This is a genomic window from Streptomyces sp. AM25 (genome assembly GCF_058146165.1).
In genome coordinates this window covers 1-223,837 of sequence record NZ_JBKIWN010000133.1, presented here as the reverse complement: position 1 = coordinate 223,837, position 223,837 = coordinate 1, and the positions used below count along the sequence as shown (strand labels likewise).

Here is a 223,837-nt window from a genome sequence, read left to right as displayed (position 1 = left end):
TGGTGGGCGCCCAGACCGACACCCGCCGCTACGGCGAACGGCCGGACTTCACGCGGGGCGTGGCGATCACGTCCTCCGTGCATCCGAACGCCAACACCCACATCGAACCGGTTCGTTACGGCAAGGGCTCGAACGCGATGGGCTTCCTGTCCATCCTGCAGGTGCCCGTGGGTACCCGGGCGCCGCGGGCGCTGGCCTTCGCGGGCCGCTGCGTGCGCCACCCGGTGCAGCTGGCGCGGTCGCTGTCGAACCGCCGCTGGTCGGAGCGCACGATCATCGGCCTCGTCATGCAGTGCCTGGACAACTCCCTGACGACGTACCGCCGGACGCGCGGTCCGGGCAAGGGCCTGCTCACGGCCCGCCAGGGCCACGGCGCGCCCAACCCCCAGCAGATCCCGGAGGCCACGGCGGCCGCGACCCTGCTCGCCCAGGAGATCAACGGCTTTCCCGGCAGCAACGTCGGTGAGCTGGTGGGCACTCCGCTCACCGCCCACTTCCTGGGCGGCTGCCCGATCGGGTCCGGCCCGGAGCACGGCGTCGTCGACCCGTACCACCGCCTGTACGGCCACCCGGGCATCTCGGTGGTCGACGGCGCGGCCGTCTCGGCGAACCTGGGCGTGAACCCGTCCCTGACGATCACCGCCCAGGCGGAGCGCGCCATGTCGTTCTGGCCGAACAAGGGCGACAAGGACCCCCGCCCGCAACAGGGTTCGGACTACGAGCGCGTGGCCGCGATTCCCCCGCGCACCCCGGCGGTCCCGAAGGGGGCGTTCGGCGCCCTGCGCACCTGAGGCCGTCCGGCGAGCGCGGGCCCGCCTGCATGGCGAAGGGCCCCGGGCCGCTCCGCGGGGGCGTGCGGGCGGCCACGGGGCCCTTGACTGCCGGCACCGAGGTCAGGGCAGGTCGGTGCCGCAGGAGCGGCGCCGGGGGGAGCGCCGCAGGCCGAGGTCGGTGGTCGGACCAATGGCGGTGCGCAGGAAGGGATTTGGTCTTCCCTTTGCATCGTGGGGGATGAGCCAGGCAGTGCGCAACCGTTTCGACCGGATACGGTCGGTTCCAGGCGTCCCCGGAACCGACCGTCCTTGGATGGCGGCCGGGCTGCTGTCCCCTGCTGACCGGTCGCCGCGCCACCGGAGTGAGGTCCCACGACGCGCGTGCTCGCACGTCACACACTCCAGTGGATCCGCCCTGTTGTTGTCGGGCGCCCGGATGAACAGGGGCGGAGGCCACGCGTGGATTTCTGTGGGCCGCTCCTGGCTGGCGCGGACGACCGGTCCAACGAAGTCGGCGGCAGGCCGGTCACGCTCCGTACGGGTGACGGTCAGGGGGACGGCCGCGCGGTCATCCCGCGGTCGTCCGGCCACTCAGATGCGTCCGCGGCACAGCTCCAGCAGCGTCATGGCGAGCGCCGTTCCCGGCTTGCCGAGCTGACCGCTGTAGTGGTTGAGGATCTCCAGCTCCCGGGCGAGGTTGACGCGGCCCCCGCCGGAGGCGATGCGCTCCTTCTGGATCACGGCCGAGACGGCCATGCGTTCCTGGACGAGTCCGATGATCCGGCCGTCGAGATCGTCGATCTTCTCCCGCGCTCCGGTGATCACCGAGGCCGCGGCCTCGGTGCGGGCGCCGGTGTCCTTCGCGGTGATGGCGGTGCTGGTGCTCATGTGGGGTGTCGTTCCTCTCCGGGGGCTGTCGGCGGCCCGTGCCGGTCGGCCGGCCCGGTGCGGAGGGGAAACGACAAGCGCCCCGGGCCTTGACCGGCCCGGGGCGCCTGGGAAGTGCTTGTCAGCGGTTCAAGCAGCACGACCATGGCAGCCGGACGGGCCGGTGCCATAGGTAAAGACGAAGGTCGTGTGCTTGCGCATGGCCGACAGTATGGCCCGCGGACGCCTCCGGGGCCAATGCGGATTCGGATGGTGAGACAAAAGCACACCCCTGTGCCCCGGTAGAATCGACAAATACAGACCCCCTCCACCGACCGCCGGAAGGCCGCCCCGTGTCAGCAGCACCCCCCGCCGCCGTCCACGACAACACCGCGGAACCGGTGCTCGTTGTCGACTTCGGCGCGCAGTACGCCCAGCTCATCGCCCGCCGCGTCCGCGAGGCCCGGGTCTACAGCGAGATCGTCCCGTCCACCATGCCGGTGGCCGAGATGCTCGCCAAGAACCCGAAGGCGATCATCCTCTCCGGCGGCCCCTCCTCGGTCTACGAGGAAGGCGCCCCCACCGTCGACCGCGCCCTCTTCGAGGCCGGCGTCCCCGTCTTCGGCATGTGCTACGGCTTCCAGCTGATGGCCACCACCCTGGGCGGCACCGTCGACAACACCGGCGCGCGTGAGTACGGCCGTACGCCGCTGCACGTGAGCAAGACCGGCTCCACGCTCTTCGAGGGCACCCCGGCGGAGCAGTCGGCCTGGATGTCGCACGGCGACGCCTGCTCGGCCGCCCCCGAGGGCTTCACCGTGACCGCGTCCACGGACGTCGTCCCGGTCGCCGCCTTCGAGAACGACGAGAAGAAGCTCTACGGCGTGCAGTACCACCCCGAGGTGATGCACTCCACGCACGGCCAGCAGGTGCTGGAGCACTTCCTCTACCGCGGCGCCGGCATCGAGCCGACCTGGACCACGGGCAGCGTGATCGAGGAGCAGGTCGAGGCCATCCGCGAGCAGGTCGGCACCAAGCGCGCGATCTGCGGCCTGTCCGGCGGCGTGGACTCCGCCGTGGCCGCCGCGCTGGTGCAGAAGGCCATCGGCACCCAGCTGACCTGCGTCTACGTCGACCACGGCCTGATGCGCAAGGGCGAGACCGAGCAGGTCGAGAAGGACTTCGTCGCCGCGACCGGCGTGCAGCTGAAGGTCGTGGACGCGCAGGAGCGTTTCCTCAAGGCGCTCGCCGGGGTCTCCGACCCCGAGGAGAAGCGCAAGATCATCGGTCGTGAGTTCATCCGGGTCTTCGAGCAGGCCCAGGCCGAGATCGTCGCCGAGGGCGCGGAGTCCGGCGAGCCGGTCGAGTTCCTCGTGCAGGGCACGCTCTACCCGGACATCGTCGAGTCCGGCGGCGGCGCCGGCACCGCGAACATCAAGTCCCACCACAACGTGGGCGGCCTCCCCGAGGACCTGGAGTTCAAGCTCGTCGAGCCGCTGCGCCAGCTCTTCAAGGACGAGGTCCGCATGGTCGGCCAGGAGCTGGGCCTGCCGGACGAGATCGTCCAGCGCCAGCCCTTCCCGGGCCCGGGCCTGGGCATCCGGATCGTCGGCGAGGTCACCCAGGAGCGCCTGGACCTGCTGCGCGAGGCCGACGCCATCGCCCGCGAGGAGCTCACCGCCGCCGGCATGGACCGTGAGATCTGGCAGTGCCCGGTGGTCCTGCTCGCGAACGTCCGCTCCGTCGGCGTCCAGGGCGACGGCCGCACCTACGGCCACCCGATCGTGCTGCGCCCGGTCTCGTCCGAGGACGCCATGACCGCGGACTGGACGCGCATGCCGTACGAGGTGCTGGCCCGCATCTCGACGCGCATCACCAACGAGGTCCGGGACGTCAACCGCGTCGTGCTCGACGTGACGAGCAAGCCGCCGGGGACCATCGAGTGGGAGTGACCGCTCCCCGCTGACCGCCGCCGCGCCGCCCTCCGCATCGTCCGGAGGGCGGCGCGGCTGTTTTGTGCCCACCTGCGCACCCCCTCCCCTCGGCGGGGGTGGGGGCTCGTCCTTGAGGCGCCTTTGGGGAGTATTTGCGCTGCTTAGGATGGTTGCGAGCCGGGGCGTAGCCGCCTCGGCTCCGTCGTGCGATCTGCCGTGCCGTCGGCGGTGCGAACACCGGAACACCGGATAGGAGAACCATGCGCCTCTCCCGTTGCACAGGGCTGTCCGCCGCCCTCGCTCTCACCGGCCTGGCCGTCACCGCCTGCGGTGGCGGAGCCGAGGCGGAGGAGCAGCCGGCGAAGTCCGGGAAGGCGTCCTCCTCGCCGTCGGCCTCGCCCTCGCCGACCGCGGTGACCGAGAAGCCCGCACCGCCCGCCGAACTGCTGACGAACGCCGCCCGCGCCGTCCGGCCCGAGATCGCCCCCGAGAACGGCGAGAAGGTCGGTGTCGGCCAGCCCGTCGCCCTCGTCTTCAAGAAGCAGAAGATCGCCCAGGAGCTGCGGGCCGGGATCGAGGGCCGGCTGAAGGTCTCGAACAGCGCGAAGGTGCCCGGCGCCTGGCACTGGAACGAGACCAAGGGCGACACCTATCTGCACTTCCGCCCCGAGAAGTACTGGCCCGCCGGCACCAAGGTCACGCTCGAGGCGAAGCTCGCGGGTGTGAAGCTCGCCCCCGGCACGGCCGCCGACCGCGACCGCTCGCTCTCCTTCACCGTCGGCGACTCGATGATCAACACCGTGGACCTCAAGGCCCACACGATGACGGTCGTGCGCAACGGCAAGACGCTGCGCACCATTCCGGTCAGCGGCGGCGACGAGTCGAAGAGCTTCCAGACCCGCCAGGGCATCAAGACGATCATGGCCAAGGAGGGCCGGGTCGTCATGGACTCGCTCTCCATCGGCATCCCCCGCAACCACCCCGACGGCTTCTACGGCTCGTACGACTTCAGCATGCGCGAGACGGTCAGCGGCGAGTACGTGCACGCGGCCCCCGACAACGCCGAGTCCTTTGGCAAGGAGAACGTCAGCCACGGCTGCATCGGCATGTCCACGGAGAACGCCAAGTGGCTGTACGGGATGAGCCTCAAGGGCGACGTCGTACAGGTGAACGGCAGCACCAAGCCCAAGCCGATGGACCACTTCGGCAACGGCTACGGCGACTGGAACCTCGGCTGGGAGGAGTGGCTCGCGGGCAGCGCCCTGGGCGTCCGCGTCGGCTGAGGCCGGAAGGGGCCGAAAGGGGCCGGACGGGGCCCTGTGAGTGAGCAGCTTGTCCACAAACGGGCCGTTGTCCACAGGGCTGAGCGAGGAACGCCTTCCGTACGTATGGTCGGACAAGGACTACGACCCACGACGGGACGGAAGGCGGGCGGCGGCATGGCAGCACTCAGGGGTCGCGAAGACCTGACCCGGTACGCGCTGCTGCCGCTGCGCGTCTTCCTCGGGGTCACCTTCATCTACGCGGGCCTCGACAAGCTCACCGACCCCGCGTTCCTGTCCGCGAGCGGGCAGGGGTCCCTCGGCGCACTGATGCAGTCGGCGCACGACACCGCTGCCATCCCGGCCCTGGTGGACCTGGGCCTGAAGAGCCCGGTCGGCTTCGGCTACGCCCTCGCCTTCGGCGAGCTGCTGGTCGGGCTGGGGACGCTGCTGGGCCTCTTCGCCCGCCTCGCCGCGGCCGGCGGTGCACTGATCTCGTTCACCCTGTGGATGACGGTCAGCTGGCCGAGCACGCCCTACTACTACGGCAACGACCTGGCCTACCTGATGGCCTGGCTGCCGCTGATAGTCGCGGGCGCGCCCCTGCTGTCGGTGGACGCGATACGGCCCCGCCGGCGCCGGGGGCGTGCCCGGCGCTAGGGCGTGCCCGGCGCTAGGGCGTGTCCGATGGGTCGGCACGGGCCCTGCGATGCTCCCCCAGCTACCTCCCCCAGCTACCTCTGGGGGTGCCCCCAGGAGGTGCCCCCAGCACCGGACGCCGCGGGGCCCGCACTGACCATCGGACACGTCCTAGCCCGGCCCCCCGGCCCGGGTCACCGCAGCTCGTGCTGCTCCGTGCCCCGGACACGGCGGCGGCGCACCGCGAAGGCGAGGGAGGAGACCAGGCCCGCCACGCAGAAGCCCCCGACGAGCACCGGCAGCAGGAAGTAGAAGGGAAGGTGCACCCAGCCGCGCACGGCCGCGAGATGGGCCAGACAGCCGCCGATCAGCACCAGGCCGACGACCAGCTTCCCCGGTTCGAACTCATGGCGTCCCACGGGTCACCTCCACCTGTCCGATGCCGGCCTTGAGCCGGAGCTCCAGCGTGCCGCGCGAGGGGTGCCCGGCGGCGGGGGCCAGGGTCAGCCGCCGGTGCTGCCCGGGCCGGATCTCGACGTCGTTGCGCCCTTCGCCGGGCAGCTGGATGTCGCCGACGCCGACGTCGATGGTCAGCTGTGCCGTCATGTCGTCGGGCAGCACGGCCTTGATCCGGCCCGCGCCCACCTCGGCACTGGTGCTGACGGGCCGCTCGCCCTGTCCGCCCTGCCCGTCGGGCGGGTGCAGGCCGCTCAGGTCGAGCACGCCGACACCGCTGCCCACCGTGTAACGGCTCTGCACGTCGGCCGTGTTCGCCGGATGCCACGTGGTGCGCGTCCAGTCCGGGGTGACCGACTTCGGCAGGGCGGCCGCACCCGTCAGCAGGGCGGCGGTGAGCACTGCGAGGAAGACCGTGCCGCCGCCCGTGCGCCCGTAGAACGAGCCGAGCGCGATGCCCAGGCCGAAGACGCCGAGCGCGCAGGCCAGGCCCGTCTCCAAGGACGTGCCCAGCGGCTGGTGGTGCCAGTGCAGGGCGGTGCCCAGCCAGCCGGCGCCCAGGGCCAGCAGGAACGTCCAGCCGCCGAGCCGGGGGGTGCGACGGACTGGGCGGGCGTGCTCGACGGCGGTGCCCCACGCGTTCTCCAAGGCGGTCCGGACGGTCCCTGCCGTCCCGGCGGGGGCAGCCCCGGCCGCGCCGGTGCCGTCGTCGGGTCCCCACAGATAGCCCGTGCTGATGCGGCTCGCCGCCATGACATCCCGTGCCGACGGGTCGCGCCACCAGGAAGGGGTGCCGGCCATGGGCGGGGCCTGCGTCTCCGGGGGTGCCTCCACCGTCTTCGGAGCCTTGTAGGGCTTCTGGACACCGGCCGCTTCGGGCACGGCATCCTCGACCTCGGCCAGCCTGCGGTGCTGCGACCAGTACGCCGCGCCGCTGACGGCTATCAGCAGCATCAGCCCGAAGGCCAGCACCCCGCCGTTGTTGAGCATCGACAGGAACAGCCCGCAGCCCACCAGCGCGCACAGCACCGCCGTCAGCGCAGGACCCTCGACGCGGCCCGACAGCATCCTGCGGGCCTCGTTCTCCTCCTCGCCCTCCAGAGGGATCAGGAGCACGGCGAAGCCGTAGACGATCAGGCCGAGCCCGCCGGTGACCGCGAGCACGCCGAGCACCACCCGGAAGACGACCGGGTCCAGGTCGAAGTACCGGGCGAGCCCTCCGCACACGCCGGAGATCAGCTTGTGCTCGCGGCTGCGCCGCAGCGGTGGCCTGCCGTCGTGGCGGTCGGCAGGGGGTGCATCGTCGGTCATGTGCACATGGTGTCAACCGGAACGCACGTACGGCATCCGTGACGACCCTGGCCGTTCCCTGAGATCGTCCCTGAGACCGATCCGGTTAGGGTGGCGCTGCCCGAACACACGTAGGAAACCGGAGGGGGTGTGCGGTGACGGAGTCATGGCCCGGGGCGTGGCCCGAGGGCGTATCCGGCCCCGGACCGGACGTCGGGCGCCTGCTCGCCGGGCGGTACCGGCTCCTGGAGCGGATCGGCCGCGGCGGCATGGGCACCGTCTGGCGCGCCGAGGACGAGCTGCTGGCGCGTCAGGTCGCGGTGAAGCGGCTGCACGTCTCGCCGGGCCTGGACGACGAGGACCTCGCCACCCTCTACGAGCGCACCCGCCGCGAGGCGCGCAGCGCGGCCCGGATCAACCATCCCAACGTGGTCGTCGTCCACGATGTGGTCGACGACGGCGGGCTGCCGTGCATCGTGATGGAGTACGTGCCGTCGACGACGCTCGGCGACGTGCTCAAGCGCGGCACGGTCGGCACCGAGGAGGCCGCCCGGATCGGCCGCGGCATGATCGCGGCGCTGCGTGCGGCCCACGCGGCCGGTGTGCTGCACCGCGACGTCAAGCCCGGCAACGTGCTGCTCGGCCACGACAGCCGGGTCGTGCTGACCGACTTCGGCATCGCCCAGTCCACCGGCACCTCGACCCTGACCAAGACCGGCGAGATGGTCGGCTCGATCGACTACATCGCCCCCGAGCGGGTCAAGGGCGGCAGACCCGGTCCCGCCGCAGACCTGTGGGCACTGGGCGCCACGCTCTACCAGGCGCTGGAGGGCCGTCCCCCGTTCCGCCGGGACACGGGCGTCGAGACGGCCTACGCCATCGCCGTGGACCCGCTGCCGCCGCCGCGCCACGCGGGGCCGCTGGCGCGGCTGATCGAGACGCTCCTGGCCAAGGACCCGTCCCTGCGGCCGCCCGCGGAACTGGTCGAACAGATCCTGACCGAGCCGGGCGCCCTCCCGGCCGGCGACCCGGACGAGACCGTTGCGGCACTGCCGCGCACGGACGGTGTGTGGCCGGAGGCCGGAGCGGTGGGCGTTGCCGCCGCCGGGGCCGTGGCACCGCCCGTCCTGCAGGCGTCCGACGTCCCGCAGCAGCAGGAGACCGGGACGCACCAACGCCTGCCCGGCACCGGGCAGTTCCCCGACGCCCCGCAGCCCGCGCCGACGGCGGACGCGCCGGGCACTGCCGCCGTGACCGTGCCCTCTCCTCGCCCCGAGCCGCCCGCACGGGCGAAGGGGCGGCGCGTCCTGTGGACCGGGGCCGCCGTGGTCGTGGCAGCCGGGCTGGCCGCCGGGGCGTATGTGCTCGTACCGCAGGACGGCGGTGGGGACGACACCGCCGAGCCGGCCTCGTCACCGGCCTCGCAGTCGGGCCACAGCACCACGCCCTCGTCCTCACCCTCCTGGACACCCCCGCCCGTGCCGCCCGGCTATCACCTGGCCGAGGACGAGAAGGTCGGCATCTCCTTCCCGGTACCGGACGGCTGGACGCGCACGGAGGTGAAGGACACCGACGCGATCGTCTACGTCGACCCGAGCGGACTGGTCAGACTGCAGGTCTCCGTCCTCGACTTCGCGAGCACCGATCCCCTCCAGCACTGGAAGGACGACGAGGCCAAGTCCGTCCAGGAGGGCAAGCTGCCCGGGTACTCGCAGAAGCGGATGCAGAGCACGACCTACCGCGGGCAGCCTGCCGCGATCTGGGAATTCACGTTCAAGGGCCGGGCCCGCCAGTTCCGGGCCGTCGACCTCGGGTTCGGCCGCCCGGGCGGGCAGGAGTACGCGATCTACCTCTCGGCGCCGGACGCCGACTGGGGCAAGCACAAGAAGGTGTTCGACGACGTCCAGGACGGCTTCCGCCCCACCAAGAACCGCTGAGCCCCGCAGGCCGGGATGGGGGTTCGCTCAGGGGCGACCCTGATACCGCGGACCGGCGAGACGTGTGACGATCAACGTATGACCACGGCCACGCCCCCCGACGCCCCGCCACTGCGCAAGCTCTACCGCAGCGCGGAGGGCCGCATGCTCGGCGGCGTCGCGCGCGGGCTCGCGGGGCATCTCGGGGTGCCCGTGTCCTGGGTGCGGCTGGTGTTCGTGGCCCTGTTCCTGGCGCAGGGCATGGGTGCCCTGCTCTACGCCGTGTTCTGGTTCGTCGTGCCGCTGGGCGTCGGCGGCGTCGAGGTGCCGCGCTCCGCGGTCGCCGAGGTCGCGGCGGACGGGCGCAGACGGCTCTTCGCCCGCAAGCCCGACCGCGGGCAGGTCTTCGCGCTGCTCGCGCTCGTCGTCGGCGCCGCCATATTCCTCGACCGGCTCCACCTCGGCCGGGCCAACGCCTACGTCTGGCCGCTGGTCCTCATGGGCGCCGGTGTCGCCCTCGTGTGGCGCCAGGCGGACAACGCCCGGCGCGCCCACTGGGTGGAGGTCGGCCGCAGCAAGCGCGTCCTGCCGCTCGCGCGCGGCGCGGCCGGCGTCCTGCTGGTCGGTGCCGGCGCGACGGGCATCGTCGTGCTGCAGAGCTCCGCGGAGCACCTGGGCACCGTGCTCCAGGCCTCGCTGGCCGTCCTGGTCGGCATCGCCCTGCTCGCCGGTCCCTCGGTGGTGCGGATGACGCAGGACCTCTCCGCGGAGCGCACGATGCGCATCCGCGCCCAGGAGCGTGCCGAAGTCGCCGCCCACGTCCACGACTCCGTCCTGCACACCCTCACCCTCATCCAGCGCAACGCCGAGGACGCCCGCGAGGTCGCCCGCCTCGCCCGGGCCCAGGAGCGCGAGCTGCGCGCCTGGCTCTACAACCCCGAGGGCCGCGGCAAGGACGAGGCCGAGGAGCCCCGGACCCTGGCCGATGCGGTCCGGGCCGCCGCGGCCGAGGTCGAGGATCATCACGGGGTGCCCATCGAGGTCGTGGTCGTCGGCGACTGCCCGCTGGACGAGGGGCTGGGCGCGCAGCTGCAGGCCGCCCGTGAAGCCATGGTCAACGCGGCCAAGTACGGTGGCGAGGGCGGCGCCGTACAGGTGTATGCCGAGGTCGAGGGGCGTACGGTCTTCATCTCCGTACGGGACCGGGGCCCCGGCTTCGATCCGGACGCGGTGCCGGAGGACCGGATGGGCGTCCGCGAGTCGATCATCGGCCGGATGCAGCGCAACGGCGGCACGGCGAGGCTGCGTTCCGTGCCCGGCGGGGGGACAGAAGTGGAGCTGGAGATGGAGAGGGCGGAGAAGGCGTGATGACGACCGAACAGATGCCGGAGCGGCATGTCAGGGTGGTGCTGGTCGACGACCACCGGATGTTCCGCACGGGCGTGCAGGCCGAGATCGGCGCCACCGAGCGCACGGGCGTCGAGGTCGTCGGCGAGGCCGCCGACGTCGACCAGGCCGTCACGGTCATCACCGCCACCCGCCCCGAGGTCGTCCTGCTGGACGTCCATCTCCCGGGCGGCGGCGGGGTGGAGGTGCTGCGCCGCAGCGCGGCCCTGATGGCCGACCCGCAGAATCCGGTCCGTTTCCTCGCCCTGTCCGTCTCCGACGCCGCCGAGGACGTCATCGGCGTCATCCGCGGCGGCGCCCGCGGCTACGTCACCAAGACCATCACCGGCACGGATCTGGTCGACGCCGTCTTCCGGGTCAAGGAGGGCGACGCGGTCTTCTCGCCGCGGCTGGCCGGCTTCGTCCTCGACGCCTTCGCGTCCACGGACGCCCCGCCGGTCGACGAGGACCTGGACCGGCTGACGCAGCGCGAGCGGGAGGTCCTCCGGCTGATTGCGCGCGGGTACGCGTACAAGGAGATCGCCAAGCAGCTGTTCATCTCCGTGAAGACCGTCGAGTCGCACGTCTCGGCGGTGCTGCGCAAGCTGCAGCTGTCCAACCGGCACGAGCTGACGCGCTGGGCGACGGCACGCCGGCTCGTCTGAGGCGGGCCGGGGCACCTCCCGGGGAGGGCGGTCCCCGCTGTGCCGTGGGTCACCCCGGCGGAACCTCCGGGCTCCGCCGGGCATCTACCACGGGCGAGACACCCACCGCCGAACGAGAGCCACCGCCCGATGAGCCTCACAGGAACGCCCTTCTTCCTGACCGCGATCGTTCTGGTGGTGCTGGCCCTCGCCCTGCCGCTCACCCTCTGGGCGAAGGTCGGCGGGCCCAAGCTCGTCCGGCACGTCACGCGCTTCTTCATGCTGCTGTTCGCGCAGGTCACGGCGGTCGTCCTGGTCTTCGTGATCGTCAACAACACCAACGGGCTCTTCGACACCTGGGCCGACCTGCTCGGCACCGGCAACCACGTCAAGGCGGCGGCCGACCTGGGGCCGGACGGCACCGGCGGCCGCAAGGCCGGCGAAGGCCCCAAGGAAGTGCAGAAGTTCAGGCCCGCCTCCGACAAGAGGATGGGCCCGGGCGTCCAGGAGACCGAGTTCAAGGGCCGAATATCGGGTGTGGAGGGCGAGGTCTACGTCTGGCTGCCGCCGCAGTACGACGACCCGGCGTACCAGGGCAAGAAGTTCCCCGTCGTCGAGGTGCTGCCCGGCTTCCCCGGCTCCGCCAAGGCCTGGTTCGGCTCCCTGAACGTCAACACGCAGCTCAAGCCCCTGATGGAGAAGGGCGAGGTGGCCCCGTTCATCATCGTGGCGCCCCGCACCACCCTCCTCGGCGACACCGACACCGGCTGCGCCAACATCCCCGGCAAGGTCAACGCGGACACCTGGCTGAGCGTCGACGTCCGCAAGATGGTCACCGACACCTTCCGGGCCGAGGACTCCGCCGACGGCTGGGCGGTCGCGGGCTACTCCGCCGGAGCGCACTGCGCCGCCAAGCTCGCCGTCGCGCACCCGGACCGCTACCGGGCCGGGGTGAGCCTGTCCGGCTACAACGACCCGGTCGGCGAGCCCGCTTCGCTCACCGCCAGGACCCCGCAGCTGCGCGACGAGAACAACCCCTGGAAGATGCTCCAGCGCGCCCAGACCCCGCCCCGCGTGGCGCTGTTCCTCTCCGGCGCGGAGACCGACGGCTACCAGGCGGGCATGGCGATCAAGCAGTCGGCCAAGCAGCCGACGACCGTGCAGGTGACCCTGATACCGGCGGGCGCCGGCGGCCACGGCACCGCGGTGTGGAAGAAGCAGGTGCCGGACGTCTTCCGGTGGCTGACCAAGCAGCTGAAGGCGCCCACGGCGTAGGCCCGTTCGGCGGGGCGGCCGTCAGACCGGCCGCGTCGCCCCCGCGAACGGCATCTCGTCGATGGGCGCGATCCGCACGGGCGCCCCGGGGTGCGGGGCGTGGATCATCCGGCCGCCGCCGATGTAGAGCCCGACGTGGCTGATGCCCGGGTAGAAGAAGACCAGGTCGCCCGGGGCGAGTTGGTCCCGGGCGATCCGCCGCCCGGCGTTGATCTGGGTGTAGGTGGTGCGCGGCAGCGACACCCCGGCCGCCTGCCACGCGGCCTGCGTCAGGCCCGAGCAGTCGAAGGAGGACGGGCCCGTCGCCCCCCAGACGTAGGGCTTGCCGAGCGCGGAGTAGGCGAACGCCACCGCCTGCGCGGCCCGTCCGGAGACGGCGGAGACCGCCTCGTGCACCGCGGCGGAGGAACTCCCGCCCCCCGTCACGGACTTCACTGCACCGCCCGCCGCGCTGCCGGCCGTCCGGGCGGCCGCTGCGGTGTCGCCGCTCTCGACGGCCGCCCGCTCCTCGGACGGCAGTTGGTCGAGCACCTGCCGGGCCTGGGTCAGCTTGGACTCGATGGTGTGCTTGTGCTGCGCCAGCCTGGCCTCGTCCGTCTTGAGCTCCGCCAGCTGGGTCTCGGCGGTGGTCCGTACCTGCCGGACGTCCCGCAGGTCGTGCTGGACGGCCGCGACGGCGGCGGCCTGCCGGGAGCCCGCACGGTCGGCCATGGAGGCCCGCTCCAGGTACCGGCCGGGGGAGGAGGACAGGAAGAGCCGGACGGTCGCGGGGATGCCGCCCTCGCGGTACTGGGCGGTGGCGAAGGACCCCAGGGCGTTGCGGGCGGCATTGAGCCGTTCGGTCCTGCGGGCGGCCTCGTCCTGGAGCCCGTCCAGTTTCTGCTGGGCCCGGTCGGCCCGCTCCTTCACCCCGTCGTACTGCTCGGTGGCCGCCTCGGCCTGCTCGTAGTAGCGGGCGACCTGGGCCCTGGCCTGTGCGGGGGAGAGGGCGGGGGAGGCGTGGCCGGTGCCCTCCAGCGCCGTGGCGGTGGCGGCGCCCGCGAGGGCGAGGGTGGCCGCCGTCCGGACGGTCGTGCCGGCGAGCTGGTGGAGCTTGGGCTTGCGGTGCGACGCCACGGTGGCCGTCACTTCCTTCCGGTCCGGCAGGGACGATGCCCGGCGGCGGCCTGCACGAGGGGGAGAGAACGGGCCGCCGCCGTCTGCAGGAGGACGCTAAACCGCGGGATCCGCGGGAAACGGGCATGACCGGTAATGCCCGCAATCGACGGTTTGGTGATCACGTCCGGCAGGCTGCCCCGGCGGGTGCGGAAGGATCATTCCCTCCTGTGACCGATGCGGTGTTCCAGCCGGACCTCATGACGAGCGGGTGCTATGCGTCCGGTTAATGTCGGTTCTCATGGACGTACTGATTCACGCCGTGATCGCTCTGCACATCATCGGCATCGCCTCGCTGCTCGGCGGCTTTCTGACCCAGATGAAGGCCATGCGCAAGGGGGAGGCGCGCATGGTCCCCGCGATGCTGCACGGCGCGCTCACCATGCTGGTCACCGGCATCGCGCTGGTCGGCCTCAACCAGGCCCAGGGCAGCACGCTCAACAACTTCAAGATCGGCCTGAAGCTCGCCCTGTTGGTCGTCATCCTGGGGCTGGTCTACGTCAAGCGCGACGAGGAGAAGGTCGACCCGGCGGCCTTCGGCACGGTCGGCGCGCTGACGACGGCCAACATCTTCATCGCGCTGCTGTGGGTGTGACCACGGCCTGACCGGATCCGGGACCGGCTGTCGGCGGGGCGGCCTAGACTCGGGAGGCGATGAGCAGCCTCTTTGACGACAGCTTCCTGGCGGACCTGGCCCCCTCCGACGAGGGGCACCCTCCGCCGCCCCCGGAGGACGACGCGGCCCCCGAGCCCCTGCCGGACGACCTGTTCGGCGGGGCGTTCGACGCGCCCGTCCCCCGCGAGGCGTACTACCGCGACGGCGCCGTGCGCCCGGCCGTCGATCCGGCGGCTCTGCTGGAGGGGATGAACGAGCAGCAGCGCGAAGCCGTGGTGCACACGGGCTCGCCGCTGCTGATCGTCGCCGGCGCCGGCTCCGGCAAGACGCGCGTCCTCACCCACCGCATCGCCCATCTGCTGGGCGCGCGCGGCGTGCACCCGGGCCAGATCCTCGCGATCACCTTCACCAACAAGGCCGCGGGCGAGATGAAGGAGCGCGTCGAGCAGCTCGTCGGCCCGCGGGCGAACGCGATGTGGGTGATGACCTTCCACAGCGCATGCGTGCGGATCCTGCGCCGCGAGAGCAAGAAGCTGGGCTTCACGTCCTCCTTCTCGATCTACGACGCGGCCGACTCCAAGCGGCTCATGGCGCTCGTCTGCCGCGACCTGGACCTCGACCCGAAGAAGTTCCCGCCGAAGTCCTTCAGCGCGAAGATCTCCAACCTCAAGAACGAGCTCATCGACGAGGAGGCCTTCGCCGGGCAGGCCGCTGGGGGCACCTCCCAGACGGAGTCTGGGGGAGGTTTCGAGAAGACGCTCGCCGAGGCCTACACGATGTACCAGGCGCGGCTGCGCGAGGCCAACGCCCTGGACTTCGACGACATCATCATGACCACCGTGCACCTGCTGCAGGCCTTCCCGGACGTGGCGGAGCACTACCGGCGCCGCTTCCGGCACGTCCTGGTCGACGAGTACCAGGACACCAACCACGCCCAGTACACGCTCATCCGCGAGCTGGTCGGCACGCCGGAGACCGCGGGCGAGGAGGGCCCCGGCGAGCTGTGCGTCGTCGGTGACGCCGACCAGTCGATCTACGCCTTCCGCGGCGCCACCATCCGCAACATCCTCCGGTTCGAGGAGGACTACCCGGCCGCCACCACGATCCTGCTCGAGCAGAACTACCGCTCCACGCAGACGATCCTCAACGCCGCCAACGCGGTCATCGAGCGCAACGAGAACCGCCGCCCGAAGAATCTGTGGACCGAGGCCGGCGAGGGCACCGCCATCACCGGCTACGTCGCCGACACCGAGCACGACGAGGCCCAGTTCGTCGCCGACGAGATCGACCGGCTGACGGACGCCGGCGACGCCAAGGCGGGCGACGTGGCCGTCTTCTACCGGACCAACGCCCAGTCCCGCGTCTTCGAAGAGATCTTCATCCGCGTCGGCCTGCCCTACAAGGTCGTCGGCGGCGTGCGCTTCTACGAGCGCAAGGAGGTCCGCGACGTCCTGGCCTACCTGCGGGTGCTCGCCAACCCCGAGGACACCGTGCCGCTGCGGCGCATCCTCAACGTGCCCAAGCGCGGCATCGGCGAGCGCGCCGAAGCCATGATCGACGCCCTGTCGCTGCGCGAGAAGGTCAGCTTCGCGCAGGCGCTGCGCCGCGTGGACGAGGCCTACGGCATGGCCGCCCGCTCGGCGAACGCCGTCAAGCGCTTCAACGTCCTGATGGAGGAGCTGCGCACGGTCGTCGAGTCCGGCGCCGGGCCCGCCACGATCCTGGAGGCGGTGCTGGAGCGCACGGGCTACCTCGCCGAACTCCAGGCCTCCACCGACCCGCAGGACGAGACCCGCATCGAGAACCTCCAGGAACTCGCGGCCGTCGCCCTGGAGTTCGAGCAGGAGCGCACGGAGGAGGAGCCGGGCACCCTGGCCGACTTCCTGGAGAAGGTCGCGCTCGTCGCCGACTCCGACCAGATCCCCGACGAGGACGAGGAGGGCGCCGGTGTCATCACGCTGATGACCCTGCACACGGCCAAGGGCCTGGAGTTCCCGGTCGTCTTCCTCACGGGCATGGAGGACGGCGTCTTCCCGCACATGCGCGCCCTCGGTCAGACCAAGGAGCTGGAGGAGGAGCGCCGGCTCGCCTACGTGGGCATCACGCGGGCCCGCGAACGGCTGTACCTGACCCGGTCGAGCATGCGCAGCGCGTGGGGCCAGCCCTCCTACAACCCGCCGTCGCGGTTCCTGGAGGAGATCCCCGACAAGTACGTGACCTGGCGGCGCACCGGGCCGGCGACGCCGTCGGCGACCATGGGGTCGCTGAACTCCGGCTCCGGCTCCGTGTTCTCGTCGTCGCGCGGTTCCGCCAAGTCCGGCCCGAGCGGGTTCGCGACGCGGCGCGCCAAGGACCGTCCGGTGGTCTCGCTGGCCATCGGGGACCGCGTCACGCACGACTCGTTCGGGCTCGGCACGGTCGTCGCGGTCAAGGGCAGCGGGGACAACGCCGAGGCGACGATCGACTTCGGCGAGGAGAAGCCGAAGCGGCTGCTTCTGCGGTACGCGCCGGTGGAGAAGCTTTAGCGTTCGGCTGCGGGTCGGCCGTGGCTGGTCGCGCAGTTCCCCGCGCCCCTGACGGGGCGCGGGAGCGGGCCTCTTACGTCGGGTCCAGGTCGTGGCCGCGGAGCCACGGCAGGGGGTCCACTGCCGAGCCGCCCGGGCGGACCTCGAAGTGGAGGTGCGGGCCCGTGGAGTTGCCGGAGTTGCCGGAATAGGCGATGACGTCCCCGGCCTTGACCTTCCCCGAGCGCAGTTTGTAGCTGCTCAGATGGCAGTACCAGGTCTCGATGCCGTCCGCGGACGTCACCTTCGCCATGTTGCCGTAGGCCACGTTGTACTGCGTGCTGACCGTGCCGTCGGTGGCGGCCATGACCGGGGTGCCGTAGCTGACGGGGAAGTCGATGCCGGTGTGCACCGACATCCAGTTGACGCCCGCCTGTCCGAAGTAGGCGCTCAGGCCGTGCTGGCTGACGGGGAGCGCGAACTTCGGGCGCTCCGCCTCTTTTCGGGCGGCTTCCTCCGCCTTGCGTTTGCGCTCCTCCTCCTGGCGGGCCTGGAGGTCGAGCCGCTCCTGGTTGCGGCTGGCGCGGGAGGCGAAGTCGTCGGCGCCCTTGCTGAGACCGGCGAGCTGGGTGTCCAGCTTGCTGTTGGCCGCGGAGAGCTTCACCGGCTGCTCGGGGGCGGCGGCCTGCGTGTGCGGGGTGTCCTTGTGCCCGCCGGCCGCCACGGACGCGGCGGCGATCCCGGCCACGCCCATGACGGCCACCGAGGGCACGGCGACCGTGAGGAGCGCCCGGCGGCGGGGGCGGTAACCGGCGCGCGAGGCCGCGCCCTTGCGGCGGCTGCGGGCGGGGGAGGCCGGGGGCGGCTCCGCCGCCGGGGCCTCCGGCTCCTCCATGTCGAGGACCGACATGGTGCAGGTCTCGGCGTCGGCCACACCGGAGAACCCGGGGACGGCCGAGACGACGGAGACGTCGGTCATGAGCGTCGGAGTCGGCATGGCCGCGGGGGCCGGCTCCGGGGCCGCCGCCTCCGGCACGGGCTCGGCGTAGCTGCCGGTGTCCCAGGCCTGGGTCTGCGAGTAACCGGTGAAGTCCCACTGGGCGGAGGAGTTCCAGGACGGGAAGTACCCGGAGGTGTCCCAGGACTGCGTCATGGCCTGGTCGACGGGCTGCTGCTGCGCGCCGTACGTGTCGTACGAACCGGCCGTGGCCCAGCCGCCTCCCTCGGCCACCGCCGAAGGGGCGCCCAGCCCGGCCGACTGCCCGCCGTCGCCGAGGTCGTAGCCGCTGAAGTCCCAGGTCTGGGTCTGCCCGGTCGCGGCGCCCCAGGCGCTGGCGGTCTCCCAGTGTCCCGAACCGCCGGAGGCGTATGTGTCGTAGGCGTATCCGGCATAGCCCTGCGGTGCGTTGTCCTGCTGCTCGTACGGCGATGTGGCGTAGTGCCCGTAGGAGGAGGCATCAGGAGCGGGAACGGTCGGAGCCGGGCCCGCCGACGGGTGACGGTCGTTCACCACCACTTCCATTTCGCCTTGGGGGCAGGAGAATTAGCGGCGACTGTACCCGGCGGTATGCGACGGCGACAATCTTCCCCACGTTTCGGGCATGCGGACGCCGGGCATTTAGCCGCCTTTCGGCGGACTGAACCCGGGCGGCTCGACTTGACGTTCGATATACGTTCGACAATAGGGCGTCCGGGCCCCCGTCGGTCAGGCCACCGAGGCCGCCCCGGCGCGGCCGTCCGCCGTCTCCTCCGTGGTCAGCGCCTGCCGGATGCCGGCGGCCACCTCCGTGTGCACGGGGAGGGCGAGATGACCCACGCCGCTCACCCGCACACTGCGCGAGACCAGATCCGGATGATCGATCCGTGCAGTCTCCACCGGGATCATGATGAGATCGAGATCGCTCCAGAAACTGACGAATTGGGTGCCGCATTGCGGCGCCGGTTGCGCGAGCTCCGCGACGATCTCGGAATCGGGGCGCATCTGCCGGGCCAGCGGGTGCCCGGGCACGGTGCGTGCCAGGTGCGTGCCGGCGTGCGGGGTGCCGAGCGTGACCAGGGTGCGCACCCGGGTGTCGCCGCCCATCCGCTGCACGTAGTACCGGGCGATCAGACCGCCGAGGCTGTGCCCGACGACGTCGACCTGCGGGCTGCCGGTGCGGGCGCAGGCCTCCTCGACGTGCCGGGCGAGGAGCACGGCCGCGGCGCGGACATCGCACGTCAGCAGCGAGAAGTTGAGGGTCTGGACGTGCCGCCAGCCGTGCCGCCGCAGGGAGCGGCGGAGCAGGACGAAGACCGAGCGGTTGTCGATGAAGCCGTGGAGGAGGAGCACCGGCGGGCGGTCCTCGTCGTCGCCCTCCTGCCCGCTCGGCGGAGCGGCGACGGCCGGCGGCGGAGGACGGCGCTCCTGCGTCAGGCCCGTGGGGTAGAGCAGGACGTGCACCGTGAGGATCAACAGCTCGAGCACCGTGGAGCGCAACAGCGCGGCAGAAGGGCGCACGAGCATGCGGAGCAAGGGCAAGGCCCCCATTGGCCGACCTCCCGAACGGCACACATGCAGGGCTGCCTTCCCCCGTGTGCCCTGGCGGGCAGCTGTGCGCTGCCTGCCGCACCGCTGAGCCATGCGGCTGGGACGGCCCTGCGGCGCGGCGGCCTCGTCGCGGCTCCCCTCGTGGCCGCCCCGCAGTCCGGCGGCTCTGGAGATCCGGGCGGCGCTGCGGCCCGTGAGACGCGGGAAACGGGAGCGGTGAGTAGCGAACGTGGTGTCCCACGTGTGATTTCCCCCTCGCTCTCCACCGTGAAACGGCCGGTTGCGGGATGCTGTGGATAACGTTCGTTCACATCCCCGGCCGGTTGGCGGCGGTAGTGCATGGAGGCAGTGATGGGAGTGACCGGTCCGATCCGCGTGGTGGTGGCCAAGCCGGGGCTCGACGGCCATGATCGCGGCGCCAAGGTCATCGCGCGGGCGCTGCGCGACGCGGGCATGGAGGTGATCTACACCGGGCTCCACCAGACGCCCGAGCAGATCGTCGACACCGCCATCCAGGAGGACGCCGACGCGATCGGGCTGTCCATCCTCTCCGGCGCGCACAACACCCTGTTCGCCAAGGTGCTGGAGCTGCTGCGGGAGCGCGACGCCGAGGACATCAAGGTCTTCGGCGGCGGCATCATCCCGGACGAGGACATCCCGCCGCTCAAGGCGCTGGGGGTCGCGGAGATCTTCACCCCGGGCGCCACGACGACATCGATCGTGGAGTGGGTCAACGCCAACGTGCGCCACGCTGTGGGCTGATCGGGTACGGGGCCCGGGCCGGCGCCCGGGCCCCCGCCCTACACCGCGGGGCCTGCCAGCTCCTCCCGCATCACCCCCCGCAGCCGCAGCGTGCCCACGAGCCGGCGGAACGCCTCCGCCCAGTACCCGGAGGCTCCCGGCGGAGCCGACTCCGCATCCGGCACCGAGGTGAGCCCCTCCAGCCGCCCGGCCTCCGCCGGGTCGAGGCAGCGCTCCGCCATGCCCATCACCCCGCTGAAGCTCCACGGGTAACTCCCCGCGTCCCGCGCGATGTCGAGCGCATCCACCACCGCTCTCCCCAGCGGCTCCGCCCACGGCACCGCGCACACCCCCAGCAGCCGGAACGCGTCCGACAGCCCGTGCGCGGCGATGAAGCCGGCCACCCAGGCGGCCCGTTCGGCGGGCGGCAGGGCCGACAGCAGCTTCGCCGGGTCGCGCCACGTCGCGCCCTCCGGCGCGGGCGGCGCCGCCGCCGGACCCAGCAGCGCCCTCGCCCACTCCGCGTCCCGCTGCCGCACGGCCGCCCGGCACCAGGCCGCGTGCAGATCGGACTGCCAGCCGTCGGCCACCGGCAGGGCCACCGCTTCGGCCGCGCCCGCGACACCGAGCCGCTCGTACCAGGTCGTCAGGGGAGCGGCCTCGACCAGCTGGGTCAGCCACCACGACCGCTCGCCCCTGCCGGACGGCGGCTTGGCGGCCACGCCGTCCCGCTGCATCGCACTGTCGCACTCGTGCGGCGCCTCCACCGCTATGCACCGGTCCTCGCGGGCGCCCGCGCGGTCCAAGGCCACGCAGGCACGGGCCCGTTCGGCCATGCGGGCCGCGAGGGCCGAGCCGGGCAGGGCGGACAGGAGCTCGGCCGTCAGGGTCCGCACATTGCGGCTGCGGTCGGACAGGGCCTGCTCCAGGAACGGCTCGTCCGCGAGGGAGAGGCCCTCCCGCAGCGTGTCGAGGAACATCAGCCGGTCCTCCGCGCGCTCCTCGGCCCACGTGGTGGCCAGCAACTCCCGGGCCGCCGCCGGATCGCCGCGCCGCAGGGACGCCAGCAGGGCGGCCCGCTCGGCGAACAGGCCCTCGTGCCACACCTGTTCACCGGCCACCGGGGGAAGCGCCGCGCTGCCCGCCACGGCGCCGCGCAGGGCGTACGCCCACTGCGGGTTGAGCCGGGCCAGCCACAGGGCGCGCGGCCCGGCCAGGGCGAGGGCCGCCGCCCGCAGGTCGCTGCGGGCCCGCGCCGCGTCGAGCAGGCCGGGCAGCAGGGCGGCGGGGACCCGGTAGCCGCGGCCGTTGGCGGCGGCGAGCCACTGCGGCAGCAGCTCGGTCAGGTCGGGCGCGGAGCCCTGACGGCCCCCGCCGCCGGGGCCCGCCCGGTCGGCCAGCAGCAGTGCCAACCGCCGGGCGGCGGCGGCCGGAAGCAGCGGCCGCGGATCGTCCGGAGCGGCCTCGGGACGCGCCCTCGCCGCGGCCGGCAGCAGGGCGGCGCGCCGCTGCACCGTGCGCAGCGCGGCCTCGTCCAGCAGTGCCGCCGCGGGCTCCTGCCCCGGGCGCGGCTGCACGGGCGGGGTGCGCCGCTCGGTGCCGAGCAGCGCGGCGGCGACGAGATCGTCCCAGGCGGGTGCGTGCGGGGCGGTGCGGGAAGTGATGGTCATGCCTCGGTTCCCTTCACAGTGTCACGAGTTCCGGCGCCCACGTGGCCAGCGGTGCGAAGCCCCGGTGACCGCATTCACCGAAGACCGTCACCGGGCCGCCGCCGGATATCGCCGCGAGCTGCCACAGGCCCGTACGGTCGCTGCACCGCGGGTCGACCGGGAGCGCCGAATCGCCGCCGGAATCGGCGAGTTGCCAGCCGTGCTCCGGATCCGGGACCGGGACCACGTCCGACAGGACCACCGGCCAGGCGTCCAGCCAGGGATCGTCGCGCAGCGCCTCGCCGTAGGCGCGCAGGGCCGCCTCCGTGCCGACCCCCGGCGGGGGCGCGGGGGAGGGGGCGGGCGGTGCGTGGCGTGCACCCAGGACGGCCCGCAGCGGGCGGGCCGACGGGTGGAAGGCGAGGTCGGCGTCCAGCACGAGGCCCGTGGGCAGCGAGAGTTCGGGTGCCCGGCCCCCTCCTCCGTAGGAGAGGAGCAGCGCCATCCGGCCCGTCGCGGTGCCGTGGAGCCAGATGCGACGCGTGATCAGCCGGCCGTCGTCACCGTCCTGCCGGGCCAGGACGAGCCAGCGGTCGCGGACGGGCGGGGCCGAGGCCAGCACGGCGGCCGCGTCCGTACTGACGCCGACGCGGCTGCGCACCGTCGCCGCGAGCGGTCCGGGGAGCCGGTCCGCCTGCAGGAAGCCCTGGTTGAGGGCGTGGAGCAGGGCGCACTCCTCCAGCAGCCGCGACGCCCGGGCCGCGCCTGCACCGGGCCCGCCCGCGCCCGCGCCCGACAGCGACGCCAACTCCCTTGTGCGCGAGGCCAGTCCCGGCGCCTGGGCGTCGACCATGCGGGCGGCCGTCTCCTCCCACTGCCCGTACGCGGACCCCTCGGCGGCCGCGAGGCCGTGCCGCAGCAGATCCACCAGCCGCTGCTCCAACTCCACGGCGCCCGCGGCCATGCGCTGTGCCCGGCGGTCCGCCCGGCGCCGGGCCGGCTCGCCGCCGGCCGTGGGTCCCGCGGATCCGCCGCCCGGCTCCTCCGCGGCCTCCGCCGACTGCCGGGCGCGCTGCCGCCGCCGGTCCAGCCAGGCCCCGGCCCAGGCCGGGGGATCCCCCGCCGCGGCCGGCACGGCCTCCTCGCCCGAGGACCACAACAGCAGCAGCCCCAGCGCGTGTTTGCACGGGAACTTGCGGCTCGGGCACGTGCAGTGGAAGCCCGGACCGGCCTCGCCCGCCAGGTCCACGACCGTCCGGTACGGCGTGCTGCCGCTGACTCTGCACTCCCCCCACACCGCGCCCGCACCCCCCTCCGTGCGGGCGCCCGCACCCGACCACGGGCCCGGCACCCCGAGCCGTGCGCCCGCCTTGCGTGATGCGGCGTCAGGTGCGAGCGCGAGCACCTGATCCTCCGTCCGGCGTTCCCCCTGCGGATTCATGCCGACCATGCTGGACCCAGGCACTGACAATCGGCCTCGGAGCAGCGAAACCGCTGGTCAGGGCGATTGTCAGTGGGCTGGTGCAGGGTTGGTCACGCATCCCGGAACCGCACGACGAGGGGGACTTGTGACCGTGTCCGGAATCCCAGCCACCACCATGCCTTCCACGCTCTCCGCACCTTCCGCGCCTCCCGTTCCGACCGAGACGCAGGCCCTGCGCCCGCATGCCGAGGACGCCTTCGCGGACGAGCTCGCGGCCCTCGCAGCCGCCGACGACCGTCCCAGGCCCGCCCGTTGGCGCCTGTCGCCCTGGGCCGTGGCCACGTACCTGCTCGGCGGCACGCTGCCCGACGGCACCGTGATCACGCCCAAGTACGTGGGCCCGCGCCGCATCGTGGAGGTCGCCGTCACCACGCTCGCCACCGACCGCGCGCTGCTGCTCCTCGGCGTGCCCGGCACGGCCAAGACCTGGGTCTCCGAGCACCTGGCCGCCGCCGTCAGCGGCGACTCCACCCTTCTGGTGCAGGGCACCGCGGGCACCGCCGAGGAGGCCATCCGCTACGGCTGGAACTACGCCCGGCTCCTGGCCCACGGCCCCAGCCGCGAAGCGCTCGTACCCAGTCCCGTCATGCGTGCCATGGCGGAGGGCCTCACGGCCCGCGTCGAGGAGCTCACCCGCATCCCGGCCGACGTCCAGGACACCCTCATCACCGTCCTCTCCGAGAAGACCCTGCCCATCCCCGAACTGGGCGAAGAAGTCCAGGCAGTTCGCGGCTTCAACCTCATCGCCACCGCCAACGACCGCGACCGCGGCGTCAACGAGCTCTCCAGCGCGCTCCGCCGCCGCTTCAGCACCGTCGTCCTGCCCCTGCCCGAGACCCCCGAGGCCGAGGTCGACATCGTCGCCCGGCGCGTCGAACAGCTCGGCCGCGCCCTCGACCTGCCGGCCGCGCCGGACGGGGCGGACGAGATCCGGCGCGTCGTCACGGTCTTCCGCGAGCTGCGCGACGGGGTCACCACGGACGGCCGCACCAAGGTCAAGTCGCCCTCGGGCACGCTCTCCACGGCCGAGGCCATCTCCGTCGTCACCGGCGGCCTGGCGCTCGCCGCGCACTTCGGCGACGGGGTGCTGCGCGCCGGTGACGTGGCCGCGGGAATCCAGGGCGCGGTCGTCCGCGATCCGGCTGCCGACCGGCTGGTCTGGCAGGAGTACCTGGAGACGGTCGTCCGCGAGCGGGACGGCTGGAAGGACTTCTACCGCGCGTGCCGCGAGGTGTCCGCATGACCACGGCCCCCGCCCTGCTGGGCGTCCGCCACCACGGCCCGGGCTCGGCCCGCGCCGTCCGGGCGGCCCTCGACCGGTGCCGTCCGGCCGCCGTCCTGATCGAGGGCCCGCCGGAGGCGGACGCGATCGCCCGCCTCGCCGCGGACCCGCACATGCGCCCGCCCGTGGCCCTCCTCGCCCACGCCGCCGACGACCCCGGCCGCGCCGCGTTCTGGCCGCTCGCCGAGTTCTCCCCGGAATGGGTGGCGCTGCGCTGGGCCCTGTCCCGTGATGTGCCGGTGCGCTTCATCGACCTGCCGGCCGTCAACTCGCTAGCCCTGAGCGCGGAGCCGGACCCTGCGGACCCGCCGGACTCTGCGGACCCGACAGACCCGACAGACCCGCCGGACCCAACGGACCTGCCGGACCCGCCTGTCCCGTCCCGTCACGACGACCCCCTCGGCGCGCTCGCCGCAGCCGCCGGATACGACGACGCGGAGGTCTGGTGGGAGGACGCCGTCGAGCACCGGCACGAGTGCGGCGCCGGCAGTGATGCCCTGGCGCCCTTCCGTGCCCTCGCCGAGGCCATGGCGGAGTTGCGGGCGGACAGCGGATCCGTCGGCGCACGGGACGCGGTGCGGGAAGCGCACATGCGGCTGAAACTCCGTGAGGCACGGCGGGAGTTCGGGGACGGTGTCGCCGTCGTGTGCGGCGCCTGGCATGTGCCGGCCCTCGCCGAGAAGCGGACGGTGGCGTCCGACCGGCAGCTGCTCAAGGGGTTGCCGAAGGTCAAGGCGTCGATCGGCTGGGTGCCGTGGACGCACCGGCGGCTGGCCCGGCGCAGTGGGTACGGTGCCGGGATCACCGCGCCCGGCTGGTACGCGCACCTCTTCCGCGCGCCCGACCGGTTCGTCGAGCGCTGGATGACCACGGTCGCCCGGCTGTTGCGCGAGGAGGACCGTCCCGTCTCCTCGGCCCACGTCATCGAGGCCGTGCGGCTCGCCGGGACCCTCGCCGCGATGAGCGGGCGCCCGCTGGCCGGGCTCGCCGAGGCGGCCGACGCCGTGCGCGCGGTGATGTGCGACGGATCCGACGTGCCGCTCGCCCTCGTACAGGACCGCCTCGTCATCGGCGACGTGCTCGGCGAAGTCCCCGGATCCGCACCGGCCGCGCCCCTCCAGCGCGACCTGGACCGGCTGCAGCGCAGCCTCCGGATGAAACCCGAAGCCGCCGTCCGCGAGCGCGAGTTCGACCTGCGCAGCGACAATGATGCCGCCCGCAGCAGGCTGCTGCACCGCCTGCGGCTGCTCGGCGTCGGCTGGGGCGAGCCCGTGCGCTCGCGCGGCTCGCTCGGCACCTTCCGGGAGACCTGGCGGCTGTGCTGGGAGCCCGAGTTGGCCGTCCGGGTCGCCGAAGCCGGCATCTGGGGCACGACGGTGGAGGGCGCGGCCACGGCCAGGGCCGAGTCCCTGGCCCGCGAGTCCACCGCCCTCGCCGAGGTCACGGCGCTGGCCGAGCAGTGCCTGCTCGCCGGTCTCGCCGACGCGCTCCCGGCCGTCATGCGCGCCCTCGCCGACCGGGCCGCGCTCGACACGGACGTGAGCCATCTGGCCCGGGCGCTGCCCGCGTTGGTCCGCTCCGTGCGCTACGGGGACGTCCGCCGCACCGGCACCGTCGCTCTCGGCGAGGTGGCCGAGGGGATCGCCGAGCGGGTCTTCGTCGGGCTCCCCGCCGCCTGCGCGGGGCTCGACGCGGACGCGGCGGCGGAGATGCGGGGGCACGTCGACGCGGTGCACCAGGCCGTCGGCCTGCTCGGCAAGGAGCCGCTGCGCGAGCGCTGGGCCGCCGTCCTCGGCACCCTCGCCGCCCGCGAGCACCTGCCCGGGGGCATCAAGGGCCGGGCCGCCCGGCTGCTGCTGGACGACGGCCGCCTCACCGAGGAGCGGGCCGCCCGGCTCATGGGCCTCGCGCTCTCCGCCGGCACCGTCCCGGCCGAAGCGGCCGCCTGGATCGAGGGGTTCACCGGCGGCGGCGGTTCCGGCGGCATGCTGCTCGTCCACGACGAGCGTCTCCTCGCCCTCGTCGACACCTGGCTCACCGGCGTACCGCCCGACGCGTTCACGAACGTCCTGCCCTTGCTGCGCCGCACCTTCTCCGCCCACGAACCGGGGGTGCGCCGCGCCCTCGGCGAGCTGATCCGCAGAGGCGGCGCGGGCGCACCGGCACCGGGCGGGGACGGCCTGCCCGGCTTCGGCCCCGGGCTCGACGCCGGGCGGGCGGCGGCCGTCCTGCCCACGCTGCGCCTGCTGTTGGGCCTCGATGCCACCGGGGGAGTACCACGATGAATGCCAAAGCCACCGCCACTGATACAGCTACAACCACCGCCACCGCCGAGCGGCTGCGCCGCTGGCGCCTCGTGCTCGGCGACGACAGCGGCGCCGACGGCACCGGCTGCACCCTCGCCGGCACCGACGCCGCCATGGACCGCACCCTGCAGGCCCTCTATGGAGACCGCTCCGGCGAGGACCGGCGCGACGCCGGGCTCGGCGGCTCCGCGCCGCGGATCGCCCGCTGGCTGGGGGACATCCGCACGTATTTCCCGACGTCAGTCGTTCAGGTGATGCAGCGCGACGCCATCGAGCGGCTGGGCCTGTCCGCCCTGCTGCTGGAGCCCGAGCTGCTGGAGGCCGTCGAGGCGGACGTCCATCTCGTCGGCACCCTCCTCTCCCTCGACCGGGCCATGCCCGAGACGGCGAAGGAGACCGCGCGGGCCGTCGTCCGCAAGGTCGTCCAGGATCTGGAGCGCCGCCTGGCGTCCCGTACCCGGTCCACCCTCACCGGCGCCCTCGACCGTTCCTCCCGCGTCGCCCGCCCCCGCCACCGCGACATCGACTGGGACCGCACGATCAGGGCCAACCTCAAGCACTACCTGCCCGAGCACCGCACGGTCGTCCCCGAGCGGCTGATCGGCCACGGGCGTGCGGCGCAGTCCCTGCGCAAGGAGGTGGTGCTGTGCATCGACCAGTCCGGCTCGATGGCCGCCTCCGTCGTCTACGCCTCGGTCTTCGGCGCCGTCCTGGCCTCGATGCGGGCGCTCGACACCCGGCTGGTCGTCTTCGACACCTCCGTAGTGGACCTCACCGACCAGCTGGCCGATCCGGTGGACGTCCTTTTCGGCACCCAGCTCGGCGGCGGCACGGACATCAACCGCGCCCTCGCCTATTGCCAGTCCCGCATCACCCGCCCGGCCGAAACGGTGGTGGTCCTGATCAGTGATCTCTACGAGGGCGGGATCCGGGACGGGATGCTCGGACGGGTGGCGGCCATGAAGGCTTCGGGCGTGCAGTTCGTGTCCCTGCTGGCGCTCTCCGACGAGGGGGCTCCCGCCTACGACCGCGAGCACGCGGCGGCGCTGGCCGCCCTCGGCGCCCCCGCCTTCGCCTGTACGCCGGATCTCTTCCCCGACGTAATGGCAGCGGCCCTGGAGAAACGTCCGCTGCCGATACCCGAAGCCGGATGACGCCTCCGCCTGTGAGGCTAATCACGGCCGGAGTGTGACCTCTGATTTAGGGCCGCCCCTCCGGCGGGGATAACCTGCGAGACGGACATGCCGCATCAACGGTGATCGTGTGCCGCCCTCGTAATAGATCGCGTCCTCACGCTGCCGCGCGGCACGCCCGCGCAGACAACGAACCGCGATATCCATGGAAAAGGGACGGACGCGCGTGGACCTGTTCGAGTACCAGGCGAGGGACCTCTTCGCCAAGCACGGTGTACCGGTGCTGGCCGGTGAAGTCATCGACACGCCTGAGGCGGCGCGCGAGGCCACTGAGCGTCTGGGCGGCCGTTCGGTCGTCAAGGCTCAGGTGAAGGTCGGCGGCCGCGGCAAGGCCGGCGGCGTGAAGCTGGCCGCCACCCCGGACGAGGCCGTCGCCCGCGCGACGGACATCCTCGGCATGGACATCAAGGGCCACACGGTCCACAAGGTCATGATCGCCGAGACCGCTCCGGAGATCGCCGAGGAGTACTACGTCTCGTACCTCCTCGACCGGACCAACCGCACCTTCCTGGCCATGGCGTCGGTCGCCGGCGGCATGGACATCGAGGAGGTCGCCGCGACGACCCCCGAGAAGCTCGCCAAGGTCCCGGTCGACTCCAACGAGGGCGTCACCCTCGAGAAGGCCCGCGAGATCGTCGCCCAGGCGAAGTTCCCGGCCGAGGTCGCCGAGCAGGTCGCCGAGGTCATGGTGACCCTGTGGAAGACCTTCGTCGCCGAGGACGCCCTCCTCGTCGAGGTCAACCCGCTCGCCAAGGTCGCCGACGGCCGCGTCATCGCCCTCGACGGCAAGGTCTCCCTGGACGCCAACGCCGAGTTCCGCCAGCCGGACCACGAGGCGCTGGAGGACAAGGACTCCGCCAACCCGCTCGAGGCGGCCGCCAAGGCCAAGGGCCTGAACTACGTCAAGCTCGACGGCCAGGTCGGCATCATCGGCAACGGCGCGGGCCTCGTGATGAGCACCCTGGACGTCGTCGCGTACGCCGGTGAGAAGCACTCGGGCGTCAAGCCCGCCAACTTCCTCGACATCGGTGGCGGCGCCTCCGCCGAGGTGATGGCGGACGGTCTCGAGATCATCCTCGGGGACCCGGACGTCAAGTCCGTCTTCGTCAACGTCTTCGGTGGCATCACCGCGTGCGACGAGGTCGCCAAGGGCATCGTCCAGGCCCTGGAGCTGCTGAAGTCCAAGGGCGAGAACGTCACCAAGCCGCTGGTCGTGCGCCTCGACGGCAACAACGCGGAGCTGGGTCGCAAGATCCTTTCCGACGCCAACCACCCGCTGGTGCAGCGTGTGGACACCATGGACGGCGCGGCCGACAAGGCCGCCGAGCTGGCTGCGGCTAAGTAAGGGACGAGGACTCCACAACCATGGCTATCTTCCTCACCAAGGACAGCAAGGTCATCGTCCAGGGGATGACCGGCGCCACGGGCATGAAGCACACCAAGCTCATGCTGGCCGACGGCACCGACATCGTCGGCGGTGTGAACCCGCGCAAGGCCGGCACGAGCGTCGACTTCGACGGCACCGAGGTGCCCGTCTTCGGCTCGGTCGCCGAGGCGATGGAGAAGACCGGTGCCGACGTCACCGTCGTCTTCGTGCCCCCGGCCTTCGCCAAGGCCGCCGTGGTCGAGGCGATCGACGCCGGGATCGGCCTGGCCGTCGTGATCACCGAGGGCATCGCCGTCCACGACTCCGCCGCCTTCTGGGCGTACGCGGGCTCGAAGGGCAACAAGACCCGGATCATCGGCCCGAACTGCCCCGGTCTCATCACCCCGGGCCAGTCCAACGCCGGCATCATCCCGGGCGACATCACCAAGCCCGGCCGCATCGGTCTCGTGTCCAAGTCCGGCACGCTGACCTACCAGATGATGTACGAGCTCCGTGACATCGGCTTCTCCTCGGCCGTCGGCATCGGTGGCGACCCCGTCATCGGCACGACCCACATCGACGCGCTCGCCGCGTTCGAGGCCGACCCCGAGACCGACCTGATCGTCATGATCGGCGAGATCGGCGGCGACGCCGAGGAGCGGGCCGCGGACTTCATCAAGGCGAACGTCACCAAGCCGGTCGTCGGCTACGTGGCTGGTTTCACCGCGCCCGAGGGCAAGACGATGGGCCACGCCGGCGCCATCGTGTCCGGCTCGTCCGGCACCGCCCAGGCGAAGAAGGAGGCCCTCGAGGCCGCCGGTGTGAAGGTCGGCAAGACCCCGTCGGAGACGGCCCGCCTGGCGCGCGCCGCCCTCGCCGGCTGACTCTCCGCCGCTTCGGCCGCTGAGCCGGACCGTGGGCCCGCACCCCTGCGACGGGGGTGCGGGCCCACGGCCGTTTCCGGTGCTCGCGGCCGTGGTGAGGGCCTGCGGACGCGACACGACGGCCATGTGACCGATACCCGGACCAAAGCCGCGTTCTTGGCAGCATGTCCCTCGTGACCCATTACGCCGACCCTGGCCCGTTGTTCCCGTCGCACCAACGGTCCGCCCTGCGCGGACAGTCCGCGATGAGCACGGTCTTCCTCGGCGGCGTGGTCGCCGCGGGGCTGGGGCTCGGGGCCTTCGCCGTGGGCGTCCTGGTGCTGTGGATCATCTCCCCGTACCCCGACAGCGGGCCCACGGGGGCGCTGCGCGTCGCCGCCGACCTGTGGATGCTGGCGCACGGCGCCGAGCTCGTCCGGACCGAGACGCTGACCGGCGCGCCCGCACCCGTCGGGCTGACGCCGCTGCTGCTCTCCCTCGTGCCGTGCACCCTGCTCTACCGCACGGCACGGCACGCGCTGGAGCCGGTCGGCGACGAGTTGCCGGAAGAGGACGAGGGCGGCGCGTTCGTCTGTGTGGAGGACCTCATGCGCGCGGATGAGGCCGCGGCGGAGGGGACCACGGGCACGGCGGAGGAGGCCGGACGGGTCCAGGAGACCGAACGGCCCCCGGCCCCCCGGCTCCCGGTGCGCACCGCGCTCGGCGTCTACCTGGGCGGCTATCTGCTCGTGGGCACCGCCGCCGCGCTCTACGCCGCCCCGTCCCCCGTGCACGTCTCGCCGCTGAGCGCACTGCTCCATCTGCCGCTGTTCGCCGCACTGTTCGCGGCCGCCGGGATGTGGGCGGCCGCGGGCTGGCCGGCGTGGAAGCCGGCCGGGCGCGCGCGGCGCGTGGTGGAGGCGGTGCCCGGGTGGGTGCGCCGCTGGTTCACGCGCCGCCGCATGATCGCGATCCTGTGGACCGCCGCCGTCGGCACGGCCGCGCTGCTCGCCGAGGGGATGCTGGTCGTCGCCGTGTCGCTGGCCGTGCACGCGGGCGGGGTGCGGGAGGCCTTCGCCCAGCTCGCGGCGGGCTGGGCCGGGCGGGTGTCGGTGGGGCTGCTGAGCTTCGTGCTGCTGCCCAACGCCGTGGTCTGGGCGGTGGCGTACGTGCTCGGGGCCGGGTTCGGCGCCGGTACGGGCAGTGTGGTCGCGCCGCTCGCCGTGCACAGCCACCACCCCGTGCTGCCGCACTTCCCGCTGCTCGCGGCGCTGCCGGGGCCGGGGGCCGCGGGGCCGCCGGCGGTGGTGGCCTCGGTGGTGCTGTCGGTCGCGGCGGGGGCGGCCGTCGCCCATGCCGCGGTGCCGGGGCGGCCGGTCGTGGCGGGGCGCCGCGAGGTGACCGTGACGGCCGCGCTCGGGGCGGTGCTCTGCTCGGTGCTGATCACCTTGCTGGCGTACGCCTCGGCCGGTTCCCTCGGCACGTCCGTCCTCGCGCGCTTCGGCCCGTCGTGCCTGCACACGGGCGAGGCGGCGCTGATGTGGACGGCCTCGGTCGGGGTGCCGGGCGCGCTGGTGCTGCGGTGGCTGCGGCGGCGGGCGGAGCGCAGTGCGGAGGTGCCTGCGGCGGAAGCCGTGGCCGAGACGCCTGTGGCCGATGAGCAGCCGGAGGAGTCGGCGCCGCCTCGGGCGCGGGCCAGGGCGCGGGCGCGGGCCAGGCGGCGGCCGGCGTGGCCGGTGCGGGCCTACCGGGCCACTGCGGCGTGGTTCGGCTTCGCGGCCGGGGGCGGGGCCGCCGAGCCGGCCGTGACGTACGCGTCGGAGACGCTGCCGCTGAAGCCGACGGTGGAGGAGGCGGTGGCTGCCGCCTCGGCGGCTCCCGCCGGGGCGGAATCAGAGGAGACGGAGGCGGACGCGCCGCCGCCCGCGCGACGGCGGCGGGCCAAGCCGCAGCCGAAGCGGGCGTTCCGGGGCCGCCGTCGCAAGGCGACGGGGCACGGGGCGGTGCCGATCCCCGGGTCGGTGTTCTCGGCCTCGTACCACGGGCCGCCGACGGAGACATGGCACGAGACCGGGTCCCGGCGGGTGCGGTGGGCTGCGCTCAAGGAGTCGGGGGGCGGGCTGATGCCCGATTTTGAGCCGCAGGACGGGGACTGATCGGGGCGGTGCTTCGGGTGCGGGTGCGTTGTGGTTGCTCGCGCCCACGCGGCGGAGCCGCAAATTCAGCAGAGCCCCGCGCCCCTTACGGGGCGCAGCCCCTAATCCTGCACCTCCAGCAGCGGTCGCAGCTGCTTCGGCAGGTGCGTCTCGCACGCCTGGCGCGACGTCTGCGTCAGGGCGTCGTCCACGCACGTGTAGTAGTCGCGGTACGCCAGCTGGAAGGCGAACGTCGTCGCCACGATCACCAGGGCCAGGCCGCCCGTGACCAGGCCGCTCACGGCTGCCGTGGTCTGGGGGCGGAAGCCGCCCGGCGGGGGCGGCGGGGCGTCCGGGTCGCGGGGCTTCGGCTTGGCGCGCAGGGAGCTGACGGCCCAGTAGACCGAGAGCGCGCCCAGCAGCAGGGCCACCTGCGGGATGCTGAACAGGGCGAAGAAGAAGCCCCACATGCCCGCCAACAGGGCGTAGCGGGCGCGCCGTTGGGCCGGGTCCGTCGGGTCCCAGCGCAGGCCGCCGTTGCCGCCGGGCAGCGGGCCCTGCGGGCCGCCGCCGGGGCCGCCGCCGAAGCCGCCGTCGTGGCGGCCGGGCTGGCGGCTGCTCCACTGGCTGCCCCAGCCGGGGGGCTGCTCCCCGGAGCCGTCCCCGGAGGAACCGGAGGAGCCGTCCTCCCCGGAGGGCGTTCCGGAGGACTTCCGCGGCTGCCAGGGGCGGTCCGCCTGGCCCTCGGGCGGCGGCGCGAAGGGGTTGTCGTCCCGGGAATCCCGGTGGTCCGCGGGCGGCGCCTGTCGGTCGTGCGGCATGCGGAACGCCTGCGCGGCGGGCAGCGGGGGGCGGTGAGCCGCGTGGCGGCGTCGGTCCGGCATGTGGAGTGTGTCTTCCCCTGGTCTCGTCGTCCTGCACTTCGAGCCTACGGCGGCGTGCGTGAAGCGCCCGCTTGCAGACGCTACCTCCCGTGCGTGCCCCCGTCCCGTGGGGGCCGGGCGGTGTGCCGGTATCGTTGCTGGCGGCCGTCGGCTTCGTAGGGATCCCCGTATCGGGGAGCCTCTCCTTTTCGTACGTCCATACAAACCAGTTGTCCCGCCCCGCGAGAAAGGGCCCCCGCCGTGGATGCCCCTGCTGGACGTCCTGCCCGCCTCGTCGTGCTGGTCTCGGGTTCCGGTACGAACCTGCAGGCCCTGATCGACGCCATCGCCGCCGATCCTGGCTACGGTGCGCGGATCGTGGCCGTGGGTGCCGACCGGGACGGCATCGCCGGGCTGGAGCGCGCCGAGCGCGCCGGGCTGCCCACCTTCGTCTGCCGGGTGCAGGACCACCCCACGCGGGAGGCCTGGGACGCGGCGCTCGCCGAGGCGGTGGCCGGGTACGAGCCGGACCTGGTGGTGTCCGCCGGCTTCATGAAGGTCGTGGGGGAGGCCTTCCTGGCCCGGTACGGCGGGCGGACGGTCAATACCCACCCCGCTCTGCTGCCCAGCTTTCCCGGCGCCCACGCCGTGCGCGACGCGCTCGCGTCCGGGGTGAAGGTGACCGGCTGCACCGTCCACTTCGTCGACGAGGGCGTCGACACCGGACCCGTCATCGCGCAGGGTGTGGTGGAGGTCAGGGACGAGGACGACGAATCCGCGCTGCACGAGCGGATCAAGGAAGTCGAGCGACAGCTGCTCGTCGAAGTCGTGGGCCGACTGGCCCGGCACGGCTACCGCATAGAGGGACGAAAGGTACGGATCCAGTGAATCCCGTGACCGCCGAAGGCACCAAGCGGCCCATCCGCCGCGCGCTGGTCAGCGTCTACGACAAGACGGGGCTGGAGGAGCTCGCCCGCGGCCTGCACGCGGCGGGCGTCGAACTCGTCTCGACGGGCTCGACGGCCGGGAAGATCGCCGCGGCGGGCGTCCCGGTCACCAGGGTGGAGGAGCTCACCGGCTTCCCCGAGTGCCTGGACGGGCGCGTCAAGACCCTGCACCCGCGCGTCCACGCGGGCATCCTCGCCGACCAGCGCCTCGACGCGCACCGCGAGCAGCTCGCGGAGCTGGGCGTCGCGCCGTTCGAGCTCGTGATCGTCAACCTCTACCCGTTCCGGGAGACCGTCGCCTCCGGCGCCACCCCGGACGAGTGCGTCGAGCAGATCGACATCGGCGGCCCGTCGATGGTCCGCGCCGCCGCCAAGAACCACCCGTCCGTGGCCGTGGTCGTCGACCCGGCCCGTTACGACGACGTCCTCGCGGCCGTCGCCGCCGGCGGCTTCGACCTCGCGCAGCGCAAGCGCCTTGCTGCGCAGGCCTTCCAGCACACCGCCGCCTACGACGTGGCGGTGGCCGGCTGGTTCGTCACCGACTACGCCGCCGCCGACGACAGTGGCTTCCCCGAGTTCGCCGGCGCCGTCTACTCCCGCTCCAACGTGCTGCGTTACGGCGAGAACCCGCACCAGCCCGCCGCCCTCTACACCGACGGGGACGGCAAGGGCCTGGCCTCCGCCGAGCAGTTGCACGGCAAGGAGATGTCGTACAACAACTACGTCGACACCGAGGCCGCCCGCCGGGCCGCGTACGACCACGACGAGCCCTGCGTCGCGATCATCAAGCACGCCAACCCCTGTGGCATCGCGACCGGTTCGGACGTCGCCGAGGCGCACCGCAAGGCCCACGCCTGCGACCCGCTGTCGGCGTTCGGCGGCGTCATCGCCGTCAACCGCCCGGTGTCGGTGGCCATGGCCGAGCAGGTCGCGGAGATCTTCACCGAGGTCATCGTCGCCCCTGCCTACGAGGACGGCGCGGTCGAGGTGCTGGCCCGCAAGAAGAACATCCGCGTGCTGCGCTGCCCCGACGCCCCGTGCGCGGTCAAGGAGGTCCGGCCGATCGAGGGCGGCCTGCTGCTGCAGGTGAAGGACCGGCTGCAGGCCGAGGGCGACGACCCGGCGCACTGGACGCTGGCGACGGGCGAGCCGCTGTCCGAAGCGGAGCTGGCCGAGCTGGCGTTCGCGTGGAAGGCGTGCCGCGCGGTGAAGTCCAACGCGATCCTGCTGGCCAAGGACAGTGCGACCGTCGGCGTGGGCATGGGCCAGGTCAACCGGGTCGACTCCGCCAAGCTGGCCGTCCAGCGCGCCGGCGAGGAGCGGGCGCGCGGTTCGTACGCCGCCTCGGATGCGTTCTTCCCGTTCCCGGACGGGCTGGAGGTGCTCACGGCCGCGGGCGTCAAGGCCGTTGCGCAGCCGGGTGGTTCGGTTCGTGACGAGCAGGTGGTGGAGGCAGCGAAGGCGGCCGGGGTGACCATGTACTTCACCGGTACGCGGCACTTCTTCCACTGACGCGGTACTTCGGCTGCGGGCCGTCCTCGGTTGCTCGCGCAGTCCCCGCGCCCCTTTCGGGGCGCGGGGCCGTGCCCTCAGCGGGTGCGGATCACCACCGTGCCGACCATCTTGTCGGCGAACGTCTGGTTCTTCTCGTCCCACAGCGGCCACAGGTAGCCGAGGTAGAGGAACCCGTCGAAGAAGTGGCACAGGTTGCGCACGAAGGTCATGCCGAAGCCGAGCGGCATGCCGTCGCGCTCGCGCAGGACGGCGATGTTCATCGCCTTCTTGCCGGGCGTCTGGCCGGTCTTGCCCTGGCGGTACAGCATCCAGAAGCCGATGATCATGCCGACGAGCCAGCCGACGCCCATCAGCGCCATGCCGCCGAACATCTCGCCCTTCGACGACGGCTCGCAGACGGAGTAGCCGTCGGTGCTGAACGTGCAGCTGCGGTGGGCGCCCATGATGATCATCACGAACCCGGCGACGAACAGGGCCATCGGCACCAGCCCGCCTATCAGGCCGTCGAGCATCGTCGCGCCCACGCGCGACCACCAGCCCGCCAGCGGCGGGCGCTGCGGCATGGCGGGCGGCATCTGCCCGTACGGCATCTGGCCGTACGGTCCCGGCTGCTGGGGGAACGGCGGCGGCGGGTACGCCCCCGGCGGGGGCGGGTAGCCCGGTGCGGCCGGCTGCTGCGGGTACGGGGGGTAGGACGGGTGGGTCACCTGGATCCTTCGAGCGGTGCGGCTGGGGACGGCCGACATCGTAGGCGCAGGCCACCTGAGTGGAACCCGGGCCGTCCCATCCGCGAGGATGGGGCCATGACCGCCCAGATTCTCGATGGCAAGGCCACCGCGGCCGCGATCAAGTCCGAACTCACCGTCCGCGTGGAGGCGCTGAAGGCCGAGGGCGTGCAGCCCGGCCTGGGCACCCTCCTCGTCGGCGACGACCCCGGCAGCAAGTGGTACGTGGCCGGCAAGCACCGCGACTGCGCGGAGGTGGGCATCGCCTCCATCCAGCGCGAACTCCCCGCGACGGCCACCCAGGAGGAGATCGAGGCGGTCGTCCGCGAGCTCAACGAGAACCCCGAGTGCACGGGGTACATCGTCCAACTCCCGCTCCCCAAGGGCATCGACACCAACCGCGTCCTGGAGCTGATGGACCCGGCCAAGGACGCCGACGGCCTGCACCCGATGAGCCTGGGCCGCCTGGTGCTCAACGAGACCGGCCCGCTGCCCTGCACCCCGAACGGCATCATCGAGCTGCTGCGCCGTCACAACGTCGAGATCAACGGCGCGCACGTGGTGGTCGTCGGCCGCGGCATCACCGTCGGCCGGTCCATCGGGCTGCTGCTGACCCGCAGGACCGAGAACGCCACCGTCACCCTCTGCCACACCGGCACCCGCGACCTGTCGGCGCAGCTGCGCAAGGCGGACATCATCGTGGCCGCCGCGGGCGTCGGGCACCTGATCAAGCCGGAGGACGTCAAACCGGGCGCGGCGGTGCTGGACGTGGGCGTCAGCCGGGACGGCGAGGGCAAGATCATGGGCGACGTGGACCCGGGCGTGGCCGAGGTGGCCGGCTGGATCTCCCCGAACCCGGGCGGCGTCGGCCCGATGACGCGCGCCCTGCTGCTGGTCAACGTCGTGGAGGCCGCCGAGCGTGCCGCCGGAATCGACCATGCAGGCTGAGTCCGGCTCCGGCTCCGCGCCCGGCGAGCGCAAGCCCGCCAAGCCCGCCGGGCCCGCCAAGTCCTCCGAGTCCGCCAAGGGCGCGCAGCCGGCCAAGGGCGCCAAGCCGGCGCATCCGGCGTCCCGGCGGCCTCCCCGGCTCACGCAGGACACGGCGCGCCCCGAGGGCGGCGGGCGCGCCGCGCCCGGCGGTGCCCCCGCGCCCGCGCGGCAGTGGCCGCTGCTGGCGGTCATGGCGGGGACCGGGCTGGGCCTGCTGGTCGTCGCCCTCGACGCCTGGCGCGTCGGCGCGATCATCATCGGGCTGGCGATGATCGGCGGCGCGGTGCTGCGCTGGACGCTGCCCTCGGTGGGCATGCTGGCGGTGCGCTCGCGGTTCACGGACCTGTTCACGTACGGCGGGCTGGGCGTGGCGATCGTGCTGCTGGCCCTGATGGCCCAGCCGCACGCCTGGCTGAAGATCCCCTTCCTCGACGACGTGCTGCACTTCACCGTGCAGTAGGAGTGCGTATCTTGAGGGCGAGGTGTTCCCTCCCCGCCTCCGGGCCGGGGAGGGGCGCTGCCTCCCGGCGGGGGACCCCGGCTGCTGCGTGAGAGGGACGGTCCGCTCATGACGAAGATCAAGGTTGCCAACCCGGTCGTCGAGCTCGACGGCGACGAGATGGCCCGCATCATCTGGCAGTTCATCAGGGACCGGCTGGTCCTGCCGTATCTCGATGTCGAGCTGATCCGCTTCGACCTGGGCATCGAGCGCCGCGACGCCACCAACGACCAGGTCACGATCGACGCGGCGCACGCCGTCGCGGAGCACGGCGTCGGTGTGAAGTGCGCGACGATCACGCCGGACGAGGCGCGGGTCGAGGAGTTCGGCCTCAAGGCGATGTACCGCTCGCCCGGCGGCACCCTCCGCTCGATCCTCGGCGGGACGGTCTTCCGCGAGCCGGTCATCGTGGGCAATGTGCCCCGCCCGGTGCCGGGCTGGACGAAGCCGATCGTCGTCGGCCGCCACGCCTTCGGCGACCAGTACCGCGCGACGGACCTCAAGGTCCCGGGCCCGGGCACGCTCACCCTGGCGTTCACCCCGCAGGACGGCTCGGAACCGGTCGAGCTGGAGGTGTACGAGTTCCCGGGCCCGGGTGTGGCGCTGGCGATGTACAACCTGGACGACTCCGTCCGGGACTTCGCGCGGGCCTCGTTCCGCTACGGGCTGGAGCGCGGCTACCCGGTCTACCTGTCCACGAGGAACACGGTCCTGAAGAAGTACGACGGCCGCTTCAAGGACCTCTTCCAGGAGGTCTTCGACGCCGAGTTCCGGGCGGACTTCGAGGCGGGGAAGCTGGTCTACGAGCACCGGACGGTCGACGACATGGTGGCCATGGTGCTGAAGTCGCCGGGCGGCTACGTCTGGGCGTGCAAGAACCACGACGGCGACGTGCCGTCCGGCGTCGTCGCGCAGGGCTTCGGCTCGCTGGGCCTGATGACCTCGGTGCTGATGTCCCCGGACGGCCGGACCGTCACGGCGGAGGCGGCGCACGGCACGGTCACCCGCCACTACCGCCGCCACCAGCAGGGCAAGGAGACCTCGACCAACCCGATCGCCTCCGTCCACGCCTGGACCCGCGGCCTGGCCCACCGCGGACGGCTCGACGGCACCCCCGAGGTCACCGGGTTCGCGCGGGCCCTGGAGCGGGTGTGCACCGAGACGGTCGAGCGCGGCCGGATGACGAAGGACCTGGCCCAGCTGATCGGTCCCGAGCAGCCGTGGCTGACCACCGAGGAGTTCCTCGGCGCGCTGGAGGAGGGTCTGAAGAAGAGTCTGCTGTGAGCCGTGCTTTGACCCCGGCGGTGTGCGGGTAGGAAGAGGGGTGGAGGAGAGCCGGCGACCGGTCCTCCACCCCCGTGGGAGGACAGGCCGCCGCTCGTCCTTGAGGATCATGAAAACGGGAATCCGGATCAATGCCGGCCGGTCCGCTGTGGCCCGGGGGTGACCGTTCCGGTACGAGGTCCGCGTCCCGTACCAAATCCCCGCCGAATATCACCGCCCGGTGACGCGAGTGCCCCCGGGGGCGTGCGACCGGCGAGTTTGATCAACCCCAAATGCCACCGTGCGCCGCCTTGTTGGGAACTGACATGCTGAGTTGTGCCATCCCCCTGGGTAGCCGGAACCGAGGCTGTGGAGGGGGAAGCACGGCGGCACGGGGGAAGACGACGTTCGCATCGGGGGACAGGGGAGGGCAATGCCTCGTTGGAGGGCGCTACCGGAGGAACTCGACCCGCAGGTCCGCGAGTTCGCCGAACAGCTGCGCAGACTCGTCGAGCGGAGCGGTCTGAGCATCGCCGCCGTCGCGGACCGCACCGGCTACAGCAAGACGTCCTGGGAGCGCTATCTGAACGGGCGTCTGCTGCCGCCGCGGGGCGCTGCCGAGGCGCTCGCCGAGGCCACGGGCGCCGACCCGGGCCATCTGGGCACGATGTGGGAGCTGGCCGAGCGCTCGTGGAGCCGCTCGGAGCTGCGGCACGACGTGACGATGGAGGCGATCAAGGTCGCCGAGGCGCGGGCCGCGCTGGGCGCGTTCGGCCCTCCGCCGGAGGCCGAGGGCCGCGGCCGGAAGGGGGGCGGCAGGCGGATCCTGTCCGCCCTGCGCAGCGAGGGCGCATCGCGCGCGGCGGGTTCGACGGCCCAGGCGGCCCCGGCCGCCGGGTCGGCGGAGCCGGAGGGCTCCGCACGCCAGGAGGGGGCGGTGCGGCTCGAAAAGCCGCGTGACGCCGAAGGGGGCGGGTCCGGGGCCTCCGGTACGTCCGAAGGCGCCGCCGCCGGGTCCAGGGCGTCGGGCGGGCGCGGCCGGCCGCTGCTGTCCCGGTCCCGCGAATCGGCCGACGTGCGGGCGAAGGCGATCCCCGTCGACAAGAGCGGTAAGGCCGGCAAGGGCGACAAGAGCAGCAACGACGGCAGGAGCGGCGGGCGCGGCGGCGGCCGTTCCCCGCGGCGCACGGCGGTGCTGTTCGCCCTCGGCGCAGTGGGCACGGCGCTGGTGATCGTCTCCGCGGTGCTGCTGCTCGGCTCGGGCGACGACGGCGGGAAGAAGGCCGAGGGCCCGCTCACCTCGCCGAGTATCAGCAGCAGTCCGGCGCCGGTGCCCGCAGGGGTGAAGTGCACGGGCGCGGAGTGCACGGGCAAGGACCCGGAGGCCATGGGCTGCGGCGGGCAGCACGCGGCGACGGCCGGCTCCACGACGGTGGGCACCTCGTACGTCGAGGTCCGCTACAGCAAGGTCTGCGGTGCCGCCTGGGCGCGGCTGACGCAGGCGGTGCCGGGGGACTCCCTGCGGATAAGCAGCGACGGCGCGACTGCGGTGCGGACCGAGCGCGGCCGGGTGGACCGGGGCACGGACGCGCACACGAACATGGTCCCCGTCGAGGGGCCGGGCCAGGCCACCGCGTGCGTGACGCTGACGTCGGGCCGCAAGGGGTGCACGGTGCCGCGGGCAGCGGCGGGGACGGCGGGTTGACGGGCGGACGGTGAGGCGTCCCACACCGGGTCGGCCGCAGCGCGGCTGCCGGGTCGGATAGCCTGACGCCGGATCTCTTGACACCGAGAGAGATCCGCCACCTTGGGCAGGGACACCCACCGCCGTTTTTGCAGCAGGAGATCGCCATGACCCGCACTCCCGTCAATGTCACCGTCACCGGCGCGGCCGGTCAGATCGGCTACGCGCTGCTCTTCCGCATCGCTTCCGGTCACCTCCTCGGCGCGGACGTGCCGGTCAAGCTGCGCCTGCTGGAGATCCCGCAGGGCCTGAAGGCCGCCGAGGGCACCGCGATGGAGCTCGACGACTGCGCCTTCCCGCTGCTGCGCGGCATCGAGATCACGGACGACCCGAACGTGGCCTTCTCCGGCGCCAACGTCGCACTGCTCGTGGGTGCCCGTCCCCGCACCAAGGGCATGGAGCGCGGCGACCTGCTGGAGGCCAACGGCGGCATCTTCAAGCCGCAGGGCAAGGCCATCAACGACCACGCCGCGGACGACATCAAGGTCCTGGTCGTCGGCAACCCGGCCAACACCAACGCCCTGATCGCCCAGGCCGCCGCTCCGGACGTGCCGGCCGAGCGCTTCACCGCGATGACCCGCCTCGACCACAACCGCGCGGTCACGCAGCTGGCGAAGAAGGCCGGTGTCTCCGTCGCCGACGTCAAGAAGCTGACGATCTGGGGCAACCACTCCGCCACCCAGTACCCGGACGTCTTCCACGCCGAGGTCGCCGGCAAGAACGCCGCCGAGGTCGTGAACGACGAGCAGTGGCTGGCCGACAGCTTCATCCCGACCGTCGCCAAGCGCGGTGCCGCCATCATCGAGGCCCGTGGCGCCTCCTCGGCCGCCTCCGCCGCCAACGCCGCCATCGACCACGTCCACACCTGGGTCAACGGCACGGCCGCGGGCGACTGGACCTCCATGGGCATCCCCTCGGACGGCTCCTACGGCGTCCCCCAGGGCCTCATCTCCTCCTTCCCGGTCGTCTGCAAGGACGGCAAGTACGAGATCGTCCAGGGCCTGGACATCAACGAGTTCTCCCGCACCCGCATCGACGCCTCGGTGCAGGAGCTCGTGGAGGAGCGCGACGCCGTCCGCGCCCTCGGCCTCATCTGAGGGACCGACCGAGAAGCCTGACGGATTCGTACACGCGTAGCGCGGTACGCACGTACGGGGCGAAATTCGGCCCGTCATCTGCTCCCCAGTGGGGTCGGTGGCGGGCCGTTCGGCTTATTCTGAGTTCTTCCGAACATACGTCAACTCATGTAGTCCGCAAGTGAGTTCGACGGATCGGGGGACCCGTGAATCACTCTGCTCAACAGGACTCCCGCAGCGAGGCCACCAGGCTGCTCTGTGCGGGGACTTACCTCGACATCGACTTCCGCCGCCGCGTCATCGAGGAACTGGTGGAACACGAGGAGCGGCCCATCGCCCCCTCGCTGGGCGTGGACGTCGTGCCGGTGCTCACCCACGCCCTGCGCGCCCGCGGGCAGGACACGCAGACGGCGCTGCTGCTCCTGGCCCTCTGGCTGGTATTCGTCCTCGTGGACGCGGCCACGGGCGGGGCGCCGATGTGGGCGGCGGCGTACGCCGGGGTGTGCTTCCTGCACTGGGGCGTCCAGGCGGCCGCCGGGCGGGGCTCGTCCGTCTACGTCGTCGACAGACGCACCCTGCGCCAGGCCCTCAAGGGCAGCGGCGCGCTGCGCGCCCTGCGCGCGGCCCTGCCCGTGCTGCCGCCGCTGCTGTCGCTCGGCTACTGGATCTCCGCACTCGGCGCCCTCGCGTTCGGGGTGAACGACTGGGCCGCCGTGATCTTCCCGCTGCTGCTGGTGCTCCCCGTGTGGAACCACCGCACCCGCGTGGCGGCCGTCATGCGCGACGAGCTGGGCCGGCAGCGCTTCGCCCAGCAGCCCCGGGCCTTCCCGGCGAGCACCTACCACCGGCGGATCGCCGACGCCATCGCCCGCGAACAGTACGCGGGGCTCACCATCTACGACCCCTCCCGCCCCTTCATCGGCATGGGCCGCCCGTACGAGCCGTGGTCCTTCGCCCTGGAGCTCAGGCGGGGGAAGCACATGGCGGGGGTGGACGGGGCGGTGCCGTTCACCGGCCGGCTGGTCGTCGACCTGATCCGGCCGCGGCTGGAGGCCCTGCGCGAGGCCGCCGCCGCGACCAGCCGGGACCGGCTGAAGGACCTGGAGATCGAGGAGTTCGTCTATCTGCCCGTCGGCCCGCAGCGGTTCGCTGTGGACTACGCCGACCTGACGGTCCGCCAACACCTGGACGACTCGGTCGACGAGGGCGGCGAGGGCCGCCGGTACTTCCTGCGGGTGCGCATCGGTGCGTGGGACGAGCAGGTCGTCGTCTCCGTGCTGGTCCGGGTGCACACGCAGGGCGGGATGCTGGTGCTGGAGGTCGTGCCGCACGTCCTGACGCCGATCCGGCCCGAGTTCCGCGCGGTCGACGTGATCGCGGGGCGCGGCGAGGAGGACCTGCTGCGCGACGGCCTGCGCGCGCTGCTGAGCGCGCCCGCCGCCGGGTTCGCGGCCGCGGTCTCCACGGTCCGCTCGGCGGTCTGCGGCTTCCGCACCTGGCTCCACGACCCGCAGCGCGCCGTGCCGGACGGGCCGGCCGACTCGGTGCGGGAACTGGCCGGGGTGCAGCGGGTGTCGCTGTTCCAGGAGATGGACATCAGCCGCTACGTGAAGACGGTCCAGGACCGCATCGCGAGCGGGGTCCGGGAGGCGCTGCGCTCCCAGGGCTACCAGACCGACCAGTTCGAGCAGCAGATCGTGCAGATCAGCGAAGGCGGCATGTACATCGGCTCGATGAGCGGCGGCGCGGTCGCCGTCGGCGCGGGGGCCGAGGCCACGAGCGCGGCAGGAAGCGGGGGACGATGAACGGTCAGCAGGACGGCGGCGGTTCCGGCGGGGGCATCTCCATCGGCCGGATGACGGGCGGCGCGGTTGCCGGCGGGAAGGGGGCGAGGGCGGAGGACCGCTCGGAGCGGGTGGGGCCGCAGGTGCCGGTCGGCCCGTCCGGGACGCCGGTGCCCGCCGAGGTGCCCGCCGAAGGGGGCGTCGCCGTCGGCGAGATGAGCGGGGGCGCCGTCGCCGCGGGCGAGCGGGCCGAAGCGGTGGACGCCTCACGGCAGTTGTTCCTGGTCACCCCGGAACTCCTGGAGGCCGTACGGCTGCTGCAGCAGGACCTGCCGCTGCTCGCCCACACCGACGGTGACCGGCTCGACGAGGTCGACGCCGAACTCGCCGGCCTGCGCGAGGAGGCGTGGCGCACAGGCCGCACCGGGCGCCCCCGGCTCGAACGGCTGAAGTCCCTGCTGGGCGCCGGGGCCACCGCGGCCGGAGGGCTGGCGTCGGCGGTGACCCTCGTCCAGGCGATCACCGCCTTACTGGCGTGAGGCGGTGAGGACCATGAGCCACTGGGATGCCGACCATCAGCAGTGGGTGGAGGGTCCGCCGCAGGAGCCGGCGGACCGGCTGCCGGGGGACCGCCCCCCGGCCGGCCGCTCGCACGTGTCCGTCCTGGCCGCCTCGGTGGCCGGGGTGGTCCTCGCGGGCGGCCTGGGCGTCGGGGTGTGGGCCCTGGTACGGGACGACGGGAGCGGGGGCGGGCATCCCGCCCCGGTGCCGTCGTCGGCCGCGCCGGACATTCTGGGGACACCGCCGCCGTCGGCCGTGGCCTCGGCCTCGGCTTCGGTGGCCGCCGGGTACGTGCGCACCCAGGACCCGGCCGGTTTCCGGCTGGACGTGCCGGTGGGCTGGCTGCGCTCCACGAGCGGCAACAGCGTCTTCTACAAGCCGGCGGACGACCGCAGCGTGATCCAGGTCTTCGTGATGACGGAGCCCGTCGCGGACTCGTACGACGCCCTCGCGACGACGGAGAAGGACGTCACCGGCAACCCCGGCTACCAGCGGATCGCCCTGACGAGGCTGAGCGGGGACGCGGCGCAGCTGGAGTACACGTACACACGGGACGACGGGAGCGCGCGCCGCGTGGTGATCTACGCCTACACGGCACCGGACCGCAAACGGTACGCGCTGCTGGTGGGCGGCCCGGCGACCGACTGGACACCGTCCGTGGGGGTGTTCCAACGCCTGGTGACGGGGTTCTGCCCACTGGGTTACTGCACGAGCTGAGGAGGCCCCGGTCCCACCCTTTCGCCGTTTCTTGGGGGGCAAGCCCCCCAAGCCCCCCCGATTCGGGGGATCGCGCCCCGTCAGGGGCGCGGGGAACTGCGCGATCAGCCACGAATGGCCCGCACCCGAAACACCGGTAACACGAAGTGACCCGCATCACTCTTTGTGAACGGCGACGCATAAGTCGCCGCAGCCCGGTAAGGCGCCACCCGTTGATCGCCAGAACGGGAAAGTAGGCAGCAAAGTCATGTCGTCAGTCGAGACCATCCATGTGAACGGCGTGTGGCGCCCCGCCGCATCCGGCGCGCAGCGGGAGGTGCTCGATCCCGCCGATGCCAAGACGCTTGCCGTCGTGGCAGAGGGCGGGGCCGACGACGCCGACGCCGCCGTCGAAGCCGCCCGCCGCGCCTTCGACGAGGGCACCTGGCCGCACACCCCCGTCGCCGAGCGCGCCCGCGTGCTGCGCCGGGTCGCGGAGCTCCTGGAGCGCGACCGCGAGGAGATCGCGCTCGTCGAGAGCCGCGACACCGGCAAGACCCTCTCCGAGGGCCGTGTCGACGTCGACGACGTCGCCAACGCCTTCCGCTACTTCGCCGATCTCGTGATCAACGAGAGCGGCGGCCGCGTCGTCGACACCGGCTCCCCGGACGTGCACAGCGTCGTCGTCCACGAGCCCGTCGGCGTCTGTGCGCTGATCACGCCGTGGAACTACCCGCTGCTGCAGGCCAGCTGGAAGGTCGCCCCGGCGCTGGCGGCGGGCAACACGTTCGTCATCAAGCCGAGCGAAGTGACCCCGCTGTCCACCGTGCACCTGATCCGGCTGCTCGCCGAGGCCGGCCTGCCGGCCGGTGTCGCCAACATGGTGACCGGCGCGGGCGACCCGGTGGGCGCCCGGCTCTCCGATCACCCCGGCGTCGACCTCGTCTCCTTCACCGGCGGGCTCGCCAGCGGCACCAAGGTCATGCAGGCCGCCGCGCCCACCGTCAAGAAGGTCGCCCTCGAACTCGGCGGCAAGAACCCCAACGTGGTCTTCGCCGACGCCTGCGCCACCGACGAGGACTTCGACACGGCCGTCGACCAGGCCCTCAACGCCGCCTTCATCCACAGCGGCCAGGTGTGCTCGGCCGGCGCCCGGCTCATCGTCGAGGAGTCCGTGCGCGAGCGGTTCGTCGCCGAACTCGCCCGCCGCGCCGACCGCATCCGCCTCGGCCGCGGCACCGAGGACGGCGTCGAGTGCGGCCCCCTCGTCTCCGCGCAGCAGCTGGCGAAGGTGGAGGCCTACGTCGCCTCCGCGCTCGACGAGGGCGCGGTGCTGCGCAGCGGCGGCGTGCGCCCCGAGGCGAACGACGTGCGCCCGGCGACCGGTTACTTCTACGCGCCGACCGTGCTCGACCGCTGCCACCGCCGGATGAAGGTCGTCCGCGAGGAGACCTTCGGGCCCATCCTCACCGTCGAGACCTTCCGCACCGAGGACGAGGCCGTGGCCCTCGCCAACGACACCGAGTACGGGCTCGCCGGCGCCGTCTGGACCAAGGACGCGGGCCGCGCCCGCCGGGTCGCCGGGCGGCTGCGCCACGGCACCGTGTGGATCAACGACTACCACCCCTATCTGCCGCAGGCGGAGTGGGGCGGCTTCGGCAAGTCCGGCATCGGCCGGGAGCTGGGGCCCTCGGGACTCGCCGAGTACCGCGAGAGCAAGCACGTGTACCAGAACCTGGCGCCCAAGCCGGTGCGCTGGTTCGCAGGCTGAGTCACCGATCCCCCCGGCACCGTAAGGAGTTCACCCCCATGCCCGTCTACGACTACGTCGTCATCGGTGGCGGAACGGCCGGTTCCGTCATCGCCTCGCGCCTCACCGAGGACCCCGACGTCACCGTCGCCGTCATCGAGGGCGGCCCCTCGGACATCGACCGCGACGACGTCCTGACGCTGCGCCGCTGGCTCGGCCTGCTCGGCGGCGACCTCGACTACGGCTACACCACCACCGAACAGCCGCGCGGCAACTCGCACATCCTGCACAGCCGCGCCAAGGTGCTGGGCGGCTGCTCGTCCCACAACACCCTGATCTCCTTCAAGCCGCTGCCCGGCGACTGGGACGAGTGGGCCGAGGCGGGCGCCGAGGGCTGGGACCACGCGTCCATGGACCCGTACTTCCACAAGCTGCGCAACAACATCGTCCCGGTGCACGAGAAGGACCGGAACGCCATCGCCCGCGACTTCGTCGAGGCCGCGCAGAAGGCGATCGGCGTGCCGCGCGTGGAGGGCTTCAACAAGGAGCCGTTCCACGAGGGCGCCGGCTTCCTCGACCTCGCGTACCACCCCGAGAACAACAAGCGCTCGTCCGCCTCCGTGGCCTACCTCCACCCGCACATGGAGGCCGGGGACCGCCCCAACCTCACGCTGATGCTGGAGACCTGGGCCCACAAGCTGGAGATGGACGGCAACCGGGCCAAGGGCGTGCACGTCCGTACCAAGGACGGCGCGGAGATCCTCGTCGAGGCCGCGCGCGAGGTGCTGGTCTGCGCGGGCGCGGTGGACTCGCCGCGGCTGCTGATGCACTCGGGCATCGGCCCGAAGGCGGACCTGGAGGCGCTGGGCATCCCCGTCGTGCACGACCTGCCGGGCGTCGGCGAGAACCTGCTCGACCACCCGGAGTCGGTGATCGTCTGGGAGACGGACGGCCCGATCCCGGACAACTCCGCGATGGACTCCGACGCGGCCCTCTTCGTGCGCCGCGACCCCGAATCCCGGGGCCCGGACCTGATGTTCCACTTCTACCAGATCCCGTTCACGGACAACCCGGAGCGGCTGGGCTACGAGAGGCCGGAGCACGGCGTCTCGATGACGCCGAACATCCCCAAGTCCCGCAGCCGCGGCCGCGTCTACCTCACCAGCGCCGATCCCGAGGTCAAACCGGCCCTCGACTTCCGGTACTTCACGGACGAGGATGACTACGACGGGAAGACCCTGGTCGACGGCATCAAGATCGCCCGCGAGATAGCCGGGACCGCCCCGCTGGCGGGCTGGCTGAAGCGCGAGGTGTGCCCCGGCCCGGAGGTCACCTCGGACGAGGAACTGAGCGAGTACGCGCGCAAGGTCGCACACACCGTCTACCACCCGGCGGGCACTTGCAAGATGGGCGCCGCCACCGACGAAACGGCCGTGGTGGACCCGACGTTGCGGATCCGCGGCCTGGAGGGCATCCGCATCGCGGACGCGTCGGTCTTCCCGACGATGTTCGCGGTGAACCCGATGATCGGCGTGCTCATGCTGGGGGAGAAGTGCGCGGAACTGCTTGCAGCAAGCTCTGATGAGGGGGTGACGCGATGACCGCTGCGCGGAGCTTCGGCGGCACTACGGTGACCGCCCGCGTACCGCGGCCGTGTGCGGCCACGGTCGCACACCCTGCCTCGGCGGCTGTCGCCGATGCGCAGACCGAGCCCGCGGTCGCCGCGATACCGCGCCCCGAAGGGGCGCGGGGAACTGCGCGACCGGCCACGGACGACCCGCAGACGTCGGACTGCATGTCCGACGGAACGCTCGACACCCCCGCGGCCACCGCGGTACCGCGCCCCGAAGGGGCGCGGGGAACTGCGCGACCGGCCACAGACGGCCCGCAGCCGCAGGACGGCAGGTCCGGCGAAGCGCCCGACGCCCCGAGCGGACCGCCGGTCTTCGCCGTCCGCAACCTGTGGAAGGTCTTCGGGCCGAAGGCCACCCGAATCCCCGGCACCGACCTCGCCGAACTCTCCCCCGAGGCGCTGCGCGAGCAGACCGGGTGCACCGTCGCCGTGCGCGACGTGTCGTTCGACGTGCGGCCCGGCGAGTGCTTCGTCGTCATGGGGCTGTCCGGCTCCGGCAAGTCCACGCTCGTCCGCTGCCTGACCCGGCTCATCGAGCCGACCAGCGGCTCCATCGCCATCGACGGCGAGGACGTGCGCGGCATGGACAAGGGCGCCCTGCGCAACCTGCGGCGCCACCGCGCCGCCATGGTCTTCCAGCACTTCGGGCTGCTCCCGCACCGCAGCGTGCTCGACAACGTCGCCTACGGGCTGGAGATCCAGGGCGTGGGCAAAGCCGAACGGCGCTCCCGCGCAGCGGAGATGGTGGAGAAGGTCGGGCTCGCGGGGATGGAGGGGCGGCGCCCCAGCCAGCTCTCCGGCGGGCAGCAGCAGCGCGTCGGGCTGGCGCGCGCCCTCGCCGCCGACCCCGAAGTGCTGCTCTTCGACGAGCCGTTCAGCGCGCTCGACCCGCTGATCCGCCGCGACATGCAGGAAGAGGTCGTCCGCCTCAACCGCGAAGAGGGCCGCACCATGGTCTTCATCACCCACGACCTCTCCGAGGCGCTCCGCGTCGGCCACCGCATCGCGCTGATGCGCAACGGCCAGGTCGTGCAGTGCGGCACCCCCGAGGAGATCGTCGGCTCGCCGGCCGACGACTACGTGCGCGACTTCGTCCGGGACGTGCCGCGCGAGCATGTCCTCAGCGTCCGGCGCGCCATGCGCCCGGTCGGGAACGCCCACGAGGCCGAGGACGGCCCCGCCCTGCACCCGGCCACCACCGTGGCCGAGGCCATCGAGACCGTCGCCCGCACCGGCGGGCCCGCCCGGGTCGTCGAGGACGAACGCTGCCTCGGGGTCGTGGACTTCAAGAGCCTGCTGCGCGTCGTCGCGGGGCTGGGAACCGGGGGCCGGACCGAGGAGAAGGCCGCCGCATGAGCAGCACCACCCTGACGGCGCCCGCCAGGGCCGCCGTCCTGCGCCACCGCGCCGTCCGCAAGCTCCTGCTGCTCGCGGCCGTCGCGGCGGTGCTCGTCCCCTTCGCCGACGCCCGCTGGGGCAGCGGCAGCTGGCCGCACGCGCTGACCGTCTCCCTGGACGGCCCGCTCAAGAGCACCAGCACCTGGATCATCGACAACCGGGACAGCCACTGGCTGTTCCTGTACTTCTTCGGGCACATCAGCGCCGCCATCATCACCGCGATCCACGCGGTGTACGTGGTGCTGCTCGCCCTCGGCTGGGCCGGCGTCACCGCCGGCGCCGCCCTGCTGGCCTGGCGGGCCGCGGGTGTGCGGGCCGCGGTCACCGCGCTGCTGTCCTTCGCCGTGTGCGGAGCGCTCGGCATGTGGGTGCCGACGATGCGCACGCTCGCGCTGATGATCGTCGCGGTCGTGGTGTCCGTGGCCGTCGGCGCCGTACTGGGCCTGGCGGCAGGCCTGTCGGACCGCACGTTCCGTGCGCTGCGCCCGGTCCTGGACACGATGCAGGCGCTGCCCGCCTTCGCCTACCTGCTCCCCGTCGTGCTGGTCTTCGGCATCGGCGTCGCCCCCGCGGTCCTGGCCACGGTCGTCTACGCGGCCCCGCCGATGGCCCGGCTCACGGCGCTCGGCCTGCGCGGCACCGACAAGGGCGTCCTGGAGGCCGTCGACTCGCTCGGCGCCACGGCCCGCCAGCGCCTGCTGACGGCCCGGCTGCCGCTGGCCCGCCGCGAACTCCTGCTCGGCGTCAACCAGACGATCATGATGGCGCTGTCGATGGCCGTCATCGCGTCCGTCATCGGCGCCGACGGCCTGGGCGACCGCGTCTACCAGGCGCTGTCGACGGTCGACGTCGGCAGCGCGCTCGCCGCGGGCATCCCGATCGTGCTGCTCGCGATCGTGCTGGACCGCACGACGGCGGGCACCGGGAGCGCTGCGCGCGGCTCCGGGGCCGGTGGTCCGGTGCGGGATGCGTTGCGGCGGCTCGTGCGGCGCGATTCTCCCGCGGACGCGGAGGACGGCCAGGGCCACGGCGCCGCCGGGCGGCACCGCCTTGCCGTGTGGTCACTGATCACGGCCGTGACCGTCGCCCTCGCCGCGGTGGGCCGCGGCTTCGGCTCGCAGAGCTGGCCCGACGGCTGGACGGTCGCCATCGCCGCGCCCGTCAACACGGCCAAGGACTGGATGGTCGACCACCTCTACTCCGGCCTCCCCGGCATCGGCGGCACCGCCGACTGGGCCGCGCACTACACCGGCTGGGTGCTCGACCCGCTGCGCTCCGGGCTCCAGGGCCTGCCCTGGTGGACCGCGCTGCTGATCGTCGCCGCGCTCGCCTGGCTGATCGGCACCTGGCGCACCGCCCTGACCGCGGTGCTGTCGCTCGCGCTGATCGGCGTGCTGGGCCGCTGGGACGCGTCGATGGACACGCTCTCCCAGGTCCTCGCCGCCGTGGCCGTCACGCTCGTCCTCGGCTTCGCCGTGGCCGTCGCCGCCGCGCGCAGCACACGCGTGGAGCGGCTGCTGCGGCCCGTGCTGGACGTGTGCCAGACGATGCCGCAGTTCGTCTACCTGATCCCGGTGGTCGCCCTGTTCGGCGTCGGCCGCGCGCCGGGCGCCGCAGCGGCGATCGTCTACGCGCTCCCCGCCGTCGTCCGCATCGTCAGCCAGGGCCTGCGCCAGGTGAACCCCGGCGCCCTGGAGTCCGCGCGCTCGCTGGGCGCGACGGGCGGGCAGCAGCTGCGGCAGGTCCAGTTCCCGCTGGCCCGGCCCGCGTTGCTGCTGGCGGTGAACCAGGCGGTCGTGCTGGTGCTCTCCGTCGTCATCATCGCCGGCCTCGTCGGCGGCGGTGCGCTCGGCTACGACGTCGTCTTCGGCCTGGCCCAGGGCGACCTGGCCACCGGGCTGGTGGCGGGTGTGGCCATCGCCTGCCTGGGCCTGATGCTCGACCGGGTCACGCAGCCGACGAAGGGAGTCCGTGATGGCAACGCGTAGGACGACGCGCAGGGTTCTGACCGCCGTGGCGGCACTCGGCCTGCTGGCCACGGCCACCGGATGCGGTGCGGCCGACATGACCAAGCAGGGTTCGCCGTATGCGAATGCGGCGGGTGCGAAGACCGTCACCCTCTCCGTGCAGTCCTGGGTGGGCGCCCGCGCCAACGCGGCCGTCGCGCAGTACCTGTTGGAGCACGAGCTCGGCTACCGGGTCGACACGGTCCAGGTGGACGAGGTCCCCGCGTGGGACGCCCTCAGCCAGGGCCGCGTGGACGCGATCCTGGAGGACTGGGGTCACCCGGACCAGGAGAAGCGGTACGTCGACGACAAGAAGACGGTCACCCCGGGCGGCGACCTGGGTGTCACCGGCCACATCGGGTGGTGGGTCCCGAAGTACTTCGCGGACGCACACCCCGATGTGCTGGACTGGCACAACCTCGACAAGTACGCGTCCCAGCTGCGCACCGCGGAGAGCGGCGGCAAGGGCCAGCTGCTCGACGGCTCGCCGTCGTACGTCACGAACGACAAGGCGCTGGTGAAGAACCTGAACCTGAACTACCAGGTGGTCTTCGCCGGTTCCGAGGCGGCGCAGATCACCCAGATCAAGCAGTTCGCCAAGCAGAAGAAGCCGTTCCTCACCTATTGGTACGAGCCCCAGTGGCTCTTCAACGAGGTGCCGATGGTGGAGGTGAAGCTCCCGGAGTACACGGATGCGTGTGCGGCGAAGGGGGCGAAGGATCCGTCGACGATCGACTGCGCCTATCCGACGTCCCAGTTGAAGAAGTTCCTGAACACGGACTTCTCGAAGAAGGGCGGCAAGGCCGCCGACCTCCTGCGGAACTTCCACTGGACGAAGGCGGATCAGAACGAGGTCGCCCAGATGATCGCCGAGGACAAGCTGTCGGTGGAGGAGGCGGCCAAGAAGTGGGTGCAGCGGCACCCGGATGTCTGGAAGGCGTGGTTGTAGCGCCCCGCCCTGCGCCCCGTAAGGGGCGCGGGGAACTGCGCGACCGGCCACGACGTGCCCGCAGATGGCCTGCGACCCCAGGTAGTGCGTCGGCTGCAGGCCGTCGGTGCCTGATCGTGCAGTTCCCCGCGCCCCTTACGGGGCGCGATTCGACTCAGGCGGAAAGCCGCCCACCCAGCCACTTGAGTGCGGGAGGGATCTCCCGCCGCCACGTGTTGAAGTTGTGACCGCCCCGGTCGAGGACGATCGACGAAACGTGCGCCGGGGCCTTGACCTTCTTGATGAACTGCCGGGTGTCCTTGATGTTGGGCTCGCCCTGCTTCGAGGACGTCACCAGGAACGAGGAGTTGCCCTGCGGCTTGTGGTCCAGGCTCCACAGCAGGTCGGATCGTTTCTCCTCGTTCTTGTTCCCGTGGAAGAGGTCACCGGAGTCGCCGTCGATCTCGGGCTTGTAGTCCGCCGACAGGCCCACCCCCGCCGCGAAGGTCTCCGGGTGCTGCAGGGCCATCTTCAGCGCGCAGTAGCCGCCGGTCGAGTCGCCGATGATGCCCCAGTTCTTGGGCGAGTTGCCGACGCGGTAGGTGCTCGAGATCGCCTTGGTGACGTCCGAGCCGAAGAACGTCTCGCTCTGCGGGCCCCCGGGGACGTCGATGCACTGGGTGTTGGCGGGCGCGATGGTGGGCCGCATCATCACCAGGATCATCGGCGGCATCTTCTTCTGCTTGGCCTGCGTCCACGCCGTCTTCGGGTACCGCAGCCCCTTGAGCAGGTTCTCCGCCGTGCCCGGGTATCCCGTCAGCACGACGGACGCGGGGAATTTCCGCTGCTCGTTGCCCTTCTGGAAGTACTCCGGCGGCAGGTAGACGTAGGCCTGGACGGCGGTGCGGGAGCGCTCGCCGTGCAGCGTGATCTTCTCGATGACGCCGCCGCCGCGCGGGTTCGAGCCGCCGGGCACCTCCGGGGCCTGCCGCCCGAGGACCTGCACGGCCGCGGCCCCGACGGGCGCCGCCGTCTGCTGCTCGGTCTGGCCGAGCAGGTCGTCCCACGAGCTGTAGAGCAGGAAGCTGCGGTTGGCCACGAGCCCGACCGACGCGAACACGAAGGCCTGCACGACGACGAGCATCCCCGCCCGCCCCAGCACCTGTCTCGCCCCCGGGCGCACCAGCCGTGGCCACAGCCACACCGTGACTGCGAACATCAGCACCGTGCACACCACGGCACATATCAGGAGCGTGTCACTCGTCAGACCCATGGAACAGCAAACCCTTGCGACGTCTCGGCCTGGACGCACCGGTCCAGAGCACCGTCAAACCGGTGCGCACCTGGCTAGAGAGCTGCAGGGGGCAAACAGTTCCGCAAACCGGCTGCCATATCCGCCACACCCGCGAGCGCCCGCCGGAACAGCCCGCCGCCGAAGGTGACCCGGGCGGCACCGAGCCGCCCCAGCTCCTGCGGCGAGGGGCCCCCGTCCCGGGCCATCGCGTTGACCGGCAGCCCGATCCCCTCGGCCAGCGGGGCGAGCAGCTCCCCGGGGGCGAGGATCGGGTAGACGCAGTCGGCCCCCGCGGCCGCGTACAGGCGGCCCCGCTGCACGGCAAGGCCGAGGTCCCCGTGGCCCTTGAGGAAGGTGTCGACGCGGGCGTTCACCACGACCGCGGCGCCGGCCGCGGCCCGCACAGCGGCCAGCCGGTCGGCCTGCTCCTGCGGGTCCGTGAGCGGGCCCGAACCCCGGTCGGAGTCCTCCAGGTTGCAGCCCACCGCGCCCGTTTCGAGCAGCCGCTCCACCAGTTCCCGCGGCGCGAGCCCGTAGCCGTCCTCCAGGTCCGCGGTGACCAGCACCCCGTCCGCCCGCACGGCGCGCACGATCCGCGCCACCGCCGCGAACATCTCCCCGGGCGGCGCGGTCCCGTCCGCGTAACCGAGCGAAGCCGAGACCCCCGCACTCGGCGTCGCCAGGGCACGGAACCCGGCCTCCGCGAAGGCCCGTGCGCTCGCCGCGTCCCACGGGCCGGGCAGGACGAGCGGGTCGTCCGCGGCGCGGCCGTGGTGCAGGGCGCGGAAGGCGGTGGCGGCCGCCGTCATCGGAACTGTCCGACGGGGGTGCGGAAGGCCACGTTGATGCGGTTCCAGACGTTGATCGTGGCGATCAGCGAGACGAGCCGGGCCAGTTCGGGTTCGGAGAAGTGCGCGGCCGCCCGCTCGAAGACGTCGTCCGGGACGAAGCCGTCCGTCAGGACGGTCACGGCCTCGGTCAGCGCGAGCGCCGCCCGCTCCTTCTCCGTGTAGATCGCGCCGGCCTCCTCCCAGGCGTTGAGCAGATTGATCCGCTGCTCGCTCTCGCCCGCCTTCCGCGCGTCCGTGGCGTGCATGTCGATGCAGAACGCGCAGTGGTTGACCTGGGAGGCGCGGAGCAGGACCAGCTCGACCAGGACCGGGTCCAGGTCCTTCTCGGCGGCCTGGGTGAGGGCGAGGGTGGCTTCGTAGACATCGGGGGCGTGCTGGAGGAAACGCATGCGAGGAGCAGTCATGCGGCCGACTCTAGAGCGGCAGTAGCCCACGTGTATGGTCCACTTCCATGCCGGAAGACAGGGCCACTTCAGGGGTGGTGTCAGGGGCGGCCCCGAGGGCCGTCGCGGGGCTCGACCTCCACCTCGACCTGCCCGGCAAGGGCCACGGCGTGCGTGCCGCCCTCACCCGCGCCCTGCGCGACGCCGTGCGCTCCGGCCGCCTCGCGCCCGGCACCCGCCTGCCCTCCTCCCGCTCGCTCGCCGCCGATCTCGGGCTGGCCCGCAACACCGTCGGCGAGGCCTATGCCGAACTGGTCGCCGAGGGCTGGCTCACCGCCCGGCAGGGCTCCGGCACCCGGGTCGCCGAGCGCGCCGCCCCGCCGCGCCCGCCCGCCCGGCGCCCCGCCCCGCTGCGCGCCCCCGAGCGCCCCGCCTACGACCTGCGCACCGGCACCCCGGACGTCTCCTCCTTCCCCCGCGCCGCCTGGCTCTCCGCCGCCCGCCGCGCCCTCACCGCCGCCCCGCACGAGGCCTTCGGCTACGGCGATCCGCGCGGCCGCCCCGAACTGCGCGCCGCCCTCGCCGACTACCTGGCCCGGGCCCGCGGCGTCCGGGCCGACCCCGAACGCATCGTGATCTGCGCCGGGTTCAAACAGGGGCTCGGCCTGCTGAGCCGGGCGCTGCGGGCGCGCGGCACCGAGGAGATCGGCGTCGAGGACCACGGGCTCTGGTACCACCACGCCGCGATCGAGGAGGCGGGCCTGCGCAGCGTGCTGCTGCCGGTCGACGAACACGGCGCGGACGTCCGCGTGTTGGAGGACCGGCCGGACGTACGGGCCGTCCTGCTCACCCCGGCCCACCAGTTCCCCACGGGCGTCCCCCTGCACCCCGACCGCCGGGCCGCGGTCGTCGACTGGGCCGCCCGCACCGACGCGGTGATCCTGGAGGACGACTACGACGGCGAGTTCCGCTACGACCGCCAGCCGGTGGGAGCTTTGCAGGGACTCGCCCCGGACGACGTCGTCTACTGCGGCACCGCGAGCAAGTCCCTGATCCCCGGGCTGCGCCTGGGCTGGATGGTCCTTCCGGACCGGCTGCGGGACGAGGTGCTGGACGTGAAGCGCAACGGGGCCTGGGGGACGGGCGCCCTCGACCAGCTCACGCTCGCGGAGTTCATCACCTCGGGCGCCTACGACCGTCACCTGCGCTCGATGCGCCAGCGCTACCGGCGCCGCCGCGACGCGCTCGTCGCCGCGCTGGCCGAGCAGGCGCCGCACGTCCGCGTCACCGGCATCGCCGCCGGCCTGCACGCGGTGCTCGAACTCCCGCCGGGCACCGAGCGGTCCGTGGTCCAGGCGGCGGCCTGGCAGGGCCTGGCGGTGGAGGGGCTGAGCCCTTTCCGGCACGCCGGGGCCGCTCCCGCGGGGGACGGTTTGATCATTGCGTACGGCACCCCGCCGGACCATGCGTTCGCGGGAGCGCTGGACGCGCTGCTGAGGGCACTGCCGCCGGCCCCGTAAGGGGCGGGCCCCGTAGGGGCGCGGGGAACTGCGCGACCAGCCACCGACAACCCGCAGTGGACGTCGGGGCGCCCCCAACAGGGGCGTCACCCCTCCGCGTTGTACCGCCGGAGGTACCCGGCGAAGCGTTCCAGGTCCTCGTCCCCCCAGTCGGCGAGACGTTCCTCGAACGTCTCGCGCCGCTGCCGGTGCGCCTCCTCCAGCAGCCGCAGCCCGGCCGCGGACGGCCGCAGGATCTGCCCCCGCCGGTCCGCCGGATCGGCGGCTCGGACGATCAGTCCGAGCCGCTCCAGCACGGCGGTCTGCCGGCTGACCGTCGACTTGTCGAGCAGGAAGTGCTCGGCGAGGTCGATGCCGCGGCAGCCGCCGCTCGCCTGCATGTGGTCGAGCATGCTGTAGGTCACCAGCGAGAGATCCGGATGGATCTGCGCGGCCTTGTGCCGCGCCCGCCGGGCGAAGGCGGTCAGCTCGCGCTGGATGGTGCCGAGGGTCACATCGCGGTCGGGCATGGCATCGTCCTCCAAATCAGTTGCATAATACAATCCTAGTTAGTTGTATTTGCCAACCGAGGGGCCGTTCCTCCCATGACCGCACACGCCGCCCACGGGCCGCGCCACCACCTCAAGCACGTCACCGTGCACCTGCTGACCCCGCTCCTGATGTGCCTCGGCATGGGCCTGGCCTACCTCGGTGCCTTTCACCAGCCCGAGCCGCACGGCATGAAGGTCGCGGTCGTGGGCAGCTCGGCCAGGGCGCAGGTGCTCGCGCAGACGATCAAGGACAAGGCGGGCGACGCGCTCGACGTCACCACCGTCGCGGACCGTGACGCCGCCGTCGCCCAGCTGAAGGACCGCGACCTGGCCGGGGCGTACGTCCCCAGCGCCACGCACCCCGAGGCGCTGGTCGCCGAGGCCAACTCCGACACCACCGCCGTCGCCGCGACCACCGTCTTCCGCACGGTCGCCGACCAGCAGGGTGTGCCGCTGAAGGTCACCGACCTCACCGAGCTCGCCAAGGGCGACCCGACCGGCCAGGGCATCTTCTTCCTGCTCGTCGCGCTCAGCATCGGCTCCTACGGCAGCGTCGCCGCCATCGGCGCCGCGGGGGCCGGGCTCAAGCTGTGGATGCGGGCGGCCGTCGGGCTCGTCACCTCGCTCGTCGTCAGCGTCATCGGCATCGCCCTCGCCGGGCCGGTCTTCCATGTCGTCGACCACGACTACGCGGCGGTCTGGGGCATGGCCTGGCTCTACTCTGCAGGCGTGATCACCATCGGCATCGGCCTGCACACCTTCCTCAAGCGCTGGACGACGCTCACGATGATGGTGCTGTTCGTGATGCTCAACTTCACCACGTCCGGCGGGGTCTTCCGCCCCGAGCTGCAGAACGGCTTCTTCGGCTCGCTGCACGCCTTCTGGAACGGGGCCGGCTTCGTCGAGGGCGCCCGCAGCCTGCTCTACTTCGACGGTGGCGCCGGTCTGGACGGCCGCGTCCTGTCCCTGGTCCTGTGGCTGCTCGGTGGTGCGCTGCTGCTCGCCGCGGCGGCCGCGGCGGAGACCCGGTGGGCGGCGAGGCGGCACCTCGCGGCACCGGCGACCGCCTGAACTTCCTCAACCGGAAAGCGATACGACATGAACACCCCTGCCGAAACCGTCGCCCGCCTGCGCGCCACGTTCCGCACCGGCCGCACCAAGCCCGCCGCCTGGCGCACCGAACAGCTGCAGCGCCTGCGCGCGATGCTCACCGAGCAGGACGGGGCCCTGATCGCCGCGCTCCGCGCGGACCTCGGCAAGAGCGAGTACGAGGCCCGCCGCACCGAGATCGACTTCACGGTCCGCGAGATCGACCACACCCTCGCCCACCTCGACGCGTGGCTGCGCCCCGAACCGGCCCCGGTCCCGGCCCACTTGGGCGAGGCGACGGCCTGGACGCAGTACGACCCGCTGGGCGTGGTCCTGGTGATCGCCCCCTGGAACTACCCCGCGCAGCTCCTGCTCTCGCCCATGGTGGGTGCGCTGGCCGCGGGCAACGCGGTGGTGGCCAAGCCGAGCGAGCTGGCCCCGGCCACCTCCGCCGCGCTGGCGCGCCTGCTGCCGCAGTACCTCGACACCGAGGCGGTCGCCGTCGTCGAGGGCGGCATCCCGGAGACGACGGCCCTGCTGGCCGAGCGCTTCGACCACATCTTCTACACCGGCAACGCGGTCGTGGGCCGCATCGTCATGACGGCGGCGGTCCGGCACCTGACGCCCGTCACGCTCGAACTGGGCGGCAAGTCCCCGGTCTTCGTCGACCGCGGCACCGACGTGACGGCGGTCGCGGCCCGCCTGGCGGCCGGCAAGTTCCTCAACGCGGGCCAGACGTGCGTCGCGCCGGACTACGTCCTGACCGACCCGGAGACGGCCCGCGCCCTGGAGCCGGCCCTGGTCCGGGCGGTGGAGGAGCTGTACGGCGCCGACCCGGCCGCGTCCGGCACGTACGGACGCATCGTCAACGAGCGCCACTTCGACCGCCTCACCGCCCTGCTGGACTCCGGCCGCGTGGTGACGGGCGGCGGGCACGACCGTACGGCGAAGTACATCGCCCCGACGGTCCTGGCGGACGTCGCCCCGGACGCCCCCGTGATGCAGGAGGAGATCTTCGGCCCGATCCTCCCGATCGTCACGGTCGGCGGCCTCGACGAGGCCGTGGCCTTCGTCAACGACCGCGAGAAGCCGCTGGCGCTGTACGCGTTCACGGAGTCGGAGGCGACGCGCGAGCGCCTGGCGTCCGGGACCTCCTCCGGCGGCCTGGGCTTCGGCCTGCCGCTGGCCCACCTCACGGTCTCCGACCTCCCGTTCGGAGGCGTGGGCGAGAGCGGCATGGGCAGCTACCACGGCCGGTACTCGATGGAGACGTTCAGCCACCGCAAGGCGGTGCTCCGCAAGGACCTGGGGTGAGGGTGTCGGGATAAGCGGAACGGGTAGTTATCACTCCCGTTACGCGATCACGACGAGTCGGCCGCGGGAGGCCATCATCAACAGCTCCGTTACGTCAACGAGGTTGAGAATCGGCAGAAGGCTGGGCCTCGCCGGCGCGGCAGTGATGGCGGCGCTGGCCGTCGTCACCTCGCCGGCGGGGGCCGGCTCGGCGGTGGCGGCGGCCGCGCACGGCTGCTTCGACCGGGCGAAGGAGCCGTACACGTCGAAGGTCGACAGCCACCTCCACTTCCGCCCCTTCGGCGGAAAGGCCATCCCCTTCGACGAACTCACCGGCTACCTGCACAAGACCGGGGTGCGGCACGCCGGCATGTACGGCATCGGGCAGACGCTCCCGGTGAACTCCAGCTGTACGTACTATCTGGACTGCCCCGGCACCCCCGTGGTGCCGAGCATGAAGAACGACTTCGTCAACGCCGAGAACTGGCTGGAGTCGAAACCGGAGGACCCCGAACTCGCGGTCTCCATGACCTTCATGGACCTGGCGAAGCCGGAGACGATCCCGAGCGGAATCGCCTTGTACGACAAGGAGTTCCCCGGGGTGTTCCGGTGGGCGGGCGAGGTGAACGTCGTCAAGCAGGCCCTGTTCCCGAACCACCACAAGGCGACGACGACCGAGAACATCGAGCACTGGGCGCCGTTCATGAAGGTGCTCCGTGAACGCGGCATCCCGATCACGCTCCACTCGGACCTGGGCAGCGACGCGGAGCCGACGAAATACCTCCCGCTGATGGAGGAGATCCTCCGCCTCTACCCGCACAACAAAATCGTGTGGGCGCACATGGGCCTGTCGAAAGAACTGACGACCATGGACCCGGACCGCCACATCCGCCTCATGGAGCGGATGCTCGACGAACACCGCAACCTGACGGTGGACCTGAGCTGGCGGGTGCTGGAGGACGCGTACTTCAGCAAGCCGGGCGTGCGGGCGAAATACGCGGCATTCCTCGACCGCTATCCGACGCGCGCGATCCCGGGCACGGACTTCGTGGCGTCGGCCGACAAGGACTTCAAGGTCTACGAGGAGGAACTGGAAGTCACCAGCCGCATCAACAAGGCGCTGGGCGACGAGGCGTTCCGCGACATCGCGCTGGGGGAGAACTACTTCCGGCTGCTGGGGATCAACGAGACGGCGCCGCGGGTCTGTGAGACGGCGGCTCGCTGACGCTCGATCACCCTATAGAGAAAGGCCGTTGACGCCGGCGGTGGGTGCGTAAACCCACCGCCGGCGCTTCGAGAGCGCCCCCTCGTTCGGCCGGAAAGAGGTGGCGGTGCGGCTGTGCCCTCGGTGTACGGTTCCGTCGCTCCGGTCCCGTACGCGCAAAGTTCCCTTCCCGATCAGGAAAGGACAGTCGCATGGGCAACTTGGGAAAGAGAACGCGCCTCAGACGCATCGCCGAACTCGTCGGCGCTCTCGTGCTGTTGGTCGCCGCACCGGCGCCTTCCGCCTCGGCAGCGGCCCACCGCAGCAGCGACACCGTCTTCGGCTCCTCCATTGCCGCCGCCCGCAACGTGGACGGGCGGCTGGAACTCTTCGGAACCAACAGCGGTGACGCGGTCTTCCACCGCTACCAGTCCAGTGCCACCAGCGGCAACTGGGTTCCCTGGGCACAGTTCGACGGCGCGTTGCGCGCCGTGGCCGCCGAAACGAACGCCGACGGCCGCATGGAGCTGTTCGGCGTCAATGGCGCCGGGTACATCTATCACCGTTGGCAGACCACCCCGGCCGGCGGGGCCTGGTCCGGCTGGGAGCAGTTCGACGGCATCCTGACGTCGATCGCCGCAGCCCGCAACGCCGACGGCCGCCTGGAGATCTTCGGCACCAACAGTGCCGGGCAGATCTTCCACCGCTGGCAGACGTCCATCGGCGGGGCGTGGTCGGGCTGGACCCAGTTCGACGGTGCCCTGACCCAGGTCGCGGCGGCGACGAACGCCGACGGCCGTGTGGAGCTGTTCGGCGTCAACAGCGGCGGTGCCGTCTTCCACCGCTGGCAGACCTCGATCGGCGGTGCCTGGTCCGGCTGGGAGCAACTCGACGGCGTGCTGACCTCGATCGCCGTGGCCCGCAACGCGGACGGCCGCCTGGAGATCTTCGGCGCCAACGCCGGTGACGCGATCTTCCACCGCTGGCAGATGACCATGGGCGGTGCCTGGTCGACGTGGACGCAGTTCGACGGTGCGTTGACCCAGGTCGCGGCCGCGACGAACGCCGACGGCCGCGTCGAACTCTTCGGCGTCAACCGGGGCGGTGCGGTCTACCACCGCTGGCAGGGCGCCCCGGGGCGGGACTGGTCCGGCTGGGCACAGTTCGACGGTGCACTGAGGGGCTAGGGCTCCGCGTGGGTGCGACCAGGCCGCAGCCGGCTCGCAGTCGAAGAAGCCGGCGCCCGTCCGGCTCTACTTCGCCCCCAGCGCCGTGGTGATCGCCGTCGTCAGCGAGTCCAGGTACCCCTTCGGCAGGGGCGAGCGGCCCATCACCAGGCGCCAGTACAGCGGGCCGCTCGCCAGGTCGACCGCGAGGTCGATGTCGGCGTCCGCGGGGAGTTCGCCGCGGACGACCGCGTTGTTGATCACGGCTTCCGCGATCGTGCGCTGCGAGTCGCGGATCGCCGCCTGCACCGCCTGGGCGATCTCCTCGTTGCGGGCCGCCTCGGCCATCAGGTCCGGGATGATCTGGGCGACCATCGGGTGCCGCATCACCCGCGACGTCAGTTCCAGCAGGGCCCGGACGTCGGTGCGCAGCGCGCCCGTGTCCGGGGTGGGCAGCCCCTGGACCGCCAGGGCCGACACCACGTCGAGGACGATCGGCAGCTTCGACGGCCAGCGCCGGTAGATGGCCGCCTTGCCCACGCCCGCCCGGCGCGCCACGCGCTCGATCGACAGCCGTCCGTAGCCGACGGCGGCGAGCTCCTCGAAGACGGCGGCGCGGATCGCGTCCGTGACCTCCTCGCGCAGCACGGCGGCGCCGGCGGGGGTGCGGCGCGGTCGGGGGGACGGGGGCTCGTTCTCCATGGCCACGAGCCTACCGTGACGACGGAACGGTTGCGTTCCAGCCGTTCCGTGTCCTAGCGTGGGCCCACCAACGCCATGGAACGATCCCGTTCCGTCGTGGTGTGTGCGCACAGCGACACGGTGCGCATCCGATCGAGACCGACGAAAGCGTCCAGGTGACCGACACCATCCCCGCCCCCCGCGACTGGGCCCCGGCGCAGGACAACGCCGCCGAGCTGGCCGAGAAGTACGGCCTGTCCGTCAGCGGTGCCCGGCCCCCGCTCGGGGAGTACGTGCGGCAGCTGTGGGGCCGGCGGCACTTCATCGCCGCCTTCTCCAGCGCCAAGCTGACCGCCCAGTACACCCAGGCCAAGCTGGGCCAGGTCTGGCAGGTGGCGACGCCCCTGCTGAACGCCCTCGTGTACTTCTTCATCTTCGGTGTGCTGATGAACACACGGAGAGGGATGAACACGGAGACCTACGTCCCGTTCCTGGTGACGGGTGTGTTCGTCTTCACCTTCACGCAGAGCTCGGCGATGGCGGGCGTGCGCGCGATCTCCGGCAACCTGGGCCTCGTCCGGGCCCTGCACTTCCCGCGGGCGGCGCTGCCGATCTCCTTCGCGCTGCAGCAGCTCCAGCAGCTGCTGTACTCGATGCTCGTCCTCTTCATCATCCTGATCAGCTGCGGGCACATGCCCAAGCCGTCGTGGGTGCTGGTCGTCCCCGTCCTGATGCTGCAGTTCGTCTTCAACACCGGCCTGGCGATGATCCTGGCGCGGATGGGGAGCAAGACGCCGGACCTGGCGCAGCTGCTGCCGTTCATCATGCGGACGTGGATGTACGCGTCCGGCGTGATGTACCCGATGGTCTACAACCTCAAGAGGGCGCACGCGGCCCCCTGGCTGATCGACGTGATGAGCGCCAACCCGGCCGCCGTCTACATCGACTTGATGCGCTTCTCCCTCATGGGCCACATGAAGACGTCCCCGCTGCCGCACCACGTGTGGCCGCTGGCGATCGGGTGGGCCCTGGTGCTCGGCATCGGTGGTTTCGTGTACTTCTGGAAGGCTGAGGAGCGTTACGGCCGTGGCTGACGAGCTGATTCCCACCGTCATCGCCGATGACGTGCACATCGTGTACCGCGTCTACGGCGCCGACACCGGCCGCGGCAGCGCGACCGCCGCACTGAACCGGATCATCAAGCGCCAGCCGAGCACGGGCGTGCGCAAGGTGCACGCGGTCAAGGGCGTGAGCTTCACGGCCTACCGCGGCCAGGCCATCGGCCTGATCGGCTCCAACGGTTCGGGCAAGTCGACGCTGCTGAAGGCGATCGCGGGCCTGCTGCCCACGGAGAGCGGCAAGGTCTACACCGACGGCCAGCCGTCCCTGCTGGGCGTCAACGCCGCCCTGATGAGCGACCTGACCGGCGAGAAGAACGTCATGCTCGGCGGTCTGGCGATGGGCATGTCGCGCGAGCAGGTCCGCGAGCGCTACCAGTCGATCGTCGACTTCTCCGGCATCAACGAGAAGGGCGACTTCATCACCCTTCCCATGCGCACCTACTCCTCCGGCATGGCGGCGCGCCTGCGCTTCTCCATCGCGGCGGCCAAGGACCACGACGTCCTGATGATCGACGAGGCCCTCGCCACCGGCGACCGCGCCTTCCAGAAGCGCTCGGAGGAACGCATCCGCGAGCTGCGGAAGGACGCGGGCACCGTCTTCCTCGTCAGCCACAACAACAACTCCATCCGCGACACGTGCGACCGTGTGCTGTGGCTGGAGCGCGGTGAGCTGCTGATGGACGGCCCGACGGACGAGGTCGTACGGGCCTACGAGAAGGAGACGGCGAGGTAGAGCGGTACCGCGCCCCGCAAGGGGCGCGGGGAACTGCGCGACCGGCCAAAGACGGCCCGCAGCCGCAAAACGGCACTGCCCGCGCAGCGCTACGCCTTCTTCACCACGCTCGACTTCAGCTGCATGGCGCCGAAGCCTTCGACCTTGCAGTCGATGTCGTGACCGGCCACACCCTCCACGAGGCGGATGTTGCGCACCTTGGTGCCGGCCTTGATCCCGGTCGGGTGGCCCTTGACCTTCAGGGTCTTCACCACCGTGACCGTGTCACCGTCGGCGAGCACGTTGCCGACCGCATCCCGGATCCCCCCGTCCTCGGCGCCGCCCGCGGCCCCGGCCTCGGCGGGCGCAGGCGTCCACTCGTGGCCGCATTCGGGGCAGACGAGGAGCGCACCCATCTCGTAGGTGTAGGCGCTGGCGCATTCGGGGCACGGCGGGAGATTCTCAGTCACCGCAAAAGGGTACGTCGGCCGGGGTGCAGCCACGGCGCACCCGCGGCATCCTGGGCCCATGGCCCTGGACCCGGAGATAGCCGCCCTGCTGACGGAACTCGGACTCGACGGGCCGGAGCCCGCCGAACCGCCCACGGCCGCCGAGATGCGGGAGGCCACCCGCGCCTTCGCGTCCGCCGTCGCGACCGGCCCGCCGATCGAGGTCGGCGAGGTCACCGACGACCGGATCACCGGGGTGCCGGTGCGGATCTACCGCCCGGAGGGCGAAGGGCCCGTACCCACCGTCGTCTACTTCCACGGCGGCGGCTTCGTCGGCGGCGACCTCGACACTCACGACGGCGTCTGCCGCCGCCTCTGCCGCGACCTGACCGCGGTCGTGGTGAGCGTGGCCTACCGGCTCGCCCCGGAATTCCCCTTCCCCGCAGGCTTCGACGACTGCATCGCGGTGACGAGCCGCGTCGGCGACCACATCGCCGACTACGGCGGCGCCGGCCTCGCCGTCGCGGGCGACAGCGCCGGCGGCACCATGGCCGCCGGAGTCGCCCTCGCCTTCCGCGACGAAGGGCGCCCGCTGGCCGCCCAGTTCCTCGCCTACCCCGGCACCGACCTCAGAGACGACAGCGGCCACCGCTCCCTCACCGAGAACGCCACCGGCTACGCCTTGACCGCGGCCGAGATAGACCGGTTCAAACACTTCTACCTCTCCGACATCCCGGCCGCCGCCGACGGAGCCCCCGCCTCCCCGCTCCTGGCCGGCAACCACGAGGGCCTCGCGCCCGCGGTCATCGGCTGCGCGGAGTTCGATCCTCTGCGGGACGAGGGCCTGGCCTACGCGGACGCCCTGCTCGCCGCCGACGTGGTGGTGGACAAGCATGTGTTCCCCGGCCTCGTCCACGGCTTCCTCCACCTCACCGCCAAGTCCGGGGCGGCCGAGGCGGCAACGGCCCGCCTGGTAGGGGAGTTCGGGGAGCTGTTGCGGGCCTGAGTGCGGCTGCTACTCCTCGGCGGAGGGCCGTCGCGCCTCGAAGAGGAAGCATCCGTATTCCAGTGCCCGGACGTGCACGAGCACCACGTCCGGTTCGTTGAACGCATCGTCGAAGGCTGCATCGAAGCCGGCCGTGGCATCGGCCGGAATCTCCAGAAGCCGGCCGCCTGCGATACGGCCCCGGGCGTCATAGCGGCGCACGGTACGCAGGGCGCCCGGCCGGGCGAGAGGGTAGTTCTCGCCGGGAGTGAACCCGCCGCAGTCATCGGCGTGGATGAAGACGGGACCCTGTTCGTCGTACGCACCCGGATCCGCGCCTCTCGCGGCGGCCCAGCGACGCAACGGGGCGTACGAAACAAGGGCGATCCGCTCGCCGAGCGTGATGGGACGCAGGCAGCAGCGGAGCGGTGGGCCCACGTCGTCGCGGGTCGCGATGTACGGGGCGCAGGGACGCCCCGCGTCATCGACAACTCGCAGCTCCTTGAGGGCGGCTGTGCCGACGGGGAGCACGGTGTATTTGGTCATGGGCCCATGCTGGACCGACGCACGTGTGATGGCTGGCGGGAAACGGACGCCACGGTGCGTGCCCACGCAGAAGTTCAGGGAAGGGGGCACACCGGCCCCGTGGCCTGCCCCCGTAGATACGAGGCCCGCTCCGCCTCCGTGAAGTCCCGGTGGAGGGCTGCGCAGATGCGTCGGGCGGCTTCTGTGGTGTCGGGGAGGTAGACGTCCCAGATCCGGGTGGTGCCGTCGCTGCTGCCGCTGGCGAGGGTTTCGCCGTCGGGGCCGAAGGCGACGGAGGCGACGGGGTCGGTGTGGCCGGTCAGGGTGGTGCGGGTTTTGCCGGTGGCCACGTCCCACAGGTGGACGGTCTTGTCGTAGCTGCCGCTGGCCAGGGACTTGCCGTCGGGGCTGAAGGCCACGGAGGTCACGGTGTTGGTGTGGCCGGTGAGGACGTTGCGTGTTTTGCCCGTGGCCACGTCCCAGAGGCGGACGGTGTCGTCACCGGTGCCCATGGCGGAGGAATTACCGTTGTCGCTGCTGCCGGTTGCGAGGGTCTTGCCGTCCGGGCTGAAGGCGGCCGAGGTCACCAGCGTGGTGTGGCCTTCCAGGACCTTGCGCATTCTGCCCGTCGCCACGTCCCAGAGTCGTACGGTGCCGATGCCGCTGCTGCTGGCAAGGGTCTTCAGATCGGGGCTGAACGCCATCACGGACACCGGATCGGACTGGCCGGCAAAGGTGCTGAGGGCTGTGCCGGTCGGCACGTCCCACAGGCGTATGGTGCCGTCGTCGCTGCCGGTGGCGAGGGTCTTGCCGTCGGGGCCGAAGGCGACCGACATCACGGGGCCGGTGTGGCCGGTGAGGGTGGTGCGGGTCCTGCCCGTGGCCACATCCCATACGCGTACGGTCTTGTCGACGCTCCCGGATGCCAGGGTCCTGCCGTCGGGGCTGAACGCCACCGACGTCACGCCGTTGGTGTGGCCGGTGAGGGCGGTGCGCGTGGTGCCGGTGGCGACGTCCCACAGACGTATGGTGCCGTCATAGCCGCCGGTGGCAAGGGACTTGCCGTTCCCCGGGCTGAAGGCGGCTGCTCCCACGGTGCTGGCGTGGCCGGTGAGCGTGGTGCGGGTCGTGCCCGCGACCACGTCCCACAGGCGCACCGTGCCGTCGGTGCTGCCGCTGGCCAGGGTCTTGCCGTCCGGGCTGAACGCCACCGACGTCGCCGGGGCCACATGGCCGGTGAGCATGGCGCGGGTTTTGCCGGTGGCCACGTCCCACAGGCGAACGGTCTTGTCACTGCTGCTGGTTGCGAGGGTTTTGCCGTCGGGGCTGAAGGCGGCTGCTCCCACGGTGTTGGTGTGGCCGGTGAGGGTGGTGCGGGTGGTGCCGGTGGCGACGTCCCACAGGCGGACGGTGCTGTCGTAGCTGCTGGTGGCGAGGGTCTTGCCGTCGGGACTGAACGCCACCGAAGCCACAGTGCCGGTGTGGCCGGTGAGGATGTTGCGGGTGGTGCCGGTGGCGATGTCCCACAGGTGAACGGTGTCGTCGTAGCTGCCGGTGGCGAGGGTCCTGCCGTCGGGGCTGAAGGCGACCGACACCACGGGGCCGGTGTGACCGGAGAAGGCACTGCGGTGCGTGCCTGTGGTGACGTCGCTGAGCCGTACGGCCCCGTCGTAGCTGCCGGTGGCTACGGTCCTGCCGTCCGGGCTGAACGCCATCGAATCCACTGAAGAGATGTGGCCGGTGGGGATGTCGCGGGTGGCGCCCGTCGCCACGTTCGAGAGCCGCACGGTGCCGTCGAAGCGGGTGGTGGCGAGTGTTCTGCCGTCGGGACTGAATGTCACGGTGGCGTACGAATCGGAGCGGCCGTCGGCGAGGGTCTTCCGGAGTTTGCCCGTGGCGGCGTCCCACAGTTGGACACTCCCGTCCTGACCGTTGGTGGCAAGGGTCCTGCCGTCAGGGCTGAACGTCACCGCGGCCACCAGATAGGCATGGCCGAAGAGGCGATTGCGCAACGGCAGTGCCGCGGCTCGGTAGAGGCTGCTGACGGCCTCGCCGGTCGGGCTGGTCCGGTGGGCCTGAACGGCCAGCAGCGAGGCCAGGTCTGGGTCGGAGTCGATCAAGGCCGCTGACTGGGCGGCCAGTTGCCGGGACAGTGCCTCACGTTGCGCGCTGACGGCAGTCTCCCGCTGCCAGTACGCCACGCCCGTGGCGATCAGGGCGAGGGCCAGCAGCATCGCGAGGCCGGCGAGCAACTGGCGCAGCCGCCGGGCCTGGTGGCGGTCCCGTCGGCGTTCGGCGTTCTCCTGGTCGGTGCCGGCGTCGAGGAATGCCTGTGCAACGGGCCCCAGTCCGGCCCGGTACACAGGGTCGGCGGCCCATTCGCAGGCGACGGCCAGACGCGTGCCCCGGTAGAGCAGGCCCGCGTCCCGGCCTTCGTGCTCCCACGCCTCGGCCGCCTCCAGGAGCGACTGCCGGATGCGCAGCCCCGCGCGGTCCTCGTCGATCCACGTGCGCAGCCGAGGCCAGGCGTGGAGGAGGGCCTCGTGCGCCGGCTCCACGTGGTCGGCGTCCAGCGTCAGCAGGCGGGCCCGGGCGAACTCGTCGAGGACGGCCGTCGCCGCGTCCGGCGCCGGGTCCCGTTCCAGCAGGCGGCCGCGTTCCATGCGGCGCCCGGTCACGCCGGCGTCGTCGAGGTGGACCAGGTGCAGCAGCAACCGCCGCGCCACGGGCTGCTGTTCCGGCGGCAGCGCGGAGTAGGCGTGCTCCGCCGTGGTGGCCACCGCCCCGGAGATGCCTCCCGTCAGCTGGTAGCCGGCCACGGTCAGCGTGGTGTCCGTCCGCTGCTGCCACGTGGCCAGGAGGGCGTGGGAGAGGAGGGGCAGCACCCCGGCCCGCGGGGTGGCCGTGCCGCCCGCGTCCCGGAGCATGAGTTCCACGAGCCCCGGTTCCACCGACAGCCCCGCCCGCTCCGCCGGGCCCGTGATGGCCTCGCGCAACTGCGCCGTGTCCATGGGCCCCAGGGGGACGTGACCGTTCCGCAGAGCGGCCACCAGCTCCGGGTGGGCCAGGCAGTGCCCGTAGAAGTCCGCACGGATGCCCAGCACGGCCAGGCACGCCGGGCCGTCGGGCGACGGCCCGGACGTCAGCGCGTGCAACAGCTCGATGAACGTGCGCCGTTCGGATTCGTCCTGGCACAGCGTGAACAGTTCCTCGAACTGGTCCACCACCAGGGCGAGGTGAGGGGAATCGGCCCGGTCCAGCAGGGCCCGGAGCGCCGCGGCGGGGTGCTCGCCCGGCGTCAGCAGCAACGGCCGCCAGTGCCCTGCCGCACCGGGCGCCGGGAGCACCCCGCGCGTCAGGGCGGGCATCAACCCGGCGCGTAACAAGGACGACTTCCCGGTGCCGGACGGAGCGACGACCATCAGCGGTCCCGACCCGTCCAGCCGCCTGGTCAGTTGGGCGACGAGGGACGCAGTGGCCTGCTCCCGTCCGAAGAACCAGCGAGCGTCCTGCGGCCCGAACGCCGACAGTCCCCGGTACGGACACCCTCCACCGGCCCGGACGATTTTCTCCAGCGTCCCGCCGGTGTCGAGCACCTGGTCGCAGGCGCGCGCCAGTTCCAGCGTCATCGGCTTGTCGCCGTTCTCGACCTTGCTCAGATAGCCCTTGCTGTAGAAGGCGAGGGCGGACAACCTTGCCAGCGACATCCCGCGCTCGCGTCGCAGTCTCCGTAAGAGTTCGCCACCGTCGTCCACAGCGAAGATCGTCCCAGCGCCCGTCCGGGCCCCTCAAGGGCAACATTGAGCCGCGACAGCGTTTCCGCAGGTCGGTGCCGGTTTCCCGGTCGCCCGTCCGCCGAGGAAACCGGGAAACGTCTTGGTCCGCGGGGCGCCATGGGCTGGACTGCCGGTGGGCCCGTTACGGGGGTACGGGCCCGATGTCTTCAGGAGTGCGCCTGCCGCTGGTGCACGCCCATCGCCCGCAACGTCTCCGTTGCGGCCGTGCTGTCGGCCGTCCGTACCGCCTCCGCCCACGTGCGCTTGTACGTGCGGCACTCCGCGCATGGCGGGGGCGTGTACGCCTGCAGCGCCGCCGTCAGGAGGCGGGCCTCGGTGCCGCTCAGCGGGTCGTAGATGGCGAGGTACACCTGTCCGTTCACGGGCGGCTGCGGTACGACCTCGACGGTGCAGCCGTGCGCACGAAACGCGTCGTGCAGGTCGCGGGCCGCCTGGGCGGCGGCCTGGCGGACGTGTGGGGGAGTGGGCATGGGGTACCTCGGTGGTGGGGTGTGTTCTCCGTTCCGGCTTCAGTGTCGGTGCGTGGGGCTACCCTCACCAGGGGTAACGGCTTTCGCCGCCTCGACCCGGAAATTGGGGGCATGAACGGTGCCTGCACCCAAGGAACTTGACCCGTCGGTGTCCCTGGAAGCTCTGTACGGAGCCAAGTTGCGCAAGCTGCGCATCCGGGCCGGCTGGACGCAGAAGGAGCTGGGCGATCAGGTTCCCATCGCCCACAGCCGGATCGCCCAGTACGAGCTGGGGAAGGAAGTGCCGACCAAGACCGTCTCGGACCGGCTGGACAAGCTGCTCGGCGCGGACGGTGACTTGCGGGACCTCTGGGAGCACATCAAGCGGTTTCCGTTTCCGGACTCGATGCGCAAACACCTGGAGTGCGAGGGCAAGGCGAGGGCCATCCACAAGTATCTGGCTCACTGCGTGCCGGGGCTGTTGCAGACCGAGGCTTACGCCCGTGAGGTAATGCAGGTGGCGCAGCCGTGGTGCGCGGTGGATGAGATCGAGGAGAAAGTGGCCGCGCGGATCGCCCGGAAGAGCATTCTCGCGAAGGAGGACCCGCCACTGCTGTGGTCGGTTCTGGATGAGGCGGTGATCAGGCGGTCGATCGGCGGTCCGGCAGTCATGCGGGAGCAGTTGGCCTACGTACTTGAGGCGTCTGCTACGCCGAACGTCGAAGTGCAGGTGCTTCCGTTCGCGGCCGGGGCGCACTCAGTCCTGGGCGGGTCGTTGACCCTCTTCTCTTTCGACAACGCTCCGACTGTGGCCTACCTCGAAGGCCACAGTTCGGGCGAGTTGGTAAGGGACCGGAAGACAGTGCGGCGGTACGCCCATCGTTACGATCTCGTCCACGCTGCAGCGCTCTCGCCGACTGCGTCAGTCAGGTGGATTGAAAAGGCAATTGAGGAGTTCAGCACATGCAGATCAAGCGAGCCGACCTGAGCAATGCCAGATGGCGCAAGTCCACGTACAGCCACGGGCAAGATGACTGCCTGGAGATAGCCGACAACATACCCGTCCGCGACTGGCGCAAGTCGGCGTACAGCGACACCGGTGCTGAGTGCGTCGAAGTCGCCGACAACATGCCCGGCTGGCATAAGTCCACGTACAGCACTGGCCAAGAGGAATGCCTCGAAGTGACCGACACCCCGCCCGGCGAAGCCGCCATCGCCGTCCGCGACAGCAAACGCCCCTCAGGCCCCGCCCTGTTCCTCCCGCACGAGGCCTGGGCCAACTTCATCCGCACTCTCTGACGGCGCCTCGCCGAACCGCGCCAGCGCCAACGCCCCCAGCACCGCGAGCACAAACCCCGCCACGGCCAAGGGCGCGAGCCCTTCCCGTGTGCGGTCGCCGAGCCAGATAACGCCCACGAGCGACGGGCCGAGCGTCTCACCGATGACCATGCCGGCCGTGGCGGCCGTAACCGAGCCCCGCTGCAAGGCAGAAGTCAGCAGCAGAAAGGCCGACCCTCCGCCCACCAGCACCGCGTACGCGGCCGGGTTGGTGAGGACGGCACCGGGCGACACGTCGTCGACGAGCCGCACCGCCACCTCCACCACCCCGAAGCCGATGCCCGCGCCCAGGCCGAGGACGGCGGGCCGGGCCCGCCCGGGGAGGCGGCCGCCCGCGGCGCCGATGGCCAGGACCGCGAAGCCCACGCACAGGGTGCCCACTTTGAGGGCCGTCGAGCCCGTCTCGTGCCCTTCGGCGCCGGAGGCGAGGCCCAACAGCCCCAGCCCGCCGCACACGGTGAGCACGGCCGTCCACTCGATCCCGCTCAGGCGGGTCCGCAGCACCCGTGAAGCGGTCACGGCGGTGACCGCCAGGCTGGCGGCCAGCGCAGCGCCCACCGCGTAGATCGGGATCAGCCGCAGGGCGGCGACTTCGAGCACGAAGCCGAGCGCGTCGAGCGCGAGCCCGGCCACGTAACGCCACTGCCGCACCACCCGCATCAGCAGGACGGCGTCCACGCCGGACCCGCTGCCGGGGGCCGTGGCGCGGGCCGCAACGGCCTGGAGGACGGAGGCGGTGCCGAAGCAGACGGCAGTGCCGAGCGCGCAGAGCATTCCGAGGATCACGGCACCGACTCTAGGGGTGTCGGAGGCCAGGACTAGGGTGGGCCGCACTCTTCAGTACACGGGGGCGAACAAAGATGGGACAGACGGGACAACCACGCCGCTGGCGGTCGAGCACGGTCATACTCGGCGGAATGGGCCTGCTGGCCACGGCCCTGACCTCCTGCGGGTCGGAGCCGGACAAGCGGTGCGTCGATCCGAACAGCTATGACGTGGCCAAGGGCTACAAGGTCCTGGACGGCAAGGCCTGCAAGGACAACAAGACCGGCGGAGGCACAGGAGGCGCCCGCTGGTACTACGGGGCGGACCGCGCCAACGGCTATGCGGACCGCGGCACGTTCACGAAGAGCCAGGCCGTCAACCGCGGCGGTTTCGGCTGCTCCGGCACCGGCGCGGGAGGCTGAGCCCGCGATGCAGCGGCACCGCATCACGCCGCGCCCGGACTGGCAGGCGACGGTCGAGGAGCAGGGGCTGATCTATCCCCTGTGCCGCCACCCGGACGGTTCGCTGCGCCCGTACTGGGACGAGAGCGCGTACTACTCCTTCACGCTGCCGGAGGTCGAGGCGCTGGAGGCGGTGGTGGGCGAGCTGCACGGGATGTGCCTGGAGGCAGCCGCCCACATCGTCGAGAAGGAGCGGTACGCGGAGCTCGGCATCACGGATCCGCGGCTGGCGGCGCTCGTCGCGGAGGCGTGGGAGCGGAGCGACGAACTCCCCTCCCTCTACGGGCGGTTCGACCTGCACTACGACGGGCGCACGGGTGCGCCCGCCAAGATGCTGGAGTACAACGCCGACACCCCGACCTCCCTGGTGGAGGCGGCGAGTGCGCAGTGGTTCTGGATGGAGGACCGGTTCGGGGACGTGCCGGGCACCGACCAGTGGAACTCGCTGCACGAGCGGCTGGTCGAGGCGTGGCGGCGGCAGGCGCCGCTGCTGCCGCCGGGCGCGCCCGTGCACTTCGCGCACTCGGCCGGGGACGAGCTGGGCGAGGACCTGATGACGGTCGCGTACCTGCGCGAGACGGCCGAGCAGGCCGGCATCGCGACGGAGGCGATCTCGATGGAGGACATCGGCTGGGACCCGCTGTCCGGCCGCTTCGTGGACACGTCGCTGCGGTTCATACGGGCCTGCTTCAAGCTCTACCCGTGGGAGTGGCTGGCGGCGGACGAGTTCGGTCCGCACGTGCTGGACACGCTCGACAACGGCGGCGGCACGGGCTCGACGCTGTGGATCGAGCCGGCGTGGAAGATGCTGCTGTCCAACAAGGCGCTGCTGGCGGTGCTCTGGGAGCTCTTCCCGGGACATCCGAACCTGCTGCCGGCCTATCTGGACGGCCCGCGGGAGCTGGCCCGTACGACGGGCTACGTGGCCAAGCCGCTGCTGGGGCGCGAGGGCGCGGGCGTCACGCTGCACGCGGCTGGGGGCACCCCCAGCGGTAGCCGGGGGAGCGTCCCGGACCCGGTGGTCCGGGACGAACCCTGCTGCTACCAGGAGCTGGCCCCGCTGCCGGACTTCGACGGCAACCGCGTGGTGCTGGGGGCGTGGACGGTGGAGGGGGAGCCCTCCGGGCTGGGCATCCGCGAGTCGGCGGGGCTGATCACGGACGGATACGCGCGGTTCGTCCCGCATGTGATCCTGGGTTAGTTGAGATCTGCAGGCCGTCGGTGGCCGATCGCGCAGTTCCCCGCGCCCCTTACGGGGCGCTGCAACGCCCTAGTGAGGACCGCCCAACAGCGCCCCGATGATGGGCAGTCCGCCCAGCAGCCCGGTGATCGGCGCCAGCGGCCCGCCGTCGGGCGCACGCTCCGGACCGCCCTCCTCCTCGCCCTCGCCCGGCGAGGGCATCGGCGCCTTCTTGGCCGCGGGCTTCGCCGCAGGCGCCTTGGCCTGCGGGGCGCTCGCCGCCTGGGGAGCAGGCGCGGCCTCCGGCTTCGCCGCAGGCGTCTCGGTGAGCTCCTTGTCGAGCTCTCTGATGTCGGAGGCCTTCGGCAGATCGGCCTGCGCGTTCAGCGCCACGGCCTCGGGGACGATGGGCCGCGCGGCCGGGGCGTCGGCCGCCGCCGCCTCCAGCGGGGCGACGGCGGCGACGGACAGGGCGGCGGCCAGGGGGGCCAGTGCGTAGCGGAAGCGCATGGGGAGTTCTCCTTCGGCGCGAATCGACAAGCTTCGCAAGGAGAACGAACCGGGACAGTCCGGGTCACCCGTCAGCCTCCCAGCACCGCCCGCAGTTGCTCCAGTCCCCAGTCCAGGTCCTCCTTGGAGATGACCAGTGGCGGGGCGATCCGGATCGTCGAGCCGTGGGTGTCCTTCACCAGGACCCGCCGTTCCATCAGCCGTTCCGAGACCTCCCGGCCCGTCCCGTGCGAGGGGGCGATGTCGACGCCCGCCCACAGGCCGCGGCCCCGGATCGCGGTCACCGCGCCGGAGGCGGCGAGGCGGGCGAGTTCGTGGTGCAGGTGGTCGCCCAGCTCCGTCGCCCGGTCCTGGTACTCGCCGGAGCGGAGGATGGCGATGACCTCCAGGGCCACCGCGCACGCCAGCGGATTCCCCCCGAAGGTGGAACCGTGTTCGCCGGGCCGGTGGACGCCCAGGACCTCCTGCGAGGAGACCACGGCCGAGACCGGCACCACGCCGCCGCCGAGCGCCTTGCCCAGGACGTACATGTCGGGCACCACGCCCTCGTGTTCGCACGCGAACGTCTTCCCCGTGCGGCCCAGGCCGGACTGGATCTCGTCCGCGATGAAGAGGACGTTCCGTTCGCCGGTCAGCCTCCGCACGCCTGCCAGGTAGCCCGGCGGCGGCACCAGTACGCCCGCCTCGCCCTGGATCGGTTCCAGCAGCACGGCCACCGTGTGCTCGTCGACCGCGGCCTCCAGCGCCGCCAGGTCGCCGTAGGGGACGATCTCGAAGCCGGGGGTGTAGGGGCCGTAGTCGGCCCGCGCCTCCGGGTCCGTCGAGAAGGAGATGATCGTGGTCGTGCGCCCGTGGAAGTTGTTGTCCGCCACGACGATCTTCGCCCGGCCGTCCGGCACGCCCTTGACCCGGTAGCCCCATTTCCGCGCGGTCTTCACGGCCGTCTCGACCGCCTCCGCACCGGTGTTCATGGGGAGCACCATCTCCATGCCGCACAACGCGGCCAGCTGGGCGCAGAAGTCGGCGAACCGGTCGTGGTGGAAGGCCCGCGAGGTGAGCGTCACGCGGTCGAGCTGGGCCTTGGCCGCGTCGATCAGACGGCGGTTGCCGTGGCCGAAGTTGAGGGCGGAATAGCCGGCCAGCATGTCGAGATAGCGACGGCCCTCGATGTCGGTCATCCATGCGCCCTGCGCGGTCGCCACCACGACCGGCAGCGGATGGTAGTTGTGCGCGCTGTGCTCCTCGGCGGCGGCGATGCTGCGTTCTGTGGACGTCAACACGTGCTCCGTTCGGGTCGGTGCAGGCTGCTGCCGCCTTTTCTACACCCCTGTCGGCCACCGTCGGCCCGAGTCCGTCGCCGCACCTGAGAGAATGTGTGCATGGCCCTTGATCGTCCGCGCGCACTGTCCGGTATCCAGCCCACTGCAGGCTCGTTCCACCTCGGGAACTACCTCGGTGCCGTCCGCCAGTACGTGGCCCTGCAGGAGACCCACGACGCCTTCTACATGGTCGTCGACCTGCACGCGATCACGGTGCCGCAGAACCCGAAGGAGCTGCGCGCCAACACCCGCGTCGCCGCGGCCCAGCTGCTGGCCGCCGGGCTCGACCCGGAGCGCTGCACCCTCTTCGTCCAGAGCCACGTCCCCGAGCACGCGCAGCTCGCCTGGGTCATGAACTGCCTCACCGGCTTCGGCGAGGCCTCCCGCATGACCCAGTTCAAGGACAAGTCGGCCAAGCAGGGCGCCGACCGCACCACCGTCGGCCTGTTCACATACCCGATCCTGCAGGTCGCCGACATCCTGCTCTACCAGGCCGACGCCGTGCCGGTCGGCGAGGACCAGCGCCAGCACGTCGAGCTGACCCGCGACATCGCCGAGCGCTTCAACGGCACCTACGGCCAGACCTTCACCGTCCCGTCGGCGCACATCGTCCGCGAGACCGCGAAGATCTACGACCTGCAGGACCCGACGGCCAAGATGAGCAAGTCGGCCTCCACCGCCAAGGGCCTGATCAACCTGCTCGACGAGCCCAAGGTCTCGGCGAAGAAGATCAAGAGCGCGGTCACCGACACGGACACCGTGATCCGCTTCGACCCCGAGCACAAGCCGGGCGTCAGTAACCTGCTCACCGTCTACTCCACGCTCACGGGCACCGGAATCCCGGAACTGGAGGAGAAGTACCAGGGCAAGGGTTACGGTGCGCTCAAGACCGACCTCGCCGAGGTGATGGTGGAGTGGGTGACCCCGTTCCGCGCCCGTACTCAGGAGTACCTGGACGACCCGGAGACCCTGGACGCGATCCTGGCCAAGGGCGCGGAGAAGGCCCGCGCCGTCGCGTCCGAGACGCTCGCCCAGGCCTACGACAAGGTGGGCTTCCTGCCCGCCAAGCACTGAGGTCCATGGTCCCCCGGCCCCCGGGACCAGGGGATCTGGCAGTGGACCCGGCACAGCCGCCACACTGACCACGGGCACACACAGGTGCACAGGAGCAGCAGGAGGGAGAACGCAATGGGAACCGTGACGCTCGGCGTTTCGATCGCGGTCCCGGAGCCGTACGGCAGCTTTCTCCAGAAGCGCCGGGAAGGCTTCGGGGACCCGCACGCCCATGGCATTCCCACGCACGTGACCCTGCTGCCGCCGACCGAGGTCGACGCGTCGTCGCTGCCCGCGATCGAGGAGCACCTGGCCGGGGTGGCCGCCCAGGGCCGCCCCTTCCCCATGCGGCTGTCCGGGACGGGCACGTTCCGCCCGCTGTCGCCCGTCGTCTTCGTCAACGTGGTCGAGGGCTCGTCGGCGTGCGCCTGGCTGCAGAAGCGGATCCGCGACGGGGCGGGCCCCGTCGCGCGCGAGCTGCAGTTCCCGTACCACCCGCACGTGACCGTGGCGCACGGCATCGCCGAGGAGGCGATGGACCGGGCGTACGCGGAGCTCGCGGACTACGAGGCGGAGTGGACGACGGCCGGCTTCGCGCTGTACGAGCAGGGGGAGGACGGTGTGTGGCGCCTTGAGCGCGACTTTCCGTTTCGTGGCACCGCACCGTCCGTGACGCCCGCCGTGCCGCGGCAAGGGGGTTCACTGCTGCCGGGGGCCGCGCCGCAGATCCCCTGAAGCGGGTAGAAGAGCCGGCATGAACCGGCTCACCCAGCATCCCGCCTACCGGCGGCTGACCCGCACCCACGCCTGGCACGTCTACGAGGCCCTCACCCGGGTCAAATGGAACCGGCTCGCCGCCACCATCACCTTCACCAGCTTCCTGGCCCTCTTCCCGCTCGTCACCGTCGGCGCGGCCGTCACCGCCGCCCTGCTCAGCGACAAGCAGAGCAAGGAGCTCCAGCACCGGCTCACCGCCGAAGTGCCCGGGCTCGACCTCGGGACGCTCACCGACAACGCCGGCACCGTCGGGCTGATCGCCGGAGCCCTGCTCCTGTTCACCGGCGTCAACTGGGTCGGCCAGCTGCGCGAGTGCCTGCGGGCCGTGTGGGAGCTGGAGGAGAACCCCGGGAACGTCGTCCTGCTCAAGCTCAAGGACGCGGCCGTGCTGCTCGGCCTGGGGGCCGTCGCCCTGGTGTCCTTCGGCTGCTCCGCCTTCGCGACCGCCGCCGTCGGCTGGGTCGTGCAGCACACGGGCGTGGGCGGCGGCGCCCTGCTCACCGCCGCCGGGTTCTGCGCGGCGGTGCTGGCCGACTTCCTGATGATGCTCTACGTGCTCTCACGGCTGCCCGGCGTGCACCCGGAGCGCCGCAGCCTCGCCATGGCCGCGCTCATCGGGGCCGTCGGCTTCGAGGTGCTCAAGATCGTGCTGAGCAGCTATCTGCGCGGCGTCGCCGCCAAGAGCATGTACGGCGCCTTCGGGACCCCGGTCGCGCTGCTGCTGTGGATCAGCTTCACAGCGCGGCTGGTACTGGCCTGCGCCGCGTGGACGGCCACGAGGCGCGCCCCGTAGGGGGCGCCCCGTCAGGGGCGCGGGGAACTGCGCGACCGGCCACGACGCACCCGCAGATGACCTGCCGTGCCAGGCGGTGCGCCGACTGCGGGCCGGTGGTGGCTGATCGCGCAGTTCCCCGCGCCCCTGACGGGGCGAGGCTCCCGTCAGCTCCTGGGTCGACGCCGGACCAGGTCCGGCAAGGGGTGCCGGCGGTGCACCACGAAGCCCGCGACGCCCAGCACGGCCAGCGCGCCGCCCGTGAGGCCGAGGGCCGTCCAGATGCCGTCCTTGGACGAGCCGGCGACGGACGCCTGCGCGTTGTCGCCCTGGCCGTTCTTGCCGCCCGGCTTGTCCGCCCCGCCCTTGGGCGCCACGAGCGTGCCGACCGGCGTGACGTGGCCGGCGGCCTCGAAGCCCCAGTCGAGGAGGCGCTGGGTCTCCTTGTAGACCTCGTTGGCCTCCTTGATGTCCGGGTTCATGACCGTGACGAGCAGCTTCTTGCCGTCGTGCTGGGCGACGCCGGTGAAGGTGTTGCCGGCGTTGGTGGTCGACCCGTTCTTGACGCCCGCCATGCCCTTGTAGGGCTGCAGGCCGGCGGCGCCGGTGAGGAGGCGGTTGGTGTTCTGGATGCCGAAGGTCTCCCGCTTCTTGCCCGGCTTCTCCTCGCCGGGGAACTGCGCGGAGACCGTCGAGCAGTACTCGCGGAAGTCGGCGTTCTGCAGCCCGGAGCGGGCGAAGAGGGTGAGGTCGTAGGCGCTGGAGACCTGGCCCTCGGCGTCGTAGCCGTCGGGCGTGACGACGTGGGTGTCGAGCGCCTGGAGCTCCTCGGCGTGCGCCTGCATGTCCTGGACGGTCTTGGCGGTGCCGCCGTTCATCGCGGAGAGCGCGTGCACGGCGTCGTTGCCGGAGCGGAGGAAGACGCCGAGCCACAGGTCGTGGACGGTGTACGTCGAGTCCTCCTTGATGCCGACCTGGCTGCTGCCCTCGCCCATGCCCGCCAGGTCGGCGGGGAGCACCTTGTGCTTCTGGGTCTTGGGGAACTTCGGCAGCACGGTGTCGGCGAACAGCATCTTGAGCGTGGAGGCCGGCGGCAGCTTCCAGTGCGGGTTGTGCGCGGCCAGGATCTCGCCGGACTCGGCGTCCGCGACGAGCCAGGAGTCGCCGCTGATCTCCTTGGGCAACTGGGGCGCACCCGGCCCGAGCTGGACCTGTGTGCCGGGCTTGCCCAGCAGTTCGCCGCCCACCGTGGACATCTGGGCGGGCGGCTCCTTGGCCGGCTTGCCCGGCGGCTTGGCCTTGCCGTCGGGTGCCGTCGCGCCGTGGGACGCGCCGGGGGAGGCGCTCGCGCCCGGCGACGCCGGCCCGGGGGCGGCGAGGGCGGGCGCAGCCGTCGCCAGGGGGATCAGCAGCGAGGCGGAGGCGGCCAGCAGGGCCGCGCCCCCGCGGCGCAGTGCGGCGGACCGCGGGGGGAGTGATGTCGTCGTCGGCACGATCGTGAACGTACCGCCCCCTCCCATCGCCCGGTACGGCGCCTCACGGCGGTCCTCCGGCGAGGACCCGATAGGAGGAGCGGGGGACGCGAAACGCATACTCGGACGCATGGTGAATTCTTCCGGGGATGCCGCTCCCCGAACCCCTCTGACGCTCTCCCGCCCCGTGTCCTGGTTCCTGCTCGCCTTCGGGGCCTGGAGCTGGTGCATCTGGATCACTTTCGTCAAGAATCTGTGGAAGGACGCCAGCGGACTCGCGTTTGACCGTGCAGGTGACCCGACCGCGTACTTCTGGGTGCACCTGCTGCTTGCGATCACGTCGTTTCTTCTGGGGACGGCTGTCGGGGTCATCGGGTTGCGTGGGGTGCGCGCGTTGCGGCGTACGTCATAGCCGTCATAGCGGTAGGACACCGGACATAACGGACGCGCGGAATCCCGGCGATCACTTGGCCGATTCCCCGGACGCGTGTGCGCCTTCGTGTTTACGGTGATGCGCATCACTGGGCGGGAGGGGCGCGGCGATGCGTTGTGTGCTGAGGAACACGGTGGGGCCGGTGCTGTTGGCGTTGCTCGCCGGAGGGTGCGGCTTCGACTCGGGGAGCGAGGACCGCAGCCCGGTCACGGTCGGCACGACGGACCGCGTCACCTCGCTCGACCCGGCCGGCGCCTACGACGCGGGCTCCTGGGCGCTGTTCGGCAACGTCTACCAGTCCCTGCTGACCTTCGCCCCCGGCTCCAGCAGCCCCGTGCCGGACGCGGCCCGCAGCTGCGGATTCCGCGGCGACGGCCTGCGCACGTACACGTGCGAGCTGCGCCCGCACCTGAAGTTCGCCGACGGGGACGAATTGACGGCGAGGGACGTGAAGTTCTCCTTCGACCGCATCAAGCGGATCCACTCCGACCAGGGGCCGGGTTCCCTGCTGGACACGCTGCAGTCGGTGGACGCGGACGGGGACGGCACCAGGGTCGTCTTCCATCTCCGGGTGCCCGACGCCACGTTCCCGCTGAAGATCGCCACGGGTGCGGGCTCGATCGTCGACAGCACCCGCTACCCCGCGGACCGGCTCCGCAAGGACGGCGCGGTGGACGGCTCCGGCCCGTACGGCCTCGCCGCGTACCGGGCGGGGGCGGAGGCGGAGCTGCGGCCCAACTCCCGTTACACGGGAGCGGTCAAGGATCTCGGAGGCCCGGTCACGGTCCGGTACTTCGCCGACCCCGATGCGCTGGACGAGGCCTGGCAGGAACGTTCCGTCGAGGTGGTCGGGCGGCAGATGCCGCCGGCGGAGATCGCCCGCATCTCGCCGGCGGACTCGGGCGTCCGCGTCGTGGAGACCACGTCGCCGAGCATCCGCTCGCTCGTCTTCAACGTGCGGGACGGGGCGCCGCTGAAGGAGACCGCGATCCGGCAGGCGGTCGCGGCCGTGATCGACCGCGAGGCGATCGCGCGCGACGTCCACCGGCGGACGGTGGACCCGCTGTACTCCCTCGTCCCGCAAGGCATCACGGGCCACGCGACGTCGTTCTACGACGCCTATCCGAAACCGGACGCGGCGCGGGCACGGGAGCTGCTGCGCGAGGCCGGGGTGACGGTGCCGGTCCGCTTCGGCCTCGCGTATTCGCAGGGCGCGGCGACGGACCAGGAAGCCTCCATGATCAAACGGCAGTTGGAGGCCACGGGCCTGTTCCGGGTGACGCCGCAGCGGGTGGGGTGGCAGGAATTCCAGGAGGGCTATGCGCGGGGCGCGTACGACGCGTACTGCGTCAGCTGGGTGGCGGATTTCCCGGACCCGGACACGTTCACCACTCCGCTGGTCGGCGCGGACAATGCGCTGCACTCGGGCTATTCCAGTGCGCGGGTGGAGAAACTGATCGCGCAGGCGCGGCAGATCTACCAGCGGAACCGGGTGACGGAGGACTTCCGGCAGATCCAGAAGATCGTGGCGGAGGACGTGCCGATGGTGCCGTTGTGGCAGAAGAAGGAGTACGTGCTGACGACGCCGTCGATTTCGGGGGCGGAATATCTGTCGGACGGGACGGGCATCTGGCGGCTGTGGCGGCTGGGGCGGTTCTGAGCGGGCTCGGCGAAGTGCAGTGCGTGATCGCGCCCCAAAGGGGCGCGGGGAACTGCGCGAACAGCCACGACGAGCCCGCAGTTGACGCACTGCACTTCCCGCGGAGCGCTCCGGCCCGGGGCTTCTTAGAAGCCCTCTTACACAGCACACCCACCCTGGCCGCATGGCTACTGCACCCAAACGCCGGCTCGCCGTGGCGGCGATCATCGCTGTTGCCCTCGGCCTCATCGCCTGGCCCGTTCTCAGTTCCCTCGGCCTGTTCTCCGACAAGGGCGATTCCATGAGCTTCGGCCAGGGGGGCAACGCCGGTTCCGCCGGCGAATCCGGCACGCTCATGCCCACCGGACCGAAGGCCGACTTCAAGGTCGCCAGCACGGTCCAGGACGGCACCAAGATCGGTGTCGTCACCCTCGACGGCAAGAAGTCCGGCTTCAAGGGCAAGGTCTGGGTCTGGGCGCCCAAGCAGTACGACGACCCGAAGTACAAGAACAGCGGCTTCCCCGTGCTGATCGCCCTCCCGGGCGGCAACGGCTATCCGGTCAACTACTGGATGGGCACGGACCTCAAGCTGCAGCAGTCGATCAGCGAGTGGTCGAAGGAGGGCAAGAGCCTGCCCTTCATCGTCGCCATGCCCGTCCTGAACCCGGACGACAAGAACTACTACGACGGCAGCGACATCCCCGGTCAGCCGAAGATGGGCACGTGGCTCACGGAGGACGTCCCCGACCTCGTCAAGGCCAATTTCCGCACCCTGAAGCAGCGTGAGGGCTGGGCCTTCATGGGCTCCTCGTCGGGCGGGTTCGCCGGCCTGAAGGCGGTGCTGCAGAAGCCGGACCGGTTCAAGGCCGTGATCGCCTCCGGGCCGGACATCGTCCCCGACTCGCCGCTGTGGGCGGGGCACGAGAAGGAGAAGGCCGCCAACAACCCCCAGGTGCTGGCCAAGCAGCTGATCAAGGCCAAGGGGCCGGACGTCTATCTGTCCTTCCAGGTCGGCACGAAGGAGAAGACGGCGATGAAGAACGTGAAGGACTTCATCGCCTCGTACGGCAACAAGGGCCCGGTGCACACGATGCTCAGCGAGATACCCGACGGGGAGCACAACGCCAAGACCTACGTGCCCAACATGGGGACGGGCCCGATCGAATGGATCAGCAAGCAGATGCAGGGGCCCGTACCGGGGTGAGCCGAGACGTGCTGTAGGAGTCGTCAGCCCGCCAACCGCCCCGGCATCGCCGCCAGTTCCACCGGCCGCCCGTGCAACGCGCGCCGCGGCAGCGCCGTCTTATCCGGTGACCTAGGGAGGGGACATCCGTGAAGTGGCTTCGTGCAACAGCGGTGTTGGGCATCGCGTCCGCCGGACTGGTCGGGCTCGCGTCGACGCCCGCCGTAGCCAAGGGCGGTATCGACTTCAAGGTGACACCGCACCACACGGTGCGCGCCTGGCACCCCGTCAGGATCCGGGCCAGGGGGGACGACGACGCGGCGACGTACCTGAAGCTCTGCATCCAGGAACGGGTCGGCCGGAACGGCCCGTGGCGCACGGTGAAGTGCGGGAGGACCGTGACCGTTTCGGAGTTCCCGAAGGCGGATGCCAAGGTCGAGCCGAGGCACCGGGGGAGCGTCGCTTTCCGGGCCGTCCTCTACGGGGCCGACGTGCGCAACGACAGGCATCCGGTGGTGCTGCGGACCTCGCCGGTCAGGACGCTTCGGGTGCACTGAAAACCCCACCCGCTCCGGCCGCTTGCGGCACCCTGGAGGGATGGCCGAATACCGCCGCCCCGACGACCCCCTCGCCGCCTACGAACAGCGGCGCCGGGCACCGCGGGGGGAGTGGCGGCGGCACCGGCCGTGGCACGGGGGCGGGAGCCACGTGCGGCCCGGCGAGCCGCGTGTGCTGCTGGAGTGGGACGGGTTCGCCTACCAGGTGGCCGGGATCGCCCCCGATCTCCCGGCCGCGCGGACGTGGGCGTCAGAGGCCGTGCCGCCCCAGGAACTCCAGTAGCAGCTTCTGCCACTCCTCCTGGCGTTCGACCATCACGGCGTGCCCCGCCTCGATCTCCGCGTACTCGGCCCCCGGGATGCGGCCCGCCAGCAGGCGGGAGCTGGCGGGGGAGACCAGGTTGTCCCGGGTCGTGGCCACGACCAGCGTCGGCACCGCGATGCCCGGCAGGTCGGCCGTCGTGTCGGCCGTCGCCACCAGGCCCGCCTGGGCCGCCGTGCCGGCGGGGACGGACGACGCCAGGAGGTTGAGCAGCGCCGGGACCTGCTCCTGCGGCAGCGCGTTGAAGAAGTCCGTGCTGAAGGAGCTCAGCGCGCTGAAACGGGCGAAGGCCTTGCGGTCGTCCGCGGCCAGCAGCGTGCGCCACAGTTCCAGCGAGGCCAGCATGCGGTTGTCCGGCCTGGCCATGCCCGCGGTCAGGACGAGGCCGCGCACGCGCCCGGGGTGCCGCGCCGCCGCCCGTACCGAGACGAGCGTGCCGAGCGAGTAGCCGACCAGGGTGAAGGACTCCAGGCCCGCCTCCGTGGCCGCGGCCACCAGCGCGTCGGCCAGGCCGTCGAGGGTGAGCGGCGCGGCCGAGTCGGGGTAGTCCGGGGCCACGACCGTGTGCTGCTCGGCCAGCACCGGCATGAGCGCGCCGAAGTGCGCCGCGACGCTGCCTCCCGCGCCGTGCGCGAGCAGCAGGCCGGGGCCCGTCCCGCGGACGGTGGTGCGGAGCGGAGGCAGGGGTATGGGTGTCATAGGCACGAGACTGCCACGCGGCACGGTCCGGGGCGGCGTGAGCCGGCTCACCGTCAAAGGGCGTGGCGGCGTTGGCGCTGCGCGCCCAGCGTCCTGCCCGGGCTGATCGCGCAGTTCCCCGCGCCCCTTTTGGGGCACGGGGAACTGGGACTTCAGCGGTCCGCGCCCCGAAGGGGAGCGGGGCTTGCTACATCATGCGGCTCCGCCGCGTGGGCGCGATCAGCTACGACGAACCCGCAGTCGAACGGATCGAGCTTCCCGCGGAGCGAACCCCGTCAGAAGCGGCGCGTGATCAGCGCCCGCTTCACTTCCTGGATCGCCTTCGTGACCTCAATGCCACGCGGGCACGCATCCGTGCAGTTGAACGTCGTGCGGCAACGCCACACGCCGTCCTTGTCGTTGAGGATCTCCAGGCGCTGCTCACCGGCCTCGTCACGCGAGTCGAAGATGAAGCGGTGCGCGTTGACGATCGCCGCCGGGCCGAAGTACTGGCCGTCGTTCCAGAACACCGGGCAGGAGGAGGTGCAGGCCGCGCACAGGATGCACTTCGTCGTGTCGTCGAAGCGCTCGCGGTCCTCCGCGGACTGCCGGCGCTCGCGCGTCGGCTCGTTGCCCTTGGTGATGAGGAAGGGCATCACGTCGCGGTACGCCTGGAAGAACGGCTCCATGTCGACCACGAGGTCCTTCAGGACCGTCAGGCCCTTGATGGGCTCGACCGTGATCGGCTTGGCCGGGTTGATGTCCTTGATCAGCGTCTTGCACGCCAGGCGGTTCTTGCCGTTGATGCGCATGGCGTCCGAGCCGCAGATGCCGTGGGCGCAGGAGCGGCGGAAGGTCAGCGAACCGTCCTGGTCCCACTTGATCTTGTGGAGGCCGTCGAGGACCCGCTCCTTGGGGTCGATCTCCAGCTCGAAGTCCTGCCAGGTCGCCTCGTCCGAGATCTCCGGGTTGAACCGGCGGACGCGGAAGACGACCGTGATGTTGTGCGAGGTCTGCGCCTCGGCCTCGAGCTTGTCGAGCGTCGCGGTGCTCATCAGTACTTACGCTCCATCGGCTGGTAGCGGGTCTGCACGACCGGCTTGTAGTCGAGGCGGATGCCGTCCTTGCCGGAGGCATCCGTCTCGCGGTACGCCATGGTGTGCCGCATGAAGTTGACGTCGTCGCGGTTCGGGTAGTCCTCGCGGTAGTGACCGCCGCGGGACTCCTTGCGCGCCAGCGCGGACACGGCCATCACCTCGGCCAGGTCGAGCAGGTTGCCCAGCTCGATGGCCTCCAGCAGGTCGGTGTTGAAGCGCTTGCCCTTGTCCTGGATGGACACGTTCTTGTAGCGCTCGCGCAGCTCGGCGATCTTCTCGACGGCCGTCTTGATGGTCTGCTCGGTGCGGAAGACCATCACGTTGGCGTCCATGGTCTCCTGCAGCTCCTTGCGGAGCTCGGCGACCCGCTCGGTGCCGGTCGAGTTGCGCAGATTCTCGACCTGCGCCTCGACGAGCTCGGCCGGGTTCTCCGGCAGTTCGACGAACTCGGCCCGGTCCGAGTACTCGGCGGCGGCGATGCCGGCCCGGCGGCCGAACACGTTGATGTCGAGCAGCGAGTTGGTGCCCAGGCGGTTGGCGCCGTGGACGGACACGCAGGCGACCTCGCCGGCGGCGTACAGACCCGGCACGACGGTGTCGTTGTCGGACAGCACCTCGCCCTGGACGTTCGTCGGGATGCCGCCCATCGCGTAGTGCGCGGTGGGCTGGATCGGGATCGGGTCCGTGTAGGGCTCGATGCCGAGGTAGGTGCGCGCGAACTCGGTGATGTCCGGGAGCTTCGCGTCCAGCTGCTCCGGCGGCAGGTGGGTGAGGTCCAGGTAGACGTGGTCGCCCTCGGGACCGCAGCCGCGGCCCTCGCGGATCTCCGTGTAGATGGAGCGGGAGACGACGTCGCGGGAGGCGAGGTCCTTCATGACGGGCGCGTACTTCTCCATGAAGCGCTCACCGTCCTTGTTGCGGAGGATGCCGCCCTCGCCGCGGGCGCCCTCGGTGAGGAGGATGCCCATGCGCCAGATGCCCGTCGGGTGGAACTGGAAGAACTCCATGTCCTCCAGCGGCAGGCCGCGGCGGTAGCAGGCGGCCTGGCCGTCACCGGTCAGGGTGTGCGCGTTGGAGGTCACCTTGAAGAACTTGCCGGTGCCGCCGGAGGCGTAGACGACCGACTTGGCCTGGAAGATGTGGAGCTCGCCGGTGGCGAGCTCGTACGCCACCACACCGGCCGACTTCTTGACGCCGTCGACCTCGGTGATCAGCTGGTCCAGGACGTAGAACTCGTTGAAGAACTCCACGCCCTCCTTGACGCAGTTCTGGTACAGCGTCTGGAGGATCATGTGGCCGGTGCGGTCGGCCGCGTAGCAGGCACGGCGGACCGGGGCCTCGCCGTGGTTGCGGGAGTGACCGCCGAAGCGGCGCTGGTCGATGGTGCCGTCCGGGGTGCGGTTGAACGGCAGGCCCATCTTCTCGAGGTCGAGGACCGCGTCGATGGCCTCCTTCGCCAGGATCTCGGCGGCGTCCTGGTCGACCAGGTAGTCACCGCCCTTGATCGTGTCGAAGGTGTGCCACTCCCAGTTGTCCTCCTCGACGTTGGCGAGGGCGGCGGCCATGCCGCCCTGGGCCGCGCCGGTGTGGGACCGGGTGGGGTAGAGCTTGGTCAGCACCGCGGTGCGGCTGCGCTTCGTCGCCTCGATGGCGGCGCGCATGCCGGCGCCGCCGGCGCCGACGATGACGGTGTCGTACTTGTGGATCTGCATGGTCTCGTCAGCCCCGGGCTCTAGCGGATGTTCGGGTCGAAGGTGAAGATCACCAGCGTGCCCAGCAGGACGGTGAACACCGTGGCCGTGTACAGCAGCATCTTCAGCCAGAAGCGGGTGTTGTTCCGCTCCGCGTAGTCGTTGATGACCGTACGCAGGCCGTTGGCGCCGTGCAGCATCGCGAGCCACAGCATGATGAGGTCCCAGGCCTGCCAGAACGGCGAGGCCCAGCGGCCGGCCACGAAGGCGAAACCGATCTTGCTGACGCCGCCGTCGAGGACGAGCTGGATCAGCAGGTGGCCGAGGACCAGGACGACCAGCACGATGCCGGACAGCCGCATGAACAGCCAGCCGTACAGCTCGAAGTTCGTGCGCGTGGACTTCGGCGTCTTCTTGGTGCGCTTGCGGGGCGGCTCGATGACCGGAGCCGGGTTGTCCGCGTCGTAGAGCGACACGGACTCGTTCACCGCGGGGGTGGTGGTTTCAGCGGACATCTCGCGTCATCAGCTCCCGAACAGCGTGCGCAGCGTGTGCTGCAGCACGGGGTAGAAAGCGCCTGCCATCAGCACGACCCAGATACCGACAACCGTCCACAGCATCTGCTTCTGGTAGCGCGGGCCCTTGGACCAGAAGTCCACCGCGATGACCCGCAGGCCGTTGAGAGCGTGGAAAAGGATGGCGGCGACGAGGCCGTACTCCATCAGATTGACGACGGGTGTCTTGTACGTCGCGACGACGTTGTCGTACGCCTCGGGAGAGACGCGTACGAGAGCGGTGTCGAGGACGTGCACGAACAGGAAGAAGAAAATGAGGACGCCAGTGACTCGGTGAGCCACCCAGGACCACATGCCTTCCCGGCCGCGGTACAGCGTTCCAGCCGGCACGGAAAACCCTCCGGGAGCGGGGATTGGGGCCAGCCGGCTCTACTGTCGGTCGGGCCCGGCCGGGTACGGTCCACCGGCCCTGGCCATCGTAGCGACGCCTTGTCGGTTCGGTCCCCCGGGGTATGTCAGGTGTGATCAAACAGGCACGTACGGACTAGCCGCCGGTGGCGCGAATCGGTTCGCCACGGGCCGTCAGCCGCTCGCGCAGAGTGCGCAGGAGCAGGTCAAGAGCCTCCTCGGGGCCGCGGTCCGGGGCCGGGGGAAGCAGCAGGGGCTCGCCGAACCGGCTCTCGTAGGCCGCCTGGGCGACCCGCAGCGCCTCGTCGGCCGTCGCGGAGATGTCCGGCGTGCCCGGGGAAACCGGGGCGGGCCGGTCCTTTCGATCGAGTCGGTCGAGAACGTGCAGGGTGGGCTCCTCGGTGATCGTGGCGAAGCCTGAGCGGGATCAAAACGTAACGACAGTTCTCGGCCACCGGCCGACGGATGCGCGAATTTCCTTCGTACGGGTCGTACGGGCGTCCTTCCGGGCGGGTCCTTGCCGCCCATGCATGGAAAAAACCTATCTTCTCCCTGAATGGGAGGTTTTGCTCCATGCGACTGTCCAAGCGACTGCCCGTCAGGATCACCCGCACGGCGGCCATCCGGGGGACCGTCTCCGCCCTCGCCCTCCTCGCCGCCATGTCCGTCATGGGCTGCCCCCGCACCACCGGCAGCCACCGCGCCAAGGACGACGCCCGTTCCCTCCCGGCCTCCGCCGCGCCCTCCTCCACCACGGCCCCCGCGCCCCCCGGCCCGCCGCGCGTCGTCCCCGCGGTGCGCTCCTTCACCGCCGAGGGCGGCCCCGGCTGGCGGCCCGGCTCCGGGGCCCGGGTCGTCGCCGACCCCGGCGGGCCGCTGGCCGACGCGGGCCGCCGGCTCGCCGACGACCTCAAGCTCAGCCTCGACGCCGGCCCCGCCCGCCGCGGCGACGTCGAACTCGCCCTGCGCCCGGGCCAGAGCGGCGGGCCCGAGGGCTACGAGCTCACCACCCACGACGGCAAGGTCCTGGTCACCGGCTCCGACGAGGCCGGCGTCTTCTACGGCACCCGCACCGTCGCCCAGGCCGTGCGCTCCGGCGGCGGGCTGCCCGAGGGCACCGTCCGCGACAGCCCCGACCGCCCCCAGCGCGGCCTCAACCTGGACATCGCCCGCAAGTACTTCACCGCCGACTGGATCAAGGACCGGCTGCGGCAGATGGCCGACCTCAAGCTCAACCAGCTCGGCCTGCACTTCTCCGACGACCAGGGCTTCCGCATCGACAGCGACAGCCACCCCGAGATCGTCTCCGACCAGCACCTCACCAAGGCCGAGGTGCGCAGCATCATCGACCTCGCCTCGTCCCTGCACATCGCCGTCGTCCCCGAGATCGACTCGCCCGGCCACCTCGGCTCCATGCTGAACGCCCACCCCGGACTGCAGCTGCGCGACGCCTCGGGCACCGTCGCCCGCGGCGCCGTCGACATCGCCGACCCCGACGCGGCCACCGTCGTGGACGACCTCATCCGCGAGTACGCCGACCTCTTCCCCGGCCCGTGGTTCCACCTCGGCGCCGACGAGTACCGCGCCCTGATGTCCAAGGACCCGCAGGCCTCCTACCCCCGCCTCGCCGAGGCCGCCCGGCAGAAGTACGGGTCCGGCGCCAAGGTCCAGGACCTCGCCACCGGCTGGCTCAACGACCGCGCCGCCCTGGTGCGCTCCCTCGGCAGGACGCCCAAGGCCTGGAACGACGGCTTCTTCCGCGACGGCGTCGTCACCCCCGACAAGAACATCGAGGTCGAGTACTGGACCGGCAAGGAGCTGGGTGCCCGGCCGCCCGCCGAGTATCTGAACGAAGGACGCCGGCTGGTCAACCTCAACGACGAGTTCCTCTATTACGTCCTCGGCGAGCCCAACCAGTTCCGCTACCCCACCGGCGAGCGCATCTACGGCCAGTGGTCGCCCGCCGTCCTCCGCGGCACCTCGCCCGTCGCCGCAGGACAGGCCGGGTCCGACCGCATCCTCGGCGGCCGGTTCGCGATCTGGTGCGACAAACCGGACGCCCAGACGCCCGACCAGGTCGCGAACGGCATCCGGCTGCCGCTGGCCGCCACCGCCCAGCGGCTGTGGGACCCGGGGAAGCCTCAGCAGTCCTGGCAGGACTTCAGTGCTCTCGCGGGTCGCGTGCTGCGCTGAGCGGGGTGCTCCGCGGGGAGCGCAGTTGTCATCTGCGGGCTCGTCGTGGCTTGTCGCGCCCACGCGGCGGAGCCGCATGATGCAGCAGCCTCGCGCCCCTTCGGGGCGCGATCCCCTAACCTGCGGGGGTGAGGCATGCGGCCGTACGGGGGGCACGGGCCCGCGCCACCACTGCACGCGCACCGGAACTGAGGGCACGATGAAGATCGAATTCCTCCTGCACAACGCCTACGGCATCGGCGGCACCATCCGCTCGACCGTCAACCTCGCAGCCGCCCTCGCCGACCGGCACGACGTACGGATCGTCAGCGTCAACCGGCCCGCCGACGAACCCGAACTCACCATCGACCCCCGTGTGCGCCTCACCCCGCTGCTGGACTTCCGCGAGGGCGAGGAGAGCGAGGAGTACCGCTCCCCGCCCAACCAGCGGCCCAGCGCCCTCTTCCGCGACGAGCGCATCGACAACGGCCTGATGGCCGCCACCGCCCTCACCGACGAGAAGGTCGCGGCCCACCTCGCCCGCACCGACGCCGACGTCGTCATCGCCACCCGCCCCAAGCTCATCGGCTACCTCGCCGAGTACGGCACCGACCGGTACCTGCGCATCGGCCAGGAACACCTCACCCACGAGGCCCACGTCCCCGAGCTGCACGCCGTGATGGACCCCGCCATCGCCGCCCTCGACGCCTTCACCACCGTCTCGGAGGCCGACGCCGGCCACTACCGCGAGGCGCTCCCGGACGCCGAGGCGAGGATCCTCTCGATCCCCAACGCCGTACCGGCACCCGCGGCCGAGCCCTCGGACGGCACCTCGAAGCTCATCGTCTCCGCCGGCCGGCTCGTCTCCGTCAAACGCTACGACCGCCTCGTCGCCGCCTTCGCGAAGATCGCCGCCGAGCGCCCCGACTGGAACCTGCGCATCTACGGGCGCGGCCCCGCCAAGCCGAAGCTGCGCAAGCAGATCGAGGACCTGGGCCTCGCCGAGCGGATCACGCTCATGGGCGCCCGCTCGCCGATCGAGACCGAGTGGTCCAAGGGCGCGGTCGCCGCCGTCGCCTCCGACGCCGAGTCCTTCGGCATGACCATCGTCGAGGCCATGCACGCGGGCCTGCCCGTCGTCGCCACCGACTGCCCGCACGGGCCGCGCGAGATCATCGCCGACGGCACCGACGGCATCCTCGTCCCGCTCGACGGCAACGCCACGGTCGACACCTACGCCGAGGCCCTGCTCAAGCTCACCGGTGACCCCGCCCTGCGTCAACGGCTCGGCGCCGCAGCCCGGCAGGCCGCCCACCGCTACGAGCCCGCCGCCGTCGCCCGCCGCTACGAGGAGCTCTTCGAGGAACTGCGCCCCGGCAGCACCGCCGCCCCCGCCAAGAAGGGCGGCCTGCTGCGCGGCCTGTTCAAGCAGAAGACGGCGCCTGCGCCTGTGCAGAAGAAGACCGAGACCGCGCACCCCGAGGCCCGCTGCGCGGTCGGGGCCGACGGCTCCCTCCTCGTCCGGCTGCGCGCCGGCCAGCTCACCGCCGCCGACACGCATCTGCTGCTGCGTCACCGCGGCAGCAAGGGCAAGGAGGCGGTGCGGGTCGCCCTGCCCCAGCAGCGCGACGGCGCGGACGGCTGGGTCGAGGCCCGGGTCGAGCGCGGGGCGCACACCCTGTCCGAGGGGCGCTGGGACACCTATACCGAGCGCTCCCGCGACAAGAGCCGCCGCCGGCTGACCGCCGCGCTCGTCGAGCAGAAGGCCCTGCTCGGACTCCCGCTCGGCCACGGCCCCCAGGGCGTCACCGCCTGGGTCCCGTACGGGACCAGCGACGGCTACCTCGCCCTGCGCACCTGGCTGCGCCCGGAGCACGCCGAGGCGACGGAGGTCCGCGTGGAGAGCGAGGGCATCACGGTCTCGCTGGAGGCCCTGGGCACCTCCTTCGGCGAGGGCGCCGAACTCGTCGCCCGGCTGCGCGGCGCCGACGGCGCGGTGGGCGACGTCCGGGTGCCCCTGGAGAACGGCACCGGCCGCCTGCCCTGCGCCCCGATGGGCACCCGGCGCGACCCGGAGCAGGACCTGTGGGACCTGTGGGCGCGCCCGGCGAAGGGCGCGGCGCTGGTCCGGGTGGGCCGGATCGCGGGCGACTTCGCGGACCGCAAGGGCGTCGACACCTTCCCGGCGGCGGTGCACGGGGACGCGCTGCTGCGGCCCTACTTCACGGTGACGAACGACCTGACGGTGAGCGTGAAGGACGCGGCGGCCGCAGCGGCGGACGCCTGACGGCCCGGCGGCTGCGGACGGTGGACGGCCGGGGCCGCCACCCCCCACAGGAGTGGCCCCGGCCGTCCGTCTGTTGCGAACCCTGGCAGGGCACGCACTAACTACAGCGCCGTAGACGGAAAATTCGTCACACCCTCGTCCGTGCGTGCGAAGACGTTTCTGGACGTGGGCATGTCTATGCCCGTAACGTGCGGGTCCGCGCCGTTCGGCGCACCTGTTTCGCGTGCCGGTACCCGGGGGGTCAGCAAGATGTTTCCGTGCGGTCGCTGCCGCGCCGTCGCCGTGGGGCCGGACGGCCGCTGTGCGGCGTGCGGGGCCGTCGGGCCCGCGCCCTTCACGGGGTACCCGTACCCGGCGGGGCCGGTGCTCGCGCCGGCCGGCGGCGTCGACCTGCGGCGGGGCGTGCGCATCGCGCTGCAGGTGCTGCTGGTGCTGAACATGCTCCTGCTGCTCCTCATGGTCGCCTCGCTCGGCAACGAGCGCGCCGCGGTCGACGCCATGCTGAGCGACGGCTTCACCGACGCCACGTCGCGCAAGGCCGACGACGCGGACAGCGTCAACTCGGTGCTGACGCTGCTCTTCTTCCTCTCGTTCCTCGCGGCGGGCGTGCTCTGGGTCGTCTGGTTCCGCCGGGTGCGCCTCAACGCCGAGGTCTTCGCGCCCGGTACGCACCGGTTCGGCAGCGGCTGGGCGGTCGGCTCGTGGTTCACGCCCGTCGTCAATTTCTGGTTCCCCAAGCAGATGGCGAACGACATCTACCGGGCCAGCTCCCCGGCGGGGCCGCAGGCCGTTCCCAAGGGGCTGCTCAACTCCTGGTGGGTGCTGTGGATCACGGCGAACGTCCTCGGCTGGATCGCCGGCACCATGGAGACGGCCGCCGAGGCGCGGATGAAGACGGGGGCCAAGACCGGTGGCTACGGCCTCGACGACTGGCGGGACGACGCCGAGTCGCTGAAGTCGGCCATGGCGGTCGACGGTCTCTCGACGCTGCTGCTCGTCGCTGCCGCCCTGCTCGCGCTGCTCGTCGTGCGGCAGTTGTCGCGCATGCAGGAGCAGCGGGCCGCGCTGGGCCCGCAGTTCGGGCCGCAGTTCGCCCCGCGGTTCGCGCCGCCCGTGGCCGTGGGCGCCCCGGCGTGGCCCGGGATGCCGCCCGCCCCCGCGCCCTACGGCGCGCCCGCCCATCCGCCCGTACCGCCCATGCCGCCCGGACCGCCGCAGAATCCTTTCGGCAATGGTCCGGCGGGCTGCTGAACAGCGGAATCCGCACGTGGTGCAGGATGAGAGGGTGCAGGGGGACGACGCCGAGCTGACCACCGCGGTGCACGCGGCGCAGGGCGGGGACGAGACGGCATTCCGTACCGTCTACCGTTCCGTGCAGCCCCGCCTGCTCGGGTACGTCCGCACGCTGGTCGGCGAGGCGGACGCGGAGGACGTCGCCTCGGAGGCGTGGCTGCAGATAGCCCGCGACCTGGCACGGTTCAACGGCGACGCCGACCGGTTCCGCGGCTGGGCGGCCACCATCGCCCGCAACCGCGCCCTCGACCACATACGCATGCGCGGCCGCCGCCCCATGATCGGCGGCGACGAGACCGAACTCGCCGGCCGCGCGGGCGACGCCGACACCGCCGGGGAGGCCCTGGAGTCCCTCGGCACCGGACACGCCCTCGCCCTCATCGCCCAGCTGCCGCAGGACCAGGCCGAGGCCGTCGTGCTGCGCGTGGTCGCCGGCCTCGACGCCAAGAGCGCCGCCGGGGTGCTGGGCAAGCGCCCCGGCGCCGTGCGCACCGCCGCGCACCGGGGCCTGCGCAAGCTGGCCGAGCTGGTCACGGCGGGCGGGGCACGACAGGAGGCAGGGGCCGACGCAGTCCCCGGACAGCGGCAGGCGCACGGGTCGCCCGGCAGCGGAAGCACCGGAGGCAGTGCTTCTGCAGGTGTGACGCAATTGCGCGCGCGGACGCAGAAGGACATGTGATGGCCGACGATCGCCGGTACGACTGGCTGGATGACGACGCCGTGGAGCGGCTGCTGCGCGGCGAGGCCCTCGCCGGCACCCCGGCCGGGGACACGGCGGACGACCGTGCCCGGGACGGTGCCGCGCGGCTGGACGCCGCCCTGGGCGCGCTCCGGGTCCCGGCCCCCGCGGACGACGCGCCCCTGCCCGGGGAGGAGGCGGCCCTCGCCGCCTTCCGGACGGCCCGCGCCGCCGAGCGGAACGCGGCCGCCGGTTCCGCCGCCTCCGTCGTACGCCTCGGCCGCACCGCCGCGCGCGCCTCGGCCGCCCGCACCTTCCTGCGCCGCCCCGCCCGTTCCGCGCTCGCCCTGGCGCTGGCCGGATGCGCCCTCGGCGGGGTCGCGGTGGCGGCCGGCACGGGCGTCCTGCCCGCCCCCTTCGGACGCGGCGGCCGTGAACCGGCGCCCGCCACGAGCGTGGTGGCCGACAGCGACACCGAGACCGCCGCCCCCGCCACCGGCACGCCCCGCACCGGCCCGTCGCACGGCACCGCCGGCGACGGGCGCGGCCGCAGCACGGCACCGCCGGCCCCCGGCAGCGCCACCCCGGGCGGCGCGAGCGCCACGCCCGGCGGCGGGCCCGGCACCGTCTCCCCGACGGCCGAGCCCCCGCGGCAGGACCCGGACCAGGACCGGGGCCGCGGCAAGGACGACGGCCGGAAGGGCGACGACGGCCACCCGGCCGTGATCGCCAAGTTGTGCCGCGACTACCTGGACGCCACCCGGCGCAACAGCGGCAAGGGAGTCGACGACGACACCCTGAGCGCCCTGGAGCGCGCCGCGGGCGGCGCCGCCGTGCGCGCCTACTGCGACCACGTGCTGGGCAACTCCGCACCGGGCGGCGGCTCCGGCGACCAGGGCGAGGACACCGAGGGGGACGGCGGCCTGCGCAACCCCCTGCGCTCCGTCCCGCACCCGCTCATCGGGCTCCCGGACCTCTCCCGGACGCCGGCCGTGACATCGGGTGCGACCTCGGCCGTGACGCCGGGTGTGACGTTTTCGGAGCCCCTGGCGCTGTAGAGAGTGAGCCGACTGGTCATCGGCAGCGCGCAGGAGCCGGAGTTCCCCCCATACCGTCGGCTCCGCGCATGTGGCGCGGGCGGGGCTCTTCCCCCGGTCCCGCCCGCGCCCCCCTCCTCCCCTCGTGTCCCGGCGCCGTGCGGGACGCCCGCGCCTACAGTGGCTGTGGGAGGAGTGAAGTCATGGCACACGCATCCGAAGCCGATCCTGCTTCCTCACTCGAATCGGTCGAGGACACGTCCCGCCTGAGCGAGTCCGGACTGCCGGTCGAGCCGGTCTACGGCCCGCAGGACCTCGCGTCCTGGGACCCCGCGAAGCAGCTGGGCGAACCCGGTTCGTACCCCTACACCCGCGGTGTCCACCGCACCATGTACACCGGCCGCCCCTGGACCATGCGCCAGTACGCCGGCTTCGGCACCGCCGCCGAGTCCAACGCCCGCTACCGGCAGCTCATCGCCCACGGCACCACCGGACTGTCCGTCGCCTTCGACCTGCCCACGCAGATGGGGTACGACTCGGACGCGCCGCTCGCCCGCGGCGAAGTGGGCAGGGTGGGCGTGGCCGTCGACTCCGTCGACGACATGCGGGTGCTCTTCGACGGCATCCCGCTCGGCGAGGTGTCGACGTCGATGACCATCAACGCCCCTGCCGCACTGCTGCTGTTGCTCTACCAGCTCGTCGCCGAGGAACAGGGCGTCCCCGGCGACCGCCTCACCGGCACCGTCCAGAACGACGTCCTCAAGGAGTACATCGCCCGCGGCACCTACATCTTCCCGCCCGCCCCCTCGCTGCGCCTGACCGCCGACATCTTCCGCTACTGCCAGGCCGAGCTGCCCCGCTGGAACAGCATCTCCGTCTCCGGCTACCACATGGCCGAGGCCGGCGCCTCGCCCGCGCAGGAGATCGCCTTCACCCTCGCCGACGGCGCCGAGTACGTCCGCGCGGCCGTGGCGGCCTGCATGGACGTCGACGACTTCGCCCCGCGCCTGTCCTTCTTCTTCGTCGCGCGCACCACGCTGCTGGAGGAGGTCGCCAAGTTCCGTGCGGCGCGCCGGATGTGGGCCCGGCTGATGCGGGAGGAGTTCGGTGCGAAGAACCCCAAGTCGCAGATGCTGCGCTTCCACACGCAGACGGCGGGGGTGCAGCTGACCGCGCAGCAGCCGGAGGTGAACCTGGTCCGCGTCACCGTCCAGGCCCTCGCCGCGGTGCTGGGCGGCACCCAGTCCCTGCACACCAACTCCTTCGACGAGGCCATCGCCCTGCCCACCGACAAGGCCGCCCGGCTCGCCCTGCGCACGCAGCAGGTCCTGGCCCACGAGACCGATGTGACGGCGACGGTCGACCCGTTCGCCGGTTCGTACGCGGTCGAGTCGATGACGGACGACATCGAGAGCGCGGCCCTGGAACTGATGGACGAGGTGGAGTCGCTCGGCGGCGCCGTCGCCGCGATCGAGCGCGGATTCCAGAAGAACGAGATCGAGCGCAACGCGTACCGGATCGCGCAGCAGACGGACAACGGCGACCGGGTGGTCGTCGGCGTCAACCGCTTCCGCCTGGAGGAAGAGGAGCCGTACGCCCCCCTGCGCGTGGACCCCGCGATCGAGGCCCGTCAGCGGGAGCGCCTGGAGCGACTGCGGGCGGAGCGGGACGGCAAGGCGGTGAAGGCGGCGCTGGGGAAGCTGCGCAGGGCGGCGGAGGGGAAGGCGAACGTGCTGTACCCGATGCGGGACGCCCTGCGCGCCCGCGCCACGGTGGGCGAGGTGTGCGGGGCGCTGCGCGAGGTGTGGGGCACGTACACCCCGGGGGAGTCGGTCTGACGCCCGCGGTCCCGGGGCCTCCGCGCGTGGGTCACACTGGTGAGATGTCCTCACCCCGCCGGGCCTGCCCCGTTTGCACCCGCGAGATCGCCGTCGTCGGCGGCCGCTTCGCCCGCCACGACCCGCCCGGCCGCCGTGTCGTCTCCTACGAACTGACCTCCTGCCCCGGCTCGCGCCGCTCGGCCCCGCTGCTGGCGACGGAGCCGCGGCTCTTCGACCCGGAGGAACCGCCGATGGCGGGGCAGCAGCAGTTGTTCTAACTCTTGGGACAGAGGACGTCGCCGGCGGGTCGCTTGCCCTCGGTCAGGAACTCACTGACCTTCCGGTCCCCGCAGGCGTTCCCGTTGGACAAGTACGAACCGTGTCCGCCCGCATCGACGGACACGAGCCGGGCCCGGTCGCCGAGGGCCCGGCGCATCTTCAGGGCACCGCTGTACGGGGTGGCGGGGTCGCGCAGGTTCTGCACCATGAGGATGTTGGAGGGCCCGTCGGAGGTGATGCGGGCGGGCTTGTCGGCCGGGCCGTGGTCCCAGAAGGTGCACGGTGAGACGTTCACCGGCATGCCGGCCGTGAGCGGGTGCCGGACGCGGTCGGCGGCGACGGCGCGCCGGTAGGAGGAGACGGAGCGCGGCCAGCTCGCGTCGTTGCAGATGATCGCCATGCTCACGGAGGCATCGCGCTCCGGCAGCGTGAGCCACTCCGGACGGGGCACGGTCAGGGGCCGGTCGGACGCGGCGGCGCGGAAGGTGTCGCCGAAGTCCTGGAACTGCTTGTCGGAGTAGAGGGCGCCCTGCAGCATCTGCCGCAGCAGATTGCCGGTGAGGAGGTTCCCGTCGGTGAACCTCTTCGGCTCACGGTCCAGCTTCGCGGCGGTCGCGAGGAACAACGGCCGTACGTCCTCGGCTCGTTGGGCGATGCCGTGCTCGGCGGCCCAGGCGGCGAAGTCGGGGAAACGGTCCTCGGCGCCGACGGCCATGTTGGCCATCCAGCCGCGCTCGACGCGCGCCGGGTCGGGGTCCCCGGTGCTGTCCAGCACCCAACGGTTGGTGTGCTGCGGGTACTTCTGGGCGTACTCGGCGGCCACGTACGTCCCGTACGAGACGCCGTACGCGGACAGCTTCCGCTCGCCGAGGGCCTGCCGGAACCGGTCGATGTCACGGACCTCGTTGGCGGTGGACATGCTGCGCAGGACGGCGCCGCCGTTGCGGGCGCACTGGGCGGCGACGCGGCGGGAGTGCTCGACGTTCGCGGTGATGCTCCCGTCCGGGGCGGGCCAGGAACGGTAGTTGGTGATGTCGCGGTCGTCCTCGGAGAGCCCGCAGTCGGCCGTACTGCTGCCGCCGACGCCGCGCGGGTCGAGCCCGACGATGTCGTATGCACCGCCGGTCTCCTTCCGGAGCCGCTCCGCTCTGTTCTTCACCATGTCCACCCCGGATCCCCCGGGCCCGCCGGCGACGAGCAGCAGGGTGCCGCGGCGGTGCGCGGGCTGATCGGTGCGAAGTCGGGTGACGGCTATGCGGAGTTGCTCGCCGCCGGGTGAGCGGTAGTCGAGGGGGACGGGGAGCGTGGCGCACTCGCGGGCGTCACCGGCGGGGGCGTTGTCGCAGGGGTGCCAGGAGAGAGAGGGGGCGGAGGGGCCGGAGGGGGCTGCGGGCGTGGAGGCCGTGGCCGGGGTGGCGGGTGCGGTGAGGGCGGCGGCAATGGCGGCGGCGGAGAGGGTGAGGAGGAGCGGTCGCTGAAAGGTCATGGGGCAAGTGTGTTGACGTGAGACCCACTTGCCCATCCGGCAGACCGATCCCCTAAGGGTGGGGGTAGCCCCCTAGCTGGCAGGGCCCCTGACGGCCTGAGTCTCGGTCATGCGGGCAGTGTGGCACGGGGCACTGACAGTTCAGATGTTGTAGCAGGTGCCTGTCCGCCCCGAACGCCAGCTCTTGCCGTGGCTCTTGACCTTGCAGTTGTGCGCGTCCCTGTGGCTCAGCACCCTGCCGGTGCAGCCGCGAGCGCTGTAGCAGTTGTCGCGGGCCATGATGTCCGCCGCCATGGCGGGTCCGCCGGAGAGGACGGCGGCCGCGGTCAGGGCGATCACGGTGTAAGGCGCCTTGCGCATGGACTCCTCCTGACGGAAGCGATCAGAACGAGTGGCGAGTCGGTCATCCCGTGTGCGGCCCACAGCCTAGAGGCCGGGGGCGCGGGCCGTCGACGACGGCGAGTGCGACTTCAGGCCGACTTGAAACCGTCAAGATGCCGGGTCTGGTGTTGATCTTGAGTAGGGGGCCGGGTGCAGAATGTGATCATCCGTTTCCGAACCAAGGAGTCACCATGTCGCGACGCGCGTTACGCCTCGGCCTGGCCGCCATGACGGTCATCGGCCTCACGGCCACCGCGGCCCCCGCCGCCACCGCTGCCGAGTCGGGTGCCAACACGTGCCGCAAGGGCGAGTTCTGCCTCTTCAGCGGCGCGCACCAGACCGGGAAGATCCTCTACCGGGTCAACGTCAAGGTCACCAAGACCGGTTTCACCTTCCCCGAGGTCGACGCCCTCGACCCCGTGATCACGCCCCGCTCGGCGTACAACCCCATCCCGAACGACTTCGGCTGCATCGTGCGCCTCAACGACCAGACGCACTTCGCCGGTTCCGAGCAGGAGATCGACGGCTTCGGCGCGAAGGAGCTGAGCGGTGCGCCGGTGGGCTCGATGGTGAGCGACTGCGGCTGACCTGTCTTTACGGGGCCGGGCGGTGCGGCGGCTCCGCCCGGGCCCGGCTGTGCAGGGGCGGTGTGCGGATCGCCGGATGGCCTCTCCGCCGGCGGAAATGTCGGCTCCCCGATCAGTCGACACCCCTGAAGGGGCCGAATTTTGACGGGGTGCGGGGCCCTCCCCTGTCCTCATGCCACTGGCAATGAGTGGCCTGAACGTAGTATTTGCTGCCGTTCAGGAAGAACATGTGGCCGTTTGGAATCTCTGCCAGGTCCTCCTGGAGAAGCGCTCGGGCTTCATGCACATCGGCCTGCTCGATGTGGAGCCGGTCAAATGACGCTGGCACACGGAGTTCCTGAACATTGGAAAACAGGACGTCGATCCGAGTGTCGAACTCTTCCGAGTCCAGGCTGCGAAGGAGCAGTTGCGAGTAGCTGACTGAATAGTGCCAGACCCTGAAGTCCCTGTTCCAATTGACGATTTCATGCACCGGCTCAGCCTCCCAGGAATGGTGGATGTGGAATGGAGACAACCTCTCCCTTGTGGTAGAAGGTGATGCTATCCCATGGGCGGTTCCCCCACTTGACTGCATCTCCGACTATGGCCATCTCGCGTTCTGTGGTGTACCAGTTGTCCCCCTTTCCTCGCGTGTAGGCCGCTTCAAAGAGTTCGGAGACGTCGTTGGTCAGTTGTTCTTTGTGTCCACGGAATCCGTCGAGCGTGACATGCAGGCGTGTTCCCGGATATTCATGCGCTATGTCTCGCACAGAGGAAAGTGCCCCCTCCTGAGTGTCGTCGAGGAAATGTGTATACCCCCGCGATTCCGCGAATTTCCTCAGTTCTCCCTCTTTCCTGGTCCCGAGAGCCACGTCGTCGGGAGGGCAAGGTGCCAACCCCAACGGATCCGCCCAAGCAAGCGGATTGTGCACGTACCCCGTCGGATTGGGCGCCGGTGCCAGCCCCAGGGGATCCGGTGACGTGTAGCGTGCCGTCTCCGGGTCGTAGTGGCGGTGGACGTTGTAGTGGAGGCCCGTTTCCGGGTCGAAGTACTGGCCCGGGAAACGGAGTGGGGTGTAGGCCGTGCTTGCCGTCGGCCACGTCGTCGTGCCCCAGAGTGTGGTGCGGGTGCGCCACGCCGTCGTTCCTCGCTCGTCCACCAACTCCGTCGGGGTGCCGACCAGGTCCGTGACGATCGCGAAGAAGCGGCTGTCGATCTCCTCCTGTTGGGCCCCGGCCGCCGTGATGCGTTCCGTCTGGGCGACCGGTCGCAGGCCGTCGTGGTCCCAGGTCAGGGTGACCGGGTTCGGGGTCTCGGCCGACGTCGTCGTCTGTTCCGTCAGGGTCGGGCCGTCCCAGGTGAAGTCCACCTGCTCGGTGACCTCACCACCATCGTTCACACGCTGCTTCGCTATTCGGCGGCCCAGCGGGTCGTACAGGTAGCGCCAGCGCGTGCCGTCCGGTGTGGTCACCGAGCGGAGGCGGTCCTCCGCGTCCCACTCGTAGCGCCATGTGTCCGGCTTGCGCGACAGGCGGACCTTCTGGCGCAGGACCACCCTGCCCTGCGCGTCGTGTTCATAGCGGACCGTTCCCGCGCGCTTGAGCAGCGTGCCGGAGTACGCGCGCGTGCCCTGCGCCTCCGCGCCCGGGTGCTCGGCCGGCCAGTTCGCCTCCGTCTGGTTGCCCGCCGCGTCGTATGCGTACCGCTCCTGCCACCCGGCCGCCCCCTCGACCGCCGTCACCCGGCCCGTCGCGTCCAGGTCGAAGGTGCGGTCGTTCACCGCCGTCAGGTAGCCGTCACGGCGGTACGTGTAGGAGCGGTGCAACAGGCCTTCCGCGCCCGCCTCCAGCGACTGGGACACCACGCGGCCCGCCGCGTCCCACCCGTGCGTCAGCGTGATGTCCTCGCCGAAGTGGCGTGCCACCTCCCTTCCCGCCGCGTCGTGTTCGATGTCGAAGCGGTGGCCCGACGCCGTCAGGGAGTCACGCCGGCCCGCCGCGTCGTACGTCCACTCGCTCACCGACCCGCTCGGCGTGATGCGGCGCGTGCGCCGCCCCGCCGCGTCGTACGTGAACGTCAGCGTTCTGCCGTTCGTCGTCTCCGACTTCACGCGGCCCAGGCGGTCGCGGCGGTAGAGCAGCGTGGCGTCCGGGCCCGTCGCCTCCAGGAGGCGGCCCGCCGCGTCGTGCGCGTACGTCGTGACGTCGCCGTCCGCGTTCTTCGTCACGACCCGGCCGAGCACGTCGTGCTCGTACGCGATCGTCTGGCCGAGGCCGTTCGTCCGGGCCGTCAGCCGGCCCGCCGCGTCGTGGGCGTACGTGAGGCGTCTGCCGTCGAAGTCCGTCTCCTCTGCCAGGCGGCCCGCCGCGTCGTAGGCGTAAGTCCACGTCAGGCCTTGCGGGTTCGTGACCCCCGTCAGGCGAAGCTCCGGGTCGTGCGTGAACTCGTGGCGGACGCCGTCGGGGCCGGTCTGGGCCGTGAGCAGGTCGAAGTGCGTGTACTCGTACGTCGTGACGCCGCCGAGCGCGTCGACGTACCTCGTGCAGTTGCCCTCTCCGTCGTACGTCCAGGACTGCTCCGCACCGTCCGGTGCGACACGGCGCAGCAGGCGGCCCTCGACGGACCACTGCAGGCGGGTTGTCGCGCCCATCGGATCGATGACGGTCGTCACGCGGCCGAACGCGTCCCGCCGGTAACTGGTGATCGCACCCAGCGGTTCGGTCACCTCCATCACCAGGCCTGCCGCATTGCAGTGCACACGCGTCGTGCTGCCCTGCGTGTCCGTGACCGACGCCGGGTGGCCCGACTCGTCGTACGTGTAGCGGGTGACGGCCCCGGAGGGGTCCGTGAGCGACGTGCGGTTGCCGGCCTCGTCGTACGTCTGCTGTCAGACCGAGCCGTCGGGGTCGGTCACCGTCGTCGGTGCGTTCAGGCCGCCGTCGTACGCGGCCCGCGCCTCGCGGCCGTCCGGGCGGATCACGGCGGTCAGGCGGCCGTTCGCGTCGTACCGCAGGTCCGTGGTGGCGCCCAGCGGGCCGGTGCGGCCGAGGAGGCGGCCGTGGCGGTCGCGGCGCGTGCGGGTCACGGCGCCGGTCGGGCCGACCTCCGCCACGACCTGGGCGGCATCGTTGACCAGGTAGCGGGCGGTGTCCCCGAGCGACGTGGTGATCGCGGTGACGCGCAGGCCCGTACCGGGGTCCACCTGGTCGTACCCGAAACGCGACTCCAGGTGTCCCTCGATGCCCCCTTGGGCCACGCACCGGTCGCGGTCGTCGTAGACGTAGTCGAAGCGGCTGTCGTTGCGGTCGGTCCACGAGGTGATGCGGCCGCGCTCGTCGTAGCCGAAGCGGAGCGGATTTCCCGAGGAGTTGACGATCTCGGACAGGTGGCCGTCCGTGTAGCCGTAGCGGACCAGTTCCACGTCCGAGCCGTCGCCGGCCCCGCCGACGAGGTGCAGGGCCGTGATGCGGTCCCCTTCCGTCGTGATGCGGATGTGGTAGCCCGAGTCGTGGACGATGTCCGTCGGGGTGCCGTCGTCCGCGTACACATACGCGATGCGGTGGCCGTTGCGGTCGGTCAGTTCGTCCAGCAGGGCCAGTTCGGCGTCGTACGGGCGGAAGGCCCAGGTGCGTCCGCTCTCCGGGTCCGCGACCGTGTACGTTCCTTCCGCCTCGACCGACAGGGGCCAGCGTGCGCCCTTCACCGGCAGCGTCGGCACGCCGGGGGCCGGGTGCGGGTACGCCAGCAGCACGCCGTCCTCGCGGACGAAGACGACACCCTCGGCGTCGATCTCCAGCCGCTGGTCGGCGCTGCTCGCCCACGTCGGGCCGAACCACACGCCTGCCCGGTACGAGGACTCGAAGTGCCGGACGAAGGACAGCGGCAGTCGGCCGGGCAGTGTCACATCGGTCTGCGGCAGGAGCATCCGGCCGGTGGCGACGTCCACCGGGTCCTTCTCACAGACCTTTTCCTCCCGGCCGCGGTTGGGGCCGTTCGGCTCCTTCGTGAGGTTCTCGCGTGCCGCTGCGCTTTCCGCGCTCTCCCGGCCCGCGTTCCGGGCCGCCTGCCCGGCCCCCGCCTCCGCCGCCTCCTGCGCCCCCTTCCTCGCCGCCGCGACCCCCACCTGTTCCCCGGCCTCCGCCCCCGCACTGCCGCCACCGGTGACCACGGCCAGGGCGACGTCGCCGAGCAGGCGGCCGGCCGCTTCCGACGGGTCCTTGCCCCAGCCGTCGCCCAGCAGGGTGGCCGGCAGGCGTTCCGGGTGGGACGCCAACTGCAGCAGGCCCGCGGCCGTGTTGGAGACCGTGTTCAGGTACTCGGCGGGGTGCGTGACGTTGTAGACGTCGTACGGGTTCAGGCCCCGCGCGAACCTCACCGCGTCCGTGCCCGCGCGCACCACGCCGCCCCCGACGTGGAGCATCCATCGCGCCGCCGTCCTTCAGATCCAGCGCGTCGGCCTTCAGCCGCTGTTCGAAGGACGGTTTCCGCGGGGCCGTCGCCACCGCCGCGTCGAGCTTCGTCCTCGCCTCGCCCGCCGCCGTGTTGCGCTGTCTGCGGGCCTCGGAGAGGAGGCGTTCCGCCTCCTTCATGTCCGCGGTGCCCGGCTCGCCCGGCAGGTCCGGGCGGGGGCCCGGGTCCTGGTTCGCCTTCAGCTTCGCGTTGTACGCCTTCGCCTTCGCCTCGTAGTCGTCGGCGGCCTTCTTGTTCGCCTCTTTGCCCTTCTTGTAGAGGCGGACGGCCTCCTTGGCCTGGTCCTGCGCCCAGGTGACCGTGTGGGCGTACGTCTCCAGGACGCCGGCCGCCGCCTCGCACGCGTCCGCCGCCTGCGCCCAGCCCTTGGGGTGTTCCACGAACTTGGCGGTGAACGCGTCGGCGCCCTCGCCCTTCCAGTCCGTCGCGCGGACCTTCTGCAGGCCCGCGTGCACGGAGTCGAAGGAGGAGTGCAGGCCGCGGAGATGCTTGGCGGCGGCGTCGATCGCCTTGGTGTCGCCGTGGACGAGCTGCTTCGGGTCCTCGGTACGGCCCAGTTGCTGTTCGCCGACCGTCGCGCCGAGGCCGGACGCGGTCTCGTCGCCCCAGTGCTCCACCGCCCGGGCCGCCTTGTGGGCGCCGGCCTTGTCCAGGACCTCGGCGGTGTGGTCGGTGGTCCACTCGACGGCCTCGCCCAGCTTCTTCTTGCCCTGGTCCCATTTCTTTTCGAGACCGTCGAAAACGCCACCCATGCTCAGCCGTAGTCCTCGATCCTGCTCACCGTGCGGATGCCCATGCCCAGCGGGGTCGCGCCGCCCGTCTTCACGCTGTCCTCGACGTCCTTGGCCGTCTTCGACCACACCTGCCCGGCGTTCTCGCCGGTGTGCTCGAACGATGCGGCGCTGTAGTCGGCGTCACGGACCTGCGTGAAGGGGTTGTCGGCGCCCACCCGGCCCCACGACATGTGCTCCACCTGATCCTCCGTCAGGTGCGGGTTGCCCATGCCGGCATTGGCCACGACCTTGAAGGTGTTCGAGACGTACGTGTCGCCCTCGTGGTAGTAGCCGGCCGCCAGGCCCACCCGTTCCGCGAACTCGTTCGCGTCGTGCAGGAGCGCCCGTACGCCCCACTCCCAGCGGTCGCAGAACTCCTTGAAGGACGAGGTCAGTCCCTCGTGTCCGGTCTCCGTCCCGGAGAGCGAGAGCTCCGAGAAGCCGCGGCCGACCGAGGCGGCGCCGGCCGTGCCGACGCCCTTGAGTTCGCCGATGGCGCCGTTGATGCCGCCCGCGATGGCGTCCATCGCGGCCTTGTTCGCCTTGAGGCCGTCGCTCACCGCGGCTCTCCGTCCCCGTCGATCGCGGACTCCTCCGGGACGACGCCCTTCACCGGCGGGAACAGCATGGGGCGTTCGCCGCCCACGTCCAGTGCCACTCCCGCCGGGCCGGCCACGGCGGGGACCACCACGTCCAGGAGGCGGGCGCCGAGGACGGTGCGGTACTCCCACGCCGCCTCCTCCGTCACCCCCTGTGCGACGGCGAAGCGCGCCAGCGCCGCCTCGTCCGTGAACGCGCAGACCCAGCGGATGCCCCCCAGCTCCGCCGACCACAACCCGCCCGCCGCGTCCAGCGGCACCAGGACCGGCGTCCGCCGGAACTCGCCGACCAGCGCGGCAGGATGTCCCTGCTCCGCGTGGATCGCGGCGATCTCGTCTGCCAACTCCGTCAACGGCAACGTGTACTCCTCCCCGGGCGGCTCACCGGTCCCCGGAAGGGTACAGAACGGTCTTCCGCGGCTCAGGCCGCCGCAGCTGGCTGCTTTTACCGCTGCATCGTCAACTGTCGTACCAGTAACCTGTGTTCGAGAACACGAAGGGGGATCGTGTGACAGGGTTCATGATGGACAGGCCGGACGGACTCGACGGGCTCGCCGACCAGGCGCGCGCTCTCGCCTCCGGCGATGTGACCTCCCGCGAGCTCGTCGAACGCTCGCTGCGCCGGATCGCGGCGACGCAGCCGACGCTCAACGCCTTCCGGCGCGTGCGCGCGGAGGCTGCACTGGAGGAGGCCGGGGAAGCCGACCGGCTGCTGGCGGCGGGGGAGCGCAGACCGCTGCTGGGCGTGCCCGTCGCCGTCAAGGACGACATGGACGTGGCCGGGGAACCGACCGCCTTCGGGTGTCCCGGCGACTTCCCGCCGCAGTACGCCGACAGCGAGGCCGTGCGCCGGCTGCGGGCCGCGGGGGCCGTGATCGTCGGCAAGACCAACACCCCGGAACTCGGCCAATGGCCCGTCACCGACGGGCCCGCGTTCGGGGTCACGCGCAACCCGTGGAGTCCCGAGCACACGCCCGGCGGGTCGTCCGGCGGCTCGGCCGCGGCCGTTGCCGCCGGGCTCGTCGCGGGGGCGCTCGGGTCGGACGGGGCCGGCTCGGTCCGGATCCCGGCCGCGTGGACGCACCTCGTCGGGATCAAGCCGCAGCGCGGGCGCATCTCCACCTGGCCCGAGCGCGAGTCGTTCCACGGCATCACCGTCCACGGGACGCTGGCCCGGACGGTCGCCGACGCGGCGCTGCTGCTGCAGGCGGTGAGCGGCTCGCACGCCGGGGACGCGCACCGGCCGCGCGCCGTCGACGTCGAGAAGGCCGCCCGGCGGGAGCCGGGGCGGCTGCGGATCGCACTGTCCCTGCGGCCCGCCTTCGCCGCCGTGCGGCACTGGCTCTCGCCCGCCGTGCGCGCGGCGACGGTGCGGACGGCCGAACGGCTGGAGGCGCTCGGGCACGAGGTGGTGGCGGAGGAGATCGCCTACGGGCCGATCGGGCTGACCTTCCTGCCGCGGGCCATGGCGGGGGTGCGGGACCTGGCGCTGCAGGTGCCCGACCCGGCGCTGCTCGACTCCCGGACGCGGGCCACCGCGCGCAGCGGACGGCTGATGGACGCGGCCGGCCTGCTGCGCCTGGCGCGGGCGGCCGAAGGGCCGCTGCGGCGCCGGGTGGGGGAGATGTTCGGGCGGTACGACGTCGTGCTCACGCCGACGACGGCGGTGCCGCCGCTGCGCACCGGCGACCTCATGGGGCTCAACACCCGTGACACGGACGCCGCGATGACCGCGGCGTGCCCGTACGCCTGGCCGTGGAACGTGCTGGGGTGGCCGGGGGTGAGCGTGCCGTCGGGGTTCACGGAGGGCGGGCTTCCGATGGGCGCCCAGCTGCTCGGTCCGGCGGGCGGGGAACCGGTGCTGGTGTCGCTGGCCGCGCAGTTGGAGGCGGAGCTGCGGTGGGACGAGCGGTGGCCCGGCGGTGCCGGCCTGTCCGGGGACCCGGTCTCAGCGCGGGGCGCCGCTTGAGATCAGCAGCAGGGCCGCGACGGCGGCGAGCGGGATGAGGATCACGAGGGCCAGGCCCTTGGGGTTGCTGCGGTGGTACACCCAGCGGTTGCCGTAGCGCTGGCGCGCGGGGCGCGTGAAGCGTTTCTCGTGGCGCATGAGATCGAGGGTACGGATGGGTGTTCGGGGGTGCGTGTGTGACGTGCGCCGGATGGGGCAAGCGACCCGTCCGGCGTCGTCCGCCGTGCCCCTTACGGCGCCAGGACGTCGAGTTCCGCCATCGCGCCCGTCGCGATCTCCCGCGTCAGCCGCTCCGCGGCCTCCGCGTCCCGTTCCCGTACCGCCTCCGCCACCCGGACGTGCAGGGTGACCGCCGCCGGGTCGGGGTCCGTGAACATCACGTGGTGGTGGGTGCGGCCCGTGAGGACCTCGGCCACCACGTCGCCCAGGCGCGCGAACATCTCGTTGCCGGAGGCGCGGAGGACCGTGCGGTGGAAGGCGATGTCGTGCACCAGGTAGCCCTCCAGCTGCTGGCCGCGTGAGGTGGCCACCATCCCGAGGGCGTGCTCGGTGAGTTCGGCGCACTGCGCGGGCGTGGCGAGGCGGGCGGCGAGGCCCGCGGCCACCGGTTCGACGGCCGAGCGCAGCACGGTGAGGGAGCGGAGCTGGCGGGGGCGGTCGGGGCCGGCCAGCCGCCAGCGGATCACCTGGGGGTCGTAGACGTTCCACTCCTCGGCCGGGAGGACGGTCACGCCGACCCGGCGCCGGGAGGCGACCAGGCTCATGGACTCCAGGACCCGTATCGCCTCGCGCACGACCGTGCGGGAGACGTCGAAGCGCTCCTCCAGCTCGTCGGTGCGCAGCACCGTGCCCGGCGGGTGGTCGCCCGCCGTGATCGCGGGTCCGAGGGAGTCCAGCACGCGCGCGTGCAGCCCCTGGCCTCCCCCGCGGCCTCCCTGTCCCTGCTTGCTCATGGGGTCAGCCTACGGGCCGGGCGCTCGCGCGATTAAGTATGACGTTTACGTCACATTGTCTTGAATACGTCGTACTCATAAAGTTCAGTGTCCTCCATGTCGACGGAGACGGAACCCCGGACGGAACCCCGCGTCATCGTGGTGATGGGCGTGGCAGGCACGGGCAAGACCACGGTCGGGCCCCTGGTGGCGGAGGCGCTCGGCGTCCCCTATGCCGAGGGCGACGACTTCCACCCGGCCGCCAACATCGCCAAGATGTCGGCCGGGACTCCGCTGGACGACACCGACCGCGCCCCCTGGCTCGACGCCATCGGCGACTGGGCGCGCGGGCGGGCCGGGCTGGGCGGCGTGGTCAGCTGCTCGGCGCTCAAGCGGGCCTACCGCGACCGGCTGCGGGCCGCGGCCCCCGGGCTCGTCTTCCTCCACCTCACCGGCGACTACGGGCTGATCGCCGACCGGATGGCCGCCCGCAAGGGCCACTTCATGACCACCCGGCTGCTGGACTCCCAGTTCGCCACCCTCGAACCGCTCGGGGCCGACGAGGCGGGCATCGCCGTTGATGTCACGCCCGAAGCGGCCGTCATCGCCGAGCGTGCGGCCGCCGCCCTGCGGCGGCTCTGATCCCCTTACTTCCCCCCAACTTCCCCCCTAGGAAAGCTCCGTGAGCACTCTCAGCGTCGAGATGCTGGCCGCGGAAGCACCCGCCCCGATCACGTCGGCGGGTCACGCGCAGCTGGGCATCGCCGTTCTCGTCGGCATCGCCGTCATCGTCCTTCTCATCAGCCGTCTCAGACTGCACGCCTTCCTGTCGCTGACGGTCGGGTCCCTCGTCCTCGGCGCCGTGGCGGGCGCCCCGCTGGACAAGGCCATCGCGAGCTTCTCGGCCGGGCTCGGCTCCACCGTCGCCGGTGTCGGCGTGCTCATCGCGCTGGGCGCGATACTCGGCCGGCTGCTCGCCGACTCCGGCGGCGCGGACCAGATCGTGGACACCATCCTGGGCCGCGCGAGCCGGAGTTCGATGCCCTGGGCGATCGTGCTGATCGCCGGCGTCATCGGCCTGCCGCTGTTCTTCGAGGTCGGGATCGTGCTGCTGATCCCCGTGGTGCTGCTGGTCGCCAAGCGGGGCGGGCACTCGCTGATGCGGGTCGGGATCCCCGCGCTGGCGGGCCTCTCCGTGATGCACGGGCTGGTGCCCCCGCACCCCGGGCCGCTGGCCGCCGTCGACGCCATCCACGCCGACCTCGGCGTGACCCTGGCCCTGGGCGCCCTGATCGCCGTCCCGACGGCCGTGATCGCGGGACCGCTCTTCGCCCGGTACGCGGCCCGCTGGGTCGACATCGCCCCGCCGGAGAAGCTGATCCCGCAGCGCCCGTCGGAGGAACTGGAGCGGCGCCCGGGATTCGCGGTCACCGTGGGAACGGTGCTGCTGCCCGTGGTGCTGATGCTGGGCAAGGCCCTCGTGGACGTCGTGGTGGACGATCCGAAGAACCATGTGCAGCGTGTCGCGGACGTGGTCGGCTCGCCGCTGATCGCCCTGCTCGCGGCCGTGCTGGTCGGGATGGTCACGCTGGGCCGCGCCGCCGGCTTCGGGCGCGAGCGGATCGCCGGGACCGTGGAGAAGTCCCTCGGGCCCATCGCGGGGATCCTGCTGATCGTGGGTGCGGGAGGCGGCTTCAAGCAGACGCTGATCGACGTCGGCGTCGGGCGGATGATCCTGGACTTCTCCAAGGACTGGTCGGTGTCGGCCCTGTTGCTGGCCTGGCTGATCGCGGTCGGCATCCGGCTGGCGACCGGCTCGGCCACGGTGGCCACCATCTCGGCGGCCGGGCTGGTCGCCCCGCTGGCCGCCGGGATGAGCACGACGCACACGGCCCTGCTGGTCCTGGCCGTCGGCGCCGGTTCGCTGTTCTTCTCCCACGTCAACGACGCCGGGTTCTGGATGGTGAAGGAGTACTTCGGCATGAGCGTCGGGCAGACGCTCAAGACGTGGTCGCTGATGGAGACGGTGATCTCGGTGGTGGGACTGGGATTCGTGATGCTGTTGTCGCTGGTGGTGTAAGGGCGTTGGTGGTGCAGGGGCGTTGGCGGTGCAGCCCCGGGGTGCGGGGCCCCGGCCGGGGCCCCTGTGCCGCTACCCCGCGATCTCCGCGAGGTACTCCTTGACATCCGCCAACTCGTCCGTCGCCACCGCGACATACCCGTCCGGCCGGACCAGGAACAGCCCCGAGCCGTACGCCGTCTTGGCGTGACCCTCCGGGTCGAGGAGGTCCGGGGACGGGCCGCCTATACGGTACGTCCGGGCCCCGGTCACCTCGGCCGGGGCGGAGTCCGACAGGTCCAGCAGCGTGAAGTGCGGGCCGCGGAAGGCGTCGAAGAGGCGGAACACCTCGCCGGAGGCGTCCCGGCACGGGGCGTCCGGGGCGCGGTCGCCGGCGTGGAGAGCGGTCTCCGGGAGGGCGTCGCGGTACTCGCGGGTCAGCGGGCTCTCCCGGTAGTTCACGTGCAGTTGGTACGTCTCGGGGCCGCGGCGGCTGAAGCCGGTCGCGGTGGTGGAACGGTCCTGGATGTGCTGGCGCGTGCTCAGGCCCAGGACGTCCGCCGCCACCCGGCCCCGCTCGTCGTCGTAGGTGTCCAGCAGGGCGTCCGGCGCGGCTCCCCGCAGGACGGCGGCGAGCTTCCAGCCCAGGTTGTACGCGTCCTGGACGCTGGTGTTGAGGCCCTGGCCGCCCGCGGGGGAGTGGACGTGGGCGGCGTCCCCCGCGAGGAAGACGCGGCCGGTGCGGAAGCGTTCCGCCATGGCGGCCCGCGGCCGGAAGACCGACGACCAGCGCACCCCCGTCACCCGCAGGTCCGGCAGGCCGGTGCGGCGGGTGATCACGCGGGTCAGGGCCTCCGGCGTGGCATCGCGCGCCGGGTCGGGTGCGTAGGCCGGGTCGGTGAACCGGACGATGGCCTGGAACGCCTCCGTGCCCTCCAGGCCCCGCAGGGCGAGGAATCCGCCCTCCGCCTTGGGCCACATGTGCCAGTGGTCGCGGTCGAGTTCACCCTCCAGCGCCACGTCCGCGAGCAGCGTGGCGACTTCCTCCAGCTGATTGCCGGCGAAGGCCGTGCCCAGCGCCCTGCGCACGGTGCTGCGGCCGCCGTCGGTGCCCACGAGGTAGGCCGCGCGGACCGTCTCCGCCGAGCCGTCGGCCCCGCGCAGCACTGCCGTGACGCCGTCCGCGTCCTGCGTGAACTCCGCCAGCTCCGTGCCGAAGTCGACCGTGCCGCCCAGCTCTTCGAGCCGTGCGCACAGCTCCTCGACCGTCCGCCACTGCGGCACCATCAGGAGCTCCGGGTACGGGACGGCCGGCGAGGGATCGGCCCGTTCCACCAGATCCCAGGTGCTCACCCGCTCCGGGCCCTCCCAGGTCTGCACCGGCGGGCACGGCCCGCCCGCGGCCGTCACGGCCGCGATCACTCCCAGATCGTCGAACACCTCCTGCGTGCGCGGCTGGATGCCCATCCCGCGCGAGCCCGGGAAACCGCGCTCGGCGCGCTCCACCAGCCGGTGCCGGATGCCGCGCCGCTGCAGGTCGATGGCCAGGACCAGGCCGGTCGGGCCGGCGCCGGCGATCAGTACCTCTACGTCCGTGTGCGTGTCGTCCGTCATCACGGAACCCCCCTTAACGACGTTAAGTTCGTTGCGCTACCAGACTGAACTGAACAGCGTTAAGCTGTCAAGGTGGTAACGCGAATCGACAGGGCCCAAGTGGCCGACACTGCCCTCCGGTTGCTCAACGAGGTGGGTCTCGAAGGCCTCACCCTGCGCCGGATCGCCAAGGAGCTCGACGTCCAGGCGCCCGCCCTGTACTGGCACTTCAAGAACAAGCAGGAGCTGCTGGACGAGGTGGCGACGGAGATGATGCGCCGCATGACGGAGCCGCTCCGCTCCGGTGGCGGGGGCGCCTGGCAGCAGTGCATGGCCGTCGCGGCCCGGGAGATGCGGTGCTACCTGCTCCAGTACCGCGACGGCGCCAAGGTGTTCGGCGGTACCCGCTTCACCGACGGCACGTATGCCGGTCCGCTGGAGGGCACCCTGCGCACCCTCGTCGACGCGGGCTTCTCGACGCACGCCGCGGCCCGTGCCTGGTTCACGCTGCAGACGTACACCATGGGGTACGTGATGGAGGAGCAGTCCGTCCATCCCGTGCCGGGGGGTCCGCGGGATCCGGCCTTCGAGCCCGAGCACCGGGCGAAGCGGCTCGACGGGCGGCATCCGCTCGCGCTGGCGGCGGGGGAGGAGCTTTTCGATGACCTCGATGCCGGTTTCGAGGCCGGGTTGGGTGCCGTCATAGCCGGTATCGAGGCGACCCTGTTGTAGGGGGTGCTTCGGCTGCGGGCCGGCTGTGGTTGCTCGCGCCCACGCGGCGGAGCCGCACAATGTCGCTGCCCCGCGCCCCTTACGGGGCGCGGCCCTCAAGTGACCTGCGCAGCAACGGTGTCAGTCGCCTCTCCGCCACCCGGTGGATCAGCCACGCCAGCCCCAGCATCAGGCCGATCGTCAGCACGAACACCGCCGGCGACGGCAGGCCCAGCTTGCGGTGCAGTACGCCGATCACCACCCACCCCAGGTGCTCGTGCACCAGGTAGAACGGATAGGTCAGCGCGCCCGCGAAGGGCAGCCAGCTCCAGTTCGCCCAGGGCACCTTGCCCAGGGCGATCAGTGCCACGGCCGCGTAGCCGAGCGCCAGCACCGCGATGATGGCGTAGGCCGAACGGTACGAGAAGAAGTGCGGGTTCGGCTGGTGCCACAGCCCGGCCACCGCGTAGTGCTGTCCGACGAGGAAGCTCATCGCGACGATGCCCCACGCCAGCGCGTCGTTCCCGAAGCGGTGGACCAGGTAGAGGCCGATGCCGCCGATGAAGTACGCCGAGTACTCCGGCATGAACACCACGCGCAGCACCTCCAGATGGGAGGCCGTGGTGATCACCGTCGCCAGGGTCCATCCGGCGCAGAAGAGCACGACCCGGTGGCGCGTGGCCCCGGGCAGGACGACGCACAGGGCGAAGAGCGCGTAGAAGCGCAGCTCGGCCCAGAGCGTCCAGCACACGCCGAGCACCCGCGTGGCGCCGACGGGCTGTTGCAGCATGGTGAGGTTCACCAGTGTGTCGCTGGGCGAGACCGTCTTGTACGTCACCCACGGCAGCGCGAACACGAGCGTGACCAGTGCGATGGCCACCCAGTACGCGGGGTAGAGCCGGGCCACGCGGGAGGCGAAGAAGGAGCGCAGCGGGCGGCCCCAGCCGCTCATGCAGATGACGAAGCCGCTGATGACGAAGAAGATCTGGACGCCGAGGCAGCCGTAGGCGAACGCGCTCGACAGGTGCGGGAATTCGTGGCGCGGCGACCTGCCCCACGCCTGGCTGATCTCGCCGTCCCGGCCGCCGTAGTGGTACAGCGCGACCATCAGCGCGGCGACGAGCCGCAGGCCGTCCAGGGCGCGCAGCCGGCCCGCCGCGCCGCTGCCGTGCTGTGCACCTGCTGCGGCCGGGGCCTCGGTGAGGCGGGGGCCGGGCACGGTGGGGGCTGTCATGAGGAGGGCACCGCCGTCTTCTTGGTCAGCCGCCGCTTCACGGCCCGGGCGCGGCGTGCCATGCGCCGGAGCGTCGGATTGCGCGGCAGGAAGGAGAGCTGGGAGGGGACGGCGCCGGGCAGGCCCAGCGACGTGAGGCGGCGCCGTTTGAAGTAGCGCCGGGTGCGGGGTGTCAGGTGGGCCGCGAGGAAGCGTTCGGCGGCGGGGCGGAGGTCGGGGAGGATCTGCGGCTGCATGGAGTAACCGACCGCCGCCAGCAGCCCGTTGAGGTCTGCGGCGTCGTCCGGGGCGGCCGTCTCGTCGTCCACGTCCGGCAGCAGCGCGTCGACGATCGTCACCGGCACCCGGTTGCTGTTCTGGTACGGCGTGAGCCGCTCCAGCAGCAGCTCGGTGCCCGACCGGGCCGTCGGCAGGTCGTAGAAGGCCCGCGCGGTGAACAGTGCCGTCGAGAAGCAGGCGACGACCAGCGCGGGCCGCAGCCGCTGGTACACCGCCTCGGCCAGGACGGGGGTGTCCAGCACGGTCAGACGCGCGCCGAGCCGGTCCGCCTCCTCCTCCAGCAGCCGCGACCAGCGGGCGGGCGCCGAGGGGTGGGGCTTGAAGATCACCGTCCGGTGCCCGCGGCGCACCGCGCCGCGCAGCATCCGCACGTGCAGCCGCTCCTCCTCCTCGGGGGTGAGGATGTCGAGCGCCGACAAGTACTGGCCGAGCAGCAGGGCGGCGCCCTCGGGGGCGTCGTCCGGCAGGCCTGCCGCGTCGGCGAGTTCGGCCAGCACCTTGGCGAAGACCTCGCCCGGGATGATCTCCGGTTCGACGCCGAACTCCGTGAGCAGCAGCGGCTTCAGCCCCGGCACCAGGTCCAGGTGCAGCAGGCGGTGGACGCGGGTGCCGATGAGCGGGTCGAGCTTGCTGCGCGTGGGGCCGTAGCTCATCAGGCCGTCGGCGTAGACGTCGAGCGGGGCGTCGGGGAACATCTGGGCCACCGCCATGGCCGGGTTGACCTGGAGGGACTCCAGGACGATCGTCACCTCGTCGGTGCCGAGGCCCCACAGCAGCCGCAGGTGGCGCTCCCAGAGGGGGGTGTCGTCGGGGCGCGGCGACCAGCCGGTGGGGTGGAAGGGGCTGATCGTCTCGTTCCAGGACACCACGGCGTCGAAGCGGGTGCGGAGCCGCTCGAAGCCGGGGGCCGTCTCCAGGGAGGGGGTCGTCTCGGGGACGGCGGCGGTGTTGGCGACGATCAGCAGGCGGCGGTCGGCCGGGCCGAGCAGGTCGGCGTCGACGGCGGCGGCCAGGGTGGCGGCCCCGTAGAGCGTGGAGGCGAGGAGCAGTTGGGTACGGCCTGCCATCAGGCGGCCACCTCCGCGGGGGCCGGGCGGCGGCGGAGGCGGCGCAGGCGGGCTGCGCGGTCGTCGTCCATGGAATTCAGGGCGTCCTTGAGGAGATCCTGCGGCATGCGTTTCATGGCCGCTGCACTCATCGAGCGCAAGGCCTTGGCCACGGCCGGTTCGAATCGTTCGGTGCTGCCGAGATGGTGGGAAATGATGGCGCAATACGTCCGCACGGCCTTGGGCAGGAGTTTTTCCGCGGCGGGATCGCGGGAGGTCTCGTCGATGACCTGGTCGAAAGCGCGAATGAAATCGAGCTGGCGTACGTCGCCGATCTGCGTGAGCGACGAGGCGATTCCGCGCCGGTAGAACACGCCCAGCAGTCCGGCCACCGCGAAGGACTCCGCCTCGCGGTGCAGCCGCCAGATCCAGGGGCGGTCCTCGGCGGTGCGCAGCCCGTGCCGGAAGTGCAGCAGCCCCCGGTCCAGCAGGCGGCGGTGGTAGACGCCGGCCCAGGCGTAGGCGTAGTCGACGGACGTCGAGCGGTCGGCCGGGAGTATCGCGTCGCGCGGCCGGAGCGCGACCCCGCGGCGGCCGATCGGCACCCGGTGCACGGTGCGGACGGGGCCGGTGCACTGGACGTGGTCGGTGCGCACGAAGTCGACGTCCAGCGCCTCGATGACGGAGAGGAGCCGGCCGTAGTAGCCGGGGGCCAGCCAGTCGTCGCCGTCCAGGAAGGTCAGGTACCTGCCCCGGGCGTGGTCCAGACCCGTGTTGCGGGCGGTGGCGAGGCCGCCGTTCCGCTCATGGCGCACGAGCACCGCCCCCGGCAGCTCGCGTGCCGCCCGCTCCAGGATGCCCGGCGTCCCGTCGGTCGAACAGTCGTCGACGAGAATGAATTCGAAGTCCTCGCGTGCGTTCGCACGCAGGCTGCGCAGCGCGTCCGGAGCATATGTCTGCACGTTGTAGAACGGCACGATGACGGAGAGCTTGACCACTCACGGAACGGTAGGCGGCGCTCCGGCATTTACTCTGGCCGCGGCCGGAAGCGTAGGTGAACGAAGCGGGTCGGAACGATGAACCGGGCCTGCGCGTCAACCGATTCGCCGATCGTCGTTGTGCTGTTTACCGGTTGTTGTGCCCGTGTTGGGCAACGAAACGGAATGAATTCCTATCGTCGGCGGCGTGCCCACACGTACCGAATCCCCGCCGCGGGTCGCCGTGCTCGCGGACTCCGACACGCGATGGAAATGGGGAGCACTCACCGCGCACCGGCTGGTGCCCGGCGCCCGGCCGGACGGATTCCTGCTGCGGGGGCGGGCGACGCCCACGGTGCGGCAGCTCGCCGAGGTCGGCGTCGAGGCCGGCGCGGTGCGCGAGGTCACGGGTGTCGAGTTCATCCGCTCCGCGGACCGGGACCGGTACGAGGTGATCGTGCTCGCGTGCGTCGGCGGAGCCGTCCAGGCCCTGCTGCACGGGCTGGGGCACGCGTGGGCCGGGGCGGCACGGCGGCCCGTCGTGGTCACCGGCTACGTAGGGGTCGTGTACGAAAAGCTCGCCGACGGGCTGCTGTTGCGGCACGGGGCGGACATGGTCCTGGCCAACTCCCGGCACGATGCGGAGCGTTTCTGTGCCGTGTACGCCGGAGCGGGCGCCGGCGTGGAGAGCGTCACCGAGTGCGCCCTGCCGTTCCTCGGAGGAGAGCCCTACGAGGCCGGGTGCCACATCCGGCCGTACACCGTGGTGTTCGCCGCCCAGCCCTCGGTGCCGGAGAGCCGCGCCGACCGGATGTACCTGCTGGAACGCGCCGCCGGGCACGCCCGGCTGCACCCGGACCGCGAGGTCCTCGTCAAGCTCCGCAGCAAGCCCGGAGAACACACCACGCACATCGAGGAACACCCGTACCAGAAGCTGGCAGCCCGGCTGAAGGGCGGCCTGCCCCCCAACGTCCGCCTGGTGTACGGGCACATGGGCGAGGTCCTGGACCGTGCCGACCTCCTCGTCACCGTCAGCTCCACCGCCGCCCTGGAGTCCCTGCACCGGGCGGTCCCCACGGCCGTCCTCACCGACCTCGGCATCCGCGAGCCCCTCGGCAACCACCACTTCCTCGGCTCCGGCTGCCTCGCCTCCTGGGACGAGCTCGACGCCGGCCTGCTGCCCGTCCCCGACCCGGAATGGACGGCCCGGCAGGGGGTCGCGGTCGGGCAGAGGGCGTACGAGCAGGCCTTCACCACCGCACGCGAGCGGGTCGCCCACCTCCGCGCGCAACCCGAACTCCCGCCGCTCGCGCCCTACTACACCGCGCGCACCGCCCCCGGCTACCTCCCCGGCATCCTCGCCCGCCACGGCTTCGACCCCCGCGGCCGCCCCCTCCCCGGCCGCGCCGCCCCCGAACGGCCGGAGAGCGCCCTGCGCCGCGCCACCCGCAATGCCCTGCGCGACGCGGCCCGCGGCGCCTACCGGCACGGGGTGCAGCGCGTGGCCCCCGTCATCCGGCGGCTGGGGGAGCTGTGACACCGACCCCGAAATCCTCCGAGGAGCGCACCATGCCCGCCGTCCTGGCCGTCGTCCCCGCACGCGGCGGTTCCAAGGGGGTGCCCGCCAAGAACCTCGCCCCGGTCGGCGGCGTGCCCCTGGTCGTCCGCGCGGTACGGGCCTGCCGCTCGGCACGCCTGGTCACCGACGTCGTCGTCTCCACCGACGACCCGGCCATCGCGGCCGCGGCCCGCGAGGCGGGCGCGGAGGTGGTCCGGCGCCCGGACGCGCTCGCGGGCGACACCGCCACCAGCGAGGCGGCGGTACTGCACGCGATGGACGCGTACGAGACCGCGCACGGCACACCGGTGGACACGGTCCTGCTGGTGCAGTGCACCAGCCCGTTCCTCACCGGGGAGGACGTCGACGCGGTCGCCGCCGCGGTCGTCGAACAGGGCGCCGACAGCGCGCTGACGGTCGCCCCGTTCCACGGATTCGTATGGCGCACGGCCCCGGACGGGCCGGCCGTGCCCGTCCAGGGAGGCGGCCGCACCGCGGCGGACCGGGCCGACGACGCGCACGGGGTCAACCACGACAAGTCCCACCGCCCCCGCCGCCAGGACCGCCCGCAGGACTGGCTGGAGACCGGCGCCGCCTACGCCATGCGCGCCGCCGGATTCCGCGCCGCCCGGCACCGGTTCTTCGGCCGCACCGAGCTCGTACGGACCGACGCCGCACGGGTGTTGGAGATCGACGAGCCGCACGACCTCAAGCGGGCCCGGGCCCTCGCGCCGCTGCTCGGCACCGGCAACAGCAGGCCCGCCCTGGACGACGTCGACGCCGTTGTCCTCGACTTCGACGGCACCCAGACCGACGACCGCGTCCTCATCGACGCCGACGGCCGCGAACTCGTCGCCGTCCACCGCGGCGACGGGCTCGGCGTCGCCGCGCTGCGCCGCGCCGGGCTGGCGCTGCTGATCCTCTCCACCGAGACCAACCCCGTCGTCGCCGCCCGCGGCCGCAAGCTCGGCATCCCCGTCGTGCACGGCAGCGCGCACAAGGACCACGCCCTCAAGCAGTGGTGCGAGGAGCGCGGCATCGCCCCCGACCGGGTGCTCTACGCCGGCAACGACGTCAACGACCTGCCCTGCTTCGGCCTCGTCGGCTGGCCCGTCGCAGTGGCGGACGCCCACGGCTCCGTACGGGCGGCAGCCCGCGCGGTGACCTCCGCACCCGGCGGCAGCGGCGCCGTCCGGGAGATCGCCTCGTGGCTCCTCGGCCCCGAACTCGGCTCCGAACTCTGACCGTCCCCTTCCCCTTAAGGAACCGCCTCACCATGAGTCCCGCCAGCACCGCAGCACGGACCCGCCTCCTCGGCGAGAAGCCCGTCGGCCCCGGCCACCCCGTCTACGTCACCGGTGAGATCGGCATCAACCACAACGGCGACCTGGACACGGCGTTCGCCCTCATCGACGCCGCCGCCGACGCCGGCTGCGACGCGGTGAAGTTCCAGAAGCGCACCCCCGAGGTCTGCACCCCGCGCGACCAATGGGCCCTGGAGCGGGACACGCCCTGGGGCCGGATGACGTACATCGACTACCGCCACCGGGTGGAGTTCGGCGAGGACGAGTACCGCAGGATCGACTCGTACTGCCGTGAGCGCGGCATCGCCTGGTTCGCCTCGCCCTGGGACACCGAGTCCGTCGCCTTCCTGGAGAAGTTCGACCTGCCCGCCCACAAGGTCGCCTCCGCCTCGCTCACCGACGACGAACTCCTGCGCACCCTGCGCGCCACCGGCCGCACCGTGATCCTGTCGACCGGCATGTCGACCCCGAAGCAGATCCGGCACGCCGTCGAGGTCCTCGGCAGCGACAACATCGTGCTCTGCCACGCCACCTCGACCTACCCGGCCAAGGCCGCCGAGCTCAACCTGCGCGTCATCCACACCCTCCAGGCCGAGTACCCCAACGTCCCCATCGGCTACTCCGGTCACGAGACGGGCCTGCAGACCACCCTCGCCGCGGTCGCCCTCGGCGCCGCCTTCGTCGAGCGGCACATCACCCTCGACCGCGCCATGTGGGGCTCCGACCAGGCGGCCTCCGTCGAACCGGGCGGCCTGCAGCGGCTCGTGCGCGACATCCGGGTGGTCGAGGAGTCACTGGGCGACGGCGTGAAGCGGGTGTACGACAGCGAGCTCGGTCCGATGCGCAAGCTGCGCCGGGTGGCGGGCGTCGTCGCCGAGGGCGGCGACCGCGAGCCCGTCGCCGTCTGACGGGCGCGCCACGGTGACCTCTCCCGCGGGGCCCTCTGACGGCCCCACCCCGGAGGCGGCGGCCACTCCCGTCCGCCGTCTCCGGGGCCCCCGCAGCGCGCAGGACCCGGCCCGCACGCTGGCCTTCGTCGAGAGCCCCGTCCAGCTGCTGAACGTCCTCGAATGGGCGCACCTCGGCGCGTCCCGGCGCCCGCCGCGGCAGCCCGTGGACGGTGTGCCCCGGCAGCCCGGACCCTGGGACGTCGAGACGGAGCCGCCGGACGACGCCGATGACCCGCTCGGTCTGCTTGACCTGCTCGTTGTCGTACTCGCCCCGCACGACCCCATGACCCGTGGCCAGCTGCGCCGCATGGCCGAACTGGCCCGCGACCAGGGGCACCGGGTGCAGTGGACGGAGGCCCGGGGCGGCCCGGCGGCGCCCGTGCAGACCGTCGGCGCGCTCGCCGGTCCGCTGCGCCGGGCGCACCGCGTCGTCATTGGCGACCCGTTCTCGCGCTACGTGCAGCTGCTGCTGACCATCACCCGGGCCCGGGAGCTGGTGGTGGTGGACGACGGCACGGCCACCATGGAGTTCGTCTCCCAACTCGCCCGGGGGGAACGGCTGGTGAGGTGGCACCGCAGGGGCGAACGCGGGGCGCGTGACCTCCTCTTCGCGCCGGTCTCCGCTTCTGCGCGCCGGAGGCTCACCCCGAACGACCGCCGGAGCGTGGAGATCTTCACCTCCATGCCCGTCGAGGCCCCGCCCGGAGTGACCGTCACCGCCAACGACTTCGCCTGGACCCGCGCCTCCTTCGGCCCGCCCCGCCTCACCCGCACCACGGACCTCGTGGGCACCAATCTGGTCGAGACCGGAGTGGTGGACCCCGAGCGCTATCTGGCCGCCGTCGCCGCCCTGGCCGAGGCCCACGGCGCCACCCGCTACTTCGCCCACCGCCGCGAGAGCACCGACAAGCTGCGCCGGATAGCCACCGGCCTCGGCCTGGAGGTCGTGCGCCCCGAGCTGCCGCTCGAACTGATCGCCCGCCGCGGCCCCATAGGGCGCACCGTGCTCAGCTTCCCCTCCACCGTGGTGCACACCCTGCCGCTGGCCCTCGCCGGCACCGGCGTGACCGTCGCCGTGTGCGACATCGACCCCGACTGGCTCACCGAGCACGCCTCGCCGCGCGCGGAGGGCTTCCTCTCCGGGGTCACCGGCACCGCCCGCGAGGTACACCGGCTGCCGCGGATGCCCGTACCCGCGCGGTGTGTCGCCGAAGGTACGCCGTAAATACGGGTCATACCCCTCGGCAAACCCATCCATGCGGCTGAACTTTTCTTGATCGATGGGTAGTTGCCCCATTCGGGGCTCTAATCTTCCAAGGGTGAATCATCTGATGCCCTGCGAAGCCGACCCCGACACTGCCCCGGGCGATCTGCCCGGCGCGCTGCCCCCGGGGCTGCGCGCCGAACTGATCGCCTTCCGCCGGGACTTGCACATGCACCCCGAACTGGGCAACCGCGAGTTCCGCACCACCGCGGCGGTACGGGAGCGGCTCGAAAAAGCAGGCCTCAGACCGCGCACGCTCACCACCGGCACCGGGCTCATCTGCGACATCGGACGGGACGGCGCCTCGTACGCCGCCTCCGGCCGTCCCGTCCTGGCGCTGCGCGCCGACCTCGACGCACTGCCCATCCCGGACACCAAGACCGTCCCCTACCGGTCGACCATCCCGGCCATGGCCCACGCCTGCGGCCACGACGTGCACACCACCGTCGTGCTCGGCGCCGGGCTCGTCCTCGCCGGGCTCGCGGAGCAGGGGCTGCTGCCGCACCCGGTCCGGCTGGTCTTCCAGCCCGCCGAGGAGGTGCTGCCGGGCGGCGCGCTCGACGCCATCGAGTCCGGGGCGCTGGACGGGGTGGGCCGGATCCTCGCGGTGCACTGCGACCCCAAGGTCGAAGTGGGCCGGATCGGGCTGCGCATCGGGCCGATCACCTCCGCCTGCGACCGCCTGGAGGTCAGCCTCAGCGGCCCCGGCGGCCACACCGCCCGCCCGCATCTCACCACCGACCTGGTGACCGCCGCCGCCCGGGTGGCCACCGACGTGCCGGCCCTGCTCGCCCGCCGCGTCGACACCCGGATGGGCCTCGCCGTCACCTGGGGCCGGCTGGAGGCGGGCCACGCCCCCAACGTGATCCCGCAGGACGCCCGGCTCTCCGGCACGGTCCGCTGCCTGGACATCGAGGCCTGGCGGGAGGCGCCGGACATGGTGCACGCCGCCGTCGACGAGGTCGCCGGGATGCACCGCGCCAAGTCGGAGATCAGCTACGTCCGGGGGGTGCCCCCGGTGATGAACGACCCGGAGGCCACCGGCCTGCTGCGGCGCGCCATGTCGGCGCGCCGCGGTCGTTATGCCGTGGAGGACACCGAGCAGAGCCTGGGCGGCGAGGACTTCTCCTGGTACCTGGAGCACGTCCCCGGCGCGATGGCCCGGTTGGGTGTCCGCCCGGTGGGGGATACGACCCGCCGTGACCTGCATTGCGGTGATTTCGACGTGGACGAGGGCGCGATCGAGGTGGGGGTGGAGCTCTTCACGGCCGCGGCTTTGCTCGATGGCAACCGAATGTGAGCATTCGCGTCGGGAAGTGTTCGCGACGAATCGATAACGGCTTGCCTACACCCCTTTTATCTGCATCTACGCGCGTTACGATTCCCGCGAACCAGCGCCAATGGAGGCGCTTCGCAAGTGAAGGGGCCCTCTGTGCGCCGGGTATCCACCATCACTGTCGCGGGCATCAGCACCGCGGCTCTCGCATTCACTCTTTCCGCCTGTGGCTCTTCCTCGACCGAGTCGAGCGGTGGCTCGGGCAAGGGTGTGGGCCTCGCCTTCGACGTCGGCGGCCGTGACGACCACTCCTTCAACGAGTCCGCCTCCCGTGGTGTGGACAAGGCCAAGAAGGACCTGGGCATCGACAACAAGATGATGACCGCCAAGAACGGCGAGACCGAGGCAGACCGTGAGCAGCGGCTGACCTCCCTCGCCGACGCGGGCTACAACCCGGTCATCGGCGTGGGCTTCAACTACGCGAAGTCGATCGAGAAGGTGGCCAAGGACTACCCCAAGACGACCTTCGGCATCGTCGACTCGGTCGTCCCCGGCAACAACATCGACAGCATCACCTTCGGCGAGCACGAGGGCTCCTACCTTGCGGGCGTCGCCGCCGCGCTGAAGTCGAAGAACCACAAGGTCGGCTTCATCGGCGGCGTGAACAACGCGCTGATCCAGAAGTTCCAGGCGGGCTTCGAGCAGGGTGTGAAGGACACGGACTCCAGCGTCCAGGTCACCTCGCAGTACCTGTACCCGAACAACGACAAGGGCTTCAACGACCCGGCGGCCGCCAAGGACAAGGCCAAGGGCATGCTCGACTCGGGCATCGACGTGATCTACACCGCGGCCGGCCTCTCCGGCAACGGTTCGATCGAGGCCGTCGCCGGCCAGAAGGGCGCCTGGGCGATCGGCGTCGACTCCGACCAGTACCAGCAGCCGGGCCTGGAGCAGTACAAGAACTCCATCCTCACCTCCGTGGTGAAGAACGTGGACGTCGCGGTCTACGACCTCGTCAAGAGCGTCAAGGACGGCAAGGCGATGACCGGCGAGCACAAGTACCTGCTGAAGGACGACGGCGTCTCGCTGTCCACCTCCGGCGGCTTCATCGACGACATCAAGGACAAGATCGAGGCCGCGAAGAAGAAGATCGTGGACGGCCAGGTCACGGTCCGCACCTCTCCGTGATCTGAGGACCGGTCGGCACCGGTCCATGGACACTGCGGGCCCGGCGGGGGAACATTCCCGCCGGGCCTGTGCATACGGGTCAACGCTACGCGCGTAGCGCTCAGTTGGCCCTTATAGGGTCGCCCCGCCCGTCCCGTCCCCCGCTCCCTTTCTCCAAGGAGAGTGCGCCATCAAAGCGTCCACCGAAGAGTCCAGCAGTACCGCCCCCGCAGTGGAACTCGCGGGAATCACCAAGCGGTTCCCCGGCGTCGTGGCCAACCACGACATCCACCTGACCGTCCGCCGCGGCACCGTCCACGCCCTCTGCGGCGAGAACGGCGCAGGCAAGTCCACCCTGATGAAGATCCTCTACGGCATGCAGAAGCCGGACGAGGGCACCATCACGCTCGACGGCGAGCAGGTCACCCTGAACAGCCCCGCCGACGCCATCACGCGCGGCATCGGCATGGTGCACCAGCACTTCATGCTCGCCGACAACCTCACCGTCCTGGAGAACGTGGTCCTGGGCGCCGAGAAGCTGCACGGCATCGGCGGCAGGGCCCGCGCGAAGATCAAGGAGATCTCCGACGCCTACGGCCTCGGCGTGCGCCCCGACGTCCTCGTCGAGGACCTCGGCGTCGCCGACCGCCAGCGCGTGGAGATCCTCAAGGTCCTCTACCGCGGCGCGCGCACGCTGATCCTCGACGAGCCCACCGCCGTCCTGGTCCCCCAGGAGGTCGACGCGCTCTTCGACAACCTGCGCGAGCTCAAGTCCGAGGGCCTGACGGTCATCTTCATCTCGCACAAGCTCGGTGAAGTGCTCTCCGTCGCCGACGACATCACCGTCATCCGGCGCGGCACCACCGTCGGCACCGCGGTCCCCAGCGAGACCACGCCCAAGCAGCTCGCCGAGCTGATGGTCGGCGAGGAACTGCCCTCGCCGGAGACCCGCGAGTCCACGGTCACCGACGTCCCGATGCTCACCGTCGACGGCCTGCACCTGTCGGCCACCGACTCCGACGGCGTCGTGCGCGCGGTGCTCGACGGCATCTCCTTCACCATCCACAAGGGCGAGGTCCTCGGCCTCGCGGGCGTCGAGGGGAACGGCCAGGCCGAGCTCGTCGAGGCCATCATGGGCATGCGCTCCCCGGACGCCGGCACCGTGACCCTGGACGGCGAGGACATCACCAAGGCCCCCACGCGCAAGCGCCGCGAGGACGGCATCGGGTACATCCCCGAGGACCGCCACCGCCACGGCCTGCTGCTGGAGGCCCCGCTGTGGGAGAACCGCATCCTCGGCCACGTCACCGAGCGGCCCAACAGCAAGCACGGCCTGATCGACACCAAGGCGGCGCGCGCCGACACCGAGCGCATCGTGCGCGAGTTCGACGTGCGCACGCCCGGCATCGACGTCACCGCGGCCTCGCTGTCCGGCGGCAACCAGCAGAAGCTGATCGTCGGCCGCGAGATGAGCCACCTGCCCAAGCTCCTCATCGCCGCCCACCCCACCCGGGGCGTGGACGTCGGTGCGCAGGCGCAGATCTGGGACCAGATCCGCGAGGCGCGCCACGAGGGCCTGGCCGTGCTGCTGATCTCCGCCGACCTGGACGAGCTGATCGGGCTCTCCGACACCCTGCGGGTGATGTTCCGCGGCGGCCTGGTCGCCGACGCCGACCCGGCCACGATCACCCCGGAGGAGCTCGGCTCCGCCATGACCGGCGCCGCCAGCGGCCACCTCGAACACCACGAGGAGGGCGGGCAGGACGACGGCGGGCAGGACGACAGCGGGCAGGGCGAGCCGAAGTCCGGCGGGAAGCCGAAGCCGCCGGAGCGGGGCGCGTCCCCGGAGCCGGCGGCCGGGCCCCGGAAGGCCGGTGCGTCCCCGCAGGCCAAGAAGCCCGGGAACAACCGGAACAGCAACTCCAAGAACAAGAAGAACAAGAAGAAGCGGAGGCGGTGACGAAGTGAAGAAGATCGACAAGAACAGGCTGATCCTGGGCCTCGCCGCCCCGGTCCTGGCGATCGTGGCCGCCCTCGCCATCACCTCGATCATCATCGGCGTCACCGGCAAGGACCCGTTCCACGCCTACCAGGTGATGATCGACTTCGGCTCGAAGGCCGACAGCCAGGTCTGGATCATCAACAAGGCGACGCCGTACTACCTTTCGGCGCTGGCGGTGGCCGTCGGCTTCCGGATGAACCTCTTCAACATCGGCGTCGACGGCCAGTACCGCATCGCGGCCTTCTTCGCCGCCGTCGTCGGCGGTGCGCTGACGCTGCCGGGCTTCATCGAGATCCCGGTGATCATCATCGTGGCGATGGCGGTCGGCGCGCTCTGGGCGGGCATCGCCGGTCTGCTGAAGACCAGCCGCGGCGTCAACGAGGTGATCAGCACGATCATGCTGAACGCCATCGGCGCCTCGGTCATCGGCTACTTCCTGCAGGACGGCCGGCTCGCGAAGAAGGAGGGCAACCTGATCCACACGCCCTACCTGCCGGACTCCGCGCACTTCTTCGAGATCCCGACCCAGACCAAGCCGATCTACGGCTTCGTGGTGATCGCCGCCCTCGCCGGCCTCGCCTACTGGTTCCTCCTCAACCGCACCCGCTTCGGCTTCGACCTGCGCACCGTGGGCCAGTCCGAGACCGCGGCCCAGGCCAGCGGCGTGAGCGTCAAGCGCATGGTGATCACCTCCATGCTGATCTCCGGTGCCCTCGCCGGCCTCGTCGGCATGCCGACCCTGCTCGGCGTCTCGTACAACTACGGCACCGACTTCCCCACCGGCATCGGCTTCACCGGCATCGCCATCGCCCTGCTCGGCCGCAACAACCCCGTCGGCATGGCGCTCGCCGCCCTGCTCTGGGGCTTCCTCGAACGCACCGGCACCCAGCTGGAGTTCGAGGGCTATGCGCAGGAGATCGTCGGCGTGATCCAGGGCGTCATCGTCCTGTGCGTCGTCATCGCATACGAGCTCGTCCGCCGGTACGGACTCAAGGCCCAGCAGCGGAAGGTCGGCGAGGAGCTCGCCGCCCAGGCCCGCAAGAGCGACAAGGCGGAGGTATCCGCGTGAGTACGACCTTCACCACTGCGCTCGCCAAGAGGCTGCGGAGCAACAACGACGACGGGAAGCGCAAGCTCTCCTACCCCGTCGTCCTGCTGATCGTCGCCGGCGGACTGGTGCTGCTCTCGGCGCTGCGCGTGATCACCGGCGCCGAGGACCTCACGTCCGCGGGCCAGTTCAGCGGCGCGCTCGGCGCGGCCGTGCCGATCGGACTCGCGGGCCTCGGCGGCCTGTGGGCCGAGCGGTCCGGTGTCGTCAACATCGGCCTCGAAGGCATGATGATGCTCGGCACCTTCTGCGCCGGCTGGATGGGCTGGCAGCACGGCCCCTGGGCCGCGGCCCTGGCGGGCGTCGTCGGCGGTGCGCTCGGCGGCCTCGTGCACGCCCTCGCCACCGTCACCTTCGGCGTGGACCACATCATCTCCGGTGTGGCCATGAACATCCTGGCCCTCGGCATCACCCAGTACGCCGCCAAGACGCTCTTCGGCGCGGAGGGCAGCGCGGCGCAGCAGGCCGGCGGCAACGACAAGCAGTCGCCGCCCATGCCGAACATGGGGAACTTCTCCATCCCCGGCCTGTCGGACTGGCTGACGTCGGTCGAGAAGCACCACTGGTTCCTCGTCTCCGACCTCGCGGGCATGCTCGACAGCCTCGTCGACGGGGTGTCCTGGCTGACGATCGTCGCCGCCGCGCTGTTCGTCGGCACGTTCTTCGTGCTGTGGCGCACGGGCTTCGGCCTGCGGCTGCGGTCCTGCGGCGAGAGCCCGGTGGCCGCCGAGTCCCTCGGCGTCAACGTCTACGTGTACAAGTACGCGGCCGTCATCGTCTCCGGCGCCCTCGCGGGCCTGGGCGGTGCGTTCCTCGCCATCGGCACGCACATGTACTCCGACGGCCAGACCGGCGGGCGCGGCTACATCGGTCTCGCCACGATGATCTTCGGCAACTGGCGTCCGGGCGGCGTCGCCATGGGCGCGGGCCTGTTCGGCTTCATGGACAGCCTCCAGCTGCGCTCCGGCGGCCCGACCGTCCACGCGCTGCTGCTGCTCCTGGCGGTGCTGCTGATCGGCCTGGCCGCGTGGCGGCTCAAGCAGGGCAAGCAGAAGCCGGCGCTGATCAGCGCGGGCATCGCGGTGGCGCTGGCCGTCTGGTACGCGCTGACCAAGACCGTGCCGCTGGAGTTCGTCGACGCCACCCCGTACGTGGCGACGCTGCTGGTGCTGTCGGTCTCCGCGCAACGGCTGCGGATGCCCAAGGCCAACGGCAAGCCGTACCGGAAGGGACAGGGCAAATGACCTCTTCCGTCCAGGTCGACTGGGAAGCCCTGCGTGCGCACGCCCGGGACGCCATGTCCCGGGCCTACGCCCCGTACTCGGACTTCCCCGTGGGGGCCGCGGGCCTGGTCGACGACGGCCGTGTCGTCACCGGCTGCAACGTGGAGAACGCCGCGTACGGCGTGGCGCTCTGCGCCGAGTGCGGAATGGTTTCCGCACTCTTCGCCTCGGGCGGCGGCCGGCTCACGGCCTTCACCTGCTGCGACCGCCACGGCAACGTCCTGATGCCGTGCGGCCGCTGCCGCCAGCTGCTGTGGGAGCACGGCGGCCCCGAGCTCGCGGTGGACACCACGTCCGGCATCCGCCCGCTGGCGGAGCTGCTGCCGGATGCGTTTGGTCCCGCCGACCTCAATCGCTGACAATGTCATCGAACGCCTGACGGGCTGGGAGGAACCACGACCGGCCCGTTCGGCGTTCGAGCACCCATGACGTAAGGAAGCACTGCCGATGGACGCCATTTCCGTCATCCGCACCAAGCGTGATCGCGGCCGCCTGAACGACGAGCAGATCGACTGGATCATCGACGCGTACACGCGCGGTGAGGTCGCCGACGAGCAGATGTCCGCCCTCGCGATGGCCATCCTGCTCAACGGCATGGACCGGGCGGAGATCGCCCGCTGGACCGCCGCGATGATCAAGAGCGGCGAGCGCATGGACTTCTCCTCGCTGCCGCTGCCCACCGCCGACAAGCACTCGACCGGCGGCGTCGGCGACAAGATCACCCTGCCGCTGGCCCCGCTCGTCGCCGCGTGCGGCGCCGCCGTCCCGCAGCTGTCCGGCCGCGGCCTCGGCCACACCGGCGGCACCCTCGACAAGCTCGAGTCCATCCCCGGCTGGCGGGCCCTGCTCTCCAACGACGAGATGATGGACGTCCTGCGCAACGTGGGCTCCGTCATCTGCGCGGCGGGCGACGGCCTGGCGCCGGCGGACAAGAAGCTGTACGCGCTGCGCGACGTGACCGGCACGGTCGAGGCGATCCCGCTGATCGCCAGCTCGATCATGTCGAAGAAGATCGCCGAGGGCACCGGCTCGCTGGTCCTGGACGTGAAGGTCGGCTCCGGCGCCTTCATGAAGAACATCGAGGACGCGCGCGAGCTCGCCTCCACCATGGTGGGCCTGGGCACCGACCACGGTGTCAGGACGGTCGCGCTGCTCACCGACATGTCCACCCCGCTCGGCCTCACCGCGGGCAACGCGCTCGAGGTCCGCGAGTCCGTCGAGGTCCTCGCGGGCGGCGGCCCGGCGGACGTCGTCGAGCTGACCATCGCCCTGGCGCGCGAGATGCTCGACGCGGCGGGCGTGAAGGACGCCGACCCGGCCAAGGCCCTGGCCGACGGCTCCGCCATGGACCACTGGCGCCGCATGATCATCGCCCAGGGCGGCGACCCGGACGCCGTGCTTCCGGTGGCCCGGGAGCAGCACGTGGTGAAGGCCGCCTCGACGGGCGTCCTCACCAAGCTGGACGCCTACGCCGTGGGCGTCTCGGCCTGGCGCCTGGGCGCGGGCCGCGCCCGCAAGGAGGACCCGGTGCAGGCCGGCGCGGGCATCGAGATGCACGCCAAGCCGGGCGACTCCGTCGTGGCGGGGCAGCCGCTGATGACGCTGCACACGGACACGCCGGAGAAGTTCGACTATGCGCTCGCCGCGCTGGACGGTGGCGTGGAGATCGCCGCCGCGGGGACGGCGTTCACGCCGAACCCGATCGTGATGGGGCGGATCGCATAACCGACGCTGCTCGTACGGGTGAACGGGATCGGTGGACCTCCGCCGGTCCCGTTCGTCATGCTGGGATCGGTGATGTTCCGACACAAGGAGACCGCCGTGAGCGCACTCCCCATGGACTACTCGCAGGGCCCCGGCCCCGAGTGGGACGAGCTCGTCCGCATCTGGGAAGAGACGGATGCGCCCGAGGGCTGCAAGGTGGAGATCATCGAGGGGATCATCACCGTGTCACCAGCGCCTGCCAACAGGCACAACGTCATCGCAGGAAAGCTTCAGCGCTCCCTCTACACGGTGATTCCGGAGGACTGGGGGATCTATCAGACGCTCGCGGTCTCTGTGCCGTCGCGCAGTGGCTTGTTCATCCCCGACCTGGTGGTGGCGCCGGAGTCCGAACTCCTTGAGCTGTCCGAGTCCGAGCAGTACATTCCCGCGGCTGCCTCGGCGTTCGTCGCGGAGATCACGTCGAAGTCCAGCCTCCGGCACGACCGGGTCAGCAAGCCTGCGGCGTATGCGCACGCTGGAGCACCCCTCTATCTCCTTGTCGACAGGTGGGCACAAGGCGGACCGACCATCACGCTGTACGGCGAGCCGAAGGACGATGTCTACCGAATCCTGCAGGCCGGGAAGTTCGGCGATGAGATCCACCTCCCCGAACCGTTCGACCTCGTGATCGACACCGGCACTTTCCCCGCCACCTGACAGCGAAGGGCCCGCCCCCACCAGGACAGGTGGCGGGGCGGGCCCTTCGGGTTCTGTGGCGCGGCGCCCTACGCCCGCATCGCCAACCGCCGCTCCACGAGCGCCTTCCGGGTCGCGTACAGGGTGACCGCAGCCGCACCCACCATCGCCAGCAGGCCCAGGACCACCGTGCCGTCCCAGCCCGCCTCGCGGAAGGCCGTTGCGCCCAGTGCGCCGCCCACCGAGCTGCCCGCGTAGTACGCCGTCTGGTACAGGGCCGAGGCCTGGGCGCGGCCCGTCTTCGCCGTGCGGCTCACCGAGGAACTCGCCACCGCGTGGCCCGCGAAGAAGCCGGCCGTGATGAGGATCAGCCCGGCCAGCACCGCCGGCAGTGAACTGCTCAGCGTCAGCAGCAGACCCAGCGACGTCGTGCCCAGCGCCAGGTACAGCGCACCCCGCCGGCCCAGCCGGCCCACCAGCTTGCCGGCCGCCGCCGACGAGGCCGTGCCGACCAGGTAGACCAGGAAGATCGAGCCCACCACGCCCTGCGGCAGCGAGAACGGGGCCGCCGCCAGGCGGTAGCCGACGACCGTGTAGACCGCGCCGAAGACGGTCATGAAGAGCGCGCCGATCGCGTACAGCCGGCACAGCAGCGGGTCCGACAGGTGCGTCCCGAGCGTACGGGCCAGGTTGCGCACCGACAGCGGGGCCGGCGCGAAGTGCCGGGCCCGGGGCACCAGGACGCGGAACGCCAGCGCGCACACCACCGCCAGGGCGCCGACGGCGGCCAGGCCCGCCCGCCAGCCCCAGGCCTGCGTCACCCAGCCGGCCAGGATGCGGCCGGTCATGCCGCCGATCGCATTGCCGGCCACGAACAGCCCGATCGCACCGACCAGCGCCTTCGGCCGCACCTCCTCCGCCAGGTACGCCATCGCCGACGCCGGCACCCCGGCCAGCGCCGCACCCTGCACGGCGCGCAGCGCGACCAGCCACCCCAGGCCCGGAGCCAGCGGCACCAGCAGCGCCAGCAGCGCGGCGACGCACAGCCCCGCGGTCATCATCGTGCGCCGCCCGAAGCGCTCGGAGAGCGCGCTGAGCGGGACGACGGCGACGGCCAGTCCGCCGGTCGCGGCGGAGACGGTCCAGCTCGCCCGGTCCGGCGTCACCCCGAGGTCGTCGGAGATCGCGGGCAGCAGCGCCTGCGTGGAGTAGAGGAGGGCGAACGTGGCGACACCTGCGGCGAAGAGCGAGAAGCTCATCCGGCGGTAGCCGGGCCCGCCGGGGGTCAGCCGGGTGTCGGTGGAGGCGGCGGGGGACGGCTGGGCAGCGGCATCCGGACGCGCTATGGCGGCGGATGCCCCGGTATCGGCGGGAGGCATGCCTCAAACATTGCACCCTGCATCTCATGCGTCCAATGCACAGAATGGGGATAATCGATGCTGTGCTGCATGAGCCGAGGTCAGCGCGGTCCCTGTCACCGCGTGGCAACGAAAAAGACATCCCTGCAACAGTCGACGTCGAGGCCGACTCGTGGGCGGCGGCGCTGACTCCGCGCCTCGCGCAGTTCGTCGCCGTCGCCCGCCAGGAACACGTGACGCGCGCTGCGCACCAGCTGGACATGCCGCAGTCCACGCTCAGCCGCTCGATGGCCCGCCTCGAACACGACCTGGGCGTCGCGCTGTTCGCCCGCCACGGGCGCACCGTCTCGCTCACCGCCGCGGGCCGCGCCTTCCTCGGCTCCGTCGAGCGTGCCCTGTACGAGGTCGACCGCGCCGCCGAGACCCTGCGCGAGGACGCGGACCCCGCCTCCGGCAAGATCGCCTTCGGCTTCCTGCACACGATGGGCTCCGAGACCGTACCCGGACTCATCCGCGCCTTCCGCGCCGACCACCCGCGGGTGCGCTTCCAACTCGTCCAGAACTACGGCGAGGCCATGCTGGAACGGCTCCGCGACGGCGGGCTCGACCTGTGCCTGACCTCGCCGGTGCCGGACGCGCCGGACCTGGTGGCGCGCCGGCTCGACGAGCAGAAGCTGCGGCTCGTCGTCCCCGACGACCACCGGCTGGCCGCCCGCAGACGCGTGCGCCTCGCCGAGGCGTCGGCCGAGCTCTTCGTCACCCTGGAACCGGGATACGGGCTGCGGCGCATCACGGACGCGCTGTGCGCGGAGGCCGGTTTCGCACCGAAGGTGGCGTTCGAGGGCGAGGACCCGGAGACGCTGCGCGGCCTGGTGGCCGCGGGCCTGGGCGTCGCCCTGCTCCCACCGCCGGCCGTGCCGCGTCCCGGCATCGTGGAACTCACGGTGACCGCTCCGCGCGCGGTACGGGAGATCGGGGTGGCGTGGCTGGACGGCCACCCGGACACGCCGCCGGTGGCCGCGTTCAAACGGTTCCTGCTGTCCCGCAGGGGGCAGTTGCTGCACCGGTGACGTTGCGCGGGCCTGCGCCCGGTCCGGCACCGCCGGTCACGCAGCCGTGGGCCGAGCGCCGTTGCGGCGGAGTCATAGAGGCTGCCCTGCCTCTATGACTCCGCCGCAACGGTGAGCAACCACCGACAACCGGTCCGGCGGTGCCGAACCAACCGTCAGTACCGCAACGACTCCCCGAAGCCGGCGGCCAGCGGCATGCGCAGCCCCAGCGGCGGCGGAGCCGCCAGGGCGTCCGTGAGGGGGCGGGCGTACGGGTGGCCGAAGAGTGAGCCGCGGACGAAGTCGGCCGCCAGGGCGAGGACTTCGGGGCGGTGCTCGGCGAGGGCGTGGCCGTCCGAGTGGACCTCGAAGCGGCACACGTCGCGGTTGACCTTCTTCGCCCGCTCCGCCAGCCGGAACGACAGATCCGGGTCCGTGCGCGTGTCGTTGGTGCCGTGCACCAGCAGCACCCGCCGCCCGGCCAACTGCCGTACCGGGTCCGGGTCCAGCACCGCCTCCGGGTCCGGCAGCCACGGCGCCAGGGCCAGCACCGCCGTCACGGCCGGGTGCCCGGCCGCCCGCAGTGCGGCCCGGGCGCCCATGCCCGTACCGATCAGGCACACCGGTACGTCCCCGTAGCGCCGCAGCACCTCCCCGGCCGCCCACGCCACGTCGTGGACCGGGTCCGCGGAGCCGCCGTTCCAGCCCGCGCGGCGGTACCGCACGACATGGGTGACGAGGCCGTCCGCCCCGGCCGCCCGGGCCAGCCGGCGGGCCAACGGCCGCTGGGCGGCGAGCGCGAGGGGCGAGGGGCGGCGCCCCCCGGCGGCCCGGCCCGCGGGCAGCAGCAGGGCCGCCGCGTGCACGGCGTCCTCGGCGGTTCCGGAGCCTCCGGCGCCGAGCGGCTTTCCGAGCCGGGGCGCCCCCGCCCGTTCTCCCGACAGCGCTTCCTGAGCCATGGCAGACAACGATGGCAGAAGGCCGGGCCGTGTCCACCCGGCCGTCGGGTCACCGTTCCGTATCGTTCGCCGACATCTACGCGCGTAGGGGCTACAGTGCCGAAATGACGAGCGAGACCCACTCCCAACCGACCACCCTGCCGACTCCCGAGCAGATCCGTCGCGCGCCGAAGGTGCTGCTCCACGACCACCTCGACGGTGGGCTCCGCCCCGGCACGGTCGTCGATCTCGCCCGCGAGACGGGCTACGACAAGCTTCCCGAGACGGACCCGGACAAGCTGGGCGTCTGGTTCCGGGAGGCCGCCGACTCCGGTTCGCTGGAGCGCTATCTGGAGACGTTCGCGCACACCTGCGCCGTCATGCAGACGCGGGACGCGCTGGTCCGGGTCGCCGCCGAGTGCGCCGAGGACCTCGCCGCGGACGGCGTCGTCTACGCCGAGGTGCGCTACGCCCCCGAGCAGCACCTGGAGGCCGGGCTCACCCTCGAAGAGGTCGTCGAGGCCGTCAACGAGGGCTTCCGCCAGGGCGAGCGGCGCGCCAAGGAGAACGGCCACCGCATCCGCGTCGGCGCGCTGCTCACCGCCATGCGGCACGCCGCCCGCGCCCTGGAGATCGCCGAACTGGCCAACCGCTACCGGGACTCCGGCGTCGTCGGCTTCGACATCGCGGGCGCCGAGGCGGGCTTCCCGCCCACCCGCCACCTCGACGCCTTCGAGTACCTGAAGCGCGAGAACAACCACTTCACGATCCACGCCGGCGAGGCCTTCGGCCTGCCGTCGATCTGGCAGGCCCTGCAGTGGTGCGGCGCCGACCGGCTCGGCCACGGCGTGCGGATCATCGACGACATCGAGATCGCCGAGGACGGCAGTGCCAGGCTCGGCCGGCTGGCCTCGTACGTGCGGGACAAGCGCATCCCGCTGGAGATGTGCCCGACCTCCAACCTCCAGACGGCGGCAGCTGCTTCGTACGAGCAGCACCCGATCGGTCTGCTCCGCAAGCTGCACTTCCGGCTCACGGTGAATACCGATAATCGTCTGATGAGCGGTACCAGCATGAGCCGCGAATTCGAGCACCTGGTCAAGGCCTTCGGCTATTCGCTCGACGACATGCAGTGGTTCACCGTCAATGCGATGAAGAGCGCCTTCATCCCATTCGATGAACGTCTGGCCATGATCAACGATGTGATCAAGCCGGGATACGCCGAGCTCAAGGCCGAGTGGCTGTTCCGTTAAGCCGCCACCGGAAAGCGTCTGACCTGTGGTTCGGCCGCCGGTCGGAGCCTCTTGCGCAAGACAGCCGAATACCGCGGACACGGCCGGGACTTCATCGGGTCCCGGCCGTGTCGTCTATTGCGGCCCACTCGTTCTCGTGGCTAGGTTGCAGTGCCGCTGCACATATCCCCGTTCCCCCGTCGCGAGGACAGAATTCAGATGAAGCCAGGATCCCTCAAGATTCTCGGTGCCGCCGCGCTCGGTGTTTTCGTCGCGGCCGCCGGGGCCGGCACCGCGTCCGCGGCCACCGGAGTCGTAGAGTCGGCCGCCGACACCGCCGTCACGGCGTGGCAGACCGTTCCCGCCCAGCAGGTCGGCCAGTTGGTGCCCGCGGGCGGCCCGGTCGTCCGCAGCACGGACGAGGTGATGAACTCGCACCTGCCGCAGCAGGTGGGCAGGGCGGCGGACATGGCCATGGACAACAAGCTCGACCGCAACCTGCACCCCATGGACAACAAGGGCAACAAGGGCCTGCTCGGCCTGGTGCCTCCCGGGGTGATCCCGGCCAAGGGCCTCTCGCTCGGCCGCTGACGGCAGGACTGAAGAACAGCGCGACGGCCGCGCACCCGGCGGGTCCCGGGCGCGCGGCCGTCGCGCGTTCGTGTGCGGTCACGGGTCACCAGGCGGAGGACTCCTTGTCCCCTTCCGAGGGCAGCAGGATCCACAGCGCGAGGTAGAGCAGGAACTGCGGGCCGGGCAGCAGGCACGACAGCAGGAACAGCACCCGCATCGTCGTGCGGGACGTGCCGAACCGCTGGGCCAGGCCCGCGCAGACTCCGGCGATCATCCTGTGGTGACGGGGGCGGACCAGCGGGGCGGACATGACGGACTCCTCGCGAGTGGGGATCCCCCCCCCATGCCCGTTCAGGGCTATGGGGGACAGTGCGGGAACGTTTCCCGACATCCACCACGCTACGGGCGCGATCCTGAGCAAAGCGTCACTCTACGGGGCGATCCCGACCCTGGGCATCGTAGGGGTCAGGCTCCGGTCCCGGTCCTCCCGGAGGAGGGGGCGGCGGGCGGCCGCGTCCTTCCGGAGTCCACCCCCGGGGTCCGCCCTGCGACCGGTGCCGGCCCCCGCCCGCCTGCGCAGCCGCGCCCGCACCAGCGGGACCACCGCCAGGTGCGCCAGCGTCACCCCCGCCACGTTCAGCAGCAGCGCATCGGCGTCCAGGATCTGCCCGGCCACGCCGCTCTGCACGACCTGCAGGGCGAGGGAGAGCATGGCGCAGGTGAAGACCGTGCGCATCAGCGAGCCCACCGGCGACACGTCGAGCCGGCCGCCCGCCCACGGCAGCAGCACGCCCAGCGGCGCGTAGGGCACGACCCCCGCTCCTATGGCCCAGGCCGCGTCCCACGGGTCCAGCGCCAGGTCGGCGCGGATCGTGGCCAGGGGCTCCAGATGCACGGCGGTCACCCAGGGTGCGGTCAGCGGGCGCAGGGCGAGCCAGCCGAGCACGAGGAGGTATGCGGCCAGGAGGACGCAGCCCGCGACGCGGTAGCGGTATCGGAGGGCGGGCGTACCGCCATAGCCATGACGCTGCACGCCCCTACGGACGCCGCGCGCGGGGCGTGCGGTTCCGCCTGCCGGGCACGGAGAGTCAGCGCTGCGTCAAGAGACGGTGGCGCCCGTTCCGCGGATGCTCTCCGGGTGCGTGCGCAGTTCGTCGGTGCACTGGTAGCCCTTGGGGTCGTCGTCCCCCGGCCCGCCCAGGATCACGGTGCCCCGGCCGTCGGCCGCCGCGGTGCCCCCGAAGGTGCACACGAGTTGGGCCAGGGCCACGGGAGGCAGCTGGTCGGGGGCGGTGTTCAGGCGCAGCGTGCCGGCGGGGTCGCCCTTGTGCGGGGCGCCGACGCCGAGCCTGGAGGGGACGGAGGTGGAGAATCCGGCCTCGTCCTCGGCGGGCGAGGGCTGCCGGCGCAGCTCCTCCAGGAGCGCGGAGGCGACCTGCACGGCGTCGTCGGCGGCGGGGAGCACGACCGCGCGCGTCACGGGCAGTAGCTGAGAGGTGCAGACCAGTTGGACGGACACGGTGACGCTTCCGGTGGGCAGCGCGTTCTGTGCGCCGGGGCGCACGACACACGTCGCGCGCGACGGGGCGCTGCCCGCGTCCACGGGGACGGCCGTGCCGCGGATGCCGCAGCCGGCGAGCAGGGCCAGCCCGGCGGCCAGCGCGGCGGTGCGGGCGGCGGTGCGGCGGCGTCTCACTGCCCGCCCCCTTCCGCCGTGCCGCCGTCGTCCTCGCCGTCCTCGGTGAGGCTGGAGGCGTCGCGGGGCAGGGTGAGCGTGAACACGGCACCGCCCTCGGGGGAGTTGGCGGCGGTGATCTTGCCGCCGTGGATGTGCGCGTTCTCCAGGGCGATCGACAGGCCCAGCCCGCTGCCCTCGGAGCGCGGCCGGGAGGCGCTCGCCTTGTAGAAGCGGTCGAAGACGTGCGGCAGCACGTCCTCCGGAATGCCGGGGCCGTGGTCGCGGACGTCGATGCGCAGCGAGTCGTCCTCGGTCCGCACGGAGACGCGCACCGGGGAGCCGCCGTGCTTGAGGGCGTTGCCGATGAGGTTGGCGAGGATGACGTCCAGGCGGCGCGGGTCGAGGCGGACCACGATGCCGCGCTCGGCGTCCAGTTCGACGGCGTCCAGCCAGGCACGGGCGTCGATGCAGGCGGTGACCTGGTCGGCGACGTCCACGTCGTCCAGGACCAGCCGGGCCGTGCCCGCGTCGAAGCGGGTGACCTCCATCAGATTCTCCACCAGGTCGTTCAGGCGCCGGGTCTCGCTGACCACGAGCTGCACCGCGGGCGCGATCATCGGGTCGAGGGAGTCGGCCTCGTCCTCCAGCACCTCGGTCACCGCGGTGATCGCGGTCAGCGGGGTGCGCAGCTCGTGCGACATGTCGGCGACGAAGCGGCGGCTCGAGGCCTCGCGTGCGCTGAGCTCCTCGACGCGCTTCTGCAGCGCCTCGGCGGTCCGGTTGAACGTCCGTGACAGATCGGCCAGTTCGTCCGTGCCCGAGACCTGCAGCCGGGTGTCCAGCTGGCCCTCGCCGAGCCGCCGGGCAGCCTCGCCGAGCCGCTGCACGGGCCGCAGCACCGTGGAGGCGGCGGCCTGCGCGAGCAGGGCGGAGCCGATCAGCGCCAGGCCGGTGGCGATACCGAGCGACCAGGCAAGGGAGTTGAGGTCGGCGCGCTCGTTCTCCAGGGACTTCAGCAGGTACCCGGTGGGCCCGCCGCCGATCACCTTGGCGCCGCCCACCAGATAGGGCTTCCCGCCGAGCGTGATCCGCTGCCAGTACAGGTGGTACGGGTACGGGTTCGACTCGTCCACCCGGCGCTCCCGGTTCACCGCCGTGACCAGGGTCTGCGGCACGACCTTGAGCGGGAACAGGTCGCGGTCGGACGGCGCGGCGCAGTCGCCGCCGCCCTTGACCTTGCCGATCAGCAGCACCTCGTACTTCTGCGAGGTGGCCGCCATCCGGTCCGCGGCCTCCTGCAGTTCGGGGCAGGTGGGCAGCAGCGGCAGGGAAGCGGTGTTGTCCTGGAGGGACTTGCGGAAGTCGTCCAGGGCGGCGTTCTGGGTCCGGGTGAGGACCGCGTCACGGTTGAGCCAGTAGGCGATGGCGGACGCCGACACCGCGGCCGCCAGGGCGACCAGCGCGAAGACGAGCATCAGCCGCAGCCGCAGGCTGATCCACCGCACGCTGAGCTTCAGCACGTTCCTGGTTGCGGCCCAGCCCCGTACCCGACCGGGCTTGTCCGTCACTGTGCGCTCTCTGTGTTCTCGTTCGTGCTCTCGTTCACTGCGGGGCGTCCAGGCGGTAGCCGACGCCGCGGACCGTGCGGATGAGGGTGGGGGAGGACGGCACGTCCTCGACCTTGGCCCGCAGCCGCTGGACGCAGGCGTCCACCAGCCGGGAGTCGCCCAGGTAGTCGTGCTCCCAGACCAGCCGCAGCAGCTGCTGCCGGGACAGCGCCTGCCCCGGCCGGCGGCTCAGCTCCAGCAGCAGCCGCAGCTCGGTCGGCGTGAGCTGGAGGTCCTGGCCGTTCTTGGTGACCGTCATCGCGGAGCGGTCGATCACCAGCGAGCCGAACGTCGCCGAGTCGCTGGACTCCCGCTCGCCGCGGCGCAGCACGGCCCGGATCCGGGCGTCCAGCACCCGGCCCTGCACCGGCTTGACCACGTAGTCGTCCGCGCCCGACTCCAGGCCCACCACGACGTCGATGTCGTCGCTCCGGGCGGTGAGCAGGATGATCGGCAGCTGGTCGGTGCGCCGGATCCGGCGGCACACCTCGAAGCCGTCGATCCCGGGCAGCATGACGTCCAGCACGATCAGGTCCGGCCGCTGCTCGCGCAGCAGCTTCAGACCGTCCTCGCCGCTCGCCGCGGTCACCACGCGGTGACCCTGGCGGGACAGCGACATTTCGAGGGCCGTGCGGATGGCGTCGTCGTCCTCGATCAGCAACAGGAAAGGCACGGTGGTCATTCTGGCCTAAGAGTGGCCGGTAGTTCGACAGACGGACCCTGTCACGACCCCGGCTTCGCCTGTTGCAGGGCTGTGACAGTCGGCGGACAACGCGATGAAACTGGCCCGGCAGGCTGTGATGCACCGGGCAAGACCAAGGTCCGGGAGCACTACCGGACCGGCCGGCTCCACGACGGGGGGCGCGAGATGAACACCCTGCACGCCACGACGACGACCAGCGCAGTTCGCACGCGCCTGCACGACGCCGGCAGGGGTTCGGAGAAGTCCGGGGCCGTGGGAGGACGGGGGTGCTCCCGCGGCACCGGACGCGTCCGGCCGCCGTACATGGTGGCCGTGGATGCAATCGCGTACGGGGAGAAGCCTGCTGCGGCGGCCGATGTCACCGACATCACGGGGGGACGCCGGCAGAGCGCTTCGCGGGCGGAGGCCGAGTTCACCGCCTACGTCCAGGAGCGCCGGGCCTCCCTGTACGCGACCGCCTACCACCTGACCGGCGACCGGTACGAGGCCGAGGACCTGCTGCAGAGCGCACTGTTCTCCACGTACCGCGCCTGGGACCGGATCACCGACAAGGCCGCGGTCGGCGGCTACCTCCGCCGCACCATGACCAACCTGCACATCAGCGCCTGGCGCCGGCGGAAGCTCAACGAGTACCCGACCGAGGAACTGCCGGAGGCCGCCGCCGAGCACGACGCGATGCGCGGCACGGAACTGCGCGCCGTCCTCTGGCAGGCGCTGGCCCGACTGCCCGAACTGCAGCGCACGATGCTCGTCCTGCGCTACTACGAGGGCCGCACGGACCCGGAGATCGCCGAGATCCTGGACATCAGCGTCGGCACGGTCAAGAGCAGCATCTGGCGCTCGCTGCGCCGGCTGCGCGACGACGAGGCCATCGCCAACGGTCGCGCGGTCGAGGAGTGCTTCGGGGAACTGGTCGCCTGAGAGACCTGGGGACAACGGGGGACACGGGGGAACCACAGAGGGGGGAAACGGGGGGTACGGGGAAAGGGAGCGGGCGGGCAGCCGGGGGGTCTGCCCGCCCGCTCCCGCGTTCACACCCCGGTGACGGTGGCGGCGGGCTTCGTGTCCGGCACCGCCTCACGCACCGGCCCCCGCCGGCCCACGGCCGCCGCGGCGATCCGGCCCATGGCCGTCTCCCCGCCGCAGGCGAAGGCGCCCAGCGCCGTCTGCCGTGCCACGATGCCGCGCTCGCTGCGCATCAGCCGCAGCCCGCGGCGGAGCAGGTAGAACACGGGCTTGCGGGCCTCCCGCAGATCGCGCACCAGCCGGCGGCGGAAGGTCGTCGACGGACGGCCGCGCAGGCACAGCGCGTCGGCCAGCACGCCGAGCTCCCGGCAGCGCCCGATGATGTCGGCGGCGAAGATGCCCTCGGCGATGAACAGCGGCGTGCGGCCGATGTCGAGCACGCTCTCGCCCGTCCGCGAGCTGGTGGAGATGTCGTACACCGGGACCGCCGTGCGGGACGTGCGGCACAGCTCCTCGACGGCGGCCACGGCCGCGTCCGCGTCCCACGACCGCGGCGAGTCCCAGTCGGTGCCCGTACCGTCCGCGAGCAGCGGCAGTGTGGGGTCGTCGCCCTCCTTGTAGAAGTCGTCGAGGTTGAGCACGGGCAGCCCGGTACGGGCGGCGAGGGACGACTTTCCGGAACCGGACGGGCCGGTCAGCAGGACGACGCGCGGATGGCAGGAGGAAGTCACGGGACACCAGTGTGACGCATTGGGCCGAACGGGGGATCCCCCCGGGTCGGGGCGTGCGCGAAGCGTCATCACTCCGATACGTTCCGTTGCCAATCGCTGACGTAAATCTCCGACCCGGCAGGTGGTCATGGCCTCCCACGCACGGCACGCACGGCATGCCCGTACCGCGCCCCATCCCCCTCCGCCCTTCGCGCGCAACCTGGTGCGCGTCGGGCTGACCGTTTCCGCAGGCGCCGCGCTCGTCGCCGGCAGCGCGGCCGGCGCCAGTGCCGCGGGACAGGCGCGCGCCCAGTTCGGCCGTACCGACGTCCTCGCGGCCGTCGAAGGCACTCACATCGCCCTGGAGAAGTCGCTCGAGGGCCTGACGCCGGTGCTCAAGAACCTCCCGACCGACCCGCTGGCCAACACCGGCGTCGACCCGCTGGACAACGGCGCCCGCACACAGGTCGCCGACTTCAAGCCCGTGGGCACCTCGCTGGCCACCGACCCGCTGGCCAAGGGCGGTCACGTGGGCGACCTGCCGGTGATCGGTGCGGCGGCCAACCTGCTGCCCGCGGCCGGCGGCTCCTGAGACCGTCCGTACGTCTGAGCCCGTCCGTACGGACGACGATGGCGGCTCCCCGCGCGGGGAGCCGCCATCCGTCCGTGTGCGGGGGCGTCAGTAGGACGAGCCGCCCGCGCCCAGCGAACCCGTCGGGTGCCAGACGGTCTTGGTCTCCAGGAACGCCGTCAGGCGGTCCGTGCCCGGAGCCGCGGACCAGTCCACAGGCTGTGGACGGAGCACGCGCTTGAGGTTGTCCGCCGCGGCGATCTCCAGCGCCTTGGCCAGCTCGGCGTCCGCACCGGCCAGGTCGATCGCGTTGACGTCCTGGTGCGCGGCGAGCGACGGAGCGATCTCCGCGGCCTTGCCGGACAGGATGTTGACGACACCGCCCGGCAGGTCCGAGGTGGCCAGCACCTCGCCCAGCGACAGCGCCGGCAGCGGCGCCGCCTCGGAGGCGATCACGATCACGGCGTTGCCGCCGGCGATCACCGGGGCGATCACCGACACCAGCCCGAGGAACGACGACTCCTGCGGGGCCACGACGGCCACGACACCGGTCGGCTCCGGGGAGGAGACGTTGAAGAACGGCCCCGCCACCGGGTTCGTGCCGCCCACGACCTGGGCGATCTTGTCCGTCCAGCCCGCGTACCAGACCCAGCGGTCGATCGCCGCGTCCACCTGGGCGGCCGCCTTGGACTTCGACAGCCCCTCGGCATCGGCCACTTCACCGATGAACTGGTCGCGGCGACCCTCCAGCATCTCGGCGATGCGGTAGAGGATCTGGCCGCGGTTGTAGGCGGTGGCACCCGCCCAGCCGCCCGCCGCCTTGCGGGCCGCGACGACCGCGTCCCGCCCGTCCTTGCGGGACGAGAGCGGCGCGTTGGCGAGCCACTTGCCCTTGGAGTCGGTCACCTCGTACACCCGCCCGCTCTCGGACCGGGGGAACTTGCCCCCGACGAACAGCTTGTAGGTCTTGAAGACGCTGAGCCGATCAGACATCGAGGTAGGCCTCCAGACCGTGGCGGCCGCCCTCGCGGCCGAAGCCCGACTCCTTGAAGCCGCCGAACGGCGAGGTCGGGTCGAACTTGTTGAACGTGTTGGCCCAGACGACTCCGGCACGCAGCTTGCCCGCGACCGCGAGCATCCGCGAACCCTTCTCCGTCCAGATGCCCGCCGACAGGCCGTACTGCGAGTTGTTCGCCTTGGCGACGGCCTCGCCGGGGGTGCGGAAGGTCAGCACGGACAGCACCGGGCCGAAGATCTCCTCGCGGGCGATCCGGTGCGCCTGCGTGACGTTCGTGAAGAGCGTCGGCGCGAACCAGTAGCCGGACGTGGGCAGTTCGCAGGCCGGGGCCCAGCGCTCGGCGCCCTCCGCCTCGCCGCTGTCGGCCAGGGCCTTGATCCGGGCCAGCTGCTCGGCCGAGTTGATCGCACCGACGTCGGTGTTCTTGTCGAGCGGGTCGCCGACGCGCAGCGTGGACATGCGCCGCTTGAGCGCGTCCAGCAGCTCGTCCTGGATCGACTCCTGGACCAGCAGGCGCGATCCCGCGCAGCAGACCTGGCCCTGGTTGAAGAAGATCCCGTCGACGATCCCCTCGACGGCCTGGTCGATCGGGGCGTCGTCGAAGACGATGTTGGCGCCCTTGCCGCCCAGCTCGAGCGTGAGCTTCTTGTCCGTACCGGCGACGGTACGGGCGATCTCCTTGCCGACGGCCGTGGAGCCGGTGAAGGCGACCTTGTCGATGCCCTCGTGCGCGACGAGCGCGGCGCCCGTCGCGCCGTCGCCGGTCAGGATGTTGACGACACCCTTGGGCAGGCCCGCCTGGCGGCAGATGTCCGCGAAGAACAGCGCGGAGAGCGGGGTCGTCTCGGCGGGCTTGAGGACCACCGTGTTGCCCGCGGCCAGCGCCGGGGCGATCTTCCACGCCAGCATCAGCAGCGGGAAGTTCCACGGGATGACCTGGCCGGCCACGCCCAGCGGCTTCGGGTCCGGTCCGAAGCCCGCGTGGCCCAGCTTGTCGGCCCAGCCCGCGTAGTAGAAGAAGTGCGCGGCGACCAGCGGGAGGTCCGCGTCGCGGGTCTCCTTGATCGGCTTGCCGTTGTCCAGGGTCTCCAGTACGGCCAGCTCGCGCGAGCGCTCCTGGATGATCCGCGCGATGCGGAACAGGTACTTCGCGCGCTCCGAACCCGGCAGCGCGGACCACTTCTCGAAGGCCTTGCGGGCGGCCTTGACGGCCGCGTCCACGTCCTCGGCCGACGCCTGCGCGACCTCGGAGAGGACCTCCTCGGTGGAGGGGGAGACGGTCTTGAAGACCTTGCCGTCCGAGGCCTCGCGGAACTCGCCGTCGACGAACAGCCCGTAGGACGGGGCGATGTCGACGACCGCGCGTGACTCGGGCGCCGGTGCGTATTCGAAAGCCATGGTCAGTCCACCGTCACGTAGTCGGGACCGGAGTAGCGCCCGGTGCTCAGCTTCTGGCGCTGCATCAGCAGGTCGTTGAGGAGGCTGGAGGCGCCGAAGCGGAACCAGTGGTTCGACAGCCACTCCTCACCCACGGTCTCGTTGACGAGGACGAGGAACTTCAGCGCGTCCTTGGTCGTGCGGATGCCGCCGGCCGGCTTCACGCCGACCTGGACGCCCGTCGTGGCGTGGAAGTCGCGCACGGCCTCCAGCATCAGCAGGGTGTTCGCCGGGGTGGCGTTCACCGCGACCTTGCCGGTGGAGGTCTTGATGAAGTCGGCGCCGGCCAGCATGCCGAGCCAGGAGGCGCGGCGGATGTTGTCGTACGTCGACAGCTCGCCGGTCTCGAAGATCACCTTCAGCCGGGCGGCCGTGCCGTCCTGCCTGCGGCAGGCTTCCTTGACGGCCTTGATCTCCTCGAAGACCGACAGGTAGCGGCCGGCGAGGAAGGCGCCCCGGTCGATCACCATGTCGATCTCGTCCGCACCCGCGGCGACGGCGTCGGCCGTGTCCGCCAGCTTCACCGGCAGCGCGGCGCGGCCCGCCGGGAATGCGGTGGCGACGGACGCCACCTTGACGTCCGAGCCCGCCACGGCCGCGGCCGCCGTGGCCACCATGTCGGGGTAGACGCAGACCGCCGCGGTACGGGGCGCACCGCGGTCGGTCGGGTCCGGATTGAGGGCCTTGGCGCACAGCGCCCGGACCTTGCCCGGGGTGTCCGCGCCCTCCAGGGTCGTCAGATCGATCATGGAGATCGCCAGGTCGATGGCGTACGCCTTCGCCGTCGTCTTGATCGAGCGGGTCCCGAGCGCCGCGGCGCGGGCTTCCAGCCCGACCGGGTCGACGCCCGGCAGGCCGTGCAGGAAGCGGCGCAGCGCACCGTCGGAGGCGGTCACGTCCGCCATCGACGCCAGTCGCTCCGCGGCTTCGTTGCCGTATGAGGGAACAGTGGGCATGGTCACCGGATGAGCATATCTACGCGCGTAGCGCGTGTCACCCCTTCGGGACGGACGGCCTTTCCTGTTGCACTGCTGTCCGGATTTGATCGACTTCATGTGGAAGTGGCGAAGGATCTTCCGTTACCTGTCGATGTTCCGTGACAAAGGGCAGAAAGTTTGATCACAGGTGATCCATAGAGTTCTTCTCAGCGACACCGTCTGACCTCTCCGGTCTCCACCGATCCGAGGGAAGCGGCATGCGAAATCCCTATCTCTTCTTCTGCCCTAGGTCTGTCCAGGCCCGGTTCCGCCAGGAGTCCTGCATGTCTGCTCTGTCCCCGCGCCGCCTCCCCCATAGCCTTAACGGCATGGGCGGTGCCCCCATCGCGCTGCGCGCCGCCGTTACGTCTGCCGTGCTGGCGAGCGCGGTCCTCACTCCCGCTGCCGCCGCGTTCGCCGACGCGCCTGCTGCGCCGGGCACCCCTGTTGCCCCTGCCGCCAAGGCAGTTGAGGCCGGTACCGGCACCACCCCCGTCACCACCCCTGCCGTGCCGGCGCCCGCCGGCAAGGCGCAGAAGTCCGAACAGGCTGCTGCGGAGCCGTCGAAGACGGACAAGGCGACCGAGGAGAAGCCGAAGGACGACGCCAAGGCCGGCGGTGCCGAGAAGGACGAGACCGAGACGGGACAGGAGAAGGTCGTCGGGACCTGGTGGGAGCACGGGACCACGACGCTCCCCGACGGCACCGTGGTCAAGGTCTACGAGTCCGGCCCCGAGAGGCACCGGGCCGACATCATGTCCGGTGACTCGGTCGTCAAGTCGTTCATTGCCAACGGGCGTGACGTGACCGTCGAGTACCACGGGATGGACGTCACTCTGACCGCCCTGCGCGGCGAAGTTCTCACGGGCAGCGGCAAGCGGGTCGGCACCCGTCGGCTGCCGGACGGCAGTTTCGTGACGGTCTACCGCTTGGGCGACCACTTCCGAGCGGAGATCGTCCTCCATGGCAAGGTCGGCAAGGTCGGCAAGGTCGTGGAGGTCTTCGGCGAGGATGTCTCCGTCCGTTACAACGGGCGGATCATCACGATCAATGCGGCCGACGGCAGTGTCTCCTACGTGTGGGACATGCCGAGCCTCGGCCAAGGCCCTGTCACCTCGGCCGACCCTGCCGCGGCCAAGTGTCGTGTGACCAAGGAGGTTTCCATCGGCAATGGCACCATCGCCATGCTGATGAACGACCTTGAGGGACCGAAGGCGGGCTTCAAGGACGAGGGTGACGGTGAGCAGATCGGTACCTGGCTCGACCGCAAGCACCCCGAGCTTGAGAGGAACTACAACTTTGTGGCGCGGATCGAAGGCGCCGACGGTTCCAGCCCGAAGCTCGTGACCCGGACGGAGGGCCAACGCTGGGGTGGCTCTTCCAACGCCTTCCCGGAGCTGCCCGAGGGGTGCGCCGCTGGTGGCGCCAAGGGCGCCGCCGCCAAGGCCGCCAACGCCTCGGTGCAGCTGGCCTCTTCCGATGCCGCCGCCCAGACCAAGGCCGTTCCCGAGGGTGGTGTTGCCGCCGGTGCAGAAGGGGTGCGCGAGGGCAACGACACGGCGCTCGCCGCGGCCATCGGCGGGTTTGCCGCCGTGAGCGCTGCGGGTGTTGCGTTCACCGTGCTGCGGCGTCGCGCCGTGGGCGTCCGCGGCTGATCCGTGGGGCGGGGGCGGGGCGGGAGCGGGACGGGTCCTTCCGGGGACTGAACTTTTTGCGGCAGCCCTGTTCCCCGGGCCGGTGCCCCGCACTTGCCACAAAAAGTTTTTACGTCCCTCTCCAGGACCCGTCCCGCTCCCGCCCCGCCCCCTTACGTCATCCCTGTTGCAAGGAGTTCGTGTGATCTGCCGTCCCGCCGCCGCACTGCTCGCCCTTGTGGTGGGGGGTGGGCTGGCCGCGTGCAGCAGCAGCCATGTGCCCAAGGCCGGTGCCGAAGTTGTCACCACTGCTGCTCCCCGGCCCAGCAACAGCCTTGCCCCGATGGCGGCTTCCAAGCCCGTTCGGGTGCGGATACCCGCCGCCTCCGTGGACGCCTCGCCCATCCTCGATCTCGGGCTTGCTGACGATGGCACTGTTCAGGTGCCGTCCGTCGCGCAGGCCGGGCGCATCGGGTGGTACGACAAGGGCGTTACTCCTGGCGAGACCGGACCCGCGGTGCTCATCGGGCACTTCGACACGGCGGACGGGCCTGCCGTGCTCAAGGACGTCGAGAAGATCAAGATCGGGGATCCGATCGTCGTCGACCGTGCCGACGGGTCCACTGCCACCTTCCGCGTTCGTGAACTGGAGCAGGTGGACAAGAAGGAGTTTCCGACCCGGAAGGTCTACGGGAATACCGACCGTCCCGAGCTGCGCGTGATCACCTGCGGCGGTGCGCTGCGGGACGGGCACCGGCCCGACAACATCGTCGTCTACGCCGACCTGACCGCGGGCCCGCGCTCATAGAACGCCTCAGGCAGAATCGGCGCCATGACGAGTACCCCGCCGAAGGATCGGTGCTATCGCTCACCCGCCGGTATCGCCGGCGGTGTCCTGCTGCTGGTCCTGGCCGTCTGGCTCGGAGGTGACGCGCTGCTGCGCGGCCACGGGCGCACACCGTGGCTCGCGCTCGCCGCGCTGTTGTGCGTGGTGCCGCTGGTGATCGCGTTCACGCTGCGCCCCGCGGTGTGGGCCGGTGAGGAACGGCTGCGGGTGCGGAACCCGTTCCGCACGATCACCCTGCCCTGGGGGAGCGTGGAGCACATCCGCGCGGGGTACTCGAGCGAGGTGCTGGCCGACGGGAAGAAGTACCAGCTCTGGGCGATCCCCGTGTCGCTGCGGCAGCGGAAGCGGGCCACGCGCCGCGCGGCCCGCGGGGCCGCGGAAGGGCTTCCCCTCCCGACGGAGACGCCGGGCAAGGCGCCCTCCGACCAGGCGATCGATGATCTGCGTGAGCTTGCGGAGAGGTTCGCCGACCGGGACGGTACCCCTGCGGTGCGCTGGGCCTACGAGGTGATGGTGCCGTCAGCCGTGGGGCTGGTGGTGTTCGCGGTACTTGTCGCCGTACGGGCGTGAGGGGGTGGGGTGGGAGCGGGACGGGTCCTGGAGAGGGACGTAAAAACTTTTTGTGGCGAGGGGGCGGGGCACCCTCACGGGAAACAGACCGTCACAAAAAGTTCAGTCCCCGGAAGGACCCGTCCCGCTCCCACCCCACCCCCGGCCCACCCCACCAGGGTCAGATCCCGGCAGCCCGCGCCAGATCCGTCTTGATCGCGGCCAGCACCTCACCACCGCGCACCCGCGCCCCGGCCAGCGCGGCGGCATCCGCCACCGGCACCACGACCTCCAGGTAGCACTTCAGCTTCGGCTCCGTGCCGCTCGGCCGCACGATCACCCGTGCCCCTGAGACCAGCCCGGCCTCGTCACCGGCCAGGTGGTACCGCAGGCCGTCCGTCGGCGGCAGCGACTCCGTGCCCTTGCTCAGGTCCTCGGCCGACACCACGTGCAGCCCGGCCAGCACCGCCGGCGGCTGCTCCCGCAGGCGCCGCATCGCCGACGCGATGACCGACAGGTCCTCGACCCGCACCGACAGCTGGTCGGTGGCGTGCAGCCCGTGCTCGACCGCGAGGTCGTCCAGCAGGTCGCTCAGCGTGCGGCCGTGCTCCTTCAGCTCGGCGGTCAGCTCGGCGACCAGCAGCGCGGCCGTGATGCCGTCCTTGTCGCGGACGCCCTCCGGGTCGACGCAGTAGCCCAGCGCCTCCTCGTACGCGTAGCGCAGCCCGTCCACCCGGGCGAGCCACTTGAAGCCCGTGAGGGTCTCCTCGTAGGGCGTGCCGGTGCTCGCGGCGGCGATCCGGGAGAGCAGCGACGACGAGACGATCGTCGTCGCGAACGTCCCGGCGGCGTTCTTGTGCACCAGGTGCTCGGCCAGCAGCGCGCCCACCTCGTCGCCGCGCAGCATGCGCCAGCCCTCGACGGTGTCGTCCGCCGGCACGGCCACCGCGCAGCGGTCCGCGTCGGGGTCGTTGGCGATGATGATGTCCGGGGCCTCGCCGCGGGCCGCCGCCTCCCGGGCGGTCGCGAAGGCCAGGTCCATCGCGCCCGGCTCCTCGGGGTTCGGGAAGGCGACGGTCGGGAAGTCCGGGTCCGGCTCGGCCTGCTCGGCCACGACGGCCGGCGCGGGGAAGCCGGCCCGGGCGAAGGCGGCGGTCAGCACGTCGCGGCCGACGCCGTGCAGGGGCGTGTAGACGACGCGGGCGTCACGCGGGGAGCCACCGGTCAGGACGGCGTCGGTGCGCTCCAGGTAGGCGCCGAGGATGTCCTCCTCGCGGAGCGTCTCCCAGCCGGCGTCCGGGCGCGGCACGTCGTTCAGGCTCGCGACCGCCGCGATCTCGGCGGCGATGCCGGCGTCCGCCGGGGGCACGATCTGGGAGCCGTCGCCGAGGTAGACCTTGTAGCCGTTGTCCCGGGGCGGGTTGTGGCTGGCGGTGACCTCGACGCCGGCGACGGCGCCGAGGTGGCGGATCGCGAAGGCGAGGACGGGGGTGGGCAGCGGGCGCGGCATGACCACGGCCTCGAGGCCCGCGCCGACCATGACGGCGGCGGTGTCGCGGGCGAAGTCGGCGCTCTTGTAACGGGCGTCGTAGCCGACGACGACCGTGCCGTTCGCGTGGCCCTGCTTCTTGAGGTACGCGGCGAGGCCGGCGGCGGCGCGGATGACGACGGAGCGGTTCATGCGCATGGGGCCGGCGCCGAGTTCGCCGCGGAGGCCGGCGGTGCCGAACTGGAGGGTGCCGGCGAAGCGGGCACCGAGCTCGGTGAGGTCCTCGGCGTCGATGAGCTTGGCGAGCTCGTCACGGGTCTCGGGGTCGGGGTCCTCGGCGAGCCACGTCCTGGCCTGGGCGATGAGGTCTCGCTGCACGGGGGTTCCTCCGGAGGTTGCGGGGCGATACGGGGTGCGCCTGGGGCGCGTGGGCAGGGCGGGGTGCGGGGCGCGACCGGCCCCTCTGGGGGCTGAACTATTTGTGGCCTCGGCGCATCCTTGGGCGTGCCCCGCACCCGCCACAAATAGTCCTTTACGCCCCCTGCCGGGGCCGGTCGCGCCCCGCACCCCTCACGTGGGTGGGCACGTGCGGGCGCAGAACGCCCGGAAGGGGCGGTCCCACCCGTGGTGGAACCGCCCCAGGGGCCGAAAGCGGCGAGCCTCAGAGGCGGGGGAGCACCTTCGCGAGGAGCTCGCCCATCTGGACGGCCGAGTCGCGGCCGGCCTGCAGGACCTCTTCATGGTTGAGCGGCTCGCCGGTCATGCCCGCGGCGAGGTTCGTCACGAGGGAGATGCCCAGGACCTCGGCGCCGGCCTCGCGGGCGGCGATCGCCTCGAGGGTGGTGGACATGCCGACCAGGTCCGCGCCGAGGGTGCGGATCATCTTGATCTCGGCCGGGGTCTCGTAGTGCGGGCCGGGGAACTGGACGTAGACGCCCTCTTCGAGGGTCGCGTCCACGTCCTTGCACAGCGCGCGGAGGCGGGGGGAGTACAGGTCCGTCAGGTCGACGAAGTTGGCGCCGACGATCGGCGAGGTCGCCGTGAGGTTGATGTGGTCGCTGATCAGCACCGGCTGACCCGGGCGCATGCCCTCGCGGAGGCCGCCGCAGCCGTTGGTGAGGACGACGGTCTTGCAGCCCGCGGCGACGGAGGTGCGCACGCCGTGGACGACGGAGGCGACGCCGCGGCCCTCGTAGTAGTGCGTGCGGCCGAGGAAGACGAGCGCGCGCTTGTCGTTGATCTTGTACGAGCGCACGGTGCCCGCGTGGCCGGCGACGGCGGCGGCGGAGAAGCCCGGGAGCTCGGTGACGGCGAACTCGGCCTCGGGGGTGCCGAGGGCCTCGGTGGCGGGAACCCATCCGGAGCCCATGACCAGGGCGACGTCGTGGGTCTCGGCGCCCGTGAGCTCGCGGAGGCGGGCGGCGGCGGCGTCGGCCGCGGCGTACGGGTCGGTCTGGGGGGTAACTGATGCGTTCACGCGGACGAGGGTAACCGCTCTCTGCCTACGCGCGTAGATGTCGCCGCTTACGGAGTTCCAATTGTTGCTTTGTGCCTTGCGACGAGACGCGTTCGTCACGGCGGCGCGCCCCGGCCCCGGGGGCGCCGGCCGCTCAGCAGGGCCGTTTGCGGAGCTCCATCACGTAGTCGTGCGGCGCCCCTGCCGAATCGGCCGCGTCCGCGATCTCCCCCAGATAGCGGGCCGAGGGCAGCCCGCCCTCGTAGCCGTTGAGCACGTAGACCCACGCGGGCTCCTCGCCGTCCAGCGTGTGCACGCGCACCCGCATCCGGCGGTAGATGTCGAGGCCGACACCCTCCCAACGGTCCATCGAGTCCTCGTCCATCGGAGCGATGTCGTAGAGGGCGACGAAGACCTGCGAACGGGGGGCTTCGACGATGGTGGCGAGGGCGCCCTCCCAGCCCATCTGTTCCCCGCCGAACGTCAGCCGCCAGCCGTTGAGCCAGCCCGTGCCGCGCAGCGGTGAGTGCGGGGCGCGGCGGGACATCAGCCGCGCATCGAGGTTGCCGGCGTACGCGGCGTAGAGCGACATGGTTCCGAGGGTACGGGAGTGAGGCGGGACGGCATTTGGGGTGGCAGTCTCGAAGGGAGGTTCGTACGGAATTTTCTGCCGAACCTCGCACGGATCCTCGCGCGGACACGGGCTGCGGCCGGGTAACCGGGCCCCGGAAGGAGTCACTTCGAATGGGTGCGGGACAATGGAGTACGTGACTCGGATCGTGATCATCGGTGGCGGACCCGGCGGCTACGAGGCGGCGCTCGTCGCCGCTCAGCTCGGCGCGGAGGTGACCGTCGTCGACTGCGACGGTCTGGGCGGGGCGTCGGTGCTCACCGACTGCGTGCCCTCGAAGACTCTCATCGCGACGGCCGAGGTGAAGACGAACTTCGACTCCTCGTACGAGGAGCTGGGGATCACCGTCGGCGACGGCGAGGACGGCACGGTCGTCGGCGTCGACCTGGGCAAGGTCAACCGCCGTGTGAAGCGGCTCGCGCTGGCGCAGTCCCACGACATCACGGCGTCGGTCACGCGGGCCGGCGGCCGGGTGATGCGGGGGCGCGGACGGCTGGAGCCGCAGCGGGAGCCCGACGGGTCGCGCACGGTCGTGGTGCGCGCCGCCGACGGCACCGAGGAGAGCCTGGTCGCGGACGCCGTGCTGATCGCCACGGGTGCCCACCCGCGGGAGATCCCGGACGCGCTGCCGGACGGCGAGCGGATCCTGAACTGGACGCAGGTGTACGACCTGGAGGAGCTCCCCGAGGAGCTCATCGTGGTCGGCTCGGGCGTCACCGGTGCCGAGTTCGCGGGCGCCTACCAGGCGCTGGGCTCCAGGGTGACGCTGGTGTCCTCGCGCGACCGGGTGCTGCCGGGCGAGGACCCGGACGCGGCCGCCGTGCTGGAGGACGTCTTCCGGCGGCGCGGGATGAACGTGATGGCGCGCTCGCGCGCCGCGTCGGCCAAGCGCGTGGGCGACCGGGTGGAGGTCACCCTGGCCGACGGCCGGGTGATCACCGGGACGCACTGCCTGATGGCCGTGGGGTCGATCCCGAACACCGCCGGGATCGGACTGGAGGAGGCCGGGGTCCGGCTCCTGGAGTCCGGACACATCTGGACGGACAAGGTCTCGCGGACCAGCGCGCCGGGTGTCTACGCGGCCGGCGACTGCACCGGGGTCTTCGCGCTGGCGTCCGTGGCGGCGATGCAGGGCCGCATCGCGATGTACCACTTCCTGGGCGACGCGGTGGCCCCGCTCAATCTCAAGACGGTATCCGCGAACGTATTTACGGATCCGGAGATTGCGACGGTCGGGTACACCCAGGCCGACGTGGACAACGGTCTGATTGACGCCCGTGTCGTCAAACTTCCGTTGCTGCGCAATCCGCGAGCGAAGATGCAGGGCATCCGGGACGGTTTTGTGAAGATGTTCTGCCGCCCCGGCACGGGCATCGTGGTGGGCGGTGTCGTGGTGTCCCCGCGGGCCAGCGAGCTGATCCACCCGATCTCGATCGCGGTGGACAACAACCTGACCGTGGAGCAGATCGCCAGCGCGTTCACGGTCTACCCTTCGCTCTCCGGCTCGATCGCCGAGGTGGCGCGGCAGCTGCACACGCGGAAGACGCAGCGGGAGGCGTGACTCCGGGGCCCTTGATGGCCCATACCACTTCTCGGGTTGCAGTGCGGACAACTTCCGTTAATTGCTGCAACCTGCTGAAAACAGATGGTCGTTGGCGTTACTGTCGGTTTCGTGTTCGCTGCAGAACGTCGTCAATTGATCCTCGAAATGGTGCGGGCCAACGGAGCGGTTTCGCTCCGTGAGCTCGCCCGCGTCGTCCAGACCTCCGAAGTGACCGTACGGCGGGACGTGCGGGCTCTGGAGGCCGAAGGACTGCTCGACCGCCGGCACGGCGGTGCGGTGCTGCCGGGCGGATTCACCAGGGAGTCCGGCTTCCCGCAGAAATCCCATCTAGCGACCGCCGAGAAGACGGCCATCGCCGATCTGGCGGCGAGCTTCGTCGAGGAGGGCGAGGCCGTCGTCGTCGGTGCCGGCACCACCACCCAGGAGCTGGCCCGCCGGCTCGCCCGGGTGCCGGGGCTCACCGTGGTCACCAACTCCCTGCTCGTCGCCCAGGCCCTGGCCCATGCCAACCGGGTCGAGGTCGTCATGACCGGCGGCACCCTGCGCGGCTCCAACTACGCCCTCGTGGGCAGCGGGGCCGAGCAGTCCCTGCAGGGGCTGCGGGTGAGCAGAGCGTTCCTGTCCGGGAGCGGCCTCACCGCGGAGCGCGGGCTGTCCACGTCCAACATGCTCTCCGCCAGTGTGGACCGGGCGCTGGTGCAGGCCGCGGCCGAGGTGGTCGTGCTCGCCGACCACACCAAGCTGGGCACCGACACGATGTTCCAGACGGTGCCGACCGACGTCATCACCCGGCTGGTGACCGACGAGCCCCCCGCCCACGACGACCGTGCCGCCACCGAGCTCCAGGCGCTCGCCGACCAGGGCGTGCACATCTCGGTCGCCGGGCCGGGTGCCGGGTCGGGTTCGGCGGCGGGAGTGCCCGGCGAGCCGGTGCCGGCCCGCCGCCGGGACGTGCCGCCCCTGCCGGGCCAGCGGCGCAGTCTCCCGCTGGGCCCCGGCCGGCCGGAGGCCCCCGGTCAGGGCGGCCCGCCCGGGGCGCAGCTGCGCAGCGCGGTCTCCCTCGACCAGGCGTCGACGGCGCGGGTGGCGGATCTCCGCCGGAGGTAGCGGGTCCGGTTGCGGCGGCGCCTCCTCCCTTGCGCCGCCCGGTACGTCATCCGCGGGTGCGTCGTGGCCGGTCGCCCCTGCGGGGCGCTACGGGCGCAGACCCGTGAGCGTCAGCATCAGCAGCCGGTCGGCCAACTCCGGGTCGCCCGGGGACTGTTCGACCGCCAGCGAAATGGCGTTGGTCAGCTGCATCAGGTCGGCGATGTCCACGCCGCCGCGCACCGCACCGGCCTGCTGGGCCCGAGCCAGCAGCATGCTGCCCGCGTCCCGCAGCGGCAGGCTGCAGCGGGACAGGGCGGAGGCCTTGTCGCTCTGCGCGGCCATCAGGGCCCGGGACAGGCCCCGGTAGGTGCTGGCGTGCGTCACGATGGCCCGCAGCCAGGTCACCAGGGCCCGGCAGGGCTCGGGGGAGGCCAGCAGCTCGCGGGAGCGCGCCAGCAGACCGTCCAGCTCGCCCTGGAAGACGGCGCTCATCAGGGCCGTGCGGTTGGGGAAGTGCCGGTAGAGCGTGCCGATGCCCACGCCCGCGCGGCGGGCGATGTCCTCGAGGGAGGCGTCCGTGCCGTGCTCCGTGAAGGCCGTACGGGCCTCGGCGAGCAGCCGCTCGTAGTTGCGCCGCGCATCCGCGCGCATGGGTCGTGGTGACGTCTGCGCCGTCTCGGCCGTCATCTCCGTCCGTCCTCCCGCTCGGGGGCCCCGTGGTGCCCGTCCGCCAAGGATGCCAGGCATGTATAGCCCCGAGGGCCCCGGCCAGGAGTTGGCTGGGGCCCTCGGGGCCAGGGGGTCGCGGCGGGGCCGCGTCAGTCCTTGATCTCGCAGATCACGGCGCCGGAGGAGACCGAGCCGCCGACCTCGGCGGTGATGCCCTTGACGGTGCCGGACTTGTGGGCGTTGAGCGGCTGCTCCATCTTCATCGCTTCGAGGACGACGATCAGGTCGCCCTCGTTGACCTCCTGGCCCTCCTCGACCGCGACCTTGACGATCGTGCCCTGCATCGGGGACGCGAGGGAGTCGCCCGAGGCGGCGGAGGAGGACTTCCGGGCCGCGCGGCGCTTGGGCTTGGCGCCCCCGGCCGCGGCGGTGCGGGCGATGGTCATGCCCAGGGAGGCGGGGAGGGAGACCTCCAGGCGCTTGCCGCCGACCTCCACGACCACGGTCTCGCGGCCGGGCAGCTCCTCGTCCTCCTCGGCGGCGGCACCGCCGGCGAAGGGCTGGATGGTGTTGGCGAACTCCGTCTCGATCCAGCGGGTGTGGACGTGGAACGGGTCGGAGGTGAAGGCGGGGTCGATGACCACGGCCTGGTGGAACGGGATGGCCGTGGCCATGCCCTCCACCTGGAACTCCGCCAGCGCGCGGGCCGCGCGCTGCAGGGCCTGCTCACGCGTGGCACCGGTGATGATCAGCTTGGCCAGCAGGGAGTCCCAGGCCGGGCCGATGACCGAGCCGGACTCCACGCCCGCGTCCAGCCGCACGCCGGGGCCGGTCGGGGCCGCGAACCTGGTCACGGTGCCGGGGGCGGGCAGGAAGTTGCGGCCGGGGTCCTCGCCGTTGATGCGGAACTCGAAGGAGTGGCCGCGCACCGCGGGGTCGTCGTAGCCGAGCTCCTCGCCGTCGGCGATGCGGAACATCTCGCGCACCAGGTCGATGCCGGTGACCTCCTCGGTCACCGGGTGCTCGACCTGGAGGCGGGTGTTGACCTCGAGGAAGGAGATGGTGCCGTCCTGGCCGACGAGGAACTCGCAGGTGCCCGCGCCCTCGTAGCCGGCCTCCTTGAGGATCGCCTTGGAGGCGCGGTACAGCTCGGCGTTCTGCTCGTCCGTCAGGAACGGGGCCGGGGCCTCCTCCACCAGCTTCTGGTGGCGGCGCTGCAGCGAGCAGTCACGGGTGGAGACGACGACCACGTTGCCGTGCTTGTCGGCCAGGCACTGGGTCTCGACGTGCCGGGGGCGGTCGAGGTAGCGCTCGACGAAGCACTCGCCGCGGCCGAACGCGGCCACGGCCTCGCGCACGGCGGAGTCGTAGAGCTCGGGGACCTCTTCGAGGGTGCGGGCGACCTTCAGGCCGCGGCCGCCACCGCCGAAGGCGGCCTTGATGGCGATCGGCAGGCCGTTCTCCTCGGCGAAGGCCACGACCTCGTCGGCCCCGGAGACGGGGTCGGGGGTGCCGGCCACCAGGGGGGCGCCGGCGCGCTGGGCGATGTGACGGGCCGCCACCTTGTCGCCCAGGTCGCGGATCGCGTGGGGCGGCGGGCCGATCCAGGTCAGCCCGGCGTCGATGACGGCCTGCGCGAACTCCGCGTTCTCGGACAGGAACCCGTATCCGGGGTGGACGGCGTCGGCACCGGACTCGGCGGCCGCGGCCAGGACCTTGGCCATGTCCAGGTAGCTCGTCGCCGGGGTGTCACCGCCCAGCGCGTACGCCTCGTCGGCCGCACGGACATGCAGCGCGTCACGGTCGGGGTCGGCGTAGACGGCCACACTCCCGATTCCGGCGTCACGGCATGCACGAGCGACACGGACAGCGATTTCGCCACGGTTGGCGATGAGCACCTTGCGCACGATGGCTCCCTCCTTGAAACAAGGTGAGTTTAGGTACTGGCGACACTCTGTGCCGACCCGACTTCCGGGGTGAGCTTGCCCACACGGAGCGTGAGACGGGAGCCGTGTGTGGACCGAAGCCCCCAGAACCACCACGGTACGCCGCCTTCGGGCGGCTGAGGCGATGTGCCGGTGTGGTCTGGATCTCCATGATCGCGTAGTGGCCGAGGGGCGGTTTCTTTGTGGAGTCCCTACGAACGGGTGAAGCAAAGTTTGCGCCCGGGGAGCCTTCTGATTTCTTGCTTACCCACGGGTAGGCGCGGTTATCCGGGCCGGCCGTGGCGTCGGGGGTGGCGCTCAGGCCAACTTGGCCGCCTCCGCCGCGACATGGCGCAGGGCCTCCGTGACCCGGCGGCCGTGCCGGCGGAACTCCTCCACCGGCAGCGCCGCCGAGACGGCCCGCAGCGCCCCGGGCACCGGCACGGCCACACAGGCCACTCCGGCCGCGCACTCCTCGACCTCCACCGCGACCCCCTCCCGCCGCACCCGGCGCAGCTGGACGTCCAGCAGCTCCGGGGAGGTGATCGTTTGCGGTGTGACGGCGGGCATCCCCGAGGCCGCGAGCCGGCGCAGCCGGGCGGCCCGCGGCAGGGCGGCCAGCAGGACCTTGCCGTGGGCCGTGGCGTGCGGGGTGGCGTCGTGGCCCACGGAGAAGCCGCCCGTGGCCGGGTGGGCGGCGGCCGCGCCGGCGAGGACGGCGATGTCGCCGTCCCGGTAGGCGCTGAAGTAGGCGTCCGTCCCGACGGCCTTGCGCATACGCACGAGCAACTCCTGTACCTCGTCGCTCACCTGCATCTGCCGCTGGAAGGCGTGGTGCAGGGCGGGCACGCGGTAGCCGAGCGTGTAACCAGCGGGCGTACGGACCAGGTGCCCGCGCGCGGTGAGGGTGCCGAGCAGCTCGTACACCGTGGACAGGCCGCAGCCCAGCCGGCGGGCGAGGGTCTTGGCGGGTACCGGGTCCGCGGAGGCGGCGACGGCGTCCAGGACGTCCAGGGCGCGGTCCACGGACTGCGACACGGTGATCCTTTCCGGGGCGGGGGTGCGGGGCGGGGCTTTCCAGCGTCGCACATCGGCGGATGTGCAGTTGCGTACGCGAAGTGCCGCCCGGTTGCGCGGAATTCGTGTGCGCCACGGCATCGTCCTTGCGGGCGGCGGGAGTTGGCGGGTGCCGCCCTCGGGTGGCGCAGCGGAGGGTGACCGAAATGCCATGACATCGTTGATGAAGTCATGATCAAGCGCATCGCCGCAGCCGCCGCTCTCGCCGGCGCAGCCCTCTCCGTGACCTCTGCCACCGCATCCGCCACGCCGTCCGCGCCCACGCCTGCGCCGCCGCCGAGGAGCACGCCGGATGCCCAGCCGGCGTCCAAGGCGCCCGCTCAGCCGGCGGCCGAGGGCGGGAAGACGGCGAAGGCCGGGCAGACCGCACCGGCGGCCCAGCAGGGGCCGGCCGCGCCGGCCGCTCCTGCCGCGAAGGGTGCGCCGGCCGCGAAGGGTGCGCCGGCCGCGAAGGCGCCTGCGGGGAAGGCGCCTGCGGGGAAGGCCGCTCCGGCCGGGAAGAGCGCTCCCGCCGCGAAGGGTGCCCCCATGGGCAAGACCGCGCCCGCCGGGAAGGCGGCACCCGCCGCCAAGCCGGGGGCCCGCCGGGCGGAGCCGAGCTCGCACGCCGGGCCCGTCGCGGCGCCGCCGCCGAGCCAGGCCCAGCAGCCGGGCCAGCCCGAGACCAGCATCTACCCCGGCGCCGTCAACCAGCTGGGCAAGCTCGACCAGCTCAACCAGCTGGGCCAGCTCAACCGTGTGACCCAGGAACTCCCGCTCTGACGGGACGGGGCGGCGTCGGGCGTCAGGTCCACAGGCCGGTGATCGGGACCCCCAGCTCGGCGAGCAGCCGGCGGAGCAGGGGAAGGGACAGGCCGATCACATTGCCGGGGTCCCCGTCGATGCCCTCGACGAACGGCGCCGAGCGCCCGTCGAGCGTGAAGGCCCCCGCGACGTGGAGCGGCTCGCCGGAGGCCACGTAGGCGGCGATCTCCGCGTCGTCCGGCTCGCCGAAGCGCACCGTGGTCGAGGCCGTCGCCGAGGCCCGGCGGCCGGTGGCCGTGTCGATGACGCAGTGGCCGGTCCGCAGCTCGCCGGAGCGGCCGCGCATCGACTTCCAGCGGGCCGTCGCCTCCTCGGCGTCGGCCGGCTTGCCGAGGGCCTGGCCGTCCAGCTCCAGCACCGAGTCGCAGCCGATCACCAGGGCCCCGGCGGCGTCCGGGCGGGCGGCCACGGCCGTGGCCTTGGCCTCCGCCAGCACGAGCGCCAGCTCGGCGGGGGTGGGGGCGTCCAGGGCGTCCTCGTCCACGCCGCTGACGATCACCTCCGGTGCCAGGCCTGCTTGGCGCAGGAGGCCGAGGCGAGCGGGAGACTGGGAGGCGAGGACCAGGCGGCGTGCGGGTTCTGTCATGCCGATCAGCCTATGCGGTGCGCTGCGGGTCGTTCGTGGTTGCTCGCGCAGTTCCCCGCGCCCCCTACGGGGCGCGATGGCGGGGCGCGAGACGGGGCGCCGTCCTACTTGTCCAGCACCGCCTGCATGACCTTCTTCGCGATCGGGCCCGCCAGTTTGCCGCCGGAGATCTGGTCGGTGGGGACGTCGTCGGCCGGGTCGATCATCACCGCGACCGCGACCGGCGAGCCCTCGGCGGTCTTGGCATAGGAGATGAACCACGCGAGGTTCTGCTGCTTCGCGCCGCGCTCGGCGGTGCCGGTCTTGCCGCCGACGGTGATGCCGTCGATGAGCGCGGACTTGCCGGTGCCCTTGGTGGCGGTGTCCTCCATCATCTGCTGGACCTTCTTGGCCGTCTGCTCCGAGACGGCCTGCGACATCTCCTCCGGCTTGTGCTTCTCGACCGTCGACAGGTCCGGGCTGCGCAGCTCCTCGACCATGTAGGGCTTCATCAGCTTGCCGTCGTTGGCGATCGCGGCCGTCATCATGGCGACCTGGAGCGGGGAGGCGGTCAGGCTGCCCTGGCCGATGCCGGCCAGCGCCGTCTGCGACTTGTTGATGTTCTCGGGGAAGGTGCTCTTCGCGGCCCGGACCGGGGTGTCCACCTTCGGGTTGTTGAAGCCGAACCTCTCCGCCGTCTCACGCATCTTGTCCTTGCCGAGGTCGGAACTGACCTTGCCGTAGACGTTGTTGCAGGAGTGCTGCATGGCCACGTTGAGGGTGGCGTTGGTGCAGGGCGCGGTGGGGTTCTGGTTGGGCAGCTTGGTCGTGGTGCCCGGCATGATCCACGGGTCCGGCGAGTCGGTGCTCGCGTTGATGTCGGAGTAGAGCCCGTTCTCCAGGGCCGCCGACGCGGTCACGATCTTGAAGGTCGAGCCGGGCGGGTAGACCTCCTTCAGGGCCCGGTTGAGGGTCGGCTTGCCCTTGTCCTTCTCCAGTTCGTCCCACGCCGCCTTGTCCTTGGTGGAGTTCCCCGCGAAGACCGACGGGTCGTACGAGGGCGTGGAGGCGAGCGCGAGGATCTTGCCGGTGCGCGGGTCGAGGGCGACGACGGCGCCCTTCTTGTCACCGAGCCCCTCGTAGGCGGCCTTCTGGGCCTTGGGGTCGATCGTCGTGACGACGTCGCCGCCCTGGTTCTTCTTCCCGGTGAGCAGGTTGCTCGTGCGCTGCAGGAAGAGGCGGTCGTCGCTGCCGTTGAGCAGCTTGTTGTTGAGGTTCTCGAGCTGGTTGCTGCCGTAGCCCTGGGAGAAGAAGCCGGTGATGGGCGCGTACATCTTGCCGTCGGTGTACGTGCGCTTGTACTTGAGGTCGCCGCCGGTCTCGGCGGATCCGGTGATCGGCTGTCCGCCGACGATGATGTTGCCGCGCGGCTGCGCGAAGTTCGCCATGGCCACGCGCCGGTTGTGCTCGTTGTTGGCGAGTTCGTCGCCGCGGACGAACTGCACCCAGGTGGCGCGCACCAGCAGCGCGAACACCAGCACCCCGCTGAAGATCGCTATACGGCGGACAGGCTTGTTCATGGTGTGACGGACTCCCCGGTTCGCGGCATATCACTGGTGATGACGCGAATCGGGCGAATGTAGTTCCTGGTGGGGCAAACTTGTGGTGCGTCTGCGATGAAAGGGACCCGGGTTACGGCATGCCCAGGACGACGAACAGCACCACCACGCCGACCGCCAGCACCACCCCGGCACGGCGCAGCATCCGCTGCGCCTCGCGGAGATCGTCGGGGGAGTCGTCGGACGGGTCGGACCAGAGCATGCCCCCATGCTCCGGTCCGGCCGTGCCCCGCGCCTGAGTACGCGTACTCAGGCGCCGAGGCCGGTGCTCAGGCCGGCCAGTACGACGTGCGCCAGGCCCGCGGCCCGGGCCGCGGTGTCCGGCGCGCCGCCGTCCGGCGCTCCGGGCTGGACCACTCCGGGGGCAACCGCCCCGCATCGGGCGCGGCCGCCGCTCCGGCGGCCGCGCGGGCCTGGACCACCGCCAGGGCGGCGGCCAGCTCCTCGGGGGTGGGGTTGCCCCGTACGACCTTGATCACTGCAGCGTCCCTTCCACGGTGTCGGCGGCGTCGGTGGTCACAGCGGAATGTTGCCGTGCTTCTTGGGCGGCAGCGCCTCCCGCTTGTCCCGCAGCGTGCGCAGCCCGCGCACGACGTGCCGGCGGGTGTCCGACGGCATGACCACCGCGTCGACGTAGCCGCGCTCGGCCGCCGCGTACGGGCTCAGCAGCGCGTCCTCGTACTCCGTGACCAGCCGGGCCCGCAGCTCCTCCTGTTCCTCCGGCGACGCGGCCGCCGCCAGCGAGCGGCGGTGCAGGATGTTCACCGCGCCCTGGGCGCCCATCACGGCGATCTGGGCCGTGGGCCAGGCGAAGTTGAGGTCCGCGCCCAGGTGCTTGGAGCCCATCACGTCGTACGCGCCGCCGAACGCCTTGCGGGTGATGACGGTGATCAGCGGGACCGTGGCCTCCGCGTAGGCGTAGATGAGCTTGGCGCCGCGGCGGATGATGCCGTTGTACTCCTGGTCGGTGCCCGGAAGGAAGCCCGGGACGTCCACGAACGTCAGCACCGGGACGTTGAACGCGTCGCAGGTGCGCACGAAGCGCGCGGCCTTCTCGCTCGCGTTGATGTCCAGGCATCCGGCGAACTGCAGCGGCTGGTTGGCGACCACGCCCACCGGGTGGCCCTCCACGCGCCCGAACCCGGTGATGATGTTGGGCGCGAAGAGCGCCTGCGTCTCCAGGAACTCCCCGTCGTCCAGGACGTGTTCGATGACGGTGTGCATGTCGTAGGGCTGGTTCGCCGAGTCCGGGATGACCGTGTCCAGTTCCCGGTCGGCGTCCGAGACCTCCAGGTCCGCCTCCTCCGGGAAGGCCGGCGGCTCGGAGAGGTTGTTGGACGGCAGGTAGGACAGCAGCGCCTTGACGAAGTCGATGGCGTCCTTCTCGTCGCCCGCCATGTGATGCGCCACGCCGGACGTGGCGTTGTGCGTCCGGGCGCCGCCCAGTTCGTCGAAGCCGACGTCCTCGCCGGTGACGGTCTTGATGACGTCGGGGCCGGTGATGAACATGTGCGAGGTCTTGTCCACCATCACCGTGAAGTCCGTGATCGCGGGCGAGTAGACCGCACCGCCCGCGCACGGGCCGACGATCAGGGAGATCTGGGGGATGACTCCGGAGCCGTGCACGTTTCGCCGGAAGATCTCCGCAAACAGGCCGAGCGCCACGACGCCCTCCTGAATGCGGGCGCCTCCGCCGTCGTTGATGCCGACGATGGGGCAGCCGGTCTTGAGGGCGAAGTCCATCACCTTGACGATCTTCTCGCCGTAGACCTCGCCCAGCGACCCGCCGAAGACCGTGAAGTCCTGCGAGTACACACAGACGGTGCGGCCGTCGACGGTGCCGTAACCGGTGACCACCCCGTCCCCGTACGGGCGGTTGGCATCGATGCCGAAGTTGGTCGACCGGTGCCGGGCGAGCTCGTCCAGCTCCACGAACGAACCCTCGTCCAGCAGCAGGGCGATCCGCTCGCGCGCCGTCAACTTGCCCTTGGCGTGCTGCTTTTCGACTGCCTGCGCGGAGCCGGCATGTGTCGCCTCCTCGATCCGGCGCTGCAGGTCCGCGAGCTTCCCCGCGGTGGTGTGGATGTCGGTTCCCTGGGTGTCTGGCTCGGACATCGGGCTGCGGCTCCTGCTCGTCCAGAGGGGTCATGGCGGGTGCTACCGGTGCTACCGGTTCGTAGCGTATCCGCGCGGATGCAGGCTGACAGTGCGGCGTTGGCCACACCGTTCTGCTCCTAAGGTGGCCTGTATGACGCCCTCCGACGCTTCCGGCAGCCGCTGGTCCGACCTGGACCGCCCCCCGCTGAACGCCGCCGCCCTGCGGCGTGCGCTGGTCCGTCCCGGCGGACTGTGGACCTCCCTGGACGTGGTGCAGCGGACGGGCTCCACCAACACCGACCTCGTCGCCTCCGGCGGCACCGAGGGTGCCGTGCTCGTCGCCGAGGAGCAGTCGGCGGGCCGCGGCCGGCTCGACCGCACCTGGACCGCGCCCGCGCGCTCCGGCCTGTTCTTCTCCGTCCTGCTCACCCCCGGCCCCGCCGTGCCGCCCGCCCGCTGGGGCTGGCTCCCGCTGCTCGCCGGTGTCGCCACCGCCACCGCGCTCTCCCGCGCCGCGGGCGTCGACACGGCCCTGAAGTGGCCCAACGACCTGCTCGTGACGTCCCCCGTAGCTGAACGCACGGGAGGTACCCCCATCGGGACCGAGCGCAAGGCGGGCGGCATCCTCGCCGAGCGGACAGGGGACAGCGTCGTCGTCGGCATCGGGCTGAACGTCTCGCTGCGCGCCGACGAGCTGCCCGTGCCCGGCGCCGGGTCGCTGGCGCTGGCCGGGGCGCAGGTCCTCGACCGGGACCCGCTGCTGCGCGCCGTGCTGCGCTCCTTCGAGGACTGGTACGCGCAGTGGCGCGCCGCGGACGGCGACCCCGCCGCGTGCGGGCTGCAGGACACGTACGCGGCCGGCTGCGCCACCCTCGGCCGCACCGTGCGGGCCGAACTCCCCGGCGGGCGCGACCTGGTCGGCGAGGCCGTGGCCGTCGACGGCGACGGGCGGCTGGTGCTGGCCACTGCCGACGGGGTGCAGGAGCCGGTCGGCGCCGGCGACATCGTGCACCTGCGGCCTGCGACGTCCTAGGGCGCCGCAGGGGCGGTCGGAAGGGTGAGCTCCGGCGGTCCGTGAAGTGAGCTACGGCACACCTGCCGTATCGTTGTCCCCGGAAACTGGGCGAGCACGATCGGCAGGGCAGTGCGCACGGATCGGACAGGGGGCGGGCGGTGACCGCCGATGAGACGAGTGGCAGTGCTGCGCGCGGGGCCGCTCCTCGGGAGATCGAGGAGAACGGTGAGGAGAGCGGCGACCCCCTCGCCCTCCGGCTGGAGGCGCTGATCCTCGGTGCCGAGCGCCGCTACACCCCCTTCCAGGCGGCCCGCGCCGCCGGCGTCTCCATGGACCTGGCCTCCCGCTTCTGGCGCGCGATGGGCTTCGCGGACATCGGCCAGGCCAAGGCGCTCACCGAGGCGGACGTCCTGGCGCTGCGCCGGCTCGCCGGCCTCGTCGAGGCGGGGCTGCTCAGCGAGCCCATGGCCGTCCAGGTCGCCCGCTCCACCGGGCAGACGACCGCCCGGCTCGCCGACTGGCAGATCGACTCCTTCCTGGAGGGCCTGACCGAGCCTCAGGAGGGCATGACCCGCACGGAGATCACCTATCCGCTCGTCGAGCTGCTCCTCCCCGAGCTGGAGGAGTTCCTCGTCTACGTCTGGCGACGGCAGCTGGCCGCCGCCACCGGGCGCGTCGTCCAGGCGCAGGACGACGCGGAGATGGTCGACCGGCGGCTGGCCGTCGGCTTCGCCGACCTCGTCGGCTTCACGCGGCTGACCCGCCGGCTGGAGGAGGAGGAACTCGGCGAACTGGTCGAGGCCTTCGAGACGACCGCGGCCGACCTGGTGGCCGCGCACGGCGGCCGCCTCATCAAGACGCTGGGCGACGAGGTGCTGTACGCGGCCGACGACGCCGGGACGGCGGCCGAGATCGGCCTGCGGCTGATCGAGACGCTCACGAACGACGAGACGATGCCGGAACTGCGTGTCGGCATGGCCTTCGGGACGGTCACGACGCGCATGGGCGACGTCTTCGGCACCACCGTGAACCTGGCGAGCCGGCTGACGTCGATAGCGCCGAAGGACGCCGTGCTCGTCGACGGGGCGTTCGCCGAGGAGCTCGCGCGGAGCGGCGACGCCGCGAAGCCGGGCGAGGAGGGGGACGGGGAGCACCGCTTCGCGCTGCAGCCGATGTGGCAGCGGCCGGTGCGGGGCCTTGGCGTGGTGGAACCGTGGCTCCTGGGCCGGAGGGGCGGCGACGGCGGTTAGGCCCCTGCGCCCCGAAGGGGCGCGGGGAACTGCGCGACCGGCCACGACGGACCCGCGGCCGAGTACCCCGCACCCCCGGAGGGTATGGCCCGCCGCGCAGCGGCAGGGCATGATCGCCCCCATGAGCGACAGCGAACACCGCTTCGGGGAGTGGGTGGCGGTCCGCCGCCACGGACACGTCGCCGAGCTGGTCCTGGACCGTCCGAAGGCCATGAACGCCGTCTCCACCGAGATGGCCCGCCGCATCGTCGAGGCGACCACCGCCCTGGTCGCCGACCGCGACGTCAGGACCGTGGTCCTGACGTCCACGCACCCGCGTGCGTTCTGCGTCGGCGCCGACCTCAAGGAGCGCAACTCCCTCACCGACGCCGAGCTCGTCCGTCAGCGCCCCCTCGCCCGCGCCGCCTACACCGGCGTGCTGGAGCTGCCCGTGCCGGTCGTCGCGGCCGTCCACGGGTTCGCGCTCGGCGGCGGGTTCGAGCTCGCGCTGTCCTGCGACGTGATCGTTGCGGACACCACCGCCGTCGTCGGCCTCCCCGAGGTCTCCGTCGGCGTGATCCCCGGCGGCGGGGGCACCCAGCTGCTGCCGCGCCGCGTCGGGGCCGCCCGCGCGGCCGAGCTGGTCTTCAGCGCGCGGCGGGTGGAGGCCGCGGAGGCCAGGGAGCTGGGCCTGGTCGACGAGCTCGTCCCGGCGGGCGAGGACCGTACCGAGGCCCTGGCCCTGGCCGCGCGCATGGCGGCCAACTCGCCCGTGGGCCTGCGCGCCGCCAAGCGGGCCCTGCGGCTCGGGCACGGGCTGGACCTGAGGACCGGGCTGGAGGTGGAGGACGCCGCCTGGCGCAGCGTCGCCTTCTCCGGCGACCGTGCCGAGGGCGTGGCCGCGTTCAACGAGAAGCGGAAGCCGGACTGGCCCGGGGAGTAGCCAGGAAGGCGCAGCCATGATGCGATGAAGCGGAATGGGTACGGCGTTCCTGCGCCGGCGTACGGGGGCTGCGCGTGGACGAATGCGAGGCTCGGGTGGCAGAAGACGGGGAGTGCGACGTCCGGCTGCGCGCCGTGGTGGAGCTGGCGCAGGCGATGGCCGCCGCACGCACCCCGCTGGACACCGTCGGGGCCGCGGCGGAGGGCGCCCTGCGGGCGCTGGACGGCAGCTTCGCCGCGATCTCGGTGTGGGAGCGCGAGGCCGGCCGGCTGCGGGTGCTGGTGAACGCGGGCGAGCGCGCGACGGGGGAGGCGCACTTCCCCGGTGACGAGTGGTACCCGGTGCACGACTTCCCGGAGATCGCCGAGTTCCTGCACGAGGAGTGGGTGGGCGGCCAGCCGCGTGCCTGGGTCGACACCGCCGGGGACACCGGGCCGACGGCCCACCGCCGCAGAGCGGCCGCGCTGCGCGAGCGAGGCCGCGGCTGCTGCGTCGTGGCCCCGCTGGTGCTGCACGGGCGCGCCTGGGGCGAGCTGTACGTGGCCCGGCCGGCCGGGGCGCCGGTCTTCGATGCGACGGACGTGGACTTCGCGACGGTCCTGGCGGCCGTGACGGCGGCGGGGATCGCGCAGACCGAGCGGCTGGAGGAGGTGCGCCGGCTCGCCTTCACCGACCCGCTGACCGGCCTCGCCAACCGCCGCGCGGTGGACATGCGGCTGGAGGAGGCGGTGGAGCGGCACCAGGCGGAGGGTGTGGTCGTCAGCCTGGTGGTGTGCGACCTCAACGGGCTCAAGCACGTCAACGACACGCTGGGGCACGCGGTCGGGGACCGGCTGCTGGAACGTTTCGGGTCGGTGCTGTCGCTGTGCGGGGCCCGGCTGCCGGGGGCGCTGGCGGCGCGGCTGGGCGGGGACGAGTTCTGTCTGCTGGCGGTCGGCCCGGCGGCCGACGAGGTGGTCCGGGTCGCGTCCGAACTGTGCCGCCGGGCCGGGGAGTTGGAGCTGGGCGAGGGTGTCGCGTGCGGGGTGGCGTCCACCGGGGACCCGATCGGCCCGGTGCGGTCCGCGCGGCGGCTGTTCCGGCTCGCGGACGCGGCGCAGTACCGGGCCAAGGGGGCGCGGGCTGCGGAGCCGGTCGTTGCGGGGCGCGCCGGGGGGCTGGCCGATCCCGTGGTGCGGATGGCGGACCGGCCGCCGGTGCCGGTCGCCGCGGAGCGGCGGAGGTTTCGGGGGCGGTGAGTCTTTCGGGTGCGGGTCGGCTGTGGTTGCTCGCGCAGTTCCCCGTGCCCCTGACGGGGCACGGCCTCCCGGCATGCGAGGTCGTCCACCGGCGTTGTATCTACTAGTGACAGCTCGCGATTCAGTCTCTAGGGTGCCTGAATATGGATATGCACACTGTGGTGGTGGGGACGGCCGGGACGACTGCGGACGATGTGATCGCCGTGGCGCGTCACGGTGCGCGGGTCGTCGTGTCGGAGGAAGCGCTGGCCGCCGTGGCCGCCTCGCGGCAGGTCATCGACGATCTCGCCGCCAAACCCGAGCCCGTCTACGGCGTCTCCACGGGCTTCGGTGCCCTCGCCGTGCGCCACATCAGCCCCGATCTGCGCGCCCAGCTCCAGCGCAACATCGTGCGCTCGCACGCGGCGGGCATGGGGCCGCGGGTGGAGCGGGAGGTCGTCCGCGCGCTGATGTTCCTGCGCCTGAAGACCCTCGCCTCGGGCCGCACCGGTGTGCGTCCGCTGGTCGTCGAGACCATGGCGGCCATCCTCAACGCGGGCATCACGCCCGTGGTGCACGAGTACGGCTCGCTCGGCTGCTCCGGCGACCTGGCGCCGCTGTCCCACTGCGCGCTCACCCTGATGGGAGAGGGCGAGGCCGAGGGCCCCGACGGCGTCGTGGCGCCGGCCGCGCAGCTGCTCGCCGCGCACCGGATCGAGCCCGTCGAGCTGCGCGAGAAGGAGGGCCTCGCGCTGCTCAACGGCACGGACGGGATGCTCGGCATGCTGGTCATGGCCTGTGCCGACCTGGCCCGGCTGATCACCTCCGCCGACGTCACGGCCGCGCTCTCGCTGGAGGCCCTGCTCGGTACGGAGAAGGTCCTCGCCCCCGAGCTGCACGCGATCCGCCCGCACCCGGGCCAGGGCGCGAGCGCCGCGAACATGCTGCGGGTGCTGGCCGGTTCGGGGCTGACCGGGCACCACCAGGACGACGCGCCGCGCGTGCAGGACGCGTACTCGATCCGCTGCGCGCCCCAGGTCGCCGGCGCGGGCCGGGACACCCTCGCGCACGCCCGGCTGGTCGCCGACCGCGAGCTCGCCGCCGCCGTCGACAACCCCGTCGTGCTGCCCGACGGGCGCGTCGAGTCCAACGGCAACTTCCACGGCGCCCCGGTCGCGTACGTCCTGGACTTCCTCGCCATCGCCGCGGCCGACCTCGCCTCCATCGCCGAGCGCCGCACCGACCGGCTGCTCGACAAGAACCGCTCGCACGGCCTGCCCCCGTTCCTCGCCGGGGACGCGGGCGTCGACTCGGGCCTGATGATCGCCCAGTACACGCAGGCCGCCCTGGTCAGCGAGATGAAGCGGCTGGCCGTGCCGGCCTCGGTGGACTCGATCCCGTCCTCCGCGATGCAGGAGGACCACGTCTCCATGGGCTGGTCGGCGGCGCGCAAGCTGCGCACGTCCGTGGCTGCCCTCGCCCGCGTCGTCGCCGTCGAACTCGTCGCCGCCACGCGCGCGATCGAGCTCCGCGAGGGCCTGACGCCGGCCCCGGCGACGCAGGCGGTGCTCCGTGCCGTACGCGCGGCCGGCGTCGAGGGGCCGGGGGAGGACCGCTTCCTGGCGCCCGACCTGGCGGCGGCGGAGGAGTTCGTGCGGGACGGGAAGCTGATCGACGCCGTCGAGCCGGTGACCGGGCCGTTGGCCTAGGGCGTGTCCGATGGGTCAGTGCGGGCCCCGCGGCGTCCGGTGCTGGGGGCACCTCCTGGGGGCACCCCCAGCGGTAGCTGGGGGAGGTAGCTGGGGGAGCGTCGCGGGGCCCGCACTGACCCATCGGACACGCCCTAGCGCTCCGCGCGGGGCGCAGTGCGTCGACTGCGGGCTGTCTGTGGTTGCTCGCGCAGTTCCCCGCGCCCCTTCGGGGCGCCCCTGACGGGGCGCGATCACGCCGCGCGCGCGGCCCTCCGCACCGCGGCGGTGACCAACACCCCGCCGACGCCCACGAATGCGATGCCGCCGACCAGGTACGGAGTGGTGTCCACGCTGCCGGTGTCCGCGAGGGCCACCGGGTCGGGGGCCTGGCCCTGCGGGGCCGCGGGCGCGGAACCGGTGGTGACGGCGGCGCGGGCGGCGCCGGGGCGCTCGCCCGTGGCGTGCGCGCTCGGCACGCACCACACCGCGCACAACACTGCGCCTGCGGCGACGGCGGTGAGCAGCGGACGGCGTGCGGTCACGGGATGAATCCCCCTCGGAGCGCAGGAGTTCGGGGGTCGTGGAGCGGCGGCGCGTCCCGACTGACACGATGTTAGTGACAGGAGCGGGTGCCGGGGAAGCCGAGTCCACCGCTCGATACGGGGCCGGGGCGCCCGGGGGGACTTCCCTATCAGGACCCCGGTTGCGGTGTCCGCCCCCCGAGGGGCTTTACTGGCGTGGTCTTCCCCACACTTGGCCGATGAGTGGAACGGACGATTCGGTGCATGCGTTCCTATGCAGTAGCCGGGAGACGTGTTGCACCACGAGCCCCACGCACGGCCCGGGGGACTTAGGGGTCCAGGAGCAATGGAGAAGCGTGTGATGACCTACGGCAAGCGTCGCAAGGCCCTGGTGGCCGCGGCCGCTGTGCTCGGCGGTGTACTGACCCTCGCTGCATGCGGCGGCGACGGCGACGGCAAGAACGGCGGCTCCGGGGGGAAGTCGCAGAACCAGGTGGACGCGCAGGCCGCGAAGGACGCCTCCAAGGCCCAGATCAAGATCACGCCCAAGGGCGGCACCACCGACGCCGGCATCACCACCGACGCCGTTCAGGTCACCGTCACCGACGGCGAACTCACCAGTGTCAAGCTGACGGACGACAAGGGCACCCCGGTCGAGGGCACCCTGGCGGCGGACAAGAAGAGCTGGAAGCCGAACAAGCAGCTCGAGCGGTCGACCAAGTACAGGATCGTCGCCGAGGCTAAGGACGACAAGGACCGCAAGGCCACGGAGAACTCGTCCTTCTCCACGGTCTCGCCGGCCAACAGCTTCATCGGCTCCTTCACCCCCGAGGACGGCTCGACCGTCGGCGTCGGCATGCCGGTGTCGATCGAGTTCGACAAGCCGATCAAGGACCGCAAGGCCGTCCAGTCGCACCTGGAGGTCAACTCCAGCACCGGCCAGAAGGTCGTCGGCCACTGGTTCAGCGACCAGCGCCTGGACTTCCGCCCGCAGGAGTACTGGAAGGCCGGCTCCGAGGTCACGCTGAAGATGGAGCTGGGCGGCGTCGAGGGCGCCCCCGGCATCAAGGGCGTCCAGAACAAGACGGTCAAGTTCACGGTCGGCCGCTCCCAGGTCTCCACGGTCGACGCCGACACGCACCAGATGACGGTCGTGCGCGACGGCAAGACCCTCAAGACCATCCCGATCTCGGCGGGCGGCCCCGACAACCCCACGTACAACGGCCAGATGGTGATCTCCGAGAAGTTCAAGGAGACCCGCATGGACGGCTCGACCGTCGGCTTCACCAAGGGCGACGGCAAGGGCGAGTACGACATCAAGGACGTCCCGCACGCCATGCGGCTGTCCACGTCGGGCACCTTCATCCACGGCAACTACTGGGGCAGCGGCATCTTCGGTGTCGCCAACACCAGCCACGGCTGCGTCGGCCTGCAGGACACCCAGGGCGCCAACGACCCGTCCACGTCGGGTGCGTGGTTCTTCGACAACTCGATCATCGGCGACGTCGTCGTCATCAAGAACTCCAACGACAAGACGATCAAGCCGGACAACGGTCTCAACGGCTGGAACATGGACTGGAAGGACTGGGTCGCGGGCAGCGCGACCGGTTCCTGATCGCAGTCGGCCGACGGCCCTCCCGGCGGGTTTCCGCCGGGAGGGCCGTCGTCTTTCCCGGGCGGCCGCAGGTTTCCCGGGCGGCTGCAGGGCTCAGCGCCGCTCCACGACCATCGGCAGCGCGTCCGGGTGGATCTCCGCCCGGGCCACCGCCCGCACCCGGACGCCCGGGGCCGGGCGGAGGCGCCAGTGGCGGCAGATCACGGCGGCGGCGACCGTCATCTCGGTGAGGGCGAAGGCGTCGCCGATGCACTTGTGGGCGCCCGCGCCGAAGGGGAGGAAGGTGCCGCGGGGCAGGGCGCGGCTGCGGTCCGGTAGCCAGCGGTCGGGGTCGAAGCGGTGGGGCTCGGGGTGCCAGCGGGCGTCGTGGTGCAGGGCGTACGGGCTGTAGAGGATCTCCGCGCCGGCCGGGACCGTCACCGCGCCCAGCCGGACCGGTGTCCTGGCGCGGCGGGTGATCAGCCAGGGGGCGTAGCGGCGCAGGGTCTCCAGGATGACGCGCGTGGTGAACTGCAGCCGCGGCAGGTCCTCGTGGCGCGGCGGGCGGCCGTCCGGCATCGTGTCGACCTCGGCGTGGACCCGCGCCTCCAGCTCGGGGTGGCGGCCCAGTTCGTGGAAGAACCAGGCCAGGGAGGCGCCGGTGGTCTCCACTCCCGCCATGGCGATGCTCGTCACGTGGTCCTGGAACTGGCGGGCGGTCAGGCCCTGTTCGGCATCGGCGGGCCCGTCCGGCCCGTCCTGTGGCGCGAGGAGGGCGGACAGCATGCCCCCGCCCTGCGGGCCCGCGGCGCGCTGCGCCGCCACCGCCTCCGCGACGAGCGCCGTCATCGTCCTGCGGGCCCGCTCGAAGCGGCGGTTGCCCGGGGTGGGCAGGCGCGTCCACCACTCGGGCAGGATCATCCGGACCATCATGCCGCGTGTGAGCACGGGCAGGGCCTGCTGGAAGGCCTCGCCGGAGCGGGTCTCCAGGCGGTCCGGGAGCAGGGCCCGGGTGACGACCGCGAGCGAGTAGTCGTTCATCGCGTGGTCCACCGCGACCGTCCGGCCCGGGGTCCAGCCGGATGTGATGTGCTGGGCGGCGTGGTGCATGACCGGGACGCAGGCGGCGATGCGCTGCTGGCTGAACGCGGGCTGGATGACGCGCCGTTGGCGGCGGTGCTGCGGGCCCGACGTCGCCGCGAGCCCCTCGCCGAGGAAGGCGGACGCCTTGTCGAAGAGCCGCCCGCGCGAGAAGTCGCGCGCGCCGTCGACGAGGACGTGCCGCACGAGCGCCGGGTGCGTGAGCGCGTACGCCGGCAGCCTGCCCAGGCGCACCCGGACGACGTCGCCGTGGGCCGTCAGCGACGTGACGAACTCCAGCGGGCGCCGCATCAGGGCGGGCGTGTGGCCGAGGACCGGCCAGGCGCCGGGTGCCCCGGGAGCGGCGCCCGGCGTGGTTGCGGTGATCCCGGCCGGTTCACCGGGCCCGCCGGCCGGGCTGTCGGTCGGACGCTGCAGAGGTGTTGCCACCTGCTTCCCCCTCCCCCTCCGCCACGCGTTGAACGCGCAACGTATCTTTTCGACTACTCACCGCTACCCAAACTCCTGGTCAATACACCGACACGCTGAAATCGGTGCGCACGATGCTGCTGGACCGGGCGTGCGCCCCGTGCCTGCGGCAACACCCCGGGCCCATGGAAATGCCGACGACAGTGCGCGCCGCGAGCCGTACCGTGCGCAGGATGAGCGACCTGCTGCGCCTGCGCGCCCGTCCGTCCGAACTCGAGATCGACGCGTGGCACGCGGTGGTCACCGCTGCGCACGCGCACGACCTGCCGCCCTCCGTGCCGCCGCCGGGCCGCGTCGAGACCGCGGGACTGCTGTGCGTGCCCCCGGTGGACGGCAGAGCAGTTCAACTGGCCGTGCTGCAGCAGGGCCGGCGCGGGCCGGACCCGGGGCGGTACGCCGGAGTCGCCTCGCTGCGGCTCTTCGGCGGCGTGGAGAACCGGACGACGGCCTGGCTCGGCCGGTTTGCCGTCCGCCCCGGCATGCGGCGCCGCGGCATCGGCGAGCGACTGTGGCAGGAGGTGCGGAAGGCGCTCGCCGAGGAGGGGTGCACCTCCGTGAACCTCCTGGTCGAACTCGGCAGCGCAGGCGCCGAGTTCGCGGCAGCACACGGTTTCACGTGCGCCCTGCCACTCGTGGTCTACGTCCAGCGTCTTGTGGACGTCGCCGGCGAGAGTGCCCAACTGCCCTCCGGTTACCGCTTCCTGTGCTGGACCGGTGTCGTGCCCGAAGAGCACGCCGCCCCCTTCGCGGCCGTGCGCGGCGCCATGGCCGACAGTCCCTCGGGCGACCTGGACCTGGTGCCGCACCGCTGGGACGCCGCCCGCGTCCGTACCGACCAGCAGACGGTCACCGACCGCGGCGGCGTGATGCTCACCGTCGTCGCCGTCGCCCCCGACGGCACCCACGCCGCCTGTACGGAGCTGGTGCAACGCTCCCCGGGCGACGTGCGCGCCCATCAGCACGGCACCGCCGTGGCCCCCGCCCACCGCGGCCGCGGCCTGGGCCGTGCCGTCAAGCTCCGCATGGTGCAGCTGCTTGCCGAACAGGGCCTGCCCGTACGGGAGATCGTCACCTCCGTCGCCGACGACAACGGTCCGATGCGCGCGGTCAACAAGCTCCTCGGCTACCGTCCCGAACGTTCGGTGGGCATCTGTCGGTTCCGGCTGTGAACCGGGCCCGGGAGCAGGGCGCGCCGTCCGCGAGAATGGAGACGTACGCACATGCGTACGCGCCCGCAAACGCGGTGCACGCCCGTAGCGCCCGCAGGAAAGAGAGACCGTGGCCCAGCGCAGGAGGCCCGAGCGGCCCGACGAGACCGAACTGACCGCGGCAGTCGAGACGGCCGTGCGCACCCTGCGCGCCTTCACCGGTTCCGCCGACGACCTCGACGACGCCGTCTACGCCGCCGCCTCCGCCCTGACCGCCGCTCCCGCCGGCGCGGAGGCCCTCGGCCGCGCCGTCGTCCGCGTCGCCTCCGCGGCCGTGCGCGGCTGCTGGGAGCGCGGCTGGCAGCCCGCCGACGTCGTCCGGCTCGTACGTGCACAACTCCCGGCCACCGAGGCGCGGTTCACCGTCGACGTCATCGCCGCCGAGGCCCGCCGCTACGCCCCCGAGACGCTCGGCGCACGCTGGACGGCGCAGCTGCGCGAGCTGGAGGCCCGCGTCTGGTGGGAGACCGACGACGACTTCCTCGCGGGCTTCGCGGCACGCGAGCGGCTCGGCCGCTTCGAGACCGTCGCCTGCGCGCTCGGCGCCCTGCGCATGATCGGCTCCCTGCCGCGGATCGGCGCCGTCGGCCCGCTGCCCGGCACCGGGCACCTGCAGACCTGCACCGCCGTGGAGCCCCGCATGCTCGGCCGGATCCGCGCCCTGCTGGCGAAGGCCGAGTCGACGCAGTTCCCGGAGGAGGCCGAGGCGCTCTCGGCGAAGGCCCAGGAGCTCATGGCCCGGCACGCGCTGGACGAGGCGGCCCTGGCCGCCGCCGCATCCGCCGGTTCCGCGGGCCGGGGGGACGGCGACGGCCCGGAGGCCTGCCGGATCGGGGTCGAGGGCCCGTACGAGTCGGCCAAGGCCCTGCTCCTGGACGCCGTGGCCGCGGCCAACCACTGCCAGGCCGTGTGGTCCGGCGAGTACGGCTTCTCCACGGTCGTCGGCTTCGAGGCGGACCTGGAGCTGGTGGAGCTCATGTACACCTCGCTCCTCGTGCAGGCCACGGCAGCGATGCGGCGCGCCGCCGACGATCACCACGCCCGCGGCCGTTCGCGCCGCACGCGCGACCTCCGCGAGTCCTTCCTGATCTCCTACGCGGCCCGCATCGGCGAACGCCTCGCCGCCGCCGTGCGCGACGTCACCGCGCAGGAGCCGCGGTCCGAGGTCCTGCCGGTGCTCGCCGCCCGCGACGTGGCGGTCGGCGAGACGGCGCAGCAGCTGTTCCCCGAGACCACCGCGCACCGGCTGCGCGGGCGGGACGCGGACGGGTGGGCGCAGGGGGCGGAGGCGGCGGACTCGGCGGTGCTGCGGGACTGAGCCTCAGCGGATCCTCAGCGGCTGAAATACGTGCCGGGGGGCACCCCCACCCCCCTGCGGAACGCCGCCACGAAGGCGCTCGGCGAGCCGTAGCCCACTCGGCGGGCCGCCGCCGACACCGTGGCCCCCGCCGCCAGCAGCGGCATCGCCGCCTCCAGGCGCAGCTGGGCGCGCCACTGACCGAACGGCATGCCCGTGTCCGCGACGAAGGCACGGGCCAGCGTCCGGGCGCTCGCGCCCACCACCGCGCCCCACTGCGCCAGTGACCGCCCGTCCGCCGGGTCCGCGCGCAGCGCGTCCGCCACCTCGCGGGCGCGGGGGTCCGTGGGCATCGGCGCGCGCACGGTCGTCACCGACACGGCATGCAGCTGGTCGAGGACGACGGCCTCCGCCCGGCGCCGCGCCTCCGGGGCGAGGACGGCCGCGTCCTGCGCGAGATGCCCGATGAGCTCGCGCAACAGCCCCGAGACGGGGACGACTTGGGGCTCCCGCCAGGTGCTCCACACGGGGTTCCGCACGGTCGGGCAGCGGTCGGGCCGCACATACGGGCTCTGCACCAGGGCCGCGCTCGTCGCCCCCGTGGCGTGCCGGACGCCCGCCGGGATCCACAGCGCCACGGACGGCGGCAGCACCCAGGTCCGGTCGGCCGTCCGCACGGCCAGCACCCCCTGCGCCGCCCACGCCAGCTGGTGCGTGGGGTGCTCGTGCGGCGTGAACCACTCGCCGTCGTCGAGGGCGAAGCTGCCGACGGCGATGGCGTGTCCGTCCTGTCCGTCCTGCGACATGGCCTGTCCTCCTGCCCCGTATGCGGCACCCCCGGTCGCTCCCTAGCCTCGCAGCATGCCGATGAACCTGATCCACCGCCGCCGGTGCAGCTCCGCGAAGTGGGCCCGCGCGGTCGAGGACGTCATGCTGCCGTGGGCCCTCGACGGGGTCGAACCGGGCCCGGACACCCTGGAGATCGGTCCCGGGTACGGGGCCACGACGCGCGTCCTGCTGCGGCATGAGGTGCAGCGCCTGACCTTGTTGGAGGTCGATGAGGCCTCGGCGGCGCGTCTGCGCGAGGAGTTCGCGGGGAGGGCGGAGGCAGTGCACGGCGACGGCGTGCGAATGCCCTTCACGGACGGGCAGTTCGACACGGTGGTCTGCTTCACGATGCTCCACCACGTCCCGGCACCGGCCGCGCAGGACCGGCTGTTCGCGGAGGCCCACCGGGTGCTGCGCCCCGGCGGCGTCTTCGCGGGCTGCGACGCGCTGACCAGCCTGCGCTTCCGCCTGATCCACATCGGCGACACGTGCGTGCCGGTGCCGCCGGCAACCCTGGGGGAGCGGCTGCGGGCGGCTGGGTTCACGAAGGCGGAGGTGACGGTGGGGGAGGGACGTTTCCGCTTCCGGGCGCACCGGGCACACTGGGCGGCGGTCTAGAGCCCGAGCACCCCGGGATCCGAGGCCAACGCCCGGAAATACACCCGCGGATCGGGCACCAGCCGCCGCTCCTTCAGCTCCAGCAGCCCGCCGGCGCTGGACACCTCGGCGGCGAGCGTCCCGTCCGCCGTGACGATCTCCTGCTCGAACCGGAACGTCTTCGGCGTCCTCCCTCCGCCGAAGACGTACCGGCAGCTCACCGATACTTCGTCGCCGGCGCGCAGCTCCTTGAGGTATTTGATGTTCGTCTCCAGAACGATCAGCCCAACCCCCTGCTCCAGCAGGTCGCTCTGCCGGATCCCGGCGGCTTCCAGTGCGGACCAGCGGCCGTGCTCCGCGTACTGCATGTACACGGCGCTGTTGAGATGTCCCTGCGAGTCCGTCTCGTAGCCGCGGACCACGATGGGCACGGTGAATGCATCGGTCATGCCGTGCTCAACGAGGCGCGGGGAGCTCCGTGTTCCCGGGCAGTTCCGTGATCGTGTGCTTGGCCGCGGCGACGAACCCGTGTATGGCCTCCTTGGCGGCCGTCCGCTTGACGTCCCAGTCGGCGCGGTCGGTGGCCTTGAAGATCTCGCCCACGCAGTCCAGCACCTCCTGCGAATGCCGCACCAGTTGCTCGTCGTCGGTGAGCATCTGCAGCCGGAACAGCGCCTCTTCGGCCGCCGTCCGCAGCTCGTACGACCGCGCCCGCATCGCGGGCTCGTCGTTGTCGAACACCACTTCGCCGTGCTGCTGCAGCCACCGCTCCATCAGACTCCGCCGGTAGTCGACGAGTTTCCCCGCGAACGACGAGTACGCGTCCAGCCGTTCCTGCCGCAGCTTCTCGTCCCGCGCAAACCGCTCACTGCGCCGGGCGCCGCGCTGCTGGAACGTGTAGGTGACGCCGGAGCCGAGCAGCGTCCCGACGACGGCGATGATGCTTGCCCCCATTCCCTGCATGGGGGCAGTGGATCACGGCGGGGGGCGATTGGCGAGATTTCCCGGTGATCGGGCGGCCGGACCGTGGGACGATCTTCGCGGCACCGTCCCGGCATACCGACCCGAACGGACATCATGCGCACCTTCGTCACCGCTCTCGCCGTGCTCACGCTCCTGATCAGCCTGGTGGGTGTGGCGCGGAGCCGGAGGGGGCCGGGGGCGCCACTTCCGAAGGGGGCGCTTTGGACTCTGGTCGCGGTCAATCTGGCCCTGGCTGTTTCGGTGAGCTGGACGCAGCTGGCGTGAGGGGCGGGAGGGATGTGAGGGGCAGGGGTGCCCGCACATTCATGTAATATTTCACCGACGCGCCGCTAGCTCAGTTGGTTAGAGCAGCTGACTCTTAATCAGCGGGTCCGGGGTTCGAGTCCCTGGTGGCGCACAGTGAAGGGGCCCTTTGCCGGTTGGCGAGGGGCCCCTTGCGTTTCATCACGGCTGTCGATGACGGCCGAGGGCTTCGGTCACGGCCGCTGCCGCGTCGGCCCGCAGCATCAGAGTCTCCACGTACACCTGCCCGTCATGGGTGACCACTGGGCGGACGGAACCGTGCGCCGACTCCGGAATTCCTGCCGCGGTCAGGGCATTCCGGAGCGCGGCCACGGTCCTCTCGGCGAGACTCCAACATTCGCGCCACTTTTCCGGGGAGATCACCATTGGTGCCCCCTGGAATGCGCCGCGATCTCCACATTCCGGTCGGTCTCGGCCGAATAGTCACCGCGACTACGGGCTTCGGACCGCTGCCGGGCCAGGGCCTTGCACACATCACAGTCCGCGGCCGGTGGTGGGGGACCGGCCGGGGGCGTCTTCAGCGTCTCTGCCAGGTCGGTCCTGGACCGGCTCAGCTCCTCGGGCTCAAAGGTCAAGGCCCTTCACGTACTCCTCGAAGGGCACTGACTCGGCGACGGCGATGCGCTGATGCTCGACGTAGGGACCCACGTCTCCCTCGAACACTTCCCGGCTGGTCTGCGTTCCGTCCGCCTCGTAGTTCATGAGGACGACTTCCTTCTTGTCGAACATCCAGAAGTCTTGGACACCGGCCAGCGGGTTGGGCCGGTCGGTCACGTCCATGATGCGAATGTCCTCACCGACCCAGACGTGCGGCCGGTAGTACATGAACTCGAAGCGGAGGTATTCCGAGAGCGGGCGCGTCACAATGTGCACGCGCCCCTTGGCCTTTCCCTCCCTGCGCACCCGCTCGAGGTCATCGGTGTACTCGTTCGCGTACGCATGAGGATCGATACGCTCCCCGGCCAGGAATGCCCGGATCTGCTCTGCTTCCTGCGGGACGTTGTACGCGGACAGGGTTTCGAGCCGCCATGCCTCGGACTGAAAGTCCCGGAACTTGGCCTGCCATGCCTCACCGTCCAAGAGCACGGACAGCCTCCTTCAGTACGTGCTCGGGAATTTTTACCAGTGCCTCACCGGCTGGAGGCCGGAAAGTTTCGCACTGCTCGCCCTGGACGACGATCTGGCCGTCCGTCTCGTCCCGGTACACGTTGGGGCAGTCGTTCTGATTGCACTCCCCGTTACCGCTGCCGGTGAGTCGGCTCAGTTCCTCCCGCGCCATGCCGAACCCCCTGGCTCTCTGCCCTGGTTGGGCCAACTGTTCATGACCGTACGAGGTCGACTGCTGGTCGTCTATGCGGCATCGTCAATATTCGCGTTGTCGGGTAGACGATCACGGGTTGCTCGGATAGGTGTTCGTCGGCAGCTCCCCCGCCTGATGGCTTCCGTAGGCTCACCGCATGACCGAGACCGAGCATGAGAAGCGCATGGCCCGCCCGCGGATGGCAGCGGGGGCCTTGTTCTTCAACGTCCGGGGGGACGTGCTGCTGGTCCGTCCCTCGTACAAGCCGAAGTGGGAGATCCCGGGCGGGTACGTCGAGGTCGGTGAATCACCTCTCGCAGCGTGCCGACGGGAGGTGCAGGAAGAGCTGGGCATCTCGCCGTCCATCGGCGATCTCCTGGTCGTGGACTGGGCGCCGAGCGAAGCGGAGGGCGACAAGGTGCTGTACGTCTTCGACGGCGGGCAGCTGCGACCGGAGGACGTGGCCGCGATCAAGCTTGCTCAGGACGAGCTGCTGGCCGCGGAGTTCCACCCGGTGGGAGCAGCCGAGGAGTTGCTGATTCCCAGGCTTGCTCGACGCGTGAAGCAGGCCATTGCGGCCCGGGAACTGTCCCACCCTCGGTACCTCGAACATGGCGAACCGACGTCCTGAAGCCGGGCAGGTACGAGCCAGACGTCGCTCACCGCTGGAAGATCCCCAGCGCTGCGTGTGCCTCGTCGAGGATGCCGCCGATACCCGAAGCGGCCTGGCGGGCCTGAGCGGCATCACCAGTAGCAGCGAGGTTTTCCAACTCCCTGCAGCGGGCGGCGATCTCGGGCCGGCGCCGGATGTGGACGTAGACCGACCACTGGGCGATGAAGCGCTGGAGAGGAGCGATGTCGGAGCCCTGCCGGGACTGATCCGCAGCCTGGTCGAGTTCCCGGGTGAAGGCGGGCAGGGCGGCTGGAGCAATCTGCCCGACAGCCTGTCGAAGTGCTGTCACCGTGGCAGCGGGCTGCGGGATGAGAGGCCGCCCGGCAGCGGAAGTTGTCATCGCTTCTCCCATGGGCGAGATTCTGGCCCCCGGCCCCAGCCTAGCCGTGGGGAACCGGAGGCCATCCGCCGAACGGGTGATGCGTGGCCTCACCCATCAGCCCGCGCCACCCCCACCGGACACGAAACCCCCGTCCCCCCGACCCCGCAGTACCCCGCCGGATTCTTGTCCAAGTACTGCTGGTGATACGGCTCCGCCGCGTGGAACGGCCCCGCCGCCCCGATCTCCGTCGTGATCGGGCCGTAGCCCGACGCCGTCAGGACGGACTGGTACGCGTCCCGCGACGCCTCCGCCGCAGCCTGCTGCTCCTCGCTGTGCGTGTAGACCGCCGAACGGTACTGCGTACCGCGGTCGTTGCCCTGGCGGAAGCCCTGGGTGGGGTCGTGGGATTCCCAGAACAGCTTCAGCAGGGCCTCGTACGTGGTCGCCGCCGGGTCGTAGACGACGCGGACCGCCTCCGTGTGGCCCGTGCGGCCGCTGCAGACCTCTTCGTACGTCGGGTTCGGGGTGTGGCCGCCCTGGTAGCCGACCAGGGTGGTCCACACTCCCGGCGCCTGCCAGAAGCGGCGCTCCGCGCCCCAGAAGCAGCCCAGGCCGAAGTCGGCCACGGCCAGGCCCTCGGGATAGGGGGCGGCCAGGCGGGTACCCAGGACCGTGTGGTGCTCGGGGAGCGGGAACGCGGGGGCCTCCCGGCCGGGGAGGGCCTGGGCGGGGGTGGGGAGGACAGGCTCGCGGTGTCCGAACAGCATTACGGCTCCAGAGGGGTGCGGGCGGGCGTCACCACGTCACAACGCGCGAGCGGTCACCCGTAATTCCGGCCCGCCTGCCAGCCGGCCACCGCCATGGCCCGGAACGCCGTGTACGCCGCCACCGGATCCTGCTCGTACGTCCACGGCACCGCCCCGATGTGCCCGTCCACCGCACGCAGCTGCTCCACGGCCTCGCCGTAGCGCTCGGCGCGCACCAGGAACCACACCAGCAGGTGGCGGACGTGCGGGAGCACCGGGTGATCGGACGGCGCGTGGTTCACCGCGTACTGCGCGGCCTCGATCGCCTGGGCGATCACCTCGCTCCGGAACAGGCTGCGCACCAGCTGGACGTCCGGCAGGTGGTCGTACACCGCGAACAGCGGCAGCGCCGGCAGCAGGCTGCCCTCCGGTGCGCCGGCCGCGGCGCGCCGGGCGAAGGCGTCGGCCTTCTCCTGCGAGCCGTGCCACTTCGCGCTCCAGTAGCGCAGGGCGGCCAGGTGGGCGCCCATGTGCTGCGGCGCCCGCGAGAGCACCGTCTCCCACACCGACTGGAACTCCGCCTCGCTCGCTCCCAGCCCGCGCGCGACGCCGAGCTCGACGATGTACGGGACCGGGTCGCCGGGGGCGAGCAGCGCCGCCTCCCCGCAGACCGTGCGGGCCTCCTCCAGGATCATGCGGAAGTCCTGCGACGACGGGTCGCGCAGCGCCTGCTGCACCAGGAACTCGGCCTGCACGGCCGCGCCGCCCGGGTCCTTGGGGGCCACCACCCGCCAGTGGCGCAGCCACATGCCGCCCGTGCCGGGGGCCTCCGTCAGCTCGCGCACGGCCGCCCCGGCCAGGGTCTGCACCCGCTGCCAGCGCAGCTCGGCGGACCCGTCCGCGGGCGTGCGGGCCAGCAGCTCGGAGGCGGGCTTCCAGTCCTGGGTGCGCCGGGCCTCGTCGACGGCGGCCAGCAGCTCCGGGTCGGGGCCGGGCAGGCGGACGTCCAACTGCTCGGGCGGCAGGAATCCCTGCCCGCCCACCGGGTCCGCGACCGCTCCGGCACCCTGCATCACCGCCTGTGCGGCGCGCCTGCGGCGCAGCGCGGGGACCACCACCCCGCACACGACGACGACGGCGATCAGGAGGAACAGAATCTCCATGGTTCGGGCTTCCTACGACAAGGGATTTCGGGTCTGCACACGGACAACGCCGCAGGCTGCCGGATCGTTCATGCGCCGGTTACAAGTGAACAGGGTGTTTCCCCCAACGGGGTACTACCCTCGGCCCAATGAGCGACCAGCAAGCTTTCGAGACCCTGGCCATCCACGCCGGGCAGGAGCCCGACCCGCTGACCGGGGCAGTCGTACCGCCCATCTACCAAGTGTCCACCTACAAGCAGGACGGCGTCGGCGGCCTGCGCGGTGGCTACGAGTACAGCCGCAGCGCCAACCCCACCCGCACCGCCCTGGAGGAGAACCTGGCGGCGCTGGAGGGCGGTGCCCGCGGTCTCGCCTTCGCGTCCGGCCTGGCCGCCGAGGACTGCCTGCTGCGCACGCTCCTCGCCCCCGGTGACCACGTGGTGATCCCGAACGACGCCTACGGCGGCACCTTCCGGCTGTTCGCCAAGGTCGTCGGGCGCTGGGGCGTGGAGTGGTCGGTCGCCGACACCTCCGACCCGGCGTCCGTGAAGGCGGCGCTGCGGCCCACCACCAAGGTGGTCTGGGTGGAGACCCCCTCCAACCCGCTGCTCGGCATCACCGACATCGCCCTCGTCGCGGGCATCGCGCACGAGGCCGGCGCCAAGCTGGTGGTCGACAACACCTTCGCCAGCCCCTACCTGCAGCAGCCGCTGGCGCTGGGCGCGGACGTGGTGGTCCACTCGACGACCAAGTACATGGGCGGTCACTCGGACGTCGTCGGCGGCGCGCTCGTCACCGCCGACGCCGGTCTCGCCGAGGAACTGGCCTTCCACCAGAACGCGATGGGCGCCGTGGCCGGCCCGTTCGACTCCTGGCTGACGCTGCGCGGCATCAAGACGCTCGCGGTGCGCATGGACCGGCACAGCGCCAACGCCGAGCGGGTCGCCGAGGTGCTGGTCTCGCACCCGAAGGTCACGCAGGTCTTCTTCCCGGGCCTGCCGGAGCACCCGCTGCACGAGGTCGCGGCCAAGCAGATGCGCGCCTTCGGCGGTATGGTGTCGTTCCGCGTCGCGGGCGGCGAGGAGGCGGCGGTCGAGGTCTGCAACCGTGCGCGGCTGTTCACCCTCGGTGAGTCGCTGGGCGGCGTGGAGTCGCTGATCGAGCACCCGGGCCGGATGACGCACGCCTCCGTCGCCGGTTCCGCGCTGGAGGTCCCGGCGGACCTGGTGCGTCTGTCGGTCGGCATCGAGTCGGCGGACGACCTGGTCGCGGACATCACCCAGGCCCTGGGCTGAGCCGCGGACCGATGACGAAGCGGGGCCGGAAATCACCGGTCCCGCAGCGCTGAAAGCGGCGGAACCGTGTCTTCCGGTCTGGCCGCCCACGGGTGCACGACCACGGCCCAGACGCAGAAGGCCACGACGGCCGCCAGCAGCAGCACCCACGCCGCCGCCCGGACGGCCCGCCGCCTGCGCAGCACCCGGCGGCCGCGCTCGGCGGCCCGCCCCGCCAGCCCGGCCGGGACGGCGGGGTGCGGAAGGGCCAGCATCCGCCGGACCTCGTCCTCCTTGCGGTCGTAGCCGCTCACGGCACGGGCCCCGCGGGCCTGCTGCGCAGGGCGGCCACCGCGCGCGTGCACAGCACGCGCACCCGTTCCACGGGCAGTCCCAGGCCGGCCGCGGCCTGTTCCTCGGCCACGCCCTCGTAGAGCCGCAGGACCACCACCAGGCGCTCCTTCGGCGGGAGCCGTTCCAGCACGCCCCCGCGCGGCTGCCGGTAGCGCCGGGCGGAGTACGCGAAGCGGGTCGCGAGCTCGCGGCGCGTGTGCTCGTACGGATCGTCGCCGCCGAGCCGGTCCCAGTCGGCGTAGGTACGGGCCAGGGCGGCGGTCAGCAGGCGCTCTGCGGCCCCGGGTGAGCCGTCGGCCGCGCCGGAACCGTGCGGGTCCTCGGCGGTCAGCAGCCGGGCGGCGTGCAGGAGCCGGCCGCCCGCGCCCCCGACGAATGCCTCGAACTCCCGGGCGCGGCGGCGTTCCCGGGCCGCCTGCCGCTCTCGCACGCCCCGCCTCCGTCACACCCCGGCCCCGGTGGCTTCCGGGGTTCCAGCAGACGGCAGCGGGGGCGGCCGGTCAAGAGTTCGGTCGAGAGTCCGGTCCGGAGTCCGGTCCGGAGTCGGTCCGGAGTCGGTCCGCTCAGGACGTGGGCGCGCCCGGCGGCAGGGCGGTGTGGATCTCCGAGAGCGCGGAGTTGAAGCGGGTGAGCAGGGAGCAGAAGGTGTCGCGCTCGTCCTCGCTCCAGCCGTCGGTGCACAGCGCCATCAGCTCGCGCCGGGAGGTGCGCACCTCCTCCAGGCGGGCCTGGCCGCGGGGCGAGAGCTGCAGGACGACCGCGCGGCCGTCCTCGGGGTGCGAGGTGCGCTTGACCAGGCCGGTGTCGACCAGCGGCGCCACCTGGCGGGTGACGGTCGAGGAGTCGATTCCCATGCCCGCGGCGAGCGCCTTCACGCCCATCGGGCCTTCCTGGTCAAGGCGGTTGAGCAGCAGATACGCGGCGCGGTCCATCGTGTTGTGGACCCGGCCGACACCGCCGAGGCGGGTCTGTTCTGCACGGCGTGCGAAGACGGCCACCTGGTGCTGGAGGGCGTCGAGAACACCGGGGGCTAGTTGGGTCGTCACGTCCGGAGAGATGGGCATGGCCTGGGGCTCACTTCGTGCGGCGGGCGGAGGGGACGGCAGAGGCTCTGCAGGGCTGTAGGACAGATAGCGGGACCAGCTGGTTGCTCGCGAATGGGGGACAGAGTACGCGGCCTTTCCGCTGCTCGTACCAGTGCTGCACAAACCGGACGGTAGGCCCGGTTCCGGTCGCGCTCGGAAAGCCTGTGACGTGCACGTTCTGCGAGACTGGCGGTATGGCCCGACGAGTTGGCGGCCCGGGCGGAACGCCCGCCTCCGGCACGATTCCGGTCACGCTGGGCGATGTGCTCGCCGCGCAGCGCATGCTGGCCGGGGTCTGCCGGACCACACCCCTCGCAGCCAGCCGGCACCTCTCCGCGCTGGCCGGCACCCCGGTGCGGCTCAAGTGCGAGAACCTGCAGCGCACCGGCTCGTTCAAGGTGCGCGGCGCCTACGTGCGCATCGCGCGCCTGGCGCCGGACCAGCGCGCGGCGGGGGTCGTCGCCGCCAGCGCCGGCAACCACGCGCAGGGCGTCGCCCTCGCCGCCTCGCTGCTCGGCGTGCGGTCCACGGTCTTCATGCCGGAGGGCACCCCGCTCCCGAAGGTCGCCGCGACCCGGGCGTACGGGGCCGAAGTCCGGCTGCACGGACAGGCGTTGGACGACGTCCTGGAAGCGGCCCGGGTGCACGCGGAGGGGACGGGGGCGGTCCTCGTCCACCCCTTCGACGACCCGGACGTCGTGGCCGGGCAGGGCACGGTGGGCCTGGAGATCCTGGAGCAGTGCCCCGAGGTGGGCACCGTCGTCGTGGGCATGGGCGGGGGAGGCCTGGCGGCCGGAATCGCCGTGGCGGTCAAGGCGTTGCGGCCGGACGTGCGGATCGTGGGCGTCCAGGCGGCGGGCGCGGCCGCCTACCCGCCGTCGCTGGCCGCGGGCCGTCCGGTGACGGTGCGGGCGCCGGTGACGATGGCGGACGGCATCAGGGTCGGGCGCCCCGGGGACGTGCCGTTCCGGATCGTCGCGCGGCTGGTCGACGAGGTGCGGACGGTCTCCGAGGACGAGCTGGCCGCGGCGCTGCTGCTGTGCCTGGAACGGGCGAAGCTGGTGGTCGAACCGGCCGGGGCGAGCCCGGTGGCGGCGCTGCTGTCGGCGCCCGGGTCGTTCGACGGGCCGGTGGTGGCGGTGCTTTCGGGCGGCAACGCGGACCCGCTGCTGCTGCAGGCCGTACTGCGGCACGGCCTGGCCGTCGCGGGCCGCTACCTGTCCCTGCGGGTGCGTCTGACGGACCGTCCGGGCGCGCTGGCAGCGCTGCTGGAGGTGCTGTCCGCGGCCGGTGCCAACGTCCTCGACATCAGCCACGTGCGCACCGATCCGCGGCTCGGGCCCACCGAGGCCGAGGTGGAGCTGCACCTGGAGACGCAGGGGCGGGAGCACTGCGCCGAGTTGGACGCGGCCCTTCGCGACGCAGGGTATCCGGTGCTGCACTGAACGTGCCGGCGGTGTGTGCCGGTGATGCCGGATGATGCCCGGATTCCGGGCAATGGCCGGAGTGATGCGGAGTAATGCCTTCATGAGGCGGAATGGGCTGGGTGAACGTAAAATCAACTACGTCACCTCAACGGGGAGAAGCTCCATGCAAGGTGCGATATATGCCGAAGGTCTGGTCAAGACCTTCGGCGACGTCAGGGCTCTGGACGGCGTCGACCTGGACGTCCCGGAAGGGACCGTCCTCGGACTGCTCGGCCCCAACGGCGCCGGCAAGACCACCACGGTGCGCGTCCTCACCACTCTCATCCGGCCCGACACCGGCTCGGCCGTCGTGGCCGGCATCGACGTCCTGAAGAAACCCAACGAAGTCCGCCACGCCATCGGCCTTTCCGGCCAATTCGCCGCCGTCGACGAATACTTGACGGGCCGTGAGAATCTCCGGATGGTCGGCAGGCTCTACCAGATGAGCGCGCGCGACGCCAAGTCGCGGGCGGGGGAGCTGCTGGAGCGCTTCAACCTCGCCGACGCCGCCGACCGCCCCGCCAAGACCTACTCCGGCGGCATGCGCCGCCGCCTCGACCTCGCGGCCGCCCTGGTCGTCAGCCCGCCCGTGATGTTCATGGACGAGCCCACCACCGGACTCGACCCGCGCAACCGGCAGCAACTGTGGGAGGTCATCGAGGAGTTGGTGGCCGGCGGCACGACCCTGCTGCTCACCACCCAGTACCTGGAGGAGGCCGACCGCCTCGCCCACGACATCGCCGTCGTCGACCACGGGCGCGTCATCGCCCGCGGCACCTCCGACCAGCTCAAGGCGCGCACAGGAGGGGAGCGCGTCGAGGTCGTCGTGCACGAACGCGAGCACATACCCGTCGCCGAACAGGTGCTGCACGCCTTCGGCACGGGCGCGACCGCCGTCGAGGAGCACACCCGCAAGGTCACCGTCCCGGTCTCCGGCGGGGCCAGGCTCCTCGCCGAGGTGATCCGCGAACTCGACGGCCGCGGCATCGAGATCGACGACATCGCCCTGCGCCGCCCCACCCTCGACGACGTCTTCATCTCCCTCACCGGACACACCGCCGAGGAGGCGGAGGAGCAGGCGGAGCGCGCGCAGGAAGGGGCCGCACCATGAGCGCCACCGGCGAGATCGTCTCCAGGAAAGCGGTGCCCAGGGCGCGCGGCGGCGTCACCCAGTCCGTGCACGACTCCCTGGTCGTCGCCCAGCGCAACCTGATCCGGATGGTGCGCATCCCCGAGGTCGTCGTCTTCGGACTCGTCCAACCGATCATGTTCGTCGTGCTGTTCAGCTACGTCTTCGGCGGTTCGATCGCCGTCGGCGGCAGCACCGACCCGGCCACCTACCGGCAGTTCCTGATGGCGGGCATCTTCGCCCAGACCGTCACCTTCGCCACGGCCGGCGCGGGCGCGGGGATCGCCGACGACATGCACAAGGGCCTCATCGACCGCTTCCGTTCACTGCCCATGGCCCGGGGCGCGGTGCTCACCGGCCGCACCCTCGCCGACCTCGTGCAGACCGCGCTGACGCTGGTGGTGCTGGCGATCGTCGCCGTGATCGTCGGCTGGCGCATCCACCACGGCGTCCTGGAGGCGCTCGGCGGCTTCGCCCTGCTGCTCCTGCTCGGCTACGCCTTCTCCTGGATCGGCGCACTGATCGGGCTGTCGGTGCGCACCCCGGAGGCGGCGACCTCGGGCGGGCTCATCTGGCTCTTCCCGCTCACCTTCATCTCCAACGCCTTCGTCCCCGCCGACAACATGCCGGTGGTGCTGCGCACCATCGCCGAGTGGAATCCGTTCAGCGCCACCGTGCAGGCGGCGCGGGAGCTCTTCGGCAACCTCCCCGCCGGCTATCCGGTGCCCGGGGCCTGGCCGATGCAGCACCCGGTGTGGGCGTCGCTGCTCTGGTCCGTCCTGATCATCGCCGTCTTCCGCTCGCTGTCGGTGCGCAAGTACCGCTCGGCGACGGCGTGATCGCTCCGCTGGGAACGGGGACTGGCGGCTGCGGGCCGTCCGTGGCTGGTCGCGCAGTTCCCCGCGCCCCTTCGGGGCGCGGTACCACAAAGCCCCGGACCGTCGACCGGTCCGGGGCTTCACAGGTGTACGGGAGGGGCTCAGCCCTGGTACGGCTTGGCGTCCAGGATGCGCACCTTGGCCTTGCGGCCGTTCGGCAGCTCGTACTCGGCGTCCTCGCCGACCTTCTTGCCGTTGACGCCCGAGCCCAGCGGGGACTGCGGGGAGTAGGTCTCGATGTCCGTGCTCGCGTATTCGCGGGAGGCGAGCAGGAAGTGCAGGGTGTCGTCCGGGTCGCCGTCGAAGGCGATGGTCACGACCATGCCGGGCGCCACGGCACCGTCGGCGGCCGGGGCCTCGCCGACCTTCGCGGCCTCGAGCAGCTGGGTCAGCTGGCGCACGCGGAGCTCCTGCTTGCCCTGCTCCTCCTTGGCCGCGTGGTAACCGCCGTTCTCGCGCAGGTCACCCTCCTCGCGGGCCGCCGCGATCTTCATCGCGATCTCGGTGCGAGCGGGACCAGACAGGTACTCCAGCTCAGCCTTCAGCTGGTCGTACGCCTCCTGAGTCAGCCAGGTGACGTTGTCGCTGGTCTGGGTCACAGGTGCTCCTCGTCGGTACTGGGAAAGCTGGGATACAGCCGGGGGATACAAATGAACGCCCTACTCAGAAGGGTGCACCTTCAAAGGCGGGCGAAACCACGAGCCTAACAACTCCGCCCGTCAAGGGGGAAGAAGTAAAGGGGAGGAAATGCGCAAGAAACGCGTCAGGGCAGGTCAGCGCCCGGTTACCTGACGACACCCCTCAAGTTCCGTCGCGGAGGCCCGCTGCGTGGTGCGGAGCGTGACGAGCTCGGTGAAGTGGGACTCGCGGCGGTCGAGGGTGATGTCCTTGCGGGCCACCTCGGTGCCGTCCTCGCCCAGCGAGCGCACCGTGCAGACGCCGGTGGCGTCCTTCTCCTTGCGGATCTCCAGCACCGCCTGCACGGACGAGTCGGAGACCGTCTTCGAGCGGACCAGCTGACCGCTGACGTCGGTCTTGGTGATGTAGTGCACACCGGCCCAGCCGACGAAGCCCAGCAGTGCGGCGCCCAGCACCGCGCCGGTGATCTTCAGCTTGCGGTCGGCACGCTGGTCCGCCGTGCGGCCGTAGCGGCCCTCGGGCAGCGCTGCACCGTCCGCAGCCATGATCATTCCTCCTGACGGGAAGTGCGGGACCGGGGGCGACCCCCTCGGATTCCGGTTGTGGAACACGGAATGAATCGCGCCCTCCTTCGGTCACTATAGGAGGCGTCTGATGAGACCAGTGACTGAGGATCGAGCCTTGACCGAGCAGCTGCGAATGATGGCCGTTCACGCCCACCCCGACGACGAGTCGAGCAAGGGCGCGGCCACGATGGCCAAGTACGTGTCCGAGGGGGTGGACGTGCTGGTCGCCACCTGCACGGGCGGTGAGCGCGGCTCCATCCTCAACCCCAAGCTCCAGGGCGACCCGTACATCGAGGAGCACATCCACGAGGTCCGGGCCAAGGAGATGGCCGAGGCCCGCGACATCCTCGGCGTGAAGCAGGAGTGGCTCGGCTTCGTCGACTCCGGCCTGCCCGAGGGCGACCCGCTGCCCCCGCTGCCGGAGGGCTGCTTCGCCCTGCAGGACGTGGAGGAGGCGGCCGGCCGGCTGGTCGCGCTGATCCGCACGTTCCGCCCGCACGTGATCACCACGTACGACGAGAACGGCGGCTACCCGCACCCCGACCACATCATGACCCACAAGATCTCGATGGTCGCCTTCGAGGCCGCGGGCGACCCCGAGCGCTACCCCGAGGCCGGCGAACCCTGGCAGCCGCAGAAGCTCTACTACAACCAGGGCTTCAACCGCCCCCGCACCCAGGCCCTGCACGACGCCCTGCTGGAGCGCGGCATGGAGTCCCCCTACGGGGAATGGCTGGAGCGCTGGGAGACGATGGGCCGCGAGCGGACCCTGACCACCTACGTGCCCTGCGGCGACTTCTTCGAGATCCGCGACAAGGCGCTGATCGCGCACGCCACGCAGATCGACCCCGACGGCGGCTGGTTCCGGGTCCCGATGGACCTCCAGCGGGAGGTCTGGCCGACCGAGGAGTACGAGCTCGCCAAGTCCCTCGTCGACACGTCCCTCCCCGAGGACGACCTCTTCGCGGGCATCCGCAACAATTGACCCCATGATGAGCAACCTGGTGCCGCTCGCCGCCGACCTCGACCAGAACAAGGTCACGCCCGGCGTACTCGGCTTCATCGTCTTCGCCCTGATCGGCGGCGCGGTGTGGCTGCTGATGAAGAGCATGAACAAGCACATGAAGCGGGTCGACTTCGAGGAGACCCCTCAGGAGGCCAGTGCTACGGCGGCTTCGGTAAGCCCCAAGTCCCCCTGAGAGCCAGGGATTTGGGCCTTCCACACCTCCACGGGCCGGGCCCTCTCCAGCGCCGCCGCAACCGATCGGGCAAGATCACCTGCGGCGCTGGGGAGAATCTGGGGAGAATCAGCCGCGGAGGCGCTCAGCGACGTCTCGATGGAGGCGCGGCCACGCTCGCTGTCCTTGGGCATGACGTGTCCGTACTTGCGCAGCGTGAACGCGGGGTCGGAGTGCCCGAGCCACTCGGAGACGGCCAGGATGCTGACACCGTCCCGCAGGAGCCGGGTGGCAAAAGTGTGACGAAGAGCATGGAAACCGTCGTCACGGTTGGACTCCCACCGCGAGGTGGCCCGGGGGCGGTCCTCGCGGAGCTTGAGGTACCCGGCGGCGCCGAGCGCTTCACGCCAGATGTATTTGTTGAAGGCGTCGGGGCGGATCGGCTTGCCCGTCACCGTCGTCGTCAGCAGCGTGACGGTGACCATTTCCTCAGCCCGGCCGCTCTCGCCGCCCTCAGCGGCCCCCTGAGCCTCTCCAGGGGTGCCCCCGGCCTCTTCTGAGGCGCGCCATGGCAGCGTGACCGTGACGGGCGGATGCGCCGCTATGTGCGCCCTGACGCGCCGCAGCCACGATGGAGGCACGGGGACGGTGCGTTCCTTGCCTCTCTTGGGCAGGCAGAAGTACATCTTCCCGTTGGTGTCCTGGCGGAGCTGGCGCCGGATGGTGACCTCGCCGGCTTCCCAGTCGATGTCATCCGGGCTGAACCCGAACGCCTCGCCCTGGCGCATGCCGGAGCCGAACCCGAGGGTGAACAGGACCCGGTATCTGTCATGCATCCGGCGGTAGACCGCCACGACCTTCTCGCGTGCCCAGGCCCGTACCTTCTTCTCGGGCGGCTTCGGGGCCCGGAGGGTCTTGGAGGCGCGGACGGGGTTGGAAGGAATCCGTCTGGACTCCACAGCCGCTTCCAAGATCGTCCGCAGCGTGTTCCAGACCGCGCGGGTGGAGCTGACCCCCTGGGTCTGGCGGACGGTCGCTTTCCAGGTGCGCAGCTCCTCTGCCCCGATCGCGGCCAGGGGGAGCGTGCCGAGGTGGGGGAGGATGTGGTTCTTCACCCGCGAGCGCACGGTTGGCCGGGTGGAGGGGGCGCAGACGTAGGAAGGCCACCAGTGCGTTTCCACCCATTCGTTCAGGGTGATCTCGCCGTCGCGGACGTCATAGAACCCGCCGCGCTTGGTGTCCGTCTGGGCCGTGGAGAGCCAGTCCTTCGCGTCCTGGAGGATGGCGAACGAACAGTCGGCGACGCCGGGCACGCCGGCGACCCGGTAGCGCATCCCCTTGCCGTAGCGTGCGGTCCTACGCCGCTGCCCAGTGGCAGGGTCCTTCTTTTTAGTAAGCCATCGGTCCTCTATGTACCCGGGCATGAGTCACCTTCTCTAATGGCGCAGTTGAAGTGCCGGAGTGGCCCGCGGAACCTCGTGGGCAGGCATTGGGTCAGCGTCAACGCAGCGAAAAATCTGCGGACTTGTGGCGAACCTGTGTATGGGCAATCTATATTGCAGACTGTTGAGGCGCAAGGTAGATCGTTAAGGTCACAAGTCGGCGACAGAAACCGGCTGTTGCACTGTCTCAACGGGCGTGTCTTGTTGATTCCTGCATACGCTGACGGAGTCACATTATTGAACCTCTGGGCGCGGGTGGCACAGGCTATGGCTGGTATGGCGAAGGCAGTTCTGACGACGAATGAAGCGGCCGTCTACATAGGCGTGGCAGCGTCGACCCTGCGCACCTGGAGACACCGTCGCACCGGCCCGCCGTCATTTCGTGTAGGCGCCAAAGTGGTGTACCGGATCACTGCTTTGGACGAGTACCTCGGACAGTGCGAGAGGGATGACTCCCGATCGAACCACATGCTTGACCCGCGTAGGGCGGAGATTCGTGCACGCCGGGATCGTCTTGGAAGGCGTGTCATGGAAGCGGCTTGATCCTCGGCGATACGACCGAAGCGCAGGTGTCTGAGCTCTTAGAGATCACTTCGCGTGCACACATGCTTGATGCCCCCACTGCGATTCGCCAGTGGGGGCATCAGATATTTCTGGTTTCACGCCACCTGGCGCATGCGTTGCGCCAAGGTCTTCTGGCGCCCGGAGAGGCGTTCTACTGGCTTGAATGGCCTGCCGGGGGTATGACGGAATCCCACCCGAATAGGCTCAGTCCTGCGGGATCTTCGAGCGCACCGCGCAAGCCGGCGGCCGAATAGGGGAGGATGTTTGGGGGGAGCTTGTGGACGTCGAACCATTCAAGCGCGAGGCACTTATGCGGCTCCAGGTTCTCCGGCTCTCCGGTCCATTGTCTGGCCTCGAAGAAGAAACCGATACGGTTGGGATGGCCCTGGCCGCGGTGAGCGTCGACGACGTGGACGAGGCGTAGATCGCCGCGGGTAATGGCGACGCCGGTCTCCTCCTTCATCTCGCGAATCGCGCCCATGACAAGAGGCTCATCGGGTTCCAACTTGCCAGCGGGCAGACACCATTGTCCGTATCCGAAGTCACCGCCTCGGTGGGATAGCAAGATGAGGTCGCCGCGGCGGAAGAGGACGTGTACGTCCACAGCGGGGGAGCCGTGTGTGGTCATGTAGTGGCCTTCGTCGGTATCAGGTTCTCGATTGCCTCATGGTTTGTGCGTTTGTAGACGGCTTGGACTGCCAGCAGCCAGGGGACTTCAGTGTCCAGATCGCCGCCGGCTCCGGATTTGAATTCGGCTGCCGTTGGTGCTGGAGCGTCCCCCCTGGTCTTGGCAAGCAGGGCGCCCTTCAGCCAGTAGGCTTCGGCGGCCGCCTGTGCTGCCGTGCCTTCATTTCCGGAGAGCCGCGCATGCTCCAGGGCTCGTGTGAACAGGTTCTCCGGAGCGTAGTGCCGCAGGTCAAGAATCGCGTCGTGAATCTCTGTCACATAACGAGCAAGCCGCACCTGTACAGGGGTGCCGACCTTCACCAGATCGAACACCTTGTTGATGGCGGTGCCAAAGCGGTGGCCCTGCAAGAGCTGAACGGGCTTGTCGAGTGTGTGACCGGGAACGGCCAAGGAGAGGTCACGCCACAGTGGGTTGAGCCGGGCCAGCGCGGTATATGCCTTCCACCGTCGCCACGCCGCTTGGGTTGCAGGTATGCCTGCCCCCAGGGCAAAGAGGGGGAACAGCGCCAGCTGGAGGGACTCGGTAACTGTCTCTTCGAGGCTGGCGAACTGCTCGCTAGGGGGCGTGACGCTGGTGATAGCGATATAAGCAACGCGCAGAAGGATATACAGCACCGCCATGCCCATGGAGAGCGACATCATGGCGAGTCCTGAGCGCAGGAGGCTGCGCGGCGCGCGACGCGCAGCACTGCCCCATTGATAGCAGCACACCCCGGCGGCGGAACCCAAGTAGAGGTACAGGACGCACATGTACACCGCCATGCCAGGGTCTCCGGCGTGGCCCGTAATGAAGTGTTCCGTGGGCTCTGATCTGTCGATCGCGAAGAAAAAGAGGGCCGCCATCAGAAGAACCGCGGCGAGCGCAGTCTTTGTGGCGAGACGGGCGACGCCTTGGGCGATGCGTACATGCCGCGCCGCTGGCCCGCTGTCAGAGTCCGTGCCGTACATGGCAACCAGGTAGAGCAGGAGCGGGCAGATGCCAGCCGTGGCGATTGAATGCTTGATCAGCGTGGAAAGATCATTGATTCCGCTCTTGCTGACAAGCTGCACGACGTAAGGCGTCTTGAGGGTCCATGCGGCTGCGAAGGCGGTGTAGCAGCCCCATAGCGCGCGGCGTTGCGCGTCACCCCATAGGGCAGAGGAGAACCGCCAGATAGAGGTGAGCCACAGCAGGCCGGCGACGGCGTACCCAAGGCTATCGAGCATTGCTACTTCACTCCTCGGCTCTTACGTCTCTTCGCTACAGGGTGCGACAGACTCTTGCTCAACCTGGACAGCATGTCGCTGCTGTGACCAGTGAGTTCCCGTGCACGCTGGTGGATGATCTCGGCTGTCATCTCTGCTTGCTGTTCCTCCAGTCCGGTGTGAGTGGTGCGTCCCATCACAGGCACCTGGCCGATGAACTTGGTGATCAGCTTGGTGCCGAGGTGCGGGAGCAGCCGTTGCATCTGTTCAGGGGTCAGAGCGTTGCCGTGCTCCCACCACAAGTGGGAGAGCTCGTGCAGGATGATGTGGTCCTGGTGGTACGGAGTTGTGCCGCGTACAAAGAGGACGATGTCGGCTACGGGGTGCTTGGCCCAGAGTCCGCAAGCCGCGTCAGGGTTCAGGACGTTGTCGGGCATCGGCAGGAGGAAGATCCGACGCCTGCGGCGCTTCTCCAGCGCACGCACCAGAGCAGGAATACTGAACGGGTCTGGCATCGGCATATCCGCCAACTGCTCTTCGCACTGTTTGCGAAGCTTGCGCAGTGACATCAGGGCCTCAGCAAGGAAGATCGGTGCTCCTCGATTGCAAACGAGAAGGCGCGTGGCGGGTTGTGTGGTCATCCAGACGAGTCTGAATCTGGGCGATATGTCAGCTCACCGGACTCGGTGAGATCGTCAATGATTTCGTTCAAATAGGCGAGCATGTCGGCTGATACGCCATGCGTGCGGGCGCCGCGCGCCGCGACTCCCGTGATGTCGCCCGACCGTAGTGAAGCGAGAAATCTCAAGCCTTCGACCACCTGGCTGACGACTTCATCGTTCGGCTGGAAGAAGAGCGGGCTTACGTCGAAGTAGTCAGCTAGCGCGGCAAGTTTGTCTTCGGAATCTATCTCGCGCACGCCGGTGCGAGCTTGCCACAATGTGACGTGGGAGACGACTTGCTTTCCCGCCTTTTCGTTGATCGCGTGAGCAATTTGCCTGTCTGACGGGCGTTTCTCTCCGGACGGGATGGCATGCTCTAGCAGGTAATTGATCTTCTCTTCCTGAGTTCGGGGTGTCCCCCCTGGCGTTTCGCCAGCACCGCTCATTGACTTACCTCCGGAAGAACGCTCCGCGCATAACAGGCGCTGCCCGGCGGGGCGTTGGTGTACGTGTCGGGTCGAGCTTCAGGGAGGGGCAGTGTCGCGGCCCCGTCGCGCCGGAGGGTCGCCCGTCCGGCCACTCGGAAGCGGTTTCGCGCTTCATGGTGTTAAATGATCTTAACCCACCCGCATCGCACCTCCAGGTCGAGGCGGTTCCGGGTGCTGCACAGGCAGGCCGCAATGGCCGGCCAAAGCATGATCGGTAGGGGTAGCGACTTGCTCGATCGGCGGAAAGAACGCCGAGAGGAGCCGGTTGCCTGTCCGAGGGCTGCAACCCCCGGACAGGCGGCCGGCTGGGAGACGCTGCCTCCCGAAGAAGCGTGTCGAACCGCTCGCGGGCGTAGGAACCTTCGCGGCTCGGCACTTCAGAACAGTGGTGGGCCATGTCGGCCCTGCCACCGCATACCTACAGGGGCGGGCAGTGCCCAACCCTGTTGAAGGAGTGATTCTGTCATGAGTTCCTCGCAGGCTTATCCCCGCCGGCTCGTCACCGGCTGCACGACGCTGCCCTCGAACTAATCGCCCGGCGGGGTCACCGCCGGATCGGTGCACCCCTTGCCGCAAGGTCGGCGCGTGCCATTCACCGCCACCGGGGTATCGATCGGAAAAACCGTCCGTCCGTTCTTCTTGTGCGCCCGTCGGCTCGTGGTGGCTGTCAGGGCGGACTGGCATGACGGCTGTCTGAGACGTTCCACTTCGCCTGGCCGCGCCGCGCTCATGACGCGCGGTTCCCGGGCATGTCCGAAAGAATCACATGGCTCTCCACCTTTCCTGGCCGCTGCTGCAACGCCGGTGGCCTATGCCCGCGCCCTCTGTACCTGCTGCGCGTTTCCTTGGCTTCCTCTCTCCCGGCACGCCGGAGTGGGACGCCGCGCGGTCCGGCCTGGTCGTCACGGCGACCGAGATTCCCGTGATCGTCGGCCTGTCGCGCTGGCGCTCTCCGCTGTCCCTCTGGCGCGAAAAGACTGGCGTGCCGGTCGATGGCATGGTGGCAACTGCCGCGATGGAGTGGGGACTTCGTCTCGAAGTCATCGTGGCTGACGCTTTCGCGGATGCCCATTCCGATCTTCTCGTGCAGCCGACTGGCACGTGGGCGAACCGGGCCCGGGACTGGCAGCGTGCCACCCCGGACCGGATCGTCACGTCGGCGGACGGTGGCCCGGCGGCTCTGCTGGAGATCAAGACCAGCCGCCACGGCGACGGATGGGGGGAAGCCGGGACGGATCAGGTGCCCGCCGCCTACCGGTGCCAGGTCATGTGGCAGCTTGACACCCTCGGCCTGGACACAGCCCACGTCGCTGTTCTGATCGGCGGTCAGGACTACCGGGAGTACACGATTACTCGGGACGAGGACGAGGTAGCGGACCTCCGGGAGCGCGCTGCCCGCTTCCTCGAAAGCGTCCGGACGGGGAACCCGCCTGCTGCCGACGCCGGTCAGGAAGCTGAGGCCGCGTGATGGGCACCGTGCACGAATTCCGCGCTGAGCGCAGCGCGAACCGATTGCTGGAGCGCATCAGGGGCGCAGCTGACCGGGACCAGCTCGCCCTGGTCCAGGCGCTCATCCTCGACCACGCACTGACCGCCAAAGAGTTCTCCGCCAACGACTTCCGCGACCGCCTCCCGGACCTGCCCCACGGACTCCTTGGCGCCGCTGTCCGCGGACTGGCCGCCTCCCGGGCGATCACCAACACCGGCCGGACCACGCCGAGCACGTCGCCGGACACCCACGGCCACCGCATCGCCGTCTACCGGCTCACCGTCCTGCACACGGAGGCGGACGCCGCGTGAGCGCCGGCACCGGCCCGACGTAACTTCGCTGACCACCCACGAGACCAGAGAGAAGAATCCCGTGCCCTGGGTCCGCCTGGACGACCATTTCCCTACGCATCGCAAGGTGGCGACGCTGTCGGATCGCGCGTTCCGCCTGCACGTCTCCGCCCTGTGCTGGTGCGCGGCGAACTTGACGGACGGACGCATCAGCGACCGCGAGTTGCGTCTTGTGGCGCACGTGCGCGGCATGACGGCGACAGCACGGCAGCTTGAAGACGCCGGGTTGTGGGACCGTGTTGAAGACGGCTGGGTGCTGCACGACTTTCACGACTACCAGCCCAGCGCCGAGCACGTCCGCGCGGACCGCGAGCGTAACGCCGCACGTCAGAAGCGGTTTCGACACAAGAGGCTCGCCGAGGCCACCGTTCCCGAGCCGCCGGAGGACCGCGCGCGTAACGCCGTTACTCACGGCGTTAGTAACGCCGTGAGTCACCCCGTGACTAACGGCGCCCCGTCCCGTACCCGTCCCGTACCCGGTTCTATCCCTGACGGGATAGAACCGTCCCCCCTTCACCCCCCACGGCGCAGCGCAGCTCCCGCGACCGCCCCAGGGGCGGTGGGAGCGGTGGGTGTTCCGGAGTTCGCCCGGCCGCTCGCCGGGCTGCTCACGGCTGCCGGCTGCGTTGTCGGCTGGCGGACCGACAGCGGCGACCGGGACGCCCTGCGCCGCCATCTGGAGCGCATGCCCGCAGCGCATCTCGTGGATGCCGCCTGCCGTGCCTGGAACCCCAGCGACCCGCCCCGCACCATCCGCTACCTGATCCGTGTGTGGGACGCCCTCCCGGACGTCCCCGCCGACGCTCCGGCCGCGCCCGTTGCCGGCCGCGCTGTTGAACGGCAGCAGCAGGCCAGCGACGACATGTTCGCCCGCGCGCTGGAGCGTGCCCGGTCCCGTTCAGCCGCCGGGATCCCCGCAGACGACCAAGAGAGAGCACTGACCGCGTGACCCCGGAAGAAACGGTTGCCCTCACCCGCTACGTCCGCGCCATCTGCCCCGGACAACGCTTCGACGAGTACACCCCCGACGCCTGGCACGACGTCCTGGCCCCCTACAACCTCGTGGACGCCCGCGCCGCAGTGGTCGCCCTCGTGGACAGAGGCGCAGCATTCGTGGCCGTCGGTGAGATCACGGCAAAGGTGCGCCAGATGCGTGCCAGCCGCTCCCGCCACATCCACGGCCCCGGGCAGTCGCCGGAGATTCCCGACGCCGACCCCGACGACATCACCGCCTATCTCGCTGCCGTCCGCGCCCAGCGCATCCGCGCCGCCGACCCCACCACCCGCCACAGGCCCCTCGCCGAACTCATGTCCGCCAACGGCCTCAACAGCGCGCCTCGCGGCCTTTCCGCCCTGTCCCGGGCCCAGGTCCCGCGGGAGCCGTCTGCAACTCCGCAGACCGCCGCACAGCACGCCGACCGTCCGCACGTCTGATCCACCGTGTCCAGACTCCACCGAGGAAAGCACCGTGCCTCTCCCCATCACGATCACCCCGCCCCCCTACGTGCCTCGCAGCGACGAAGCGCAGCTTCCCTGCACGGACGTCCCGGACCTTTTCTTCCCGCCCGAAGACCGGCTGGAGCGCCAGAAAGACCAGATCGAACGCACGGCCGCCGCCAAGGCTTTGTGCTTCCGCTGCACTGTCCGTACCTCCTGCGGCGACTGGGCACGCGAACACCAGGAGTGGGGCATCTGGGGAGGCCGCACCGAGGAGGAACACGGCTACCGCCCCACCACCCGACGATTCGGCACCCGCCGTACCGACCCCACCGAGGCCGCAGCGTGACCCGCCACACCGCCAGCAGCATCACCGACGACGCACTCGACGCACTCTACGACCGCCTCGACGCCCACGACCGCCGAACCGATCCCGGCAAGCAGCCGGAACCGGCGGCGGAGCGCCCCGTGTGCAGCATCTGCACCCGCGAACTCTGGTCCGACGAGCGCCACCGCTACGCCTGCCGGCCGTGCGAACGGCGACTCTCTGAGCAACTTGCCCAACTCCCCGCCATGGTCCAGGACCTCCATGGCCTCCTCATGCCGGGCACGCGCACCGACGCGTCGGCGTACCGCGCAGGCAGCCGCGCCGAGGCGCCTGCGCCGGTCAACCTCGGCGTGCTCGACGTCATCACCGCCGTAACGGTCACGCTCGACAGCTGGCTCCACGACTGGCACGAGCAACTGGCCTGGGAAGCGCCGACGTACCGCAAGGACCCGCTCAGCGAAGCGGCCAGTGCTCTTCGCACGAATACGCCGTGGGCCGTCGAACGGCACCCCGCCGTGGCGGAGTTCGCCGCCGAGGTCAGTGAAGCGCACCGCACCGTGGGCGGACTGCTCGACCCGGCCACGCGCGCCCGCCGCATCGGGTACTGCCCGGCACCCGCCGAGGACGACTGCCAGAACTCCTGCGGTGCAACCTTGCGCTACGTCCCCGGCTCCACCACGGTTACCTGCTCGTGGTGCCGTACCACCTGGGACGCCCTTGACCTGAGTGCCGCCTTCGCCGACGCCGCCTGACCCGGCCGACTCCCACGACGCCCGTGTCTGGAGGCGTTTGGGGTTTCTGGACACACGTGTCACACTCGATTGCAGCGCCCCCCGTATGCCCGCATACCGGGGAAAGTGATCACACGAAGGCCCCGTTGGCTCCCCCCGCCGGCGGGGTCTTCGGCGTACCGGGACGGAGGCAGACGCACGTGTCCTCGACACCACCACCGATCATCTGCGACACCGTCGCCGCCGCCCGGTACGTCGGCGTCACCCCGGCCGCCATCCGCCAGTGGATCCGGCGCGGCCACGTTCAGCACCGCGGGTACGACAGTGCCGGCCGCGCCTGCGTAGACCTGCGAGAAGTCCGCACCTACCTTGCCGACCGGGAGCGTTCGACCGCATGACCCACCACGCCCAGACCATTGCCCGCCCCGCGGCGGACGCGGTGCACGGCATACGTCCCTTCTCCGTCCTGCGCACCGACCTCGGCCCCTGGCGCACCCGCCGCCAGTCCTGGGAAGACCTGGGCCTGCACAGCCGGCGCGGACGCGAACACGTGAGCACCTACGGCACGGGCAGCGATCCCGTCGGCCAGAAGACGGCCGCGATCAGCGGGGGCCTGTCCACCTTCGACCCCGTCCTCGCCGAGGTGTCCTATCGCTGGTACTGTCCCGACGGCGGTACCGTCCTCGACCCGTTCGCCGGCGGATCCGTGCGCGGCCTGGTCGCCGCCAACAACGGCCACCCGTACACCGGCATCGACCTGTCACCGCCCCAGGTCGACGCCAACGAGGAGACCGCCGCCGCATGGCGGGAACGTGATCTCCTGGCCGCTGAGCCCCGCTGGATCCTCGGCGACAGCGCAGAGGAACTTCCCCAACTCCCAGGCAATACCTACGACTACGTGTTCACCTGCCCTCCGTACCACAGCCTGGAGCGCTACAGCGATCATCCGGCGGACCTGTCCGCGATGCGATGGCGCCGGTTCGAGCAGGTGTACCGGGAGATCGTCACGGAGACGGTGCGCTGCCTGGCTCCAGACAGGTTCGCCACGTGGGTTGTCGGTGAAGTACGCAGCAGTACAGGCATGTTGCGTGGCCTGGTGCCGCTGACGATCGCCGCCCACGAGGCGGCCGGTGCCCGCCTCTACAACGACGCCGTCCTCCTTAACCCCCTTGGCACCGTCCCCATGCGGCTCGGCGTCCAGTGGCGCGTCTCCCGGAAAATGGGCCGACACCACCAATACGTGCTGACCTTTGTCAAGGGCGACCCGCGCAAGGCAACTGCGGCCATCGCCACCTGACACTGCCCGCCGCCCGCCCGGCGGGGGCACGGCCCCGCAGCTCACAGGGAGTCGCCTCACCGGCCGGTGAGGCCATGCCGGTTCGACTCCGGGCGGGGCCGCCAGGGGGCCGCACCGCCCATCAGTAACCAATATCCCCGCCTGACTTAGGCGGGGTGCGCCGAACGGGGTTGCAAGCTTCGTGCGGCCCCCCTTCTGCCCGCCTGGCCCAACTGGTACGAGGTGGTTCCCGGTTCGAATCCGGGGGCGGGCACCAACTCCACGCCGTCATCCATGCCCGGAGGTGACGGCCTTGCCCTGGCATACGAGCAACCGGGGGGCCCGGCTCCCGACGAACTGGGCCGCGATCCGGTCCCGCATTCTGGCCCGTGATCCGGTGTGCCGTATCTGCGGCGTCCGCCCGTCGACCCAGGTGGATCACATCAGGGCCATGACCGACGACCACCGTGATAGCGCCCTGCAAGGGGTCTGCTACCCCTGCCATGCCCAGAAGAGTGCGGCGGAGGGGGCGGCCGGCCGGGCTGGGAGGCCGGGCCGGCGGCGTCCGGAGGAGCCTCACCCGGGCCGGATGTCGTCACGGTGAGTGATGTGGTGTGGGTCACCCCCTGGGGGGTGTCCCCTCTCCCCGGTTTGGATCCCGGGCGATGCGCCTAGCAGCTTCCCCTGTGTACGGGTTTCCAGGCCCGTGATCCTTGCCCGGACACTTTGAGATCGGCGCTGTCCGTGCTGCTTTGCATCCGTGGTTACTGCGGGTGATGTGAGTCGACGTGAGGCAGCGCGCCCCGCGCGGGCCGTACCGACGACAGGTAACCACACCCCAGTTGGGGAGTGCCCGCCGGGCGGTCGGCGGCACGACCCGCCGGGGTCCACAGCTTGCAGGAAGGGGTGATGCCCGTGGGGACCCGAGGCCCTGTGCCCAAACGTTCCACCGAGCGACGGCGCCGTAACAAGGACGACGACGGCCCCGCCCTTGTCCGCGCCCCTTCCGGTTCCGATCCGGTGAACTGGCCCGAACCGGAAGCGGACTGGCACCCTGTCGCCGCCGACTGGTACGCCTCTCTGTCCCTCTCGGGGCAGTCGCGCTTCTACGAGCCGTCCGACGTCGCCGTGGCCCGGTACGTCGCTGAGGCCATGAGCCGCAACCTGAACGCCGGCCGGTTCTCCGCCCAGTTGTTCGCTGCCGTGTGCTCCGCCATGACGGACCTGCTGACCACGGAAGGTGCCCGCCGCCGGGTGCGCGTGGAACTGGAGTGCGGACCTGTTGAGGAGAGCGTGCCGGCAGGGGTGACCGCGCTGGAGAACTACCGCAAGGCGCTGAGCGGGTAGGCCCGCACGTCAAGGGGGTGCACCGTGAGCACCCCTTGTGCCCCGGCGGAGGAGGAGCCGCCTGAGCGGGTGGTTCCGGTGACGCTGGGGCCGTCCTGGCAGCGCAACGAGGACGGTTCGTTCGTGGTGCCGCCACGCTCGCTCGCCTGGCATGCGGCCTGGTGGGCGTCGGAGTACCTCCAGCACCCCGACGGCACACCGTGGATGTTCACCGGCGAGCAGTTCCGCTTCCTGCTCCACTACATGGCCCTGGACGAGCAGCACCGTTTCCTCTACCGGGACTCGGTCCTCCAGCGCCTCAAAGGGTGGGGGAAAGACCCGACTGCAGCCGCAATCGCGGCTATTGAGTTTGTTGGTCCTTGTCGTCCCACGGGGAAGACGTTCACGGCTGGGGAACTGGCCGGCCACCCCATCGGTGCTCCGCATCCGGCCGCCTGGGTGCAGTGCGCGGCCGTCAGCTTTGACCAGAACCGCAACCTCATGACGCTCTTCCCCTCGCTGTTCACGAAGAGGGCGATTGAGGAGTACGGCATTGAGCTGGGCAAGACGATCATCTATGCCCGTAAGGGTGCGGCGCGGATCGAGGCGGTGACCTCCTCCCCGGCAGCGTTGGAGGGCGGGCGGACCACGGCAACCATCCTCAACGAAACGCATCACTGGACGAGTTCGACTGGCGGGCACGACATGGCCGCCGTGATTGAGCGCAACGCGACCAAGAGCGCTGACGGCAGCGCCCGGACCCTCGCGATCACCAACGCGTTCGAACCCGGGCAGGACTCGGTGGCCGAGCGCACGCGTGAGGCGTGGGAGGACATTCAGGCCGGACGCGCGGCGGACACAGGGCTGTTGTACGACTCGCTGGAGGCGCCGCCGGAAGCGAAGCTGAACGCTGCGTGGGCGCCGGCGGTGATCCGGGCGGTGCGCGGGGATGCGCACTGGCTGGACGTCGACCGGATCGTGGCCTCCATCCTCGACGTCCGCAACCCCCCGTCCCGCTCCCGCCGGTTCTGGTACAACCAGGTCACCGCGAGCGAGGACGCGTGGATGGCGCGCTACGAGTGGGATGCCTGCGCCCGTCCGGACCTCGTCTTCACCGACGGGGACGAGATCGTTGTCTTTTTCGACGGCTCGACTTCCGACGATGCCACCGGCCTTGCTGCCTGCCGCATTTCCGACGGCCATGTGGCCGCTCTGGGGGTGTGGCAGCGCCCGCCCCGCACCACGGGGTGGACGGTCCCGCGGGGCGAGGTGGATGCGGTGGTGGAGCGTACGTTCAGCCGGTACCGGGTGCGGGCGTTCTTCGCCGACCCCGGCACCGGTACCGACCCGGGCGCCGGAGGCGCCGCTGACCCCGGCGTGGCCAGTGACCCCAGCCGGGGGAACCGGTACTGGGATCGGTATATCGACGAGTGGGCGAATCGTTACGGCAGCCGGCTGCTGGTTCACGCGGTCCCCTCCGGGCTGCGCCGTCATGCCGTCGAGTGGGACATGGGCGATCCCAAACGCCAGCAGGTGTTCACCGAGGCGGTGATGCGTACCCGCGCCGACATCCTGGAACGCGTGCTGACGCACGACGGGCACCGGATCATGCGCACGCACGTCGGCAACGCCCGCCGCCGGGTCAACGCCTGGGGCGTGACCATCGGCAAGGAACACCGTGAGTCCTCCCGGAAGGTGGACCTTGCGGTGTGCATGGTCGGTGCGCGGATGCTGCGCCGCCTGGTCCTCAATTCCCACAAGTTCGCATCGCGCCGACGGGCGCGCGGTTCGGGGCGTGTGGTCGTCCTCGGCTGAGACAAGATCGAGGAGAACCACCCCCGGTGTCTGCCCCTGCCCTGCCCACGCTGTCCCTGTCCGCCCTGGAGCTGGAGACGCTCGCGCGCCTGTCGGCCCTGGTGGCACAGGACGAGGCGGAATTCGCCTCGCTGGACGCCTACTTCACCGGCCTGTCCCATGTCGCCAATCTCGGCATCGCGGTGCCGCCGGCGCTCCAGCGGATCCGCACGGTGACGGGCTGGCCGCGCATCATCGTCGACACCCTGGACGAGCGCCTGGACATCGACGGGGTGCGCTGCCCGGACGACCCTGCCGCGGACAGTGAGCTGGCCGCCGTGTGGGCCCACAACGACCTGTTCGAGGAAGCGACGCTGGCCCACACCGACGCCCTGGTGTACGGCCGCGCGTACCTCGTCGTCGGCGTGGGGGACGACGGGGTGCCGCTGGTGTCGGTGGAGGCGCCGCAGCACATGACCATCGACTACGACGTGCGCACCCGCACCGTGCGGGCGGCGCTGCGGCAGATCACCGCCGGCGCCCAGCGCATCGCCACCCTCTACCTGCCCGACCAAACCATTGACCTGGAGGGCACGGGCACCGGCTGGTCGGTGCTGGAGCGCCGCCCGCACCGCCTGGGCGCCGTCCCCGTGGTCCGCCTGGCCAACCGGCCCCGCACACGCGACCGGCGGGGAGCCTCGGAGATCACGCCGGAGGTGCGGGCCCTGACCGACGGCGCGTGCCGCACCCTGCTGGGCGGCGAAGTCGCCCGCGAGTTCTTCGGCGCACCCCAGCGCTACATCCTCGGCGCCGCCGAGGGCGCTTTCCAGGGCCCGGACGGCTCGCCGCGCGGCGCGTGGGAGACCTACACGGGCCGCTACCTGGCGCTGGAGCGCGACGAGGACGGCCAGGTCCCGACCGTGGGCCAGTTCCCCGCCTACGACCCGGCGGTCTACGGGCGGATCGTCGACATGTACGCACGCCTGATGTCCGGGGTGGCCGGGGTGCCTGCCCACATGCTCGGCTACACCACCGACAACCCGGCCTCCGCCGAGGCCATCAGGTCGTCCGAAGCGCGGCTGATCAAGAAGGCCGAACGCCGTCAGCGCAGCTTCGCGGGCGCCTGGTCACGCGCGATGCGCCTGGCCCTCCAACTCGGCGGAGCCCCCGTGCCGGTGCCGCGCGTCGAGATGCTCTGGCGCGATCCGGCAACCCCGACGGTCGCCGCGCAGGCCGATGCCACGGTCAAGCTGGTCTCAGCAGGTGTGCTCCCGGCCGAGTCGGACGTGACACTGGAGCGGGCCGGAGTCGACCGCGCCCAGCGCGAGCGGATCGCCACCGAACGCCGCCGCTCCGCCGGCCGCGCCGCCCTCGACCAGCTCGCCGACACCCTCACCCCCGACACCTTCGGGCAGGCCGCATGAAGATCCTGCGGGCCCTGGCCGACGCCCACCGGCGACGGCAAGAAGCACTCAGCCGCGTACTCGCGACCGACTACCGCGCGGCGCGCGAGCGCTACCGCTCCGCACCGCCGGGCGCTGAGCGTGAGCGGGCGTGGTCGGCGACGGTCGTGCGCCTGATCCACCGATACGGCGCAGCCTCCGCCGAACTGGCCGCCGACTACTACACCGACGCACGCAAGGCCGCCGGTGCAGCGGGCACCTTCGAGGTCCCCGTGGCCGGGCCCCCGCCGGTCGGCCAGATCACCGCTTCCCGCCGCACCGTGCGCGCCTCAGCCTCCCGCCGTCCGCCGGACGACGAGGACGACTGCACGGCACTGGAGCGGTGGGAGACGGTACAGGCCGAACGGGACCTGGCGCGGGTGCAGCTGCTTGCCGCGCGGGCTGGACGGCGCACCATCGAGAAGGCCGCGCGCGCCGATGCGGCGGCGATCGGCTGGCGGCGGGTCGTCACCGCAGGCTGCTGCGCGTTCTGCGCGATGCTGGCCTTCAACGGTCTCGTCTACGCCGACCGGCGCACGGCCGCCCGGCGCGAGGACGGCGAGCCGTATCACGACCGCTGCCACTGCCACGCCGAACCCGCCTTCCGCGGCGTGCGATCCGAACCACAGCCGCAGCTGGAGGAGTGGGAAGACCTGTACTACGAGGCATCCCACGGCGTCTACGGAACCGAGAAGCTGACCGCATACCGCCGCGCCTTCGACGCCAAGTACCGCACCACGACGGTCGCTTGACCGTACCGTCCCCCTGATTTCTCTTGACCATCGTCCTGGTCCCGCCGTGTTCCCCGGCGGGGCCCCTTTTTTGCCCAGAGGTGCCCTCTATGTCATCTGTTGAGACGTTTCCTTCGCCTGAGGGTTCCGCCCCGCCGCCCGAGACGGCTGGGGTGTGGGAGGACCCTGCGGCGGCGCGCACAGAGATCGAACGCCTGAGTACTGAACTGGCCGCCCATCTTGCGCGGGTGGCCGAGCTGGAGCCTGCCGCCGCCGAGCTGCACGAGCTTCGCGAAGCGGAGAAGTCCGAGGTCCAGAAGCTCATGGAACGGGCGGAGGCGGCGGAGCGAGCGGCGGAGCAGTCGCGCTCTGAATTGGTGCGTGTCCACGTCGCTCACGCCAAGGGCCTGTCCCCGCGGCAGGCCGTGCGCCTGGTGGGCGTCACCCGTGAGGAGCTCGAAGCCGACGCCGACGACCTCTTGACGACCTTCGCCCCCGCCCCCGGTCCGGCCCCGGCCGGCGAGCCGCTGATGATGCCCGACCCCTCACAGGGCGCCACCGCCCACCTGGCGGCCGGGGACCCGGCGCAGACGTTCGCGGCGATCGTCCGCAACACCCTGCACCGCTGACATCCCCTGCTCTGCTGAACACCGCCTTCCCCCGCACCACTTAAGGAATCAGCGCCATTTCTGCGATCACCCCGATAAAGTCCACCGCTGTTCCCTCCACCCTGCTGCCCCCGCAGCTCACGGGTCCGATCTTCGACAGGGCGGTGGAGTCGTCGGCGGTGATGCAGCTCGCGCGCCGCGTCCCGCTGTCGATGACCGCCGAGACCGCCATCCCGGTATCCGGTGACGTCCCCCTGGCCGACTGGGTCGACGAAGCGGGCACCAAGCCGCTGGGCGCCTCGTCCCTGTCCGTGCGCACCATGCGGGGCAAGAAGGTGGCCGTCCTCCTCCCGGTCTCCGCCGAAGTTTTCATGAACAACCCCGCCGGCCTCTTCACCCAGCTGCAGCGTGACCTGCCTACCGCGCTGGGCCGCGCTTTCGACTATGCGGCCATCCACGGCAAGACCCTCACCGGCGCCCGCGGTCCCTTCGAGGACTGCCTTGCCGCCACCCCCAATACTGTGGCGCTCGGCACCGCCACGCAGGCCAAGGGCGGTATCTACGCGGACGTGGTCAGCGGCCTGAAGCAGGTCGCGACCGCCGGGTACGACACGACGGGATTCGTCGCGGACCCCCTTCTGAAGCCGGAAATGATGCTGGCCACCGACACCACCGGCAGGCCGATTTTCGTGCCGGACCCGGCCGGACAGGGCACCGTCACCCGCGGCTCCCTCGTCGGCTACCCGATCGCCTACAACCGGGGCGTCGGCGGACGGCTCAACCGCCAGGCCATCACCACCGATACCGGCCTGCGCGCCGTCGCCGGCGACTTCGACCAGTGTGTCTACGGCGTCGGCATGGACATCACCATCAAGTCCACCGACGTGGGCACCTACGTCGACTCCGACGGCCACATTCATTCCGCCTTCCAGGAGAACCTGGTCCTCCTCCTCGCCGAGGCCCACTACGGCTTCGCAGTGGGCGACAAGGATGCGTTCGTCACGTACACCTCGCCCGCGATCGCGCCCAAGGACCCGAAGCAGAGCGACTTCGTCAAGGCCGCGTGACCGAACGGTCAGACCGCACACCAACCCCCTGGCACGCCGGGCTGATTGCGTGGCAGGGGGTGAACGGTGGCCCTCATTGACCCGGGGCAACTCGCCGACTTTCTCGGCCAGGACGTCGGGCAGGCAAGAGCTGTTCTCGTCATCGCGCAGGCTGAGGCGTTGTGCCGGGCGGTGGTGGACCCGTTGCCCGCGGTCGCCGGCGCGGTCGCCCTGTCCATTGCCGCAAGGGCGTATGCCAACCCCCAGGGCCTGGCATCCGAGACAGTGGGCCCCTACAGCATTCAACGGCCAGCAGCGCAGGCGGGCTTGTACCTGACACGTGACGAGCGCCGGTCGCTGAAGCTCATGGCGGGCAGGGGAGGAGCGTTCAGCGTTGACCCCACCCCGGCCGGGGCAGGGCCCGCAGCAGGCGCGTTCCACGGTGACGTGCACGTGACGCCCGGCACCGCCTTCCTCCTCTTCCCGGAGGCGCCGTGAACGGCTTCCCCTTCGGGGAGACGGTCACGGTACTGCGCGCCGGCACCCGGGGCCGCGACATCTACGGCAACGACCTCCCCGCCCCCGCCCAGGAACACCCGGTCCACGGGTGCGTGATCGCCCCTGTCAGCCCCGGGGGAAGTGACGAGGTGACCGGCGGGCGGGACACCGTCACCGCATCCCTGAACGTCTACCTCCCCCCAAGGACCGACGTGCGCCCCACCGATCGCCTGCGGATCCGGGGAGAGGTATTCGAGGTGCACGGGGTGCCTGCCGTGTACCGCTCCCCGTTCACCGGCCGCCGCGTCGGTGTCCATCTGACCGCCCGCCGGACCACCGGCTGACCCCCGCCCCCTGTGGGCGGATGAAAGGAGATGCCCGGTGGGCGACGGGGTGAAGGTGCGGGTTTCCCGCAAGGGCGTCCGCGCGATGCTGAACACGGCCATGGTCGCCGCCGCCATGGTGCGGGCGGGGGAGGTGATCGCGGAGCGCGCCCGCGCAACCGCTCCGGTGGAGACGGGCGTCTACCGTGACTCCTTCGAGGTGTGGGGACAGCGCCGGACGGGCGCGAAGAAAGACCGCACCGGAGCCGTGGTCGCCAACACCGCCCGGCACGCCCTGGCCGTGGAGTACGGCACCGGCGACACGTCCGCCCACCACACGCTGTGGCGGGCCGCAGTGCGGCGCCAGCAGTGAACGGGCCGTGGCCGGACGCCGAAGCCGCCCTGGTCGCATGGCTGCCCGGCCTCCTCGGCGGAGTCCGGGTGAGCACGGATACCCCCGCCGACCTCGAAGGCGCCCTGCCGATGGTGCGGCTGTACCGCAGCGGTGGCACGGACGACGGCTTCCGCCTCGACACCGCCGTGGTCGAAGTCGACACCTTCGCCGCCACCCGGCCCGAGACCGCCGCCCTGGCCGCCCGCGTCCGGGCCCTGCTCCTTCAGACCATGCCCGGCACAAGCATCACCTCCGCCGCCGGCGCGGTGGTGGTCACCGCCTGCTCGACCATGGCGGCGCCGGCCGTGCGCCCGTGGTCAACCACCGTAGTGCGCATCGGAGCCACCTACGCCGTGCGCCTGCACACCCGCTGAACACCCCCTCCTCATCTCATCCCCCCCCTTTGTTTCTCGGGCTGTTGGCCCGGCCCTTTCGAACCTGCGAAGGAACACTCTTGCTTCAGATCACGCGCTCTGCCGACCTGACCATGGTCGGTGCGACCGGCGGCGCATGGGTCGCCCCGGTCGGCACCCCGAGCCCCTCTGGGCTGGGAACACCGCCCTCCCCGTGGACCGGGCTCGGCGCTATCTCCGACGACGGCCTCAAATTCGGCATCGACGAGGACCACAAGGACTTCAGCCCCTGGGGAGTGACCTCCGCTTTCCGTACCCAGATCACCAAGAGCGTGCGGACATTCGGGATGACGCTGTGGGAGACCAACAACCCCGTAGTGAAATCCCTGGTGTTCCGCGTTCCGGTGGCTGACCTGGCCCCGGACAAGGACGGTGTCTCCCGTTTCGCCGAGTCCGCGACCCCCAAGCCGGACCGGCGCTCGTTCTACTTCCTGACCGTCGACGGCGACACGATGGAGGGCTTCTACGTCCCCGCCGGTGAGGTGACCGACCGCTCCGACGTCACGTACAAGAGCGAGGAACTGGCCGGTTACGACGTCACCATCACCGCCTATCCCGACTCCTCGAACATCACGGTCTACCACGCCTTCACCGTGCCGATTCCCCCCGCCGAAGCCGTCCGACCAGAGCACCCGGTGAAGTCGGATTTCACCCCCGCCGCCTGACCCCCGAACTGCCTGACCTCTCTTTGCCTGTAAGGAAGTTGAAGCCTCATGTCTGAGACCATGGAAACCCCCCTCGACAACAGCCCGGCCACCGGCAGCGGTACGAACGACGCCGCGGCGCCGGGTACGGCCGGGCAGGAGACCGACGCCGCCGACGGCTACGTGCACGTCGACCTGGCCGGCCGCGCGGTCCGCGTGCTGCCCGCGCAGCGGTGGCGCGCCTCCCACCTGCGTGCCCTGAACTCCGGCGACCTCGACGCCTTCGCCGAAGGCGTGCTGTACCCGGACGACGTGGCCGTCTGGTACGAGGCGGACCCGACGCAGGACGAGATCGGTGCGTGGGTGCGGGCAGTGGCCGAAGCAGGCGGTGAGGCGCTGGGAAAGTCCTCTGGACGCATCACCTCCTCGCGGAGCACGGTGAGGCGGTAGAAGCGGACCTGCACCGCTACTACCGCGTGGACGTCCTTGATCTGCACCGTGGCCGTCTGTCCTGGCGGCAGGTGCGGGTGATGGTGGAGCACCTGCCGCCGGAGTCGGCGGTCATGACCGCTCTGCGCAACACGGCCCCGTCCGGGGCCCTGGACGAGCAGGCCGCGCACAGTGATCCGGCAACAGGCCGGTGGTCGCAAGCAGACATACTCCTTGCCCAGCTGATCGACGCTGTGCGCCAGTTGTCCCACTGCTACGTGATGGCGAACACCGACAGCACGGCCCGCAAGAAGATCACGCCGCCGGAGCCCGTGGCCCGTCCCGGTATCCACCGCACCCCCGGGAAGCCCGCGCGGGGGCGGATGAGCGGTGCGGCGGCCGAGGCCCTGTGGAAGATCATGCACGGTCCCGCACCTGCTGAGCAGGCGTAAGTACTGCGGCCCGCCTCTGACGGCCGGCCCCCGGAGAGAAAGGGGGCCGCCGGTGGGCACGCTGATCGGCTCGGTTGAGGTCAAGGTCGTCCCCAATGTCCGCGGGTTCCGCGGCCAGTTGGCCGCCGACCTCGCTCAGCCTTCCCGGCAGGCCGGTGAGGAAGCCGGGCGGATCGCTGGGCGGGCGTTCGCGGAGGCGATGCGCGGCCATGCGGACGACGGCGCCCGCATCGGCGCCAGCCTCGGCCGCGCGATTGCCTCCGCCTTGTCCCCGGCCATCTGGGACGCGATCCCTGGTGCTGTCCGTGCCGGCGGCCGTGCCGCCCGGGGCAGTGCCGCGCGAGCGGGTGAGGAGACCGGCGGCGCGTTCGCCCGCACCGTGCGGGCCCGCCTCGAAGCCGCTTTCCGCACCCTTCCCCGCATCACCGTCGGCGCGGACACCACTGAAGCCGATGCCGACCTGCAGGCCCTGCGGGTGCGCATGGAGGCACTGGCGGGCAAGACGATCGGCATCGACCTCGACGCCGCCGCAGCGCGCGCGGAAGCCGAGGAGATCGAGGCCGAGCTGACCCGGCTCGGCGCCGCCCACCCCAACGTCACCGTGCGGGCCGACACCGCAGCCGCCCGCGCCCAGCTCGCCGCCGTCCGCGAGGAGATCGACCGGATCACGGCCGAACCGGGCCGCGTCCGCCTGGAGACAGACGGATCCTTCGGGGCCCGCCTGCGGGCGCAGGTGCAGGCGGCACAGGCGGCACTGCCCGAGATCAACATCAGCGCCGACACCACGCCGGCGCGGGCGGAACTTGCGGTCCTGCGCGCGCAGCTCGCCACGCTCGCCGAGGCCCGGGTGGGCATCGACGTCGACGCCGCCGCGGCGCTGGCGCAGATCGAAATGGTGCAGGCGCGCCTGTCCGCCCTGGCCGCCACCGACGCGGATATCGACGTGCGGGTGGATGCCGCCGCGGCGTCCGCCGCCCTGGCCGCCGTCCGCGCCCAGGCCGACGCCCTCGACGGCAAGACCATCGACATCAACACCCGCCCCGCCCTGATGGGCACCCTGGCCCTGGCCGCCGCACTCGCCGCCCTGGCCGCTGTCCCGGCGGTGGAGGTCCTGGCCGCGCAGGTCGGGGGACTGGCCGCCGCCACCCTCGCGGCAGCCGGCGGCTTCGGCCTCCTGGCCGCCGCCGCGGCCCCCGCGCTGAGCGGCATCGTCCAGGCACTCCAGGCCAAGGAGGCGGCCGAGGACGCCGCCACCGCCGCGACCGACAACGGCGCAGCCGCCGCCGCGCAGGCAGCACAGCGTGCCCGGCAGCAGGAAGACGCCGTCCGGTCGCTGGCGGCAGCACAGCGTCAGGGCGCGGAGCAGGTGGAGGCGGCCCGCCGCCAGGTGACCGCCGCCGAGGAAGGTGTCGTGCGGGCCGAGGAACAGCTCGCCCGCGCGCAGGACGACGCCCGGCGTGCCCAGGAGGCGCTGACTGCCGCGCGCGCGGACGCCGCCCGCCAGCTCGAAGACCTGGGCAACCGGCTTGCGGATGCTGCCCTGTCGGAGCGTGCCGCCGTCCTGCGCCTGACCCAGGCGCGGGAGGATCTCGCCAAGACCCAGGCGGACCCCGGTGCCAGCCAGCTGGAGCGCGAGCGCGCCCAGCTCGACTACGACCAGGCCCTCCAGCGCCTGAAAGAGCAGCGGCTTGCCCACCGCCGTCTCGCCTCCGACGTCCGCACGGCCAACACCGCGGGGGTGGAGGGGAGCGAGCAGGTACGCCGGGCACACGACTCGCTCACCCAGGCCCAGCAGCGCGTCAGCGACCAGGCCCGCACAGTCGCCGACGCTCAGCACCGGGTGGCCGATGCCGTGCGGGCGGTGGGCAAGGCCCAGCAGCAGGCGGCCGAGCAGATCGCCGCCGCACAGCGCCGCGTTGCTGACGCGCAGCGCCAGGCGGCGCAGTCGGCGACGGCCGCGCAGGCGGCGGCGCTGAAGTACCAGCGGGCACTGGATGACCTCACGCCCTCCGCCCGCGACACGTTGACCGCGTTCATCGCGTTGAAGGAGGCGTTCAAGGACTGGTCCCGCGAGGTCCAGCCCGAGGTCATGCCGCTGTTCACCCGCGCCCTTGACGGTGCGCGGGCCGCCCTGCCGGCTTTCACGCCCCTGGTCCGGAGCGCGGCGGCGGGTGCGCGGGAGTTGTGGGACGCCACGTCCCGCGATATGCGGACGCCGTTCTGGCACCGCTTCCGCGACGACCTGACCACCGCTGTCCGGCCGGCGATCCTCGGCGTCGGTACCGCCGCCGGGTACATGACCAAGGGCATTGCGGGCGCCTTCGACGCCGCCCTTCCGCACACCGAGGCGTTCACCGACTCGCTGGTACGCGGAGCGAAACGATTCGCCGACTGGGGCACCAGCCTGCGCGACAGTCCCGCGTTCGCCGCGTTCCTGGCACGGATCCGCGCGAACGGGCCCGCGGTCGCCGAGCTCTTGGGCAACATCGCCGCCGCCATCGGCACCGTGGCCACGGCGCTCGCGCCGATCTCCCACGTGACGCTGCCGGTCGTCAGCGAACTGGCCCACCTCGTCGCGGCCGTGCCGCCCGGGGTGCTGGAGGCCATCGGTGTCGCGCTGATCAGCATCAGCCTCGGCCTGCGCGCCGTCGCCCTGGCCGAATGGCTGGTCAACGCCGCAACCGGCGCCCTGGCGGTGCTGATCCAGGCAACCCCGATCGGCTGGACGGCCGACGTGATCGCCCTGGTGATCGCCGCCGTCGTCGCCCTCGCCATCGGCCTGTACTACGCGTACCAGCGCTTCGGCTGGTTCCGCGACGCGGTCACCACCTGCTGGGACGCGATCAAAACGGCCACGCTGTTCGTCTGGACAGCCGTCCTGCAGCCGGTCTTCGGATGGATCGCCAGCGTCATCATGACGCAGGTCGTACCCGCGTTCCTCTGGCTCTGGCACAACGCGGCCGAACCCTTCCTCAACTGGATCGCAACCGCTGTCCAGTTGACGTGGGACACCTGCCTCCGGCCCGCCCTGATGTGGCTTGCCGACTTCATCATGTCGGCCGTCGTGCCGGCCGTGATGTGGCTGTGGCACAACGCCGTCGAACCGGCTTTCACGGCCATCGGGCTCGTTGTCCAGACGGTCTGGCGCGATGTCCTCCAACCCGTCCTCGGCGCGTTCTGGTCGTTCATCAAGAACACGCTGTGGCCGATCATCGTGGACTTCGGCCAGGACGTCGTCCAGCCCGTCTTCCAGTTCATCGGCCAGGTCATCGCCACCGTGTGGACGTCGGTCATCTGGCCGACCCTGCAAGCCTTCTGGGCGTTCACCAAGAACGTTCTCGCACCGGTGATCACGTGGCTGTTCGACGCGATCGTGCGGCCTGTGTTCCTCCTTATCGGGGCCGCAATCGCGGCGGCATGGGAAGGCGTCATCCGCCCGGCCGTCACCGCGTTCGTGGCATTCTTCAAGAACAACCTCGGGCCCGGCGTCGAGTGGCTCTACTACGACGTAGTCAAGCCCGTGTGGCGGTCCGTGGGCAGCACCATCGAAGGGGGCTGGAACAACGCGATCAAACCCGCCTTTGACTCACTGCGCTCCGGAATCGGCCTGGTGGGCCACGCGTTCGCCAACGCCAAGGACGCGATTGCCATCGCGTGGCACGCCATCCAGGACGCGACGAAGGGGCCGGTCAATTTTGTGATCGGCAGCGTCTGGAACGAAGGCGTTCTGGACATCTGGAACCGGCTCACGGACTGGATTCCCGGAATCGGCGACAAGCTGAAGATGGAGAAACTCCCGCTCCTGGAATCCGGCGGCCCCCTCCCCGTAAAGCCGGGGGTGTTCAACCGCCCCACCGCGATCGTGGGCGAGGGCAATCCACGCTGGCCGGAGTTCGTGATCCCCACCGATCCGAAGTACCGCGCGCGGGCGCTGGGCCTGCTCCAGGCCGCCGGCACGCAGATACTCGCCCGCGGCGGCGTCCTCGGCTCCGCCCTCGACTGGGGACGCGACGCCGCAGGCAAGGCATGGGACTGGGGCAGCGACAAAGCCCTGAAAGCCTGGCGCGGCGTCTCCGGCGCGGCCGACATGCTCGCCCACCCCGGCGAAGCCATGGACAAGCTCCTCAAGCCCGTCCTCGGCGACCTCGACACCATGGACAGCACCAAGTGGTCGCAGATGATCCAAAGCGTCTTCACGGCCCCGGTAACGGGCCTGAAAGACACGGTCGTTGACTTCGTACAGGGATTCCTGTCGGCAGGAGGAAGCCCCCGGATAGGAGGTGACACCGGCGGCGCCGGGGTAACCCGGTGGACCCCGCAGGTTCTGACAGCCCTGTCCATGCTCGGCCAGCCCGCCTCATGGCTGGACACCGTCCTGCGCCGCATGAACGACGAATCCGGCGGCAACCCCGCCATCGTCAACACCTGGGATGTCAACTGGCAGACCGGCACGCCAAGTGTCGGCTTGATGCAGGTGATCGGGCCGACCTTCGACGCCTACGCAGGGCCTTTCCGGGGCACCGGTCCTTTCCTGTACGGCACCTCTATCGACCCGCTCGCCAACATCTATTCCGGACTCAACTACGCGATCCACAGATACGGTTCACTGTCCGCGATGGACCGGCCGGGCGGATACGACTCGGGCGGCTACCTGCCGCCGGGGCTGTCCCTGGTCTACAACGGACTGGGCAAGCCCGAGCCCGTATTCACCCCGGCACAGTGGGACATGATCGCCCAGTCCAAGGGGGCCAACGCGGGCCCGCAGAACGGGGAAACGCAGGGAAGCGCGCCGGTGATTCACCTGCACGCCGCCCCGGGTATCCCCAGCGAGCAACAGATCGTATCCGCACTGCGATTCGCCGACGCCCTCTACACCTGACAACGGCGCGCGCCACGGTGCTGCACGGCCAGACCACGGACAGGGGACGGCCCAGTTGGATTGGCGTAAGGCAGAGCCTTCGGCAACACTCGTGTCGAAACGAGGCTGTACAGGCTGCTGAGGTCTAAAAGGTATGTAGGGAGCCAGCCGGTCACTCATATAGGCGAATTGCTTCGACAATGACGTCGGATCTCCTTGTGGGGCCGGATATAAGGCATCCTCTTGCGGGAATGAGGGCTGTGTGTGACGGGCGGATGCTATGGAAGCTAGTGTGTGGGCCGAGGAGTTTGAGATTGTCATCACCAGTGAGCAGAAGGTTGAGTCACTGCGTCGGCAGGGAAATGCGCGGAAGGAAAGGGGGGAGGATGCTTCGGCGTTGAGGGCGTACAACGAGGCCTCCTACATCGCCAGGGCTGAGCTGGCGTCTGATCATCCTGCCAGGCTGCGTGTTGCCCTGGACCTCGCGAGGTTCTTTCACGAAATGAACAGCCCTGACGAAGCTTGCTTCCTCGCCAAGGACACACTTGACCGTGCGGTTGTTCGGATGGAAAGGCACGATAAAGAAAGTTGCGAGGCAAGCGGACTGCTCGTTCAGGAGCTCCGGGACGCACTGAAGCAGTGGGCAGGCGACGAACTGGAGTGGTGGACAGACACGGTTGATCTGTTCGATCTGCCTGCAGAAGGTGCCAAGGCGTACCAGTAACCGGGGAGCCTGTGCAGGCAGTCAGGCCTGAATACGCCCGAGCGGAGAGGAGGTTGGTGCGTGCCCGTCTTGGCCACGCTGAATTCCCCATCTGCTGTTGTCTGCACCGGTCTGCTGCCCGAGCCTGAGCGTGCAGCGGCCGACGCCCCGCCCCGGGTCACGCTCACCGCCGACAGCGGTGAAGAGTTCCTGCTGACTGCGGATCTCTCACAGCAGGGGGCGTGTATCGCCATCCTCCCGGGGCCCACCGGCCTGGACGCACCACCGGTGGATACGGTGGTGACGGAGTACGCGGGCATGGACGGAGGGTGGCTGGTCAAGCGGCGTGCCGCTTCCCGGCGGATCACGCTGCCTCTGCTGCTGTGGGCGCCGCGCCGGCCGGAGCTGGTGGCGATGAAACGGCGCTTGGCCGCCGCCCTGGGCCGTGGCCCCTGCACGCTGCGGGTGGCCGAGGCCGACGGCACAGCCCGCACCCTGCACGTGCACTACACCGGCGGAATGGAGGGCGACGAGGGCACTGACGCCGCCGGCCTGACCTTCATCAAGTACGGGATCCAGCTCACCGCCCCGGATCCGTACTGGTACGGCGCCGACCGCACCTCCACGTTCCGGGTGCACGGCGCCCCGCACTTCCTGTCCTACCCCGCCGGTTCCTGGGCACCGCTGCTGTCCGACACCATGGACAACCCCGGCGCCTGGAGCCCCCCGGGCCTCACCCGCACCGACCCAGACGCCACCACCGGCATCTACACCCGCTTTGCCGCGGGCACCCGCAGCGAAGGGGCCGCAGTGCCCTACGACGGGACGAGCCTGTACCGCCTCACCGCGCGCGTGCGGCACGGGCAGGCGCTGACCGGCGGGGGAGCGGCGACGTTCTCTGTCGGTCTTGTGGGGGTGGACGCCGGCGGCGCCCCCGTACCCGGCGGCGACCGCCTGATCACCGCGGACCACCGGCCCTTGGACGACAGCCCCGACTGGACAGAGTTCACCGGCTACGTCCGGGGATGGTCCGCGCCCGGAGCCGGTGAGGGTGACGATGATGGCCGCCCGTCGCAGGCCCGTCCTGGAACCATGCCGGACGGCACGGTCTCGGTGCGTCCGGTCATCCATGCCGACGGCGCCGCCCTCGACGTCGACCAGCTCACCCTGTCCCGCGTCACCGACGCTCCCGGCCAGGAGCCGCACATGACCGGGTTCTTCCCGCTGCGGATCACCCCCAGCGTGATCGGAGACGAGGGACTGCCCGTCCATGTCACCTCTGACGTGGACGCGTGGCCGGTGTGGCGGATCACGGGGCCGCTGGGCTACCAGGACACCGGCCAGCCCGTCGTGCCGGTCCGGCTGAAGAACCTCACCACCGGGCAACAGCTGGTCCTGGACTACGGCATCCCGGCCGCCCGCACGGTGGTGATCGACACCCGCCCCGGCATCAAGGCCATCTATCTGGAGTCCGAGTCTCCTGACGGCAGCCGCGGCGAGAACCTGTGGCCTTGCGTCAGCGGCCCGGCCACGCTGTGGCCGCTCGTCCCCGGAGACAACACCATTGCCCTCACGGCGGCAGGTGCCTCGGAGGACTCCGCGGTCACCCTCACCTATCAGCCACGACACCTCGGAGCCTGAACACCCTTGCGGCGCTACCGCATCGACGTCCGCGACGCCGGCTTGCGCCGCATCGGACAAATCGACTCCTACACCGCCCTAGACGTCATCGTCCGCCACCTCGACGTCAGCACCTGGACCCTCACTCTGCCCGCCGGTCATCCCCATGCCGGGCTCTTCACCACCGGGCACGGGGTTCTGATCTGGTCCGAGGGCGCCGATGAGCCCGTGCTGACCGGGCCGGTCACCGGTGTCCGGCACGAATGGTCGGGCACAGCCGGCGACGGCACCCTCGTCTTCTCCGGCGTCTGCGACAACACGATCATGGCCAGCCGCCTGGCCTTCCCCGACCCGGCCCATGCTCCCGACACCGGCAACGGCCGCTACCCCACCGACTACTGGACCTCGGACACCTCCGCGGCCGGCGACATCATCAAGGAACTCGTCTGCGCCAACGCCGGCGAAACCGCTCTGCCTTCCCGGAGGGTGCCGGGCCTGGACAGCGGGCCCTGGACCGGACTGGGCGAGAAGACCAGCGTGCAACTGCGCTTCGACACGCTTCTGTCGGCGGTCCAGAAGCTCGCCGGCACATCCGGCCTGGCCGTGCGCATCTGCCAGAGCGACCCGGCCACCCCGCGCCTGGTCCTCCAGATCGGCACCACACGGGACCTGCGGGGCCTGGTGCGGTTTTCTCCCGACCTCGGCAACCTGGCCTCGTACTCGTACCAGCTCACCGCGCCCCGCACCACGCGCGCCATCGTCGCCGCCCAGGGCCAGGGCGCGGACCGGTTCTTCTGGCAATGGACCACCCCCGACGCCGAAGCCGACTGGTCCCGGGCCGCGGAGACCTTCGTCGACCAGCGCGACACCCCCATCCCCGCCGCGTGCGACGACAGCGACCAGCAGTTCAAGGCCCTGCACACCTCCGCCCTCAACGCTCTGCAACAAGGCGGGCAGCAAGCTGAGCTGTCGTTGGCGCCGATCGATACCGAGCAGTGCCAGTACGGGCGCGACTACCGCACCGGCGACATCGTCACCGTCACCACCACCACGGGCACTGACCTCGCCTATCCCGTGCGCGAGGTCCACATCACCGACACCACCGAGACCAGCAGCGTGCAGGCCACCGTGGGCACCGCTACCGCCACCGCGGCCCCCGCCCTCTACACGCAGGTACGGCGCCTGTGGCAGGCCATCCACCACCTCGACACCCGACACTGACCCCCACAGCACCAGGAGCCACGTGGAGCACTATTTCCCCTTCGACTCCGGACGCGGCACCACCGTCACCTCCGAACAGTGGTCACAGCTGACCTCCCTCTGGCAGACCGACGGCATCCGCACCGTCCGCAAGGGCGACGACGGGTTGCCCTTGTCCGCCTCGGTCACCGGCCAGGACATGACCGTCAACCTGCGCCCGGGGCACGCCACGATCCAGGGGTTCCACTACTACAGCGACACCACCAGCCACGTGGCCATCGCACCGAACACCGGCACACAGACCCGCCTCGACCGCATCACCATCCGCCTCGACCGCCCCGGCCAGCGCATCGCCCTGGCCTACCTGCAAGGCACCCCCGCAGCCCAGCCCCAGCCACCCGCCCTCGCCCAGGGCGAGAACGGTGTCTGGGACATCCCCCTCGCCCGCATCACCGTGCGCCCCCAGACCGGCGCCATCACCCCCGCGGACGTCACCGACGACCGCCTGTACACCGGGTGGGGCATCAGTCTCTCCCGCAGCAGCTCCCGTCCCGTTCCCGGCTACTCCGGACAGCTCCTCTACGAGGCCGACAGCGAGCGCCTGCGCCTGCACGCCACCATCGACGACACCGCCGGCCCCGATGCCAGCTGGCGCACGATCGCCGACACGGCCGCCACCATGACGCCGTTCCAGCCCACCTGCAACATCGTGGAGTTCAGCAGCGTGACCGGCTCTTACCGGATCGCCGGGGCCAACCTCGTCTACGTCGAGCTGTCCCTGACCGCGGGCAGCGACTTCACCCTTGCCCGGAACCTGAGCATCAACCCGACCTTGCCGTTCACCGCCGGCGCGACCGCCCGGCAGTTCATCGATGGCCTGCGCTGGAATGCCGACCAGTCCCGGACGCCGAACATGACCGGCTGCAAGCTCGCCATATCCAGCGGGGCCCGAACCGGGATGTACATCCAGCAGAACACCGACTCGGCAGGCGACTGGAACGCCGAGAGCCTGCCCTTCCGGCGCGGTGATCAGGTCTACCTCTCCGGCCTGTACTCCGTCGCCGACGGCCAACTCTGATACCCCGGCCCGCACACCACCCATGCCTCACACCAGAGGCGTTCACCCAATTTTGGAGACATCAGCATGGCAACTCCCCTCTCCGCAGACCGCTTCGTCGCCGCCCTGCGCGCCGAAGGCGTCCAGGTAGTCGAAGTTGACGACTGGCGCGAGCACAACCGCAACCACAAGGGCGCCTGGGGCCCCGTCAACGGCGTGATCGTCCACCACACCGTCACCTCCGGCACCGCCTCCTCCGTCGAACTCTGCTACGACGGATACGACGAACTCCCCGGCCCGCTGTGCCACGGCGTGATCGACAAGGACGGCGTGGTGCACCTTGTCGGCAACGGCCGCGCCAACCACGCCGGCACCGGTGACAGCGACGTCCTGGCGGCCGTCGTCGGCGAGTCCGCACTGCCCCGTCCTACCGCCAACGACACCGACGGCAATGCCCGGTTCTATGGCTTCGAGTGCATCAACCTCGGTGACGGTGACGACCCGTGGCCCGCTGCCCAGCTGGAGGCGATCGAGCGGGTTTCGGCCGCGCTCTGCCGTGCACATGGCTGGGGCGCCGGTTCGGTCATCGGGCACAAGGAGTGGACGAACACCAAGATCGACCCGGTCGGCTTCGCCATGGACGGTATGCGCGAGCGCATTGACCGCCGCCTGGGCCGCACGCCGGACCAGCCGCAGACGCCCACCGGTTACGAGCCCTTCCCCGGCGCTGACTTCTTCCGCAAGGCGCCCAACTCCCCGATCGTCACGGCCATGGGCCGCCGCCTGGTTGAAGAGGGCTGCTCCGCCTACGCCGAGGGACCGGGGCCGCGGTGGACCAGCGTCGACCGTGAGAGTTTCCGGCGCTGGCAGCACAAGCTGGGCGATGCCGCCGAGTTCTGCGACGGCTGGCCCGGCCCGCGGCAGTGGAATGCGCTGAAGGTCCCGCGGACCACGTGAGTACGGCCACCGCCACCCGTCCCACCGGCGTCCACGATCCCCCGGCGTTACGGATCGGCTCCCTGTGCTCCGGCTATGGCGGCCTTGACATGGCCGTGCAGCACGTAGCCGGCGGCACCCTCGCCTGGGTCGCCGACCCCGACCCGGGCCCCGCCCGGATCCTCGCCCACCACTACCCCGACACACCAAACCTGGGCGACATCACCAGCCTCGACTGGGGCGACGTCGAACCGGTGGACGGGTTGCTGGGCGGCTATCCGTGCCAGCCGTTCAGCACCGCCGTGTCGGCGCTCACGTAATTGGCCCGTG

The 223,837-nt window shown here is 71.5% G+C and carries 211 protein-coding genes, 3 tRNA genes and 3 pseudogenes (1 of these 217 cut by a window edge); 134 read left to right on the top strand and 83 right to left on the bottom strand.

Going from position 1 to position 223,837, the window contains the following annotated elements; genetic code table 11:
- On the top strand, positions 1 to 791 hold the 3' end of the coding sequence (locus ACLHRZ_RS38350) for a GMC oxidoreductase (RefSeq protein WP_490423207.1). The gene continues 937 nt to the left of window position 1, outside the view; 791 of the gene's 1,728 nt are visible here — the last part of the coding sequence; its start codon lies beyond the left edge, outside the window; it ends in the stop codon at positions 789 to 791.
- 573 nt (positions 792 to 1,364) lie between these two features.
- Here the strand turns inward: ACLHRZ_RS38350 and ACLHRZ_RS38345 are convergent.
- Positions 1,365 to 1,661: a chorismate mutase gene (locus tag ACLHRZ_RS38345; RefSeq protein ID WP_490423206.1), complete on the bottom strand. Its 297-nt coding sequence runs from the start codon at positions 1,659 to 1,661 to the stop codon at positions 1,365 to 1,367.
- Between the two features lie 332 nt (positions 1,662 to 1,993).
- On the opposite strand from ACLHRZ_RS38345, the gene guaA reads away from it, so the two are divergent.
- The 3 genes from guaA (at position 1,994) to ACLHRZ_RS38330 (ending at position 5,496) form a co-directional block, all read left to right on the top strand.
- A complete protein-coding gene (gene guaA, locus ACLHRZ_RS38340; RefSeq protein ID WP_490423205.1) occupies positions 1,994 to 3,592 on the top strand; it encodes a glutamine-hydrolyzing GMP synthase in 1,599 nt (532 codons plus the stop codon).
- Between the two features lie 242 nt (positions 3,593 to 3,834).
- Positions 3,835 to 4,857, top strand: coding sequence for a L,D-transpeptidase (locus ACLHRZ_RS38335; RefSeq protein ID WP_490423204.1), 1,023 nt, complete (start codon positions 3,835 to 3,837; stop codon positions 4,855 to 4,857).
- 156 nt (positions 4,858 to 5,013) lie between these two features.
- The gene (locus tag ACLHRZ_RS38330; protein ID WP_490423203.1) at positions 5,014 to 5,496 is read left to right on the top strand and encodes a DoxX family membrane protein; all 483 of its coding nucleotides are present in this window, start codon (positions 5,014 to 5,016) and stop codon (positions 5,494 to 5,496) included.
- Between the two features lie 173 nt (positions 5,497 to 5,669).
- Here ACLHRZ_RS38330 and ACLHRZ_RS38325 read toward each other — a convergent pair whose 3' ends face one another.
- On the bottom strand, positions 5,670 to 5,894 hold the full coding sequence (locus ACLHRZ_RS38325) for a hypothetical protein (RefSeq protein ID WP_490423202.1): 225 nt from the start codon (positions 5,892 to 5,894) through the stop codon (positions 5,670 to 5,672).
- Positions 5,881 to 7,242, bottom strand: a complete 1,362-nt coding sequence (locus tag ACLHRZ_RS38320) for a PspC domain-containing protein (RefSeq protein WP_490423201.1) — start codon at positions 7,240 to 7,242, stop codon at positions 5,881 to 5,883. Before ACLHRZ_RS38320 ends, ACLHRZ_RS38325 begins: the two co-directional genes overlap by 14 nt.
- 134 nt (positions 7,243 to 7,376) lie before the next feature.
- Here ACLHRZ_RS38320 and ACLHRZ_RS38315 point away from each other — a divergent pair, with 134 nt between their 5' ends.
- From ACLHRZ_RS38315 to ACLHRZ_RS38300, 4 genes are all read left to right on the top strand, one after another.
- Positions 7,377 to 9,158, top strand: a complete 1,782-nt coding sequence (locus tag ACLHRZ_RS38315; RefSeq protein ID WP_490423200.1) for a protein kinase domain-containing protein — start codon at positions 7,377 to 7,379, stop codon at positions 9,156 to 9,158.
- 78 nt (positions 9,159 to 9,236) lie between these two features.
- Positions 9,237 to 10,505: a PspC domain-containing protein gene (locus tag ACLHRZ_RS38310; RefSeq protein WP_490423199.1), complete on the top strand. Its 1,269-nt coding sequence runs from the start codon at positions 9,237 to 9,239 to the stop codon at positions 10,503 to 10,505.
- Entirely contained in the window at positions 10,505 to 11,188 is a 684-nt protein-coding gene (locus tag ACLHRZ_RS38305) for a LuxR C-terminal-related transcriptional regulator (RefSeq protein WP_490423198.1), read from the top strand. The genes ACLHRZ_RS38310 and ACLHRZ_RS38305 overlap by 1 nt, the downstream gene beginning before the upstream one ends.
- A gap of 129 nt (positions 11,189 to 11,317) precedes the next feature.
- On the top strand, positions 11,318 to 12,442 hold the full coding sequence (locus ACLHRZ_RS38300; protein WP_490423197.1) for an alpha/beta hydrolase: 1,125 nt from the start codon (positions 11,318 to 11,320) through the stop codon (positions 12,440 to 12,442).
- A gap of 21 nt (positions 12,443 to 12,463) precedes the next feature.
- Here ACLHRZ_RS38300 and ACLHRZ_RS38295 read toward each other — a convergent pair whose 3' ends face one another.
- Positions 12,464 to 13,570 (bottom strand): C40 family peptidase, encoded by a 1,107-nt coding sequence (locus tag ACLHRZ_RS38295; protein WP_490423196.1) that lies wholly within the window; start codon positions 13,568 to 13,570, stop codon positions 12,464 to 12,466.
- 268 nt (positions 13,571 to 13,838) lie between these two features.
- Between ACLHRZ_RS38295 and ACLHRZ_RS38290 the strand changes: the two genes are divergently transcribed.
- Together ACLHRZ_RS38290 and pcrA are read left to right on the top strand one after the other, a co-directional pair.
- Entirely contained in the window at positions 13,839 to 14,192 is a 354-nt protein-coding gene (locus ACLHRZ_RS38290) for a hypothetical protein (protein ID WP_490423195.1), read from the top strand.
- 59 nt (positions 14,193 to 14,251) lie between these two features.
- On the top strand, positions 14,252 to 16,738 hold the full coding sequence (gene pcrA, locus ACLHRZ_RS38285) for a DNA helicase PcrA (RefSeq protein WP_490423194.1): 2,487 nt from the start codon (positions 14,252 to 14,254) through the stop codon (positions 16,736 to 16,738).
- Between the two features lie 73 nt (positions 16,739 to 16,811).
- On the opposite strand, the gene ACLHRZ_RS38280 is transcribed toward pcrA, so the two are convergent.
- Both ACLHRZ_RS38280 and ACLHRZ_RS38275 read right to left on the bottom strand, forming a co-directional pair.
- A complete protein-coding gene (locus ACLHRZ_RS38280) occupies positions 16,812 to 18,227 on the bottom strand; it encodes a M23 family metallopeptidase (RefSeq protein ID WP_490423193.1) in 1,416 nt (471 codons plus the stop codon).
- Between the two features lie 195 nt (positions 18,228 to 18,422).
- Positions 18,423 to 19,220 (bottom strand): esterase/lipase family protein, encoded by a 798-nt coding sequence (locus ACLHRZ_RS38275; protein ID WP_490423192.1) that lies wholly within the window; start codon positions 19,218 to 19,220, stop codon positions 18,423 to 18,425.
- Positions 19,221 to 19,595: 375 nt separating this feature from the next.
- Between ACLHRZ_RS38275 and icmB the strand changes: the two genes are divergently transcribed.
- A complete protein-coding gene (gene icmB, locus ACLHRZ_RS38270; protein WP_171078963.1) occupies positions 19,596 to 20,006 on the top strand; it encodes a coenzyme B12-dependent isobutyryl CoA mutase small subunit in 411 nt (136 codons plus the stop codon).
- 38 nt (positions 20,007 to 20,044) lie between these two features.
- On the opposite strand, the gene ACLHRZ_RS38265 is transcribed toward icmB, so the two are convergent.
- On the bottom strand, positions 20,045 to 21,655 hold the full coding sequence (locus tag ACLHRZ_RS38265) for a DUF5691 domain-containing protein (protein ID WP_490423191.1): 1,611 nt from the start codon (positions 21,653 to 21,655) through the stop codon (positions 20,045 to 20,047).
- Positions 21,656 to 21,668: 13 nt separating this feature from the next.
- Positions 21,669 to 23,075, bottom strand: a complete 1,407-nt coding sequence (locus ACLHRZ_RS38260; protein WP_490423190.1) for an SWIM zinc finger family protein — start codon at positions 23,073 to 23,075, stop codon at positions 21,669 to 21,671.
- 157 nt (positions 23,076 to 23,232) lie between these two features.
- On the opposite strand from ACLHRZ_RS38260, the gene ACLHRZ_RS38255 reads away from it, so the two are divergent.
- The 6 genes from ACLHRZ_RS38255 to ACLHRZ_RS38230 all read left to right on the top strand — a co-directional run bounded on the left by ACLHRZ_RS38255 (position 23,233) and on the right by ACLHRZ_RS38230 (position 32,283).
- The gene (locus ACLHRZ_RS38255; RefSeq protein ID WP_490423369.1) at positions 23,233 to 24,360 is read left to right on the top strand and encodes an ATP-binding protein; all 1,128 of its coding nucleotides are present in this window, start codon (positions 23,233 to 23,235) and stop codon (positions 24,358 to 24,360) included.
- Positions 24,357 to 26,684, top strand: coding sequence for a DUF5682 family protein (locus ACLHRZ_RS38250; protein ID WP_490423189.1), 2,328 nt, complete (start codon positions 24,357 to 24,359; stop codon positions 26,682 to 26,684). Before ACLHRZ_RS38255 ends, ACLHRZ_RS38250 begins: the two co-directional genes overlap by 4 nt.
- Positions 26,681 to 27,859 carry a VWA domain-containing protein gene (locus ACLHRZ_RS38245; RefSeq protein ID WP_490423188.1) on the top strand — a complete coding sequence of 393 codons (1,179 nt, stop codon included), beginning with the start codon at positions 26,681 to 26,683 and terminating at the stop codon, positions 27,857 to 27,859. The genes ACLHRZ_RS38250 and ACLHRZ_RS38245 overlap by 4 nt, the downstream gene beginning before the upstream one ends.
- 205 nt (positions 27,860 to 28,064) lie before the next feature.
- A complete protein-coding gene (sucC, locus tag ACLHRZ_RS38240) occupies positions 28,065 to 29,243 on the top strand; it encodes an ADP-forming succinate--CoA ligase subunit beta (RefSeq protein ID WP_490423187.1) in 1,179 nt (392 codons plus the stop codon).
- A gap of 20 nt (positions 29,244 to 29,263) precedes the next feature.
- Positions 29,264 to 30,148, top strand: a complete 885-nt coding sequence (gene sucD / locus ACLHRZ_RS38235) for a succinate--CoA ligase subunit alpha (RefSeq protein ID WP_490423186.1) — start codon at positions 29,264 to 29,266, stop codon at positions 30,146 to 30,148.
- 173 nt (positions 30,149 to 30,321) lie between these two features.
- Complete coding sequence (locus tag ACLHRZ_RS38230; RefSeq protein ID WP_490423185.1) at positions 30,322 to 32,283, top strand: cell division protein PerM; 1,962 nt, start codon at positions 30,322 to 30,324, stop codon at positions 32,281 to 32,283.
- A gap of 101 nt (positions 32,284 to 32,384) precedes the next feature.
- Here the strand turns inward: ACLHRZ_RS38230 and ACLHRZ_RS38225 are convergent, their stop codons facing one another.
- Complete coding sequence (locus tag ACLHRZ_RS38225) at positions 32,385 to 33,146, bottom strand: hypothetical protein (RefSeq protein WP_490423184.1); 762 nt, start codon at positions 33,144 to 33,146, stop codon at positions 32,385 to 32,387.
- A gap of 240 nt (positions 33,147 to 33,386) precedes the next feature.
- Here ACLHRZ_RS38225 and purN point away from each other — a divergent pair, with 240 nt between their 5' ends.
- Positions 33,387 to 34,013 carry a phosphoribosylglycinamide formyltransferase gene (gene purN / locus ACLHRZ_RS38220; protein WP_490423183.1) on the top strand — a complete coding sequence of 209 codons (627 nt, stop codon included), beginning with the start codon at positions 33,387 to 33,389 and terminating at the stop codon, positions 34,011 to 34,013.
- Positions 34,014 to 34,018: 5 nt separating this feature from the next.
- Complete coding sequence (purH, locus tag ACLHRZ_RS38215) at positions 34,019 to 35,584, top strand: bifunctional phosphoribosylaminoimidazolecarboxamide formyltransferase/IMP cyclohydrolase (RefSeq protein WP_490423182.1); 1,566 nt, start codon at positions 34,019 to 34,021, stop codon at positions 35,582 to 35,584.
- 77 nt (positions 35,585 to 35,661) lie between these two features.
- Here the strand turns inward: purH and ACLHRZ_RS38210 are convergent, their stop codons facing one another.
- Entirely contained in the window at positions 35,662 to 36,294 is a 633-nt protein-coding gene (locus tag ACLHRZ_RS38210) for an RDD family protein (RefSeq protein WP_490423181.1), read from the bottom strand.
- 96 nt (positions 36,295 to 36,390) lie between these two features.
- On the opposite strand from ACLHRZ_RS38210, the gene ACLHRZ_RS38205 reads away from it, so the two are divergent.
- The 13 genes from ACLHRZ_RS38205 to ACLHRZ_RS38145 all read left to right on the top strand — a co-directional run bounded on the left by ACLHRZ_RS38205 (position 36,391) and on the right by ACLHRZ_RS38145 (position 52,661).
- Complete coding sequence (locus ACLHRZ_RS38205; RefSeq protein WP_490423180.1) at positions 36,391 to 37,260, top strand: bifunctional methylenetetrahydrofolate dehydrogenase/methenyltetrahydrofolate cyclohydrolase; 870 nt, start codon at positions 36,391 to 36,393, stop codon at positions 37,258 to 37,260.
- Positions 37,250 to 37,762 (top strand): DUF3017 domain-containing protein, encoded by a 513-nt coding sequence (locus ACLHRZ_RS38200; protein ID WP_490423179.1) that lies wholly within the window; start codon positions 37,250 to 37,252, stop codon positions 37,760 to 37,762. Before ACLHRZ_RS38205 ends, ACLHRZ_RS38200 begins: the two co-directional genes overlap by 11 nt.
- Positions 37,763 to 37,870: 108 nt before the next feature.
- On the top strand, positions 37,871 to 39,085 hold the full coding sequence (locus ACLHRZ_RS38195; RefSeq protein WP_490423178.1) for an NADP-dependent isocitrate dehydrogenase: 1,215 nt from the start codon (positions 37,871 to 37,873) through the stop codon (positions 39,083 to 39,085).
- 412 nt (positions 39,086 to 39,497) lie between these two features.
- A complete protein-coding gene (locus ACLHRZ_RS38190; protein WP_490423177.1) occupies positions 39,498 to 40,769 on the top strand; it encodes a helix-turn-helix domain-containing protein in 1,272 nt (423 codons plus the stop codon).
- Positions 40,770 to 40,915: 146 nt separating this feature from the next.
- Positions 40,916 to 41,905 (top strand): malate dehydrogenase, encoded by a 990-nt coding sequence (locus ACLHRZ_RS38185; RefSeq protein ID WP_490423176.1) that lies wholly within the window; start codon positions 40,916 to 40,918, stop codon positions 41,903 to 41,905.
- Between the two features lie 185 nt (positions 41,906 to 42,090).
- A complete protein-coding gene (locus ACLHRZ_RS38180; RefSeq protein ID WP_490423175.1) occupies positions 42,091 to 43,689 on the top strand; it encodes an AbeC-like domain-containing protein in 1,599 nt (532 codons plus the stop codon).
- Positions 43,686 to 44,207, top strand: coding sequence for a hypothetical protein (locus tag ACLHRZ_RS38175; RefSeq protein ID WP_490423174.1), 522 nt, complete (start codon positions 43,686 to 43,688; stop codon positions 44,205 to 44,207). Before ACLHRZ_RS38180 ends, ACLHRZ_RS38175 begins: the two co-directional genes overlap by 4 nt.
- Before the next feature lie 13 nt (positions 44,208 to 44,220).
- Positions 44,221 to 44,946: a serine/threonine kinase C-terminal domain-containing protein gene (locus ACLHRZ_RS38170; RefSeq protein WP_490423173.1), complete on the top strand. Its 726-nt coding sequence runs from the start codon at positions 44,221 to 44,223 to the stop codon at positions 44,944 to 44,946.
- Positions 44,947 to 45,193: 247 nt separating this feature from the next.
- Positions 45,194 to 46,696, top strand: coding sequence for an aldehyde dehydrogenase family protein (locus ACLHRZ_RS38165; protein ID WP_490423172.1), 1,503 nt, complete (start codon positions 45,194 to 45,196; stop codon positions 46,694 to 46,696).
- Positions 46,697 to 46,734: 38 nt separating this feature from the next.
- Complete coding sequence (locus ACLHRZ_RS38160; protein ID WP_490423171.1) at positions 46,735 to 48,276, top strand: GMC family oxidoreductase; 1,542 nt, start codon at positions 46,735 to 46,737, stop codon at positions 48,274 to 48,276.
- A gap of 194 nt (positions 48,277 to 48,470) precedes the next feature.
- The gene (locus ACLHRZ_RS38155) at positions 48,471 to 49,664 is read left to right on the top strand and encodes a quaternary amine ABC transporter ATP-binding protein (RefSeq protein WP_490423368.1); all 1,194 of its coding nucleotides are present in this window, start codon (positions 48,471 to 48,473) and stop codon (positions 49,662 to 49,664) included.
- Positions 49,661 to 51,694 carry an ABC transporter permease gene (locus ACLHRZ_RS38150; protein WP_490423170.1) on the top strand — a complete coding sequence of 678 codons (2,034 nt, stop codon included), beginning with the start codon at positions 49,661 to 49,663 and terminating at the stop codon, positions 51,692 to 51,694. Before ACLHRZ_RS38155 ends, ACLHRZ_RS38150 begins: the two co-directional genes overlap by 4 nt.
- Positions 51,681 to 52,661, top strand: coding sequence for an ABC transporter substrate-binding protein (locus tag ACLHRZ_RS38145; protein ID WP_490423169.1), 981 nt, complete (start codon positions 51,681 to 51,683; stop codon positions 52,659 to 52,661). Before ACLHRZ_RS38150 ends, ACLHRZ_RS38145 begins: the two co-directional genes overlap by 14 nt.
- A gap of 154 nt (positions 52,662 to 52,815) precedes the next feature.
- Here ACLHRZ_RS38145 and ACLHRZ_RS38140 read toward each other — a convergent pair whose 3' ends face one another.
- The 3 genes from ACLHRZ_RS38140 to ACLHRZ_RS38130 all read right to left on the bottom strand — a co-directional run bounded on the left by ACLHRZ_RS38140 (position 52,816) and on the right by ACLHRZ_RS38130 (position 55,189).
- The gene (locus tag ACLHRZ_RS38140; RefSeq protein WP_490423168.1) at positions 52,816 to 53,913 is read right to left on the bottom strand and encodes an alpha/beta hydrolase; all 1,098 of its coding nucleotides are present in this window, start codon (positions 53,911 to 53,913) and stop codon (positions 52,816 to 52,818) included.
- 74 nt (positions 53,914 to 53,987) lie between these two features.
- Positions 53,988 to 54,743 carry an isocitrate lyase/PEP mutase family protein gene (locus tag ACLHRZ_RS38135; protein WP_490423167.1) on the bottom strand — a complete coding sequence of 252 codons (756 nt, stop codon included), beginning with the start codon at positions 54,741 to 54,743 and terminating at the stop codon, positions 53,988 to 53,990.
- Positions 54,740 to 55,189 (bottom strand): carboxymuconolactone decarboxylase family protein, encoded by a 450-nt coding sequence (locus ACLHRZ_RS38130; RefSeq protein WP_490423166.1) that lies wholly within the window; start codon positions 55,187 to 55,189, stop codon positions 54,740 to 54,742. The genes ACLHRZ_RS38135 and ACLHRZ_RS38130 overlap by 4 nt, the downstream gene beginning before the upstream one ends.
- 47 nt (positions 55,190 to 55,236) lie before the next feature.
- Here ACLHRZ_RS38130 and pdxR point away from each other — a divergent pair, with 47 nt between their 5' ends.
- Positions 55,237 to 56,688: a MocR-like pyridoxine biosynthesis transcription factor PdxR gene (pdxR, locus tag ACLHRZ_RS38125; protein WP_490423165.1), complete on the top strand. Its 1,452-nt coding sequence runs from the start codon at positions 55,237 to 55,239 to the stop codon at positions 56,686 to 56,688.
- Between the two features lie 86 nt (positions 56,689 to 56,774).
- Here pdxR and ACLHRZ_RS38120 read toward each other — a convergent pair whose 3' ends face one another.
- Positions 56,775 to 57,197 (bottom strand): MarR family winged helix-turn-helix transcriptional regulator, encoded by a 423-nt coding sequence (locus tag ACLHRZ_RS38120; protein WP_490423164.1) that lies wholly within the window; start codon positions 57,195 to 57,197, stop codon positions 56,775 to 56,777.
- A 75-nt stretch (positions 57,198 to 57,272) separates the two neighbouring features.
- Between ACLHRZ_RS38120 and ACLHRZ_RS38115 the strand changes: the two genes are divergently transcribed.
- From ACLHRZ_RS38115 to ACLHRZ_RS38100, 4 genes are all read left to right on the top strand, one after another.
- On the top strand, positions 57,273 to 58,289 hold the full coding sequence (locus ACLHRZ_RS38115; protein WP_490423163.1) for an ABC-2 transporter permease: 1,017 nt from the start codon (positions 57,273 to 57,275) through the stop codon (positions 58,287 to 58,289).
- A gap of 27 nt (positions 58,290 to 58,316) precedes the next feature.
- Complete coding sequence (locus ACLHRZ_RS38110; protein ID WP_490423162.1) at positions 58,317 to 59,621, top strand: aldehyde dehydrogenase family protein; 1,305 nt, start codon at positions 58,317 to 58,319, stop codon at positions 59,619 to 59,621.
- Between the two features lie 103 nt (positions 59,622 to 59,724).
- Positions 59,725 to 60,825, top strand: coding sequence for an amidohydrolase family protein (locus ACLHRZ_RS38105; RefSeq protein WP_490423161.1), 1,101 nt, complete (start codon positions 59,725 to 59,727; stop codon positions 60,823 to 60,825).
- 191 nt (positions 60,826 to 61,016) lie between these two features.
- Positions 61,017 to 61,991: a PLL family lectin gene (locus ACLHRZ_RS38100; protein WP_490423160.1), complete on the top strand. Its 975-nt coding sequence runs from the start codon at positions 61,017 to 61,019 to the stop codon at positions 61,989 to 61,991.
- A gap of 66 nt (positions 61,992 to 62,057) precedes the next feature.
- On the opposite strand, the gene ACLHRZ_RS38095 is transcribed toward ACLHRZ_RS38100, so the two are convergent.
- On the bottom strand, positions 62,058 to 62,672 hold the full coding sequence (locus ACLHRZ_RS38095; RefSeq protein WP_490423159.1) for a TetR/AcrR family transcriptional regulator: 615 nt from the start codon (positions 62,670 to 62,672) through the stop codon (positions 62,058 to 62,060).
- Between the two features lie 155 nt (positions 62,673 to 62,827).
- On the opposite strand from ACLHRZ_RS38095, the gene ACLHRZ_RS38090 reads away from it, so the two are divergent.
- Together ACLHRZ_RS38090 and ACLHRZ_RS38085 are read left to right on the top strand one after the other, a co-directional pair.
- Positions 62,828 to 63,745 (top strand): ABC transporter permease, encoded by a 918-nt coding sequence (locus ACLHRZ_RS38090; RefSeq protein WP_490423367.1) that lies wholly within the window; start codon positions 62,828 to 62,830, stop codon positions 63,743 to 63,745.
- Positions 63,738 to 64,505, top strand: a complete 768-nt coding sequence (locus ACLHRZ_RS38085) for an ABC transporter ATP-binding protein (protein WP_490423158.1) — start codon at positions 63,738 to 63,740, stop codon at positions 64,503 to 64,505. The genes ACLHRZ_RS38090 and ACLHRZ_RS38085 overlap by 8 nt, the downstream gene beginning before the upstream one ends.
- Before the next feature lie 89 nt (positions 64,506 to 64,594).
- Here the strand turns inward: ACLHRZ_RS38085 and ACLHRZ_RS38080 are convergent, their stop codons facing one another.
- Positions 64,595 to 64,954 (bottom strand): zinc ribbon domain-containing protein YjdM, encoded by a 360-nt coding sequence (locus ACLHRZ_RS38080; protein WP_490423157.1) that lies wholly within the window; start codon positions 64,952 to 64,954, stop codon positions 64,595 to 64,597.
- A 58-nt stretch (positions 64,955 to 65,012) separates the two neighbouring features.
- Here ACLHRZ_RS38080 and ACLHRZ_RS38075 point away from each other — a divergent pair, with 58 nt between their 5' ends.
- The gene (locus ACLHRZ_RS38075; protein ID WP_490423156.1) at positions 65,013 to 65,939 is read left to right on the top strand and encodes an alpha/beta hydrolase; all 927 of its coding nucleotides are present in this window, start codon (positions 65,013 to 65,015) and stop codon (positions 65,937 to 65,939) included.
- A 9-nt stretch (positions 65,940 to 65,948) separates the two neighbouring features.
- On the opposite strand, the gene ACLHRZ_RS38070 is transcribed toward ACLHRZ_RS38075, so the two are convergent.
- The 3 genes from ACLHRZ_RS38070 to ACLHRZ_RS38060 all read right to left on the bottom strand — a co-directional run bounded on the left by ACLHRZ_RS38070 (position 65,949) and on the right by ACLHRZ_RS38060 (position 70,710).
- Positions 65,949 to 66,464, bottom strand: a complete 516-nt coding sequence (locus ACLHRZ_RS38070; protein WP_490423155.1) for a DUF1203 domain-containing protein — start codon at positions 66,462 to 66,464, stop codon at positions 65,949 to 65,951.
- Between the two features lie 74 nt (positions 66,465 to 66,538).
- Entirely contained in the window at positions 66,539 to 70,198 is a 3,660-nt protein-coding gene (locus tag ACLHRZ_RS38065) for an nSTAND1 domain-containing NTPase (protein ID WP_490423154.1), read from the bottom strand.
- Between the two features lie 188 nt (positions 70,199 to 70,386).
- A complete protein-coding gene (locus ACLHRZ_RS38060; protein WP_490423153.1) occupies positions 70,387 to 70,710 on the bottom strand; it encodes a hypothetical protein in 324 nt (107 codons plus the stop codon).
- A gap of 148 nt (positions 70,711 to 70,858) precedes the next feature.
- Here ACLHRZ_RS38060 and ACLHRZ_RS38055 point away from each other — a divergent pair, with 148 nt between their 5' ends.
- Both ACLHRZ_RS38055 and ACLHRZ_RS38050 read left to right on the top strand, forming a co-directional pair.
- A complete protein-coding gene (locus tag ACLHRZ_RS38055; protein WP_490423152.1) occupies positions 70,859 to 71,677 on the top strand; it encodes a helix-turn-helix domain-containing protein in 819 nt (272 codons plus the stop codon).
- Positions 71,653 to 71,988, top strand: coding sequence for a DUF397 domain-containing protein (locus ACLHRZ_RS38050; protein ID WP_490423151.1), 336 nt, complete (start codon positions 71,653 to 71,655; stop codon positions 71,986 to 71,988). The genes ACLHRZ_RS38055 and ACLHRZ_RS38050 overlap by 25 nt, the downstream gene beginning before the upstream one ends.
- Here ACLHRZ_RS38050 and ACLHRZ_RS38045 read toward each other — a convergent pair.
- Positions 71,929 to 72,801 (bottom strand): DMT family protein, encoded by an 873-nt coding sequence (locus ACLHRZ_RS38045; protein ID WP_490423366.1) that lies wholly within the window; start codon positions 72,799 to 72,801, stop codon positions 71,929 to 71,931. The two genes, ACLHRZ_RS38050 and ACLHRZ_RS38045, sit on opposite strands and share 60 nt — an antisense overlap.
- 86 nt (positions 72,802 to 72,887) lie before the next feature.
- Here ACLHRZ_RS38045 and ACLHRZ_RS38040 point away from each other — a divergent pair, with 86 nt between their 5' ends.
- A complete protein-coding gene (locus tag ACLHRZ_RS38040) occupies positions 72,888 to 73,214 on the top strand; it encodes a hypothetical protein (RefSeq protein ID WP_490423150.1) in 327 nt (108 codons plus the stop codon).
- A 7-nt stretch (positions 73,215 to 73,221) separates the two neighbouring features.
- Positions 73,222 to 74,454, top strand: coding sequence for a glutathionylspermidine synthase family protein (locus tag ACLHRZ_RS38035; RefSeq protein WP_490423149.1), 1,233 nt, complete (start codon positions 73,222 to 73,224; stop codon positions 74,452 to 74,454).
- A 69-nt stretch (positions 74,455 to 74,523) separates the two neighbouring features.
- On the opposite strand, the gene ACLHRZ_RS38030 is transcribed toward ACLHRZ_RS38035, so the two are convergent.
- Both ACLHRZ_RS38030 and rocD read right to left on the bottom strand, forming a co-directional pair.
- Positions 74,524 to 74,943, bottom strand: coding sequence for a hypothetical protein (locus ACLHRZ_RS38030; RefSeq protein ID WP_490423148.1), 420 nt, complete (start codon positions 74,941 to 74,943; stop codon positions 74,524 to 74,526).
- 71 nt (positions 74,944 to 75,014) lie between these two features.
- Positions 75,015 to 76,220 carry an ornithine--oxo-acid transaminase gene (gene rocD, locus ACLHRZ_RS38025; protein WP_490423147.1) on the bottom strand — a complete coding sequence of 402 codons (1,206 nt, stop codon included), beginning with the start codon at positions 76,218 to 76,220 and terminating at the stop codon, positions 75,015 to 75,017.
- 102 nt (positions 76,221 to 76,322) lie between these two features.
- On the opposite strand from rocD, the gene trpS reads away from it, so the two are divergent.
- The 3 genes from trpS to ACLHRZ_RS38010 all read left to right on the top strand — a co-directional run bounded on the left by trpS (position 76,323) and on the right by ACLHRZ_RS38010 (position 78,885).
- On the top strand, positions 76,323 to 77,336 hold the full coding sequence (gene trpS, locus ACLHRZ_RS38020) for a tryptophan--tRNA ligase (protein WP_490423146.1): 1,014 nt from the start codon (positions 76,323 to 76,325) through the stop codon (positions 77,334 to 77,336).
- Positions 77,337 to 77,450: 114 nt separating this feature from the next.
- Entirely contained in the window at positions 77,451 to 78,050 is a 600-nt protein-coding gene (locus ACLHRZ_RS38015; RefSeq protein ID WP_490423145.1) for a 2'-5' RNA ligase family protein, read from the top strand.
- A 19-nt stretch (positions 78,051 to 78,069) separates the two neighbouring features.
- Entirely contained in the window at positions 78,070 to 78,885 is an 816-nt protein-coding gene (locus ACLHRZ_RS38010; protein WP_490423144.1) for a YihY/virulence factor BrkB family protein, read from the top strand.
- 146 nt (positions 78,886 to 79,031) lie between these two features.
- Here the strand turns inward: ACLHRZ_RS38010 and ACLHRZ_RS38005 are convergent, their stop codons facing one another.
- Positions 79,032 to 80,384 carry a D-alanyl-D-alanine carboxypeptidase family protein gene (locus ACLHRZ_RS38005; RefSeq protein ID WP_490423365.1) on the bottom strand — a complete coding sequence of 451 codons (1,353 nt, stop codon included), beginning with the start codon at positions 80,382 to 80,384 and terminating at the stop codon, positions 79,032 to 79,034.
- A 121-nt stretch (positions 80,385 to 80,505) separates the two neighbouring features.
- Here ACLHRZ_RS38005 and ACLHRZ_RS38000 point away from each other — a divergent pair, with 121 nt between their 5' ends.
- From ACLHRZ_RS38000 to ACLHRZ_RS37980, 5 genes are all read left to right on the top strand, one after another.
- The gene (locus tag ACLHRZ_RS38000; protein ID WP_490423364.1) at positions 80,506 to 80,748 is read left to right on the top strand and encodes an SCO4848 family membrane protein; all 243 of its coding nucleotides are present in this window, start codon (positions 80,506 to 80,508) and stop codon (positions 80,746 to 80,748) included.
- Positions 80,749 to 80,878: 130 nt separating this feature from the next.
- The gene (locus ACLHRZ_RS37995; RefSeq protein WP_490423143.1) at positions 80,879 to 82,429 is read left to right on the top strand and encodes an ABC transporter substrate-binding protein; all 1,551 of its coding nucleotides are present in this window, start codon (positions 80,879 to 80,881) and stop codon (positions 82,427 to 82,429) included.
- Positions 82,430 to 82,592: 163 nt separating this feature from the next.
- The gene (locus ACLHRZ_RS37990) at positions 82,593 to 83,612 is read left to right on the top strand and encodes an alpha/beta hydrolase (RefSeq protein WP_490423142.1); all 1,020 of its coding nucleotides are present in this window, start codon (positions 82,593 to 82,595) and stop codon (positions 83,610 to 83,612) included.
- Positions 83,613 to 83,740: 128 nt separating this feature from the next.
- Positions 83,741 to 84,148, top strand: coding sequence for a hypothetical protein (locus ACLHRZ_RS37985; RefSeq protein ID WP_490423141.1), 408 nt, complete (start codon positions 83,741 to 83,743; stop codon positions 84,146 to 84,148).
- 40 nt (positions 84,149 to 84,188) lie between these two features.
- Entirely contained in the window at positions 84,189 to 84,431 is a 243-nt protein-coding gene (locus ACLHRZ_RS37980) for a DUF6087 family protein (protein WP_490423140.1), read from the top strand.
- On the opposite strand, the gene ACLHRZ_RS37975 is transcribed toward ACLHRZ_RS37980, so the two are convergent.
- The 5 genes from ACLHRZ_RS37975 to sdhC all read right to left on the bottom strand — a co-directional run bounded on the left by ACLHRZ_RS37975 (position 84,399) and on the right by sdhC (position 88,841).
- Positions 84,399 to 85,169 carry an alpha/beta fold hydrolase gene (locus ACLHRZ_RS37975; RefSeq protein ID WP_490423139.1) on the bottom strand — a complete coding sequence of 257 codons (771 nt, stop codon included), beginning with the start codon at positions 85,167 to 85,169 and terminating at the stop codon, positions 84,399 to 84,401. The genes ACLHRZ_RS37980 and ACLHRZ_RS37975 overlap by 33 nt on opposite strands.
- A gap of 275 nt (positions 85,170 to 85,444) precedes the next feature.
- A complete protein-coding gene (locus tag ACLHRZ_RS37970) occupies positions 85,445 to 86,203 on the bottom strand; it encodes a succinate dehydrogenase iron-sulfur subunit (protein WP_490423138.1) in 759 nt (252 codons plus the stop codon).
- Entirely contained in the window at positions 86,203 to 87,957 is a 1,755-nt protein-coding gene (gene sdhA / locus ACLHRZ_RS37965) for a succinate dehydrogenase flavoprotein subunit (protein ID WP_490423137.1), read from the bottom strand. Before sdhA ends, ACLHRZ_RS37970 begins: the two co-directional genes overlap by 1 nt.
- Positions 87,958 to 87,977: 20 nt before the next feature.
- Positions 87,978 to 88,451: a succinate dehydrogenase hydrophobic membrane anchor subunit gene (locus tag ACLHRZ_RS37960; RefSeq protein ID WP_490423136.1), complete on the bottom strand. Its 474-nt coding sequence runs from the start codon at positions 88,449 to 88,451 to the stop codon at positions 87,978 to 87,980.
- Positions 88,452 to 88,460: 9 nt separating this feature from the next.
- The gene (gene sdhC, locus ACLHRZ_RS37955; RefSeq protein WP_490423135.1) at positions 88,461 to 88,841 is read right to left on the bottom strand and encodes a succinate dehydrogenase, cytochrome b556 subunit; all 381 of its coding nucleotides are present in this window, start codon (positions 88,839 to 88,841) and stop codon (positions 88,461 to 88,463) included.
- Between the two features lie 591 nt (positions 88,842 to 89,432).
- Here sdhC and ACLHRZ_RS37950 point away from each other — a divergent pair.
- The 7 genes from ACLHRZ_RS37950 to ACLHRZ_RS37920 all read left to right on the top strand — a co-directional run bounded on the left by ACLHRZ_RS37950 (position 89,433) and on the right by ACLHRZ_RS37920 (position 98,425).
- On the top strand, positions 89,433 to 91,052 hold the full coding sequence (locus ACLHRZ_RS37950; protein WP_490423134.1) for a beta-N-acetylhexosaminidase: 1,620 nt from the start codon (positions 89,433 to 89,435) through the stop codon (positions 91,050 to 91,052).
- Between the two features lie 199 nt (positions 91,053 to 91,251).
- Entirely contained in the window at positions 91,252 to 93,318 is a 2,067-nt protein-coding gene (locus tag ACLHRZ_RS37945) for a glycosyltransferase family 4 protein (protein WP_490423133.1), read from the top strand.
- A gap of 249 nt (positions 93,319 to 93,567) precedes the next feature.
- On the top strand, positions 93,568 to 94,569 hold the full coding sequence (locus ACLHRZ_RS37940) for a DUF4328 domain-containing protein (RefSeq protein WP_490423132.1): 1,002 nt from the start codon (positions 93,568 to 93,570) through the stop codon (positions 94,567 to 94,569).
- A gap of 16 nt (positions 94,570 to 94,585) precedes the next feature.
- The gene (locus tag ACLHRZ_RS37935) at positions 94,586 to 95,290 is read left to right on the top strand and encodes an RNA polymerase sigma factor (protein ID WP_490423131.1); all 705 of its coding nucleotides are present in this window, start codon (positions 94,586 to 94,588) and stop codon (positions 95,288 to 95,290) included.
- The gene (locus ACLHRZ_RS37930; RefSeq protein WP_490423130.1) at positions 95,290 to 96,348 is read left to right on the top strand and encodes a hypothetical protein; all 1,059 of its coding nucleotides are present in this window, start codon (positions 95,290 to 95,292) and stop codon (positions 96,346 to 96,348) included. Before ACLHRZ_RS37935 ends, ACLHRZ_RS37930 begins: the two co-directional genes overlap by 1 nt.
- Positions 96,349 to 96,530: 182 nt before the next feature.
- Entirely contained in the window at positions 96,531 to 98,165 is a 1,635-nt protein-coding gene (locus ACLHRZ_RS37925) for an acyl-CoA mutase large subunit family protein (RefSeq protein WP_490423129.1), read from the top strand.
- Between the two features lie 44 nt (positions 98,166 to 98,209).
- Positions 98,210 to 98,425 carry a hypothetical protein gene (locus tag ACLHRZ_RS37920; protein ID WP_490423128.1) on the top strand — a complete coding sequence of 72 codons (216 nt, stop codon included), beginning with the start codon at positions 98,210 to 98,212 and terminating at the stop codon, positions 98,423 to 98,425.
- Here the strand turns inward: ACLHRZ_RS37920 and ACLHRZ_RS37915 are convergent.
- Together ACLHRZ_RS37915 and ACLHRZ_RS37910 are read right to left on the bottom strand one after the other, a co-directional pair.
- Complete coding sequence (locus ACLHRZ_RS37915) at positions 98,422 to 99,912, bottom strand: alpha/beta hydrolase (RefSeq protein WP_490423127.1); 1,491 nt, start codon at positions 99,910 to 99,912, stop codon at positions 98,422 to 98,424. The genes ACLHRZ_RS37920 and ACLHRZ_RS37915 overlap by 4 nt on opposite strands.
- 141 nt (positions 99,913 to 100,053) lie before the next feature.
- Entirely contained in the window at positions 100,054 to 100,272 is a 219-nt protein-coding gene (locus tag ACLHRZ_RS37910; RefSeq protein WP_490423126.1) for a hypothetical protein, read from the bottom strand.
- 212 nt (positions 100,273 to 100,484) lie between these two features.
- Between ACLHRZ_RS37910 and ACLHRZ_RS37905 the strand changes: the two genes are divergently transcribed.
- Positions 100,485 to 100,880 carry a hypothetical protein gene (locus ACLHRZ_RS37905; RefSeq protein ID WP_490423125.1) on the top strand — a complete coding sequence of 132 codons (396 nt, stop codon included), beginning with the start codon at positions 100,485 to 100,487 and terminating at the stop codon, positions 100,878 to 100,880.
- A 112-nt stretch (positions 100,881 to 100,992) separates the two neighbouring features.
- Here ACLHRZ_RS37905 and ACLHRZ_RS37900 read toward each other — a convergent pair whose 3' ends face one another.
- From ACLHRZ_RS37900 to ACLHRZ_RS37880, 5 genes and pseudogenes are all read right to left on the bottom strand, one after another.
- A complete protein-coding gene (locus ACLHRZ_RS37900) occupies positions 100,993 to 101,352 on the bottom strand; it encodes a hypothetical protein (RefSeq protein WP_490423124.1) in 360 nt (119 codons plus the stop codon).
- Between the two features lie 4 nt (positions 101,353 to 101,356).
- Positions 101,357 to 105,274, bottom strand: a pseudogene (locus ACLHRZ_RS37895) (DUF6531 domain-containing protein); the annotation flags it as partial.
- Between the two features lie 124 nt (positions 105,275 to 105,398).
- Positions 105,399 to 106,082, bottom strand: a pseudogene (locus ACLHRZ_RS37890) (putative T7SS-secreted protein); the annotation flags it as partial.
- A gap of 2 nt (positions 106,083 to 106,084) precedes the next feature.
- Positions 106,085 to 106,663, bottom strand: coding sequence for a hypothetical protein (locus ACLHRZ_RS37885; RefSeq protein ID WP_490423123.1), 579 nt, complete (start codon positions 106,661 to 106,663; stop codon positions 106,085 to 106,087).
- Entirely contained in the window at positions 106,660 to 107,055 is a 396-nt protein-coding gene (locus ACLHRZ_RS37880; RefSeq protein WP_490423122.1) for an SseB family protein, read from the bottom strand. Before ACLHRZ_RS37880 ends, ACLHRZ_RS37885 begins: the two co-directional genes overlap by 4 nt.
- Before the next feature lie 170 nt (positions 107,056 to 107,225).
- On the opposite strand from ACLHRZ_RS37880, the gene ACLHRZ_RS37875 reads away from it, so the two are divergent.
- On the top strand, positions 107,226 to 108,671 hold the full coding sequence (locus ACLHRZ_RS37875; protein WP_490423363.1) for an amidase: 1,446 nt from the start codon (positions 107,226 to 107,228) through the stop codon (positions 108,669 to 108,671).
- On the opposite strand, the gene ACLHRZ_RS37870 is transcribed toward ACLHRZ_RS37875, so the two are convergent.
- Both ACLHRZ_RS37870 and ACLHRZ_RS37865 read right to left on the bottom strand, forming a co-directional pair.
- Positions 108,651 to 108,809: a hypothetical protein gene (locus ACLHRZ_RS37870; RefSeq protein ID WP_490423121.1), complete on the bottom strand. Its 159-nt coding sequence runs from the start codon at positions 108,807 to 108,809 to the stop codon at positions 108,651 to 108,653. The genes ACLHRZ_RS37875 and ACLHRZ_RS37870 overlap by 21 nt on opposite strands.
- Before the next feature lie 92 nt (positions 108,810 to 108,901).
- Positions 108,902 to 109,624, bottom strand: a complete 723-nt coding sequence (locus tag ACLHRZ_RS37865; RefSeq protein ID WP_490423120.1) for a FadR/GntR family transcriptional regulator — start codon at positions 109,622 to 109,624, stop codon at positions 108,902 to 108,904.
- Between the two features lie 96 nt (positions 109,625 to 109,720).
- Here ACLHRZ_RS37865 and ACLHRZ_RS37860 point away from each other — a divergent pair, with 96 nt between their 5' ends.
- Complete coding sequence (locus ACLHRZ_RS37860; RefSeq protein WP_490423119.1) at positions 109,721 to 110,245, top strand: gluconokinase; 525 nt, start codon at positions 109,721 to 109,723, stop codon at positions 110,243 to 110,245.
- 40 nt (positions 110,246 to 110,285) lie between these two features.
- Positions 110,286 to 111,683 carry a GntP family permease gene (locus ACLHRZ_RS37855; protein ID WP_490423118.1) on the top strand — a complete coding sequence of 466 codons (1,398 nt, stop codon included), beginning with the start codon at positions 110,286 to 110,288 and terminating at the stop codon, positions 111,681 to 111,683.
- Positions 111,684 to 111,755: 72 nt separating this feature from the next.
- Here the strand turns inward: ACLHRZ_RS37855 and ACLHRZ_RS37850 are convergent, their stop codons facing one another.
- The gene (locus ACLHRZ_RS37850) at positions 111,756 to 113,276 is read right to left on the bottom strand and encodes an FAD-dependent monooxygenase (RefSeq protein ID WP_490423117.1); all 1,521 of its coding nucleotides are present in this window, start codon (positions 113,274 to 113,276) and stop codon (positions 111,756 to 111,758) included.
- Positions 113,277 to 113,375: 99 nt separating this feature from the next.
- Between ACLHRZ_RS37850 and ACLHRZ_RS37845 the strand changes: the two genes are divergently transcribed.
- Positions 113,376 to 113,987 carry a TetR/AcrR family transcriptional regulator C-terminal domain-containing protein gene (locus tag ACLHRZ_RS37845; RefSeq protein ID WP_490423116.1) on the top strand — a complete coding sequence of 204 codons (612 nt, stop codon included), beginning with the start codon at positions 113,376 to 113,378 and terminating at the stop codon, positions 113,985 to 113,987.
- Positions 113,988 to 114,066: 79 nt separating this feature from the next.
- On the opposite strand, the gene ACLHRZ_RS37840 is transcribed toward ACLHRZ_RS37845, so the two are convergent.
- From ACLHRZ_RS37840 to ACLHRZ_RS37830, 3 genes are read right to left on the bottom strand one after another with little or no spacing between them, the layout of a single operon-like run.
- Positions 114,067 to 115,200 carry an acyltransferase family protein gene (locus ACLHRZ_RS37840; protein WP_490423115.1) on the bottom strand — a complete coding sequence of 378 codons (1,134 nt, stop codon included), beginning with the start codon at positions 115,198 to 115,200 and terminating at the stop codon, positions 114,067 to 114,069.
- Positions 115,197 to 116,546 (bottom strand): polysialyltransferase family glycosyltransferase, encoded by a 1,350-nt coding sequence (locus ACLHRZ_RS37835; protein WP_490423114.1) that lies wholly within the window; start codon positions 116,544 to 116,546, stop codon positions 115,197 to 115,199. Before ACLHRZ_RS37835 ends, ACLHRZ_RS37840 begins: the two co-directional genes overlap by 4 nt.
- Entirely contained in the window at positions 116,546 to 117,523 is a 978-nt protein-coding gene (locus ACLHRZ_RS37830) for a glycosyltransferase family 2 protein (protein ID WP_490423113.1), read from the bottom strand. The genes ACLHRZ_RS37835 and ACLHRZ_RS37830 overlap by 1 nt, the downstream gene beginning before the upstream one ends.
- A gap of 223 nt (positions 117,524 to 117,746) precedes the next feature.
- Between ACLHRZ_RS37830 and ACLHRZ_RS37825 the strand changes: the two genes are divergently transcribed.
- The 12 genes and pseudogenes from ACLHRZ_RS37825 (at position 117,747) to ACLHRZ_RS37770 (ending at position 131,835) form a co-directional block, all read left to right on the top strand.
- Entirely contained in the window at positions 117,747 to 119,039 is a 1,293-nt protein-coding gene (locus tag ACLHRZ_RS37825) for a DUF6716 putative glycosyltransferase (protein WP_490423362.1), read from the top strand.
- Positions 119,040 to 119,071: 32 nt separating this feature from the next.
- A complete protein-coding gene (locus ACLHRZ_RS37820) occupies positions 119,072 to 120,304 on the top strand; it encodes a cytidylyltransferase domain-containing protein (RefSeq protein ID WP_490423112.1) in 1,233 nt (410 codons plus the stop codon).
- A 32-nt stretch (positions 120,305 to 120,336) separates the two neighbouring features.
- Positions 120,337 to 121,272 (top strand): N-acetylneuraminate synthase family protein, encoded by a 936-nt coding sequence (locus ACLHRZ_RS37815; protein WP_490423111.1) that lies wholly within the window; start codon positions 120,337 to 120,339, stop codon positions 121,270 to 121,272.
- Positions 121,273 to 121,285: 13 nt separating this feature from the next.
- Positions 121,286 to 122,539: a hypothetical protein gene (locus tag ACLHRZ_RS37810; RefSeq protein WP_490423110.1), complete on the top strand. Its 1,254-nt coding sequence runs from the start codon at positions 121,286 to 121,288 to the stop codon at positions 122,537 to 122,539.
- A gap of 106 nt (positions 122,540 to 122,645) precedes the next feature.
- A complete protein-coding gene (locus tag ACLHRZ_RS37805; RefSeq protein ID WP_490423361.1) occupies positions 122,646 to 123,878 on the top strand; it encodes an amidohydrolase in 1,233 nt (410 codons plus the stop codon).
- Positions 123,879 to 124,010: 132 nt separating this feature from the next.
- Complete coding sequence (locus tag ACLHRZ_RS37800) at positions 124,011 to 125,042, top strand: BMP family lipoprotein (protein ID WP_490423109.1); 1,032 nt, start codon at positions 124,011 to 124,013, stop codon at positions 125,040 to 125,042.
- Between the two features lie 211 nt (positions 125,043 to 125,253).
- Positions 125,254 to 126,843: pseudogene (locus tag ACLHRZ_RS37795) on the top strand (ABC transporter ATP-binding protein); the annotation flags it as partial.
- 142 nt (positions 126,844 to 126,985) lie between these two features.
- Positions 126,986 to 128,092, top strand: coding sequence for an ABC transporter permease (locus tag ACLHRZ_RS37790; RefSeq protein ID WP_490423108.1), 1,107 nt, complete (start codon positions 126,986 to 126,988; stop codon positions 128,090 to 128,092).
- Positions 128,089 to 129,375: an ABC transporter permease gene (locus ACLHRZ_RS37785; protein ID WP_490423107.1), complete on the top strand. Its 1,287-nt coding sequence runs from the start codon at positions 128,089 to 128,091 to the stop codon at positions 129,373 to 129,375. The genes ACLHRZ_RS37790 and ACLHRZ_RS37785 overlap by 4 nt, the downstream gene beginning before the upstream one ends.
- Positions 129,372 to 129,773, top strand: coding sequence for a cytidine deaminase (locus ACLHRZ_RS37780; RefSeq protein WP_490423106.1), 402 nt, complete (start codon positions 129,372 to 129,374; stop codon positions 129,771 to 129,773). Before ACLHRZ_RS37785 ends, ACLHRZ_RS37780 begins: the two co-directional genes overlap by 4 nt.
- 82 nt (positions 129,774 to 129,855) lie before the next feature.
- A complete protein-coding gene (locus ACLHRZ_RS37775) occupies positions 129,856 to 131,139 on the top strand; it encodes a thymidine phosphorylase (protein ID WP_490423360.1) in 1,284 nt (427 codons plus the stop codon).
- A 96-nt stretch (positions 131,140 to 131,235) separates the two neighbouring features.
- On the top strand, positions 131,236 to 131,835 hold the full coding sequence (locus ACLHRZ_RS37770) for a Uma2 family endonuclease (RefSeq protein ID WP_490423105.1): 600 nt from the start codon (positions 131,236 to 131,238) through the stop codon (positions 131,833 to 131,835).
- Positions 131,836 to 131,903: 68 nt separating this feature from the next.
- Here ACLHRZ_RS37770 and ACLHRZ_RS37765 read toward each other — a convergent pair whose 3' ends face one another.
- Positions 131,904 to 133,193, bottom strand: coding sequence for an MFS transporter (locus tag ACLHRZ_RS37765; protein WP_490423104.1), 1,290 nt, complete (start codon positions 133,191 to 133,193; stop codon positions 131,904 to 131,906).
- Positions 133,194 to 133,255: 62 nt separating this feature from the next.
- On the opposite strand from ACLHRZ_RS37765, the gene ACLHRZ_RS37760 reads away from it, so the two are divergent.
- A complete protein-coding gene (locus ACLHRZ_RS37760) occupies positions 133,256 to 134,242 on the top strand; it encodes a LysR family transcriptional regulator (protein WP_490423103.1) in 987 nt (328 codons plus the stop codon).
- A 155-nt stretch (positions 134,243 to 134,397) separates the two neighbouring features.
- Here the strand turns inward: ACLHRZ_RS37760 and ACLHRZ_RS37755 are convergent, their stop codons facing one another.
- Entirely contained in the window at positions 134,398 to 135,180 is a 783-nt protein-coding gene (locus ACLHRZ_RS37755; protein ID WP_490423102.1) for an alpha/beta hydrolase, read from the bottom strand.
- Positions 135,181 to 135,284: 104 nt separating this feature from the next.
- Between ACLHRZ_RS37755 and ACLHRZ_RS37750 the strand changes: the two genes are divergently transcribed.
- Positions 135,285 to 136,412 carry an adenosine deaminase gene (locus ACLHRZ_RS37750; protein WP_490423101.1) on the top strand — a complete coding sequence of 376 codons (1,128 nt, stop codon included), beginning with the start codon at positions 135,285 to 135,287 and terminating at the stop codon, positions 136,410 to 136,412.
- 198 nt (positions 136,413 to 136,610) lie between these two features.
- Positions 136,611 to 136,982 carry a hypothetical protein gene (locus tag ACLHRZ_RS37745; RefSeq protein WP_490423100.1) on the top strand — a complete coding sequence of 124 codons (372 nt, stop codon included), beginning with the start codon at positions 136,611 to 136,613 and terminating at the stop codon, positions 136,980 to 136,982.
- Between the two features lie 85 nt (positions 136,983 to 137,067).
- Here ACLHRZ_RS37745 and ACLHRZ_RS37740 read toward each other — a convergent pair whose 3' ends face one another.
- The 5 genes from ACLHRZ_RS37740 to afsQ1 form a co-directional block, all read right to left on the bottom strand.
- Entirely contained in the window at positions 137,068 to 137,274 is a 207-nt protein-coding gene (locus ACLHRZ_RS37740) for a PspC domain-containing protein (protein ID WP_490423099.1), read from the bottom strand.
- A gap of 120 nt (positions 137,275 to 137,394) precedes the next feature.
- Positions 137,395 to 137,997 (bottom strand): VanZ family protein, encoded by a 603-nt coding sequence (locus ACLHRZ_RS37735; protein ID WP_490423098.1) that lies wholly within the window; start codon positions 137,995 to 137,997, stop codon positions 137,395 to 137,397.
- Between the two features lie 66 nt (positions 137,998 to 138,063).
- Complete coding sequence (locus tag ACLHRZ_RS37730) at positions 138,064 to 138,660, bottom strand: hypothetical protein (RefSeq protein ID WP_490423097.1); 597 nt, start codon at positions 138,658 to 138,660, stop codon at positions 138,064 to 138,066.
- Entirely contained in the window at positions 138,657 to 140,210 is a 1,554-nt protein-coding gene (locus ACLHRZ_RS37725; RefSeq protein ID WP_490423096.1) for an ATP-binding protein, read from the bottom strand. Before ACLHRZ_RS37725 ends, ACLHRZ_RS37730 begins: the two co-directional genes overlap by 4 nt.
- A 34-nt stretch (positions 140,211 to 140,244) precedes the next feature.
- Entirely contained in the window at positions 140,245 to 140,922 is a 678-nt protein-coding gene (afsQ1, locus tag ACLHRZ_RS37720) for a two-component system response regulator AfsQ1 (RefSeq protein ID WP_171079808.1), read from the bottom strand.
- Between the two features lie 195 nt (positions 140,923 to 141,117).
- Here afsQ1 and ACLHRZ_RS37715 point away from each other — a divergent pair, with 195 nt between their 5' ends.
- Entirely contained in the window at positions 141,118 to 141,873 is a 756-nt protein-coding gene (locus ACLHRZ_RS37715) for a SigE family RNA polymerase sigma factor (protein WP_490423095.1), read from the top strand.
- Positions 141,874 to 141,983: 110 nt separating this feature from the next.
- Here the strand turns inward: ACLHRZ_RS37715 and ACLHRZ_RS37710 are convergent, their stop codons facing one another.
- Positions 141,984 to 142,718 carry a uridine kinase family protein gene (locus ACLHRZ_RS37710; RefSeq protein ID WP_490423094.1) on the bottom strand — a complete coding sequence of 245 codons (735 nt, stop codon included), beginning with the start codon at positions 142,716 to 142,718 and terminating at the stop codon, positions 141,984 to 141,986.
- A 58-nt stretch (positions 142,719 to 142,776) separates the two neighbouring features.
- Between ACLHRZ_RS37710 and ACLHRZ_RS37705 the strand changes: the two genes are divergently transcribed.
- A complete protein-coding gene (locus ACLHRZ_RS37705; RefSeq protein WP_490423093.1) occupies positions 142,777 to 143,220 on the top strand; it encodes a hypothetical protein in 444 nt (147 codons plus the stop codon).
- A gap of 87 nt (positions 143,221 to 143,307) precedes the next feature.
- On the opposite strand, the gene ACLHRZ_RS37700 is transcribed toward ACLHRZ_RS37705, so the two are convergent.
- From ACLHRZ_RS37700 to deoC, 3 genes are read right to left on the bottom strand one after another with little or no spacing between them, the layout of a single operon-like run.
- On the bottom strand, positions 143,308 to 144,192 hold the full coding sequence (locus ACLHRZ_RS37700; RefSeq protein ID WP_490423092.1) for an aldehyde dehydrogenase family protein: 885 nt from the start codon (positions 144,190 to 144,192) through the stop codon (positions 143,308 to 143,310).
- On the bottom strand, positions 144,185 to 145,615 hold the full coding sequence (locus tag ACLHRZ_RS37695; RefSeq protein ID WP_490423091.1) for an aldehyde dehydrogenase family protein: 1,431 nt from the start codon (positions 145,613 to 145,615) through the stop codon (positions 144,185 to 144,187). The genes ACLHRZ_RS37700 and ACLHRZ_RS37695 overlap by 8 nt, the downstream gene beginning before the upstream one ends.
- A gap of 2 nt (positions 145,616 to 145,617) precedes the next feature.
- Positions 145,618 to 146,610 carry a deoxyribose-phosphate aldolase gene (deoC, locus tag ACLHRZ_RS37690; protein WP_490423359.1) on the bottom strand — a complete coding sequence of 331 codons (993 nt, stop codon included), beginning with the start codon at positions 146,608 to 146,610 and terminating at the stop codon, positions 145,618 to 145,620.
- Between the two features lie 350 nt (positions 146,611 to 146,960).
- On the opposite strand from deoC, the gene ACLHRZ_RS37685 reads away from it, so the two are divergent.
- From ACLHRZ_RS37685 to ACLHRZ_RS37675, 3 genes are all read left to right on the top strand, one after another.
- Positions 146,961 to 148,286, top strand: a complete 1,326-nt coding sequence (locus ACLHRZ_RS37685; protein WP_490423090.1) for a hypothetical protein — start codon at positions 146,961 to 146,963, stop codon at positions 148,284 to 148,286.
- 181 nt (positions 148,287 to 148,467) lie between these two features.
- Positions 148,468 to 149,073 (top strand): class F sortase, encoded by a 606-nt coding sequence (locus ACLHRZ_RS37680; RefSeq protein ID WP_490423089.1) that lies wholly within the window; start codon positions 148,468 to 148,470, stop codon positions 149,071 to 149,073.
- Positions 149,074 to 149,097: 24 nt separating this feature from the next.
- A complete protein-coding gene (locus ACLHRZ_RS37675) occupies positions 149,098 to 149,682 on the top strand; it encodes a PH domain-containing protein (protein ID WP_490423088.1) in 585 nt (194 codons plus the stop codon).
- A gap of 160 nt (positions 149,683 to 149,842) precedes the next feature.
- Here ACLHRZ_RS37675 and ACLHRZ_RS37670 read toward each other — a convergent pair whose 3' ends face one another.
- From ACLHRZ_RS37670 to ACLHRZ_RS37660, 3 genes are all read right to left on the bottom strand, one after another.
- Positions 149,843 to 151,528 carry a phospho-sugar mutase gene (locus tag ACLHRZ_RS37670; protein ID WP_490423087.1) on the bottom strand — a complete coding sequence of 562 codons (1,686 nt, stop codon included), beginning with the start codon at positions 151,526 to 151,528 and terminating at the stop codon, positions 149,843 to 149,845.
- Between the two features lie 283 nt (positions 151,529 to 151,811).
- A complete protein-coding gene (locus ACLHRZ_RS37665; protein ID WP_490423086.1) occupies positions 151,812 to 152,627 on the bottom strand; it encodes a purine-nucleoside phosphorylase in 816 nt (271 codons plus the stop codon).
- 133 nt (positions 152,628 to 152,760) lie between these two features.
- Positions 152,761 to 153,198: a gamma-glutamylcyclotransferase family protein gene (locus ACLHRZ_RS37660; RefSeq protein WP_490423085.1), complete on the bottom strand. Its 438-nt coding sequence runs from the start codon at positions 153,196 to 153,198 to the stop codon at positions 152,761 to 152,763.
- A gap of 166 nt (positions 153,199 to 153,364) precedes the next feature.
- Here ACLHRZ_RS37660 and ACLHRZ_RS37655 point away from each other — a divergent pair, with 166 nt between their 5' ends.
- Entirely contained in the window at positions 153,365 to 154,798 is a 1,434-nt protein-coding gene (locus tag ACLHRZ_RS37655) for an NAD(P)H-quinone dehydrogenase (protein WP_490423084.1), read from the top strand.
- 147 nt (positions 154,799 to 154,945) lie between these two features.
- On the top strand, positions 154,946 to 155,908 hold the full coding sequence (locus tag ACLHRZ_RS37650) for a DeoR/GlpR family DNA-binding transcription regulator (RefSeq protein ID WP_490423358.1): 963 nt from the start codon (positions 154,946 to 154,948) through the stop codon (positions 155,906 to 155,908).
- A gap of 87 nt (positions 155,909 to 155,995) precedes the next feature.
- On the opposite strand, the gene ACLHRZ_RS37645 is transcribed toward ACLHRZ_RS37650, so the two are convergent.
- The 3 genes from ACLHRZ_RS37645 to ACLHRZ_RS37635 all read right to left on the bottom strand — a co-directional run bounded on the left by ACLHRZ_RS37645 (position 155,996) and on the right by ACLHRZ_RS37635 (position 159,522).
- Positions 155,996 to 156,577, bottom strand: coding sequence for a TetR/AcrR family transcriptional regulator (locus ACLHRZ_RS37645; protein ID WP_490423083.1), 582 nt, complete (start codon positions 156,575 to 156,577; stop codon positions 155,996 to 155,998).
- A 131-nt stretch (positions 156,578 to 156,708) separates the two neighbouring features.
- Complete coding sequence (locus tag ACLHRZ_RS37640) at positions 156,709 to 158,466, bottom strand: acetyl/propionyl/methylcrotonyl-CoA carboxylase subunit alpha (RefSeq protein ID WP_490423082.1); 1,758 nt, start codon at positions 158,464 to 158,466, stop codon at positions 156,709 to 156,711.
- A gap of 336 nt (positions 158,467 to 158,802) precedes the next feature.
- The gene (locus ACLHRZ_RS37635) at positions 158,803 to 159,522 is read right to left on the bottom strand and encodes an IclR family transcriptional regulator (protein WP_490423081.1); all 720 of its coding nucleotides are present in this window, start codon (positions 159,520 to 159,522) and stop codon (positions 158,803 to 158,805) included.
- Between the two features lie 210 nt (positions 159,523 to 159,732).
- On the opposite strand from ACLHRZ_RS37635, the gene ACLHRZ_RS37630 reads away from it, so the two are divergent.
- Positions 159,733 to 160,323, top strand: a complete 591-nt coding sequence (locus ACLHRZ_RS37630; RefSeq protein ID WP_490423080.1) for a hypothetical protein — start codon at positions 159,733 to 159,735, stop codon at positions 160,321 to 160,323.
- A 22-nt stretch (positions 160,324 to 160,345) separates the two neighbouring features.
- On the opposite strand, the gene ACLHRZ_RS37625 is transcribed toward ACLHRZ_RS37630, so the two are convergent.
- The 5 genes from ACLHRZ_RS37625 to ACLHRZ_RS37605 form a co-directional block, all read right to left on the bottom strand.
- Positions 160,346 to 160,951: a Maf family protein gene (locus tag ACLHRZ_RS37625; protein ID WP_490423079.1), complete on the bottom strand. Its 606-nt coding sequence runs from the start codon at positions 160,949 to 160,951 to the stop codon at positions 160,346 to 160,348.
- A gap of 104 nt (positions 160,952 to 161,055) precedes the next feature.
- Entirely contained in the window at positions 161,056 to 162,510 is a 1,455-nt protein-coding gene (locus ACLHRZ_RS37620; RefSeq protein ID WP_490423078.1) for a peptidoglycan D,D-transpeptidase FtsI family protein, read from the bottom strand.
- Positions 162,511 to 162,622: 112 nt separating this feature from the next.
- Positions 162,623 to 162,751 (bottom strand): morphogenic membrane protein MmpB, encoded by a 129-nt coding sequence (gene mmpB, locus ACLHRZ_RS37615; RefSeq protein ID WP_490423077.1) that lies wholly within the window; start codon positions 162,749 to 162,751, stop codon positions 162,623 to 162,625.
- A 67-nt stretch (positions 162,752 to 162,818) separates the two neighbouring features.
- A complete protein-coding gene (locus ACLHRZ_RS37610) occupies positions 162,819 to 163,028 on the bottom strand; it encodes an acyl-CoA carboxylase epsilon subunit (protein WP_490423076.1) in 210 nt (69 codons plus the stop codon).
- A gap of 37 nt (positions 163,029 to 163,065) precedes the next feature.
- Positions 163,066 to 164,664, bottom strand: coding sequence for an acyl-CoA carboxylase subunit beta (locus ACLHRZ_RS37605; protein WP_490423075.1), 1,599 nt, complete (start codon positions 164,662 to 164,664; stop codon positions 163,066 to 163,068).
- A 133-nt stretch (positions 164,665 to 164,797) separates the two neighbouring features.
- On the opposite strand from ACLHRZ_RS37605, the gene ACLHRZ_RS37600 reads away from it, so the two are divergent.
- The 5 genes from ACLHRZ_RS37600 (at position 164,798) to hutH (ending at position 170,759) form a co-directional block, all read left to right on the top strand.
- Positions 164,798 to 165,679 (top strand): biotin--[acetyl-CoA-carboxylase] ligase, encoded by an 882-nt coding sequence (locus tag ACLHRZ_RS37600; protein ID WP_490423074.1) that lies wholly within the window; start codon positions 164,798 to 164,800, stop codon positions 165,677 to 165,679.
- A 194-nt stretch (positions 165,680 to 165,873) separates the two neighbouring features.
- A complete protein-coding gene (locus ACLHRZ_RS37595; RefSeq protein WP_490423357.1) occupies positions 165,874 to 166,911 on the top strand; it encodes an adenylate/guanylate cyclase domain-containing protein in 1,038 nt (345 codons plus the stop codon).
- Between the two features lie 121 nt (positions 166,912 to 167,032).
- A complete protein-coding gene (locus tag ACLHRZ_RS37590; protein WP_490423073.1) occupies positions 167,033 to 167,833 on the top strand; it encodes an enoyl-CoA hydratase/isomerase family protein in 801 nt (266 codons plus the stop codon).
- Between the two features lie 155 nt (positions 167,834 to 167,988).
- Positions 167,989 to 169,071, top strand: a complete 1,083-nt coding sequence (locus tag ACLHRZ_RS37585; RefSeq protein WP_490423356.1) for a GGDEF domain-containing protein — start codon at positions 167,989 to 167,991, stop codon at positions 169,069 to 169,071.
- A gap of 149 nt (positions 169,072 to 169,220) precedes the next feature.
- A complete protein-coding gene (gene hutH / locus ACLHRZ_RS37580) occupies positions 169,221 to 170,759 on the top strand; it encodes a histidine ammonia-lyase (protein WP_490423355.1) in 1,539 nt (512 codons plus the stop codon).
- Between the two features lie 233 nt (positions 170,760 to 170,992).
- Here the strand turns inward: hutH and ACLHRZ_RS37575 are convergent, their stop codons facing one another.
- Entirely contained in the window at positions 170,993 to 171,283 is a 291-nt protein-coding gene (locus ACLHRZ_RS37575) for a hypothetical protein (protein ID WP_490423072.1), read from the bottom strand.
- Between the two features lie 325 nt (positions 171,284 to 171,608).
- Here ACLHRZ_RS37575 and ACLHRZ_RS37570 point away from each other — a divergent pair, with 325 nt between their 5' ends.
- Entirely contained in the window at positions 171,609 to 172,877 is a 1,269-nt protein-coding gene (locus ACLHRZ_RS37570; RefSeq protein WP_490423071.1) for a L,D-transpeptidase, read from the top strand.
- Between the two features lie 93 nt (positions 172,878 to 172,970).
- Here the strand turns inward: ACLHRZ_RS37570 and ACLHRZ_RS37565 are convergent, their stop codons facing one another.
- Positions 172,971 to 174,386, bottom strand: coding sequence for a cytochrome P450 (locus ACLHRZ_RS37565; RefSeq protein WP_490423070.1), 1,416 nt, complete (start codon positions 174,384 to 174,386; stop codon positions 172,971 to 172,973).
- Positions 174,387 to 174,598: 212 nt separating this feature from the next.
- Here ACLHRZ_RS37565 and ACLHRZ_RS37560 point away from each other — a divergent pair, with 212 nt between their 5' ends.
- Together ACLHRZ_RS37560 and ACLHRZ_RS37555 are read left to right on the top strand one after the other, a co-directional pair.
- The gene (locus ACLHRZ_RS37560) at positions 174,599 to 175,594 is read left to right on the top strand and encodes a GNAT family N-acetyltransferase (protein WP_490423069.1); all 996 of its coding nucleotides are present in this window, start codon (positions 174,599 to 174,601) and stop codon (positions 175,592 to 175,594) included.
- Positions 175,595 to 175,703: 109 nt separating this feature from the next.
- Complete coding sequence (locus tag ACLHRZ_RS37555; protein WP_490423068.1) at positions 175,704 to 176,951, top strand: DUF2786 domain-containing protein; 1,248 nt, start codon at positions 175,704 to 175,706, stop codon at positions 176,949 to 176,951.
- Between the two features lie 14 nt (positions 176,952 to 176,965).
- On the opposite strand, the gene ACLHRZ_RS37550 is transcribed toward ACLHRZ_RS37555, so the two are convergent.
- On the bottom strand, positions 176,966 to 177,736 hold the full coding sequence (locus ACLHRZ_RS37550) for an AraC family transcriptional regulator (RefSeq protein WP_490423067.1): 771 nt from the start codon (positions 177,734 to 177,736) through the stop codon (positions 176,966 to 176,968).
- Between the two features lie 55 nt (positions 177,737 to 177,791).
- On the opposite strand from ACLHRZ_RS37550, the gene ACLHRZ_RS37545 reads away from it, so the two are divergent.
- On the top strand, positions 177,792 to 178,376 hold the full coding sequence (locus tag ACLHRZ_RS37545; protein ID WP_490423066.1) for a class I SAM-dependent methyltransferase: 585 nt from the start codon (positions 177,792 to 177,794) through the stop codon (positions 178,374 to 178,376).
- On the opposite strand, the gene ACLHRZ_RS37540 is transcribed toward ACLHRZ_RS37545, so the two are convergent.
- Both ACLHRZ_RS37540 and kilB read right to left on the bottom strand, forming a co-directional pair.
- Entirely contained in the window at positions 178,373 to 178,804 is a 432-nt protein-coding gene (locus ACLHRZ_RS37540) for an acyl-CoA thioesterase (RefSeq protein WP_490423065.1), read from the bottom strand. The two genes, ACLHRZ_RS37545 and ACLHRZ_RS37540, sit on opposite strands and share 4 nt — an antisense overlap.
- 7 nt (positions 178,805 to 178,811) lie before the next feature.
- The gene (gene kilB, locus ACLHRZ_RS37535) at positions 178,812 to 179,309 is read right to left on the bottom strand and encodes a plasmid transfer protein KilB (protein WP_490423064.1); all 498 of its coding nucleotides are present in this window, start codon (positions 179,307 to 179,309) and stop codon (positions 178,812 to 178,814) included.
- Positions 179,310 to 179,662: 353 nt separating this feature from the next.
- On the opposite strand from kilB, the gene ACLHRZ_RS37530 reads away from it, so the two are divergent.
- Positions 179,663 to 179,736 (top strand) — tRNA-Lys (locus tag ACLHRZ_RS37530).
- 470 nt (positions 179,737 to 180,206) lie between these two features.
- Here the strand turns inward: ACLHRZ_RS37530 and ACLHRZ_RS37525 are convergent.
- Positions 180,207 to 180,728: a DUF6879 family protein gene (locus tag ACLHRZ_RS37525; RefSeq protein ID WP_490423063.1), complete on the bottom strand. Its 522-nt coding sequence runs from the start codon at positions 180,726 to 180,728 to the stop codon at positions 180,207 to 180,209.
- Entirely contained in the window at positions 180,712 to 180,921 is a 210-nt protein-coding gene (locus ACLHRZ_RS37520; RefSeq protein ID WP_490423062.1) for a hypothetical protein, read from the bottom strand. Before ACLHRZ_RS37520 ends, ACLHRZ_RS37525 begins: the two co-directional genes overlap by 17 nt.
- 178 nt (positions 180,922 to 181,099) lie before the next feature.
- Between ACLHRZ_RS37520 and ACLHRZ_RS37515 the strand changes: the two genes are divergently transcribed.
- A complete protein-coding gene (locus ACLHRZ_RS37515; RefSeq protein WP_490423061.1) occupies positions 181,100 to 181,573 on the top strand; it encodes an NUDIX domain-containing protein in 474 nt (157 codons plus the stop codon).
- Positions 181,574 to 181,601: 28 nt separating this feature from the next.
- Here the strand turns inward: ACLHRZ_RS37515 and ACLHRZ_RS37510 are convergent, their stop codons facing one another.
- The 3 genes from ACLHRZ_RS37510 to ACLHRZ_RS37500 all read right to left on the bottom strand — a co-directional run bounded on the left by ACLHRZ_RS37510 (position 181,602) and on the right by ACLHRZ_RS37500 (position 183,846).
- Positions 181,602 to 181,955, bottom strand: coding sequence for a DUF6247 family protein (locus tag ACLHRZ_RS37510; RefSeq protein ID WP_490423060.1), 354 nt, complete (start codon positions 181,953 to 181,955; stop codon positions 181,602 to 181,604).
- Positions 181,956 to 182,044: 89 nt separating this feature from the next.
- Positions 182,045 to 182,704: a peptide-methionine (S)-S-oxide reductase MsrA gene (gene msrA / locus ACLHRZ_RS37505; protein WP_490423059.1), complete on the bottom strand. Its 660-nt coding sequence runs from the start codon at positions 182,702 to 182,704 to the stop codon at positions 182,045 to 182,047.
- Positions 182,705 to 182,757: 53 nt separating this feature from the next.
- Entirely contained in the window at positions 182,758 to 183,846 is a 1,089-nt protein-coding gene (locus tag ACLHRZ_RS37500) for a hypothetical protein (RefSeq protein WP_490423058.1), read from the bottom strand.
- Positions 183,847 to 183,974: 128 nt separating this feature from the next.
- On the opposite strand from ACLHRZ_RS37500, the gene ACLHRZ_RS37495 reads away from it, so the two are divergent.
- Complete coding sequence (locus ACLHRZ_RS37495; RefSeq protein ID WP_490423057.1) at positions 183,975 to 185,120, top strand: cystathionine gamma-synthase; 1,146 nt, start codon at positions 183,975 to 183,977, stop codon at positions 185,118 to 185,120.
- A gap of 32 nt (positions 185,121 to 185,152) precedes the next feature.
- Here the strand turns inward: ACLHRZ_RS37495 and ACLHRZ_RS37490 are convergent, their stop codons facing one another.
- The 3 genes from ACLHRZ_RS37490 to ACLHRZ_RS37480 form a co-directional block, all read right to left on the bottom strand.
- A complete protein-coding gene (locus ACLHRZ_RS37490) occupies positions 185,153 to 185,413 on the bottom strand; it encodes a hypothetical protein (protein WP_490423056.1) in 261 nt (86 codons plus the stop codon).
- Positions 185,410 to 185,883, bottom strand: coding sequence for a sigma factor-like helix-turn-helix DNA-binding protein (locus ACLHRZ_RS37485; RefSeq protein ID WP_490423055.1), 474 nt, complete (start codon positions 185,881 to 185,883; stop codon positions 185,410 to 185,412). Before ACLHRZ_RS37485 ends, ACLHRZ_RS37490 begins: the two co-directional genes overlap by 4 nt.
- 133 nt (positions 185,884 to 186,016) lie before the next feature.
- Complete coding sequence (locus ACLHRZ_RS37480; RefSeq protein WP_490423054.1) at positions 186,017 to 186,517, bottom strand: MarR family winged helix-turn-helix transcriptional regulator; 501 nt, start codon at positions 186,515 to 186,517, stop codon at positions 186,017 to 186,019.
- 215 nt (positions 186,518 to 186,732) lie between these two features.
- On the opposite strand from ACLHRZ_RS37480, the gene ilvA reads away from it, so the two are divergent.
- From ilvA to ACLHRZ_RS37465, 3 genes are all read left to right on the top strand, one after another.
- Complete coding sequence (ilvA, locus tag ACLHRZ_RS37475; RefSeq protein ID WP_490423053.1) at positions 186,733 to 187,983, top strand: threonine ammonia-lyase; 1,251 nt, start codon at positions 186,733 to 186,735, stop codon at positions 187,981 to 187,983.
- 145 nt (positions 187,984 to 188,128) lie between these two features.
- A complete protein-coding gene (locus ACLHRZ_RS37470) occupies positions 188,129 to 189,115 on the top strand; it encodes an ATP-binding cassette domain-containing protein (RefSeq protein WP_490423052.1) in 987 nt (328 codons plus the stop codon).
- Positions 189,112 to 189,972 (top strand): ABC transporter permease, encoded by an 861-nt coding sequence (locus tag ACLHRZ_RS37465; RefSeq protein WP_490423051.1) that lies wholly within the window; start codon positions 189,112 to 189,114, stop codon positions 189,970 to 189,972. Before ACLHRZ_RS37470 ends, ACLHRZ_RS37465 begins: the two co-directional genes overlap by 4 nt.
- Before the next feature lie 140 nt (positions 189,973 to 190,112).
- Here the strand turns inward: ACLHRZ_RS37465 and greA are convergent, their stop codons facing one another.
- Together greA and ACLHRZ_RS37455 are read right to left on the bottom strand one after the other, a co-directional pair.
- On the bottom strand, positions 190,113 to 190,610 hold the full coding sequence (gene greA, locus ACLHRZ_RS37460; RefSeq protein ID WP_490423050.1) for a transcription elongation factor GreA: 498 nt from the start codon (positions 190,608 to 190,610) through the stop codon (positions 190,113 to 190,115).
- Positions 190,611 to 190,784: 174 nt separating this feature from the next.
- Positions 190,785 to 191,195, bottom strand: a complete 411-nt coding sequence (locus ACLHRZ_RS37455) for a DUF4307 domain-containing protein (protein ID WP_490423049.1) — start codon at positions 191,193 to 191,195, stop codon at positions 190,785 to 190,787.
- A gap of 136 nt (positions 191,196 to 191,331) precedes the next feature.
- Between ACLHRZ_RS37455 and mca the strand changes: the two genes are divergently transcribed.
- Positions 191,332 to 192,201 (top strand): mycothiol conjugate amidase Mca, encoded by an 870-nt coding sequence (gene mca, locus ACLHRZ_RS37450; RefSeq protein WP_490423048.1) that lies wholly within the window; start codon positions 191,332 to 191,334, stop codon positions 192,199 to 192,201.
- 7 nt (positions 192,202 to 192,208) lie between these two features.
- Positions 192,209 to 192,415 (top strand): hypothetical protein, encoded by a 207-nt coding sequence (locus tag ACLHRZ_RS37445; RefSeq protein WP_490423354.1) that lies wholly within the window; start codon positions 192,209 to 192,211, stop codon positions 192,413 to 192,415.
- Here the strand turns inward: ACLHRZ_RS37445 and ACLHRZ_RS37440 are convergent.
- Entirely contained in the window at positions 192,367 to 193,728 is a 1,362-nt protein-coding gene (locus tag ACLHRZ_RS37440) for a tyrosine-type recombinase/integrase (RefSeq protein ID WP_490423047.1), read from the bottom strand. The genes ACLHRZ_RS37445 and ACLHRZ_RS37440 overlap by 49 nt on opposite strands.
- Before the next feature lie 105 nt (positions 193,729 to 193,833).
- Between ACLHRZ_RS37440 and ACLHRZ_RS37435 the strand changes: the two genes are divergently transcribed.
- A complete protein-coding gene (locus tag ACLHRZ_RS37435) occupies positions 193,834 to 194,379 on the top strand; it encodes a helix-turn-helix transcriptional regulator (protein ID WP_490423046.1) in 546 nt (181 codons plus the stop codon).
- Between the two features lie 172 nt (positions 194,380 to 194,551).
- Here the strand turns inward: ACLHRZ_RS37435 and ACLHRZ_RS37430 are convergent, their stop codons facing one another.
- The 4 genes from ACLHRZ_RS37430 to ACLHRZ_RS37415 all read right to left on the bottom strand — a co-directional run bounded on the left by ACLHRZ_RS37430 (position 194,552) and on the right by ACLHRZ_RS37415 (position 197,380).
- On the bottom strand, positions 194,552 to 195,028 hold the full coding sequence (locus ACLHRZ_RS37430) for an NUDIX hydrolase (protein ID WP_490423045.1): 477 nt from the start codon (positions 195,026 to 195,028) through the stop codon (positions 194,552 to 194,554).
- 100 nt (positions 195,029 to 195,128) lie between these two features.
- Positions 195,129 to 195,228, bottom strand: a tRNA-Gly gene (locus ACLHRZ_RS37425).
- 1,067 nt (positions 195,229 to 196,295) lie between these two features.
- Positions 196,296 to 196,913: a toxin gene (locus tag ACLHRZ_RS37420; RefSeq protein ID WP_490423044.1), complete on the bottom strand. Its 618-nt coding sequence runs from the start codon at positions 196,911 to 196,913 to the stop codon at positions 196,296 to 196,298.
- Positions 196,910 to 197,380, bottom strand: a complete 471-nt coding sequence (locus ACLHRZ_RS37415; protein ID WP_490423043.1) for a hypothetical protein — start codon at positions 197,378 to 197,380, stop codon at positions 196,910 to 196,912. Before ACLHRZ_RS37415 ends, ACLHRZ_RS37420 begins: the two co-directional genes overlap by 4 nt.
- 808 nt (positions 197,381 to 198,188) lie before the next feature.
- On the opposite strand from ACLHRZ_RS37415, the gene ACLHRZ_RS37410 reads away from it, so the two are divergent.
- The 29 genes from ACLHRZ_RS37410 (at position 198,189) to ACLHRZ_RS37270 (ending at position 223,827) form a co-directional block, all read left to right on the top strand.
- The gene (locus tag ACLHRZ_RS37410; protein ID WP_490423042.1) at positions 198,189 to 198,890 is read left to right on the top strand and encodes a YqaJ viral recombinase family nuclease; all 702 of its coding nucleotides are present in this window, start codon (positions 198,189 to 198,191) and stop codon (positions 198,888 to 198,890) included.
- A complete protein-coding gene (locus ACLHRZ_RS37405; protein WP_490423041.1) occupies positions 198,887 to 199,222 on the top strand; it encodes a hypothetical protein in 336 nt (111 codons plus the stop codon). The genes ACLHRZ_RS37410 and ACLHRZ_RS37405 overlap by 4 nt, the downstream gene beginning before the upstream one ends.
- A 607-nt stretch (positions 199,223 to 199,829) precedes the next feature.
- Complete coding sequence (locus ACLHRZ_RS37400; protein WP_490423040.1) at positions 199,830 to 200,210, top strand: hypothetical protein; 381 nt, start codon at positions 199,830 to 199,832, stop codon at positions 200,208 to 200,210.
- Positions 200,207 to 200,695, top strand: a complete 489-nt coding sequence (locus ACLHRZ_RS37395) for a hypothetical protein (RefSeq protein ID WP_490423039.1) — start codon at positions 200,207 to 200,209, stop codon at positions 200,693 to 200,695. Before ACLHRZ_RS37400 ends, ACLHRZ_RS37395 begins: the two co-directional genes overlap by 4 nt.
- Before the next feature lie 34 nt (positions 200,696 to 200,729).
- A complete protein-coding gene (locus ACLHRZ_RS37390) occupies positions 200,730 to 201,047 on the top strand; it encodes a WhiB family transcriptional regulator (protein ID WP_490423038.1) in 318 nt (105 codons plus the stop codon).
- On the top strand, positions 201,044 to 201,778 hold the full coding sequence (locus tag ACLHRZ_RS37385) for a zinc finger domain-containing protein (protein WP_490423037.1): 735 nt from the start codon (positions 201,044 to 201,046) through the stop codon (positions 201,776 to 201,778). Before ACLHRZ_RS37390 ends, ACLHRZ_RS37385 begins: the two co-directional genes overlap by 4 nt.
- A 179-nt stretch (positions 201,779 to 201,957) precedes the next feature.
- A complete protein-coding gene (locus ACLHRZ_RS37380; protein ID WP_490423036.1) occupies positions 201,958 to 202,155 on the top strand; it encodes a hypothetical protein in 198 nt (65 codons plus the stop codon).
- A complete protein-coding gene (locus ACLHRZ_RS37375) occupies positions 202,152 to 203,054 on the top strand; it encodes a class I SAM-dependent methyltransferase (protein ID WP_490423035.1) in 903 nt (300 codons plus the stop codon). Before ACLHRZ_RS37380 ends, ACLHRZ_RS37375 begins: the two co-directional genes overlap by 4 nt.
- A gap of 197 nt (positions 203,055 to 203,251) precedes the next feature.
- Positions 203,252 to 203,310 (top strand) — tRNA-OTHER (locus ACLHRZ_RS37370).
- A gap of 656 nt (positions 203,311 to 203,966) precedes the next feature.
- Positions 203,967 to 204,380, top strand: coding sequence for a phage terminase small subunit (locus tag ACLHRZ_RS37365; RefSeq protein ID WP_490423034.1), 414 nt, complete (start codon positions 203,967 to 203,969; stop codon positions 204,378 to 204,380).
- 24 nt (positions 204,381 to 204,404) lie between these two features.
- Complete coding sequence (locus ACLHRZ_RS37360) at positions 204,405 to 206,174, top strand: terminase (RefSeq protein ID WP_490423033.1); 1,770 nt, start codon at positions 204,405 to 204,407, stop codon at positions 206,172 to 206,174.
- A 26-nt stretch (positions 206,175 to 206,200) separates the two neighbouring features.
- On the top strand, positions 206,201 to 207,577 hold the full coding sequence (locus tag ACLHRZ_RS37355; RefSeq protein ID WP_490423032.1) for a phage portal protein: 1,377 nt from the start codon (positions 206,201 to 206,203) through the stop codon (positions 207,575 to 207,577).
- Positions 207,574 to 208,347: a VG15 protein gene (locus ACLHRZ_RS37350; protein ID WP_490423031.1), complete on the top strand. Its 774-nt coding sequence runs from the start codon at positions 207,574 to 207,576 to the stop codon at positions 208,345 to 208,347. The genes ACLHRZ_RS37355 and ACLHRZ_RS37350 overlap by 4 nt, the downstream gene beginning before the upstream one ends.
- Positions 208,348 to 208,436: 89 nt before the next feature.
- The gene (locus ACLHRZ_RS37345) at positions 208,437 to 208,955 is read left to right on the top strand and encodes a hypothetical protein (protein WP_490423030.1); all 519 of its coding nucleotides are present in this window, start codon (positions 208,437 to 208,439) and stop codon (positions 208,953 to 208,955) included.
- A 47-nt stretch (positions 208,956 to 209,002) separates the two neighbouring features.
- Entirely contained in the window at positions 209,003 to 210,001 is a 999-nt protein-coding gene (locus ACLHRZ_RS37340) for a phage major capsid protein (protein WP_490423353.1), read from the top strand.
- A 66-nt stretch (positions 210,002 to 210,067) separates the two neighbouring features.
- Positions 210,068 to 210,478 carry a hypothetical protein gene (locus tag ACLHRZ_RS37335; protein ID WP_490423029.1) on the top strand — a complete coding sequence of 137 codons (411 nt, stop codon included), beginning with the start codon at positions 210,068 to 210,070 and terminating at the stop codon, positions 210,476 to 210,478.
- Positions 210,475 to 210,822: a head-tail adaptor protein gene (locus tag ACLHRZ_RS37330; protein WP_490423028.1), complete on the top strand. Its 348-nt coding sequence runs from the start codon at positions 210,475 to 210,477 to the stop codon at positions 210,820 to 210,822. Before ACLHRZ_RS37335 ends, ACLHRZ_RS37330 begins: the two co-directional genes overlap by 4 nt.
- A gap of 37 nt (positions 210,823 to 210,859) precedes the next feature.
- On the top strand, positions 210,860 to 211,174 hold the full coding sequence (locus ACLHRZ_RS37325; RefSeq protein WP_490423027.1) for an HK97 gp10 family phage protein: 315 nt from the start codon (positions 210,860 to 210,862) through the stop codon (positions 211,172 to 211,174).
- The gene (locus ACLHRZ_RS37320; RefSeq protein ID WP_490423026.1) at positions 211,171 to 211,569 is read left to right on the top strand and encodes a phage tail termination protein; all 399 of its coding nucleotides are present in this window, start codon (positions 211,171 to 211,173) and stop codon (positions 211,567 to 211,569) included. The genes ACLHRZ_RS37325 and ACLHRZ_RS37320 overlap by 4 nt, the downstream gene beginning before the upstream one ends.
- A gap of 80 nt (positions 211,570 to 211,649) precedes the next feature.
- Complete coding sequence (locus ACLHRZ_RS37315; protein WP_490423025.1) at positions 211,650 to 212,273, top strand: phage tail tube protein; 624 nt, start codon at positions 211,650 to 211,652, stop codon at positions 212,271 to 212,273.
- A 48-nt stretch (positions 212,274 to 212,321) separates the two neighbouring features.
- Positions 212,322 to 212,702, top strand: coding sequence for a hypothetical protein (locus ACLHRZ_RS37310; protein ID WP_490423024.1), 381 nt, complete (start codon positions 212,322 to 212,324; stop codon positions 212,700 to 212,702).
- Between the two features lie 26 nt (positions 212,703 to 212,728).
- On the top strand, positions 212,729 to 213,133 hold the full coding sequence (locus ACLHRZ_RS37305) for a hypothetical protein (protein ID WP_490423023.1): 405 nt from the start codon (positions 212,729 to 212,731) through the stop codon (positions 213,131 to 213,133).
- Positions 213,134 to 213,185: 52 nt separating this feature from the next.
- The gene (locus ACLHRZ_RS37300) at positions 213,186 to 218,012 is read left to right on the top strand and encodes a hypothetical protein (protein WP_490423022.1); all 4,827 of its coding nucleotides are present in this window, start codon (positions 213,186 to 213,188) and stop codon (positions 218,010 to 218,012) included.
- 271 nt (positions 218,013 to 218,283) lie between these two features.
- The gene (locus ACLHRZ_RS37295; RefSeq protein WP_490423021.1) at positions 218,284 to 218,715 is read left to right on the top strand and encodes a 14-3-3 family protein; all 432 of its coding nucleotides are present in this window, start codon (positions 218,284 to 218,286) and stop codon (positions 218,713 to 218,715) included.
- Positions 218,716 to 218,775: 60 nt separating this feature from the next.
- The gene (locus ACLHRZ_RS37290) at positions 218,776 to 220,335 is read left to right on the top strand and encodes a phage tail family protein (RefSeq protein WP_490423020.1); all 1,560 of its coding nucleotides are present in this window, start codon (positions 218,776 to 218,778) and stop codon (positions 220,333 to 220,335) included.
- Positions 220,336 to 220,341: 6 nt separating this feature from the next.
- The gene (locus ACLHRZ_RS37285) at positions 220,342 to 221,535 is read left to right on the top strand and encodes a siphovirus ReqiPepy6 Gp37-like family protein (RefSeq protein ID WP_490423019.1); all 1,194 of its coding nucleotides are present in this window, start codon (positions 220,342 to 220,344) and stop codon (positions 221,533 to 221,535) included.
- Between the two features lie 22 nt (positions 221,536 to 221,557).
- Positions 221,558 to 222,592 (top strand): hypothetical protein, encoded by a 1,035-nt coding sequence (locus tag ACLHRZ_RS37280; RefSeq protein WP_490423018.1) that lies wholly within the window; start codon positions 221,558 to 221,560, stop codon positions 222,590 to 222,592.
- A gap of 66 nt (positions 222,593 to 222,658) precedes the next feature.
- Positions 222,659 to 223,528, top strand: a complete 870-nt coding sequence (locus ACLHRZ_RS37275) for a peptidoglycan-binding protein (protein WP_490423017.1) — start codon at positions 222,659 to 222,661, stop codon at positions 223,526 to 223,528.
- Positions 223,525 to 223,827, top strand: coding sequence for a DNA cytosine methyltransferase (locus ACLHRZ_RS37270; RefSeq protein WP_490423016.1), 303 nt, complete (start codon positions 223,525 to 223,527; stop codon positions 223,825 to 223,827). The genes ACLHRZ_RS37275 and ACLHRZ_RS37270 overlap by 4 nt, the downstream gene beginning before the upstream one ends.
- The last annotated feature ends 10 nt before the right edge of the window (positions 223,828 to 223,837 follow it).

What these genes read in the sequence shown, in the direction of transcription:
- ACLHRZ_RS38345 (WP_490423206.1), bottom strand. Translation starts at nt 1,661, where the DNA reads ATGAGCACCAGCACCGCCATCACCGCGAAGGACACCGGCGCCCGCACC.
- ACLHRZ_RS38335 (WP_490423204.1), top strand. Translation starts at nt 3,835, where the DNA reads ATGCGCCTCTCCCGTTGCACAGGGCTGTCCGCCGCCCTCGCTCTCACC.
- ACLHRZ_RS38330 (WP_490423203.1), top strand. Translation starts at nt 5,014, where the DNA reads ATGGCAGCACTCAGGGGTCGCGAAGACCTGACCCGGTACGCGCTGCTG.
- ACLHRZ_RS38320 (WP_490423201.1), bottom strand. Translation starts at nt 7,242, where the DNA reads ATGACCGACGATGCACCCCCTGCCGACCGCCACGACGGCAGGCCACCG.
- ACLHRZ_RS38310 (WP_490423199.1), top strand. Translation starts at nt 9,237, where the DNA reads ATGACCACGGCCACGCCCCCCGACGCCCCGCCACTGCGCAAGCTCTAC.
- ACLHRZ_RS38305 (WP_490423198.1), top strand. Translation starts at nt 10,505, where the DNA reads ATGACGACCGAACAGATGCCGGAGCGGCATGTCAGGGTGGTGCTGGTC.
- ACLHRZ_RS38300 (WP_490423197.1), top strand. Translation starts at nt 11,318, where the DNA reads ATGAGCCTCACAGGAACGCCCTTCTTCCTGACCGCGATCGTTCTGGTG.
- ACLHRZ_RS38290 (WP_490423195.1), top strand. Translation starts at nt 13,839, where the DNA reads ATGGACGTACTGATTCACGCCGTGATCGCTCTGCACATCATCGGCATC.
- pcrA (WP_490423194.1), top strand. Translation starts at nt 14,252, where the DNA reads ATGAGCAGCCTCTTTGACGACAGCTTCCTGGCGGACCTGGCCCCCTCC.
- ACLHRZ_RS38275 (WP_490423192.1), bottom strand. Translation starts at nt 19,220, where the DNA reads ATGCTCGTGCGCCCTTCTGCCGCGCTGTTGCGCTCCACGGTGCTCGAG.
- icmB (WP_171078963.1), top strand. Translation starts at nt 19,596, where the DNA reads ATGGGAGTGACCGGTCCGATCCGCGTGGTGGTGGCCAAGCCGGGGCTC.
- ACLHRZ_RS38265 (WP_490423191.1), bottom strand. Translation starts at nt 21,655, where the DNA reads ATGACCATCACTTCCCGCACCGCCCCGCACGCACCCGCCTGGGACGAT.
- ACLHRZ_RS38260 (WP_490423190.1), bottom strand. Translation starts at nt 23,075, where the DNA reads ATGAATCCGCAGGGGGAACGCCGGACGGAGGATCAGGTGCTCGCGCTC.
- ACLHRZ_RS38255 (WP_490423369.1), top strand. Translation starts at nt 23,233, where the DNA reads ATGCCTTCCACGCTCTCCGCACCTTCCGCGCCTCCCGTTCCGACCGAG.
- ACLHRZ_RS38250 (WP_490423189.1), top strand. Translation starts at nt 24,357, where the DNA reads ATGACCACGGCCCCCGCCCTGCTGGGCGTCCGCCACCACGGCCCGGGC.
- ACLHRZ_RS38245 (WP_490423188.1), top strand. Translation starts at nt 26,681, where the DNA reads ATGAATGCCAAAGCCACCGCCACTGATACAGCTACAACCACCGCCACC.
- sucD (WP_490423186.1), top strand. Translation starts at nt 29,264, where the DNA reads ATGGCTATCTTCCTCACCAAGGACAGCAAGGTCATCGTCCAGGGGATG.
- ACLHRZ_RS38225 (WP_490423184.1), bottom strand. Translation starts at nt 33,146, where the DNA reads ATGCCGGACCGACGCCGCCACGCGGCTCACCGCCCCCCGCTGCCCGCC.
- ACLHRZ_RS38205 (WP_490423180.1), top strand. Translation starts at nt 36,391, where the DNA reads ATGACCGCCCAGATTCTCGATGGCAAGGCCACCGCGGCCGCGATCAAG.
- ACLHRZ_RS38200 (WP_490423179.1), top strand. Translation starts at nt 37,250, where the DNA reads ATGCAGGCTGAGTCCGGCTCCGGCTCCGCGCCCGGCGAGCGCAAGCCC.
- ACLHRZ_RS38195 (WP_490423178.1), top strand. Translation starts at nt 37,871, where the DNA reads ATGACGAAGATCAAGGTTGCCAACCCGGTCGTCGAGCTCGACGGCGAC.
- ACLHRZ_RS38190 (WP_490423177.1), top strand. Translation starts at nt 39,498, where the DNA reads ATGCCTCGTTGGAGGGCGCTACCGGAGGAACTCGACCCGCAGGTCCGC.
- ACLHRZ_RS38185 (WP_490423176.1), top strand. Translation starts at nt 40,916, where the DNA reads ATGACCCGCACTCCCGTCAATGTCACCGTCACCGGCGCGGCCGGTCAG.
- ACLHRZ_RS38175 (WP_490423174.1), top strand. Translation starts at nt 43,686, where the DNA reads ATGAACGGTCAGCAGGACGGCGGCGGTTCCGGCGGGGGCATCTCCATC.
- ACLHRZ_RS38170 (WP_490423173.1), top strand. Translation starts at nt 44,221, where the DNA reads ATGAGCCACTGGGATGCCGACCATCAGCAGTGGGTGGAGGGTCCGCCG.
- ACLHRZ_RS38165 (WP_490423172.1), top strand. Translation starts at nt 45,194, where the DNA reads ATGTCGTCAGTCGAGACCATCCATGTGAACGGCGTGTGGCGCCCCGCC.
- ACLHRZ_RS38160 (WP_490423171.1), top strand. Translation starts at nt 46,735, where the DNA reads ATGCCCGTCTACGACTACGTCGTCATCGGTGGCGGAACGGCCGGTTCC.
- ACLHRZ_RS38155 (WP_490423368.1), top strand. Translation starts at nt 48,471, where the DNA reads ATGTCCGACGGAACGCTCGACACCCCCGCGGCCACCGCGGTACCGCGC.
- ACLHRZ_RS38150 (WP_490423170.1), top strand. Translation starts at nt 49,661, where the DNA reads ATGAGCAGCACCACCCTGACGGCGCCCGCCAGGGCCGCCGTCCTGCGC.
- ACLHRZ_RS38145 (WP_490423169.1), top strand. Translation starts at nt 51,681, where the DNA reads ATGGCAACGCGTAGGACGACGCGCAGGGTTCTGACCGCCGTGGCGGCA.
- ACLHRZ_RS38140 (WP_490423168.1), bottom strand. Translation starts at nt 53,913, where the DNA reads ATGGGTCTGACGAGTGACACGCTCCTGATATGTGCCGTGGTGTGCACG.
- ACLHRZ_RS38135 (WP_490423167.1), bottom strand. Translation starts at nt 54,743, where the DNA reads ATGACGGCGGCCGCCACCGCCTTCCGCGCCCTGCACCACGGCCGCGCC.
- ACLHRZ_RS38130 (WP_490423166.1), bottom strand. Translation starts at nt 55,189, where the DNA reads ATGACTGCTCCTCGCATGCGTTTCCTCCAGCACGCCCCCGATGTCTAC.
- pdxR (WP_490423165.1), top strand. Translation starts at nt 55,237, where the DNA reads ATGCCGGAAGACAGGGCCACTTCAGGGGTGGTGTCAGGGGCGGCCCCG.
- ACLHRZ_RS38120 (WP_490423164.1), bottom strand. Translation starts at nt 57,197, where the DNA reads ATGCCCGACCGCGATGTGACCCTCGGCACCATCCAGCGCGAGCTGACC.
- ACLHRZ_RS38115 (WP_490423163.1), top strand. Translation starts at nt 57,273, where the DNA reads ATGACCGCACACGCCGCCCACGGGCCGCGCCACCACCTCAAGCACGTC.
- ACLHRZ_RS38110 (WP_490423162.1), top strand. Translation starts at nt 58,317, where the DNA reads ATGAACACCCCTGCCGAAACCGTCGCCCGCCTGCGCGCCACGTTCCGC.
- ACLHRZ_RS38100 (WP_490423160.1), top strand. Translation starts at nt 61,017, where the DNA reads ATGGGCAACTTGGGAAAGAGAACGCGCCTCAGACGCATCGCCGAACTC.
- ACLHRZ_RS38095 (WP_490423159.1), bottom strand. Translation starts at nt 62,672, where the DNA reads ATGGAGAACGAGCCCCCGTCCCCCCGACCGCGCCGCACCCCCGCCGGC.
- ACLHRZ_RS38075 (WP_490423156.1), top strand. Translation starts at nt 65,013, where the DNA reads ATGGCCCTGGACCCGGAGATAGCCGCCCTGCTGACGGAACTCGGACTC.
- ACLHRZ_RS38070 (WP_490423155.1), bottom strand. Translation starts at nt 66,464, where the DNA reads ATGACCAAATACACCGTGCTCCCCGTCGGCACAGCCGCCCTCAAGGAG.
- ACLHRZ_RS38060 (WP_490423153.1), bottom strand. Translation starts at nt 70,710, where the DNA reads ATGCCCACTCCCCCACACGTCCGCCAGGCCGCCGCCCAGGCGGCCCGC.
- ACLHRZ_RS38050 (WP_490423151.1), top strand. Translation starts at nt 71,653, where the DNA reads ATGCAGATCAAGCGAGCCGACCTGAGCAATGCCAGATGGCGCAAGTCC.
- ACLHRZ_RS38045 (WP_490423366.1), bottom strand. Translation starts at nt 72,801, where the DNA reads ATGCTCTGCGCGCTCGGCACTGCCGTCTGCTTCGGCACCGCCTCCGTC.
- ACLHRZ_RS38040 (WP_490423150.1), top strand. Translation starts at nt 72,888, where the DNA reads ATGGGACAGACGGGACAACCACGCCGCTGGCGGTCGAGCACGGTCATA.
- ACLHRZ_RS38035 (WP_490423149.1), top strand. Translation starts at nt 73,222, where the DNA reads ATGCAGCGGCACCGCATCACGCCGCGCCCGGACTGGCAGGCGACGGTC.
- ACLHRZ_RS38030 (WP_490423148.1), bottom strand. Translation starts at nt 74,943, where the DNA reads ATGCGCTTCCGCTACGCACTGGCCCCCCTGGCCGCCGCCCTGTCCGTC.
- trpS (WP_490423146.1), top strand. Translation starts at nt 76,323, where the DNA reads ATGGCCCTTGATCGTCCGCGCGCACTGTCCGGTATCCAGCCCACTGCA.
- ACLHRZ_RS38015 (WP_490423145.1), top strand. Translation starts at nt 77,451, where the DNA reads ATGGGAACCGTGACGCTCGGCGTTTCGATCGCGGTCCCGGAGCCGTAC.
- ACLHRZ_RS38010 (WP_490423144.1), top strand. Translation starts at nt 78,070, where the DNA reads ATGAACCGGCTCACCCAGCATCCCGCCTACCGGCGGCTGACCCGCACC.
- ACLHRZ_RS38005 (WP_490423365.1), bottom strand. Translation starts at nt 80,384, where the DNA reads ATGGGAGGGGGCGGTACGTTCACGATCGTGCCGACGACGACATCACTC.
- ACLHRZ_RS37995 (WP_490423143.1), top strand. Translation starts at nt 80,879, where the DNA reads ATGCGTTGTGTGCTGAGGAACACGGTGGGGCCGGTGCTGTTGGCGTTG.
- ACLHRZ_RS37990 (WP_490423142.1), top strand. Translation starts at nt 82,593, where the DNA reads ATGGCTACTGCACCCAAACGCCGGCTCGCCGTGGCGGCGATCATCGCT.
- ACLHRZ_RS37980 (WP_490423140.1), top strand. Translation starts at nt 84,189, where the DNA reads ATGGCCGAATACCGCCGCCCCGACGACCCCCTCGCCGCCTACGAACAG.
- ACLHRZ_RS37975 (WP_490423139.1), bottom strand. Translation starts at nt 85,169, where the DNA reads ATGACACCCATACCCCTGCCTCCGCTCCGCACCACCGTCCGCGGGACG.
- ACLHRZ_RS37970 (WP_490423138.1), bottom strand. Translation starts at nt 86,203, where the DNA reads ATGAGCACCGCGACGCTCGACAAGCTCGAGGCCGAGGCGCAGACCTCG.
- sdhA (WP_490423137.1), bottom strand. Translation starts at nt 87,957, where the DNA reads ATGCAGATCCACAAGTACGACACCGTCATCGTCGGCGCCGGCGGCGCC.
- ACLHRZ_RS37960 (WP_490423136.1), bottom strand. Translation starts at nt 88,451, where the DNA reads ATGTCCGCTGAAACCACCACCCCCGCGGTGAACGAGTCCGTGTCGCTC.
- ACLHRZ_RS37950 (WP_490423134.1), top strand. Translation starts at nt 89,433, where the DNA reads ATGCGACTGTCCAAGCGACTGCCCGTCAGGATCACCCGCACGGCGGCC.
- ACLHRZ_RS37945 (WP_490423133.1), top strand. Translation starts at nt 91,252, where the DNA reads ATGAAGATCGAATTCCTCCTGCACAACGCCTACGGCATCGGCGGCACC.
- ACLHRZ_RS37940 (WP_490423132.1), top strand. Translation starts at nt 93,568, where the DNA reads ATGTTTCCGTGCGGTCGCTGCCGCGCCGTCGCCGTGGGGCCGGACGGC.
- ACLHRZ_RS37930 (WP_490423130.1), top strand. Translation starts at nt 95,290, where the DNA reads ATGGCCGACGATCGCCGGTACGACTGGCTGGATGACGACGCCGTGGAG.
- ACLHRZ_RS37925 (WP_490423129.1), top strand. Translation starts at nt 96,531, where the DNA reads ATGGCACACGCATCCGAAGCCGATCCTGCTTCCTCACTCGAATCGGTC.
- ACLHRZ_RS37920 (WP_490423128.1), top strand. Translation starts at nt 98,210, where the DNA reads ATGTCCTCACCCCGCCGGGCCTGCCCCGTTTGCACCCGCGAGATCGCC.
- ACLHRZ_RS37915 (WP_490423127.1), bottom strand. Translation starts at nt 99,912, where the DNA reads ATGACCTTTCAGCGACCGCTCCTCCTCACCCTCTCCGCCGCCGCCATT.
- ACLHRZ_RS37910 (WP_490423126.1), bottom strand. Translation starts at nt 100,272, where the DNA reads ATGCGCAAGGCGCCTTACACCGTGATCGCCCTGACCGCGGCCGCCGTC.
- ACLHRZ_RS37905 (WP_490423125.1), top strand. Translation starts at nt 100,485, where the DNA reads ATGTCGCGACGCGCGTTACGCCTCGGCCTGGCCGCCATGACGGTCATC.
- ACLHRZ_RS37875 (WP_490423363.1), top strand. Translation starts at nt 107,226, where the DNA reads ATGGACAGGCCGGACGGACTCGACGGGCTCGCCGACCAGGCGCGCGCT.
- ACLHRZ_RS37870 (WP_490423121.1), bottom strand. Translation starts at nt 108,809, where the DNA reads ATGCGCCACGAGAAACGCTTCACGCGCCCCGCGCGCCAGCGCTACGGC.
- ACLHRZ_RS37865 (WP_490423120.1), bottom strand. Translation starts at nt 109,624, where the DNA reads ATGAGCAAGCAGGGACAGGGAGGCCGCGGGGGAGGCCAGGGGCTGCAC.
- ACLHRZ_RS37860 (WP_490423119.1), top strand. Translation starts at nt 109,721, where the DNA reads ATGTCGACGGAGACGGAACCCCGGACGGAACCCCGCGTCATCGTGGTG.
- ACLHRZ_RS37850 (WP_490423117.1), bottom strand. Translation starts at nt 113,276, where the DNA reads ATGACGGACGACACGCACACGGACGTAGAGGTACTGATCGCCGGCGCC.
- ACLHRZ_RS37840 (WP_490423115.1), bottom strand. Translation starts at nt 115,200, where the DNA reads ATGACAGCCCCCACCGTGCCCGGCCCCCGCCTCACCGAGGCCCCGGCC.
- ACLHRZ_RS37835 (WP_490423114.1), bottom strand. Translation starts at nt 116,546, where the DNA reads ATGGCAGGCCGTACCCAACTGCTCCTCGCCTCCACGCTCTACGGGGCC.
- ACLHRZ_RS37820 (WP_490423112.1), top strand. Translation starts at nt 119,072, where the DNA reads ATGCCCGCCGTCCTGGCCGTCGTCCCCGCACGCGGCGGTTCCAAGGGG.
- ACLHRZ_RS37815 (WP_490423111.1), top strand. Translation starts at nt 120,337, where the DNA reads ATGAGTCCCGCCAGCACCGCAGCACGGACCCGCCTCCTCGGCGAGAAG.
- ACLHRZ_RS37805 (WP_490423361.1), top strand. Translation starts at nt 122,646, where the DNA reads ATGCCCTGCGAAGCCGACCCCGACACTGCCCCGGGCGATCTGCCCGGC.
- ACLHRZ_RS37780 (WP_490423106.1), top strand. Translation starts at nt 129,372, where the DNA reads ATGACCTCTTCCGTCCAGGTCGACTGGGAAGCCCTGCGTGCGCACGCC.
- ACLHRZ_RS37765 (WP_490423104.1), bottom strand. Translation starts at nt 133,193, where the DNA reads ATGCCTCCCGCCGATACCGGGGCATCCGCCGCCATAGCGCGTCCGGAT.
- ACLHRZ_RS37755 (WP_490423102.1), bottom strand. Translation starts at nt 135,180, where the DNA reads ATGGCTCAGGAAGCGCTGTCGGGAGAACGGGCGGGGGCGCCCCGGCTC.
- ACLHRZ_RS37750 (WP_490423101.1), top strand. Translation starts at nt 135,285, where the DNA reads ATGACGAGCGAGACCCACTCCCAACCGACCACCCTGCCGACTCCCGAG.
- ACLHRZ_RS37745 (WP_490423100.1), top strand. Translation starts at nt 136,611, where the DNA reads ATGAAGCCAGGATCCCTCAAGATTCTCGGTGCCGCCGCGCTCGGTGTT.
- ACLHRZ_RS37740 (WP_490423099.1), bottom strand. Translation starts at nt 137,274, where the DNA reads ATGTCCGCCCCGCTGGTCCGCCCCCGTCACCACAGGATGATCGCCGGA.
- ACLHRZ_RS37715 (WP_490423095.1), top strand. Translation starts at nt 141,118, where the DNA reads ATGAACACCCTGCACGCCACGACGACGACCAGCGCAGTTCGCACGCGC.
- ACLHRZ_RS37710 (WP_490423094.1), bottom strand. Translation starts at nt 142,718, where the DNA reads ATGACGCTTCGCGCACGCCCCGACCCGGGGGGATCCCCCGTTCGGCCC.
- ACLHRZ_RS37705 (WP_490423093.1), top strand. Translation starts at nt 142,777, where the DNA reads ATGGCCTCCCACGCACGGCACGCACGGCATGCCCGTACCGCGCCCCAT.
- ACLHRZ_RS37700 (WP_490423092.1), bottom strand. Translation starts at nt 144,192, where the DNA reads ATGTCTGATCGGCTCAGCGTCTTCAAGACCTACAAGCTGTTCGTCGGG.
- ACLHRZ_RS37695 (WP_490423091.1), bottom strand. Translation starts at nt 145,615, where the DNA reads ATGGCTTTCGAATACGCACCGGCGCCCGAGTCACGCGCGGTCGTCGAC.
- deoC (WP_490423359.1), bottom strand. Translation starts at nt 146,610, where the DNA reads ATGCCCACTGTTCCCTCATACGGCAACGAAGCCGCGGAGCGACTGGCG.
- ACLHRZ_RS37685 (WP_490423090.1), top strand. Translation starts at nt 146,961, where the DNA reads ATGGGCGGTGCCCCCATCGCGCTGCGCGCCGCCGTTACGTCTGCCGTG.
- ACLHRZ_RS37675 (WP_490423088.1), top strand. Translation starts at nt 149,098, where the DNA reads ATGACGAGTACCCCGCCGAAGGATCGGTGCTATCGCTCACCCGCCGGT.
- ACLHRZ_RS37660 (WP_490423085.1), bottom strand. Translation starts at nt 153,198, where the DNA reads ATGTCGCTCTACGCCGCGTACGCCGGCAACCTCGATGCGCGGCTGATG.
- ACLHRZ_RS37655 (WP_490423084.1), top strand. Translation starts at nt 153,365, where the DNA reads ATGGAGTACGTGACTCGGATCGTGATCATCGGTGGCGGACCCGGCGGC.
- ACLHRZ_RS37650 (WP_490423358.1), top strand. Translation starts at nt 154,946, where the DNA reads ATGGTGCGGGCCAACGGAGCGGTTTCGCTCCGTGAGCTCGCCCGCGTC.
- ACLHRZ_RS37645 (WP_490423083.1), bottom strand. Translation starts at nt 156,577, where the DNA reads ATGACGGCCGAGACGGCGCAGACGTCACCACGACCCATGCGCGCGGAT.
- ACLHRZ_RS37630 (WP_490423080.1), top strand. Translation starts at nt 159,733, where the DNA reads ATGATCAAGCGCATCGCCGCAGCCGCCGCTCTCGCCGGCGCAGCCCTC.
- ACLHRZ_RS37625 (WP_490423079.1), bottom strand. Translation starts at nt 160,951, where the DNA reads ATGACAGAACCCGCACGCCGCCTGGTCCTCGCCTCCCAGTCTCCCGCT.
- ACLHRZ_RS37620 (WP_490423078.1), bottom strand. Translation starts at nt 162,510, where the DNA reads ATGAACAAGCCTGTCCGCCGTATAGCGATCTTCAGCGGGGTGCTGGTG.
- mmpB (WP_490423077.1), bottom strand. Translation starts at nt 162,751, where the DNA reads ATGCTCTGGTCCGACCCGTCCGACGACTCCCCCGACGATCTCCGCGAG.
- ACLHRZ_RS37605 (WP_490423075.1), bottom strand. Translation starts at nt 164,664, where the DNA reads ATGTCCGAGCCAGACACCCAGGGAACCGACATCCACACCACCGCGGGG.
- ACLHRZ_RS37600 (WP_490423074.1), top strand. Translation starts at nt 164,798, where the DNA reads ATGACGCCCTCCGACGCTTCCGGCAGCCGCTGGTCCGACCTGGACCGC.
- ACLHRZ_RS37590 (WP_490423073.1), top strand. Translation starts at nt 167,033, where the DNA reads ATGAGCGACAGCGAACACCGCTTCGGGGAGTGGGTGGCGGTCCGCCGC.
- ACLHRZ_RS37585 (WP_490423356.1), top strand. Translation starts at nt 167,989, where the DNA reads ATGGCCGCCGCACGCACCCCGCTGGACACCGTCGGGGCCGCGGCGGAG.
- hutH (WP_490423355.1), top strand. Translation starts at nt 169,221, where the DNA reads ATGCACACTGTGGTGGTGGGGACGGCCGGGACGACTGCGGACGATGTG.
- ACLHRZ_RS37570 (WP_490423071.1), top strand. Translation starts at nt 171,609, where the DNA reads ATGGAGAAGCGTGTGATGACCTACGGCAAGCGTCGCAAGGCCCTGGTG.
- ACLHRZ_RS37560 (WP_490423069.1), top strand. Translation starts at nt 174,599, where the DNA reads ATGAGCGACCTGCTGCGCCTGCGCGCCCGTCCGTCCGAACTCGAGATC.
- ACLHRZ_RS37550 (WP_490423067.1), bottom strand. Translation starts at nt 177,736, where the DNA reads ATGTCGCAGGACGGACAGGACGGACACGCCATCGCCGTCGGCAGCTTC.
- ACLHRZ_RS37545 (WP_490423066.1), top strand. Translation starts at nt 177,792, where the DNA reads ATGCCGATGAACCTGATCCACCGCCGCCGGTGCAGCTCCGCGAAGTGG.
- ACLHRZ_RS37540 (WP_490423065.1), bottom strand. Translation starts at nt 178,804, where the DNA reads ATGACCGATGCATTCACCGTGCCCATCGTGGTCCGCGGCTACGAGACG.
- kilB (WP_490423064.1), bottom strand. Translation starts at nt 179,309, where the DNA reads ATGGGGGCAAGCATCATCGCCGTCGTCGGGACGCTGCTCGGCTCCGGC.
- ACLHRZ_RS37520 (WP_490423062.1), bottom strand. Translation starts at nt 180,921, where the DNA reads ATGGCGCGGGAGGAACTGAGCCGACTCACCGGCAGCGGTAACGGGGAG.
- ACLHRZ_RS37515 (WP_490423061.1), top strand. Translation starts at nt 181,100, where the DNA reads ATGACCGAGACCGAGCATGAGAAGCGCATGGCCCGCCCGCGGATGGCA.
- ACLHRZ_RS37510 (WP_490423060.1), bottom strand. Translation starts at nt 181,955, where the DNA reads ATGACAACTTCCGCTGCCGGGCGGCCTCTCATCCCGCAGCCCGCTGCC.
- msrA (WP_490423059.1), bottom strand. Translation starts at nt 182,704, where the DNA reads ATGCTGTTCGGACACCGCGAGCCTGTCCTCCCCACCCCCGCCCAGGCC.
- ACLHRZ_RS37500 (WP_490423058.1), bottom strand. Translation starts at nt 183,846, where the DNA reads ATGGAGATTCTGTTCCTCCTGATCGCCGTCGTCGTCGTGTGCGGGGTG.
- ACLHRZ_RS37495 (WP_490423057.1), top strand. Translation starts at nt 183,975, where the DNA reads ATGAGCGACCAGCAAGCTTTCGAGACCCTGGCCATCCACGCCGGGCAG.
- ACLHRZ_RS37480 (WP_490423054.1), bottom strand. Translation starts at nt 186,517, where the DNA reads ATGCCCATCTCTCCGGACGTGACGACCCAACTAGCCCCCGGTGTTCTC.
- ilvA (WP_490423053.1), top strand. Translation starts at nt 186,733, where the DNA reads ATGGCCCGACGAGTTGGCGGCCCGGGCGGAACGCCCGCCTCCGGCACG.
- ACLHRZ_RS37470 (WP_490423052.1), top strand. Translation starts at nt 188,129, where the DNA reads ATGCAAGGTGCGATATATGCCGAAGGTCTGGTCAAGACCTTCGGCGAC.
- ACLHRZ_RS37465 (WP_490423051.1), top strand. Translation starts at nt 189,112, where the DNA reads ATGAGCGCCACCGGCGAGATCGTCTCCAGGAAAGCGGTGCCCAGGGCG.
- ACLHRZ_RS37455 (WP_490423049.1), bottom strand. Translation starts at nt 191,195, where the DNA reads ATGGCTGCGGACGGTGCAGCGCTGCCCGAGGGCCGCTACGGCCGCACG.
- ACLHRZ_RS37445 (WP_490423354.1), top strand. Translation starts at nt 192,209, where the DNA reads ATGAGCAACCTGGTGCCGCTCGCCGCCGACCTCGACCAGAACAAGGTC.
- ACLHRZ_RS37440 (WP_490423047.1), bottom strand. Translation starts at nt 193,728, where the DNA reads ATGCGCTACCGGGTCGCCGGCGTGCCCGGCGTCGCCGACTGTTCGTTC.
- ACLHRZ_RS37435 (WP_490423046.1), top strand. Translation starts at nt 193,834, where the DNA reads ATGGCGCAGTTGAAGTGCCGGAGTGGCCCGCGGAACCTCGTGGGCAGG.
- ACLHRZ_RS37430 (WP_490423045.1), bottom strand. Translation starts at nt 195,028, where the DNA reads ATGACCACACACGGCTCCCCCGCTGTGGACGTACACGTCCTCTTCCGC.
- ACLHRZ_RS37420 (WP_490423044.1), bottom strand. Translation starts at nt 196,913, where the DNA reads ATGACCACACAACCCGCCACGCGCCTTCTCGTTTGCAATCGAGGAGCA.
- ACLHRZ_RS37415 (WP_490423043.1), bottom strand. Translation starts at nt 197,380, where the DNA reads ATGAGCGGTGCTGGCGAAACGCCAGGGGGGACACCCCGAACTCAGGAA.
- ACLHRZ_RS37410 (WP_490423042.1), top strand. Translation starts at nt 198,189, where the DNA reads ATGGCTCTCCACCTTTCCTGGCCGCTGCTGCAACGCCGGTGGCCTATG.
- ACLHRZ_RS37375 (WP_490423035.1), top strand. Translation starts at nt 202,152, where the DNA reads ATGACCCACCACGCCCAGACCATTGCCCGCCCCGCGGCGGACGCGGTG.
- ACLHRZ_RS37350 (WP_490423031.1), top strand. Translation starts at nt 207,574, where the DNA reads ATGAAGATCCTGCGGGCCCTGGCCGACGCCCACCGGCGACGGCAAGAA.
- ACLHRZ_RS37345 (WP_490423030.1), top strand. Translation starts at nt 208,437, where the DNA reads ATGTCATCTGTTGAGACGTTTCCTTCGCCTGAGGGTTCCGCCCCGCCG.
- ACLHRZ_RS37310 (WP_490423024.1), top strand. Translation starts at nt 212,322, where the DNA reads ATGTCTGAGACCATGGAAACCCCCCTCGACAACAGCCCGGCCACCGGC.
- ACLHRZ_RS37275 (WP_490423017.1), top strand. Translation starts at nt 222,659, where the DNA reads ATGGCAACTCCCCTCTCCGCAGACCGCTTCGTCGCCGCCCTGCGCGCC.